The organism is Bradyrhizobium sp. USDA 4449, assembly GCF_054056275.1.
Map to the genome: position 1 here is coordinate 1595091 of NZ_JBSRYD010000001.1, position 228586 is coordinate 1823676.

The window sequence follows — 228586 nt, forward strand, 5'->3', positions numbered from 1 at the left end:
GCAACCTTTAGGGCTGGAATTAAAGGCAGGACATGAGAAACGGTCAGAACAAGCAGCGGATGCGCAACCGCAACAACAACAATAACAACAACAATAACCGGCGCGGCCAGAACCCGATGACCCGGGTCTATGAATCGAACGGACCCGACATCAAGATCCGCGGTACCGCCTCGCACATCGCCGAAAAATATCTTCAGCTTGCGCGTGACGCGCGCTCCTCGGGTGACCCGGTTGCCGCCGAAAACTACTACCAGCATGCCGAGCACTATTTTCGGTTGATCGCAGCGGCCCAGGAGCAGTTCCGCCAGAATCAGCAGCCCCGCGGCGACGAGCCGATCAGCACCAGCAGCGGCGACGATGGCGAGGACGACGGCGAGAATTTCTCGAATTTCGGCCAGGAGCCGGGCTTCGTTCCACAGCCGCCCCAACAGCAGCCCTTCATGCGTGACCGCGACGGCCAGCGCGATCACCAGCGCGACTACCAGCAGCGCGACAACCAGCAGCCCTATCAGCGCGATCAGCAGCAGCCGCGCGAGCACCGCGAACGCGACCATCGTCCGCAGCCGCAATATCATCAGCAGCCGCAACCGCAGAACCAGCCGCAGCCCGTCGTTGCCGATGCCGGCAACGTCGATCGCCTGCCGTCCTTCATCACCGGCGCGCAGCCGCAGACGAATGCGGCTCCGGGCGGCTTTGAGGGTGGCAATCCCGGCGGCGGCGAGCGCTATCCGCGGCGCCGTCGCCGGCCGCATAATGGCCCGCGTCCCGAGCGCGAGGCGGCTCCGGCCGCGACCAGCGACGACCTCGCCCCCGGCGAGTAAGGCGCAGCAAAGCTAGCGATTGGGGTGGATTTCAATCGTCCCGGCCTCGCCGGGACGATTTGTTTTTTGAAACGTCAAATTGGCGGAACTGCAGCGGCAGGCACAGTCACCTCTCCCCGGCGGGGAGAGGGGAAGCTAGGTCCGGGTCACCGTCGAGGACGGCACCAGCACCGGCTTCAACGAGGGAATCAGCCGCGCCCGTTCGCGCTTGGCGGGGATCGCACGATAGACCTGCTTGGTGGCTTCGACGATATGGACCCCGGCAAAAGGCAATGACAGCGCCGCGCCGGCGCGCTCCCACATCTGCGCCGATTTCAGGACCCAGCGGCCCGCATAAGGCGGCATGAACAACGCCTCGCCCCAGGCGGTCGGCGTGAACCAGGTCTGACGCAGCAGGTCCGTGATCTGCGAGCGTGAATAGGGACGGCCGTGGCCGAAAGGCGTGTTGTCGCTGCGCGTCCAGACCCCGCGCCGGTTCGGGATCACCGCGATGACGCGGCCGGACGGCGACAGCACCCGCCAGACCTCGCGCAGCAGCGCGGCCGGATCGTCGGACATTTCGAGCGCATGGACCAGCAGGATGCGGTCCACCGCGGCTTCGGGAAGCGGCAGCGAGAACTCGTCGACGAGTGTGGCGAGCGCCGGTCTCCCGGTCGGCCATTTCAGCACGCCCTGGGCCGCCGGCATGAAGGCAATGCAGCGCTCGGCGTCCTCGCGGAACAGCCCGAGGTATGGCGTGGGATAGCCGATGCCGAGCACGCGCTGGCCCCCGGCACTCGGCCAGCGCTCTCTTATGCCGCGGTTGATCATTTGCCGCGCCACAATCCCCAGGCGACGGGAATAGAACTCGCGGAGGTCGACGACATCCATGCTCATGGCGGCAATGTAACATGCACAAGGTAGCGGCTGTGCGCGGAATATTGCATTGCCCGCGCAACGTTAACGCCATATTTGTCTGGCGGGGCTGAGCGCGATGGAGAGGTCATGGCTGCCGAAATTCGTACTTTCAGCTGTTTAAACGACAATTTCGGTTACCTGATCCACGATGTGGAAACCAGGGCCACCGCATCGATCGATGCGCCGGAAGCCGGTCCCATCATCCAGGCGCTGGAGCGCGAGGGTTGGCAACTCACCGACATCCTGATCACCCATCACCATGGCGATCATGTCGGCGGGGTCGCCGAACTCAAGCAGAAATACAATTGCCGCGTCGTCGCGCCGCACGACAAGTCGGCCAGAATCGCTGACGTCGATTTGCGCGTCGCCAATGGCGATGTGGTCAAGGTCGGTACGCTGCTGGGGCGCGTGCTCGAGACCCCCGGCCATACGCTCGATCACATCTCCTACGTATTCGACACCGAGAAGACGCTGTTCGCCGCCGACACGCTGTTCTCGATCGGCTGCGGCCGCGTGTTCGAGGGCACCTATCCGATGATGTGGGACTCGCTGTTGAAGCTGCGAGCCCTGCCCGACGATTTCAAGCTCTATTGCGGCCACGAATACACGGCGTCCAACGTCAAGTTCGCGCTCACCGTCGATCCCGACAATGCGGCGCTGCAGGCGCGCGCGGCGGAGGTTGCGAAGCTGCGGGCGGACAACAAGCCGACCATCCCCTCACTGCTTGGTGAAGAGAAGCGAGCAAACGTGTTCCTGCGTGCGGATGAACCCTCGATCGCAGCCAGGCTACACATGAAGGGTGCAGAGGCTGCCGCGGTGTTCGGCGAATTGCGTGAGCGCAAGAACAAGTCCTGAAGGACAGGTCCTCAAGGCCAGGTCCTCAAGCCTGGTCCTCAAGGCCAGGTCCCGAAGACTAACTCCTCGAGAACAAGCCCTGACGGGGATCGATGCCGACCGCAGCCGAGATCATCGCGCGCCTCGAACTCCGCCCGCATCCCGAGGGCGGGCATTACCGCGAAACCTTTCGCGACCAGACCACCGACGCCAATGGCCGCTCGCGGTCGACCTCGATCTATTACCTGCTCGCGCGCAACGAGCGCTCGCACTGGCATCGCATCGATGCGGTCGAGACCTGGCACTTCTACGCCGGCAGCCCCTTGATGCTCCGTATCGCCCACGACGGCTGCTCCCAGCACGAGGTGCGGCTCGGCACAGACCTTGTGAGCGGCGAACGGCCACAGGCGATCGTGCCGGCAGACGCGTGGCAGATGGCGGAGACGTCAGGCGAGTGGACGCTGGTCGGCTGCACCGTGGCACCCGCCTTCGAGTTTGCAAAATTCGAGCTCGCGCCGAAAGGCTGGGAGCCGTAGAGATTCTTGTTTGACGCGTTTTCTTTACGCGAACCGGTATCCACTTCGCTCGAAAACGCTCTGCTATCCGGAATCGGGTGGGTTCGATTCGCTTCCCCCGCTACGACTGCGCTTCCAGTCAACAGGAGCGTACGATGCACGGAACACTCGGTCCCGCCGCCGTCCAGATCGACCCGGCCATTTTGTATTTTGGAACGCCGGTCGTCCTGATCGGATCGACCAATGACGACGGCACTCACAATCTCGCACCGATGTCCTCGGCATGGTGGGTCGGCTGGCGCTGCATGCTTGGGCTCGCGCGCAACTCGAAGACCACCGAGAACATGATTCGCAGCGGCGAATGCGTGCTCAATCTGCCCTCGGCCGATCTTGTCGGCGCCGTCGACCGCCTTGCTCGCACCACGGGCTCGGATCCCGTGCCGCCAGGAAAACTCTATCGCGGCTATCGGCACGAGAAGGACAAGTTCGAACTCGGCGGTCTGACGGCGTTGGCAGGCGAAACGGTCAGCGCGCCGCGCGTGGCCGAGTGTCCGGTGCAGATCGAAGCCAAGGTTGCTTATGTGCATGAGATGGCCCAGGACGATACGGCCTGGGGCGGCAATCTCACCGCGATCGAGGTCCGCGTCACCCGCGTGCACGCGCATCCCCATATCATGATGGATGGCGTGCCGAACCGCATCGATCCGGACCGATGGCGGCCGCTGATCATGAGCTTCCAGGAATTCTATGGCCTGACGTCGCAACGCTTGCAGCGCTCCGAGCTTGGGCGGATTCCGGAATCGACGGCCGCCGGGCTGGCAGCCGGCGCTCTGAGCGCGTCTCAACGCTTCCGCAGCACCATGTCCTTCGCCGCGATCAGGCCGCCCCCGGCGATCAGGATCGCGGCGATGGCGATGTTGGCGCTGGCTTTGGCAAAGCCGGCGGCGATGAGAAAGCCGGTCGACAGGAGCGGCGTCGCATAGGAGGCGGCACCGAGCACGCGGATGTCGCCGCGCTTCATGCCGATGTCCCAGGCGTAGAAGGCGGCACCGACGGGGCCGATGCCGAGTCCGATCACGGCAAGCCAATGCAACGCAGTCTCGGGCCACACCGTGGTTTCCACCACACCATGCATCAACGCGGCGAGCATCGATGTGGCGAGGCAGAAGCCGGCGACAGCGTCGGTGGGCACCGCCTTCAGGCGCCGCGACAACACCGAATAGGTCGCCCAGACGAAAGCGGCGATGAAGGCCGCGATCAATCCCGGCACCGCGCCCGGCGCGAAGCCGGAGGTGTTGCCGGCAAACAGCAGCACGGTGCCGACGAGGCCGAGCACGGCGCCGATGATGTGATGCATGGCCAGCCGCTCGCCCGGCAGAAAGGACGAGAACAGCACGATCAGCAGCGGCCACATGTAGTTCAGGAGGCCGGCCTCGGCCGGCGGCGCGAATCGCAGCGCGAGGAAATACAGCGCGTGGTAGCCGAACAAGCCACCGACGCCGACCACCCATACGACCAGGGGCTGACGCAGGCTCTTCGCCGCGTCGCCGCGGCCGATCCAGGTCAGCAGACCGACGAGACCGCCGATCGCAAAAGTCATCGCAGCGAGCTGAAACGCCGGGATCTTGCCGGTGGCCACCGTCATCACTGACAGCAGCGACCACATCAGGATCGCGGTCAGTCCGACCAGTGTTGCCGTGCGCGGATTCATTGATTGAGAGGCTCTGAGGACGCTTATGCCCGGCACGGGGCCGGGCATAGCGCCTTCAATATCGTCTTGTCGCGCCTGACGCTACCGGCTTGGCGCCCGATCAGGCGTGGTACTGACCGCCGTTGATGGTCAGGGTCGAGCCGGTGATGAAGCCGGCTTCCTCGGCCGCCAGGAACACGACCGCGCGCGCAATCTCTTCCGGCTCGCCGAGCCGGTTGACCGGGATCTGCGGGATCACGTTCTTTTCCAGAACGTCCTTTGGCACCGCCTGCACCATCTCGGTGTTGATGTAACCCGGCGCGATCACGTTGACAGTGATGCCGCCCTTGGCATTCTCGAGCGCCAGCGCCTTGGTGAAACCGATGTCGCCGGCCTTCGCCGCGGAATAATTGACCTGGCCGAACTGCCCCTTCTGGCCGTTGATCGACGAGATCGAGATGACGCGGCCGAACTTGCGGGCGCGCATGCCCTCGATCACCTGTCGCGTCATGTTGAACAGCGAGCCGAGATTGGTGTTGATCACGGCGTTCCACTGTTCGAGCGTCATCTTGTGGAAGGCGGTGTCGCGGGTAATGCCGGCATTGTTGACGAGGATGTCGACGGGGCCGAGTTCGGCCTCGACCTTCTTCACGCCCTCGGCACAGGCATCGAAATTGCTGACGTCCCACTTGTAGACGGAGATGCCGGTCTCGGCCTTGAACTTCTCTGCCGCCGCATCATTGCCGGCATAGCTCGCCGCGACCTTGTAGCCGGCCGCCTTCAGCGCCTTGCTGATCGCAGCACCGATGCCGCGCGTCCCACCCGTGACCAATGCAACTCGTGCCATAGTGTATTCCTTCCCTTGGACTCTTCGGACGTTTCTCAGTGATGGTGTTTTAGATGCGGATTATGCGGTTGGTTTGACGGACATCAAGAACAAAACGCCCGGCGTTGAGCCGGGCGTTTGTATTTAGTCGAAGCTTGCGCGGTTGCGAAGAATAATTGATTTGCAACCGCTGCTTTTTTGGTCGCGTGCAACGCACTCACCGTCGTGTGCAGCGCACGCGCCGGTTCATCAGCCGGATGTCAGCTTCAGTCGCGCGCCAGACACATGGCGATACCCATGCCGCCGCCGATGCACAGCGTGGCGAGGCCCTTCTTCGAATCGCGCTTCTGCATTTCGTGCAGCAGCGTCACCAGCACGCGCGCGCCGGACGCGCCGACCGGATGGCCGATCGCGATCGCGCCGCCATTGACGTTGACCTTCGACGTATCCCAGCCGAGATCCTTGTTGACGGCACAAGCCTGCGCCGCGAAGGCCTCGTTGGCCTCGATCAGGTCGAGGTCGCCGACGTTCCAGCCGGCCTTCTTCAGCGCCGCGCGCGAGGCCGGGATCGGGCCCGAGCCCATGATCTTCGGATCGACGCCGGCCTGCGCCCACGACACGATACGCGCGAGCGGCTTCTTGCCTTCCTTGGCGGCCTGCTTCGCGGTCATCAGCACCACGGCGGCAGCGCCGTCATTGATGCCGGAGGCCGAACCCGCGGTCACCGTGCCGTCCTTCTCGAAAGCCGGACGGAGCTTCGCCATCGCATCGAGCGTGGCGCCATGACGCGGATATTCGTCGGCGCTGACGACGGTATCGCCCTTGCGGCCCTTGATCGTGACGGGGACGATCTCGTCGTTGAACTTGCCGGCCTTCTGCGCAGCTTCGGCCTTCTGTTGCGAGGCGACCGCGAACTCGTCCTGCTGGGCACGCGTGATCTGCCACTGCCGTGCGACGTTCTCCGCGGTGTTGCCCATATGGTAGCCATTGAAGGCATCCCACAGGCCGTCCTTGATCATGGTGTCGACGAACTCGACGGCGCCCATCTTGACGCCGCCGCGCAGATACTGGGCGTGCGGGGCCATGCTCATGGATTCCTGGCCGCCGGCAACCACGATCTCGGAATCGCCGTTGAGCAGCGCCTGATAGCCAAGCGCGACCGTGCGCAGGCCCGAGCCGCAAAGCTGGTTCACGCCCCAGGCCGGGCTTTCCACCGGAATGCCGGCGCCGATCGAGGCCTGGCGGGCGGGGTTCTGACCCTGAGCAGCAGTCAGGATCTGGCCCATGATGACCTCGGAGACCCGGCCGGGCTCGATGCCACCGCGCTCCAGCGCGGCCTTGATGGCGATGGCACCAAGATCGTGGGCGGGAAGGGTCGCGAAGGCTCCGTTGAAGCTTCCGACCGGGGTGCGGGCGGCGCTGACGATGACGACATCGTCTGACATGGGCATCTCCTGGGGTTCAAAGGGGGCAGACGGGGCTGGGAAACGGCTCGCCAGTCTCGGATGGCATCCTGTTAACGTCATTGCGGCATGTCAATCGGAAGGTCGCCGAATTCATCCCGCAGCGCATTCAAAATAGCGTTCTTGGCGATTTCGCAAGCACGTTTTTGCTGTGCGATTAACCGTGCCGCACAAAACGGTAGCGTGCCCCCTTTGAAAATGCTTACTTTGTTGCGTTGCGTACTCTTCCCGCCCTGCGGCATTGGCCCCGCAGGTTCCCGTTCTCAGCGCTACGAGTGAGAGCCCATGGCGAAATCAGACCAACCCACCACCATCAAGAAATACGCGAATCGCCGGCTCTATAACACCGGGACGAGCACCTATGTGACGCTGGAAGACCTCGCCGCCATGGTCAAGGATGGCGAAGATTTCCTGGTCTACGATGCCAAGACCGGCGACGACATCACCCGCTCGGTGCTCGCCCAGATCATCTTCGAGCAGGAGAACAAGGCCGGCCAAAACCTGCTGCCGACGACCTTCCTGCGCCAGCTGATCCGCTTCTACGGCGACAGCATGCAGATGGTGGTGCCGAAATATCTGGAGCAGTCGATCGCGACGCTGACCCAGGAGCAGGAGAAGTTCCGCAAGCAGATCGCCAACACGCTGTCGGGCACGCCCTTCGCCCCGCTGGAAGAACAGGTCCGCCGCAACATGGAGCTGTTTCAGCAAACCTTCTCGATGTTCAAGCCGTTTGCTCCCAATGCGGGCCGGCCGGCAACGACCCCGGAGCCGGAGCCCGATGCCAGCGCCCCGGCGGCGACGGACAGCAATATCGACGACCTGCGCCAACAGATGAAGGACATGCAGGAACGCCTCGAGCGCATGTCGAAGAAAGACGAGTAGACACCTCCGCATTGACGCGTCCGCATGCGGCGGGCGCGCGAACTGCCTGTTGATTGCGGCATTGCCTTTGCGCGGTGCCGTCCCGGCGAAGGCCGGAGCTGCCATGTCCGACCGCACCACGCATTGGGACAACGTCTACGCCACGAAGGGCGAGGCCGAGGTCAGCTGGTTTCAGAATAGCCCGGCGATCTCGATCGAGATGATTCGCGCCGCCAATCCGGATCGCGACGCGGCCATCATTGATATCGGCGGCGGGGCATCGCGGCTGGCCGACGCACTGCTTCAGGACGAATACCGCAATCTCGCCGTGCTGGACCTCTCTGCCAACGCCCTTGAGGCAGCGAGGAAGCGAATCGGTGCAGCCGCATCGGCGGTCGACTGGATCGTTGCCGACGTGACCGCATGGCGACCGGTGAAGGCCTACGACATCTGGCATGATCGTGCCGCGTTTCACTTCCTGACCGATCCGCGCGACAGGGCCGCTTACGTCGAGCGTCTGCGATCGGCGGTTGCGGCGGGCGGACACGTCATCATCGCCACCTTCGCGCCCGATGGTCCGCAGACATGCAGCGGCCTGCCGGTGCAGCGACACGACAGCACGAGCCTTTCAAGGGAGCTCGGGCCGGAGTTCGAGCTGGTCGAGACGCGCGGCGACACCCATCACACGCCGTGGCATTCGACGCAGGCGTTTCAGTTCAGCCGCTTTCGACGGCGGGCTAGCTAGCGTCAGGCCGCCAGCTGCGCCGCATGGGCAAAATCCCAATAGAGCTTTCGCGCCTTGCTGTAGAGCGGGCCCGGCTTCAGCTCGCGTGCGTCGATGCGAATCACCGGCGCGACCTTCGCAAAATTGCCGGTGGAGAAGATCTCGTCTGCGGCAAGGAAATCCGCATAGCGCAGCGTCTTCTCGATCACGGTGACGCCATCGCCCCGGAGCAGGCCGATGACGCGCTGGCGGGTGATGCCGTTGAGGAAGGTGCCGTTCGGCACCGGCGTGAAGACCACGCCGTCCTTGGCCATGAACACGTTCGAATTGCCGAACTCCGCGACATTACCGAGCATGTCGAGCATCAGCGCATTCTGGAAGCCGCGCGAGGCCGCTTCCGCCAGCGCGCGCGAATTGTTCGGATAGAGGCAGGCCGCTTTGGCGTCGACGGGCGCGCATTCGGCCGTGGGCCTGCGAAACGGCGACAGTGTGATCGCATTGCCTGTCGGCTTCGGCATCGGCGCCTCGTAGATGCACAGGCACCAATTGGTGGTCTCGGGATCGAACAGCACCCCGCCGCCCGCACCGTGCTGGGCCCAGTACATCGGGCGGACATAGAGCTCGGCATTCCGCGCAAAGCGTGCAATGCCGTCGTTTGCGAGCGACATCCAGGTGTCGGCATCGACCACCGGCTTCAGGCCAAAATTGATCGCGGATTGATTGGCGCGGGCGACGTGACGATCGAGATCGGGCGCGACGCCTTCGAATGCGCGCGCACCATCGAACACCACCGAACCGAGCCAGGCCCCATGCGTGCGCGGTCCCATGATCGGCACGTTGCCGTCGTGCCATTTGCCTTCGAAGAAGGTCCAGCTCGGCGAATAGTCGATCGGTTTCTTGATCTCGGCCATGCCAGGCCTCCCCTCGAGAAATTTCCGGGCACTATTGCCCCGACTTCTAAACGATTTGCTGCGGCGAAGCATCAACTCTCCCCCTCGCAGGAGGTTGGGACGACATCTCGTCCAAACAGGTTATAATTTCGGCCCGGTCACGGAGTTTCCCATGCCGCTCGATCCACTCGCCAAGCGCTTGTTGACAATGATGGCTGCGGCCGCGCCGCAGGCGCGCAGCCGGCCCAGCATCGAGGCGCGACGTGAATCGCTGGCCAAGCTGATGCAGTTCGCGCGTGCCGAGGCGCCTGACGTGACCACGTCAGACGGTATGCTGCCCGGTCCCGGCGGAAAGCTGCCCTATCGGCTCTATTCGCCTGCCTCCGCCGGTGCGCGCGCGCCGGGTTTCGTGTTCTTTCATGGCGGCGGGCTCGTGGCCGGCAGTATTGCGACGCATGACCGCATTGCAGCGGCACTCGCGCATGCGACCGGCTGCCGCCTCGTCTCGATCGACTATCGGCTGGCGCCCGAGCACAAATATCCCGCCGCCGTGGACGACGCGATCGCGGCGACCGAATGGGTGGCGCGCGAGGCGTCCTCACTCGGCATCGATGCCGAACGGCTCGTGCTCGGCGGCGATTCCGCAGGCGCTACATTGGCCGCGATCGTGTGCCAGGAGGCGGCGCAAAGCGCCGGTCTCTCGATCGTCGCACAATGCCTGATCTGCCCGGTGCTGGATTTCGAGGAGACTTCACCTTCGCGCGAGGCCTTCGCCGAAGGGCATCTGATCGACCGCGCCACCATCGAGGCCGATCTATCGGACTATCTGCCCGAGGGCCTGGATGCCGCCGATCCCCGCATCTCGCCCTTGCGAGCGACGCGGCTCACCGGGCTGCCGACCGCAATCATCCATACCGCCGAGTTCGACCCGATGCGCGACGAAGGCAACGCCTATGCGCGCAAGCTGCTCGCCGCGGGCGTCCCGGTCGAGCACGTCTGCCACGAGGGGATGGTCCACAATTTCCACGCCATGGGTGCGATCCTGCCGCAGGCTCAGCTCGTGCTGTCGCAGATCGGCGAGCAGGTGCGGCGAGCGGTAGAGGCATGAGAGCGTGAATCGCACACGCCCCGCGGGTCATGGTGGATATTGGTAGCGCCTGCAATCGGCTGGATGACTCGATCTGGAGCGGTGGATCCCGCATTCCGCATCAACCGATCGTTAATCTTCATCCAAAAACATCAGACGCGTTAGATTGTCGCAAGGAACCTTGCGCGACATTGAGGCGGCATTGTCGCATGCCGTTCAGCCTTGGAGACCACGAATGTCCCGCTTGGTTCCGGAACGCACGTTCCTGGCCGGGAAGATCATCTTCAATTATGGCCAGTCGACCATCGACTGCGTCGTGCGTCGGCTAACTGACGAGGCCGCGACGCTGGAGATGCAGAGCGGCCTTGGCGTGCCCGACCGGTTCCAGCTCAGACTCGAGGGACGCGATATCCAGAGCTGCCGCATGGTCTGGCGATCTGACCGCCAGGTCGGGGTCGCCTTTGAACGGCCTGACAGCGTCGGGCGCCCCGCCGGCGACGAACAGGAGCGCTCGTCCGACTCGCTGATGCGCGCCCAGATGCTGGCCCTGCGTGCCGCCCTCGATCATGTGCCGACCGGCATCGTGCTGCTCGATTCAAGCCTCAGAGCTCGCCTGATCAACCGATCGTTTCGTCAAATGTGGCACCTGCCCGACGAGGTCGCCGATAGCAATCCATCCATTGTCACCCTCCTCCTTCATGGACGCGACATCGGAGCCTACGAGGTGCCGGACCCCGCTCTCGATGCGCACGTCAAAGAACGAGTTCGCGTGGTCGAGGCAGGCGACCCGACGCCGGTCGATGTGCGTCGAACCAATGGTGATGTGGTGCGCGTGCAGGTGACGCCATTACCGGACGGTGGACGCATGCTGACCTATACGCCGGTGACCGACATCGTGCGCGCCTCGGACGAGTTGAAGCAGCTGCGGGATGCGCTGGAGAATGTCCAGGATGGCGTCCTGCTTCTCGATGCCGATCTGAGCGCCACCTTCATGAACAGACGCATGCGGCGCTTTTGGGATGTCAGTGAAGACCAGGCGGCGAGTCGGCCGGCCTATTCGTCGCTGGTGCGGCGCGTGCACCGCGCCAGCGCCCCCGATCTGCCGGCGAACGAACTGGCGAAATTTCCGGCGCGGCGCGTCGAAGAGGTCAAGGCCGGCGATCATGTGCGCGACCTCGAGACGCCGGACGGCCGACGCATCAGGGCCCATTGCACCACGATGTCCAACGGCGGCCGCATGCTGACCTATGTCGACATCACCGATCTCAACGACAAAGCCACCATGCTGGAGCGGCTGGCGACCACCGATCCGCTCACGGGCCTGTACAACCGCCGGCATTTCCTGGGTTCGCTCGACGCGGAATGGAGCCGCTTCCAGCGCTACTACCGCTCGGTCTCCGTCCTGATGCTCGATATCGATCATTTCAAGTCGGTCAACGACCGCTACGGTCACGCGGTCGGCGACGAAGCGATCAAGGCTGTTGCAGCTGCATGCAACGAGGGCAAGCGCAAATCCGATCTCGTCGGCCGCATCGGTGGCGAGGAGTTCGCGGTTCTGCTGCCCGAGACCAGCCTGTCGCGCGCCAAGCTCGTCGCCGAACGGATCCGCAAGCAGGCGATGGCGATCCGGCTGAGCGCTCATCAGGCGCAGTTCGGTGTCACGGTGAGCATCGGCATTGCGGAGGCCTCCGTCAGCATGTCCGGCATCGACGCACTGATGGGCGCAGCCGATCAGGCGCTCTACCAGGCCAAAGCCGAAGGCCGCAATCGCTGCATCGCCTGGAAACCCCCGCCGCCCGCGAGCAAGGCGGCGGAGTGATTGTCGCAACTGCCTGGCGGTCCGCCCCTGGCTCAAAGCAGGCGCTGTCCCCGATCGTCAAGACCGCTCAGAACTCCAGGGGCGCGTTGTCGACGACCTCCTTCATCACGAAGAAGGTGCGGGTCTGCCGGACGCCGGGCAGCGCAATGAGCTGCTCGCCATGGATGCGGTTGAAATCTTCCATGTCGCCGACGCGGATCTTGAGGAAGTAGTCGAAATCGCCGGCGACGAGGTGGCAGTCGAGCACGAATTTCAGCCTGCCGATGGCCTGCTCGAAGGTGGCGAAGCTCTCCGGCGTGGATCGGTCGAGCACCACGCCGACCATCACCAGCGTGCCCTTCGCGACCTTCTTCGGTGCCACCATGGCGCGGACAGCGGCAATAAAGCCGTCCTCGAACAGGCGCTGGGTGCGGCGATGGCAGGTGGCAGGGCTGATCGCGACTGATACGGCCAGCTCGGCGTTGCTCAGCCTGCCGTTATTTTGCAGCAATCTCAACATCTTGAGGTCGATACGGTCGAGACGCCCCGACATGAAAGAAGCTTCCGTAAATTGGTGCAGATCCGGAAGGAATCTTATTTAAAAATTCCGTTCCTGCAAGGTTACGCGCAATATGAGTGCAAAATTCGAGAGCACCTTCTTACGGCGCAATGCTAGCACATCCCGACGCAACGCCAATCGGGACGAACCCATGAACCTGGACAAATTCGCGCGCTATCCGCTCACCTTCGGCCCGACGCCCATCGAGAAGCTGGAGCGGCTGTCGAAGCATCTCGGCGGCAATGTCGAGATCTACGCCAAGCGCGAGGACTGCAATTCGGGCCTCGCCTATGGCGGCAACAAGCTGCGCAAGCTCGAATACATCATCCCCGACGCGATCGCCTCGAATGCCGACACGCTGGTCTCGATCGGCGGCGTGCAGTCGAACCACACCCGCATGATCGCGGCTGTCGCGGCCAAGATCGGCATGAAGTGCCGCCTCGTGCAGGAAGCCTGGGTGCCGCACGAGGACGCCGTCTATGACCGCGTCGGCAACATCATGCTCTCGCGCATCATGGGCGCCGACGTGCGCCTGGTCGATGACGGTTTCGACATCGGCATCCGCAAGAGCTGGGAGCAGGCGATCGAGGAAGTGAAGGCCGCCGGCGGCAAGCCCTATGCGATCCCTGCCGGCGCCTCCGTGCACAAGTTTGGCGGCCTCGGCTATGTCGGGTTCGCCGAGGAGGTGCGTAAGCAGGAGAAGGAGCTCGGCTTCAAGTTCGACTACATCATCGTCTGCACCGTCACCGGCTCGACACATGGCGGCATGCTGGTCGGCTTTGCCGCCGACGGCCGTGCGCGAAAGGTGATCGGAATCGATGCGTCGTTCACGCCTGCGCAGACGAAAGCGCAGGTGCTCTCGATCGCACAGAACACCGCAAAGCTCGTCGAACTGGGCAAGGAGATCGTTGCAGACGACGTCGTGCTGATCGAGGACTACGCCTATCCCGCCTACGGTGTGCCGTCGGAAGAAACCAAGGAAGCGATCCGCCTCACCGCACGCCTTGAAGCGATGATCACCGACCCTGTCTATGAGGGCAAATCGATGCAGGGCTTGATCGACCTCGTCAAGAAGAACCATTTCGAGAAGGGCGCGAAGATCCTGTACGCCCATCTCGGCGGCGCGCCGGCGCTCAACGGCTATGGCTACGCCTTCAGGAACGGCTAGGCCATCAAGGCTGTCGTCCCGGGGCGCGACGAAGTCGCGAGCCCGGGATGATGACGTTGGCAGGAGGACGGCCTACCGCGTCCGGACGATCTGCAGCAACTCCTCGCCGTAGTGCTCGAGCTTCTTGTCGCCGATCCCAGGGATGTTGCGCAGCTCGTCGAGCGTGGTCGGCCAGGCCCGGACGATGCCATCGATGGTGGCATCGTGCAGCACGACATAGGCAGGCACGCCGCGCTCGCGCGCCACATCCGAGCGCCAGGACCGCAAGCGCGCACGCAATTCCGGATCGACATCGCCCTGCGACGCACTGGCCGCAGGCGCCAAATCGCCACGGCGCGGCTTCGTCCGGCCGGCGCGGACGCGCGCGGAGGGCGCCTCCTCGCGCAGCCAGACCTCGGTCTCGCCGCGCAGGACGCCGCGCGCAGAGTCGGTCAGCTTCAGCGCGCCGAAGGCCTCGCTGTCGGCCCGCAAATGCCCCATCGCCACCAGCTGTCGCAGCACGGTGCGCCATTGCTTCTCGTTGAGCTCGCGCCCGATGCCGAACACCGACAGCTTGTCGTGGCCGAACTGCGTCACCTTCTCGGTCAGGCGCCCGATCAGCACGTCGATCAGGTGCATCGCGCCGAAACGTTGTCCGGTGCGGTAGGCGCAGGACAGGAGCTTCTGCGCCAGCACCTTGCCGTCGCGCATCTTTGGCGGCGTCAGGCAGTTGTCGCAATTCCCGCAGCTCTCGCCATGCTGTGTTTCGCCGAAATAGGCAAGCAGCCGTCTGCGCCGGCACTGTGCGGTCTCGGCGAGACCGACCAGCGCATCGAGCTTGCCGATCGACACGCGCTTGAAGTCATCGGACCCACTGGACTCATCGATCATCCGGCGTTGCTGCACGATGTCGGAGAGGCCATAGGCCATCCAGGCTGCGGACGGCTTGCCGTCGCGCCCCGCGCGCCCGGTCTCCTGATAATAGGCCTCGATGCTCTTGGGTAGGTCGAGATGGGCGACGAACCGCACGTCCGGCTTGTCGATGCCCATGCCGAAGGCGATGGTCGCGACGATGACGATGCCGTCCTCATTGAGGAAGCGATCCTGGTTGCGCGAGCGCACACTGCCGTCCAGTCCGGCGTGATAGGGCAGCGCTGCAATACCGGCGTCATCCAGCGCGGCGGCGACCTCCTCGACGCGATTGCGGGAGAGGCAATAGACCACACCGGCATCGCCGGCATGACGCTCCCGGATGAAGTCCTTGAGCTGCGACACCGCATTGCGCTTGTCGACGATCTCGTACCGGATGTTGGGCCGGTCGAAGCTCGAGACGAATTGCGGGCTGTCCGTCAGCTGGAGCCGCTGGACGATCTCCTTGCGCGTCAATTCGTCGGCGGTCGCGGTCAGCGCGATCCGCGGCACGTCGGGAAACCGCTCCGCGATGATCGAGAGGCCGACATATTCGGGACGGAAGTCGTGGCCCCATTGCGAGACGCAATGCGCCTCGTCGATCGCGAACAGCGCCACCTTGGCCTGCGCCAACATCGAGAGGCAGCGCGGCGTCACCAAACGTTCCGGCGCGACATAGAGCAGGTCGAGATCGCCCGCGATCAGGCGACGCTCGATCTCCGAGGCTTCCTGCGAAGACAACGACGAGTTCAGCGCGGCGGCGTTGACGCCGGCCTCGATCAGACCCGCGACCTGATCGCGCATCAGCGCGATCAGCGGCGAGACCACGATGCCGCAGCCCTCGCGCAACAGCGACGGCAATTGATAACATAGCGACTTGCCGCCGCCGGTCGGCATCAGCACCAGGCAATTGCCGCCATCGGTGACGTGCCTGACGATCTCGCCCTGTGCCCCGCGAAAGCCCGGCAGGCCGAACACCGAATGCAGCACGGACAGCGCATCGCGGCCATCGGACGGCGCCGGCGCGGTTGAAGAGGGGGACATGGGCGCGTCGCGGGGTTTCGAGAGATTCGTCACGACGCCAGTCGCATGGCGGGGCTGGCGTTGCAAGTCCATCTTTCCCTCGAGCGGGGCAAGGCGAAAAGCTACGCCCCGATCCTGCGCAGGGCCTCGGCGACCGTCACAATCGGCATGCCGCGCGTCGCGGCGGCCTTCAGCGCATGACGCAGCAGCGCCGGGGTGCAGCCATAGGGGCTCGGTGCGTCGACGACATCATGGCCGTAAAAGATCAGCCAGCCGCCGCTTGCGACCGCCTCGTCAAAATAGCGGTCGACGCCATCAGCATCGATCTCGCAATTGACCAGCGGCGAAGCGCGCAGGAACTGGAGATCGATCACGTTGCTGTTGACGCCGGGAAGAATACCGCGCGCCGAGCGGAAGGTCTTGGCGAGTTGCGGCTTTCGCCAGACCGAGGCGAGACCATAGGGATAAGCGAAATTCTCGAGCCGGATCGAGGAATCGATGCCGAGAAAATAGCTGCGGTTGCGTTCGATCTCGCGCGCCATCGCGCTCTCGTCGAGATCGACCGCGCGCCGATGCGAAAACGTGTGGCAGCCGATCTCGTGACCGCTCCGATGCAACCGAATGATCGCATCGCTCGACAGGCCGTGCCAATGATCGCCAGGCTGATCAATCAGGCTGCCGGCGAGATAGAACGTGCCGTACCCACCATGCGCTTCCAGCATCGCGGCGCCCTCGCCTGCCGCACTATCGGGGGCATCATCGAAGGTGAAGCTCACCATCGGCGCGTGGGCCGGCAAACGGTGCGGCGCGGCGCGGAAATGCCGAGCCAGCCGATTGCTCAAGCGTCCGTTGAGAGTCGACAGCACGGGTGCATTCCCTGTGATTCCAATATTTCCATACTGAAACATCTGCGCGCCATCGAAGGCAAGTTTAACGCTTGGGTAATCCTAACGCGGAACCTGATTCCAACGCGGAACCAACGGCCCCAAATCAGCGCGCGAGCAACGGAGCATCCGTGTCCGCACCGAGATAATGCAGCCAATTGCGGAAAAGCGCTGCGGCGGCGCTGCCTGCGGCAATGTCCGTACGCAAAGTCAGTGCGGGCAGCTCGTTGGTCAGCGCAGGATGGCGCTGGTGCTTGGCGCGCTTTTCGAAGCGCGCCAGCTTCGCTTCGGTCGCTGCGTCAAAATAGCCCACCGGCAGCGCGGGATAGACCTCGCGCTCCCTGGCCAGGTAGCGGCCGATGTCACGCAGATATTCCCGCTGCAGCGAGAGCGCGTCATACTCAGGGTGGCCCTGGAAGAACACGAACCGGCTGGCGTATTGCCTGACGAAGATGTCGACGCCGGCCCGGGCCGACCGGGTCAGCACCTGATAGCCGGCCCGCGCGAGATCGTGCTCCGTGACTTCGTTCAAGCGTGAATGCGAGACCTTGAGCGGCGCCGGCGCATTGCGCGTCAATGCGTCACTGTTCACCGTCTCGCAGTCGAAGATGCCGTGACATTTGGACGGCAGCCGCCGTCGTCCGATGCGATCAAGATGCAGCACCGCCGCATGGGCGGCGAGGCATGACCAGATCGTCGAACGCGTATTGATCCTGGCCCAGTCGATCAGCTCGGTGAGATCGCGCCAGTACGGCTCCTGGTCGAGCTCAGGTGCGACCGGCTCGGCGCCAGTCACGATCAGCCCGTCGAATTTCTGACGCCTGAGATCGGAGAGATCGCAATATTCGCTCTCGACATGCCATTTCGCTTCCGGCGAGCGCTTGACCGACGGCAACGAAAAGCAACGGAAGCGGATGCGGCGCGACCCTGCGGCAGCCTGGAGCAGTCTCATGAACTGCCGCTCGGTCGCCTTCAGCGCCGCATCGGGCATATTGTTGATCAACCCGATGGTCAACTCGGCGCCGCCGCGATCGCGCGCGAGATCACCCTCTGCCGGAACCAGCGCCGGGCTTGCGATACCTTGATCCCTGGCGATCAAGACGCTCATCGACCGTTTGCCTACTCCGCGGCCTCGAGACGCGCAGCCGGGCAGGCCTTTTCCAAGGCTTGGTCGATGTCCTCGATGATGTCGGAGGCATGCTCGATCCCGATCGAGAGGCGGATGGTTTCGGGCAGCACTCCGGCGATGCGCTGATGCTCCGGCGGCATTTGCCGGTGCGTGGTCGAAGCCGGGTGGCAGGCCAACGACTTGGCATCACCAATGTTGACAAGGCGAGTGATCAGCTTCAGCGCGTCATAAAAGGTCTTGCCGGCTTCCATGCCCCCCTTGATGCCGAACGTGAACAGCGATGAAGCATTGCCGCCGAGGTATTTCTGGACCAGCGGATAGTATGGGCTGTCCGGGAAGCCCGTGTAGTTCACCCAGGCGACGCGGGGATCCTTGCGCAGGAATTCGGCGACCTTGCGGGCGTTCTCGCAGTGGCGCTCCATGCGCAGCGCCACGGTCTCGATGCCCTGGAGCAGCAGGAAGGCGTTGAACGGCGACAGCACCGAGCCCATCGTGCGCTGATAGACGCTGCGCGCGCTCGATATAGGCGGTCTTGCCGAAGCGCTCGGCATAGACGAGGCCGTGATAGGACGCGTCCGGCTCATTGTAGGCCGGGAAGCGGTCAGCATGCGCAGCCCAGGGGAAGTTGCCGGAATCGACGATGGCGCCGCCGAGCGTGGTGCCGTGGCCGCCCAGGAACTTGGTCAGCGAGTGCACGGCGATATCCGCACCGTAATCGAACGGCTTGAGCAGGATGGGCGTGGCAACCGTGTTGTCGACGATCAGCGGCACGCCATGCGCATGCGCGACCTTGGCCAGCGCCTCGATGTCGCAAACATTCCCGGCGGGATTGCCGATGGTCTCGGCGAACACGGCGCGGGTGTTCTCGTCGATAAGCTTTGCGATTGCATCAGGCGCGTCGCTCTCGGCGAAGCGGCCCGTGATGCCCTGGCGCGGGAGAATGTGGGAGAGCAGCGTGTGCGTCGTGCCGTAGAGCTGCGGCACGGACACGATGTTGCCGCCGTGGTCGGCGACATTGACCAGGGCGAAGTGCAGCGCTGCCTGGCCGGTCGCAACCGCGAGTGCACCGACACCACCTTCGAGCTGTGCGATGCGCTTCTCAAGCACGGCGCTGGTCGGATTGGCGATGCGGCTGTAACGGAAACCTTCGGCCTCGAGATTGAAGAGCGCCGCGCCGTGGTCGGCGCTGTCGAAGGCGTAGGCGGCGGTCTGGTAGATCGGCACGGCGACCGCGTGCGTGGTGGCTTCGGGCTCATAGCCGGCGTGAATAGCGATCGTCTCGTTGCGCATCGTACCACCTCCGCATGGAGCGGGCCGCACTCATTGGCCTGTATGAGGCATGTGCGTTGTCCGTCCCTTCTCTGTTAGAGGCGGGGGGTAAAGCGGACAATAATTCGCTTAGACATCGAGGAAGTAACCCTAACGATTGTTGGCGAATTGGCTAAAACCTGAATCAATTTGGATGAAATGGGAACAGGTCAGACCATCGTCTCCAGGCGCGTCCGCATGATCCCGCACGGCTATGGTCGGCCGCCGGCCCGCATTCATCCCCCGTACATGCGAGTTCGGCACCATGGCGCGTGCAACGTCGCTGTGGGGAAAGCCCTGATCGATGTACAAGAAAATGGTGCTGCCGCCCAACCTTGCCATCATGTTGCGGGCTCTCGCACGATTGAGCCTCGCATTCACCCTGTTTGCGCCGCCCACCGCTTTCGCTGCCCAGAACGTCACGCTCAAGGGCCGCGAGTTCTTTCTCGACGGCAAGCCGTGGCTGCCCAAGGGGATCGATGTCGAAGCGCTCAATCGACCGCTCGGCAATTACGAGTCCGCGTCCCTGCAGGAATCGGCGAAGCAAGTGCGCCAGTATTGGGGGCCGGCGGAAATCGGGGCGATCAAGAACGTCTTTGGTGCTCAGGCGATTCGCCTGACCATCAGTCAGCCTGGACTTGATCCACAATCAGCCATCTACTCGGCGGCCTATCGTGACGAGGTGCTGAAGGTCATTCGGCAGGCACGCGCCGGCGGCCTTGTCGTCATTCCGAACATGGACGCACAGGGCGAAAATGGCGTGCCGAACCTGCCTTGCATGCCCAACGACAGCACGACGCGGGCCTGGAAGACGCTTGCTCCGTCTCTCATCGATGATCCCGGCGTGATGTTCGAACTGTTCAACGAGCCGTGCCGGGCCGACTGGGATGAGGCGCGCAAGGAATGGGCGAGCGAAATGCAGGTCCTCGTCGATATGTTCAGAGCGATGGGGGCTCGCAACATCCTGCTGTTGGATGGACTGGGCTACGCGCAATGGACGAATGACCTGTTCCCGCTCGTGCACGACTCCCTTCCCGATCGGCTCGCCCTGGCCGTCCATCCTTACCTGGACGGCTTGAAGAAGGAGCCGACGGCGACGCCGGAATCCTATTTCAGCGCGCACTTTGGTCGGGACGCCGCCAGCTATCCGATCATCGCCACCGAATGGAATGCAGTCGAGACGAACGGTTGCGTCGATGGACCGCTGCCTGAAATCGCCCTGTCCCTGGTGCGCTATCTGGAGCACATGCACATCGGATTGATCGGCTGGGCGATCGATTCCGAACACGGCAAGCTGGTCAAAGACCACATTCATTTCGAACCGACCAACTACGACGATTTTCAGGGATGCTCGGGCAAGAACGGCCCGAACATCTCGGGCGCCGGCCGGCTGCTGGCCGCGTTTCCGAACAATTGATGCCGTTTCATCGAACCAAGCCCCATGTAGCGGATGCGGACGTGGCTCACGTCCTGCGCCACCACAGGTCACCGAAAAGCTCTTCGCCGGGCTGAGATGCCGCGGGCGAGGCCGCGTCCTAATCGATGAAAGCCGCGAGTTCCTCGGGCGTGCCGGAGGGGAAGGCATTCTTCAAGAAATCGAGAAACGCCGACACGCGGGCGCTCAGCAATCTGCGTGACGGGTAAAGCGCCCAGAGCGCGATTTCCGGTCCCTCGACATCGCCCCAATGGATGAGCCTGCCGGCGCTCAGATCGTGACTGACGAGCGACACCGGGAGGCGGGCGGCGCCGACGCCGGCGCGGACAGCATCGCGAATCATGATGAGCGACGACAGGCGAAGCACCGGAGCGGTCGTGATCCGGACTTTCCTGCCCCGTGCAGTCACGTCCCAGGCAGGGTTCAGATCACCTGCCCCCCGCACGACGGCCGGAACGGCGCGATCGGCCTTCGGCCTCCTCAGGTCGGGGCCGGCGACGACCACCAGCCGGTCCCGCATCAGAACCCGTCCGACGAGCGTTTCATCCGGATCCGGATTGACCCTGATCACGAGGTCGTAGCCTTCCTCGATCATGTCGACGGAACGATCCTCCGTCGTGACCTCGAGCCGGACATCGGGGTATTTCAGCGCGAAGCCGGCGGCGAGCTTTCCCATTGCTGTCTGCGAGAAGAGCAGGGGTGCACTGACCCGCAGCCTGCCTCGCGGCTTGTCGCTACCAGACGAGATCGACGCCGTCGTGTCATCAAGTTCGGCGAGCAACGCAGCGGTCCGCTCATGAAGCGCACGCCCTTCCTGCGTGAGCTTCAACGTGCGCGTTCCGCGCTCGAAGAGACGCAGGTCAAGGCTGCTCTCCAGTTCGGAGACGCGGCGAGAGAGCGTCGCCTTCGGCCGTCCAGACGCCCGGGCGGCCCGCCCGAAGCCTCCGTGCCGCGCGACGAGGTTGAAATCGGCGAGTGCCAGCAAATCCATGTCGTTCCACCAATGAGACGCCTTGTTGTTTTGTAGCGCATTCGGAGTTGCAGGCGGATTGCGATCGTAACCGGTGGCAGCCGCGCAGCTTCAATCGCCGAGCGGCCCATTCGAGTTGCCATCCGTGCCCTTCAGCAACTCGTATTTGATCCGCCGCATGCGGGCCTGCGCCTCGAGCGGCTTGCAATAGGCGGTCGAGGCGGCGAGCAGGTCGATGGCAGCGAGAATGGCATAGCGCGAGGCGGTCGGCTTGAGCGCGTCAGGCGCCTCGGGCACGTGTACGCCCAGCACGATATCGGCGATTGAAGCCAGCCGACTTCGCGGCTTGGTGATCGCGACGACAAGGGCGCCATATTGCCTGGCAATGGCCGCGGCCTCGATCACCTCCTTCGCCATCCCGGTCGTCGAAATCGCAACGACGACATCGTCCTGGCCGAGCGTCGCCGCGATCATGCGCATCAACCGGGGATCGGAGGCGTGGGAGACGGCGATGCCAAGGCGAAAGAACCGATTCTGAACCTCTGCTGCAGCGAGCGTCGAGCCGCCGCCTACGCCGAAGGCGGCAAGCTTCGAACAGCGGGAGATGGCTTCGGCGGCCTTCTCGATATCCTCTCTCGCCAGCCCTTCTTCGGCAGCCGCAATGGCGCGACGGATTTCCTGAAACACCGAACGCCAGAGCGCCGGTCGCGCCAGATCCGTCCCGACATGCGGGGGTGGCTCGATGTAGATCCGTCCAACCGCCATGGCTTGCGCCAGCCTGACCTTGAAGTCACGGACGCCGCGGCAACCGACAGAGCGACTGAACCGCGTGACGGTGGGTTCGCTGACGCGGGCGCGGTGGGCGAGCTCGGAATTGCTGGCGTGAATGGCAAATTCGACATCAGCCAGAACTACCGTCGCGACGCGTTGCTCCGATGGGCTGAGACCCGGCGCACTTTGTCTGATGACGGAGAGGATATCGCCTAGGACCAATTCCTCGGGGCTCGGCTGGGTCGCTGCCGCCGTTCGAGCGGTTCTCGCCGGGTGAATTCGCTTCGCGCGCGGCATTGCCCGCCTTCCTCGACCCCACATCGACCCGCGCCCGTTGGCCGGGAGCTCTCGTAAGAAACTTACTAAACAGGCCCGGCCGCGGTTCGCCTTTCGAACAATCCAGGCAATTTTGGGCTTGAAAGCTAGCATATCCTGTATGTAGCTTTCAAACAAAGGATAACGTGTTGCGGCACCCATGGCTGCAGCATGTCCGCTGCCTGCGATGGCGGTGGACCAAACGGGAGTGGTGAACATGAGACGCGCTCTCAATGTTTTGGCGCGTGGCGCCGTCGGGTTAACCGCCGCCTTGCTCCTGATGACGCAGGCGAGCGCCGCCACACTGCTTCGAGAAGCCACCGTCGGTGAGCCGCCGCCGCTCGATGTCATGTTGACGACAGCGGACGTCGCATCCGTCATCGGCCGCCACGTGTTCGAGACGCTGTATGCGCTGGACTCGACCTACACGCCACGCCCGCTGCTGGCCGAGAGCGCTCGCGAGGACGACGGCGGACGGACCATCGTCATCAAGCTCCGCGAGGGCGTTCTCTTCCACAACGGCAAGGAAATGACCGCGAAGGACGTCGTCGCCTCGATGACGCGCTGGGGTAATTACGGCGCACGGGGCAAGCTCCTGATGGCGACGGCCAGTTCCGTCGAGGCGACCGGGACTTACGAGGTCACGTTGAAATTGTCGGCACCGAATGGCGCCTGGAAGACACTCGTTGCGGACGTCAATGGCGGGCTCGCGATCTATCCGGAAGAGGTTGCAACCAATGCCGGCAATCGACCGATCGAGCAGAAGGACTATATCGGCACCGGTCCCTACAAGTTTGTGGAGTGGCGGCCGAACCGGTATGTCGAGGTCGAGAGATTCGACGGCTACAAGCCGGTGAAGGACAAGGCCGACGGCTTCGCCGGCGCCCGCGTCGCCGTGTTCGACAAGATCCGGTTCATCCCGGTGCCCGATGTCGGCACGCGGGTGAGCGGCGTGCAGGCGGGCGACTATGACTATGCGGAAATGATCTCCGGCGATCTCTACGAATCGCTGAGCAAGGACGCGTCGGTCCAGGTGCAGCGGACCAATGCGCCGATCTTCGGCCTGTTCTTCATGAACTCCAAGCAGGGCATCCTGAAGGAGAATTACAAGCTCCGCCTCGCCATCCAGACCGCGCTTGACAAGTCGCAGGCCCTGCGCGTGGCCTTCGGCCCCAAGGACCTCTGGAATGCCGAGGGATCGATCTTCCCCAAGGGCACGCCTTGGTACTCGAGCGAGGGTGTCGCCAGCTACAGCCCTCACGATCCAAAGAAGGCCGCGGAGCTCGCCAAGCAGGCGGGCTACACGGGGTCTCCCATCCGCCTCCTGGTCTCGACGAACTACCAGGCGCATTATGACGAAGCCTCCGTCTTCACCCGCCAGCTGGCCGACGCCGGAATCAATGTTCAGATGATGGTCGTCGATTGGGCGACCCTCCTGAAGATGCGAGGCCAGCCCGAACAATGGGACATCTTTGTCACCCACCATTCGTTCTCGGCCGACCCGCTGCTCCTCACATTCCTGAATGCGAGTTATCCCGGTTGGTGGGACAGCGCCGAGATCAGCTCGCTTCGGACAGAGTTGATCAGCTCGACCGATCCGGCCGCACGCAAGGCGACATGGGACAAGATCCAGGCGCTGATCTATGATCAGGTGCCGGTCATGAAGGTGGGCGATGCCTACACCTATGACATCGCCTCGCCCAAGCTCAAGGGGCTCAATCCGAACGGCCCCGCCTTCTGGAACGTATCGGCGAAATAGGGAGCGCGGGACGAAAGCCCTGGGGACGATGAGCGCCCGCAATCGTCGCGCGTCGTCGCCGTTGATCAGCCGCACAATCACATGTGGTCATTTGCACTCAAGCGCGCGGGAACGACGGCGGTGACGCTCGTGGCGGCGTCGGTCATGATTTTCGCCTTCATCCATGTCGTGCCCGGCGACCCCATCTATGTCTTGCTCGGCGACACCGCGACGCCCGACCAGATCGACGCATTGCGGCATCAGCTCGGTCTCGATCAACCGATCATCCTGCAATATCTGACCTGGGCGGGCCACGTGCTCGAGGGCGACCTCGGGCGATCGATCTTCTTCCAGGCGCCCGTCACTTCGGTGATCGCCGATGGCGCCGAAACCAGCGTCCTGCTCGCCACTTTGACGATGATCTGGGTCGCCTTGATCGGGGTCCCGGTCGGGGTGATTGCAGCAGTCCGGCACGGCACCTGGCTTGACCAGGGCCTGTCGGGCGCGGCGATGCTGATGGCCTCGATCCCAACGTTCTGGGTCGGGCTCTATCTGATCCTGATCTTTGCCGCCTGGCTCGGCTGGTTTCCGAGCTCCGGCTATCCGTCGATCTTCGAAGGCGGCGTGATCAACCTGCGCTATCTCGTTCTTCCCAGCCTGGCGCTGGCGGCTCCGAATGCCGCGCTGATCCTGCGGCTGACGCGCGCCAGCATGCTGGATGTCTCGCGCGAGGATTACGTGCGCACTGCCCGAGCCAAGGGAATCCGGCCATGGCAGGTGGTGCGCCGACACATCCTGCGCAATGCGCTGTTGGCCGTCGTCTCGGCATTCGGCTTCACCTTCGCGGCGCTGCTCTCCGAAGCCGTGGTGACGGAAACCGTGTTTGCCCTGCCGGGCATCGGCCGCCTCGTCGTTCAATCGATCCTGCGCCGCGACTACCCGGTGATTCAGGGCGTCATCCTGGTCATCGTCGTCGCCTATCTGCTGATCAACTTGCTTGTCGACCTCAGCTACCGTGTGCTCGATCCCAGGGTTGAACTGCAATGAGCCGCGACGCCGCGATCGTTTGGCTGAAGCCATTCATCGCCCGCCCGATCGCGCTGGCGGGACTGGGCATCCTCTCGACGACGGTGCTCGCTGCGCTCTTTGCACCCTGGCTGTCGCCTTACGATCCCAATGCCATCGATCCGGTGATCCGCCTGACGCCGCCGAACGCGATCCATTGGTTCGGAACCGACCAGTTCGGCAGGGACACCCTGTCACGCGTCATCCACTCTGCGCGAATGGCGCTGCTGATCGGATCTGGCGTGGTGCTCTTCGCCCTCGCGACGGGCGTGCCGGTCGGCATTCTGTCGGCCCTTTTCCCCCGTCTTGGTCATCTGCTGATGCGGATGGTCGACGTCCTGATGGCGTTCCCGACGCTGCTGCTCGCGCTCGGGCTGATCGTCATACTGGGGCCGAGTTTGACAAATGCCATTCTCGCCATCGGGCTCGGCTACATGACGACAACGACGCGCATCGTTTACGGCCTGACGCTGCGCCTGCGCGCCGAAACCTATGTCGAGGCATCCCGCAGCATGGGCGCCGGGACGATATGGCTCATCGGCAAGCACATCCTGCCGAACCTGATCTCGCCGCTTCTCGTCCAGGCGAGCTTCGTCTTTGCGTTTGCGCAGCTTGGCGCGGCGTCACTCGATTTTCTCGGCCTCGGCGCCCCGCCGGAAATTCCGAGCTGGGGCAACATGCTGGCGGAATCCCGCACCTTCATCACGCGCGCTCCCTGGCTGCTTTTTTTCCCGGGCATGATGATCGTGGCGACGGCATTCTCTCTGAACCTGGTCGGCGACGCCTTGCGCGACCGGCTCGATCCGCGGTTCCGTCAAGTCTTTGGCGAGAAGGGCTAGGCCGTGCTGACGGTTCGAGATCTCACGGTGTCATCGGGGCCGGCGACCGAACCGGTCGACATCGTCGCCGGTGTATCCTTTGACGTGGCCAAGGGCGAGATACTCGGTCTCGTCGGCGAGTCCGGCTGCGGCAAGAGCATGACCTCGCTCGCGGTCATGGGCTTGCTGCCGCAGCCCGGTCCGCGGGTTCGCGCCGGGCGGGTCGAGCTCGACGGCCGCGACGTGATCCAATTGCAGCCCTGGCAGCGCGTCGAAGCGGGGCACGGTCGCACGGCCATGATCTTTCAGGAGCCGATGACCTCGCTGAACCCGGTTCGCCGGATTGGCGATCAGATCGTCGAAGCCGTGCGGGTGCATGACAAAGTCTCCGCTGCCGCGGCGCTCTCCCGGGCGCGCGAGCTTCTCGAACTGGTGCGCATGCCCGACCCCGGAATGCAGCTGGCCGCCTACCCGCATCAATTGTCCGGCGGTCAGCGCCAACGGGTCATGATCGCGATTGCGCTGGCCTGCAGGCCTCAGGTTCTCATCGCCGACGAGCCGACCACCGCTTTGGACGTCACCATTCAGGTCCAAATTCTGGGCCTCCTGCGCGAGCTCTGCGGACGGCTCGAGATGGCGATCTTGTTCATCACCCACGACATGGGCGTGATTGCGCAACTCGCGGACCGCGTGGCCGTCATGTATGCCGGCCGGATCGTGGAAACCGCAGGGGTCGATGCGGTTTTCGGCAGTCCCCGCCACCACTATACGCGTGGATTGATGGACTGCATGCCGTCGCGAAACGCCGGCGCGCGTCGCCTGCCAACCGTATCGGGTCAGCCGCCGGCGCCCGGCGCGATAACGGCGGGCTGCGTTTTTGCTCCGCGCTGCGCAGCCGCGCGCGAACAGTGCCACGTGATGGCCCCGTCCCGCGTCCAGGTCTCGCAAGGGCACGACGTGCTCTGCGCCTTCCCGTTGAAAGGTGGAGAACCGGCGTGAGCGGGGACGACATTCTGCACGTGCGGGATCTCAAGGTTTCCTTCGCCGTCAGGCGCGCCGGCCGGAAATACCGGGTGCAGGCCGTCGACGGTGTGTCGCTCTCGTTGGCCGAGGGCGAGGTGCTCGGGATCGTCGGTGAATCCGGTTGCGGCAAAACCACCCTAGGCAGGGCCATTGTCGGGCTGGTCCAGGCCAACAGCGGCAGCATCAGGTTCAAGGGCGTCGATGCAATCGGCGCCGGCGGGACCGTCCGGCGCGCGATGCATCTGAACGTCCGGATGGTTTTCCAGGACCCCTACGCATCGCTCAATCCGCGGCGAACGATCGGGGACTCGGTGGCCGAGGCCGGAGACATCAACGGCATCTTCAGGGATCGTGCCGAGCGAAGCGCCATGATCGCCGAGACGTTGGCGGCCGTCGGTTTGAACCCGTCTTTCGCCGCTCGCTATCCCTACGAGCTGAGCGGCGGGCAGCGTCAGCGGGCCGGTATCGCCCGCGCCATCCTGCCTACGCCGTCCATCGTCGTCGCCGACGAGCCGGTCTCGGCCCTCGACGTATCCGTGCAGGCGCAGGTCTTGAATCTGATGATGGACCTGCGTGAGCAGCTGCGGCTGTCGATGCTCTTCATTTCCCACGACCTCGGCGTGATCGGACAGATCAGCGAGCGCGTCGTCGTGATGTATATGGGTCGCGTCGTGGAGCGAGGCAGGACGCGGACCGTCCTGGATCATCCCTTGCATCCTTACACACGCTCGCTCATCGCAGCCATTCCGCTGCCGGATCCATCGAAGCGGATCCTCGGCGCGATCGAAACCAGCGAACCACCAAGCCTCTTCACGCGGCCAAGCGGCTGTGCTTACGCTGCCCGGTGTCCCCTGGCCAGCGACCGCTGCCTGATCGACGTTCCGGAGCTTCGCTCCAGCGGCAATGACGAGAGAAACGTTTAGATGAGCGCGTCCACGGCTCCCCAAGCGCGTGAATTGCGGTGTAGCGTACCGACTCTGAGCGACCCGGGAGATAGGTGACAACTGCCGTGCCGAGCGCTACCGGGGCTCAACGCGCTGCCATGCCGGCCTGCCAGAAATGACTTCGACCTGGAGCGCAAAACCCTGCCCCCCGTTCGGCACGAGGTTGTCAGCCATGTCTTAGGTACGACCTGTTACCGATGTCTCCGGGCTGGACACCGCGCCAATGGCGGAGAGAGTGGGATTCGAACCCACGGTACGGTTTCCCGCACACACGCTTTCCAAGCGTGCGCCTTAAGCCACTCGGCCATCTCTCCGGAGCGCCCCTCTCTTGAAGGGGCGCCGGTCATTTTGCAAGGGATCGCGGGGAAATCGGGTGAATTTTCTGCAACTCATTGTATTTACAAACGATTCTCGGCTGACGCGCGACCGCCCGGAAGCATCTTTTGGCTGAACCGAGGGAGGGTTTGGTGCGACGATTCACTTGAAATCGCCAAACAGGACCGGGGACGCCATGACCATCCGCAAGACCATCGCCGGGTTGAGCCTGATTTTGGCCCTTGATGCGACCGTTACAGCGTCCGCCAACGCACAGGCCTGCATCCGACAGGGCGTCGACGTGACGTGCGATGACGGGCGGCGCGGGGTGCTTTCAGGCGATGCCATCCTCTGGCCAGACGGGACCCGCTCCAGCTCCACGCCGCACCAGAGCGTGATCATCGGCAACAAGAGCTCCGTGCATATCGGGCCAGGCGTGTTCGTCGGACAGGGCAAAGGCATGGTGCCGATGGATGATCCGAACGCGCCGAACAAACGGCAATGCGCGATTCTGGATGGCGTGTCGTATTGCTATTGAGGCTTACCGCTCCCCGCAAGAACGAGGAGAGGTCGCAGGCGCGCTTAGATCAATCGCACACCCGAGATCGCCGACTTCAGCCAGCGCAGCGCCTGCGGCGGCTGTGCGGCGAGCGGCGCAGCAGCGATCTTCCCGGTGCGGCACTTCTCCAGCTCGGCGACGAAATCCGACGACCATTGCTGGATGGTGTGTCCGCGTAACGTCTTCATCATCGCGTCCCAGCGCATCTTGCGCTCGGTGAGCGGCATCGCGGCAGCGATCGCGATCGCACGGGCCATGCCGTCGATGTCATGCGGATTGACCAGCAGCGCGGTATCGAGCTCATTGGCCGCTCCGGCGAATTTCGACAGCACCAGAACCCCGGGATCGGCCGGGTTCTGCGCGGCGACATATTCCTTGGCAACGAGATTCATGCCGTCATGCAACGGCGTCACCACCCCGATCTGCGCCGTGCGATACAGGCCCGCGAGAACAGCCTGGCTGAAGCCCTTGTTGAGGTAGCGGATCGGCGTCCAGTCAACCTCGCCATGGCGGCCGTTCACGTCGGTGACGAGGCGCGCGACGTCGTTCTGAAGATTGCCATAAGCCTCGATGCCGCCGCGCGACGGGTTGGCGATCTGCAGCAGCGAGATGCTTCGCGCGAACTGCGGCTGGTCGGTCCAGAGCCGATCGAACGCGCTGATGCGGTTGACTAGACCCTTGGAATAATCGAGCCGGTCGACGCCGATCGCGAGCCGCTCACCATTGAGGCTGCGACGCAGCCGCGAGACGTCGGGATGCGAGGCCGACTTCGCGGCATAGGCGGCGAACTTCTCCGCGTCGATGCCGATCGGGAACACTTCGCAGCGCGTGCGGCCGTACTGCGAGAGCACGACGCCGTCCTCGACGACGAGACCAAGTTCAGCGCCGGCGTAGGCAAGGAAATTCTCGCAGTCTGCTTCGGTCTGGAAACCGAGCAGGTCGTAAGCCAGCATCGCCGTAATCAGCTCGCGATGATTGGGCACGCCCTGCATCACCGCAGTAACCGGCCAGGGCGTGTGCAGGAAGAAGCCGATCGGGTCATCGACGCCGAGATCGCGCAGCTCCGCGCCGAGCGCGAGGAAATGATAATCCTGCACCCAAAACGCAGTCCGGGCTTTTCGGAAGCGCATCAGGGCACGCGCCATGAACGCGTTGACCTCGCGATAGCTGACATAGTCGTCGCGCGAGACGCGGATCAAATCGCTGCGCGAATGCAATGCCGGCCACAGCGCCGAGTTTGCGAACCCTTCGTAATAGCCGCCGTAATGTGCCGACGGCAGATCCAGCGTGGCAATCGCGCCGGAACCCAGCGCTTCGATCTCGGCGAACGGTTCCTTCTGATGGCCGTCGCGCACGCGACCGGAGGAACCCACCCAGATGGCCCCCGAATGCTCCACGACGGGAAGCAATGCGGCAGCGAGGCCACCCGTCATCGGCTCGTTAGGCTTACCGCGGGCAACTCGATTTGAAACGACAACCAAGTTCACAGGTCGTCCCCTCCTGTTCATTCCACCCGTTTAACTGCCGTTCATCAATATGGTTCCGGTCATCATTTCTACGAAATGAAACCAAAGTCAGGCGCGTGCGTTGGAACCAGTTTTCTTGAGGGAACCCGGCGATTTCATTCGAGAAAGACAGATTTCGCGCAGCATGAATGGTGCACGCAAGGAACTGCCCCGCGAGACAATGTGGCTGCGCGGTGATGCTGCCTTATTGCAGCCTTGTATCGTCGAGCAGGCGCGCAAGGAACGCGCGCACATCGTTCGGCGCATCGAAGTGACCGTTGACTCCGACGGCGCGCCGACCCACGGAGAAAGAAAGACCGTTCATGTCCGGCATGATGGCGAATACGGTTTCATCCGTGACGTCGTCGCCAATGAAGATCGGACGGCGCCCCCTGAATGGCTCATGCTTCATCAGCTCGCGCACGCCAGTCGCCTTGGTGAAACCGGAATGCTTGATCTCGCAAACGAACTTGCCGGGCAATATTTCGATCGGCGCATTGGGCAGATCCGCCCGGATCAGCGAGACGGCTTCGTAGATCGCCTTTTCGGCGTGGGGCGCGAGGCGGTAATGCAGCGCGAGCGAATAGCCCTTGTCCTCGAGCAGAATGCCGGGGCTGAGCTTTGCGATCGCCGCCAGCCGGCGCTTCAGCTCCTTGTCCATCGGCGGCGCGTGCACGTCGTCGGCTTCGTTGCCGACCGACAGGCGCATTTCCGCACCGTGACCGGCAACGGCGCGAAAGACGTCGGGCGCGAAGATCAGGTCGATGTCGTTGAGCGAACGCCCGCTGACCATCGCCAGCGCGCCCGAGGTGCGCTCCGCTAGCCGGTTCAGCGTCTCCGACAGGCCCGGCGGCACCCACACCTCGCGCGGCGTCGGCATCAGATCGAGCAGCGTCCCGTCGATATCGAGGAGGATCGCGGTTTCGTTGAGATGCGGGACGAGTGCATGAGGCACCGGCACGGCGTCGGGCGCTTCTTCATCCGGCATGGCGCGGTTCTGTTCCAGTTCAGCGAGTTCCGATTTCATAGTCTACTCCATAGAAGCGAGCGGCCGCGCGATTTGTTCGAGCGATTTCCGTTCCGCGGAGATGGCGTAGCGCCACGCCACGATCGCAGCCGCGATCATCAGGAATGCCCCCAGCAGATAACCGGCGAACACGCTGTTGCGTGACCCCGTATCGATCAGCGCGCCGAACAGCGCGGGACCAACGACGCCCCCGATGCCGGTGCCGACCGCATAGAACACCGCGATCGCCAGCGCGCGCACTTCGAGCGGGAACGTCTCACTGACGGTGAGATAGGCCGCACTCGCGGCGGGCGAGGCAAAGAAGAAGATCACCATCCAGGCGATGGTCTGCCCCTGCGCACTCAATGCGCCGATCGAGAACAGATAGCCGGACAGTGCCAGCAGCAGGCCCGAGACGCCATAGGTGAACATGATCATGGCGCGCCGGCCGAGCGTGTCGAACAAACGGCCGAGCAGCAGCGGACCGAGGAAATTTCCCGCGGCAAACGGCAGCAGGTACCAGCCGACGTGATCGGCGCTGATGTCATAAAAATCCGTCAACACCAGCGCAAAGGTGAAGAAGATCGCATTGTAAAAAAAAGCCTGGGCGACCATCAGCGCGAGGCCGACGAGCGCGCGCTGCCGATAAGTGCCAAACAGCGTGTGCACGACTTCGCTGATCGGGGTGTGATCGCGCATCTTTAACCGCATCTTGGGGAAGCACCGGTCGCTCGTCTCCTGATCGCGTCCGATCACCGAACGCTCGATGTCGTCGACGATCTCATGGGCCTGGTCCGGGCGGCCATGGATCATCAGCCAGCGCGGGCTTTCCGGAATCCACATCCGCATCAACAGCACGACGAGGCCGATGGTCGCGCCGATGAGATAAGCGAGGCGCCAGCCGAGATCCGGGCTGATCACAGCCGGGTCGAGGAGCACGATGGCTGCGACGGCGCCCATCGCCGCGCCGATCCAGAAGCTGCCGTTGATGACCAGATCTGTCCAGCCGCGATAGCGCGCAGGCACCAGCTCCTGGATCGTCGAGTTGATCGCCGTGTACTCACCGCCAATGCCGGCGCCAGTGAGGAAACGGAACAGCGCGTAGCTTGCGATATCCCACGACAGCGCGGTTGCGGCCGTCGCGGAGAGATAAAGTGCGAGCGTGATGAAGAACAATTTTTTTCGGCCGATGCGATCGGTCAGCCAGCCGAAGCCGAGCGCGCCGAGCACGGCACCGGCAAGATAGGCCGAATTGGCGATGCCGAGATCGAGGTTGGAGAAGTGCAGCGTCGGGCTCTGCTTCAGAGCGCCCGAGAGCGCACCGGCCAGCGTCACCTCGAGCCCGTCGAGGATCCAGGTGATGCCGAGCGCCAGCACCACGCGGGTATGAAAGCCGCTCCAGGGCAGCGCATCGAGCCGGGCGGGAATGCTGGTCTCGACGATGCGATCGGCCGCGACCACCGCCGGGATCGCAGGTCCATTCTTCAGCGCTGGGCTCTGCTGCAATTCCATCGCGTTGCTGGGGTCGTGGTATCCGGCATTCCGCCTGCCACCTGCGACAACGTCTGCGGCATCTGCCGGTTCCCTCGGGAACCGTGCCCAATACCGGTCGTTTCCGCTTGAGCCGCAAGGAATGGGCGCATGGCTCGCGTCAGAAAGACGACACATTCGCGCAAATCCGCGACGCGCAAGAAGACCAGTGCGAGGCACAGCACCGCACGCAAAGTCACAAGGCGCGCGGCGCCAGAACGCTGGTCACAGCGTGTGACAAAGGAAAGCGATGCGCTCGACCTCGAGCGCGGCGTGTTCACACTTACGAGCCCAAGGAAGATCGCGATCTCATTGAAGCGCTCGGCCGAGCATAGTTCGCGCCGCAAGACGGGCGCCTATCGCTCCGCGCTATCGATGCTGACGTTCTATATCAACCGCGCGGGCAAGACGTTGCCGAAGACGCAGCGCGAGCGGTTGGAGAAGGCGAAGGTGGAGTTAAAGCGGGCGTTTGGGCGGGCGTGAGCCTACGCCGCGCGGATGTTCGCCATGAAGCGATCGAGCTCGGCGCGGAGGCGGGTGCTTTCGGATGACAGCGTCCTGGCCGAGTGCAGCACCTCTTCCGAGGCCGAACCGGTTTCGGCGGCGCCACGATTGACCTGGCCGATCTCGGTCGCGGCGGTCTGGGTGCCCTGGGCGACGTTCTGGACGCTGCGGGCGATCTCCTGCGTCGCCGCGCCCTGTTGCTCGACCGCGCTCGCAATCGAGGTCGAGATCGACGAAATCTTGCCGATGGTCGTGCCGATCTCCTTGATTGCAGCGACCGATTCGGCAGTCGCGCCTTGCATGCCCGTGATGTGCGAGGAAATCTCGTCCGTGGCTTTTGCCGTTTGGCTCGCCAAGGACTTGACTTCACTGGCAACCACCGCGAAGCCGCGGCCGGCTTCCCCGGCGCGGGCCGCTTCAATGGTGGCGTTCAGGGCGAGAAGATTGGTCTGCTCGGCGATCGCCGTGATCAGCTTCACGACTTCGCCGATCTGCTGGGCGGCATGCGACAGTTTGCCGATGCGGCCGTCGGTTTCCCTGGCTTGTACCACGGCGGCCTCGGCAATACGGCTGGAATCGCGGACCTGACGGCCGATTTCCTCGACCGACGCCGACAATTCCTCGGTCGCCGTCGCGACCGACTGCATGTTGTTCGAGGCCTGCTCGGATACGCCGGCGACCTGGCTCGACAGGGTCTGCGTGGTCTCGGCGGTGCGGGTCAGCGTCGACGCTGACGCTTCAAGCTGTACGGCGGATGCCGAGACGTTCGACACGATAGCGCCGACCGCGGTCTCGAAGTCGTCGGCGAAGCGGATCAGCTCGGAGCGGCGAGCAGCGCTCGCCTCCTTGTTCTGGGCTTCGCTGGCAGCGGCATCGCGCTCGGCCTTGGCCACCGCCTGAACCTTGAACTCCTCGACTGCACCGGCCATCTCGCCGATCTCGTCCTTGCGGCCGAGCCCAGGCAGCACGACGTCGAAATTGCCCGAGGCAAGCTCGCGCATCGCCTTGCACATCGCGATCATCGGCCGCGAGATGCCGTTGCCGAGCATCAGGGCCAGCGCCGCGCCGATGACAAGACCACCGAGCGCCAGCATCAGAATCAGCCGCTCGATCTCCCCGATGGTCGCATTTGCACTCGTCTCGATGCGCAGCTGATCGGCCGACAGGTCCGACCGCAACTCGCCCGAGAGCTTGAGGATCGACGCCGCCGTCTTCGTCATCTCGCCGTTCGACTTGACGATGAGCTTCACGTTCTCCGACAGCTTCGCAAAGGACGCGCGGTATTGCTTCAGCAGATTGCTGATCTCGGTGACGCGGTCGGTGATCTTCTGGTCGTTGGCGTAGATGGAGACCAGAAGCGTCTCCAGAAACTTGATGCGAGCGACCACGCCGTCGGCGGTCTTCGGTTCCGGCTTGGCAACGAAGGCGCTGACCGAGGTGGAGACCGCGAGATATTGCGACGTGATGTCCTTGGCCGTGATCCGGACCGAGTTCAGGCCCGCCAGCGCCGCGGTATCGGCGAGATCGTCGAACTTGAAGCGGATCTTGTTGCCGACGCCGTTCAGCTCATCGGACGCGATCTTGTTGTTCTCGCGAGTCAGCGTGATGATGTCGCCGAACACCTTTGTGAAGCGCCGGAAGTCGGTATCGAGCTTCTCAACCTGCTCGCGGCGCGCCGCGCCTGATGTGGCCGACATCGACTTGGCGATCGCGGCCTTCAGATTCTCTTCGGCTGCCATGGCGGCCTTTTCGTCGTCCGCTGCGCCGGTCAGCGTATAGGCCCGGGTGAGCCCCTGATAGTTGATCAACTCGCGATCGACGGTCCGCGCCAGATCTGCTTCGGCCACACTGGCCCGGTAGGAGGCGACGGCGCCCGCGATCCGCTCGAAGCTGAAATAGGCAAATGCCATGCTGACGGCGAGAATGGCCAGCACGGCCACGAAGCCGAGGATGATCTTCGCACGAAAACGCAAGGTGAAGGGCTTCGACGAGTTCTGCTTCGACTTGACCGACATTTCCCCCACCCCATTCCATTCGCGGAAAACCAGGCGCAGCCGGGGGCAGCCCGCCCCCGGCTCAAATGCATGGTAAATGGCAAACGATAAGCCACGGTAAATTGACCGCGCCGCAACTTAGGTGACGCGGGGTTGCCGAACCCGAGCTTTACGCCGCGCGGATGTTCGCCATGAAGCGATCGAGCTCGGCGCGGAGGCGGGTGCTTTCGGACGACAGCGTCCTGGCCGAGTGCAGCACCTCTTCCGAGGCCGAACCGGTTTCGGCGGCGCCACGATTGACCTGGCCGATGTCGGTCGCGGCGGTCTGGGTGCCCTGGGCGACGTTCTGGACGCTGCGGGCGATCTCCTGCGTCGCCGCGCCCTGTTGCTCGACCGCGGTCGCAATCGAGGTCGAGATCGACGAAATCTTGCCGATGGTCGTGCCGATCTCCTTGATTGCAGCGACCGATTCGGCAGTCGCGCCTTGCATGCCCGTGATGTGCGAGGAGATCTCGTCCGTGGCTTTTGCCGTTTGGCTCGCCAAGGACTTGACTTCACTGGCAACCACCGCGAAGCCGCGGCCGGCTTCACCGGCGCGGGCCGCTTCAATGGTGGCGTTCAGGGCGAGAAGATTGGTCTGCTCGGCGATCGCCGTGATCAGCTTGACGACTTCGCCGATCTGCTGGGCGGCATGCGACAGTTTGCCGATGCGGCCGTCGGTTTCCCTGGCTTGGACCACGGCGGCCTCGGCAATACGGCTGGAATCGCGGACCTGACGGCCGATCTCCTCGACCGACGCCGACAATTCCTCGGTCGCCGTCGCGACCGACTGCATGTTGTTCGAGGCCTGCTCGGATACGCCGGCGACCTGGCTCGACAGGGTCTGCGTGGTCTCGGCGGTGCGGGTCAGCGTCGACGCTGACGCTTCAAGCTGTACGGCGGATGCCGAGACGTTCGACACGATAGCGCCGACCGCGGTCTCGAAGTCGTCGGCGAAGCGGATCAGCTCGGAGCGGCGAGCAGCGCTCGCCTCCTTGTTCTGGGCTTCGCTGGCAGCGGCATCGCGCTCGGCCTTGGCCACCGCCTGAACCTTGAACTCCTCGACTGCACCGGCCATCTCGCCGATCTCGTCCTTGCGACCGAGCCCAGGCAGCACGACGTCGAAATTGCCCGAGGCAAGCTCGCGCATCGCCTTGCACATTGCGATCATCGGCCGCGAGATGCCGGTGCCGAGCAGGAAGGCCAACACCGCGCCGAGCAGCGTGCCGCCAACGGCGAGCATCAGGACCAGTTCCTCGGTCTTGCCGATGGTCGCTGCCGATTCCGAATCCAGCCGCTGCTGTTCGGCCACCAGATCCGCCTTCATGGCAGTGGCGCCTTGAAGGATGGCGCCCGCCGAGCCGCTCATCTCGGTGACGAGATCGTCGACCAGCTTGGCGTTGGCGATGAGCTTCTCCAGCGCTTCACGGTAGGCGGCGAGGATGGTCTTGGCGTCTTTCAGGCCGGAGACGATCTTGTCGTCCATGGAATAGACCGCCCCAAGCGAGTTATCGACGAATTTCAGCCGCGCCAGGGCACTGCTCGCGATCGACTGGTCGGACGTCAGCACGAAATTGGTCGCCGCCGCGCTCGCGGTCTGGAACTGGGCGTTGACCTGCTTGGTGCCGAACTCGATGGCCTGCGCCTCGGAATCGGAGGCGTTGTTGCCGATGTCGTCGAGCTTGTATTTCAGCAGATTGGCCTGCCGCGTGAGCTGGTTCTGCACCAGCAGCGTGCTGTCACGCTTGGCCTGGAGGACCTTGGCGAAGGTGGCGGAGAAATTCGAGAACTCCTTGGCGAGCTTGTCGAGGCTGTCCTGCCGCGCCGGGGCCTTGGCGCTCTTGACGGCCTGATCGATCGCGTTTTTCAGGCCCGCCTGCGCCTCCAGCGCCGCCTTGGCGTCGTCTTCCTTGCCGGTGACGACGAAAAATTTGGCGGCTGAGCGGTAGGCGAGCAGCTCGCGGTCGATGTTGCGGGCGAGGTCGGCCTCCGAGACGCTGCTGCGGTAGGAGCCGACACCGGAGGAGACCCGCTCGAAGCCGAAATAGGCAAACGCCATGCTCCCGGCGGAGATCACCAGCACCGCGGCAAAGCCGAGCATGATCTTGGCGCGGAACCGGAGGGTCGGAAATATGCTGCGCTTAGACGGCGACGCGGTACGCCCGGACATTCCTACCCCCATTATTGCCTTCAACCGCGATCCGGAGGCGCCCCGCCCCCGGACCTGGATGCGCAAAACTAGGGCACAATCGATAAAAGGCGGTAAATTCGTCACGCCCGTGCAATTCCAGGTGACGTCGGAGAACGAGCGACGGATGGAAATGACGGCTGGCATCCCAGCCATCTTGTCGCCAGCTCCGCCTTTTCCGGGCAAGTTATTGCGCCTTCGTCCGGACCAATGACTTTTCCATGACCGGCGCGACCAAAATCTTAGTTGCAAAGTTCCGGGTCGCTGTCTCTAATTAGAAACAATCAAAATCATCCCGGGAGGATCACAACCGTGTCTACAGTCAAACTGACGGTGAACGGCAAGGCCGTCGCTGTCGACGTCGAGGACCGCACGCTGCTGGTCCATCTCTTGCGCGACCACCTCAACCTCACCGGGACCCATGTCGGCTGCGACACCAGCCAGTGCGGGGCCTGCGTCGTCCACATCGACGGCAGGGCCGTGAAATCCTGCACCATGCTGGCCGGCCAGGCTGATGGTGCCAGCGTCACCACGATCGAAGGCATCGCCAAGGGGGACGAGCTGCATCCGATGCAGGCGGCCTTCCGCGACAATCACGGCCTTCAGTGCGGCTATTGCACCCCGGGCATGATCATGTCGGCGATCGACATCGTGCACCGCCATGGCGGCCAGCTCGACGAGACCACGGTCCGTCACGAGCTCGAAGGCAACATCTGCCGCTGCACCGGCTATCACAACATCGTCAAAGCCGTGCTCGACGCAGCCGGACGCATGAAGGTCTCGCAGGCGGCCGAGTAAAGCGGCTCGCCTCGAAAAAGGAACTACCGCTGCCGCTTTCGAGGGAAAGCGCGGTCGAAACAATTCCGGTCGGGAGGACCAGACATGGGTGTTGAAGGCATCGGCGCGCGAGTCGTGCGCAAGGAAGACAAGCGTTTCATTACCGGCAAGGGCCGGTACGTTGACGACATCAAATTGCTGGGCATGACCCATGCCCATTTCATCCGCAGCCCGCACGCGCACGCCAAGGTCAAGAAGATCGATTCGTCCGCGGCGCTGAAGATGCCGGGCGTGGTCGCAGTGCTCACCGGAAAAGAACTCGTCGACGACAAGGTCGGCAATCTCATCTGCGGCTGGGCCATCACCTCCAAGGACGGCAGCCCCATGAAGATGGGCGCATGGCCGGCGATGGCGCCGGAGACGGTGCGCTTCGTCGGTCAGGCCGTTGCCGTCGTGATTGCCGACAGCAAGAATCTCGCACGCGACGCGGCTGAAGCCGTTACCGTCGATTACGAAGAGCTCCCGGCCGTCGCCGACGTTCGCGCTGCGATCAAGTCGGGCGCACCGCAGCTTCACCCCGAGGCCCCCGGCAACCAGGTCTATGACTGGGTGATCGGTGACGAGGGCGCGACCGATGCCGCCTTCGCCAAGGCCGCCAATGTCGTCAAGCTCGACGTCACCAACAACCGCCTCGCGCCCAACGCGATGGAGCCGCGCGCGGCGATCGCCGATTACGATGCGGCGGAGGAGCACTTCACGCTCTATACGACCTCGCAAAACCCACACGTCGCCCGCCTCGTGCTGTCGGCGTTCTACAACATCGCCCCCGAGCACAAGCTGCGCGTGATCGCCCCCGATGTCGGCGGCGGCTTCGGTTCGAAAATCTTCATCTACCCGGAAGAGATGGTAGCGCTGTGGGCCTCCAAGAAGGTCGGCCGTCCCGTGAAATGGACCGGCGACCGCACCGAGGCCTTCCTCACCGACGCGCATGGCCGCGACCACGTCACCCACGCCGAGATGGCGTTCGACGCCAACAACAAGATCACCGGCCTCAAGGTGAAGACCTACGCGAATTTCGGCGCCTACATGTCGCTGTTCTCGTCGTCGGTGCCGACCTATCTCTACGCGACGCTGCTGTCGGGCCAGTACAACATCCCGGCGATCCATGCCGAGGTGATCGGCGTCTACACCAACACCACGCCGGTCGATGCCTATCGCGGCGCGGGCCGTCCCGAGGCGAGCTATCTGATCGAACGTCTGATGGAGACGGCGGCTCGGCAGTTGAACGTCGATCCGGCCGCGCTGCGCCGGACCAACTTCATCACCCAGTTCCCGCATCAGACGCCCGTGATCATGGCCTATGACGCCGGCGACTTCAACGCCTCGCTCGATGCCGCGATGAAGGCTATCGACTATGCCGGCTTCCCCGCACGCAAGGCCAAGGCGAAAGCCGACGGCAAGCTGCGCGGCATCGGCGTGTCCTGCTACATCGAAGCCTGCGGCATCGCGCCGTCGAAGGCGGTCGGCAGCCTCGGTGCCGGCGTCGGTCTGTGGGAATCCGCGGAGGTGCGCGTCAATCCGGTCGGCACCATCGAGATCCTCACGGGCTCGCACAGCCACGGCCAGGGACACGAGACGACGTTCTGCCAGCTCGTCGCGGATCGCCTCGGCGTTCCCATCAGCCAGGTCTCGATCGTCCACGGCGACACCGACAAGGTGCAGTTCGGCATGGGCACCTACGGCTCGCGCTCCGCGGCCGTTGGTCTCACCGCGATCCTGAAAGCCATGGAGAAGATGGAATCCAAGGCCAAGAAGATCGCAGCCCATGCGCTCGAAGCCTCCGAGGCCGACATTGTCATCGAGAACGGCGAGTTCAAGGTGACAGGGACCGACAAGGCGATCGCGCTGCCGATGGTCGCGCTCGCGGCCTACACCGCGCACAATCTGCCTGACGGGATGGAGCCGGGCCTGAAGGAGAGCGCCTTCTACGACCCTTCCAACTTCACCTTCCCGGCCGGTGCTTACATCTGCGAGCTCGAGGTCGATCCCGGAACCGGCAAGACCTCCTTCGTCAACTTCGTGGCGGCCGACGATTTCGGCCGGCTGATCAACCCGATGATCGTCGAAGGTCAGGTCCATGGCGGCCTTGCCCAGGGTATCGGGCAGGCATTGCTCGAGCACGCGATCTACGATGCCAACGGCCAGCCTGTCACGGCCTCGTTCATGGATTATTCCATGCCGCGCGCCGACGATCTGCCCTCGTTCAATCTCTCCCACACCACGACGCTCTGCCCGGGCAATCCCCTGGGCATCAAAGGCTGCGGTGAGGCCGGCGCGATCGGCGCCTCCGCCGCCGTGATCAACGCGATCACGGATGCGATCGGCAAGAACAACCTGGAAATGCCCGCAACCCCTGACCGGGTGTGGCGCACGATCCACGCGGCTTGAGAGGAGGAACGAAGATGTATCAGACCACCTATCATCGCGCATCCTCGGTCGACGAAGCCGCCAGCCTGTTCGGCAAGAGCAGCGAGGCGAAATTCCTTGCCGGCGGCCAGACGCTGCTGCCGGTGATGAAGCAGCGGCTCGCCAGTCCCTCCGACGTCATCGATCTCGGCAAGATCAAGGAGCTGCAGGGTGTCGAGTTGTCGGGCGACTTGCTGACCATCAAGGCCGCCACGACCTATTACGACATCATGACGAATGCCGATGTGAAAAAAGCGATTCCGGCAATCGCCTATCTCGCCTCGGTGCTGGGCGACCCCGCCGTGCGTTACCGCGGCACGATCGGCGGCTCGATCGCCAACAACGATCCGGCCGCCGACTTCCCGGCAGCGCTGCTCGCGCTTGCCGCGACCGTGCAGACCAACAAGCGGTCGATCTCGGCGGAAGATTTCTTCAAGGGCCTGTTCACCACGGCGCTCGAAGATGGCGAGATCATCACTGCCGTCTCGTTTCCGGTGCCTGCAAAAGCAGGTTACGAGAAGATGCGGCATCCCGCCTCGCGTTTCGCGCTGACCGGCGTGTTCGTTGCGCAGACGAAATCGGGTGAGGTCCGCGTCGCGGCGACCGGCGCCTCGCAGAGCGGTGTCATGCGGGTACCCCCGATCGAAGCCGCGCTGAAGACGAACTGGTCGCCGGCGGCGCTGGACAACGTCAGCATTCCCGCAAGCGGGTTGCTGGCGGACATCCACGGCACGGCGGAGTACCGCGCCAACCTCGTCAAGGTGATGGCGCAGCGCGCGGTGACCGCTGCAGGCTGAAATCTCGTCCTAGCGCCTCAACACAAATCTTCCGCGGCGTGCAGCAATGCGCGCCGCTTTTTTGATGGGCCCATGCATGAAAAGCGCTTGCCTCGCCGGCATGAAGGCGAGAAGAGTTAATCAGCCGATTAACTCGCCCAGAGAGGCATGTCGGAACGCGCCCTGCTGAACCACCGGCATCGCCCCTACCCGAGGAAGCAACACGTGCTCGATAAACCCGCCCAAAACGCATCCGTTGGCACGTCCGGTCCGCTCGCCGGCTTTCGAATCGTCGAATTCGCAGGCATCGGACCCGGCCCGTTCGCCTGCATGATGCTGGCCGACATGGGTGCCGATGTGGTCACGCTGGACCGCGTCGGCGCAAAGAAGAGCATGAAGTCGGTCGCGGGGCGCGGTCGCAAGTTGATCGAACTCGATCTCAAGGACAAGGCGGCGATCGCACAGGTGCTCGACCTGCTCGCCGGCGCCGACGCGCTGGTCGAAGGCTTTCGCCCCGGCGTGATGGAGCGGCTCGGCCTCGGCCCTGACGTCGTGCTCGCACGCAATCCAAGACTCGTTTACGGCCGCATGACCGGCTGGGGCCAGGAAGGGCCTCTCGCGAATGCCGCCGGCCACGACATCAACTACATCTCCATCACCGGCGCGCTCGCCGCGATCGGCACCGAGGAAGCGCCGGTGCCGCCGCTCAACCTGGTCGGCGACTTCGGAGGCGGCGCACTCTACCTCGTCGTCGGCGTGCTCGCCGCGCTGCTGGAGGCATCCAGGTCCGGTAAGGGCCAGGTCGTCGATGCCGCAATGTGCGACGGCGCGGCATCGTTGATGTCGTTCTTCTTCGACATGAAGACGCTCGGCCGCTGGACCGAAGGCCGCAACCGGAATTTTCTGGACGGCGGTGCACACTTCTACGGCGTCTATGAATGCGCCTGCGGCCATTTCGTTTCGATCGGCTCGATCGAGCCGCAGTTCTACGCGCTGCTGCGAGAGCACGCGGGACTGACCGATGCCGATTTCGACGCACAGATGGATCCCAAGGCCTGGCCTGCGCTGAAGGAAAAGCTGAGGGCCGTGTTCAAGAGCAAGACGCGCGAGGCTTGGTGCAGGATCATGGAAGGCACCGACATCTGCTTCGCGCCTGTTCTGACCATGTCCGAAGCGACCAAGCACCCGCACATGGTCGCCCGCAATGTCTTCATCGAGCGCCACGGCGTGAAGCAGCCTGCGCCCGCGCCGCGCTTCTCGCGCACACAGTCCACGGTCCGCGAGCCGGAGGGCGCCGAGATCTCCGCGGTGACGGCTGCTTGGAACGCGGGCCGCTAGGGCGCGCCTGAGGGTTGCGAGCAGGCACCCTTTTCGCGCCACGTCGCATTCCTACAAGTGACACAAGGTGCTTCCCCGTGAACAAGACTGACAGCCCGCGTCCCTCTCAAACCATGCGCGTCGGCGCGGCCATTCTCGGCAACGCGCTCGAGTTCTACGATTTCACTGTCTACGCCGCCTTCGCCGTTTTTCTCGCCAAGGCCTTCTTTCCGGCTGACAATCCGAATACGAGTCTGCTGCTCACGGTCGCGACCTTTGGCGTCGGCTTCGTGGCGCGGCCGCTCGGCGGCATCCTGATCGGCGCCTATGCCGATCGCTACGGCCGCAAGCCGGCGATGACGCTGACCATCTGGCTGATGGCGCTGGGCACCGGCATGATCGGCCTGCTGCCGACATACGACCAGATCGGCTTGCTCGCACCCGTACTGTTGGTGCTCGCGCGGCTGCTGCAAGGTTTTTCGACCGGCGGCGAGATGGGACCGGCCACGACCTATCTGCTGGAAAGCGCGCCTGCGCATCGCAAGGGCTTCTTCGGTAGCTGGCAGCTTGCCAGCCAGAACCTGGGCGGCCTGTTCTCCGCACTCGTCGGCCTCGGCCTTGCCTTTCTGATCACGCCCGGCGCCAATGACAGCTGGGGCTGGCGTGTTCCCTTCCTGCTCGGGATCCTGATCGCGCCCGTCGGCTACTTCATCCGCAGGAATCTCGACGAAACGCTGGATGCCGAAGAGGCCCATGGCAGCGTCGGCGGCGTGCTCTCCGATATCCTGGCCAACCACTGGGGCAAGATCGTGCTCTGCATCTCGCTGATCTCGGGCGCGACCATCGGCCAGTACTTTTTCCTCTACACCGCGACCTACGCGATCAACACGCTGCATTACAGCCAGGGCTGGGCGATGACGGCCAACTTCGCCACCTTCGTCAGCGGCACGATCTTCGCGCTGCTCGGCGGGGCGCTGGCGGACAAATACGGCCTGAAGACGATCGCCGTGGTCCCACGCATCATCGTGACGTTGCTGTTCTATCCCGCGTTGCTGCTGGTGGTCTCCTCGGGCTCGCCAATCGTCTACGTCGTCACCGCCGCCGTGCTGATGGCGTTCCATGCCATGTCGGGCGGCGCCGGCATCATCCTCATTCCCTTGATCTTCCCCGCGATCGTCCGCACCAGCGGACTGTCGATCGCCTACGCGCTCGGCGTCACCATCTTTGGCGGCACGGCACAGCTCATGTTCACCTGGATCATCGGAGCGACGGGCGACAAGCTGTCATGGGTCTGGTACGTCGTCGCCATGGGCGCCATCAGCATCCTCGCCACGATCGCGATACGGGTGCCTGACGGAGACGAACGGAGACGGGATGCCGTAGCCGGCGCAGCCGTGGCGAGTTCGTCGAGCTGAAATAAGCGGCCGTCCCGGCGAAGGCCGGAACGACACCTGTTTTGACCCGACAGTGTGCCTGACGGGCGACGACGCTACGCCGCCGTGTCCACCTTCAGCACCCCGCGCCGGATCTGATCTTCCTCGATCGACTCGAACAGGGCCTTGAAATTACCCTCGCCAAAGCCGTCGTCACCCTTGCGCTGGATGAACTCGAAGAAGATCGGCCCTATCGCGTTCGCGGAGAAGATCTGCAGCAGCACCTTGGTCTGGCCACCGTCGACCACGCCCTCGCCATCGATCAGAATGCCGTTCTTCCGGAGACGCGCAACGTCCTCACCGTGATTGGGCAGACGCGTATCGACCTTCTCGAAATAGGTATCAGGCGGTGAGGGCATGAACGGCAGGCCGGCTTCGCGCAGACTTTCGATGGTGCGATGGATGTCCCGGCAGCCGCAGGCGATGTGCTGAATGCCTTCGCCGCGATAGGTCGTCAGATATTCCTCGATCTGGCCGGAATCACCGGCGTCCTCGTTGATCGGAATCCGTATCTTGCCGTCCGGGCTGGTCAGCGCGCGGGAGAACAGGCCCGACGCACGGCCCTCGATGTCGAAGAATCGGATTTGACGGAAGTTGAACAGCTTCTCGTAGAAGCCGGTCCAGACATCCATCCGGCCGCGATGGACGTTGTGCGTGAGATGGTCGAGATAGAACAGGCCGGCTCCAGCCGGGCGCGGATCGCGCGCACCCAGCCACTCAAACTCGCAATCATAGGCCGAGCCCTTGCCGCCGTAGCGATCGACCAAATAGAGCAGGCTGCCGCCGATGCCCTTGATGGCGGGCACATCGAGCGTCTTCTGCCCGGATGACGCTTCTGCAGGCTCTGCGCCGAGCGCAATCGCGCGGTCATACGCTGCCTTCGCATCGACGACGCGAAACGCCATCGATGGAGCGCAGGGGCCGTGCGCGGCAACGAAGTCGGTACCATGGGTTCCGGGCTGCTCGTTGACGAGATAGTTGATGTCGCCCTGGCGATAAACAGTGATTGTCTTGGTCTTGTGACGCGCGACGGGCGTGTAGCCCATCAGCTTGAACAGATCGTGCAGCTCCTGCGGATTGGGGTGCGCATATTCGACGAACTCGAATCCGTCGGTGCCCATCGGATTGTCGGCGGTAACAGTGGCCGGCGGTGCATCGTGCGGAAACGGACCCATGGCGCTCTCCCAAATTGCTGCTGCGAAGAACTATCCTTCACATGACGCGCAATGAGCGTGCAAACGGGGCGCAATTTCGTTATCTTATGCACGATCCGTGCATATAATGGACAAACAGCGCATGATTTCCGTGGATGCCTTCGACCTCAAGATCCTGGGCGCGCTCCAGGACGATGGCCGCCTGACCAACCAGGAACTCGCTGATCTGGCAGGCCTCTCGGCCTCCCAATGCTCGCGGCGGCGGATGCGGCTGGAAGACGAGAATGTGATCTCGGGCTATCACGCCGACCTCTCCAGCGAGGCGCTCGGCTTCGGCGTGATCGCCTTCATCCAGGTCGGCCTTGCCACCCACTCGCCGGACAATTCCAAACGCTTCCGCGCCCTGGTGAACCGCATCGACGAGATCCAGGAGGCTTATTCGCTGACGGGGGACGCCGATTACGTGCTCAAAGCCGTGCTGCGCGATCTCAAGGGCCTCTCCAACCTCGTCAACGACGTCCTGATGCCGCACCAGAGCGTTGCGCATGTGCGCTCCTCGATCGTGCTGGACAGGCTGAAGGAAAGCTCACGGCTGCCGCTGAAGGAAATCAAGCCCGGCTGAAATCGAGGGAAATGCGGCATTCGCGCGGCGCGCGCGATCTGCGATGATCCGTCAACGCCCGGAGATACAATCATGGCCCTCCAGCTTCGACCGAACTGCGAATATTGCGATCGCGACCTGCCGCCTGACGCCATTGACGCGCGGATCTGCTCCTATGAATGCACGTTCTGTGCGGATTGCGTCGAGACCAAGCTCTCCAACGTCTGCCCGAACTGCGGCGGCGGCTTCGCACCACGGCCGATCCGGCCGACGCAGGAATGGCGGCCGGGCGTGTGCACGAGCAAGCAGGCGCCGTCGGACAAGCGTGTGCATTTGAAGTACAGCGTCGACGATGTCGCGGCGCATTGCGCGCGGGTCAAAAGCGTGCCGCCGGAGAAGCGATAGGCTCTCTCCGCGCCGTCATTGCGGCAATCCAATCTGTCGTCGCGGAGACAGTCTGGATTGCCTCGTCGCTTCGCTCCTCGCAATGACGCAGATCGGAGCAATGGTGGAGGCTACTCCGCCGGCAAAATCGTCCCCTCGACTTCACCGAACCCGACACGGTAGCCATTGCCCTGGCACCAGCCGCGCATGACGAGGCTGTCGCCGTCCTCCAGGAACGAACGCTTTGCGCCGCCGGGCAGCTCGACCGGCTCGGTGCCGTTCCAGCTGATTTCGAGCAAGCTTCCGCGCTGATTCTTCTCCGGACCTGAGATGGTGCCGCTCCCAAGGAGATCGCCGACATTCATCGCGCAGCCGGCGGAGGCGTGGTGCATCAGCTGCTGCACGGAAGACCAATACATGTATTTGAAGTTGGTGCGGCTGATGCCGGCGGGCGCATTCGCTCCGGCAGCGCGCAAGGAGACGTCGAGCTCCAGATCGTAGTTCTGTGGCTTGGCCTGCTTGAGATAGTCGAGCGGCACCGGCTCCTGCGCGGGCCCCTTCAGGCGGAACGGCTCCAGCGCCTCGCGCGTCACTACCCACGGGCTGATCGAGGTTGCAAAGGCCTTGGCGAGGAACGGGCCCAGCGGGACATATTCCCATTGCTGGATGTCGCGCGCGCTCCAGTCGTTGAGCAGCACGAAGCCGAAGATCATCTCTTCGGCCTGGCTCTCCGTCAGCATGCCACCCATGGCCGAGGGCTGGCCAATCACAACGCCCATCTCCAGCTCGAAATCGAGCCGCTTGCATGGGCCGAAACTCGGCGCATCGGCATTCGGCGGCTTCAGCTGGCCGCGCGGCCGCTTCACCCTGGTGCCGGAGACGACGACGGTCGAGGCGCGACCGTTATACGCGATCGGCATGTGCAGCCAGTTCGGCTGGAGCGCATTGTCCTTGCCGCGGAACATGACACCAACATTGGTGGCGTGCTCCTTCGAGGAATAGAAATCGGTGTAGCCGGAGACCGCGAACGGAAGATGCAGCCTTGCATCGCGCAGCGGCACCAGCGCCTGCCGGCGCAGTTCCTCGTTGTCGCGCAACTCCGGGTGATCGTGACGCAGCAGCTCGCTGATGCGCGCCCGCGTCCTGGTCCAGACCTTTGGCCCGAGCGCCATGAAGGCATTCAACGAAGGTCTGGAGAACACGCCGAGCGCTCCGACATCGAGGCGAGAATCCTGCTCGAGCTCCCAGAGATCGAGCACGTAATTGCCGATTGCGACGCCGACGCGCGGCGTGGGGTTGGCCGCGGTCGAGAACACGCCATAGGGCAGGTTCTGGATCGGGAAATCGGAGGCGGGATCGATCTCGATGAAGGAGCGGAGGCTGGGGTCGTTGGGGTGAGGCATGGGTTTCCCGTGGCAACGGTGACGGTATCACCCTCCCGTGGAGGGGGAAGGTCGGCTCATGTTGAGCGCCGCGAAAGAGGAGACGGGGTGGGGTGATCCCTCAACATGGACCGCGTTGGATGTGGAGAGACCGTCACCCCGCCCCGCTCGCTATCGCGAGCGACCCTCCCCCTCCAGGGGAGGGTAAGAAGCCTCACGGCTTGTTCGGATCGAACCGCTTCTCCAGTCCCTTCCAGCAATCTGCATAATCGTCCTGCAGCGTCGCCGCGTTCGCGGCGTGCGCGGTGACGCGCTGCGGGTAGCGGGTCTCGAACATGAAGGCCATGGTGCCCGTCAGCTTCACCGGCTTCAGCTCGCCGTTGCTGGCGTGCTCGAAGGCGTCACGGTCGGGGCCGTGGGGCAGCATGCAATTGTGGAGCGAGATACCGCCTGGGACAAAGCCTTGCGGCTTTGCGTCGTAGACACCGTAGATCAGGCCCATGAACTCGCTCATGATGTTCATGTGATACCAGGGCGGGCGGAAGGTGTTGTCGGCGACCATCCAGCGCTCGGGGAAGATGACGAAGTCGATGTTCGCGGTGCCCGCCGTCTCCGACGGCGAGGTCAGCACCGTGAAGATCGAGGGATCGGGATGGTCGAAGCCGATCGCGCCGACCGGCGAGAATGTGCGCAGGTCGTATTTGTAAGGCGCGTAATTGCCATGCCAGGCGACGACGTCGACCGGCGAATGCGGCAGCGTCGTCTTGAACAGTGAGCCGCCCCATTTCACGAACAGCTCGCTCGGCGTATCCTTGTCCTCGTAATCCGCAACCGGTGTGAGGAAGTCGCGCGCGTTGGCCAGGCAGTTGGCGCCGATCGGTCCGCGCTCCGGCAGCGTGAAGGCGCCGCCGTAGTTTTCGCAGAGATAGCCACGCGCAGGACCATCAGGAATCTCGACGCGGAATTTCACGCCGCGCGGGATCACGACGATCTCGCCGGGCTCGGCGTCGATGCGGCCGAATTCGGTGACGAGGCGAAGATCACCCTGCTGGAGCACGAACATCAGCTCGCCGTCGGCATTGTAGAAATGCTGGTCCACCATCGATTTGGTGATGAGATAGACATGCGCGGCCATGCCGGCCTGCGTATTCACGTCACCGGCTGTCGTCATGGTCTGCACGCCCTGCAGGAACGTCACCTCCTCCTTCGGCAACGGCGCGGGGTCCCAGCGCAGCTGCGCGATCGGCAGATCGTATTCATGGCACGGCGCCGAGCGCCACAGACCGGCATCGACCTTCTCGAAGCGTCCCGAATGCTTCACCGAGGGACGGATGCGATAGAGCCAGGAGCGCTCATTGGTGCCACGCGGCGCCGTGAACGGCGAGCCCGACAGCTGCTCGGCGTAGAGGCCGTAAGCACAGCGCTGCGGCGAGTTTCGGCCGATCGGCAGCGCACCCGGCAGCGCCTCGGTCTCGAAACTGTTGCCGAAACCGGACATGTAGCCCGGCGTCACCTGGGCCGAACTGCGAACAATCTGATCCGGCGAGGTATTGATGTTCATGACTATCCTCCTCCTTGCAAGGCGGCCCACATCTCCTGGTCACGCTTGTCGGTCCAGATCACGGGATCGTCGATGCCCGACGCCTCGTCATAGGCGCGCGACACGTTGAACGGCAGGCAGTGTTCGTAGATGGCGAAGCTGTGGAATTTCGGATCCATCACCTCGCGCGTCGCCGCCATCGATTCCTTCAGTGTACGCCCCTTGGCGACGGAGACTTCGGCCGCGCCGTAAAGCGAGGTGACGAAGTCGCGCGTCATCGCGATGGCTTCGCGCACGGTGGAGATGCCTTTCAGTGCATCGCCGCGGCCCGGCGCGATCGCCTTGGGATTGAAGTTGCGGATCTCGTTCAGCGTCAGCGGCCATTCGCGCAGGTGAGCGTCACCGCAATAGCAGGCCGAGTGATATTCGATGAGGTCGCCGGAGAACATCACCTCGGCGTCCGGCACCCAGGCGACGATGTCGCCGGAGGTATGGCCGGCTCCCAACTGCATCAGGCGCACTTCGCGCTTCCCCAGATAGATCGACATCTCGCCTTCAAAGGTCAGCGTCGGCCAGGTCAGGCCGGGAATGCTTTGCGCATCCTGGAACAGGCGGGGAAAGCGGCCATATTCGGAATCCCAGTCCTGTTGGCCGCGCTCCTCGATCAGCCGATAAGTTTCCTGCGAGGCGACGATACCTTGCGCCTTGTAGGCGGAGGCGCCCAGCACCCGCACCGCATGATAATGCGACAGCACGACATATTTGATCGGCTTGTCGGTGACCGTCTTGACGCGCTCGATCACCTTGTTGGCCATCGCCGGCGTCGACTGCGCGTCAAACACGAGGCAGCTGTCGTCGCCGACGATGATGGCGGTATTCGGATCGCCCTCGGCGGTGAAGGCATAGAGATCGGTGCCGATCTCGGAGAAGGTGATCTTCTTCTCGGAGAGATCTCCGGTGGATGCGAAGTTCTTCGCCATCAGTTCGTCCTCAAGTCCCGTGGTTATTGTTGTTGCTGTTGTTGCTGCTGCCCGTCGACCATGCGGCGCTTCGCCAGCGCGAGCGCTTCCCTGAGCACGTCGATGTCGCCGATATGGTTGGCGAGGATCAGCACCAGAGCTGCGTCGAAATCGGCGCTCTGCTCGTCGCTGAGGCCGCGATGCGCCTCGACGATGGCGCGGAAAGCGTCGTCGGGCCGCGCAAAGTTGGAGCTGGTAGAGAGCGGCATATAAACCTCAATTCAGACCTGCAGCCCGAGACAGCGCCGCCGCGATCGCCTCACGCGTCGGGTGGCGGAAGCGCGCCGCGACATAGCCGTCGGGCCTCAGTAGGTAGGCAGAACCAGGCTCGGCGTCGTAGCGTCTGGCGACGAGGCCTTGGGAATCGGCAAGTCCGCCCTCGCCGCCGACGCGGATGTCTTTGACGTCATCGGGCACGTCGACCCCCGCACCATTGCTGAACGACAGCAGGGTGAAGTCCGCTCCACCCTCACGGAACGCATCGGTCAGATAGGCCTGCTCGCCGACGGGGGCATCAAGCATCGAGCAGCCCGGCGACGGTCCGCCGCGCCAGGCATCCGCATCACGTGATGACAGCGGCGAGTCATAGCTGCACGGCACCGAGAGCCGGCCGCCATTGACCATGCGCTTGCCGAACTCGGTCTCTCCGGCGAGCGACAGCACCGCCTGGCGCAGCCGCGCTTCCTGATGCGAGTTGGGTGCCATGAAATCGGTCGAACGGGTGGATTCGCGGATGTTCTCATCGGCCGCCAGGCTACGCTCGACATGGTAGCTCTCGAGCAAGCTCGCCGGCGACGCGCCGCGCAGCACGCGATCGAGCTTCCAGGACAGATTCTCGGCGTCCTCAAGCCCGGAATTGGCGCCGCGCGCGCCAAACGGTGAAACCTGATGTGCGGAATCGCCGGCAAAAATCACGCGGCCATGGATGAAGCGGTCCATCCGTCGGCACTGGAATTTGTAGAGCGAGATCCACTCGAACTCGAATTCGTCGTGGCCGAGCATGCGCGCGATCCGCGGCCGCACGTTTTCCGGTTTCTTCTCGACGGCAGGATCGGCATAGCGATTGAGCTGGAGATCGATGCGCCAGACATCGTCCGGCTGCCGATGCAGCAGCGCGGAACGCCCTGCATGAAACGGCGGATCAAACCAGAACCAGCGTTCGGTCGGGAATTCCGCCGTCATCTTGACGTCGGCGATCAGGAATTGATCCTCGAACACCTGTCCGGCAAACTCGGCGCCGACCATCTGCCGCAGCGAAGAACGCGCGCCGTCGCAGGCGACGACATATTGCGCGTGCAGGCGATAGGCGCCTTCGGGCGTTTCGATCGTCAGCGCGACAGAGTCGTTGCGCTGTTCGAGCGCGGTCACCTTGTTGCGCCAGCGCAGGTCGATCCCAGGCAGATCGCTGATGCGATCGACCAGATAGGCCTCGGCATAATATTGCTGGATATTGATGAAGGCCGGCCGCTTGTGGCCATCCTCCGGCAGCAGGTTGAACTGATAGAGCTGGGACTCGCCGTGGAAAATACGGCCGACGCTCCACACGACGCCCTTGTCGACCATGCGATCGGCGACGCCGAGCCGGTCCCAATATTCCAGCGACCGTTTCGAGAAGCAGATCGCGCGCGAGCCCTCGCCGATGCGGTCGGCATCATCCAGAAGGACGACGCGCTGGCCGCGCTGGGCGAGATCGATCGCCAGCGACAAGCCCACCGGGCCTGCGCCAACGACCACGACCGGGTGCTCGGCCGGACTTTGGCCCGGGCGATCCTGGTCGGAGTGGCGGCGATAGCCAAACTGGGTCTTCGCTTGAAAGGTGTTGGCCTGATGCGTATTGGCCGGCGCCATATACTAACCTCGGCTCTGGTCAGGAGCGGACTGACCTGCTAGATAGTCTCACGTGCAACTATTTTGGACCGGCGCCGGCCGGCCGTCAACAGGAATTCGGAGCGCTCGCCTTGGCCAGGACATCCAGCGACATCGCGCTGAAGACAAGAGAATCCGACGAGGCTTCGCCGCGGCCCAAATCGCGGCTCGACCTGTTCAAGTTCGTGCCGTTCCGCCTCAACCGGCTTGCAGCGGAGGTCAGTTCCGCGCTCGCGGTCGAGTATCAGGAGCGTCACGGCCTGGATATTCCAGCCTGGCGCGTGCTTGCCACGCTCGGCTTCCGCAACGATGCCTGCAGCGCGCAGTACATCTCGCAATGCACCCGCACGCACAAATCCACCATTAGCCGTGCGGTGACCACGCTGTTGCATGACGGCCTGATCGAGCGGGTCGAGAACGAAGCCGACCGCCGCGAATTCCGCCTGCAGCTGACCAGGAAGGGCCGCACACTGTACGAGGAGCTGTTCCCGCAATTGCTGCGGCGGGAAGACGAGATCCTCGCATGCCTCACCGCGCAGGAGCGGAAGCAGCTCTCGACCCTGCTCGGCAAGATCGAGGGAAGCCTCGATCTGGTCCAGACCAGCGAAGAGGCCGACGCCAAGCAGGCGTATTGATCACTTTGCAAACGACCGCGACGGCGGCAGGTGCAGCGCCCAGGCATCGACCTTGTCGCTGGCGCGCGGATAGATCTCGGTCACGACGGGATCGTGGCCCGGAATGTAGCGATCGGCATGCCCGGCGAGGCGTTCGATCGTCTCCCAGCCGACCGCCATGTCACCCACATTGTAGACGATCGGAAACGGGCTGCGGCGTTGCAGATTGGCATAGTAATGCGCAGCGTCGGACGCCAGCACCACCGGCCCGCGCGCCGTCTCGACCCTGACCACCTGCAAACCGTCGGAATGGCCGCCGACACGGTGCACGGTCACCCCGGGCGCGACCTCGCCGTCGCCGGAGTAGAAGGTGACGCGCTCGCCATAGACATGGCGCACCATCTGGGTGACGTGCTCGACCGAGAAGGGATGTCGCAGCAGTCCGTTGCACATGCAGCGCCCCGTCGCATAGGCCATCTCACGCTCCTGGAGATGAAAGCGCGCATTGGGGAAGCGATCGAGATTGCCGGCGTGGTCGTAATGCAGATGCGTCACGATAATGTCGCGGATACTCGACGCCGCGATGCCAAAGCGCTCCAGCGCATCGACCGGGTTGAGCGTCAGTTTTCGCGCGCGCAAGGTCGCCTCCTCGGCATTGAAGCCGGTGTCGACCAGGATCTCGCGGCCCTGCCCGCGGATCAGCCAAACGAAGTAGTCGAGATCCTGCGCCGCGCCGTCATGCGGGCCGGGCGCCAGAAAATTCATGCTGGGCGTGCGTGGCGACATCGTCGCATAGCGCAGGGCGTAGATTTCGTAAGCGTTTCCCATGGGCTCTAATTCCGGTTCTTGCTTTTTTCTGAGCGGATCTTGCGCACCAAGCCATCGCCCGCAGCAAAGGTCAAACGTGCGAGGTTGTGGCGGACGCGAGACCCAATGTGAGACCAATCACACTTTCGTCGCGAGGACCGGCCTGACGTGGGCCGCCGGAACCCCGAACGAGAACGCGCCGAGGAAAATCGTGACCGCCGCATCATTCCCCTCGCAGCCGACCTGCGCGTCGCGGTCAATTGTCGCAATAGTGCCGAATCTCCAAGTGGTTGACGCCCCCGCGCGCCGGTTTGATAATGCACTTTGCGTAAGTTAAGGTCGCCGCGGCGCAAGCTGGGAACGGCGCCTTTTTGGCTGGACCGCGCTGATTATGAAAATCCGCTTCCTTCTTCTTCTGCCCTTGCTCGCCTCTCTTTTCCCGACCGCTCCGTCGCTTGCGGCCAGCGACCGCTATGCACTGGTGATCGGCAATGCCAAATATCCCGATGCCGACAGTCCGCTGAAGGAGCCGATCAATGACGCCCGCGACGTCGCCGATGAGCTCAAGCGTGATGGCTTTACGGTTGAGGTCGGCGAGAATCTCACTGGCGACGGCATGCGCCGCGCCTTCGACAAGCTCTATGGCAAGATCAAGCCGGGCTCGGTCGCCCTGTTGTTCTACAGCGGGTTCGGCATCCAGTCGGCGCGCCAGAGCTATATGATCCCGATCGATGCGCAGATCTGGACCGAGTCCGACGTCCGCCGTGACGGTTTCAGCATCGAAGCCATCCTGGGCGAGCTCAACACCCGCGGCGCCGGGGTCAAGATCGCGCTGATCGATGCCTCCAGGCGTAACCCGTTCGAACGCCGGTTCCGCAGCTTTTCGGCCGGTCTCACTCCTGTCATCGCGCCGAACGGCACGCTGGTGATGTATTCGGCAGCGCTGGCATCGGTGGTGTCGGACGCGGGTGGCGATCACAGCCTGTTCGTCCAGGAGCTGCTCAAGGAAATCCGCGTCCCGGACCTGATGGCCGAGGAAACGCTGAACCGCACCAAGATGGGCGTCACCCGCGCCTCGCGCGGCGAGCAGGTGCCGTGGATCTCGTCCTCGCTTGCGGAGGATTTCTCGTTCATTCCCGGAGCCGGCGGATCGCGCCCGGCCGCAACGACACCGCCGCCGGCGCCTCCCGCGCCGCCGCCTCCTGCAGTCGCCAACAACCCTCCGCCAAATCCACCGGCTCCACCGCCTCCGCCGGTGGCTGCGAACAATCCGCCGGCGTCGCCCGCAGCTCCGTCGCCACCCCCGACGCCGAAACCGCAGGTCGAGGCCGCGCTGCCTCCGCCGCCCCCGCCGGTCAAACCGGCCGAGCCTGCCCCGGTGCCAAACGCCGATGGCGGGCCGAGCGCGGCCACACTGGCCGAAGATCCCACGATCAAGGGCCTGACGGCCAAGATCGCCGCCAATCCTGACGACGTGAATGCGCTGTACCGGCGCGGCCAGGTCTATGCCAGCAAAGGGGCGTACAATCTGGCCATCAAGGATTTCGATGACACGCTCCGGATCAATTCAAAGGATGTCGAGGCGCTGAATAACCGCTGCTGGACCCGCACCGTGGTCGGCGACCTCCAGGGTGCCCTGAAGGATTGCAACGAGGCGCTGCGGCTGCGGCCGAATTTCGTCGACGCGCTGGACAGCCGGGGCCTCGTGAACCTCAAATCCGGCGCGGCAAAGAACGCCATCGCCGACTTCGACGCGGCGCTGAGGATCAATCCGCGCCTGACCTCCTCCCTCTACGGCCGCGGCGTAGCCAAGCAGCGCAACGGTTCGGCCCAGGAAGGCGCACTTGACATCGCCAATGCCAAGGCGATGGATCCGAACATCGTGCAGGAATTTGCAAGCTACGGAGTGCGTTGATATTTTTTGACTTGGGGCGGGCGGCGCTCGAACCCCTGGCGATCCGGCCAAGACTAACCGAACGGATGCCGCTGGCCTTGCCGTGGGCCTGTCGCCAAGGTTTTGGAACAGCGCGGGCTCGCGCAGGAGGGACTGACAATGAGATCGGCTGGAAAAGGACTGACCGCGATTCTGTCCATCGTCACCCTCGGTGCCGCGCTGTCGCTGACGCCAGCCTTCGCCGGCGATGACGGCAACAGCCAGAACGTCACGGAGGACGAGATCGTCCGTGCCCTGGCGCCGCAGAAAAAGCCCCTGACCCGCGGTCTCTCGATCGCCCCTCAAGCCGATCCCGCGCCGAACCCGGCGGAAGCCAAGCTGATCCAATCCGTCCGCGGTCGTGCCACGCGCTCGCTTTCCTCGACCGAGCGCGAGGAGATCGCAACCGCGGCCAGGGACAAGCCGAATATCGATCTCGAAATCACCTTCGACTACAACTCGGCCGATATCAGCACCAAGTCACTCCCGTCGGTGCAGGCGCTGGGCCGCGCCCTGACCAGCCCCGATCTGAAGGGCTCGACCTTCGTGGTCGCCGGCCACACCGACGCCGCCGGCGGCGAGAGCTATAATCAGGAGCTCTCTGAACGCCGCGCGGATTCGATCAAGCGCTATCTGGTCGAGAAATACAGCATCGCGGCCGCCGACCTCGTCACCGTGGGCTATGGCAAGACAAAGCTGAAGGATCCGAACCGGCCGATGGCGGAGGTGAATCGCCGCGTGCAGGTCGTGAATATGGAAAACAAGACCACCGCATCGAAGTGACCACGGCGTAACCCGTTGCAGTGACAAGTCGTGATGTGGTGTAAGGTCTTGCTCCCGGCGCGCGTCCCCCAGTCCTGCGGGACGCCGATTCGTATCAGGGAAACCCGCTTCACAACCCCGAGCCAGGCCAGGATGATCCGGCGATGAACGTCTCCGAATATCTCAAGCCTGCGGGTACCGTGGCGTTCATCCTTGCGCTCGGCGCCGGCTATTACTGGTTCGAGCATCGGCATCGTCCCGAGGCAAAGGAGACGCCGGGCGAGGCGCTCGTCATCGTGTCGAAATCGACCAATGCCTGCTTCTCCGACCTCGTGCGGGTGACGGGCTTCTTCGTGCCGCGGCGTGAGGCCGTGGTCATCGCCGACCAGGAAGGCTCGAAGGTCACCGACCTCTTCGTCACCGAAGGTACTGTCGTCACCGACAACCAGGAGCTGGCGCGCCTGACGGCGCCGCCGCAGATTCCCGGTCAGCCGCAGAGGCCGGTCCCCCAGGGGCCGATCTCGCTGAAGGCGCCCGCACCGGGCCTCATCACGGAAGTGCGGACCATCGTCGGCGCGCCGGCCTCCCCGCAGGCCGGACCGATGTTCCGGATCGCCGTCAACAACGAGATCGAGCTGGATGCGCAGGTCCCGGCCGTGCACATGCCGAAGCTCAGCCCCGGAGCGACGGTGCGGATCAGCCGCGACGATGCCGCCGATCTGATTGGCCGGGTCCGGCTCGTCGCGCCCGAGATCGACCGTGCCACGCAGCTCGGCCGCGTCCGTATCAGCGTCACCAACAATCCTTCGTTGAAGGTCGGCGTGTTTGCCCGCGCCTCGATCGACGCCAAGCGAAGCTGCGGCGTCGCCGTCCCCAAGACCGCGATCGACCATCTGACCGTCCAGGTGGTCAAGGGCAACACCGTCGAGACGCGGAGGGTGCGCGTCGGCCTGACATCGGACAGCCAAACGGAAATCCTGGAAGGGGTCGACGTCGGCGAAATCGTCGTGGCCGACGCCGGCTCTTCGCTCCATGACGGCGACCAGATCAAGACCATGTTCGCCGATGAACTCGATCGCACGCGGGTACGCTGATGGCTCTCAATATCTCGGCATGGTCGATCCGTAATCCGCTGCCCTCGGTGGTCTTTTCGATCATCCTCCTGATTCTCGGCTGGACCTCCTTCACCAGGCTCGCGATCACACGACTGCCCTCGGCCGACATTCCCGTGATCTCGGTGGCGGTGGCGCAGTTCGGCGCCGCGCCCGCAGAGCTCGAATCCCAGGTCACCAAGACGGTCGAAGACGCCGTCTCCGGCGTCGAGGGCGTGCGGCACATCACCTCCTCGATCACCGATGGCGTGTCAGTCACCACCATCCAGTTCGCGCTGGAGACCAACACCGACCGCGCGCTCAACGACGTCAAGGACGCGGTGACCCGCGTGCGCTCGAACCTGCCGCAAAACGTCACCGAGCCGCTGATCCAGCGCGTCGACGTGATCGGCCTGCCCATTGTAACCTATGCCGCGATCTCGCCGGGCAAGACGCCGGAGCAGCTCTCCTATTTCGTCGACGACGTGGTCAAGCGCGCGCTGCAGGGCGTGCGCGGCGTCGCCCAGGTCGAGCGCATCGGCGGTGTCGAGCGTGAGATCCTGGTTTCGCTCGATCCTGATCGCCTGCAGGCGATGGGGCTGACTGCCGTCAATGTCAGCCAGAGCCTGCGCGGCACCAATGTCGACGTCGCCGGCGGTCGTGCCGAGATCGGTAAGAACGACCAGGCCATCCGGACTCTGGCCGGCGCCAAGACTCTCAGCGACCTCACCGGCACCATGGTCCCGCTGTTCGGCGGCGGCGAGGTTCGTCTCGACGATCTCGGCACCGTGACCGACACCATCGCCGACCGCCGTACCTTCGCCCGCTTCAACGGCGAGCCGGTGGTCGCGCTGGGCATCAAGCGTTCCAAGGGCGCCAGCGACGTGAAGGTCGCCGCAGCCGTGCAGAAGCGCATCGACGCGCTCAAGGCCGCCTATCCCGATGTCGACCTGAAGCTGATCGATACCTCGGTGGACTACACCAACGGCAATTACGAAGCGGCGATCTCGACCTTGTTCGAGGGCGCCATTCTCGCCGTGGTCATCGTGCTGCTGTTCCTCCGCGACTTGCGCGCCACCATGATTGCCGCGGTCTCGCTGCCGCTGTCGATCTTCCCGGCGTTCTGGGCGATGGACATCCTCGGCTTCTCGCTCAACCTCGTCAGCTTCCTGGCCATCACGCTGTCGACAGGTATTCTGGTCGACGACGCCATCGTCGAGATCGAGAACATCGTGCGGCACATGAACATGGGCAAGTCGCCCTATCGTGCCGCCCTCGAAGCCGCCGACGAAATCGGTCTCGCGGTGATCGCGATCTCGCTGACCATCATCGCGATCTTCGCGCCCGCGAGCTTCATGTCGGGCATCGCCGGGCAATTCTTCAAGCAGTTCGGCATCACGGTCTCGGTGCAGGTGTTCTTCTCGCTGCTTGCGGCGCGGTTCGTGACGCCGATGCTGGCCGCCTACTTCCTCAAGCACGGCCATCACGAAGAGCCGCCGCCCGGCCGCATCCTGCGCACCTATCACGGCCTCGTCTCGTGGTCGGTCAAGCATTATTTCATCACGGTGCTGATCGGCTTCGGCATCTTCGCGGCCTCGATCTGGAGCATCACGCTGCTGCCGCAGGGCTTCCTGCCGGCGCAGGACAGCGCCCGCTCGCTGCTGGCCCTCGAACTGCCGCCGGGCACGCAGCTCGCCTACACCGAGAAGGTCACCGAGGACATCGTCGCGCGCCTGCGCAAGCGGCCGGAGGTGAAGAGCATCTTCGTCGATGGCGGCCGCGTTCCCCCGGGGACCCAGGAAGTCCGGCGCGCTTCGCTGATCATCAACTACACGCCCAAGAACGACCGCAAGATTACCCAGCGCGAGCTCGAATTCTCGATCAGTCAGGAACTGGAGAACGTTCCCGATATCCGGTTCTGGTTCCTGGACGAGAACGGATTGCGCGCGATCTCGCTGGTGGTGACCGGTGTCGACGCCAACATCGTCAACAACGTCGCCAGTGAACTCGCGACGCAGATGAAGCGAATTCCGACCATCTCCGACGTGATCTCGGAGACGTCGCTGGAACGTCCCGAACTGCGCATCGAGCCGCGCGCCGATCTCGCCGCGCGACTGGGCGTCTCGACCGAAAGCCTCTCGCAGACCATCCGTGTCGCGACGATCGGCGATGTCGGTCCGGCGCTCGCCAAGTTCGACGTCGGCGACCGCCTTGTGCCGATCCGAGTGCAGCTCGAGGACGCGGCGCGCGGCAACCTGAAGACGCTCGAGCAGTTGCGCGTTCCGCTCGGCGAGCACGGCGAGAAGGGCGGCGTACCCCTCTCGGTCATCGCCGACGTCAAGCTCGACCAGGGTCCGACCAGCATCAACCGCTACGACCGCGAGCGGCAGGCAACGGTCGCGGCCGATCTCGTCGGCTCCGCGGCACTCGGCGACGCCACCAAGAAGATCTACGATCTCCCTGTCATGAAGAGCCTGCCGAAGGGCGTGAAGGTCTCTCCTTCCGGTGACGCCGAAAGCCTCAACGAACTGTCCGACGGCTTCGCCACCGCGATCACGGCCGGCCTGATGATGGTCTATGCGGTGCTGGTGCTGCTGTTTGGCACCTTCCTGCAGCCGATCACCATCCTGTTCTCGCTTCCGCTCTCGATCGGCGGTGCGATCGCGGCCCTGCTTGTCACCGGCAAGCAGCTCACCACGCCGGTCTGGATCGGCATCCTGATGCTGATGGGCATCGTGACCAAGAACGCGATCATGCTGGTGGAATTCGCGATCGAATCGATCAATGCCGGCAAGCCGCGCGACGAGGCGATGATCGACGCCGGCATGAAACGCGCCCGTCCGATCGTGATGACCACGATCGCGATGGCCGCCGGCATGATGCCGAGCGCGCTCGCGGTCGGGGCCGGCGGCGAATTCCGCTCGCCGATGGCGCTCGCGGTCATCGGCGGCCTGATCTTTTCGACCATCCTCTCGCTGGTGTTTGTGCCCGCAATGTTCATGGTGATGGACGATTTCGGCGCCCTGATCTGGCGCTTCGGCAAGCGGCTGATCGTGCACAGCGAAGACGCCGAGACCGGCGGCCACCATGAAGCCGCGGATACGGCGCATGCGCCGAAGCGCATCGTGCACCCGGCGGCGGAGTAAGCGCGCTCTGCAGAAGCCGTCGCAGCGACGAAAGTCCTCGCCGCGACGCCTCGTCCTACTCGTTTCGCGCGATCGCGGTCAGCTTGGACATATTCCGCAGCAGGATGCGGCCGCGCTGGAGATCCAGGATTGCTTCCTTGCGCCAGGCCTGAAGCTGGCGGTTGACGCTCTCGCGAGCGGCGCCGACGAAGACGCCGAGTTGCTCCTGCGAGATGTGGACTTCGGAACCGAAATCGGCGGCAAGCGCGCAGAGCCGGCGCGCCAGCCGCACCGGCAAAGGCTGCAACATCGACTCTTCCATGCGTTCGCTCTGCCAGCGAATGCGCTGGCACAAGAGCGCGATGATCTTGATCGCGACCTTTGGCTCCCGTTCCAGAAAAGCAAGAAAGTCTTCGCGCCGCAACACGAACAATTCGCTGGCTTCACCGGCGGTCGCATCCGCAGTGCGGCTCTGGCCGTCGAGCACCGCGACCTCTCCGAACAGATCGCCCGGACCCATGAAGTTCAGCGTCAGCCGGCTGCCATCGGACGCCCCAGTCTCGATGCGGACCTGACCACGGCGCACGCCGAACAGCGCGTCTCCCGCATCGCCCTTCTGGAACAACACCTCGCCATTTGCCAGATGCTGGGTGTGGCAAAGATTGGACAGCCGCTGGAGCTCGTCGGGACCGAGGTCGGCGAACATGGCATTCATTTTCAGAATGACCGCAAATTCCGCCTGCTTGCTCATTTCAACGTCCTTGTGAATCTCTTCGGCAAATCGCTTGGAGGCATCGACGTCAGGATCGCGTAAAACCGCACCGGGGAAGTGTGTCATAAGTCACATAACTTTGCAGCACCTCCTGATTATTTTTAGGCGCTTGGAGCGGTCTCCCGTCCCGGGATAAACTCAGGCGAATGGGCGGCAACCGGCCGGTTTCGACGCCGCAGTTCTTGGAAATGCGACATGAGAGCAATGAAATTCGCCGGCGCTGCGGTGGCCGCAATCATCATCGTGGTCGGTCTGCTGCTGGTGATCGGGATTCCCTCGGGCTTCCTGACCACGACGATTGCCTCGCGCGTCGAGCAGGCGAGCGGCTATCGCCTGTCGATCGACGGCTCCGCCAAGATCAGCTTTTGGCCGACGCTGAACATCACGCTGAACGATCTGACGCTGCAGGATCCCAAGGACCGCAGCGGCATCACGCGCCTGACGATCGACAGCGTGCAGGCCGACATGTCGCTTGCGAGCGCATGGTCGGGCCGTCCCGAGATCAGCGAAATTGTCGTCAGCCACCCCGTGCTGCACCAGCCGCTGCTGCGCGAGCGCCTGCCCGACAGCGGTGCGTCGCCGCAGGCGTTCGCGCTCGACATGAGCGGCGCGACGATCGAGCGCATCAAGATCAGCAACGGCGAGGTCGCATTCTCTCGCGCGCGCGATCGCGTCGAAGGCCGCATCAGCGCCATCAACGCCGACGCCGTCACGAGCCGCGACCGCAAGGTCAATATCGCCGGCACTGCTCGCGTCGGCGAGCACCCGACCAGGTTCGACATCAAGGCGACGAGGCCGGCGCCACCGAACGAGCGCCAGACCATCCCGTTGGATTTCGCCATCGACATGCCCGACGTGCTGAAGGCTCAACTCGCCGGCCATGCCGACATGCGGCTGAACGGCGCGGTCGTGATGATCAACGGAGTCAGCGGCACGCTCGGAGATGGCGGCTTCAATGGCTGGGCCTCGGTCGACATCGCGAGCAAGCCGCTGGTGAAGCTCGATCTCGATTTCCAGCGGCTCGCAATCCCGCTGGTGAAATCGCCTGGCGGTGCGGCTGGGGAGCCCTGGAGCGATGCGCCGATCGACGTGTCCGGACTCAATTATGTCGACGCCCAGATCAGGGTCTCGGCCAACGAAGCCGTCATTGGCGATGCCCGTCTAGCGCCGCTGGCGGTTGATGCAAAGCTCGCAGGCGGCATCTTGAAGGCGGGCACGGCCAATCTTGGCACTTACGGCGGCCAGGTCTCGGGCGAAGCGATTTTGGATGCGACCGGCGGCGCGCCGAGCTTTGCGATGCATGCCGACCTCGTCGGCGTGCGTGCGCTGCCGCTGCTGCAGGGCCTTGCCGAATTCGACCGCATCGACGGCAAGCTGCAGGCCAAGCTCGCCCTGCGCAGCGCCGGCGCCAGCCAGCGCGCGCTGATGGCGAACATGCAGGGCACGGCCTTCGTCAATTTCCAGGACGGCAGCATCCGCGGCATCAATGTCGCGCAGATGATCCGTTCCCTGACCTCCGGCACGCTGTCGGGCTGGCAGGACAACCAGAACGCCAGCCAGGAGCAGAGCACGGACCTGTCACAGCTCTCCGCCTCTTTCCGCATCGACAAGGGACAGGCGGTGACGACCGATCTCAATCTGGTCGGGCCGCTGGTGCGTGTCACCGGCGCCGGCACCATTGCGCTCGACACCAAGATGATGGGCTTTCGCGTCGAGCCGAAACTGGTGATGACGACCGAAGGCCAGGGCCGCACGTCCGAACCGGTCGGCTTCGGCATTCCCGTGATGATCACAGGCCCGTGGTCGCAGCCGCGGATCTATCCTGACATGGCCGGCGTGCTCGACAATCCTGATGCCGCCTATGCGAAGCTGCGCGAGATGGGCAAGGGCCTGTTCGGCCCTGACGGCGCCGGGCTCGGCAATATCCTGAACAGTTTTGGCCTCGGCGGCAACGCCGATCCGCAGGCGCAGCGGCCTGGGCAAGGACAAGGGCAAAACAATCTGCTCGGGGGCCAGTTGGGCGAAGCGATCGGCAATCTGATCCAGCAGGGGCTGTCGAGCGGCAACGGAAACGGCGCCAGCCGAAACCTCAGCCTGCCCGGCGCACCGGCGCCGCAGGCCTCGCCGGCCCCGCCGACCCAGGACCCGCCTGCGGCGCAGCAGGACAGCCAGCCGATGAACGACCTGATGCGGCAGCTGTTTAACAGGTGATTGGCGGACGGCGTTTCCCGCGGGTAAGCCACACGAGCCCCTCGCCGGTTCACCGGCCCAAATTGTGATAAAAGGGCCGTTCGGCCTGTGCGGCCCATGGCGCCGGCGTCCGTCGTGGCGCGAGAGGATCCGGATGGCGGGAGCGAAAGACAAGACCTGGTTTCTGCGCGGGGGCCTGTTCGCCAAATATGTCGTCTCCCTCGTCGGCCTCGTCGTGTTCGTGCTCGCCGTCAACGGCGCGATGGAGACGTGGATCTCCTATCGCGCCACGAGGACACAGCTGACCGGCGGGCTCGAGGACAAGGCGCAAGCCACCGCGCGGCGCCTGGAGCAATCCGTCTCCGAGATCGAGCGCCAGATCAGCTGGGTGACGACGGCCAGCCGGGACACGATCGAGAAGCGCCGCGCCGATTATGCCCAGCTGCTGCAGCAGGTCTCCGTCGTCTCCCAGCTGTTCCAGCTCAACGGCGACGGCCGCGAGGTGCTGCGCGTTTCGCGCCAGTCGACCACGACCGGCAGCAATGCGGACCTCTCCCGCGACCTGCGCTTCCTTGATACGGTCGCGCGCGGAGTCAGCTACTCGCCAGCCTACTTCTCGGACGGCACTCCCTACATGTCGATCTCGGTGGCACATTCCGGCTTCAATGCCGGCGTCACCGTGGCCGAGGTCGATCTCAGCTTCCTCTCCCGCTTTCTGTCGGACGCACAGGTCGGCAAGGCCGCCTTCGCCTATGTGGTCGATGCACATGGCCGCGTGCTCGCGACCTCGTCCAACGGACCCGATCTCGGCAGCGATTTGTCGAAACTGCCGCAGGTCGCGGCTGCGATCGCGCCCGGCCGCGAGCCCGCGACGTCAGGCACCGATTTCAACGGCCACGCGGTGCTGTCAGCCGAGAGCACCGTGCCGAGGCTCGGCTGGAGCGTGCTGTTCGAGCAGCCGGCCTCACAGGCGCTGATGCCGATCCGTGACCAGCTCGTGCGCATCGCGCTCTTGATCGGCATGGGCCTGCTGGTCGCGATCCTCGCCGGCACGCTGCTCGCGCGGCGCATGATCATCCCGATCACGGCGCTGCGGGACGGCGCGCACAGGCTCGGCGAGGGCGAGTTCAGCCATCGCATCGACGTGCACACCTCCGACGAGCTGGAGGAGCTCGCCGGCCAGTTCAACCGCATGGCCGGGCAGCTCCAGGAGACCTATACGGACCTCGAAGCGAAGGTCGAGGCGCGCACCCGCGATCTCGCCCAGTCGATCAACGAGCTGAAGGTGCTGGAAGAGGTCGGCCGTGCGGTGGCGTCCTCGCTCGACCTCAATGCCGTGCTGCCGACGATCGCCGCCCGCGCGCTGGAGATCAGCCATGCCGATGCGGTGCTGATCTATGGCCATGATGCCGAACGCCATCGCTTCAACCTGGTCGAGGCCGACGGCATCGACAAATCGGCCGAAGGCGCCCACGTCACGATCGACGAAGGCGACAACATCCTGAGCGATGCCGCCGAGAGCGGTGAGCCGATCGCAATCGCGGACCTCGATCACGCCGCCGAGCAGCCGCTGCGCGACGTCGCGCTCGCCGCCGGCTTCCATGCGGTGCTGGTGGTGCCGCTGGTCGACCAGCAGGGCACGCTCGGCGCGCTGGTGGTGCTGCGCCGCGCCAGCGGCGCGTTCGAGGGCAGCCTCACCGGCCTGATGCGCACCTTCGCCAACCAGGCGGTGCTGGCGATGCGCAATGCGCGGCTGTTCAGCGAAGTCGACCACAAGAGCCACGCGCTGGAGAGCGCGAACCAAACGGTCCGCGCCCAGGCCGACAAGCTGCGCGAGCAGACCGAGCAGCTCAAGGACTGGAACAAGTCGCTCGAGGAGCGCGTCGCGACCCAGCTCGGCGAGATCGAGCGCATCCGCAAGCTCGAGCGCTTCCTCGCGCCGCAGGTGGCGCAGCTGATCGCCTCCTCCGACAGTCCCGAGGGGCTGCTCACCAGCCAGCGCCGCGAGGTCACCGTGGTGTTCTGCGACCTGCGCGGCTTCACGGCTTTCACGGAAGCGACCGAGCCGGAGGAGGCGATGAACGTGCTGCGCGAATATCACGCAGCGCTGGGCAAGCTGATCTTCAAATATGAGGGCACGCTCGACAAATATGCCGGCGACGGCGTGATGATCCTGTTCAACGCGCCGATCCAGTTCGAGGACCACACCACGCGCGCCGTGAAGATGGCGGTGGAGATGCGCGACACCATCGGCCCCCTGACCGAGCGTTGGCGCAACCGCGGACATAGCCTCGGCTTCGGCATCGGCATCGCGCTGGGCTATGCCACGCTCGGCCAGGTCGGCTTCGAGCAGCGGCTGGAATATGCCGCGATCGGCAGCGTCACCAACCTCGCCTCCCGCCTGTGCGCCGAGGCCCATGCGAACCAGATCGTGGTCAGCCGCCGCGTCTACGGCATGGTCGAGCCATGGGTCGAAGCGCGCGCGCTCGATGATCTCCAGCTCAAGGGGTTCAATCACCCGGTGCTGGCCATGGAGATCTTGCGCTGGCGCGAGGAAGTCGACAACGTCGTGGATGCCTCCGCGGCGCGGCGTCGGGGATAGAAACCAACGCAAAAGTCGAAAACAACCCCATGCACAGTAGGCAAGCACTGGGCGGCCCTGCGATTTTCTCGAAATTGCGGATTTTTCGAAATTTTCCTTGACGCGTCGAGCAAAACACCGGCATGATGGCATCGTCGGGCGTTAGGGCTGAAGCTCGTCTTGCCCTGTAGGCGTCTCTGGCGCTCGCGTCATCGGGTTGGGTTGTCTCCAGGAGCTTCGCGTAGGTCTCGCTCAACGCTTCGCCGGAGAGGTCCTTGATGTCGTCCCAGCGCGCGCCTTTGGGCAGCATCGAGGTTTCGCCTCTGGGTGACGCGCTCCTCGTCCATCTTGAGAAAGAGGAGACAGGAGATCTGGCTGATATAGGCCTGATAGGAGACGCCCTGATCGCGCAGGACGTGGGCGAAATTCCAGACTTTGGCGACGAGGGTTTGGGCGTTCACGGCGCGCTCCCGAGAAACGGATTGACGATGGAGAGCCCACTGAAGCCGCGGCCGTGCTGCAGGTCTTCGCTGTAGAGCGTGTCGCAGCCGGCCTCGATCGCCGCTGCATCGATCAAGGAATCATAAAAAGCGAGCGTGTGGTCGCGGGCCAGAGCAAGCGCCGCAGCGTGCGTGTCTGACGTCAGCGGCGCGATGTCGGGAAAGCGAAAGCGCAGCGACTGCACGGCGGCTTCAATCACAGGCCAATCCAGCTTCTGCTTCTTGCGCGGCACGTTGGTGAACTCGTTCAGGACCTGGGCACTGATGACACCACCGCCGGCAATCGTGGTCAGCGCTTGCTGGCGCCGTGCGTCGGTCGAATACGCATAGATCAGGATATTGCTGTCGAAGAACGCGCTCACCGCTCGTTCGCCTCGTCGCGATCGAACTTGTAACCCTCGGGCAGGGGAAACTGGAACTGCTCCACCTGCCTGAGAAATTCCGCCCGCTTGTCGACCTTCTCCACCGCGAGCCTTCCCTTCGAGGCTTCCACCACGTTGAGTTCGTCGCCGGGTGAAAGGTTCAGGGCGTTTTGCGGCGGAAGATCATCGAGAGCGGCCCAAGACCGCTGCGCGATAGGGAAGCTGCTCACGTCCCCCGCTTCGGCCCGATCGCCTCGAAAGCCGCCTTCTGCTCGTCGCTCAGGTCGGCTTCGAAATCATCGAGCGCATCGGCGACGCCGCCCACCGCTTGCAGCATCGTCTGGAGCCGTGTCTTCACGGCCGCGAGGCGGGCCTGCGGTGTCGCTTCCGCCTTCATCGGGCAGGAGCTCAGCGCCTGCATGGTGCGCAGCGTGGTGTCCTGCAGCACGTCGAGCCGGGCGCTTCCGGTGTCGTCGAGCTTCAGCATCGAGACGATCTCGGCGGCGGGCCATTGCTGCTGCACGAGCTGCTCGTACTGGTGCTGGGCCTGCACGTCGTAGCGGGGATCGTCGTTCGGATCGCAGGCTTTGGCCGCCTGCGCGTCCTTGTGCTGGGCCGATGCGAGGGCGGCACGGCGCTGCTGCGCCAGCGACTCCAGCTTTGCTTTCTGGCCGTCATCGAGCAGGTGGACGACTTTGTCCAATGCCGGCGCGATCGCGTCCGTGGCCTTGGTCATCGCCTCCAGGCGGGTCTGCATCACGCCGAGGCGCTCCGCGGCCGTCGCGGGCGCCTGCGCCGGACAGGAGGCGCGGATGATATCGCGCGCGGAGATCCAGGCGGCGCCGAGATCGTCCAGGGCCGAGCGCTGCATCTCGTTCGGCTGCACCAATTCGGCGATACGTTCGACAGGCAAGCCGCCGGTGTCGCTGCCATCGCAGACCGTCGCCACCGACGGAACCCTTCGCCCGCGACGGCCGTGCGGCGCGGTGTAGGCGGCGAGCTCCGGCGCGGCATAGGGCGCGAAGATCGCGGCATAGATATCGCCATAGCCATAGAGCGAGAGACTGGTCGTATCGCCGAAAATGATTGCAGCGGTGAGATCGTCATGCGCGAACGGCCAGAACACCGGACCGATCCAGCCATAGCTGCCGTCAGGGTGACGCCACCAGCCCTGCGGGCGGTGGCCGCCATGCCAGCCCGACAGCGCGGCCTGCGCGGTGAGCGCCGCGCGCACGACATAGGGATTGGCGGGCCGGCCGCGCTCGGCTCCGTCCGGCCTCGGCCGCGGATCCTGCGACCGCAACGCGGCATCACGGGTACGGCCGCCGCGCACGCCCATGCGGGCATGGCGCAGGCGCGACAGACCGAGCACATGGCCGACGGCAAAGCGCGCAACACCGAGCGGCCCGCCGCGCAATCCGAACTGCGCTTCCGCTCTGTTGGGCAACAGCACTGTCAGAATGACAAGAATCGCGCCGGCAAGCGCCGGTCCCAAGCGCGATCTCGACAAGACCACTGAACCGACCAACGAGCTGACCACCCCTTGGCCCTCCTCCAGCCAAGCGCACCACGTCGCAGAGATGACTCGCGAGGGAACCAATTGTTCCGCGACGCGACGGGCGAAGCGTTAGCGGACCCCCGAGGCGCTATCGCGGCGAGCGCTCCCTGCGGCAGTGCTATCGCATATGGTGTCCACGATGCGGCGGCATCGGCGCCGGGCTCCCTCTCCCGCTTGCGGGGGAGGGTTGGGGTGGGGGTGAGGGTTGGGGTGGGGGTGCCTCCGCTCGGGAGGGTATTCCTGGGTGGTGAGAGCCCTCACCCGCCGCGCGCGGCACGATGCTTCGCATCGCCCGGGGCGCGTCGGCCTCTCCGCAAGCGGGACAGGCGAAGCAAGCTCACTGCGGCTTTTGCGGCACCACGACGGTCTGGCCGGGATAGATCAGATTGGGATTGCGGATCTTCGCGCGGTTGGCGTTGAAGATCACCGCATAGCGGGCGCCGTCGCCATAGGCGAGACGGCTCAGCGCCCAGAGGCTGTCGCCGCGGGACACCACCCGGCTGCCGCCGGCCTCCGCCGTCGCCGGGGTGATGGCCTCCGCGGGCGAGGCCGATGCGACGGCAGCATTCGCGGCCGGCAGCCTCGCCATGGATTTGGGTTTCGGCGAGCCCATCATGCGGGGCCGGGCCGCTTGCGTCGCGGCAAGGCGTGGCGGCGGCAAGGACGCGACGACGTCTGATTTATCGTCAGGCTTTTCGACCGGCTTCGCGTCCGGCTTCGGCGCCGCCGCGACGCGCGCCGGCGGCGAAGCCTCGGCGATCGTCACCGGCATGGTGCGGCTCGACTGCACGACGGTGCCATCGGGTGCCGTCGCCCGCAGCGCCAGCTCATAGCTGCCGGCGGGAAGTTTTGGCGGGGTCATCACGAACTGGCCCGATGCATCGGCCACCACGCTGTCGAGCGGCTGGCCATCGCGCAGCAGCTCGACCTTTGCACCGGGCGCGGCCTGGCCGGCGATGACAGCAGCCTCGCCTTGATCGTCAACGCGGGCGACGTCGAAACGGGGGCCGCTGTCGGCAGCTGAAGGCTGCGACTTGGCCGGCGCGATCTCGGCCAGCGCCGCGACCTGCTTCCGGGTCTCGGCCATGGGAGAGGCTGACGGTGCCGGCGCAGCCGCGGCAAGCTTCGGTTCGCCGGTCTTCGCCTCCGACTTGACCCGGGTGTCGGCCTCTGCGTTGGCGTCGACCTTCACCTCGGCCTTTGCCTCAGGCTCGAGCTTGGTCTTCGCTTCGGGCTGTTTCTCGTCCGGCTTCACGACCGCGGCGACCTCTGTGTTCGTCTTGCCCGGCAGCAGCCGGCGCAGCTCGGCGGGGCCGATCACCAGCACGGTGCCGACCACCGCCAGCAGACAGAACGCAACGAAGGCCTTGGATGCGGTGATCATCAGTCATCAAGCCTTGATCAAAACCTGGGAAATCAACCCCGATAAATTGCGCCGTTTTGGCTACGGCAGCAAGCCTGGATAAGTGAACCGCCAGGGCTGACGCACGTCAAATCAGCGAGGCCGCTTCGCGGCAATTCTTCAAGGGTATTTGACCGTGACCGCATCTTGCCGCGCCGCGCCATGGCTGGCGCTTGCCTTGACGCTCGCCGCCACCCCCGGGCTCGCGGCTTCCGGGCCGCCGCCGGGTCTCCTGGAGGGCACGAAAGACGCCTATTGCAAACTCGGCGTCGATTGGCCCAACAACCGCTATCTCCTGATCTCGCTCGGCGGCCAATACGACGAGCATCCGAACAACACCGTCATGAAGGGCCTCGGCGGCTGGCAATGCCGCTACGACCTTCAGACCGGAAAATTCGACGTGCCCGGGATCTTCACCAAGGACAATGCGGACGCGCTGACATGGGAAGTGAAGCGGGAGTGAGCGGCTGGCGGGACCGGATCAGGTTCGTGCCCTTTCGGGGGCGCGCCAAGCTCCTGATTTTGTTCCGATTCATAGTTCCCTAACCGTTGCTGGTAACGGGCTCTTGTCGGTTTTGCTGCATCTTGCCTCTCAAGGGAGAGGACAGGGATGGGCGCATCAACAAGCTGGACCGCGCGGTTGCGCGCGTTGCTTCGCCGTTGGCGGGGCGCACCGCTGACGTGGCTGATCGTCGGCGGCTTCGTGCTGATGGCGGCGATGGCCGTCGGCACCGCGCTGACCGTCGACCGCTTCCGCCAGAACGCGATCGAGAGCGGCCGCGACAGCCTGGAAAGCTCGGTCCGCCTGCTCGCACGGCATTTCGACCGGCAATTCGAGGATTTTGCGGTGCTGCAGAAGAGCATCATCGCGGAGCTCGAAAGCTATGGCATCGATTCCCCCGATGTCTTCCGCAGCGAGATGTCGACGCTCGCCATGCACGAGGTGCTGCGCACCAAGGCCAGCGGCTGGTCCGACGTCGCCGGCGCCAATTTGTTCGATTCCAGGGGCGAGCTGATCAACTCGTCGAAGAGCTGGCCCGTCGCCGACATCTCGGTGTCCGACCGCGGCTATTTTATCAGGCTCAAGAACGATCCGGCCGCGCAGGAAGAGATCGAGGTCGTGCCCGGCCGGTTCGGCAGCGGTCCGGCGATCGTGTTTGCGCGACGCGTGTCGGGCGCGCATGGCGAGTTCCTCGGCATCGTGACCCGCGCGATCACGCCGGACCAGCTCGAATCCTTCTTCGCCTCGACCGGCCTCGGCGACGACGCCTCGATCGCGATGCACCACCAGAATGGCCAGCTGCTGGCGCGCGTTCCGCATCTCGACGCGATGATCGGACAGAACTTCCGCACCGGCTCGGCCGCGCAGAAAGCCGTGTTCGAGCGCAGCTTCGTCACCACGAAGCTCAAGAGCCCGATGGACGGCAAGGACCGCATCGTCGCCTCGCGCCGGCTCACCGGCGAGCCGCTGGTGGTGGTCGCCACCAAATCGCTGGACGCGACACTCGCCACATGGCGCACGCAAACCAAGTTCTTCGTCACCGTCGCCGTGCTGTCGATCGGCCTGCTCGTGCTCACGCTGTTCCTGATCTTCCGCCAGGTGACCAACCGCGTCTCGCTGGAGAAGCAGCGGCTCGACACCGCCCTGAATACGATGACCCAGGGGCTCTTGATGTTCGACCAGGACGAGCGGCTCGTCGTCTGCAACCGCCGCTACATCGAGATGTACGGGCTCTCGACCGCTGTGGTGAAGCCAGGCACGTCGTTCCGCGACGTGATCCAGCACCGCGCAGATACCGGCTCATTCCACGGTGACGTCGACGCCTATTGCGCAGACATCCTGAGCAATGCGGGGCGCCTCCAGAGCACCATCGTCGAGACCTCCGGCGGCCGCCTGATCGAAATCAAAAACCATCCCGGCGCAGCCGGTGGCTGGCTCGCCACCCACAACGACGTCACCGAGCGCATCCGCGCCGACGAGCGCATCGCACACATGGCGCATTACGACGCGCTGACCGACCTGCCCAACCGCGTGCTGATGCGCGGACATCTGGAGCGGCGCGTGGCGGAGCTCGCCCAAGGCAGGTCATTTGCGGTCCTCTATATCGACGTCGACGAGTTCAAGGGCGTCAACGATTCGCTCGGCCACGAGGTCGGCGACGAATTGCTGCGCCAGGTCGCCAGCCGCCTGCGCGCCTGCGTCAGCGACGACGATCTCGTGGCGCGGCTCGGCGGCGACGAGTTCGCCATCGTCAAGGCCGGGAGCTCGGACCAGGACGAGCTGGCGGCGCTGGCCGAACGGATCCTGAAGGCGCTGCGCATCCCCGTCGATTGCAAGGGCCAGGAGATCACGACCGACGCCAGCATCGGCATCGCGATCGCGCCGGACCACGGCGACATCATCGACGACCTGCTCAAGCGCGCCGATCTGGCGATGTATGCGGCGAAGTGCGAAGGGCGCGGCACCTTCCGCGTCTTCGTGCCGGAATACGACGCCAAGGCGCGGCAGCGCCGCCAGCTCGAGATCGACCTGCGCCAGGCGCTGGCCCGCCGCGAATTCGAGGTGCACTACCAGCCCCTGGTGGATCTCTCCGCCAACGTCGTCACCGGCTGCGAGGCGTTGCTCAGGTGGCGCCATCCGGAGCGCGGCATGGTCTCGCCCGCCGACTTCATTCCGGTCGCTGAGGACACCGGCCTGATCGGCGAGATCGGCGAATGGGTGCTGAGGCAGGCCTGCACCGAGGCGGCGTCGTGGCCCGGCGACATCCACATCGCGGTCAACGTCTCGCCGGTGCAATTCCGCTCCAAGACGCTGGCGCTCAAGGTTGCAACCGCGCTCTCCGAGTCAGGCCTCGCGCCGGGGCGGCTCGAGCTCGAGATCACCGAAACCGTGCTGATCCGCGACGACGCGGAGGCCCTGACCGTCCTGCAGCAGCTGCGCGATCTCGGCGTGCGCATCGCGCTCGACGATTTCGGTACCGGCTATTCGTCGCTGAGCTATCTGCATCGCTTCCCGTTCGACAAGATCAAGATCGATCGCAGCTTCATCAGCGACATCGGCCAATCCGAGGATTCCTCTCCGATCGTCCAGGCCGTGGTGCACATGGCCGCGGCCCGCCACATGGCGACGACGGCGGAAGGCGTCGAGACCGAAGCGCAAGCCGCGGTGCTGCGGCAGCTCGGATGCAGCCAGATGCAGGGCTGGCTGTTCAGCCCGGCCGTGCCGGCGGCGAAGCTGAAGCAATTGCTGGCGAAGCAGGCGGCGGCCTGAGGCCGGCCCCCGCCCGCATTGCAGCGACGTTCGCGTGGTCCAGAGCAAATAGGATCAAACCTCGCATCTCGCAGTTATCGCGCTGCTGAGACGGCCGGGAACTCCGGCCGGGCGGGCCTCAGTCGACATTGCATCACGCACAACGCGGGCGACTTGCCGCCTGCGATCGGTTGCGCGCGTGCACATCAAGCGAGGCGACATGGCGATCGTGACTTCCAGGATGATTCCACTCATAGCGGCCGCCGCATTGATCGGCTTTGCCGCGCAGGCGCGCGACGACGGCCGCTTTGCGAACTCCCCCCTCAAGGGCTGGTTCGAGAGCCTGCACAGCAAGGGTGGCGGGCCCTGCTGCGCGGATGCGGACGGCACGGCGCTCGACGACGTCGATTGGGAGACGCGCGGTGGACACTATCGCGTGAGGATCATGGGTGACTGGATCGACGTGCCCGACGACACCGTCATCACCGAACCGAACCGCATCGGCCGCACCATCGTCTGGCCCTATTACGTCAACGGCCGCGCCAACATCCGCTGCTTCATGCCCGGCAGCATGACCTGAGAAGACCGGAGCAACGAATCGGCTTCAGCCGCATGCTGCCGGCTGCACAGCCCCATGCGGCCTGACCGACCCTCCGCGCCGGGCGACCCGATGAAGCCAGCAAGCGCAGGCAGATCAGTCTGTTCCATCTGTGAGACACACGGTCTAAAAATAGCGTCTATCGGCTCTAATTCGGATCACTAATTTGCGGGGTGTCTTCTAACCCCAGCAAGGAGCGATCCCATGACCATCCTCGTAGCAGGCGCCACCGGCCGCGTCGGCCGCCACGTTGTCCGGCAACTCGTCGAGCGCGGCGCCAAGGTGCGCGTGCTGACCCGTGATCCCGCGAAGGCCGACGTGCCCTCAGGCGTCGATGTCGCCAAGGGCGACCTTCTCGACATCGACTCGTCGCGCGCGGCGTTCGACGGCGTGAGAACGCTGTTCCTGCTCAACGCCGTGACCGGCGACGAATTCACGCAGGCGATCATCACGCTGAACATCGCCCGCGAGGCCGGTGTCGAACGGGTGGTCTATCTGTCGGTGTTCGACGCCGACGCGGCCGTGAACGTGCCGCACTTCGCCGTGAAATCGGGCGCCGAGCGCATGCTGGCGCAGATGGGGTTCAGCGCCACCATCCTGCGCCCGAGCTATTTCATCGACAACGAGCTCATGATCAAGGACGTGATCCTCAATCACGGCGTCTATCCCATGCCGATCGGCCGCAAGGGCGTCGCCATGGTCGACGCGCGCGACATCGCCGAGGTCGCTGCGATCGAACTGATCCGTCGCGACCGGGCGCCGGAAAAGCTTCCGGTCGAGACCATCAACCTGGTCGGGCCCGACACGTTGACCGGACCTGACGTGGCGAAGATCTGGTCTGATCTCCTGGGGCGCCCGGTCGTCTATGGCGGCGACGATCCGAGCGGGTTCGAACAGAACATGGCGAGCTTCATGCCGAAATGGACGGCCTACGAGATGCGCCTGATGGCCGAGCGTTACGTCACCCACGGCATGATCCCCGACGCCGGCGACGTCGAGCGGTTGACCACTATCCTCGGTCGTCCGCTGCGCTCCTACCGCGACTTCGCGGCGGAGATCGCGGCGGCGACGACAAAGTCCACCTGACGGGGCGGCAACGACCCGATGGCGCACCGCTTCGTGCCGCGTAGCGTCCCGGGACGAGACCGGAGCTGCGCTACGCCGCCCGGAGATCGCCGACGAAGCGGTCGACGTCGCGCTTGAGATCGTCGGACAGGCGCGCCAGCATCTTGGCGGAGTCGAGCACCTCGCCGGCGGCCGCACCGGTCTGCCCGGCGGCCTGGGACACGCCGGAGATGTGCCGCGAGACCTCGTTGGTGCCCTGCGAGGCCTGCTGCACGTTGCGCGCGATCTCGCGCGTCGCCGCGCCCTGCTCCTCGACGGCAGCCGCGATCGCGGCTGCGATCTCGTTGACGCGTTGGATGGTGGTGCCGATCGACTGGATCGCAGTGACCGAGGATTTGGTCGCGCCCTGGATCGCGGCGACCTGGCCGGTGATCTCTTCGGTCGCCTTCGCGGTCTGCGTGGCGAGATTCTTCACTTCGGAAGCGACCACCGCAAAACCGCGTCCGGCGTCACCTGCGCGCGCCGCCTCGATGGTGGCATTGAGCGCGAGCAGATTGGTCTGCTCGGCAATGCCCGTGATCAACGCGACGACGTCGCCGATGCGCTGGGCGGCGTCGGCCAGCGCCTGCACCTCGGCGTTGGTGCGATCGGCTTCGCTGGCGGCAGCGCCGGCGATGCTGGAGGATTCCGCGACCTGCCGGCTGATCTCGCTGATCGAGGCCGAGAGCTCTTCCGTTGCCGCCGCAACCGTCTGAACGTTCGAGGAGGCATCGCCCGACAGGCTCGCGACCGAGGCCGCCTTGGACGAGCCCTGCTCGGCGGTCGAGGACATCGACTGCGCCGTGGCATTCAGCTCGCCCGACGCCGACGCCAGCGTGTGCAGCGATTCCGTGACGGTCTTTTCGAACTGCTCGATCAGCCGATCGATGGCGAGCTGGCGCCGCTCCTTCTTGGCCTGCTCGGCAGCCCTTTCTTCGCCGAGGCGGTCGCCCGTGATCATGTTCTCCTTGAACACCGACACGGCGCGCGACATTTCGCCGATCTCGTCGCCGCGCTCGATGCCTGCGAGCTCGATCGCATAGGCGCGCTCGGCGAGCTTGCGCATCGCCTGCGTCAGCTTGCGGATCGGCGTAGAGACGCGGCTCTGAACCAGGATGAAGCCGAACACCGTGATGGCGAGCGCGACCAGCATCATCGCACCGTTGAAGACGAGGCTCCATATCGCAGCCGTCTTCTGCTGCCCGGCACGGGCGACCATCTCGGCCAGCGCCGCCTGACCAGCCTCGACGTAGAAATTGAGAATGGCGGTGTTGAGCTTGGCAAGCTCCACGCCCTTGATCTCGATGGTCTGGTTGTTGCTCAGCGCCTTGATGAGTCCCTGCTGGCGTTCGACCATGGCGACGGCGTCGCCCTGCTTCGAACGCGCGACCACGTCGGTGAGGCTCGCAGGCGCGTCAGTGCGGCTTGCGGCATCCTGCACTTGGCTCCAGGCCTGCTTGGCACGACCGCCGTCCTCGGCCGCCCCGACAATGTCGGCGGCGGTCCAGGGCTTTGCGGCAGCACCCGCGGCCTCGAGACGGATCGCGATGAGGCCGCCGAAATTGCGCGCGGCCCAGGCGGACTGCTTCACGCCGAGGAGATGATCGACCACGGGGTCCGTGAGCTTGAGCGCGTTCTCGAGGGCAGTGGTCAAGTCGAGTATGGAGTCGAGATAGTCCTGCGCCGTTTTCCTGAACTCGTCGGCCGCCCTGGTGTCGCGCGCCGCCTTCGGCTGGTGGATCAGGGCTTCGGCCTTGGTTCGCAGCGGCAACAGCGCGTCATGGAGCGCAACGAACTTGCCCAGCAGGCCGGCAAGGCGGGAATCGGACACGCCGTCGAGGCGTTCGAGCACGATCTTGTAGGCAGCTTCGGACAGTTGCCGGTTGGCAGCGATCCGCTCATCGGCAGCGGCATTGGCAGGCTCTTCGGCAACCAGCGCCGACAGGAAGGTGCCGCGCTCGATCCTGAAGCCGAGCAGCGCCGTGAAAAGCTGCTGGTCAGTCCCGGCGTAGCGCTCGACCTTTTGCGCCGCGCTGTTGCGCTCGATGGCACCGAACAGGCCGGTCGAGAGCTGCCCGACGAGGAACAGGCCGAGGACGCCGATGATGGCGCCGAGAACGGAACGAATGGAGGGATTGCCGAACGATGCCATGGGAGCGCCGGGTCTCTGAATCGGATAAGGATGCAGGAAAGTACCGGCTTGCCCCTAAGATTTGGTTCACCACATACCCATCGGCCCGCAGGAGGCGCGGGGCGGAGCCCGATTTGCACCGGTCGGGGGCGCGACGTTCAAGTCATCAGGTTCACTTCGAACGCCTGATGGGGTGAACCTCGACGAACTCGGCGTCCGGATGCGCGATGATGGTGGCGAACATGATGCCGCTGATGATGAGCGACCAGGCGGTGTCCCAATAAATCCAAAACACTTGCCAGCCTCCTTTTGCCAGCCTCCTTTTGCCGGCCTCCGATTGTCGTCCTCGCCCGCGAGACCCTTGGCAACGGCGGGAAGAGGCTGCCGTTCCCTGCAGGCGAAAGCCTAGCGATCTCTTGTCTTGGTCGGCGCGACCTTCCGATCGGTTTCACCGGCGCGGCGTTTTGCCACGACGTCTTCATCCCCAGCGCCTTCGCGCGGACGCGGTGGCGGCTTGGGCTGGCCGGACTGTCCGCCGTGCTTACCGCCCATATCGGGTTTGCCTTCGAGATCGTTTTCGCGGGGCATGCCGGGTCAATGCACGCGGCCGGCAATCGTTCGTCATTTGGATTCGTAATTTACCGGAGCGCCGTTCGGCTGTGAACGAGTTCATATCGGCGCCACCTTTTTGCGGTGCACGATAGTTGGCGCACTGGACGCGTCGAACCTTGGACGGACGGATTTGGCCTCATGACGAAGCAACTCGTGGCCTGGACCATCCTGACCTCGGCCTTGCTCGCCGTCGCCATATGGACGGTGCTCGGGCCGCCCGACCATGAGGCCGGCCCGCATCTGCCCTCGCGCGACCTGACGGCGTCGGTGCGCTAGCGCAGCAGCGGACCGATACAATTTCGGCATCGATCGATCTCATCTGAAATTTGGTGCAAGGGATTACGAGCCGCTATCCTGCCGCAAAACGACTGGCCGTACCGGCAGGAGGACGCCCTTGATCAGACCGACACGCCGCGCGGTGATCGCCAACACGCCCTTCACCGCTCTTGTCACCTCTCTTGTCACCATTCTTGCCCTCGTTTCCGGAGTCCGTGCCGGCATGGCCGAAACCTTCGCCTATGTCGGCAATGCCGACAGCAACAGCATCAGCGTGTTCAAGCTTGCCGGGAACGGCGAGATGACCCCGGTGCAGACGGCCGCCTTCACCGGCGTCGAGAAGCCCGGCTCCTCGACACCACTTGCCATCACGCCCGACCATCGCGTGCTGATCGCCGGCGTCCGCGCGCAGCCGTTCGTCGCCGTGAGCTTTGCGATCGATCCCACGACCGGTCTCCTCAGCCCGATCGGCAACGGGCCGCTCGCCGACAGCATGGCCAACATCGCAACCGATCGCACCGGCAAGGTGCTGTTCAGCGCCTCCTATGGCGGCAACAAGGTCGCACTGAATCCGCTTGCCGCCAACGGCGTCGTCGCCGAGCCGAAGCAGGTGATCCCGACCGGGTTGAACGCGCACGCCTTCCTGCCCTCGCCCGACAACCGCTTCGTGTTCGCGACCAATCTCGGTTCGGACCAGGTGCTGAGCTTTGCGTTCGACGCCGCCGCGGGCACGCTGACGCCGGGCGATCTGCCGGCGATCAGGGCGCCGGAAAAATCCGGGCCGCGGCACTTCGTGTTCCACCCCAACGGCAAGTTCGTCTATCTCATCCACGAGCTGAACGGCGACGTCGCGGCCTACAGCTATGAGGCCGAGAGCGGAGCCTGGAGCGAGATCCAGCGCACCACGGCCCTCCCGGAAGCTTTTTCAGGAAAACCTTGGGCCGCCGACATTCACGTCACCCCTGACGGCCGCTTTCTCTACGCCTCCGAACGCACCAGCAACACGCTGACCGCCTACAAGGTCGATGCATCGAGCGGCAAGCTGACGACGATCGGGAGCGTGCCGACCGAGAAACAGCCCCGCGGCTTCAACATCGATCCCACCGGCCACTATCTCGCCGCGGTCGGCGAGCTCTCCGACGGCATGACCGTCTACGCCATCGACCAGGCCAGCGGCGCGCTCAGCAAGCTGAAATCCTACCCCACCGGCAAGAGGCCGAACTGGGTGGAGTTTGCGACGCTGAAGTGAGGGCTCTTTCTTACCCTCCCCTGGAGGGGACGGGTAAGGAAGCAGCGAACCTCTTTGCTTATGCAGCGACAAAGCCAACAGGCGGCATGGCGCCGCCTGCGCTGCGGCATTCTCACCCGGTCAGCCCATGGCCCGCCGCCATCGCTTCTGCTATCGATCGGGCCATATCGCTGAGAGCCTTGCAGCCAACCGGAATGACCGATGCGTTCATTGCCTGCGCGTTCCCTGTCCCAGACCTTCGCAGCTCTCGCCGGACTGGCGCTGATCTCCGCCCTGCCCGCCCGCGCGGCTGATGACGACGCGCCAAAAGGGCCGGCGGTCACGGTGCTGAAAGCGGCCAAGTCCTGCTTCTCCGACATCGTCGAGGCGACCGGCTCGATCATGGCGCGCGAGGAAACCTCCGTACGGCCCGAGCGTCCCGGCCTGAAGGTGACGGAGGTGCTGGCCGACGCGGGCGAGACCACGACGGCCGGCCAGGTGCTGGCGCGGCTGGCGCTGCCCGAAGGCGGCACGCTCCAGGTCACCGCGCCCGTGGCCGGCGTCGTCGCCACCTCCACCGCACAGATCGGCGCGCCTGCCTCGGCCAGGGGCGAGGCGCTGTTCACGATCGTGGCGCGCAGCGAATACGACCTCGTCGGGCTCGTTGCGACCAACGACATCAGGAAGCTCGCGGTCAATCAGCCTGTCACCGTGCGCATTGCCGGCGCCGGCGATATCGATGGCAAGGTGCGCCGCATCGGTCCGACCGTCGAGCCGAACATCCAGCAGGGCATGGTCTATATCGGCATCGCCCCGCAGCGGAGGCTGCTGATCAACGCGAGCGGGCGCGCGCTGATCAAGACCGGCCAGAGCTGCAACGTCGCGGTGCCGTTGACGTCGGTGCAATATACATCCGCGGGCACCGTGGTGCAGGTGATCCGCCGCAACCGGGTCGAGACCAAGCGCGTCGAGACCGGATTGATGTCGGGCGGCAATATCGAGGTTCGCGACGGCCTCAACGAAGGCGACATCGTCGTCGCTCGCGCCGGCGCGCTCTTGCGCGAAGGCGATCCGGTGCGCCCGGTGATGGCCGCGGAAGCGGCGAAGTAGATTTTCACCACACCCGTCATTGCGCGCGCAACGACGATGGAGAGACAGTCGTGGCCCAAGCACGCATGCCGTAGGGTGGATCAGCCGAAGGCGTAATCCACCGATTTGCTTTCCGAGCCGAGAGAGAAGCGGTGGACTACGCTTCGCTAATCCACCTGCGAGCCCTGCGAAAAGACTACCCGCCGGCCTGATCGAAATGCACGTCCTCGAGCAGCGAGGAGGAAACGGTCGGGACCTGATCGCCTTCGGAGGCGCGGGAGATGGCGAGGCGGGTCTTGTTGAAGACGCTCTCGGCGCTGCCCTGCGTCGCGAGGTTGGCGAGGAGCTCGCTGACCAGCGTCGAGTGCTCACCCTTGCCGTCGTCCACGACCTTGCCGGGCGAGGCGGACGTCAGGATCAGCGCATTGTCGGGCGTACCGATCGGCGCGAGACCGTGGCTGTAAGAACGGAAGCGGCGCTCGTAGGGATTGCGGCGCGAGGCATCGACGACGACGAGCTTGGCCTTGGCACCCTGCTCCTTCATCATCTCGAGCACGCCCTCGATCGAGACGCCCTGACGGCGCACGTCGCTTTCCTTCCAGATCACGGCGTCCACAGGCAGCATGTAGCTCTCGCGGCCGGCCTGCACGCCATAGCCGCCGAAGAACAGCATGACGGTGGTGTCGTGCTTGATACGGGACTTCAGGCGGTTGACGGCGCGGACCATGTCGTCCTTGCTCGCGTCTTCCACCATGTCGACGTCAAAGCCGTTCTTGCGCAGGCTGGAGGACAGCGCGCGTGCATCGTTGATCGACTGCGTCAGCGGCGCGCTGGCGTCGGGATAATGCCCATTGCCGATCACGAGCGCGAGACGCGAGGTCTCGCCCACCGAACCCGTGACCTGGTCCGTCGAAACGGCCTTGGCGGCGTCGAGCGCGCGCATGTTGAGGGCAGCATGGGCGCCGATCGCCAGCGACACCGTGCCGACGAGGGCCGCGGCGAGCGCAATCGAGCGTCGGGAAATGTCGAGCTGCCTTACATTCATCTCGCTTCATTCCTGTCAGTGCCAAAGACCGGCCAAGCGCGCGCGCACTGCTTGAGTAGCGCGATGGCGTCTTTAGGTTTGAGGGATTGGCCGGGGGTGTGCCCCCGAATTGCGCGCAATTTGCGGCACCGCACCAAATAAAGCCTTAACCTGAGATCGCCGCCTCGGCAATAGACCATGCCGAATTAGATCTAAGCCTCTGAATCTATTACGAGAATTTTGCTTCCTGGAATCCGCCTCCAGGGTTCCTCCGTCACCTTCCGGAAGCGGAAATGCAGCTTTTGTGCCCGAGATTTACGTGACATCGGTCACATTTGAATTTCCCGCGAATCCGGGTAGCTTTTTCAAAGACTTGCAGGGGGCAGTCGTCGACCTGGCCTCCCAGTTCCCCGCGACCAGGTATTTCATGAGCCTCCATTATTTCGCAGGCGCCGCGTGCCGAGCGCTGACGGCACGAAAAGACGGCCCCTCCCTTTATGATGTCTGCGATCCCGTCCTGTCGGGCCAAGCCGGCGGCGATCCGCATTTGGCAAAATTCTACAAGACCGCGCTCGGCAATCCCGCTTTGCGCCTGCTGCTGCGCCGTGCCGGCGTGAGCGAACTGCGCGACGAGGCGAAGCTGACCCGGCTGCGCGAGGCACTCGCCCGCGCCCGCGACGATGCCGAACCCGATTGGGCCGCGGTCGGCCGGCCCATTGCCGAACTCGTGGACACCATCACGCTCGACCACCCCAAGCCGCCGCCGGCCATGTTCGTCGGCGCGATGCCGACGACGGCACAGATCGACGGCGCGATCCGCGATTGCGCGCAGCATCTGCTCGTCTCATTCGGCAAAAACGGCTTTCTGCCGACCTATGCCGCCTTCAACCTGATCGGCGATGCTGATTTCCGCGGGCGCGAGCTGATCATGGCGCTCACCGGGTTGAATGCGCGCGGCTACAAGAATTCATCGATGCTGTTCAACCTCGCCCGCGTCTTCATCGCGCGTTCGCCCGCTCGCGCCGTGATCAATCCGCCCTGGCGAGGGATCGCCGAGCCGATGTGGGAACCGGTGCAGATCCGCCACCGCTCGGCCTATTATGATGCGTTCTTCATCGAGGCACTGTTGAGCTATGTCGAAACCGGGCTCGCCTCGCCCACGGACAGGATCGCGGCCGAGCGCGCGATCGCCGACATGGTCGATTTCTGCGTCAACATCAGCCGTGAGGAGGTCGAGGGCAGCAACGGCCAGCGCTTCAACGTCATCACGGCGCTGGCGCCCGCGCCGCATCCGCGCTTCTCCCGCTATTTCGCGCAGATCAAGCAGGACCTCGGCTTCGGCGTCTATGTGCCTGACTGCGACACCACGGCGTGCTCGATCTCGGCGGCGACGCAGGCCGGCTGCACCGATGAGATCATCGACCAGCCGCTGCTGGATTTCTACGCGGGCTACCAGGTGCTATCAGGCGTCAACGAGGCGCGCGTGACGGTGCCGCTCAACGACAACATCGACTACGAGGGCGGCGTCGCCACCTGGATCGACAATGTCAGGGGCGAGCGCCCCTACGGCAATGATCTCGATCCGACGCTCAATCTCGACATTCTCGAGGTGAGCTTTCGCAATCTGGCGCGCTGGAAGATCCTGGAGACGCCTGCGCGACTTGCGACCGTGCATCGGATCATCGGCTTCCAGAAGCGGCTGGCGGCGAGCGGCGCCTTCGCCAATCCGCGCTCGCACATCTATTATCTGCCGGAACTCTACAGCGCCTATTTCGGCCGCTGCTATGCGGCCTTCCTGGCACTGCCGCCGGCGGCGCAGGCCGCGATCGATCCGAACGGCGATTTCGACTTCATCCGCCATCGCGTACTCTCCTACGTCAAGGTCGAGCTGATGGCCGCGGAGATGAACGTGTTCGACGCCGCGCTGGCGCTGATTGCGCTTGGCCATCTCGGCGCCGATCCGCGCGCCTTCGCCCCGGCCCTGAACGTGATCGTCGATGCCATCGGCGAAGGCGGCCGCCGCGGCCCGTTCCGCGCCTATGAATGGAACAAGATGAAGACCCCGACGCGGATCCTGGTCGGCGGTCCCGAGGTGACGTCGGCATTCGTGCTGATGGGGCTGGCAGTGGCGAAGCGGGCGATGGCGCGGGGGTGAGGCTTTGCTCTTACTCCCTGGAGGGGGAGGGTAAAGCAAGACCGCAATGACGGGAAGTTGAAGCCCTCTCCGTTCGGCATATGCTGGTCGAGAGGCCCAAAGCCGACCACAATTGCGGGCTCTATCGAGATTTTCATCACGCGCGGACCGGCATGTTGCGAAAATTCCTGATTGCGCTGTCTTTGCTCAGCTTGCCGTCGATGGCGCAGGCGGCCGACATCAGCGGCACCGCGAAGGTCCGCGAGGGTGATTCCGTCCTGATCGGCAATACGCGGATCCGGCTCGGCGGCATCGACGCGCCCTCGGTCGACCAGCTCTGCCTCAACACCAAGAGCGAGCGCTGGACCTGCGGCGTCGCCGCGCGCGACGAGCTCGCCAAATACAGCGACGGCAAAAACTGGGTCTGCCATGCCCGCTCCATCGACCGCCGCGGCCGCACCGTGGCGCGCTGCGAGGTCGGCGGCGAGGACATCCAGAAATGGCTGGTACGCAACGGATGGGCGCTGGCCTATACCCGCCTCTCGAAGGACTACGAGGCGGACGAAGCTGCCGCGCGTGAGGCCAAAGCCGGGATGTGGCAGGGCGCCTTCATCGCGCCCTGGGACTGGCGCGTGCGCAACAAGAAGACGGTGATTCTCGGCGCCACCAAGCCGCCCGACGGCGCTCATGCGGTGCTGCTCGCCTCGGCCTCCGGACCGGTTGCGCCCTCGCCTGACTGCACCATCAAGGGCAACGTCAATACATCGGGTGAGTGCATCTATCACACCCCGACCAGCCGCTGGTACGCCCAGATCAAGATGAAGATCAGCAAGGGCACCCGCTGGTTCTGCTCGGTCGAGGAGGCGGAAGCCGCCGGCTGCCGCGAGACCAAGCGATAGAGCAGTGTCCGGAACAGTGTGACGCGGTTTTTGCGAAAAGACCATGCTCAAAGCAAAAAGCCGCCCCAGACCTGCGTTTTGAACGCTTTGCTCGGGCCTTTCCGCCGCGTAGAAGAGTAGATCAGCGACCCACCAGACCGTCTTCACGGCACAAGGAAGATAACAATGACCGTTCGCGCGGGCCGGGAATTTCTGGCCATCCCCGGGCCCACCACGATGCCCGACGCGGTGCTGCAGGCGATGCATCGTCCCGGGATCGACATCTACTCCAAGCAGATGACCGACCTGACCGAGAGCCTGCTCCGGGACATCTCGAAACTGTTTGCGACCAAGGGAAAATCCTACATCTACATCGCCAACGGCCATGGCGCCTGGGAAGCGGCGCTGAGCAACGTGCTGTCGCGCGGCGACAAGGTGCTGGTGCTGGAGAGCGGTCGCTTCGCGATCGGCTGGGGCAATGCGGCGTCGCTGATGGGCGCCGAGGTCGAGGTGCTCAAGGGCGACTGGCGCCGCGCGGTACGACCGCATGAAGTCGAGGAGCGGCTGCGCCGCGACACCGAGCACAGGATCAAGGCCGTCGTCGTCGTCCAGATCGACACGGCCTCGGGCGTGCAGAACGACATCGAGGCGATCGGCAAGGCGATCAAGGCGGCCAATCATCCCGCGCTCTACATGGTCGACACCGTGGCTTCGCTCGGCTGCATACCGTTCGAGATGGACAAATGGGGTGTCGACGTCGCCATGTCCGGCTCGCAGAAGGGCCTGATGACACCGCCCGGCCTCGGCTTCGTCTCCGCCAACGAGCGCGCGCTGGACGCGCACAGGAGCGCGAACATGGCGACGCCCTATTGGAGCTGGAGCGAGCGCGAAGGCGCCGAGCATTATCGCAAATATGCCGGCACAGCACCGGTGCATCTGTTGTTCGCGCTGCGCCAGGCGCTCGACCTCCTGCACGAGGAAGGCCTGGAGAACGCGTTCCGCCGCCACGCTTTGCTCGGCGAGGCCACGCGCCGCGCGGTCGGCGCATGGTCGGAGGGCCAGGTGCTCGGCTTCAACGTTGCCGAGCCGCATGAGCGCTCCAACACCGTGACCACGGTAACCATGACCAGTGGCCACGATCCCGCGGTGCTGCAGCGCTATTGCAAGGAAAAGTGCGGCGTCGTGCTCGGCACCGGCATCGGCGATCTCTCGGGACAAGCCTTCCGCATCGCTCACATGGGCCATGTCAACGCGCCGATGCTGCTCGGCACGCTCGGCGTCATCGAAGTCGGCCTCAACGCGCTGAAGATCCCGCACGGCAAGCGCGGCCTCGAGGCTGCGGTGGCGTATCTCGGCGAGCAGGTGGCGGTGTAGCGTTTTCTTCGCCTCTCCCCGCTTGCGGGAGAAGCCGGAATGCGCGCGCCAAGCGCGGATTCCGGGTGAGAGGGACTCTCCGCGAGTGCAACTCTCGCCTCCCCCGTGGAGACTCCCCCTCACCCCACCCTCTCCCCGCGCGCGGGGCGAGGGAGCCAACGGCCGGCACCCTTGGCACTTCTTTAAATTCCCTGCGTTCGATCTGATATAGGGGCAAGACACGCCCCCTGACACGAGGATCGATTTGCCCAAATCCGCCAGCACAACCCCGACCGTTCCCGTCGCCCCGCGCCGGCCGCATTCGTTCACCCGTCACGGCCTCACCGTGATCGACGATTACGCGTGGCTGAAGGACGCGAAATGGCAGGACGTGCTGCGTAACCCCGCGGTGCTCGATCCCGATATCCGCAAATATCTGGATGAGGAGAACGGCTACACCGAGAGCCTGCTCGGCCATACCGCAAGCCTGCAAAAGACGTTGGTGCGCGAGATGCGCGGTCGCATCAAGGAGGACGATTCCAGCGTGCCGTCGCCGGACGGACCGTTCGCCTACTTCCGCCGGTTTCGCGAGGGCGGTCAGCACGAGCTGTTCGGCCGCATGCCGCGGGATGGCGGCGTTGAGCATATCGTGCTCGACGGCGATGCGCTGGCAAAAGACCACAAATATTTCAAGTTCGGCGGCAGCCGCCACTCGAACGATCACAAGCTGCAGGCCTGGAGCGCCGACACCAAGGGCTCGGAGTATTTCACCATCCGCGTGCGCGACTGGGCAAGCGGCAAGGATCTCGACGATGTCGTCGAAGAGACCGATGGCGGCGTGGTCTGGGCCTCGGATGCGAAGTCTTTCTTCTATGTGAGGCTCGACGACAATCACCGCCCCATGCAGGTGTGGCGGCACAGGCTCGGCACCCGGCAGGCCGACGACGCGCTGGTCTACGAAGAGCAGGATTCCGGCTGGTTCACCCATCTGCACGAGAGCACCAGTGGTCGTTTCTGCGTGATCGCCGGTGGCGACCACGAGACGTCGGAGCAGCGGCTGATCGATCTCGCGCATCCCGAGGCGCCGCCGCGCCTCGTCGCCGCACGCGAGGAAGGCGTGCAATACTCGCTGGCCGACCGCGGCGAGGAGCTGTTCATCCTCACCAATGCCGAGGATGCCATCGACTTCAAGATCGTCACCGCGCCGCTTTCGTCACCCGAGCGCAAGAACTGGCGCGACCTGATCCCGTATCGCCCGGGCATCTACATCATCGACCTCGATCTCTATGCCGGCCATCTGGTGCGGCTGGAGCGCGCCAATGCATTGCCGTCGATCGTGATCCGCGATCTCGCGACCAAAGAGGAGCACGCGATCGCCTTCGACGAGGCCGCCTATTCGCTCGATACGATGGGCTCCTACGAATTCGACACGACGAATTTGCGCTTCTCTTACTCGTCGATGACGACGCCGTCGGAAGTCTATGACTACGACATGGTCACGCGCACGCGCAGCTTGCGCAAGCGCCAGGAGATTCCGTCCGGCCACAACGCCGCCGATTACGTCACCACCCGCATCATGGCGAAAGCGCAAGACGGCGCCGAGGTGCCGGTCTCGATCCTGTATCGCCGCGGCCTCGAGCTCGACGGCGCGGCGCCGCTTCTGCTTTACGGCTATGGCTCCTACGGCGTGGCGATGCCGGCCTCCTTCAGCGCCAACCGCCTTTCGCTGGTCGACCGCGGCTTTGTCTATGCCATCGCCCATATCCGCGGCGGGGCCGACAAGGGCTGGGGCTGGTATCTCGACGGCAAACGCGAGAAGAAGACCAACTCGTTCGACGATTTCGCCGCCAGCGCCCGCGCGCTGATCGATGCGAAATACACGCGCGCCAAACGCATCGTCGGCCATGGCGGCTCGGCCGGCGGCATGCTGATGGGCGCGGTGGCCAACCGTGCCGGTGAACTGTTCGCAGGCATCGTCGCCGAAGTGCCGTTCGTCGACGTGCTCAACACCATGCTCGACGACACGCTGCCGCTGACGCCGCCGGAATGGCCCGAATGGGGCAACCCGATCGAGAGCGAGACGGATTTCCGCACCATCCTGTCCTACTCGCCCTACGACAATGTCGCGGCGAAGGACTATCCGGCGATTCTGGCGATGGGCGGGCTGACCGATCCGCGCGTCACCTATTGGGAGCCCGCCAAATGGATCGCGCGGCTGCGCGCGACCATGACCGGCGGCGGTCCGGTGCTGTTGCGCACCAACATGGGCGCCGGCCACGGCGGCGCCTCGGGACGCTTCGACCGGCTCGATGAAGTCGCGATCGTTTACGCATTTGCACTGTGGGCAACGGGGATGGCGGAGGCTGGGGTATAGCCCCAGCGTCGTCCCGGCTTTCGTCAGGACGACGCTGCGCTCAACTTAGCGGCCGTTCCTCTTCCGCCATTCCGCGAAGTCGGTGAGTGTCTGCGGATCCGTCGCGGGATAGAGGCCGAAGATGCCGCGGCCTCGGCCTACTTCCTCGGTGACGAAATCCTCGAACGCGGTCATCTCGAAGGTTTCGTTGGCGATCTCATCGGCGAGATGGGCTGGGATCACGATGACGCCGTCGGCATCGCCCAGAATGACGTCACCGGGAAACACCGGCGCATCGCCGCAACCGATGGGAACGTTGATCTCGATCGCCTGGTGCAGCGTGAGATTGGTCGGCGCCGAGGGGCGATGGTGGTAGGCGGGAATGCCGAGCTTGGCGATCTCGGCGGAATCGCGAAATCCGCCATCGGTGACGACGCCGGCGACACCGCGCTTCATCAAGCGCGTCACCAGGATCGCGCCGGCCGAGGCCGCGCGCGCGTCCTTGCGGCTGTCCATCACCAGCACCGCGCCCGCGGGACAATCCTCGACAGCCTTGCGCTGCGGATGGGAACGATCCCTGAAGACGTCGATGGTGTTGAGATCCTCGCGCGCCGGCATGTAGCGCAGCGTGAAGGCCTCACCGACCATAGTCGGCTTGTCCGGCCCGACGGGATGCACATCCTGGATCATCTGGATGCGCAAGCCGCGCTTGAACAGCGCGGTGGCGACGGTGGCGGTGGAGACGGATTTGAGCTTGGTACGGGTGGCTTCGGAAAGCTTTGACATGTGCGTCCCTCAGTAAATGGACGGCTCGCCGACAGGCGCGCCGAAATCGGTCTCGAGGAAATCGAAGTCGCAGCCGTCATTGGCCTGCTTGATGTGTTTTGTGAACATCCAGCCGTAGCCGCGCTCGAAGCGGCGCTCGGGCTGCTTCCAGGCGGCGCGGCGTTTTTCCAGTTCAGCCTCGGGGACGTCGAGATCGATGGTGCGGGCGGCGACGTCGAGCGTGATGCGGTCGCCGTTCTGCACCAGCGCCAGCGGGCCGCCGATATAGGACTCCGGCGAGACGTGCAGGATACAGGCGCCGTAGCTGGTACCGCTCATGCGCGCATCGGAGATGCGCACCATGTCGCGCACGCCCTGCTTCACGAGTTTGGTCGGAATCGGCAGCATGCCCCATTCCGGCATGCCGGGACCGCCCTGCGGGCCGGCATTGCGCAGGATGAGGATGTGGTCCTCGGTGACATCGAGGTTGGGATCGTCGACCGCCTTCTTCATCGACGGATAGTCGTCGAACACCAGCGCGGGTCCGGTGTGCTTGAGGAAGCGTGGCGCACAGGCGGAGGGCTTGATGACGCAGCCATCGGGCGCGAGATTGCCCTTGAGCACCGCGAGCGCGCCCTCCTTGTAGATGGGATTGCCGACGGAGCGGATCACATCGGCATTGTGCACCTCGGCGCCCTCGATGTTCTCGCCAAGGGTCTTGCCGGTCACCGTGATGCAGTCGAGGTGCAGATGATCCTTGATCTCTCCCATCAGCGCTGGCAGGCCGCCGGCATAGAAGAAGTCTTCCATCAAATAAGCATCGCCGCTCGGACGCACATTGGCGATCACAGGCACCTTGCGGCTCGCGATCTCGAAATCGTCGAGCCCGATGTCCTGTCCGGCGCGGCGGGCCTGCGCGATCAGATGGATGATCGCGTTGGTCGAGCAGCCCATCGCCATCGCGACCGCGATCGCGTTCTCGAAGGCTTTCCGGGTCTGGATCGTCTTCGGCGTCAGGTCCTCCCACACCATCTCGACGATGCGGCGGCCGCATTCCGAGGCCATGCGGATATGATTGGCGTCGGCGGCCGGAATCGAGGAGGCGCCCGGCAGCGTCATGCCGATCGCTTCCGCGATCGCGGTCATGGTCGAGGCCGTGCCCATGGTCATGCAGGTGCCATAGCTGCGGGCGATGCCGGCTTCAATGTCGAGCCAGTCCTTGTCGGAGATCTTTCCGGCACGCCGCTCGTCCCAATATTTCCACCCATCGGAGCCGGAGCCGAGCGTCTTGCCCTTCCAATTGCCGCGCAGCATCGGTCCCGCCGGCAGATAGATCGCCGGGATGTTCATCGAGGTTGCGCCCAGCAGCAGCGCGGGCGTGGTCTTGTCGCAGCCGCCCATCAGCACCACGCCGTCGACGGGATGGCTGCGCAGCAGCTCCTCGGCTTCCATTGCAAGGAGATTGCGATAGAGCATCGTGGTCGGCTTCAGCAGCGATTCCGACAGCGACAACGCCGGCAATTCCACCGGCAGGCCGCCGGCCATCAGGATGCCGCGCTTGACGTCGTCGACGCGCGACTTGAAGTGCATGTGGCACGGCTGCGCGTCGGACCAGGTGTTGATGATCGCGATGCAGGGCCGGTCCTTCCACTCCTCCGGGGCGTAGCCCATCTGCATGGCGCGGGAGCGGTGGCCGAACGAGCGGAGATCGTCGGGCGCAAACCAGCGCGCGCTGCGGAACTGGTCGGGTGTTTTCTTCTTGATCATGATCCTCGTCCGTCGGAAAATCTGACCTGCTCTTCTCACAGGCCATCTACCCCTCGCAAGGCACCCCCGGGGGCGGCGGAGCGGGCCCCTGCTATGCACGTAGAGGTGCATAGGCACCAGCGCGACGCAAGATCGAGCCTGTCCGTGCCGTCGGCCGCGAAGTGCTTGCAGGGCGGGCACGATCCGCGCAAGACTTTCATAGTCGGGAGCTTTGATTTGGGTCGAGGGGCACATCGCCATCCCGGAGGTTTAACGTGGCCAACATCCTGATCGTGGATGACGACCCGTCCGTTCAGCGGACGATCCGGATGCTGCTGGAGCGGGCCGGCCACCACGTCACGGTCGCCGGCGACGGTCGCAAGGCCCTTGCTCTGTTCGAAGGCAGCCAGTTCGATTTGCTGTTGCTCGACATCTTCATGCCAGGCATGGACGGGCTGGAAACCATGCGGCACATCCAGGCACTGCAGCCGAAAATACCGATCGTCGTCATATCCGGCCGATCGATCACGCCGGATAGCTATGCCGAGCCGAATTTCCTGAAGATGGCGACCAAGCTCGGCGCGGTCACGAGCTTGCAGAAGCCGTTCCGGGTGGATGCGCTGTTTGCGGCGGTCGACCGCTGCCTGAAGGCAGGCGAGTCGGAGGGGGCCGATGTCAGCACCGGCGGCCGATGACAAGGACGTTCGTTCCGTTCCAGGCCGGAATGGGCGCCGCAATTCCGGGGGCGACGCCAATATTCCCCTGACGCTCGCAACCCGGCTCGCCATCGCGATGATCCTGCTGGTGGCGGTGACCGTGGCCGCCGTCGGCTGGTTGAGCTATCGCAATGCCACCCAGGCCGTCATCCCGCGGGTCCTGGAACGCGTCGAAGCCCAATCGCGGCTGCTGGCAAGCAATCTCGAATCCTACGTCGCCGGAGCGCGCGGCGATCTGCTCGGCTATCGCTCCGCCGCCGCGATCAACGGCCTGATCCGCGCCCATATCGGAGGCGGCATCGATGCTCTCGACGGCGTTTCGGAGCAAACCTGGCGCGAGCGCATCGCAGAGCGGCTCGCGGCCGAGATCGACGCCAAACCCGGCTACGGGCAGTTTCGCATCATCGGCATTGACGACGATCAGCGCGAACTGGTCCGCGTCGATCGCTCCGGTCCCAATGGAACGGCGCGGATCGTCCCCAACGGCGAACTGGAGCGCAAGAGCGAGCGAGCCTATTTCCAAGACACGATCCGGCTGCCGCCGGGCGAGATCTATGTCTCATCCGTCGATCTTGCCAGCCGCCAGGGCGGCACCACGGATCTCCACATTCCGACATTGCGGGTCGCGATCCCCCTGTTCACGCCCGACGGCAAGCCGTTCGGCATCATCATCGCCAATATCGACATGCGGCCCGCACTCGACCGGGTGCGCTCGACGGCAGGGGCCGGGAGCGAAATTTTCGTCGTGAATGCGCGCGGCGACTATCTCGTTCATCCCGACCGCGCGCAGGAGTTCGGCTCGTTGCGCGGCCATCCGACCGACTGGCGGCACGATTTTCCGTTTTTCGCAGCCCGGGCCGGCACGCTGGATGGAGCCACGGAACTGATGACCGACCCGTCGGGCAAGCCGAGTGGAGCGGCGATCGCGCCGACCTTGCTCGCAGGCAAGGAATGGATCGCAGTCATCGAGAGGGTGCCTCCGCCGGTGTTCAACCGCGTGCCGGCGGCGGTCCAGAAAACCTCCCTGGTTGTCGGCGTGCTGGCCGTCCTTGCCGCAGCTTCGCTCGCCGTGTTGCTGGCGCGCTCATTGACCAGCCCGATCGGGCGCCTGACCGCCGCGGTGGAGGCGATCGGCAGGGGGCGGGCCGCCGACATCCCCGTCGATGCCGGCGGTGAGACCGGTGTGCTGGCGCGGGCCTTTGCCCGAATGGTCGAAGAGATGCGGGCCAAGACGGCCGCGCTCGAACGCGAGATCGAGGAGCATCGCCGAACCGAGGCCGCGCGAATCCATCACGAAGCGCGCGAGCGCCTGTTCAGCGCCGCGGTCGAGTCATCGGACGATGCGATTGTGATGCAGTCGCTCGATGCCATCATCACCGGCTGGAATCCCGCCGCCGAACGCCTCTATTTCTATACGGCGGATGAGGCGATCGGAAAGTCCACCGCGATCATCGTGCCGGCCGACCGCCGGGAACAAGGCAAGGACTACCTGCGGAGGATTGCCCGGGGCGAGCCGATCGAACGCTTCGAGACGGTGCGCCTGCGCAAGGACGGCACTCCGGTCGAGATCTCTCTCAGCCTGTCCCCGATCAGGGGACCGTCAGGCGAGATCGTCGGCGTCTCGGGCTCGGCGCGCAGCCTGACCGAGGCGCGGCGGGCCGAGCGGGCGCTGCAACAGACCCTCGAGGAACGGCGGCAGCTCTTCGATACCTCGCAGGACCTGATCATGATCACGAACTCGCACGGCGAGATCGTGCAGATCAACCCGAGCTGCGAGACCATTCTCGGCTACCGGCCCGACGAGATGATCGGGCATACCGGCGTCGATTTCATTCACCCCGACCACCTCGATCGATCCCGCGCGGAGATGCGCGCGCTCCGGCACGGCGGACACCCGAAGCTGGCCGACACCCGGGTCTTCCACAAGGACGGGCGCGAGGTCTGGCTCTCCTGGCTCGGCAATTGGTCGGATCAAGCCAAGCGCTTCTTCTTCGTCGGGCGCGACATGACCGAGGCCAGGCTCGCGGCCGAATCCTTGCGTGACAGCGAGCAGCTTGCCCGTAACATCGTCGAGACCGCGCTCGACGCCTTCGTCCAGACCGACGATCGCAGCACCATCCTGAACTGGAGCTCGCGGGCCGAGGAGCTGTTCGGCTGGCGGCGCGACGAGGCGCTCGGCAGGAACGCGGTCGACCTGATCGTCGCGGAGAGCGAGCGCGAAAGGGTCGAGACCGGCCTCGCCCGGTTCCTCGATTCCGCGGAAGAGCAGACGCTCAACCGCCGCCGCGAACTCATGGTCCGCCGCCGCGACGGCAGGGAATTCAGGGCCGAGCTGAGCGTCACTGCGCTGCAGCGCCGCGAGGGCATTCTGTTCAACGTGTTCTACCGCGACCTCACCGACAAGATCGCGTCCGAGGAGCGCATCCGCCATGCCGAGAAGATGGAGGCGGTGGGCCAGCTCACCGGCGGCGTGGCGCATGATTTCAACAACATCCTCACCGTCATCACCGGGACCATCGAGATCCTGGCCGACGCCGTGGCCAAGGATCCGCGGCTGGCCGCGATCACGAAAATGATCGACGAGGCGGCCGGGCGCGGCGCCGAGCTGACCCAGCATCTGCTCGCCTTCGCCCGCAAGCAACCGCTTCAGCCGCGCGAGATCGACGTCAATTCGCTGATCATCGACACCGCAAGACTGTTGCGGCCGACGCTGGGCGAGCAGATCCAGATCGAATCCGTGTTCGAGGACGAGAGCTGCGTCGCGATCGTCGACCCGAACCAGCTCACCACGGCGATCCTCAACCTCGCCCTCAATGCGCGCGACGCGATGCCTGCCGGCGGCAAGCTGATCGTGGAGACCGGCGCTGCCTATCTCGACGAGATCTATGCCAGCGTGAACGACGTGCGGCCCGGCCAATACATGATGATCGCGGTGAGCGACACCGGCACCGGCATTCCATCCCACATGCTGGCGCGCGTGTTCGATCCCTTCTTCACCTCGAAAGGCCCGGGCAAGGGCACCGGGCTCGGGCTCTCGATGGTCTACGGCTTCATCAAGCAGTCCGCGGGGCACATCAAGATCTACAGCGAGGAAGGCCACGGCACCACGATCAAGATGTATCTGCCGCCGGGCAAGACGCCGACGGCGGTCAATGACGGCGTCCCGGCGACGACGGTCGAGGGTGGGCACGAGACCATCCTCGTGGTCGAGGACGACCGCCTGGTTCGCGAATATGTGCTCGCCCAGCTGCACTCGCTCGGTTACGTCACCTTGCAGGCAGCCAATGCCGCCGACGCGCTCACGATCGTTGCGAGCGGCAAGCCGTTCGATCTGCTGTTCACCGACGTCATCATGCCAGGCAAGATGAACGGACGGCAGCTCGCCGACGAGGTGTTGAAGACGCGGCCCGACCTGAGGGTGGTCTACACATCAGGCTATACCGAGAACGCGATCATCCACCACGGCCGGCTGGATTCGGGTGTGCTGCTGCTGGCGAAGCCTTATCGCAAGTCGGATCTGGCGCGGATCATCCGCAAAGCGCTGAGCAGTTGACGTCGGCGCCGGCTCGAGTGAACGACAGTAGCCCGGATGGAGCTACGACGCGCGCTGGGCCGCCGTCATCACGATCCGGATCAGGTCGGCGGCATTGCGGGCGCCGAGCTTCTTCATGATGTTGGCGCGGTGATCCTCGATCGTGCGCGGGCTGATGCCGAGGGTGCGGCCGGCTTCCTTGTTGGAAGCACCGGCAGCGAATTGCTCGAGCACCTCACGCTCCCGACGGGTCAGCGGCTCACGCCCGGGGAAATGCAGCGAGCCGAATTTGGGCGAGGCGCTCTCCGACTGCCTGCGTGCATAGGCGCCGATCGCTTCATCCAGGCGGCCGACGATCTCACTGCCGCGAAACGGCTTCTCGATGAAATCGAGCGCGCCGCTCTTGATCGCGCCCACCGCCATCGCAATGTCACCCTGGCCGGAGATCATGAAGATCGGAGCCGGATAGTCCTCGCCGTGCAGCTCCTTGAGAATGTCGAGGCCGGACTTTCCGGGAATGTTCACGTCGAGCAGGACCGCGGCCGGTGTGCGGCTGCGCGCGACGGAAAGCAGTGCTGCGCCGTCCGCGAAACAGATCACCTCATAGCCCGCCGCCTTCAACACCATCGACAGGGTGTCGCGAACAGCCGGGTCGTCGTCGACCACGAAAATCTCACCACGGGAGGTTTGTTCGACCATGTGCCATGTCCATTTGCCAAGGCGACCGCCAAGTCCATTTGGCATTCAAGGATCGTGCCCGCGCCCCAATCCATGGTTTTCGGCGCAGGTTCGGCCCACCCGCATTTGTACGGGACATGAACTTAACGCACAAGTAGCGGCAAGGTGCCTTATTGCGGGGGACGGAGAATATCCATGCTAAATTACGCCGGCACACCCCCGCTCGCTGCGATGGCCGAAACCGACAGTCGTCAGCTGATCGCTGCCGAACTGCGTTCCCTGATCGCACGCATCGACATCAGCATGCGTCTGATCGACGCTGCCATGACCTATGATGATATGGACTCGGAGGACGACAGCGCTACCTTGGGCGCCGACTTGGGTTCCATCGAGATCGTCGTGCTCGACGACGTCACGCCCCGTTATGCCGCGGCAAGCGCGGCCCTCAATACCTGCCGGGCGGAGCTCCGCCAGGCCCTGCAAAAACTGTCGGAATCCGGCAATCCGCCCTAGTTGTGCATCAGCGCGGCTGAATTGCCGCAGCCGATTGCATGCAGTTCCGCGCCTCAGGCGCGGTGCCGCTCCACGATCGCGTCGCTGGCGACGCCGCCCCAGGTATGAATCGTCGGCAGGCCCATCGCCGTCTTGCCGAGATTGGCGAGGCTGATGCGCAGCGCGGCGAGATCCAGCGGCTTCGGCAGGCTCTGCAGCTCGATCCCGACGGAGCGGGCAAAGCTGCGGGCGGCGCTGCGGCGCTTGCCGTCCATGCCGCTGATCACGATCACGAAGCCCGTGAATTTCGCCGCAGCCATCTCCCGCAGGACGTCGATGCCGTCACCATCCTCCAGCAGGAGGTCGAGCGTCACGCAGTCGAAGCGCGCGGCGCGCAGCTTTTCGATCGCTTCGGCGACCGAGGGCGCGACGGTGACCTCGTGGCCCGCCTGCTTGGCGGCCACCGTGATCAGGCTGCGCTGCGTGGCATCGTCATCGACCACGAGGAGCTGAAGCGCGCGCCGCTCGGCGGCATCGGGCAGGTTTGAGGAGATGGGGGAAAGAGAGCTTCTTGGCATGGCCGGACCCTGAGATTGCGACCGTCAATCGATACACGGTGCACGCTTAAGCCGCGTAAAGCCGGACCTTGGAATTCGCTCCGATGTTTTCAGAAAATGTGAAGCAACGCGTCGGGAAGCGTCGCGTGTGACGCCCTGGCGATCACGCCACCGCATCATGGTCGCCGGCAGCGCCACGCTTCTTGCGGTTCTTGCCACGCAGGAACTGGATGTCCATCTCGGCGCCGTTGACGCGCACGAGCTCGCAACGGCGGTAGGCAAGCCCGGTGGATGACAGCAGCAGGAAAAACTCCTTCAGGTTCAACCCCTGAATGGAGCCCTCCACCGTGAGGATGGCGTCGCTGTCGGAAATCGCATTGAGCGTACAGTCGCGCCGCCACGTGCCGTCGATGGCCATGATGCAGACATCATAGCCGCGACTGAACGTGACGCGCTCGACGCCTTTGCCGTCCTCGGCCATGCCTATCGTCCCGCCATCGCCGCCATGCGCGGGGCCGCTGCAGCATTGGCCGCCACCGCACGCGCGTCGTTCGGCTTGTAAAGGCCGCGGCGATCCGCAATCGGCTTGAACGTATCGGTCAGTCCGACCACGGTCTCCGCTGCGCCGAGCACCAGGAAGCCGTCGGGCTCGATCTGCCGGGCAAGGCGGTTGAAGATGTTGATCTTGGTCTCCTGGTCGAAATAGATCAGCACGTTGCGGCAGAAGATCACGTCGAACGTACCGAGGTGTGAGAAGTCCTGGAGCAGATTGAGCTGCCGGTGCTGGATCATGGCGCGCAGCTCGGGATTGACCTGCCATGTCTCTCCGGTCTGCTTGAAATGTTTCATCAGCATCTGGATCGGCAGGCCGCGCTGCACCTCGAACTGGCTGTAGACGCCGGACTTGGCCTTCTCGAGCACCTCCTGCGAGAGGTCGGTGGCGATGATCTCGACGCGCCAGCCGCTCAGGGCCGCGCTCATCTCCTTCAGCGTCATCGCCAGCGAATAGGGCTCCTGCCCGGTCGAGCCTGCGGCACACCAGATCCGCACGCTGCGGCGGCCGGCACGGGCCTTGAGCACCTCAGGCATAATGGTGTCGCGGAAATGGTCGAACGGGACCTTGTCGCGGAAGAAGAAGGTCTCGTTCGTGGTCATGGCTTCGACCACGCTGGTGATCAGCGCACTCGAACCGCCTTGCAGCTTCTGTACGAGCTCGGGAATACCGGAGAGCCCGGCCTTGCGCGCCAGCGGAAGCAGGCGGCTTTCGATCAGATATTGCTTGTCCGCGGACAGGTCGAGACCGGAGCGCTCCTTCAGCAATTTACGCAGATACTCATAATCGGGCGCGTTCACAGGACACCTCTTGACGCTGCTGGCTGATGTATTTTCAGGCGGCTGTTTCTTCTTCGCGCGCGACCAACCCGACTTCCTGGAACTTCGCCAACACGATTTCCTTGTCGAACGGCTTCATGATGTACTCGTTGGCGCCGCCGCCCATCGCCTTGGTGATGTGGTCGATGCCGTTCTCGGTGGTGCAGAACACCACCCGTGGGTCTTCGCCGCCAGGCATGCGGCGAAGCGTGCCCAGGAACTGGAAGCCATCCATCACGGGCATGTTCCAGTCGAGCAGGATCGCTTCCGGCATCGCCTTCTTGCAATGGACCAGCGCTTCGACGCCGTCTTCCGCTTCAATGACGTGAAAGCCGAGCGCTTCGACGATGCGGCGCGCGACCTTGCGAACGATGCTGGAATCGTCAACCACCAAACAGGTCTTCATCTTGGATCTCCGGCTTAAATGTGTTTCGTGAATATTCAGGCAGCCATTTGCACTTCGGTCTTGAGCTCGAGCACGCGATCGACGTCGAGGACGACCATGAGCTGTCCCTCGAGCCGGTGAACGCCGCCGGCGAGCTTGGCCATGCGGGGGTCGAGGTTGACCGGGTTCTCTTCCTTGCCATCCTCGGGCAGGCGCAGCACCTCGCCGATCTGATCGATCAGGAGGCCATAGGATTCGCCGCGCAGGTCGACACCGACCGCCATCGGCGTCTTGCCGTCCTGGTCCCTGGGCAGGCCGAGACGGGCGCGCATGTCGATGACGGTGACGATGCGGCCGCGCAGGTTCAGAACCCCTGCGATCTCGTGCGAGGACAGGGGAACGCGGGTGACGCGCTCCGGCATGAACACGTCCTGGACGCGCGAGATCGGCAGGCCGAACAGCTGGCCGCCGATCATCGCGGTGACGTATTCGACCATGGCGCCTTCGCCGATCTGGGTCTTCTTGCTCATACCGTCTCCCCTGGTCCCTCGCCGCTCTCTGGTTTGAGCATGATCTCTTCGGAAAACCGCATCACACTTGTCCGGATCATGCTGTTACGCCGCGGCCCGGCTCAGCTCGGAGGCACCGGCGGCGCCCGCGGTCTGCTCCTTCAGCGCCGCGATCAGACCGGGACGGTCGAACTTGGCGACATAGTCGTGGAAGCCGGCCTGACGGCCGCGCTCGATCGCCGCCGGCGACACCAGGGCGGACAGGCCGATGATCGGCATCGCACCCAGATTGCTGTCGGAGCGGATCGTTTCCGCGAACTCGAACCCGTTCATGTCGGGTATCTCGATGTCGGTCAGCACCACGTCGAAGCTCTGCGCACGCAGGGCGGCCAGGCCCTCCTGCGCGGTCGGCGCGGTGCGGACACGGTAGCCGGCGGCCTTGAGCACCGGCGCCAGCATGTTGCGGAAGAAGGCGCTGTCGTCGACCAGCAGCACCGACTGCGAATGCATCGACGGCTTCATCTCCTTGCGGGTGAACCAGTCGGCGAACGCCATGGGCAGGAAGTGGCCGACATCGATCACCTCGGTGGCCTGGCCCTTGATCACGGCCGAGCCGAGGATGCCGCTGGCCGAGCCGCCGACCTCGATGTTGAGGCGTTCCTCGACGATGTCGATGATCTCGTCGACCACGAGGCCCATGGAGCGGCCGTCATCGGCGAACACCAGGATCGGCTGGGCGCCCTGGCTCGCGATGGTGACGCCGTCCATGGAGACGAGCGGCATCAGCTGCTCGCGGTACTGCACCATGTAGCGGCCGTTGCTGAACTCGATCTTGTCGGCGGGGAGCTCTTCGAGGCGGGTGACGAGCCCGAGCGGGACCGCCTTGGGCTGGTTGGAGCCGGCGCGGAACACCAGCAGCGAAGTGGTCTGCTCGCCCGAGCCGATATGGTGCGCGCCATTGTCATCGCCCATGTCGTGGGCCGAGGAGCCGGCGGCGCCGAGCGCTTTGGCAATGCCGTTGGGGTCGATGATCATGATGACCGCGCCATCGCCCAGGATGGTGTTGCCCGAGAACATGTCGATTTGACGCAGCTTCGTCGACATCGGCTTGACCACGATTTCCTCGGTGTGGAACACGCCGTCGACGACGATGCCGAAGGTCTGGCTGCCGACCTGGGTGACCACGATGAAGCCGTTCTCGGGATCGGAGGCCGCGCCGTCGTCGATCTTCAAGAGCTTCTTCAGGTGGATCAGCGGCAACAGCTTGTTGCGCAGCCGCAGCACCGCGGTGTCCTTGATGCGCTCGATGCGGTGCTCGCTGTTGGCGCGGGCGCGCACCAGCTCGACCACCGAGAGCTGCGGGATCGCAAAGCGGTCACCGGCGGCCTCCACGATCAGGGCCGAGACGATCGCCAGCGTCAGCGGGATCTTGATGGTGACGGACGAGCCCTCGCCGGCGACCGACTTGATGTCGATGGTGCCGCCGATCTGGTCGATGTTGGTGCGGACCACGTCCATGCCGACGCCGCGCCCCGATACCGAGGTGATGGCGGCCGCGGTGGAGAAGCCGGGCGCGAAGATGAACTTGTGGATCTGGGCTTCCGACATCTTCTCGAGCTCGGCCTCGGTGGCCAGACCGGAGGAGATCGCCTTGGTCTTGATCTTCTCGGTGTTGAGGCCGCGGCCGTTGTCGGCGATGCAGATGATGATGTGGCCGCCTTCGTGATAGGCGGAGAGGCGGATGGTGCCCTGCTCGCCCTTGCCGTTCGCGGTGCGCTCGGCGGGGGTCTCCAGGCCGTGATCGGCGGAGTTGCGCACCATGTGGGTGAGCGGGTCCTTGATCAGGTCGAGCACCTGGCGGTCGAGCTCGGTGTCGGCGCCGTGCATCTCCAGCTCGATCTGCTTGCCGAGTTCGGATGAGAGATCGCGCACGATGCGGGGCAGCTTCTGCCAGGCATTGCCGATCGGCTGCATGCGCGTCTTCATGACGCCTTCCTGCAGCTCGGCGGTGACGTTGGAGAGGCGCTGCAACGGCACCTTGAACTCGGTGTCCTCGTTGCGCCTCGAGATCTCCAGCAGCTGGTTGCGGGTCAAGACCAGCTCGGAGACCATGGTCATCAGATGCTCCAGCGTATCCACGTTGACGCGGATCGACTGGTTGGCGATGCGCTCGCCTTCGGAAGCCACCTCGTCGGCCATCGACTTCTTCGGCGCGGCCTTCTCCCTGACCGGCTTTGCAATTTCCCTGCTGGTTTCCTTTTCCCTGGCAGCCGGGGCTGCAGCAGCGGGCTCGGCCTTCGCTTCAGCCCCGGCAACCGGCGCAGGCGCTTCGATCGCAGTCTCGCGGAAGGCGCGCTCGAGCTCGTCGAGCGAGACTTCGCCCGGACGCAAGGGGCGCTCCAGCGTCTGCTCGATCAGCGTGCCCGTGGTCATCTCCTTGGCCGGCGCAGCGCTTGGTGCTTCCGGCACCAGCGGCGGCGCGTCGGCAACGGCAACGGAAGCCGCGGCGCCCGCGGCCGGCATCGGCTGCGCCGAGCCTGACGCGATCGGCGAAGCCGACGCCGACATGGCGGCCATGCCCTGCTCCACCATCGCTTCCAGCTTGTCGATGAGATCGCGGTCGTTGCCTTCGGGCTCGGCTTCGGTGGCCTCGAGACCTGCGAGGATCTCCTTGATGCGATCGATCGAGGACAGGATCAGCGTCACCGCCGCACCCGTCACCGGCATGCCGTCGCGGAATTTGCTCATCAGGGTCTCGCCGGCATGCGCCAGCGCTTCAAGCCGCGGCAGACCCAAGAAGCCGCACGTACCCTTGATGGTGTGGACCAGGCGGAAGATGTTATCCAGGATCTTGGCGTTGTTCGGCTCCTGCTCGAACTTCACCAGCTGATTGTCGACGGTGTCCAGGCTCTCGCTGGTCTCCGTCAGAAACTCCCGCAACAGATCATCCATGGTTACGCCTTACTGAGCTGGACCTCGACGCCTGCGCCGCGCCTGGAATCGGCGGAAGTCCGCACCTAGATCGTTAGGCAACCCATTTCACGGTCCCGTTAATTTCATGCTCCGTGCTAATACGGATATTGAAGAGAAGTTTGCAGTTCGACTGCATCGGGCTGCGGTTTTCTGCGTCGGCCGCGCAACGCGACACGTAAACACGGGCATAACGGCATCGGGGCAGGGGTGAAAAAATCCCGCCCATGTCGTGGGATATCCACGGGCCGCGCGATCTGAATCAGATCACGCGCCATTCGGACCGCTGTTCGGGGTTCTATCGAGGTGTCCATGAAATCCGCGAGATCGGCGTTCGCGGTAAACGGATTCTTACCGTACGATTGTCGCGAACAACAACGCGCCAACCCATACGCGACGCGGCAGCATGGCACTCGCCGAGACAGTCCCTGATCGCCGTCAGCAGCGTATCCGGCGTGAACGGCTTGCGCAGGCAGCGCGCGGCGCCGAGCTCCGGCGCCATCCGCAGGAAGTCCGGCGCGGGCGAATTCAGATCTGCATAGCCGCACATCTCAATCAGCGGCGATTCAACAATTGAACCGTGACGCACGCCTTTCTCCTCCAGCTTGCGTGGACATCGTCACGACGGCATGTGCGGTCGGACCGGTGCGACATGCGAACGGAATGAACGCGCGATGGGCGACCGGGCCGCGCCAGGGTACGAAGCAATATCTGACGGCTGAAAAGAATCGGCGGGCGGGCAAAGTGCCCTGGACCGGCGAATGTCCGACGGAAGAGTGGATGCAACATCTGCGGTCGGCTGCCCGCTCATGAGGCGCCCTGGCCAATGCCCCCGGTCGCGACGCAGGACCAATTCGCCGGACACACCCGCCAATCAGCGCGCCGTTCTTATTTCCGACGCAAATACGCCAGGCTGTCTGCCCTCTAACGGGTATATGAACAGCACCACAACCAGTACACTGGGCTTCGTTTTCGTGCAACTGCATTCCGAGCACATCATTTTCAATACTTTATGGAACGCGCTGGATTGATCCCCCATGACCGCGAGCGGCCCACCGCCTAATCAGCTGCTGCAGTCGCTCGGCGCCGCGGACCTCGATCTGCTGCGTCCTCATCTCGTCGCAATTGAATTGGTCAGGGAGAATGTCTTGAGCGAAGCTGGCGTGGCGCTTCGGCACGTCTACTTTCCTCATGATGGAACCATTTCGATCACAGTCGGTCTGTCGGAGGGACAGACCATCGAGGTCGCGATGCTTGGCCGCGACAGCATCGTCGGTGGCGGCGCTGCGCTCGCCGACGGGATCGCGGCATCAGACGCCGTCGTGCTTTTCCCCGGGACGGCATCCGCGCTCGAAATCGCGAGCTTTCGAACCGTCGCTGCGGCCAGCGGGACGTTCCGCAGCCTGGTGATCCGGCATGAGCAGTCCTTGCTCGCCCACGCGCAGCAATCCCTGCTTTGCAACACGCTGCACCCGGTCGAGGCGCGACTGGCGCGATGGCTGCTGCGCGCCCGGGACTTGTCCGATAGCGAAACCCTTCCGCTAACGCAGGAAACCCTGGCGCAAATGATGGGCGTCAGGCGCAATGCCGTTTCGCTGGTCGCACATGCGCTTCAGCGGGCCGGAATTATCCGCTACAGCCGGGGCCAGATCGAGATCACGGATCTGCGCGCGCTCGAAGCGACCTCGTGCGATTGCTACGGCGCCGTGAAGGCCCATCAGGCACACCTGCTGAGGAGGCGCCCCTGATGTGCAATCTACGATTGATTGCCCATATCAATGACTGCACGCCCAAAACTCATATAGACGAAAAGATTGATTTGTCGGCCCTGTCCGCGATTGCCAACTTATCCAGCGGGCAACAAGATGGAGCCTGCAGCTGGGCAGGACATGCATTTCCGCGAGGCAGCTTTGGAAACGATGGTGCGGCCCTCGAACCGTTTCCTGTCGGCGCTGTCGACAGATGATTATGAACTGATCCGTGCACACCTGCGCACAGTCGATCTGCCGCAAGAGACCGTGCTGGTCGAGACCGGCGAGACGCTCAAACGCGCCTACTTCCCCCATCGTGGCGTGATCTCGCTCGTCGTGGAGCTCACCAAGGGCGAGCATGTGCAGGTCGCCATGATCGGGCGCGACAGCCTGCTCGGCGCACTTTCGGCCATGGGCGACGCAGCCGCGCTGAACACAGCGGTGGTGCTGGTCGCCGGCGCCGCCTCGGTGATAGATCTCGACCGGCTTCGCGTCGCCGCCGAACAGAGCTCGACCCTGCGGACGCTACTGGTCCGTCACGGGCTCGCCGTCTATGCGCAGGTGCAGCAGACCGCAGGCTGCAACGTGGCGCACCCGGTGGAGTCGCGGCTCTCGCGCTGCCTATTGCACATTCACGATTTGTCGGGGGACTACCGGCTGCTGCTGACGCAGGAGGCCCTGGCGCAGATGATCGGGGCGCGGCGCAACAGCGTGTCGCTGGTCGCCAATACCTTGCAGCAAGCCAACTTCATCCATTACAGCCGCGGACATATCCAGATTGTCAATCTGGACGGGCTGCGCGAGACGGCATGCGAATGCTACGCCGCGGTCAAAGCCCAGTACGATCGGCTGCTCGGCCCCTGACGGCGCACGCAGGGCTGCGCATGGTAAAGCAATTGCTTAATGCGACCAGCAAACACCGTGCGTCTCGCGACCAGAACTGAAATCTGAACGGCATAGACATCCCCTACGCTCCGCGCAGGCCGGCGCACACAACGGGGACCTCGACATCAATGATCGACACCGCATTCGCGCCCGGGCCAGCCGCGCTCGACACCGCAGCCTTGCCCGAGCCTGAACCGCTGCGCGAGCCTGAACCGCTGCGCGAGCCTGGCGCCTTCGAAGCGCTGGTGCGCGAGATCGGCGAGGACGGCGCCCGTGAGGTGCGCGCGGTGTTCTGGAGCGAGACCAGCGCGCGTCTCGAGCTGTTTCGCACGCTGGCCCTCGGCCGGCATCACGGCCGGATCGCGCGCGAGGCGCATTCACTGAAGAGCACGGCCAGGACATTCGGTTACCTTCGCCTCGCCGCGCTGGCGCTGCGGCTCGAGAGCACGGCCGACGCGCTCGACGACACCGAATTTGGCGATTTGCTTGACCTGATGGATGCGGCGTTTGCGACCGCGATGGCGCAGGAACCGCAGGACTGACCATTCCGGCGGCAGGCGCGCCGTACTTATACGGTTGGCGATTTTCACGGATGACTAATCATAGGTGGCGATAGTCGCCGGAAACCAGGAGGGTTTCCATGTTCACCTATGAGACTGCGGACCAGAAAGAGGTCCGTCGCTTCCGCATCGCCCAGTTCAACGGACGGATGGCTACGGTGAAGGCAGGTGAGTCCACAGTCACGGGCTTCGTTCGCTCGGTGCTGGAGCAGGAATCGACCGTCCCGCAGCGCTGGACCATCACCATTGTCCCGAATACGCCGAAGGAAGATCCGAAGGTGCTGCGGCCGACCTCGCGCCTGCGTCCCTTCGCCGACGATTATTTCTAAAGCGGCCCGGGACCACGGTTCATTCGAGCGAATGCAACAGCGCCGCACGGACGAGGTCCGCGGTGTTGCGCGCGCCGAGCTTGCGCATCGCTTCGGCACGATGGCTCTCGAAAGTGCGCGGACTGATCTGCATCCGCAGCGCGCCCTGCTTGTTCGAAAAGCCCTCACTGATCAGCCGCAGCACTTCACGTTCCCGCTTGGTCAGCCGCTTGCCCGACACGCCCGGCAAGCCGGCCGTCTCGCGCGCCGCCAACACGCGGCCGGCCTTCACCACGGCATCCCCTGTCGTGGACGCCGTGGGCAACGCGCCCTTGTGCGAGCCGGCGAGCTGCTTGACCACAGCGCAGACGCGCTCGGTCTGCGCCAACGCGTTCTCCACAACCTGCTGCAAATAGGCGCGCTCGGCCGAAACAGGCGCGAGCTGGTCGCTATGATGCTTGATCTCGCCCATGTAGAGCAGCAGCGCAGTCAGAGGGCCATTGAGCTCACGGGCAATAGCCACGGCCATCTCGTCGGCCGCCTCGGCGCGCGCAGCATTCAAGCGGACGAATTCGAGCTCTTCGATCGGAGCAGCGCTTCTCTCGCACCATCCCGCCGGCCGCGAATCAGTGGCCGTATCGTTATGTGACCCCATGCGGCTCCTGTAGCGGAACCCGGGGCGATCTGTGGTTAACTTTTTGCTCCGTAAGACTACGGCTAGTTTGCCAATCTGGCGCGAAACAATCGACCCCGGCACAATTTATGCTTTTGCCTGGCCCGCGGGACCATGCAACGGTTGACAAGCCGCCTAGATCCTATGCAGGGCCGCTGAAGGTTTTCTTAACGATCTCTCCCGCAACACGCCCGGCGCCCCCGGATTTTACGGATAAATTAACGGGGGCTTGCTTCTCTGTGTCACGATTGTGAGCGCGCAAATGCGTCCATGCATTGGGCCGGTGGCCTGCTGGAAACGTTGCGAGAGCGTGCCATGGACGAGATCGACGAGCTTTCGGAGTTCCTGCAGAAGCTGACGCCGCTGTCGCGCAGTTGCCTGCTGAGCGAGCTCGAGCGGCTCGAACTGTGCGGCATCGACATGCCGGGCTCGGCCGGGGTTCAGGCCAAGCTGCGCGCGGAGTTCCGCAAGGACGGTTCGGTCCAGGCGCGCGCCACCAATCCTTCGCGCTACTTCTTTGCACCCCTCGAGCTGCTGCTGATCGACGGCGCGCCCGAGCACGCCAATGCGGGACGGATCTCGCGGAACACGCTCACGCCGATCTGGGAGTGGATTTGCCGCGACCTGCTGCCGACCATGGCACGCGACTATGTCAAGGCGATCAATGACCAGGTCACGGCCAACAATCCCAAGGAAGTGCAGAAGATCGCGACAGCCTTTCAGATCAAGGTGCTCAAGGTGCTCGAGAACACGCTCGCCTCTGCGGAGAGCGCCGAGTTCGCGCGGAGCAAGCTCACGCAATATACGGCATCGCGTACCGCCTTCGACGACGTGAAGAAGATGCAGCGGGTGCTGCGCGCCGGCGAGGCACTGTCGAAGTTCAATGACAAGCTGCCCGAGACGATCGCGAAGTTCGACGACGGCCAGGTCAGCCAGATCACGGCGCAGCTTGACGCCTTCAAGAAAGCGCATCCCGATGCACTGCCGTTTGCGCTGGCGCTGGTGGCGAGGCGCCTGAAAACATTCTGGCAACTCGCATACCTTGCGACCAGGGCGGCCGCGAGCAAGAATGCCGCCGACATCGCCGCCACGCCCTATGCTTGCGTCATTCCCATGGTGCTCGACCGGCTCGACGACAAGCGCCTCGCGCTGCGGGTCGCGCTTCGCCACAACCGCTTCCTCGTCGCCCGCGACCTGCTCACCGAAATCTACGACGCCGAGCATTCGCTCAAGCTTCGCATCGACGGCATCGAGCAGAGCGAATGGGGCGTCCGGCTTCAACAATTGATGGACGCGATCGCAGCGCTGGTTTCGGCCGAGGTCAGCCGCTTCCCCGCCAATGTCGGTCATATCCTCGGCTCGCGGCGGCTGCGCAGCCCGGACACGCTGGGCGGCAAGCTGAGCTATCTGGCCTGGAAGGGCCGCGACGCGGTGCAGGACGGCGCGGCGGCATTTCGCAAATTGCTCGGGGCAACCTGATTCCCCTGCATCCTATTCGGGCGCATGTGGCAGGCGCAGGAAGCGATCGAGAAATCGCCCTGACATCACGATCCTGAACCACCATTGGACCAACCGCCGCGTCGTCATAGAGGTAATCCCTGACAGCCACCGGCTCCGCGGACCCATAGCGCATGTGCGGGCATACGCATGTGAGGCGCTTCACACTCGTCCGCCCTGCAGATCGTCGCGTTGTCGCATCACCGTCACGCGCGAGCGCGGTCGGCAGGGCCGGGCACGACAAAGCCATGGGAAGTCGGCACGGGAATTATTCAATCGGGCGAAGCGTGCTGCGGCTTCGTCCGATTGCAGGACACCGCGCGCCGGCATCGACAGACCGGTCCGGCGAGAATCCACGCTCGATTTCCGCGCGCGATCGTCCCGAAAGCGGACGGGCGTGAAGACTTTGCGAAAGCAATCCAAACAATTTTAGAAATGATGAGGGCTTTAAGGTTATCGGGACAATTCGGGGTACAAGCTGAAGCTCTCCATATTTGGAGCTCCCCGCATCGCTAACACACCTGCAGGGAACGGGAGTGGTTAGCGATGGACGGGATTGGTGAGCTCGCCGGACGAAGGCTGAAAACCTTCGGACGGCGGAAAATGATGCCGCGCGCTTGCGTGGCCGACAGCAAGCGTCACCTGCGCGCCTTCATGAGCGAGGTGCTCGAGGATCTCGGCTTCGTCACCAGCGAATGCAGCGGTGCGGGCGAGTTGCAGGCCATGCTCGGCTCCGAGCTGCCGGACCTGATCCTGCTCGGCATCGCGGCCGACGGCATCGAGCCCGGCCGATTCCTGGAAATTCTGGTGCGCGAGGCTTTCGACGGCAAGGTGCTCGCCGTCGGTGCACGCGACTCGATCATCGTCAAAGCCGTGCAGCAGGTCGGCGAGGAATACGGGCTCGCGATGCTGCCGCCACTGACCACGCCCTTTGCCGCGGAGACGCTGCGCGAGCGCGTCGCAATGCTGCTGCCGGACGAGCCTGTGCCCAGCCCGGCCGTGCACGTCGGCGAAGCCCTGCATGCGGGTTGGCTCGAGCTCTGGTACCAGTCGAAGATCGAGGCGCGCTCGCTGGTCCGCTGCGGCGCCGAGGCGCTGGTACGGATGCGGCACCCGACCTGGGGCGTGGTGCCGCCGGCCTATTTCATCCCTGATAGCCACGACCCGCACTTCCGCGACCTCTCGGAATTCGTGATCGAGCGCGCGCTGCAGGACTGGCACTATCTTCTCGAGCGCCAGAGCGCGGTCGATCTGTCGATCAACCTGCCTGCGCCCTATCTGAGAGAGCCGCAGGCCGTGCGCGATCTCTGCAGGAGGATGCCGACGCATCCGGCGTTCGGCGGCCTGACTATCGAGATCGCCAGCGGCGAGGCGATCCGCGACCTCGACTTCCTCACCGAGATCGCGCGCGAAATGCGCTTCCACAATATCGGACTCTCGATCGACAATCTCGGGGCCAACTGGCCGGAGCTGATGGGCCTGGACAAGATTCCGTTCATCAAGCTCAAGGCCGACCGGCAATTCGTCACAGGCTGCGGCAATGACCGGCTGAAGCGGACGGTGTGCCGTCACATCGTCGAGCTCGCGCAAGGCTACGGCGCACGCGCCGTCGCCGAGGGTGTCGAGAGCCGCGGCGATCTGATGGCTGTCAACGAGCTCGGCTTCGATCTCGTGCAGGGCTATCTGTTCGGCAAGCCGATGCCGTTGAAGAAGTTCGCGAGAAGCGCGCTGACGCAAACGGTAATGGAACGCGGCTGAGGCGCCAGGGCCTCAGGCATATCGCCGCGCGAAGAACACGCAGACGACGACCAGCGCGGTCGCGCCGATCATGCTCCATGCGACCGGCTCGTGCAGCAGGAAGCCGGCCAGGGCGAGACCGCAGAACGGCTGGAGCTGCTGCAACTGGCCGACGCGCGCGATGCCGCCGATCGCGAGGCCGCGATACCAGAAGATGAAGCCGACGAACATGCTGAAGACCGAGACGTAGGCGAGCCCGATCCAGGCCGGCGCACCGACGCCATTCCATGTCGAGGGCCAGGCGAGAAGCGCGAGCGGCAGCATCAGTGGCAGCGCCAGCAGCAACGCCCAGGAGATCACCTGCCAGCCGCCGATCCGGCGCGACAGGGCAGCGCCCTCGGCATAGCCGAGCCCGCACAGCACGATCGCAGCCACCATCAGCAGATCGCCTGTGATCGACACCGTGCCGCCGTTCGAGAGGGCGAAGGCCGCAACGGTGGCGCTGCCGAGAACCGCGAACAGCCAGAACAGCGGCTGTGGCCGCTCGCCGCCGCGCAGTACGGCGAAGATCGCGGTCGACAGCGGCAAGAGGCCGATGAAGACGATGGAATGCGCCGAGGTGATGTGCTGGAGCGCGAGCGCCGTCAGCAGCGGAAAACCGACCACGACCCCCATGGAGACAATGCTGAGCGAGACGAAATCCTTTCGCTCCGGCCATGCCTGACGGAGCAGACCGAGCACAGCCGCACCGATCAGCGCCGCGATGGTCGCGCGCGCCGAGGTCAGGAACAGCGCCGAAAAGCCACCGACCGCGACGCGCGTCGCCGGCAGGGACCCGCTGAAGATGATGACGCCGAGAAGCCCGTTGCCCCAGCCGCTGCCCGCAGATTGCATGTCCGTCCCACGCTTTTGCGTGCGCGATCCTCGGCCGTCGCCGGTGGCGAGGCCAGTCACAATCCAGTACAATCCGAACATACTGTATGGGTATGGAAGGCAATACGGCTTGAACATTGAAGGTCCCTCGAAGGGTCGCGGCGGCACGCGGACCATCGACGTGATGAGCGCGATCCGCGCCAAGGTCGCGGGCCGCGCGCTGAGTGCCGGCGATCGCCTGCCGTCGATCCGCGGCCTTGCCGCCAGCATGGGTGTTTCGCCATCCACCGTGGTCGAGGCCTACGATCGCCTCGCCGCGGAAGGGCTGATCCGCGCGCGTCGGGGCTCGGGCTTCTATATCGCATCGACCGTTACGCCGCCGCTTGCCTTGACCGAGGTGGCGCCACGCCGAGACCGGGCGGTCGATCCGTTCTGGGTCTCCCGGCAATCGCTCGACACCGACGCTGATGTGCCCAAACCCGGCTGCGGTTGGCTGCCGCCCGCGTGGATGCCGGAAGCAGCATTGCGCCGAGCCACCCGCGCGCTTGCCCGCAGCGAGGCCAGCGTGCTGACGAACTACGGCAGCACGGGTGGCTCGCCTGCGCTGCGCCGGCTGCTGCTGGCGCGCCTCGCGGAGGACGCGATCGAAGCCTCCATCAGCCAGCTGATGCTGACGGGGTCGGGCACGCAGGCAACCGACCTCATCTGCCGCTTCCTGCTGCGTCCCGGCGACACCGTTCTGGTCGACGATCCCTGCTACTTCAATTTTCGCGCGCTGCTGTGCGCGCATCAGGTCCGAATCGTCAGCGTGCCCTACACGCCGTCAGGCCCTGACGTCGCGCGTTTCGAGCTGGCTCTCGCGGAGGAGCGGCCGCGGCTCTACATCACCAATTCAGCGCTGCACAATCCGAGCGGTGCGACGCTCTCGCTGCAGACCGCACACCGGCTCTTGACGGCGGCGGCCGCGCACGACCTCACCATCGTCGAGGACGACATATTTGGCGATTTCGAGCCGGAACGCTCGCCGCGCCTGGCCGCGCTTGACGGATTGAACCGCGTCATCCGCATCGGCAGCTTCTCGAAAACATTGTCGGCCTCCGTGCGCTGCGGCTACATCGCGGCGCGCTCCGACTGGATCGAGCATCTCGTCGATCTCCAGGTCGCCACCAGCTTCGGCGGTCCGAGCCCGGTCGCGACCGAGATCATCGCCAGGGTTTTGGCCGGCGGCAGCTATCGCAAGCACATGGACGAGCTCCGGCAAAAGCTCACGCGGACACGTCGCGACACCGCGCGAAAACTCGCCGCGCTGGGCATCGAACCCTGGCTGATGCCCCGCGGCGGCTTCTTCCTGTGGTGCCGGCTTGTCGACGGACAGGATGCGACGGCGGTGGCACGCGCCGCGCTCGAAAAGGGTGTGGTGCTGGCGCCGGGCAATGTATTCAGCGTGGCGCAGGCCGCTGAGAATTTCCTGCGGTTCAACGTCGCGCATATGAACGACCCGGGGATGTGGGACGTGCTGCGGCGGGCTTTGAAGACGGGCTCCAGGTAGCGCGGCCTAGTACCACGGCTCCTCGTAGACCGGCTCGCCGTCGAGCAGGAGCCGTTTGATCGCGGCGCGGCCCGACGGCAGCACGGCGGCGACGACGCGCAGCTTCTGCTGGTTGCGGGCCTGCTCGAGCGTCCTGCCCTCGCCTTCGGGAACGAAATAGCTTTCGAGACCGTATCTGATCGTCAGCCCGTCGCAGAAGGTGCGGACGGTCGAACCGCAGGAATAACTGACGCGGCCGCGGATCAACACTTCGGGCGCGGTGACCGCGACAGGCGCGGCATGAACCGAAGCGGCCTGATAGAGGCCGCTGGCATCGGGCGCTAGCTTGACGAACACGACGGGATTGCGCCCGGCGGAAGGCTGGCCTGCAAGCGCGCCGGCCGGCAGCTGCGAGATGTCGTAGCCGAGCACGACATAGTCGCCGCGCAGAAGATCGTGCGGATCGACCGGCCGTGTCTGCAACGTCACCTCCGTCCCCTCGCGCAGGATCTGCGCGCGGTCGGTGACCATCAGGATCAGCAGCGCGCATTGCAGCAGGATGGCGGCACCGAACAGCACGGCTTTCGGGATGCGCTGCCGGAATCGTGTGACGGACTCGATCATCGCTCGGCCCTCGGCAGCATGCGATTGAGCGCGGTCGCAAACACGACGGCAATGATTCCGGCCACCGCCAGGAAAGCCGAGCGGCGCAGCAGCGAGCCTTTGACCGCCCAGGTGATGGCACCGACGACGCCGGCAATGCCGATCCAGCCGGCGACGATGCGCGGGCGCACATCGTCGAGCACCCCGGAGACGACGAGGCAGAGCATGGCGGAGAGCAGCGCGGCATAGGCGAACCATGGCTCGCCGGCTGTGGATGCCGACCAGATCGGCGCGGCGATCAGCACGAGGCCGATCGCGCATGCCGCGAGGATTTCACCGGCGCGCCGCGTGCGGCCGGCGGACGCGAGCGCAAGAACGACGCCCGCAACGCCGCACACGATCGCCCACGACGGCTGGGCCGCCATCGTGGCCGTCCTGATGCGGAAGAGATCGTCGACTGTCGTCACCTCCAGGAAAGCTGTAATCGCCAGCGAGAATGCGCCGTAGATCGACAGAACGGATCCAAGCAGGTTCGCCCGCGGCGACGGCGCGGTCGATATCGCGAGCCCGGCGCCGAACAGCAGGGCCGCACCGTTCGCCAGCACGAAGGACGGCTGGGCGCCATCGAAGTCAAAGCGAAGCGACGTCGCGATCCACCACGGAATCACTGCGACCGCGACGAGATGGGCGGCGATGCGGGAGTTCCACGCGAACGCGATCGCGACGGCGATCAGCCAGGCCACCACGAACTGAAGATGAGGCGCATCCGGCGCATCGTAGACGCGCATGCAGGTCCAGATGCAGGCGGCGGCGAGGCCGACCGCGAGCGCGCCACGCGAGCCGGTCAAAACCGCGGCGGCGAATGCGCCTGTTGACCACAGCAGCAGGCCACCGGCAAAATCGTCGCCGAGGTGATACATCTGGCCGACCAGCGCGATGCCCGCGCCAAAGATGATGGCGCCGATGCTGGCGCAGAGATCGGCAAGGACAGTACGGCCGGTCGCGGCGGACCAAGCCCCGAGGGCGCCGGCGGCGATCATGCCGGCGAGCAGGATCGCAAACCGCGACAGCCGCGCGATCTCGGTCCAGTGCGCCGCCACGAAGGCAAGGAACGCAGCCGCGATCAACAGGCCCCCGACGATGGCCACGACCACGGCAATGTTGATGCTGGGTGAGAGCGGCGGCAGAACGTTGCGGATGGAGCCGGCTGCCGCCGGCGCGATCACGCCATCGGCTTCCCATTGGGCGAGATCAGCCTCGAGGCGCTGCCGATAGGTCTTCTCGAACATGGTCGTGGATCACTGGCTCCTTGGCGCACGCGGGATGTTGGTCGGAGCGCGGCGGTGGCGGGTTCAACGGTTGAACTCTCCCGCGGTGCGTGAGCTTCATGCGCAATTTTGAGAGACTTCGACCTGGAGCAGAGAACTCTGCACTCCCTCGACAACCCGTTCGGCACGAGGTTGTCACCCATCTCTCAGGTACAACCTGTTACCCATGTGTCCGGGCTGAACAACGGTTATCTGGCGGAGAGGGAGGGATTCGAACCCCCGATAGGCTTGCACCTATGCCGCATTTCGAGTGCGGTGCATTCAACCACTCTGCCACCTCTCCTGAAGGCGCCATGAAGGGGGCAGGCCCCTGTGGTTGGGGGCGTTAATAGGCGAGGATGGCGGGCCAGACAAGGCGCGAAAGGGGAAAATCCGCTGCCTGTTTTGCGGCTTTTGCTCTGGAGTCGTCGTGTCGTCGACAATTGGCACCTGTTCCTGGGCCACTCCTCCTCCCTGCGCGCAATGAGATTGGGTTGAAACAAGCCGCTGCGGGCTCGGTGCACCTCTCCCGCTTGCGGGAGAGGTCGGCGCGTGCCGGGCGAAGCGAAGCATCGTCCCGCGCGCCGGGTGAGGGTTCTCTCCTCCGGGGGAGTGTCCCGTTGGGGAGAAACCCTCTCCCCAACCCTTCCCGCGAGCGGGGGCGGGAGCGCACCTCCCCTGTCTCGGCACCTTTTTTGGGGGCGCGAGCCGGCCTCACCCGTCATGCAGCAAGAGAACGGGGTGGGACCGCCAGACGCGGTAAACACTGGCGGTCCCGTGCCGCTCATTACAATGCTGGCCAGGAAGGGCGGCTTCGCAGGCCTGCGTGAGGCGACATTTCCACTCTAGCGTGTATTCTGCCGCCTGCAATGCAATCCGTCCCTTAACCTAACCAGTCAAGGTTACTTCTTTTCGCCTTTACCGTTGTCCTTGTTGTTTTCCTTGGCTTTCTTCTTCCCGTCCGCAGAATCCCGGTCCTTGCCGTTTCCGCTGTCCCTGCGGCGGTTGGTGAAGCGCGCATTGCCGAGGCCGGTGCCGATGGTGAGCACGCCCCAGCGCTCGATATCCTGCATGAATGGCACCTCGGAGAGGCCCTGAACCACGCCGTCATTGTGCATCAGGATCGCGGTATCGTGCTCGCCGATCTCCGGGATGCCCTCGATCAAGCTCGCCGGCAGGTTGAATTTGCTGCTCTCCCAGTTGCCCGGCAGGTTCTGCGCGCCCTTTTCGATCGAGCCGTCCTCGTTGATCACGCCGGGACAGGCGATGCCGATGAAGGGCGCGAGCTTGTAGCCTTCCTTTTCGGCTTCAGTGATCAGCCCTTTCAGCATCTTCGTCAGCCGCTTCACCGCGCCTTCGCGGGTCGGCTCGTCATCGGCATGCCGCCACAGCTCTGATGTCACGACCTTGGCCTTCGACAGGTCGTTGGCCTTTTTCCAGCCGGTCTCCACCAGGCCGCAGCGGATATTGGTGCCGCCGATATCGACCGCGAGGATGCTGTCATAGGCCTCGAAAATCCAGGACGGCGCCAGATGCAGCGCGCCGATCAGCCCGGCTTCGTCAGGGTGATGCCGGATCGGAATCATGTCGACCTTGAAGTCCTCGGACTTCAGGATGATCTCGGTGCGCGCGATAGCAAGCTCGCCGAGCCTGGAATCACGAAAGCCGCCGCCGACCACGATGCGCTCGGTCTTGGCCCAGGCCTTGGTCTTGAGGAAGCGGCGGGTGACGTGAGCGAGTTCCTGGGCAAAGTCCTCGATCGCGCTGTGCACCACCGCCGAGGCCTCGACGTCGTCGCTGACCAGGATCGAATCCAGCGTCTTCTTGCTGATATTCTCCGACGGCTCCTTGCCGAACGGATCCTCGCCGGTCTTGCGCAACGGCTTGCGCCAGCGTTCGAGAATCTCGCGGAACGCGCCCTTGCTGGCGCGGTCGCCGAGGAAGCCGTCCTCGTCCTTCAGCTCGATGTTGAAGCTGTCGATGTCCACCGAGGGCAGCCGCCCGCCGCCGTGATGGGCGATGCCCGTCGTCGTCTTGACCAGTTCGTCGGTTGCCATGGAAGTCCCTTGCCCACGTGCCTATCTGGGGGAACAACGGCGCGGGAACCCGTTGGTTGCTAGCCGGGCCGAGATTCAGGGCCCGGCGCTGGAAAGGGTGCAAATCCTTCAAATCCAGGCTGTTTTGCCCGCTTTTCCTTGACTCCCAGCGGATGACCGCTATAAATCCCACAACCGGCGCGGGGCGTTTCTCGCGCCGCGTGTTTTTGCGTGGGTTTTCAAAGGGATAACTCCCGCCCGCACAAAACTCGCAATAAACCCATAGCGACTGATCAAAAAGCCGGCCCCTGACGTCAGTCTCGAGGCCGGGATTGAACACGGAGAAAAAACGATGTTCGCAGTCATCAAAACCGGCGGCAAGCAATACCGCGTCGCGCCGGATGATGTTCTCGAAGTAGGCAAGATCGAAGGCGAAGTCGGCTCGATCGTGCAGCTGAATGAAGTTCTGGTCGTCGGCGGCGACACGCCGGTGCTGGGCGTCCCGACGGTGGCCGGTGCCTCCGTTGCGGTCGAGGTGCTCGACCACAAGCGCGGCCCCAAGGTCATCGCGTTCAAGAAGCGCCGCCGCAAGAATTCGCGCCGCAAGCGGGGCTACCGCGACGAGATCACGGTGCTGCGCGTCAGCGAGATCCTGACCGATAATGCCAAGCCCACCAAGGGCCCGCGTCCGAAGAAGGAAAAGGTCGCGAAAGAAGCTGCCGAGTAACTGAGACCGATCACGCCAATTCACGAATTGATGCGTGCGACGTTTTGAAATGATTCCGTCAAGGAATTGACCTAGACATACGCAGGATTTCGGAGACGAGCCATGGCTCACAAAAAAGCAGGCGGTTCATCGCGCAACGGTCGCGATTCCAAGGGTAAGCGTCTTGGCATCAAGGTGTTCGGCGGCGAGCGCGTGATTCCCGGCAACATCATTGCGCGTCAACGCGGCACCACCTGGCATCCCGGCCTCAACGTCGGCATGGGCACCGACCACACCCTGTTCGCCAAGATCGAGGGTCGTGTCGAATTCCAGGCTAAAGCCAACGGACGCACCTTTGTGGCGGTACTCCCGCTTGCAGAGGCTGCTGAATAGACGGTGGATCTAATTTGGAGTCCGCCGGGTCCTTGACCGAACCGGCGGAGTCCAGAGATCAAAGAGATCGAAGGCTCCAGGGGAGGCAGGGAAACCGGCCTCCCCTTTTCGTTTCTCGCGTTCACTTTTCACTTGGTGACTTTGACGGAGCCGGACATGTTGCAGGACTTTTCGAGCGTGACCTTGCGGGAGGCGAGACCGAGCGTCGTCGCCACCGAGCGGCTGACGTTGCGACGGCCGACTCTTGCCGACGTCAGAGCCATCGCCGGTCTCGCCAACGACCGCCGTGTCGCTGAAAATACCCGCCGCCTCCCCCACCCCTATTCCCAGGACGACGCCATCGCCTTCGTCCGCGCCACCGCCGCGCTCGGCGGCGAGACCGCGTTCCTGATCGAGCATGATACCGGGCCGGTCGGCATGGTCGGCATCGACCGCTCCACGCCTGACAATGCCGAGCTCGGCTATTGGCTCGGCGTCGAGCATTGGGGCCGGGGCTTCGCCACCGAGGCCGCACGCGGCGCGATCGATTTCTTCTTCGAGGAGTTCGAGGACGACCAGCTCTACGCGGGCGCGCGCGTCACCAACCCGGCCTCGCGAAACGTGCTGGAGAAGTGCGGCTTCCAGTGGAGCGGCGTGCAGCTGCATCGCTTCCTGGCTCTGGGCTCGTCGACGCCGGTCGACTGCTTCCGCTTGTCGCGCGGGGTGTGGTCGTCGCTGAAGAGCTGGAGCAGCGCCCGGCGGATGGGATAAGGGCGAGAAGCCGCTGCACGCGCAGCTGTCGTCCTGGTGCGCAATCGCGCACGGGGACCAGGACGACGTTGCCGCTACACCGGCGGATTGACCTCTTCGCCGGCGTGGCCGAGATCGCGCTCGCGCAGATAGATGTAGAAGCCCGCGCCGATGATGATCGCGGCGCCGACGATCGTGGCGATGGAGGGCACGTCCCCGAACACGACGAAGCCGAAGATCACCGCCCAGACGATCATCGAATATTGATAGGGCACCACCACGCTCGCCGGCGCGAGCTTGAGCGAACGGTTGACGCAGAACAGCGCCGTCACCGAGATGCACCCGGCCAACGCGAAGAACACCAGGCTGCGTGGAGTCGGCGGCACCCAATGGTAGGCCGAGAGTACAGCGCCCAGCGAAAACGTGCCGATGAACTGCGACGACGCCATCACGATGTCGGGCGTCTTGCGCAGGCTGCGCGTGATCAGCATCAGGGTCGCGAAGGAGAGACTGCCGCCGAGCGCGATCAGCGCCGGCAGGCTCACCGTCTGCGCCGACGGCCGCAACGCGATCAGCACACCGCAGAAGCCGACCAGGATCGCCGTCCAGCGCCGCCAGCCGACCTTCTCACCCAAAAAGATCGCCGACATCGCGGTGACGAAGATGGGACCGGCGAGATAATAGGTGATGACGTCAGCGAGCGGCAGATAGACGGCTGCGAGGAAGAACGCGGCCACCTCCAGCGTCGAGAGCACGACGCGGAACAGCTGCAGGCCCGGCCGCTCGAGATGCAGGAACTGGTGGCGCTGCCGCCAGATCAGCGGCGACAGCAACAGCAGCGCCGCGCAGGCGCGCAAGAACAGCAGCTGCCCGACCGAATAAGTCCCGACCAGGAACTTGCCCGTGGCGTCGCCGAACGAGAACATGAAGATCGACAGCACCATCAGCGCAATGCCGGCCAGCCGCGCCGAGCGGTCGTCATAGGCGGAGAGGTTCTTGAAGAGGGACATCGCCACGGGTGTGAGTTTGGAGTCGTCATTGCGAGGAGCCCGCCCGCAAAGACGAGCGGAGAGAGCGTCGGAAGCTGGCCACTCGATTCGCTCGGGGGTCTTTTAATGACGTGAGCCGCCGCCACAAGCCCGGGCAAGGCGAATTGAACGGATTGTCGCAGGCTACGCGGCGCGGTAGCGATAGACACTTCACCGAGGAAAGAGCCAGGAAAGAGCTTTGGCATGACCGACTTCGACCCGGCCCGGCACCGCATGATGTCGGCGCAACGCTGGTTTGAGGATTTCGTGGTCGGCGAACGCTTCGTGCTGCCGAGCCGGACCCAGACGACCGCGGTGTTCGCGGCGTTCCAGACCGCGAGCGGCGACACCCATCCGGTGCACTACGACGTCGAATATTGCCGCGCCCGCGGCATGCCTCATCTGCTCGCCCATGGCTTCCAGACGCTGATCCACACCGCGCCCGGCGCCGGCCTGTTTCCGTTCATGGTCGAGGAATCCCTGGTCGGCTTCCTCGAGCAATCGAGCCGGTTCCTCAAGCCTGTTTACGCCGACGACACCATCTATCCCGCGCTTGAGGTCATCGAGCTCGTGCCGGGGCGAACGACCGGCGCGGTGACGCTTCGGAGCACCGTGTTCAACCAGCGCAAGGAGCTGGTGCTTGAAGGGACGCAGAAATTCCTGATCAGGCGCCGGCCGGTCGGTTAAGCACGCGACGAATTCGCCGGATTCGGGCCGATTTGCGGACAAGTCCGGGTTGCCGGGCGTGCCCGGCTGGCCTACCTATGGCCCATGAAATTCCTCGACGAAGCAAAGGTCTATATCCGCTCTGGTGACGGCGGGAACGGCTGCGTGGCGTTCCGCCGCGAGAAGTTCATCGAATTCGGCGGTCCCTCCGGCGGCAATGGCGGCCGCGGCGGCAATGTCATCATCGAGGTTGCCGATGGCCTCAACACGCTGATCGACTACCGCTACCAGCAGCACTTCAAGGCCCAGAAGGGCGAGAACGGCTCGGGCTCGGACCGACATGGCGCAAACGGCAAGAACATCGTGCTGAAGGTGCCCATAGGCACTCAGATCTTCGATGAGGATCGCGAGACCCTGATCCACGACTTCACCAATGTCGGCGAAAAATTCGTGCTCGCCGAGGGCGGCAATGGCGGCTTCGGCAACGCGCATTTCAAGACCTCGACCAACCGTGCGCCGCGCAATGCCAATCCCGGCCAGCCCGGGGAAGAGCGCTGGATCTGGCTGCGGCTGAAGCTGATTGCGGACGCCGGTCTCGTCGGCATGCCCAATGCCGGCAAGTCGACTTTCCTGTCCAAGGTCAGCGCGGCGCGGCCGAAGATCGCCGACTATCCCTTCACCACGCTGCATCCGCAGCTCGGCGTCGTGAACGCCGACGGCCGCGAATTCGTGCTCGCCGACATTCCCGGCCTGATCGAAGGCGCGCATGAGGGCACCGGACTCGGCGATCGCTTCCTCGGCCATGTCGAACGCTGTCGCGTGCTGCTGCATCTGATCGACGCCACCTGCGAGCATGCCGGCAAGGCCTACAAGACCGTGCGCAAGGAGCTCGACGCCTATGGCGGGCTGTTGACCGACAAGATCGAGATCGTCGCGCTGAACAAGATCGACGCGGTCGACCCGGACGAGCTGAAGAAGCAGAAGGATCGGCTGAAGCGCGCCGCCAAGAAGACGCCGCTGCTGCTCTCCGCCGTGACCGGCGACGGCGTCAGGGAAGCGCTCCGCGCGCTCGTCGATGTGATCGGCGAGGCACCCGTCTCGGCCAAGGCAAAGAGCGCGGCCGAAGCGGAGCCGTGGTCGGCGTAGACTCTCCCCGCTGTCTCCCCGCGAACGCGGGGACGACAGTGGAGTGCATGGCCCCAGGCACGCGCATCCCTGGCAGGTTGCCATCGCGCCGTCGATAGCGCAGCATCAGATAATCAAGAAATTTCCGGGATGACGCATGGCACGCGCGAAGAACGTTCTCTGGATCATGTGCGACCAGCTTCGCTATGATTATCTCGGCTGCACCGGCCACCCCACGCTGAAGACGCCGAACATCGACGCCATGGCCAGGCGCGGCGTGCTGTTCTCGAAGGCCTATGTGCAATCGCCGATCTGCGGACCGTCGCGGATGTCGTTCTACACCGGGCGCTACATGCGCTCGCACGGCTCGCATTGGAACGGCTGGCCGCTGCGCGTCGGCGAGCCCACGCTCGGCGATCATCTCAAGAAAATCGGCGTGCGCAATGTGCTGGTCGGCAAGACCCACATGGCGCCTGACATTGAAGGCATGAAGGCGCTCGGCATCCCGCCGGAATCGGTCATCGGCGTGCATGTCGCCGAATGCGGCTTCGAGCCTTACGAGCGCGACGACGGCCTGCATCCGACCGGACGGCCACGTCCGAAATACGACGAATATCTGCGCCGGCAGGGTTTTGAAGCGACGAACCCCTGGGAACACTGGGCCAATTCAGGCGCGGCGGAGGACGGCTCGTTGCAGAACGGCTGGCTGCTGGTGCACGCCGACAAGGCCGCGCGCGTGCCGGACGAGCATTCCGAGACGCCCTACATGACGCGGCGCGCGATGGATTTCATCAGCGAGGCCGAGACCGACGGCCGGCCGTGGTGTCTGCATCTGTCCTACATCAAGCCGCACTGGCCCTACATCGCGCCGGAGCCCTATGCGAGCATGTATTCGACTGGCGACATGATCCCGGTGATCCGCTCCGAGCGCGAGCGGCAGAACCCGCACCCGGTGTTCGGCGCCTACATGGACATGCGCTACTCCCGCAACATGGCGCGCGACGAAGCCCGCGAGAAGGTGATCCCGACCTATATGGGCCTGATCACCCAGATCGATGACCAGATGGGCGTGCTGATGAAATTTCTGGAGGAACGCGGCCTCCTGGAAACCACCATGATCGTGTTCACGTCCGACCACGGCGATTACCTCGGCGATCACTGGATGGGCGAGAAGGATTTGTTCCACGAGCAGTCGGCGAAGATCCCGCTGATCATCATCGACCCCTCGCGAGAGGCCGACGCGACGCGCGGCAGGCAGAGCGACGCACTGGTCGAAGGCATCGATCTCGCGCCGACGTTCGTCGATTATCTCGGCGGCAAGGTGCCGAGCCACATCCTCGAAGGACGTTCGCTGCTGCCGCTGCTGCGTGGACCTACGCCGCCGGATTGGCGCAAGGTGGCGTTCTCCGAATACGACTACGCCATGCAGGATGTCAGGTTGAAGCTGAACCAGCCGATCGAGCGCTGCCGCCTTTTCATGGTGTTCGACGGCCGCTGGAAATACGTCCACGCCTCCGGCTTCCGCCCGATGCTGTACGATCTCGAAACCGATCCGGAAGAATACGTGGATCGCGGCAACGATCCGGAATGTGCCGGCATCATTGCGCGGCTCCAGGCAGAGCTGTTCGACTGGGCGCTGCATCCGAGCGGCCACATCACGACGCCGCGGGAAAAGATCGCGGCTTATGCGGACAACCAGCTTCAGGTGAAGGCCGGATTCCTGATCGGCATCTGGGACGAGAACGAGCTCGCCGCGATCAGGGACGGTATCGCGCAGCGCGCGAAGATGTGAGCCTCGTGATTGCGAGCGTAGCGAAGCAACGACGAGAGGAGAGACTAGTTCTCGATCTTGTATCCCGTCGCCTTCACGATCGGCTGCCAGAACGCCGTGTTCGCGGCGAGTTCCCTGGTCAGCCCGTCCGCGCTGCTGCCAACCGGGATCAGGCCGATCGCCGTGAGCTTCGCCCTCACCTCGGGTTTTGCAAGCACCGCGCTCGAGGCCGCTCCTAACTTGCTCGCAAATTCCGGCGGGCTGCCGGCGGGAAGCCACATGCCGTACCAGGCGTCCGCCACGAGGTCGATGCCATTCTCCTTCAGCGTGGGAACGTCAGGTGCAAACGGCGAACGCTCCGCGCTCGAGACCGCAACGATCTTCACGCCCTTGGCACGATGCTGCGGCAGCGCATCGGCCAGCGTGGTGATCCCAAAGGAAATGTGGCCGCCGATGACGTCGTTGAGAACAGGCGCACTGCCGCGATAGGGCACGCGCGTGAGCGGGATGCCGAGATCCTTCTCGAGCTTGGAGCCCATGAAGTGGGGAATAGTGCCGTTGCTGGGAACGCCGAACGATGTCTTGTCGGGATGCGCTTTCAGCCAGGCGACAAATCTCTTGAAATCCGCAGCATCGATCTCCGGGCCGATCACGACGGCGAATTCGAACCGCGCGAGCAGCGACACCGGCATGAAATCCTTGGCGGTGTCGAAGCTCGGTGTCGTCTCCACCATCGGCAGCAGGTACATGGTCGGCCCCGTCGTCACCAGCACCATGCTGCCGTCGGGGCTCGCACCCTTCACCGATTTGATGCCGATCAGCCCGTCGCCGCCGGTGCGGTTCTCCACCACCATGGTCCGTTGCAGCATTGGCGCGACCTCCTGCGCAATCAGCCGGCACAGCGTGTCGCCGCCCGCGCCCGCCGCGAACGGAAAGATGATCTTGCTGAGTCCAGCCTGCGCTTGCGCCTCACCCGCCTGCGCCAGCAGCGGCAGGCCGAGACATCCTCCAAGACATCCGGCCATGAATTTGCGGCGATCCATTCGTATCCTCATCCAGCCCGTTATCGGTCGGCGGCATTAGAACCCGGCTGGCCGCCAAGACAAGGCCGGCCTTCGCCGATTGCCGCGCCTGCTGCCTTGCGCCGGCCGCCGTCCTGCTGCAAAAGCAGCCTCATCGGCGTTGCCCGTCGCTCCGCCGATTCCAGAGCAACCTGACAACACCATGGCCAGCCCCGAACTCAGTCAATTCCGCCGCATCGTCGTCAAGGTCGGCTCCGCGCTGCTGGTCGATTCCGACCGGGGTGAGGTGCGCGCCTCCTGGCTCGCTGCGCTCGCCGACGACATGGCGAAGCTGCACAAGGAGGGCCGCGACGTTCTCGTCGTCTCCTCGGGCTCGATCGCGCTCGGCCGCAGCCGGCTGAAACTGCCTCGCGGTCCGCTGAAGCTGGAGGAAAGCCAGGCGGCCGCAGCCGTCGGCCAGATCGCGCTGGCGCGGATCTGGTCGGAGGTGCTCGGCGCGCATGACATCGGCGCCGGCCAGATCCTGGTGACGCTCCAGGATACCGAAGAGCGCCGCCGCTATCTCAATGCCCGCTCCACGATCGGCAAGCTGCTGGAGTGGCGCGCGATCCCCGTCATCAATGAGAACGACACGGTTGCCACCACCGAGATCCGCTACGGCGACAACGACCGTCTCGCCGCCCGCGTCGCCACCATGGCGAGCGCCGATCTGCTGGTGCTGTTGTCCGACATCGACGGGCTCTACGACGCGCCGCCGAAGAACAATCCGAACGCAAAACTGATCCCCGTGGTCGAGAGCATTTCCTCGGAGATCGAGGCGGTGGCGGGAGATGCCGAGTCCGAACTGTCGCGCGGCGGCATGCGCACCAAGGTCGAGGCGGCCAAGATCGCAACGACTGGCGGCACGCATATGTTGATCGCATCAGGCAAGATCGAACACCCCTTGCAGGCGATCGCCAATGGCGGCCGCTGCACCTGGTTCCTGACGCCCGCCAATCCCATCACCTCGCGAAAACGCTGGATCGCGGGCACGCTGGAGCCGAAGGGCACGCTGACCATCGACGCCGGCGCGGTGACCGCACTGCGCGCCGGCGCCAGCCTGCTGCCCGCCGGCGTGATCAAGGTGGAGGGCCAGTTCGCCCGGGGCGATGCCGTGATCGTGCGCGGCCCCGATACCAGCGAGGTCGGCCGCGGCCTGATCGCCTACGACGCCGAGGTCGCCGAGCGCATCAGGGGCCGCTCGTCCCCGGATGTGATGAACATCCTCGGCATCAGCGGTCGCTCGGAGATGATCCACCGAGATGATCTGGTGGTGGGCGGGTAGGGCCCGCGGCCCGATCGCTGGGCCAGAGACCCAGCTGGGGCGCGGCACAACCCGGCGTACCTGCCATACCCTCCCGACCCTTCGCAAATGCGGGATTTCCGTGCTAGGACACCGCCTTAGCAGAAGGTTTGACGCCCCATGGCCGCCCCCCTCAAAGCCGTCGACGGCAATCCCGATCTCCAGGCGCTGATGTCCGATCTCGCCGCCCGTGCCCGCGCCGCTGCGCGCGTGCTGGCGCTGGCGCCGCCGGAGCAGAAGAACCGGGCGCTGGAGGCCATGGCGAAGGCGATCCGCAGCAATGCTGCGGCGATCCTTACCGCAAATGCCGAGGACGTCGCGGAAGCCCGCGCCTCGGGCAACGCAACCTCCTCCTTCATCGATCGCCTGACGCTGACGCCGGCGCGGGTCGAAGGCATGGCGGAAGGCATCGCCGTCGTGCGCGGCATCGCCGATCCCGTCGGCATCGTCACCGAGAGCTGGCAGCGGCCGAACGGCATGATCATCGAGCGCGTGCGCGTGCCGCTCGGCGTCGTCGGCGTGATCTTCGAGAGTCGTCCCAACGTCGCGGCGGATGCTGGCGTGCTGTGCCTGAAGTCGGGCAATGCCGTGATCCTGCGCGGCGGCTCCGACAGTTTCCGCTCCTGCCGCGCCATCCATGAATGCCTCGTGCAAGGTTTGCGCGAAGCGGGACTGCCCGAAGCTGCGATCACGCTGGTGCCGACGCGCGACCGTGCGGCGGTCGGCATGATGCTATCGGGCCTTAACGGAGCGGTCGACGTGATCGTGCCGCGGGGCGGCAAGAGCCTCGTCGCGCGCGTCGAGCAGGAAGCGCGCGTGCCCGTGTTCGCGCATCTCGAAGGCGTCAATCACGTCTACATCGATGCCAGCGCCGACCTCGCCATGGCGAAATCGATCGTGCTGAACGCCAAGATGCGCCGCACCGGCGTCTGTGGCGCGGCCGAAACGCTGCTGGTCGATCGCGCCGCAGCTGGCAAGAGCCTGAAGCCGCTCGTCGAGATGCTGCTCGACGCCGGCTGCGAAGTGCGCGGCGACGATGCCGTGCAGAAGACCGATTCGCGCGTAAAGCCTGCCAGCGAAGAGGATTGGGACACCGAATATCTCGACGCGATCATCGCGGCGAAGGTGGTCGACGGCGTCGACGGCGCGATCGCGCATATCCAGGACCACGGATCGCATCACACCGATGCGATCGTCAGCGAGAACGACGTGGCCGCGAAGAAATTCCTGAGCGAAGTCGATTCCGCGATCGTGCTCCACAACGCCTCGACGCAGTTCGCCGACGGCGGCGAGTTCGGCTTCGGCGCCGAGATCGGCATCGCCACCGGCCGCTTCCACGCCCGCGGCCCCGTGGGCGCCGAGCAGTTGACGAGCTTCAAGTATCGCGTTCACGGCACCGGGCAGACGCGGCCGTAAGTAAGGTCGCAAGGCGGGGGCATTGAGTAACACATTCGTCGTGCCGCGTTCGGTGGCGCAAGCGGCCCCGCCCTCGACCCCGGGCATGCGCATCGGCCTGCTCGGCGGCTCGTTCAATCCGCCGCACCAGGCCCATCGCGCGATCAGCCAATTCGCGCTCAAGCGATTGCAACTCGATCGGGTCTGGTGGCTCGTGACGCCGGGCAACCCGCTCAAGGAGAACGGCAATCTGCATGAGCTCGGCGAGCGCATGCAGGCCGCGCGTGACGTCGCTGACGACCCCAGGATCGAGGTGAGCTGTCTCGAATCCGTCATTCGTACGCGCTACACTATCGACACGATCAACACCTTGCGCCGCCGCTTCAACGGCCTGCGCTTCGTCTGGATCATGGGCGCCGACAACCTCGCTCAATTCCATCGTTGGCAGGACTGGAGGCGCATCGCCGCCCAGGTGCCGGTTGCGGTCATCGATCGTCCGCCGCAGAGCTTTCGGGCGCTCGCCTCTCCCGCCGCCAAGGCGCTGGCGCGCTACCGCCTGGCGGAGAATAAGGCAGCCTTGCTTGCGGATCAGCCGGCGCCGGCCTGGGTCTTCCTGACCGGATTGAAGCTGAATCTCTCCTCAACGGGCCTGCGGAACCCGGACGGGAGCTGGAAAGGTACGAAGTGAGACGGATTCTGCGCGGGGTTGGGGCTCTCTGGCATATTGAAACCCTTAACCCCACATGATGTAGTGTAGCCAGTGAGCGCTGGATTCGGCGTTCGCGATACAGTGAAAGGAATGGTCCCTGACCACATCTGTATTGTCCAAGTCTGTTTTACCCAAGGCAAAACCGGCGCGTAAAACATCGACCAAAGCTGCGGCCTTGAAGGCGCAACCCGACGCCGACAAGACGCTGAGCCTGATCCTCTCCCGCCTTGACGACATGAAGGCGGAAGAGACGGTCACCATCGACCTTCGCGGCAAATCGGCATACTCCGACTACATGATCATCACCACCGGCCGGGCGAACCGGCACGTTGGCGCGATCGCGGAGAACGTCGCCAAAGGCCTCAAGGAAAACGGCATCAAGAACATCCACGTCGAGGGCTTGCCCAATTGCGACTGGGTGCTGATCGATTCCGGCGATGTGATCGTGCACGTGTTCAGACCCGAGGTCCGTGAGTTCTACAACCTCGAGAGACTGTACACGCAGGGCCCGGGGGCGGCGAAGGCGATCTAGGCTGACTTGAGCCGATTTCGCATCGGCTGACGCGCATGCTAGCGTCATGCGCGCGCATGGTGCGCGCGATTCAAGAGATGCTATGCGTGTTGCCGTCATTGCGGTGGGCCGGCTGAAGCAGGGCCCCGAACGGGAGCTTGCCGACCGCTATTTCGAGCGGTTCGACGAGACCGGCCGCAAGCTCGGATTCCGTGAGCTCTCTGTCCACGAAATCCCGGAAAGCCGCGCCCGCGACGCCGCAACGCGGATGACCGAGGAGGCCGCGGCGATCTCCGCCCATATCCCCGGCAAATCGATCCTGGTGGCGATGGACGAGCGCGGGCAAAATCTCGATTCCACCGTATTCGCACGGAATCTCGGGCGCTGGCGCGACGAGGGTGCCGGTCATACGATCTTCGTGATCGGAGGGGCGGACGGACTTTCGCCCGAATTGCGCCGTAAGGCCAAGCTCGCGATCGCGTTCGGCTCTGCGACCTGGCCGCACCAGATGGTCCGCGTCATGCTTCTGGAACAGCTGTATCGGGCCGCCACCATTCTGGCCGGCCACCCCTATCATCGCGCGTGATTCGCGCCACAACGAGCACCTTGCAGACGAGATGCGAGCGCCGATCCTCAATTTGCTGCTGATTGCGAGTTGCGCCGGGGCAAGCCTCTTCGCCGAAGAAACCCTCGCGCAAGCTCAGACGGGGGCACCGGCGCCACAGACCGCAGCCATCTCGCCGGACGCCATCAAGCAGCGTGAGCAGGAGCTGGAGGCAGCGCGCGCCGGCCAGAAGAGCGCGGAGGAAGCGCAAGCCAAGCTGAAGGCCGAAATCACCGCGCTCGGCCAGGACCGCACCCAGCTCAATCAGCAATTGATCGACACCGCCGCCAATGTTCGCACCGTCGAGACCAAGATCGACGCGGCCGAAGCGCGGCTGAAGACGCTGAACGGCCGCGAGCAGGCGGCACGCGCCTCGCTCGATTCGCGTCGCGCCGACATCGTCGAGGTGCTGGCGGCCCTGCAACGCGCCGGCCGGCGCACGCCGCCAGCATTGCTGGTGCGGCCCGAAGATGCGCTGCAATCGCTACGCACCGCGATGCTGCTCGGTGCCCTCGTGCCGGAATTGCGCGGCCGCGCCGAGAAGATCGCGGGCGAGCTCGGCGACCTCGTGGCCTTGCGCAAAACCATCGCCGCCGAGCGCGACCAGCTCGCATCCGACCGCGACAAGATTCGCAGCGACCAGACCCGCCTCACCGCCCTGGTCGAGGAGCGGCAGCGGCAGCAATCCTCGCGCGAAAAGGACCTCGACGCCGAGAATTCGCGCGCCATCACCCTGTCAAAGCAGGTCGGCGATCTCCAGGGGCTGATCGCCAAGATGGAGCAGGACCTGCAAAGCGCCGCCAGGGCGGCCGAGAAAGCGGCCGAGGCCGCAAAACAGGCCGAGGCCAACGAGGCTAAGGCAGCAGCGGCAAACGCGACGGCCGATGCCAAATCAGGGCCGGCCGTGTTCAAGGACCGCTCCCGGACCAGCCCGGCGATCCTGTTCGCCTCGGCGAAGGGGCTCCTGCCCCTGCCGGTTAACGGTAACAAGATCAGGGACTTTGGCGGTTCCGACGGAATCGGTGGGATTCAGAAGGGCATTTCGCTGGCCACCAAGCCTGGTTCGCAAGTCACGACGCCCTGCGACGGCTGGGTGGTCTATGCCGGCCCGTTCCGCAGCTATGGACAACTCTTGATCCTCAATGCCGGGGGCGGGTATCATGTCCTGATCGCCGGGATGGAGCGCATTTCGGTAAACATCGGACAGTTTGTGCTCACGGGGGAGCCGGTCGCGACCATGGGGTCGACATCTCAAGTCGCCTCCATTCTCGCCACCAACGCGAGTCAACCTGTGCTGTATGTCGAGTTCCGCAAAGACGGCACTCCAATCGATCCAGGTCCATGGTGGGCCGCAAATGAAGGCGAGAAGGTTCGCGGATGATGCGCAAGACTTCAGTTATCCTCCTCAGCGCGGCCACCGGTGCGGCGCTGACGCTGTTCGTGACCCAGCCGCGCGCGGTGTTCATGGGCTCCAGCGCGCGAGCCGCGACCGCCGACACTTATCGCCAGCTCAATCTGTTCGGCGACGTCTTCGAGCGCGTGCGCTCCGACTATGTCGAGAAGCCCGACGACACCAAGCTGATCGAATCCGCCATCAGCGGCATGCTTTCCGGCCTCGATCCGCATTCGAGCTACATGGATGCCAAGAGCTTCCGCGACATGCAGGTGCAGACCCGCGGCGAGTTCGGCGGCCTCGGCATCGAGGTCACCATGGAAGACGGCCTGATCAAGGTGGTCTCGCCGATCGACGATACGCCGGCCTCGCGCGCCGGCGTCATGGCCAACGACATCATCACCAATCTCGACGATGAGGCGGTGCAGGGCCTGACCCTGAACCAGGCGGTCGAGAAGATGCGCGGCCCCGTCAACACCAAGATCAAGCTCAAGATCATCCGCAAGGGCCAGGACAATCCGATCGACGTCACGCTGGTGCGCGACAACATCCGCGTTCGCTCGGTGCGCGCGCGCGTCGAGGCTGACGACATCGCCTATATCCGCATCACCACCTTCAACGAGCAGACCACCGAAGGCCTGAAGAAGGAGATTGCGAACCTCTCGAGCCAGATCGGCGACAAGCTCAAGGGCTACATCATCGACCTCCGCAACAATCCGGGCGGTCTGCTCGAGGAGGCCGTGACCGTGTCCGACTCCTTCCTGGAGAAGGGCGAGATCGTCTCGACCCGCGGCCGCAACGCCGAGGAGACCCAGCGCCGCGTCGCGCATGCGGGCGACCTCACCAAGGGCAAGCCAGTCATCGTGCTCGTCAACGGCGGTTCGGCCTCGGCGTCGGAAATCGTCGCCGGCGCGCTGCAGGACCACAAGCGCGCGACCATTGTCGGCACCCGCTCGTTCGGCAAGGGGTCGGTGCAGACCATCATCCCGCTGGGCTCGGGCAATGGCGCGCTGCGCCTGACCACCGCGCGCTACTACACGCCGTCGGGCAAGTCGATCCAGGCCAAGGGCATCGTGCCTGACATCGAGGTGCTGCAGGACGTGCCCGACGAGCTGAAGTCGCGCACCGACACCAAGGGTGAAGCTTCGCTCCGCGGCCATCTCAAGAACGACGGCGACGAGAAGACCGGTTCGCAGTCCTACGTTCCGCCTGATGCCAAGGACGACAAGGCGCTCAAGATGGCCGACGACCTGCTCCACGGCATCAAGAACAGCGCCAGCGCCGCGCCGGCGCCGGGTGGCGACAACAAGGCCGCGCCCGCGACGGACAAGCCCAAGGCCGCGAACTAAGGCCGCGAACGAAGGCGGCGAACGAAGGCCGCGAGCTAAACGCGATCGACGCGATCTCATGCAAAGGGCGGCTCCAACAGCCGCCCTTTTTGCTGCTGCCCATTTTGCTTGGGAACTCCCGACATCCCCGGCCTATCCCGGCCTGCCGCCGCTTGACCGCGGCGTGGTATCGTCGGTGGAGTGATTCGGGATCTCGCATGACTGAAACGGCCGATGATCTGAGCGCCCCGCTCGGACAGGACACGCCGCGCCGGAAACGGCGGCTGCGGCTGCCGTTCACCGCCATGCAGTTGCTGGCTGTGATGCTCGGCCTGTTCCTGGTGACCTTCGCCGGCTTCGCCATCTTCAACAAGGACCCGCTCGGCGGCGAGCCGATGACGCGGATCGCGATCCGCGATCTCAAGGCCACGGACGAGAAGCCTGCCGCCGGCCAAAGCGAGGAAAGCAAGCGCGCGACCAAGGAGGCGCCGAAGGAAGCCGCCTCCGGCGATCAGAAGACCGTCACCATGATCGACGGCTCGACCGGCGCGCGCCACGACGTGGTGATCGGCGCGGGCGACGCCGCCGACAAGGGCGAGGCGGTTTCCGCTCCGCCCCCCGTCATGACCGGGATCGATCCCAAGCTGCTGGAGAAGTCGCGCTACGGCATGATCCCCGCGGTATCGGGCGATCTCAAGCCGTTCAACGTCTACGCCGCCGAGGCCGACCGCGCCAAGGCCGCGAAGATGCCCGTGGTGGCGATCGTGATCGGCGGCCTCGGCGTCGGTGCCGCCAAGACCACCGATGCCATCATGAAGCTGCCGGGCGCGGTGACGCTGGCCTTCACGCCTTATGGATCTGATCCCGGAAAGTTGGCCGAGCGCGCCCGCGCCCAGCGCCACGAGATCTTCCTGCAGATTCCGATGGAGCCCTACGATTTCCCGGACAATGATCCCGGCCCGCAAACCCTGCTGACCTCGCTCACGGCAGACCAGAACACCGATCGCCTCTACTGGCACCTGAGCCGGATACAGGGCTATGCCGGCATCACCAATTTCATGGGCGCTCGCTTCGTGGCGACGGACGCGGCAATGCAGCCGATCATCCGCGAGGCCTCCAAGCGCGGCCTCGGCTTCTTCGACGACGGCTCCTCGCCGCGCAGCATCGCAGGCCAGGCGGCCGGCAGCCTCACCGTGCCATTCGGCAAGGGCGACATCGCGCTCGACGCGGTGCCGACCCCGACCGAGATCGACCGTGCGCTGAACAAGCTGGAATCGATGGCGAGGGAACGCGGGGTCGCCATCGGCACCGCCTCCGCGCTTCCCGTCTCGATCGAGCGGGTCGGCGCCTGGATCAAGACATTGAGCGACCGAGGTATCCTTTTGGTGCCATTGACAACCGCGATGCTGAAATCAAAATCCAGTTAAATCAAAGAATTGGTACGCCACGGGCCGGAGTGCCCGGCAGCGTTCCAGCAGTACCCGAGAGGTTTGGCGGAATGGCGCGTTACGAGGATCTGCCCTACCGAACCTGTGTCGGGGTCATGCTGATCAATCCGAAAGGCCTGGTGTTCATCGGCCGCCGTGCCGGCGGCATCGAGCACGTCGACGACCGCCATGTCTGGCAGATGCCGCAGGGCGGGGTCGATCCCGGCGAGGACAATTGGGCCGCTGCCAAACGCGAGCTTTATGAAGAAACCAGCGTGCGCTCGATCGAGCGGCTCGCCGAGGTGCCGGACTGGCTGATCTACGACATTCCGCGCACGGTGGCGGGACGCGCCTGGAAGGGCCGCTACCGCGGCCAGCGCCAGAAATGGTTCGCGGTGCGCTTCACCGGCAAGGACAGCGAGATCAATGTCGAGAAGCCCGGCGGCGGCGGCCACAAGGCCGAATTCGTCAGCTGGCGCTGGGAGCCGATGAAGAATCTCCCCGAGCTGATCATTCCGTTCAAGCGCCCTGTCTATGAGCGCGTGGTCAAGGAATTTTCCGCGCTCGCGGACGACTAGATCAAATTGTCGTCCGGACTTTGGTGCTAAGGCATCGCCGGACTGACAATGAGAGACTCCCGCGTGACGAGCGAAAAACCCTACCGTCCCAATGTCGGGATCGCGCTGTTCAATGCCGACGGCCGCGTGCTGATCGGGCACCGCTTCAAGGGTGACGGCCCCGAGATCATCCTGCCGGGGCTCGACTGGCAGATGCCCCAAGGCGGCGTCGACGAGGGCGAGAACCTTCGCGATGCCGCGGTGCGCGAGCTCTGGGAGGAGACCAGCGTCGTCAGCGCCTGCTATCTCGGCGAGACCGACTGGTTCACTTACGAATTCCCGCCCTATGACGGTCCGCAGACCCATCGGCTGGCCAAATTCCGCGGCCAGCGTCAGAAGTGGTTCGCGCTGCGCTTCACCGGCAAGGAGGACGAGATCGACCCGCTGACGCCGCGCAACGGCCAGCCCGCGGAGTTCGACGCGTGGCGCTGGGAGCGACTCGATCGCGTCGCCGACCTCGTGGTGCCGTTCCGCCGCGACGTCTACCGCGCAGTAGCCCAGGAGTTCGCGCCCTTCGCAAACTGAATTCGCGAAAACAACCCCATGCACAGTAGGCCGGAGGTTGGTTGATCAGAGAAGTTTTTCGGAATTTGAGTGAGCAACGCAGCACTCTCTCGTTCCCTCCCCACAAGGGGGGAAGGGAACGCACCCAGTGGCGATTGTGGCTTATACTGCGAGGCTAATTGATCGGTCCCACCGTAAACGGGCCGATCGCGATGACGTGGCAGTCGCTGTCGTGCTTGACGCAATCGGCGATCGCGCCGTCGACGGCGGTCTGCTCGTCGGCGGCCTTCAGGCCTAGGCCGGGGCGGCCCGACGTTCCGACGGCGACCGCATTCCAGCCCAAGCCGTCGCCGAGCTTGCGCACGACCTCGGGGCGCGCATCGGCCACGATCGAGGGGTTGCTCGCGGGGTGGAAGAAGCCAACGGCCCTGAGCAGGGTCGGGATTGGCACGACATAGACATCGTCAACCGCCACGACCATGCAGGGAGAGCCTGCGAACGCACCGCAGGATTCCAGCGAACGCCGCGTAGCCTCGTCGACCGAGGTCGCCCCCAGCGTCATGAAATACTGACCGCCCGGCCCGAGCGCGACCGCCCGTGACTTTGCCGCCGGCGCGTAGACGTTCTCGATGCGGGTCCTGGCCTGATCGCGCAGCAGCGGAAAATCTTTCGCCACGAGCGGGCGCTCGGTCATGCTGTCGTGCCGCACCCAGGGCGGCGGCGGCATCGGCGGATTACCATGGCTGTAGACCACCTTGTTGCCGACCGCATAGAGCTCGCAGCGCCGCGGCGATTGCGCGGCATCCGCACGCTTCTGGCACTGATCGAGCGCGGCGGCGCGCGCTGCTTCCTCATTCGGCTGATTGACCGAGGCGCCAGTGAAGCCGGTGATGTTCAGGGCGAAGGCCTTGTAATCGCCGGCGGCTGAATAATCATTGCCGAGATAGCCACGCACGCGCTCACTGACAAACGGCACCGCATCCGCAGGGAGCTTGCCGTTCGGTGCCGCCGGCGTCGGCACTGGCGTGGACATCGGCGTGGCGGCAGCCATTTGGGTCGGTCTCGACGTCGGCGTCGGTGAAGGCATCGGCGCCTTCGCGGCCATCGTGGGTGTTGGACTCGGGGTCGCTGCGGCCGTCGCGCCTGGCAGCGGAGCAGGCGCGGTTGACGCCGCGACATCAGGTGTCTTGCCGGTCTCGAGTTTGCTGAAATAGAGGAGGCCGCCGACGGCGATGGCGACGACCGAGACCACGCCGACCACCAATGGCCACATCCAGCTCGGCCCCTGCCCTGCCTTGACGGCCTTCTTCAGCTGCGGCGTCGCAAAAGTCCCGTCCTCACGCCGCATCGCCACCATGTAGGCGTGCACCGGCGTCGGAATGTTCTTGACCTCCTGCGCACCGATATCGGCGAACTGCACCGACAGCTTGTTGGCGACCTGCTCGTGCACGGCACGGGAGATGCAGATGCCACCGACCTCGGCGAGCCCCTCGAGCCGGGCCTGCGATATTGACGCCGTCGCCGAGCAGATCGCCGTCACGTTCGACGACGTCGCCGATGGTGATGCCGATCCGGAACGTCATCTGCCGGCTCGCCGGATAGGCCATGTTTCGCGTTCGCAAGGACTCCTGGATGTCGATCGCGCAGCGCACAGCTTCGACTGCGCTCGGGAATTCGGCGAGCACGGCGTCACCGGCGGTGTTGAAGATGCGTCCGCCGGCCCTGGCAATGAAGTCGTCTACGACAAGACGATAGGATGCCAGACGCCGCAGCGTCTCCTCTTCATCCTCCGCGACCAGCCTTGAGTAACCGGCAATATCGGCTGCGAAAATCGCTGCGACCTTGCGTTTCATCTGCTACCCGCCCCGGAACACATCCGCGGGCGCAGAATGCCGCCATCTCCGGCGCGGTGCAACAAAGTTTCAGCGCCCGCCAGTTGTGGTGACGAGCGCTGAACTTGTTCAGGAATTTAGAGCTTTGAGCCCCGGAGCAGTGCACCGGGGCTTAGTGCATCGCCGTGGTATTGAGCTGCTGCTGGATGCTCTTGAAGTGATCGAGCCGCTCGATCGCCTGATCGAGCTCGCCGCCTTCGTGCTCCTTCAAGCCTTCCTCCATCTCCGCGATGGTCTCGGCGAACTCGGCGCGGTCGAGCTCGGCCAGCGAGGTCGCGACGTCGGCAAGCACGGTCAGGCCCTTTTCGGAGACTTCGGCGAGGCCGCCGAGCACGATGATCTTCTCGTGGCGGCCAGCGGTGGTGACGACGAGGATGCCGGGACGGATCGCAGCCACGACAGGCGCGTGCCCCGCCAGCACGCCGAAGTCACCTTCGACACCGGGAATGTCGACCTGATCGACTTCGCCCGAGAAGGCGAGCTTTTCCGGAGAGACGAGATCGAAGTGGAAGGTGGCCATGGGAAACCTTGCGAATGGCGAATGGCGAATAGCGAGTGGCGAAAAGGAGCAGCGAAACTATTCGCGACTCCCCATTCGCCATTCGCTTCTTAAGCCGCTTCAGCGGCGAGCTTCTTGCCCTTCTCGACGGCTTCTTCGATGGTGCCGACCATGTAGAAGGCGGCTTCCGGCAGGTGGTCATACTTGCCTTCCACCAGGCCCTTGAAGCCCTTGATGGTGTCGGCGAGGTCGACGAACTTGCCCGGCGAACCGGTGAAGATCTCGGCGACGTGGAACGGCTGCGACATGAAGCGCTCGACCTTGCGGGCGCGGGCCACGGTCAGCTTGTCCTCTTCCGAAAGCTCGTCCATGCCGAGAATGGCGATGATGTCCTGGAGCGCCTTGTAGCGCTGCAGCACCTGCTGAACCTGACGGGCCACCGCGTAGTGCTCCTCGCCGACGACCAGCGGGGAGAGCATGCGCGAGGTCGAGTCGAGCGGGTCCACCGCCGGATAGATGCCCTTTTCGGCGATCGAGCGCGACAGCGTGGTGGTTGCGTCAAGATGCGCGAACGAGGTCGCGGGCGCCGGGTCGGTCAAGTCGTCGGCCGGAACGTAGATGGCCTGCACCGAGGTGATCGAACCCTTCTGGGTGGTGGTGATGCGCTCCTGCAGCGCGCCCATGTCGGTCGCGAGCGTCGGCTGATAACCCACGGCGCTCGGAATACGACCGAGCAGCGCCGACACTTCCGAGCCGGCCTGGGTGAAGCGGAAGATGTTGTCGACGAAGAACAGCACGTCCTGGCCCTGGTCGCGGAAGTCTTCGGCGATGGTCAGACCCGTGAGCGCGACGCGGGCGCGGGCGCCCGGGGGCTCGTTCATCTGGCCGAACACCAGCGCGCATTTCGACTTCACGCTCGGATCCGGATTCTTCGGATCGGCGTTGACCTTGGACTCGATGAACTCGTGATAGAGGTCGTTGCCCTCGCGGGTCCGCTCGCCGACGCCGGCGAACACGGAGTATCCACCGTGCGCCTTCGCGACGTTGTTGATCAGCTCCTGAATCAGCACGGTCTTGCCGACGCCGGCGCCGCCGAACAGGCCGATCTTGCCACCCTTCGCATACGGAGCAAGAAGATCGACGACCTTGATGCCGGTGACGAGAATTTCAGCTTCGGTCGACTGGTCGGTGTAGGTCGGCGCTTCCTGGTGGATCGCGCGCAGGCCTTCCGCCTTGACCGGACCGGCTTCGTCGATCGGCTCGCCGATGACGTTGATGATGCGGCCGAGCGTGCCTTCACCGACGGGAACGCGGATCGGCGAACCGGTGTCGGTCACTTCCTGGCCGCGAACCAGACCTTCGGTGGTGTCCATCGCGATGGTGCGGACGGTGGACTCACCGAGATGCTGAGCGACTTCGAGCACCAGGCGATTGCCGCCGTTCTTGGTCTCGAGCGAGTTGAGAATGGCCGGCAGGTGGCCTTCGAACTGCACGTCGACGACGGCGCCGATGACCTGGGTGACGCGACCGAGCTGGGCTGCCATTGAATGTCTCCTTCGATCCGAACTTGTAGACCACGGTCAACCGACCGGGATGTTGGGTTTGACGAGTGCCGATGCGTCTTTGCTAGACGGCTTCGGCGCCCGAGATGATTTCGATCAGTTCCTTGGTGATCTGCGCCTGACGCGTGCGGTTGTAGACCAGCGTCTGCTTGCGGATCATCTCACCGGCGTTGCGCGTCGCGTTGTCCATCGCGCTCATCTGAGCGCCGTAGAACGAGGCGTTGTTCTCGAGCAGCGCGCGGAAGATCTGGACAGCGAGGTTGCGCGGCAGAAGACGGGTGAGAATCTCGTCCTCTTCGGGCTCGTATTCGTAAGACGTCGTGTTGGCGCTCGAGTCCTCCTCGACCACCAGCGGGATGATCTGCTGGGCGGTCGGGATCTGCGCGATCACCGAACGGAAGCGCGAGTAGAACAGCGTGCAGACGTCGAACTCGCCGGCGTCGAACCGCGCCAGAACCTTCTTGGCGATATCCTCGGCATTGACGAAGCCGAGCTGGCGCACGCTGCGCAGGTCGAGATGCTCGACGATCTGCTTGTCGAACTGCCGGCGGAGCTGCTCGTAGCCCTTGCGGCCCACGCAGAAGAATTTCACGTCCTTGCCCTGGGCGATCAGCGCCAAGGCGCGCTCGCGGGCGAGACGCACGATCGACGAGTTGAAGGCGCCCGACAGGCCGCGCTCGCCGGTGCAAACCAGCAGCAGATGAACCTGGTCGCGGCCGGTGCCGGCCAGCAGCACCGGCGCGCCGGGCGAACCTGCCGCGGCGCTGGCGATGTTAGAGATGACGGCGCTCATCTTGTCGGCATAAGGACGCGCCGCTTCCGCCGCGGTCTGCGCACGTCGCAGCTTCGAGGCCGCGACCATCTGCATGGCCTTGGTGATCTTTTGCGTCGCCTTGGTGGAGGCGATGCGCACGCGCATGTCTTTAAGTGACGCCATTCTTCGTTCACCCCGGCGGTTCGACCCAGACGGTCAAGCCACTAGCCTATCCCAGTCGTCATGCCCGGGCTCGTCCCGGGCATCCACGTTCTATCTTGCAAGCCGAAACGCGTGGATGGCCGGGACATCATTTGCGAAGACGCGCTTCGCGCTTTAGCCCGGCCATATCGGCTGTTAATTACGCGAAGCTCTTCGCAAAGCCTTCGACCACCGACTTCAGCTTGGCAGCAGTGTCGTCGGAGAGGTCTCGGCTGTCGCGGATCGCATTGAGGATGTCGACGTGCTTGCCGCGCAGCAGCGACAGCAGCCCGTCCTCGAACGCGCGCACCTTGCTGACCGGAAGCGGATCGAGATAGCCGTTGGTGCCGGCCCAGATCACGCAGACCTGCTCTTCCATCTTCAGCGGCGAGAACTGCGGCTGCTTCAACAGCTCGGTCAGGCGCGAGCCGCGGTTCAGCAGGCGCTGGGTCGAGGCGTCGAGGTCGGAGCCGAACTGCGCGAACGCCGCCATTTCGCGGTACTGCGCGAGCTCGCCCTTGATCTTGCCGGCGACCTTCTTGGTGGCCTTGGTCTGCGCCGAGGAGCCGACGCGCGACACCGACAGACCGACGTTCACCGCGGGGCGGATGCCCTGGAAGAACAGGTCGGTTTCCAGGAAGATCTGACCGTCGGTGATCGAGATGACGTTGGTCGGGATGTAGGCCGACACGTCGTTGGCCTGGGTTTCGATGACGGGCAGCGCCGTCAGCGAGCCCGAGCCCTGGTCCTTGTTCAGCTTCGCCGCGCGCTCGAGCAGGCGGGAGTGCAGATAGAACACGTCGCCCGGATAGGCTTCGCGGCCCGGCGGCCGGCGCAGCAGCAGCGACATCTGGCGGTAGGCGACGGCCTGCTTGGACAGATCGTCATAGATGATGACCGCGTGCATGCCGTTGTCGCGGAAGTACTCGCCCATGGTGCAGCCGGTGAAGGGCGCGATGTACTGCATCGGCGCCGGATCGGAGGCGGTGGCGGCGACGACGATCGAGTATTCGAGCGCGCCCTGCTCTTCGAGCACCTTCACGAACTGGGCAACCGTCGAACGCTTCTGGCCGACCGCGACGTAGACGCAGTACAGCTTGATGTTCTCGTCGGGCTGCGCGTTGAGCGGCTTCTGGTTCAGGATGGTGTCGAGCGCGATCGCGGTCTTGCCGGTCTGACGGTCGCCGATGATCAGCTCGCGCTGACCGCGGCCGATCGGGATCAGGGCATCGATCGCCTTGAGGCCGGTCGCCATCGGCTCGCTCACCGATTTGCGCGGAATGATGCCGGGCGCCTTGACGTCGACGCGCATGCGCTTGTCGGCCTGGATCGGGCCCTTGCCGTCGATCGGGTTGCCGAGCGCGTCGACGACGCGGCCGAGCAGGCCCTTGCCGACCGGCGCGTCCACGATGGCGCGGGTGCGCTTGACGGTCTGGCCTTCCTTGATCTCGCGGTCGGCACCGAAAATAACGACACCGACGTTGTCGGTTTCGAGGTTCAGCGCCATGCCGCGCGTGCCGTTCTCGAATTCGACCATTTCGCCGGCCTGGACATTGTCCAGACCGTAGACGCGGGCGATGCCGTCGCCGACGGACAGCACCTGTCCGACTTCGGAGACTTCAGCTTCCTGGCCGAAATTCTTGATCTGGTCCTTGAGGATCGCGGAAATTTCCGCGGCGCGGATGTCCATCAGCCTGCCTCTTTCATCGCGTGCTTGATCGAATTGAGTTTGGTGCGAAGCGAACTATCGATCATGCGGCTGCCAAGCTTCACGACGAGGCCACCGATGATCGAGGGATCGATCTTCACGTTGAGCGCGACGTCCTTGCCGGTCACCGACTTCAGGGCAACCTTGAGGGCGTCGAGATTCTTGTCCGAGAGCGCTTCCGCGACCGTGACATCCGCCGTCGCCTCGCCCTTGAACCTGGCGACGAGGGCGCGATAGGCGCGGATGACGTCGGCCACCGCGAACAGGCGGCGGTTGGCGGTCAGCACTTTGAGGAAATTGGCGGAAATGCCTGATATGCCCGCCTTGTCCAGCACCGCCGAAAGGGCTTTTGACTGGGCGTCAGCCGCAAAAACCGGGCTGCGGACGAGGCGCTTGAGATCAGCGCTTTCGTTCAGCAGAGCCTCGAACTTGTCGAGATCGGCCTTGACCTCGTCGACCACTTTCTGGTCGCGGGCGAGTTCAAACAAGGCCGTTGCATAACGGCCGGACACACCTGAAACCGACGTATCTTCTGCTGCCACCGACGCGCTCTTTGTGCTGTCAAACTCGCAAGGGGAAAACCGTCGCCACAACGCGGCGCCTAGCGATCCAAGCCCTTGGAATTCAAGCGGGACTTTGATTCTCGGCCGACACGGGGACGTGCCGGGTCCGTTAAAATCGCGGCTTTGCTAACATAGCAGGCGCGCACGTGCAACATGACGCCAAATTAAAGGCATGAGGTTCTGTCGGCCGTTCGTCGCAGTTCGAGACGCGGCTGCGACCGCCTGGCCTGAGTTGCCAGGCTACGGGCTGCCGGGCGCCGTTCGTGGGCAACGCGCGCATTCGTTCCCGCCCTCAGCGCATACCCGCCATGAACACGGATCGCTGAGTCGTGACTTCGGCCCCGCCGATCGCGGCCGCCGAATACTTACCCAATTCTAAACAGGAAGTTTAATAACTTCGTTTTACAGTATAGCTAAGTAATAATTTGGTTAAAGAACCGTTAAAGTGAAAGATTACGGAACTTCGGCTGAATATCGATTCAGATCACAAGATATTTCACGACGACACGGAACGGATTTACTGCCCAATTCACGCCTCATTAGGAATCGAAACGCCAACCCGCTCACAAACTGATGGGGGCTCCACTAGCCACATATGTGGCAATACTAGCGTAGGGACCACTAAATGCTGTCTTTGAAGACGCTGGGCACTGCGACCCGGCCGCGCACGGCGATCGCTTTCGTCGCTGCAACTCTCATCGTCGGTGGAACTGCCACCGAAGCTTCCGCCAAATCCAGGCATCACCACAGGGGTTCTCACCACCACCACCAGGCCTTGGCCGAGGCCAACGCGGGCTTCGATTGGCGCAACGCCAATGCGTCGATGACGCCGTCGCAGGGTACCGGCCGCAGCTTCTCCGGCATGGCTTCCTATTACGGCAACGAATCCGGTAGCCGCACCGCTTCGGGCCAGCGCTTCAACCAGAACGCCCTCACCGCGGCGCACCGCTCGCTGCCGTTCGGCACCAAGCTGCGCGTCACCCATGGCGGCCAGAGCGTCATCGTCACCATCAATGACCGTGGCCCGTTCGTGCGCGGCCGCGTGCTCGACCTCTCCACCGGCGCTGCCCGCGCCATCGGCCTCACCGGCGCCGGCGTCGGCCGCGTCACCGCGGAAGTGATCTCCTAACAGCGATCTCGCGCCTCAGCCCACACGCGCAGTTTTCATCGGTTTGATGCGCGCGTGAAACAAGCCCGCGGTCTTGGGGGACCGCGGGCTTTTTGCTGGGGCGTTTTTGACGACACGCACAGCTGCGTTCCTTCCCCCTCACGCACACCTTTTACGGGGCCACCCTCTCCCCCGCCCTCCCCCGCAAGGGGGGGAGGGAGCGCAGTTGTGCCTTGTGGCTCACAAAAAGCTCTGCGGGTCGACGTCGACCTCGAGCTTCTGGTTGCCCTTCGGCTTCGGACACACCGCCAGCCAGTTGCGCAAATAATCCGAGAGATCAAAGCCGCGCGCCGATTTCACCAGGATGCGGAAGCGGTAGCGGCCCTTGATGACGGCGAGCGGGGCTTCGGCGGGGCCGAGCACGACCACGCGCTCGTCGCGCGGCGCGCGTGCCACGAGCTGGCGGCCGAGGCCTTCGGCGCTCGGACGATCGCCCGCGGAAATGATCAGGCTGGCGAGGCGTCCGAACGGCGGATAGAGCGTCTTCTCGCGCAGATCGATCTCGCTGTCGTAGAAAGCCTCGCGATCGCAGGCGATCAGCGCCTTCATCACGGGATGATCCGGCTGATGCGTTTGCAGATAGCCGACGCCACGGCCCTGCTCGCGCCCGGCACGGCCGATCACCTGATTGAGCAATTGCCAGGTCCGTTCCGCCGCGCGCGGATCGCCGTTGCTGAGGCCGAGATCCGCATCGACCACCCCGACGAGATTCAGGCGCGGAAAATTGTGGCCCTTGGCGACGAGCTGCGTGCCGATGATGATGTCGACGCGGCCTTCCGCAATGTCGTTTAGCTCACTTCGCATCGTCTCGATCGAGGTGATGAGATCGCTCGACAGCACCATGGTGCGCGCGTCAGGGAAAAGCGCCGCCGCCTCCTCCTGCAAGCGCTCGACGCCGGGGCCAACCGCCACCAGCGATTCCTCCGCTGCGCAATGCGGACAGGTCGGGGGGCGCGGCATCGAGAAGCCGCAATGGTGACAGACGAGCCGCTGGCGAAAGCGGTGATCGACCAGCCAGGCATCGCAGATGGTGCAGGCGAAGCGATGGCCACAGCCGCGGCACAGGGTCAGCGGCGCATAGCCGCGGCGATTGAGGAACAGCAGCGCCTGCTCGCGCTTCTCGATCGCCTTTCTGATCTCTCCGGCCAGCCGCGGCGAGATGTAGCGGCCGCGCGCGGGCGGCTCGCGGCGCATGTCGATGGCCTCGATTTCAGGCATGTGCTGGCCGCCGAAGCGCGACGGCAGCGCGATGCGCTGATAGCGGTTCTTGCGCGCATTGACCTCCGATTCGACCGACGGCGTCGCTGACGCCAGCACGATCGGGATCTTGGCGATATGCGCACGCACCACCGCCATGTCGCGGGCGTGGTAGTGCACGCCCTCGTCCTGCTTGTAGGCCTGGTCGTGCTCTTCATCGACGACGATGAGGCCGAGATTGGCGTAGGGCAGAAACAGCGCCGAGCGCGCGCCGACCACGACCGGCGCGCTGCCTTCGGAGATCGCGGCCCAATTGCGCGCGCGGGTGCGCGGTGTGAGTTCGGAATGCCATTCGATCGGGCGCACGCCAAAGCGCTGCGCGAAACGGTCGAGGAACTGGCCGGTCAGCGCAATCTCCGGCATCAGGATCAGCGACTGCCTGCCGCGGCGGATCGTTTCCGCAACCGCCTCGAAATAGACCTCCGTCTTGCCGGAGCCGGTGACGCCGTCGAGCAGCGCGACATGAAAGGTGCCGTTAGCCGCGAGCGCGCGCATCGCATCGACGCCGGCGCGCTGGAGCGGCGAAAAATCGGGACGGCCGAACTCAGGATCGGGCGCGGGCGGCGGGGGTGGCGGCGGCATCGGCTCGACCGTCAGCGTACCCTCGTCGACGAGGCCGTCGATCACGCCGGCGGAGACGCCGGCTTCCTTGGCAGTCTCGGATTTGCCGTGCAGCAGCCGGTCCGACAGCAGCTCGATGACGCGCTGACGCGACGGCGTCAGCCGCCGCGGAAGATCACCTGTTAGCCGCACGCCGGCGCGGACGCGCTCGGGACCGAGGTTCTCGCCCATGCGCAGGCACATCCGCAGCACCATGCCGCGCGGGCTCAGCGTGTAATTGGCCACCCAGTCGACGACCGAACGCAGCTCCCCCTTGAGCGACGCAACGTCCAGCTTCTCGCTGACCTCCTTGAGGCGGTTATGCAGGCGTGGGTCGGGATTGGCGTTTTCGCCCCAGACCACGGCGAGCACCTCACGGGGCCCGAGCGGCACGCCGACGAGATCGCCGGCCTTCAGCTCCATGCCGCGCGGCACCTTGTAGGAATAGGTCTGGTCGAGCGCGACAGGCACCAGCACGTCGACCATGCGGGTCGCGTTGGCGGGGACGGTCGTGCTGCGCGACGTATGATCCATGGAGAGAATCGGAACCTCGGGGGCTTTGAGGCTATCGCCCCGGGTCCGCCTTAGCGAACGGTAAACGTGTATGATGCGATATACTGTGCGGAATCATTCCGTCCAGAGCGCATGAGCAAACCGGTCCCCCCACCACTCGAGCTCGCCAGCGCCGATTGCTCGATCGCGCAGGAGATGGCGCGCTGGCTGTCGCATCTCGGCGCCGAGCGACGGCTGTCGCCGAAGACGCTGGAAGCCTATGGCCGCGACCTCAGGCAGTGCCTGGATTTCCTGTGCAGCCACTGGGGCGAGCGTGTCACGCTGGACCGCTTTGCCTCGCTCGAAGCGACCGACGTGCGCGCCTTCATGGCGATGCGGCGCGCCGACGACATTGCCGGCCGCTCGCTGATGCGCGCGCTGGCGGGCCTGCGCTCGTTCGGCCGCTTCCTCGAACGCGAAGGCAAAGGCAAGGTCGGCGCGCTCTCCGCCATCCGCGCGCCGAAGGTCGCCAAGACGCTGCCGAAGCCTTTGCCGATGGCATCTGCAAAACGCCTGGCCGATGCCGACGAGCGCGCCGGCGAGGATCGCGAGACCTGGATCCTGGTGCGCGACGCTGCGGTGATGGCACTGCTGTATGGCTCGGGCCTGCGCATCTCCGAGGCGCTCGGGCTGAAGCGACGCGAGGTGCCGAAGGCCGGCGAAGGCGACGTGCTGGTCGTGACAGGCAAAGGCAACAAGACGCGCATGGTGCCGGTGCTGCAAAATGTGCTCGCGCTGATCGACGAATATGCCGCGATGTGCCCGCATGCGCTGCCTCCGGAAGGGCCGATCTTCGTCGGCGCGCGCGGCGGGCCGCTCAGCCCGCGCATCATCCAGCTCGCGATGGAACGGCTGCGCGGTGCCCTCGGCCTGCCCGACAGCGCCACGCCGCACGCGCTGCGTCACTCCTTCGCAACGCACCTGCTCTCGCGCGGCGGGGATCTCCGCGCCATTCAGGAATTGCTCGGTCATTCCTCGCTCTCGACCACGCAGATCTATACCGGGATCGATTCCGAGCGGCTGCTGGAAGTCTATGCCAGCGCGCATCCAAGGCGCTGAAGAGTTCGCTAGTTCCTGACATCAAGCTGTCATCGCAAGCATGCCTCTTGCGCAGGCCGCGCGGTTCGGTCAATCGTTGCGGAACCGAACAGGAGGGGGATTCATGAGCGCACACGAAAGCATGGAGCAGGCCGAGCATGCCGAGCACGCATCCGGCGAGAACAAGAAGATCGCCCTGCTGATCGCGGTGCTGGCGCTGTTCCTGGCGATCTCGGAAACGCTCGGCAAAGGCGCGCAGACCGAATCGATCAGCAAGAACGTCGAGGCCTCCAACCTCTGGGCGTTCTTCCAGGCCAAGAGCATCCGCCGCACCGTCGTGCAGACCGCCGCCGAACAGGGCAAGCTGACGCTCGGCAGCACCGGCGACGAGGCCATGAAGGCCGCGGTGCAGAAGCAGATCGACGACTGGCAGAAGACCGCGGCGCGCTACCGCTCCGAGCCCGAGACCGGCGAAGGCACCGAGCAGCTCTCCGAGAAGGCCAAGGAAGCCGAGCACCAGCGCGACGAGGCGACCGCGAAATACCATCACTTCGAGCTGGCGTCGGCGGCGTTCCAGATCGGCATCGTGCTGGCATCCGCCACGATCATCACCGGCATGCTGCCGCTGGCCTGGATCGCCGGCCTCTTGACGCTCGCAGGGCTCGGCATGACCGTGCTCGGCGCATGGGCGCCGCATCTGCTGCATCTGCACGGGTGAGCAGGACCGCCACACACACCACTGTCATGCCCCGGCTTGACCGGGGCATGAAAGCAGCTCAGCGCGCCTCGTGCACGCTTTTGCGAAAACGCTGGATCAGGCGAAGCGTGCGGGAGGACCAGCCTTCTCCGTTGCCGGTGACCAGCTCGCGGAGGCGGCGCTTGACCGGGTCGACCAGCTCGGTCGCCTTGGCGCGCAGCCGCAGGACCATTTCGTAGAGCCGCTCGAACCAGTGCATCTCCAGAAGCTTGTCGCGCGTGACGTCGAAGACGAAGGCGGTGACACCGACGCCGAGCATCTTGGCGAACAGGATCGTGAAGACCGCGCTGGTCCAGTATTCATGCGTGAGCAGCCACAGGCCGACCAGCTTGAGCGGAAACAGCGGGATGATCGGGACCGCGAAGACGATCAACGTCATCGCAGGCGACAGCGCGTCGACGCGCTCTGCCAGCCATGATTTGAACCGGGCGAGCGGGATCAGTGCCACGACCCGCGCGACAACAGGCTCGAGATGATCCCACAGCCAGGCTTCGATCAGGAAGATGATCGCGAGCAGGACCCAGACCGGTTGAAGAAGGCGGCGCAGCATGTGATGTCCCGCCGGATTTGGCTCCAGGCGCGATCCTACATATGGATGGCCCGCTTGCCGACTGCAAGCGCGGCTTCCTTGACGGCCTCGGAGCGGGTCGGATGCGCGTGGCAGGTGCGCGCGAGATCTTCCGCACTGCCACCAAACTCCATGAGAACGCAGGCCTCGTGGATCATTTCGCCGGCCTCGATGCCGATGATGTGCACGCCGAGCACGCGATCGGTCTTCGCATCTGCGAGAATCTTCACGAAGCCCTCAGTGGTCTGATTGACCTTGGAGCGGCCGTTGGCGGTAAAGGGAAACTTCCCGACGGTATAAGCGACGCCGGCCTGCTTCAGCTCTTCCTCGGTCTTGCCGACGGAGGACACTTCCGGGGTGGTATACACGACGCCTGGGATCACGTCGTAGTTCACGTGGCCGGCCTGGCCTGCGATGATCTCCGCGACCGCAACAGCTTCATCCTCGGCTTTATGGGCGAGCATCGGGCCCGCGACGACGTCGCCGATGGCATAGACGCCCTTCAGGCTGGTGGCGAAATGCGGATCGATCTGCACGCGGCCGCGCTGATCGAGCGCAACGCCGGCCTCCTTCAGACCGAGACCATCGGTGTAGGGCACGCGGCCGATGCAGACCAGCACGACGTCGGCCTCGACAGTCTCGGCGGGGCCGCCGGCGGCGGGCTCGATCGTCGCCTTCAGCGTCTTGCCCGAGGTGTCGACCGCGGTGACCTTGGCCCCCAGCTTGAACGCAAAGCCCTGCTTCTCGAGGATACGCTGGAATTGCTTGGCGATCTCGCCGTCCATGCCGGGCAGGATGCGGTCGAGGAATTCGACGACGACGACTTCGGCACCCAGGCGCTTCCACACCGAGCCGAGCTCGAGGCCGATCACGCCGGCGCCAACGATGAGCAGCTTGCCGGGGACCTTGTCCAGCGACAGCGCGCCGGTCGAGGACACGATGCGCTTCTCGTCGATCTCGATGCCCTTGAGGCGCGCGATGTCCGAGCCGGTCGCGATGACGATATTCCTGGTCTCGATCACCTGCGACTTGCCGTCGGCCGACACCTCGACCTTGCCGGTGGCGAGGATCTTGCCGGTGCCCTTGAGCACGTCGACCTTGTTCTTCTTCATCAGGAACTCGACGCCCTTGACGTTGCCGTCGATGCCCTGCTGCTTGAAGTTCATCATCGCCGGCAGTTCGAGCTTCGGCGCGGAGACGCTGATGCCCATCTTCGCGAAGGAATGCGCGGCTTCCTCGAACATTTCGGAGGCGTGCAGCAGCGCCTTCGACGGCATGCAGCCGACATTGAGGCAGGTGCCGCCGAGCGTTGCGTTCTTTTCGACCACGGCGACTTTCATGCCGAGCTGGCTGGCGCGCACCGCGCAGACATAACCGCCAGGTCCGGTGCCGATGACGACGAGATCGTAGGTAGCCATGAGAGAAAGTCCCGTAATTTCAACGTTATGAGGATGTGTCAGCGTCCGCCGGCGCGTCAGCGACCGCCGGACACATCGAGCGTGGCTGCGGTGACGTAGGAAGCCTCGTCCGACATGAGCCAGATGATGGCATTTGCAATTTCATCCGCGGTGCCGACGCGCTTCATCGGCACCAGATGGGCCAGGCGATGATGCCGGTCAGGCTCGCCGCCGGAGGCGTGGATGTCGGTATCGATCAGGCCGGGGCGAATACCCGCAACGCGAATGCCTTCGGCTGCGACCTCGTAGCCGAGGCCCGTGGTGAAGGAATCGATCGCGCCTTTCGACGCGGCGTAATCGACGTAAGTGTTGGGCGCGCCGAGCTTGGCCGCGACCGATGACAGATTGACGATGACGCCGCCCTTGCCGCCGTGCTTGGTCGACATCCGCTTCACCGCCTCCCGCGCGCAGAGGATGGAGCCGGTGACGTTGACCGCCAGCACGCGCTGGATGCGCTCGGCCGACATCTCGTCGACGCGCACGCCGCTCTTGCCGACGATGCCGCCATTGTTGACGAGCGCACCGAGCGTTCCGAGCTTGTCGGCTTCCCTGAACAGATCGAGGATGTCGCTCTCTTCAGCGACATCGCATTTTACCGCGATCGCCCTGCCGTTGCCGGCTTCGATTTGCGCGACCACCTCGTCGGCGGCCGTCTTGTTGCTGGCGTAGCCGACCACGACGCGATAGCCGCGCGCGGCCGCTGCAAGCGCGGTCGCACGACCAATACCGCGGCTGCCGCCGGTGATGACAACCACCTTATCCGTCACATCAGCCTCCATGATTCGACAGGCGCCGTCGCACCGATCGCGACGGCGCTCCCAGAGCTTCAGGGATCAGAGATCGAGCACCAGACGTGCCGGATCTTCCAGGCTCTCCTTGACGCGAACCAGGAAGGTGACCGCTTCCTTGCCGTCGATCACGCGGTGATCGTAGGACAGTGCCAGATACATCATCGGACGGACCTCGATCTTGCCGCCGACGACCATCGGACGGTCCTGGATCTTGTGCATGCCGAGAATGCCGGACTGCGGGGCGTTCAGGATCGGGGTCGACATCAGCGAGCCATAGATGCCGCCGTTGGTGATGGTGAAGGTGCCGCCCTGCATCTCGTCGATCTTGAGCTGTCCGTCACGGGCGCGACGACCGAAATCGGCGATGCCCTTCTCGATGTCGGCGATCGACTTGTGGTCGCAGTCGCGCACGACGGGGACGACCAGGCCCTTGTCGGTGCCGACGGCCACGCCGATGTGGTAGTAGTTCTTGTAGATCAGATCGGTGCCGTCGATCTCGGCGTTGACGGCCGGGATATCCTTCAGCGCCTGCACGACGGCCTTGGTGAAGAATCCCATGAAGCCGAGCTTCGAGCCATGCTTCTTCTCGAACGCATCCTTGTAGTGGGCACGCAGCGCCATGACGTTGGTCATGTCGACCTCGTTGAAGGTCGTGAGCATGGCCGCGGTGTTCTGCACGTCCTTGAGGCGGCGCGCGATGGTCTGGCGCAGCCGGGTCATCTTGACGCGTTCTTCGCGGGCAGCGTCATCGGCCGGCGAGGCGCTGCGCACCTGCACGGCGGCAGCGGGCTGGTTCACCGGAGTCGGCGCGGAGGCCGCACGCTCGATCGCGGCGAGCATGTCGCCCTTGGTGACGCGGCCGTCCTTGCCGGAGCCCGGAACGGTCGAGGCGTCGACGCCGGTCTCGGCGGAGAGTTTTCGCACGGACGGAGCGAGCGGAGCATCGGCCGGCGGCGCCTTCGCGGCCGGAGCCGCAGCGGCGGGAGCCGGAGCCGCTGCCGCAGGCTTGGCGGGCGCTGCCGCAGGCTTGGCACCGGCCGCGCCTTCAGTGATCTGGCCGAGCAGCGCACCGACCGCAACGGTGGTGCCATCAGCGGCGATGATCTCGCTCAGCGTGCCGGCGGAGGGCGCCGGGACTTCGATGGTGACCTTGTCGGTCTCGAGCTCCACCAAGGGCTCGTCGACGGCGACGGCATCGCCTGCCTTCTTGAACCAGCGGCCGATGGTGGCCTCGGTGACGGATTCGCCGAGCGTCGGCACACGAATTTCAGTCATGGTCTTTTCCTTAAGGGGATCGCCTATGCGGTCATGAATTCCTGATGTCACGGCCAGCGAAAAAGCAGGCCATCCAGCAAGCCGGGACGCTTCGCATGCACGAGGACGTCACGTCTTACCGGATGCCCCGCTTTTGCAAGCGGGGCATGACGCAGTTCGAAAAAGTTCAGCTCAGTGCTTCGTCCAGGAACGCCTTCAGCTGCGCCTGATGCTTGGACATCAGACCCGTGGCGGTCGCCGCGGAGGCGGCGCGGCCGACATAACGCGGACGCCGGCTTGCGCCGTTCACCTGGTTCAGCACCCACTCCAGATAGGGCTCGATGAAGTGCCAGGCTCCCATGTTGCGGGGCTCTTCCTGGCACCAGATCACCTCCGCCTTCTTGAAGCGGGACAACTCGGCCACCAGCGCCTTCAGCGGCACCGGATAGAGCTGCTCGACGCGCATCAGATAGATGTCGTCGATGCCGCGCTTCTCGCGCTCTTCGTAGAGGTCGTAATAGACCTTGCCCGAGCACAGCACGATGCGGCGGATCTTGTCGTCCGGAACGAGCTTGATCGGCTCGTTCGGCAGCATCTGGGCGTCATCATACAGGATGCGGTGGAAGGTCGTGCCCTTCGCGAGCTCCTCGAGGCGCGAGACCGCCCGCTTGTGACGCAGCAGCGACTTCGGCGTCATCAGGATCAACGGCTTGCGGATCTCGCGATGAAGCTGGCGGCGCAGCACGTGGAAGTAGTTCGCCGGCGTGGTCGGGTAGACCACCTGCATGTTGTCTTCCGCGCACATCTGCAGGTAACGCTCCAGACGCGCCGAAGAGTGCTCCGGTCCCTGGCCCTCATACCCGTGCGGCAACAGGCAGACGAGACCGGACATGCGGAGCCATTTGCGCTCACCCGAGGAGATGAACTGGTCGAACACGACCTGGGCGCCGTTGGCGAAATCGCCAAACTGCGCTTCCCACAGCGTCAGCGTGTTCGGCTCGGCGAGCGAATAGCCGTATTCGAAGCCGAGCACCGCCTCTTCCGACAGCAGCGAGTTGATGACCTCGTAATGGCCCTGCTCGTTGCCGAGATGGTTGAACGGCGTGTAGCGGCTCTCGTCCTCCTGGTCGATCAGGACCGAGTGGCGCTGCGAGAAGGTGCCACGCTCCGAATCCTGTCCGGACAGACGGACGTGATGGTTCTCGTTGAGCAGCGAGCAGAACGCCAGCGCTTCGCCGGTCGCCCAGTCGATGCCCGTGCCGCTATCGATCGCCTTGGCGCGATTTTCCAGGAAGCGCTGGATGGTGCGGTGAACGCGGAAACCATCCGGCACCTTGGTGATCTTGCGGCCGATGTCCTTGAGGACGGGCAGATCGACGCCGGTGACGCCGCGACGGGCATCCTCTTCCTGGTCGGCGATCTTGAAGCCCGCCCATTTGCCGTCGAGCCAGTCGGCCTTGTTCGGCTTGTAGGAGGTGCCGGCCTCGAACTCGGCATCGAGCCGCGCGCGCCAATCGGCCTTGGCCTTGTCGACCTCCCCCTGGGTCATCACGCCTTCGCTGACCAGCCGGCGGGAATAGAGCTCCAGCGTCGTCGGGTGAGCCGCGATCTTCTTGTACATCACCGGCTGGGTGAACGCCGGCTCGTCGCCCTCGTTATGGCCATGCCTGCGGTAGCAGAACATGTCGATGACGACGGGCTTGTGGAATTTCTGCCGGAACTCGGTCGCGACCTTGGCCGCGAACACCACGGCTTCCGGATCGTCGCCGTTGACGTGGAAGATCGGCGCGTCGATCATCTTCGCCACATCGGACGGATAGGGCGAGGAGCGCGAGTAGCGCGGATAGGTGGTGAAGCCGATCTGGTTGTTGACGATGAAGTGCACGGAGCCGCCGGTGCGGTAGCCCTTCAGGTCCGACAGGCCGAAGCATTCGGCGACCACGCCTTGGCCCGCGAACGCCGCGTCACCATGCATCAACAGCGGCATCACCGAGATGCGCTGGTCCGGCGGATCGCCGTGCTGGTCCTGCTTGGCGCGAACCTTGCCGAGCACGACGGGATCGACGATCTCGAGATGCGAGGGGTTGGCGGTCAGCGACAGATGGATGCGGTTGCCGTCGAACTCACGGTCCGAGGACGCGCCGAGGTGATATTTGACGTCGCCCGAGCCTTCGACCGCATCGGGATTGGCCGAGCCGCCCTTGAACTCGTGGAACAGCGCCCGGTGGGCCTTGCCCATCACCTGCGTCAGCACGTTGAGGCGGCCGCGATGCGGCATGCCGAGCACGACTTCCTTCACGCCGAGATTGCCGCCACGCTTGATGATCTGCTCGAGCGCGGGGATCAGCGATTCACCGCCGTCGAGGCCGAAGCGCTTGGTGCCGGTGAACTTGGTGTCGCAGAATTTTTCGAAGCCCTCGGCTTCGACCAGCTTCATCAGGATGGCGCGGCGGCCTTCGCGGGTGAAGGAGATCTCCTTGTCCGGCCCCTCGATGCGCTCCTGGATCCAGGCCTTCTGCGCGGCATTGCTGATGTGCATGAACTCGACGCCGAGCGTCTGGCAGTAAGTGCGCTCGCAGATCGCGGTGATTTCGCGCAAGTTGGCGTATTCGAGACCGAGCACGTGATCGAGAAAGATCTTGCGGTCGAAATCGGCTTCGCTGAAGCCGTACGTGCGCGGGTCGAGCTCTTCGCGGTTGCGCGGGGCCTCGATGCCGAGCGGATCGAGCTTGGCGTGAAAGTGACCACGCATGCGATAGGAGCGGATCAGCATCAGCGCACGCACGGAGTCACGCGTGGCCTGGAGCAAATCGGCAGAGGAAATATCGGTGCCTTTGGCCTGCGCCTTGGCGGCGATCTTGCTGCCGACCGCCTTCTCGACCTCGGCCCAGTTGCCGTCGAGGGCGGAGGTCAAATCGTCCTTCGGGGTCAGCGGCCAGTTGGCGCGCTCCCAGGATGGCCCTTCCGCGTTCTTCCGGACGTCAGCCGGCTGGTCGTTGAGGCTCTTGAAGAACTCCTGCCACTCGGCGTCGACCGAAGACGGGTCCTTCTCGTAGCGGGCGTAGATTTCGTCGATGTAGGTGGCGTTGGTGCCCTGCAAAAAGGATGAGAGGGCAAAGGCTGCGTTCGCGTCCTGGCGAGACATACTGGGTTCCTGGCGATTTCGGTTCGCGCAAACAAACGGCGCTGGCGTCGAGCTCCCGGCAGAGGCTCGACGCGATGGGCACCATTTACCCTATTTGCTGCGAAACTTCGCCCGGAAAAGTACCAAGAAGTGAATTAACCTTTCAATTTTTCGGCAAGCGTATGGCCGAGGCGCGCGGGAGACGGCGACACTGTAATCCCTGCGGATTTCATCGCGTCGGTCTTGGAACCGGCGTCGCCCTTGCCGCCCGAGATGATCGCGCCGGCATGGCCCATGCGACGGCCGGGAGGTGCGGTAACACCGGCGATGAAACCGACCATCGGCTTTTTGCGACCACGCTTTGCCTCGTCCTTGAGGAACTGGGCAGCATCTTCCTCGGCGGAACCGCCGATCTCGCCGATCATGATGATCGACTCGGTCTTGGGATCAGCCAGGAGCATTTCGAGGACGTCGATGAACTCGGTTCCCTTGACCGGGTCGCCGCCGATGCCGACCGCGGTGGTCTGGCCGAGGCCTTCCTGCGAGGTCTGGAAGACGGCTTCGTAGGTCAGCGTACCCGAGCGGGAGACGATGCCGACCGAGCCGGTCTTGAAGATGTTGGCCGGCATGATCCCGATCTTGCACTCGCCCGCGGTCATGACCCCCGGGCAGTTCGGCCCGATCAGGCGCGACTTGGAGCCGGCCAGCGAGCGCTTCACGCGCACCATGTCGATCACGGGAATGCCTTCGGTGATGCAGACGATCAGCGGGATCTCGGCGTCGATCGCTTCGCAGATCGCGTCCGCCGCACCCGGCGGCGGCACATAGATCACCGAGGCATCGGCGCCGGTCTTCTCACGCGCTTCGCGCACGGTGTCGAACACCGGCAGGTTCAGATGGGTCGAGCCGCCTTTGCCGGGCGAGGTGCCGCCCACCATCTTGGTGCCGTAGGCAATCGCGGCTTCGGAATGGAAGGTGCCGTTCTTGCCGGTGAAGCCCTGGCAGATGACCTTGGTGTTCTTGTCGATCAGGATGGACATGAGGTCTGCTTTCGCGAAACTAACAGAGTGAGAGGATCAGTGGATGCGCCGGTAAACGCCGGTGAGCACGTCAGCCCAGCCTTCCGCGTCCGGCGAGAACTGGACCTTCAACGAGTAGGAGGAGTCGTCGATAATCTCATAGACATGGCGCGCGTTGCCGCGGAGCGAGCCGCGCACCAGCGTCAGGGTCTTGCCGACCCACCCGCCGGAGGCGGGCGAGGGCGGGGTGTAGCCAAGCGAATCGTACCAGAACAATTTGTAGGTCCGGTCGTCGCGGTCGTAAGTGAAGATGCCGTGGGTGGCGAAGCTCTGCTTGCCGTCGCGCATCTGCACCGAGTCCTGAATCAGGTAGAACCCGTTCAGGTCCATGCGCGCGACGACGTGAGACGTGGCGGTGCCGCCTTCCGTCCAGCGCGACGGAAAGACCACCTCTTCACCATTCCATTCGCCGGCGAACGCGGCGAGACGCGCATGCTCTGCAAGTGGAGACGATGCGGAGAGATGGTCCTGGGCCATGAGCTTAGCCTCCCTTGACGGCCTTCACGATCTTCTGCGCGGCGTCGTCGAGATTGTCGGCCGGCACCACGTTCAGACCGGATTCGCGGATGATCTTCTTGCCGAGCTCGACATTGGTGCCTTCGAGGCGAACCACCAGCGGCACACTGAGGCCGACCTCACGAACCGCAGCCGTGACGCCCTCCGCGATCACGTCGCACTTCATGATACCACCGAAGATGTTGACCAGGATGCCCTTCACATTGGGATCCGCGGTGATGATCTTGAACGCTGCCGCAACCTTCTCCTTGCTGGCGCTGCCGCCGACATCGAGGAAGTTCGCCGGCGCCATGCCGTAGAGCTTGATGATGTCCATCGTCGCCATGGCGAGACCGGCGCCGTTGACCATGCAGCCGATATTGCCGTCGAGGGTAACGTAGTTGAGGTCGTACTTCGACGCCTCGATTTCCTTGGGGTCTTCCTCGGTCTCGTCGCGCAACGCGAGCACGTCGGGATGACGGAACAACGAATTGTCGTCGAACGATACCTTGGCGTCGAGCACGCGGAGCTGGTCCTGCTTGGTCACGACCAACGGGTTGATCTCCAGCATCGACATGTCCTTGGTGACGAACGCCGTGTAGAGCTGCGCGGTGAGCTTCTCGGCCTGCTTGGCGAGATCACCGGAGAGCTTCAGCGCCTTGGCAACGGTGCGGCCATGATGGCCCATGATGCCGGTCGCGGGATCGACCGAGAAGGTCACGATCTTCTCGGGAGTATTGTGCGCGACGTCCTCGATGTTGACGCCGCCCTCGGTCGAGACGACGAACGAGACGCGAGAGGTCTCGCGGTCGACCAGGATCGAGAGATAGAACTCCTTGTCGATGTCGGAGCCGTCCTCGATGTAGAGGCGGTTGACCTGCTTGCCGGCCGGGCCGGTCTGCACCGTCACCAGGGTAGCGCCCAGCATCTGCTTGGCGAACTCGGAGACCTCCGCGGCCGACTTGGCGATGCGGACGCCGCCCTTGTCGCCCGCCGAGGCTTCCTTGAACTTGCCCTTGCCGCGGCCGCCGGCATGGATCTGGCTCTTCACCACCCAGACCGGGCCCGGCAGAGCCATGGCCGCAGCGTCTGCGTCGGTGGCACTGAGGACGGGAACGCCCTTGGAGATCGCTACGCCGAACTCGCTCAGCAGCGCTTTGGCCTGATATTCATGGATATTCATATGGTCGCTCCCTGAACCCGCGGGCGGTGACCCCTCAGGGCCCACCTCAGTCTTGTGGCTGGCATACCATATACCACAGCAACTGCAACCCGGATTCTCTGATGTCGGAAATCTTGGGCCGGACCCCGTCCCGGCTAGCCGGGGCCCGGAAATGAAACCGCCGAGAACCGGTTTTCGGTCCTCGGCGGGAGTGTTGAGGCTTTAGCGACCGAGAAGATCGGGGGCGATCTTCTTGCAGGCATCGACCAGGCCCTGCACCGCGCCAACCGACTTGTCAAAGGCCTCGCGGTCCTTGCCGGCGAGTTCGATCTCGACGACGCGCTCGACCCCCTTGGAGCCGATCACCACGGGCACGCCGACATACATGTCCTTCACGCCGTATTCGCCGTTGAGGTAGGCGGCGCAGGGCAGCACGCGCTTCTTGTCACGCAGATAGCTCTCGGCCATCGCAATGGCCGAAGCAGCCGGCGCATAGAAGGCCGAGCCGGTCTTGAGCAGGTTGACGATCTCGGCGCCGCCGTTGCGGGTGCGGTCGACGATCTCGTCGAGGCGCGCCTGCGAGGTCCAGCCCATCTTGACGAGGTCGGGCAGCGGGATGCCGGCAACGGTGGAGTACTTCACCAGCGGCACCATGGTGTCGCCATGGCCGCCGAGCACGAAGGCAGTGACGTCTTCGACCGAGACGTTGAACTCGTCGGCCAGGAAGTAGCGGAAGCGCGCGGAGTCGAGCACGCCGGCCATGCCGACGACCTTCTTGTGCGGCAGCCCCGAGGCCTTCTGCAGCGCCCAGACCATGGCATCGAGCGGGTTGGTGATGCAGATGACGAAGGCGTCGGGGGCGTATTTCTTGATGCCCGCACCAACCTGCTCCATGACCTTGAGGTTGATGGAGAGGAGGTCGTCGCGGCTCATGCCGGGCTTGCGCGGCACGCCGGCGGTGACGATGCAGACCTTGGCGTTGTCGAGCGCCTCGTAGGAGTTCGCACCGCTGTAGTGCGCGTCAAAACCGTCGACCGGCGAGGACTGCGCGATGTCGAGCGCCTTGCCCTGCGGCACGCCCTCGGCGATGTCGAACATCACGACGTCGCCCAGTTCTTTCAAGCCGATGAGGTGAGCCAGCGTTCCGCCGATCTGACCGGAGCCAATCAAAGCAATCTTGTCGCGCGCCATGTGAACTGTCCTCTAGACACGTAAGGAGGGGAAACTGAGAGGGTGGTTATCCCTTTCGCTTGCCCCGTTCAAGTCGGCGGATGCCCAATTGTCGGGCTTGCCGCGTTTCCGCCCAGCGGTCCCTAAGCCGTCATTCCGGCGCGCCCGCGCCGTTGCGCGGGCGAACCGGGAATCTGGAAATTGCAGCGCGAGATTCCGGGTTCGCGCCGGCGCGCGCCCGGAATGACGGGAGGATAGAAATAGGACCTAAGTCTCCACCAAGCCTTTGGTGGAGCCGCTGGCGGTGGAATCCTTGCGCCCGTGAGCCAGCGCCAGATAGGATTCCGAACTCATCTCGATCAGGCGCGATGAGGTCCGCTTGAACTCCATCGCCTCGTTGCCCTCTGTCGCGACATAGAGCGATATCGGGTCGGCATCGGCCGAGGCCATCAGCTTCACGGCATTGTCATAGAGCGTGTCGATCAGCGTGATGAAGCGCTTGGCGGCGTTGCGCTGGGAGAAGTCCATCACTGGAATATGGTCGACCAGGATGGTGTGGTAGTCGTGCGCCAGCCTGAGGTAGTCTGATGCACCGAGCGGCTTCTCGCAGAGATCGGCGAAGCCGAAGCGCGCCACGCCATGGGCCGAGCAGGGCACGTGCAGGATGCGCCCCTTGATCTGGATGTCGCGCGACCTGCATTTGGCATTGCCGGTCATTTTGGCCCAGGCGCGATCCAGCGCAGCGCCGGCATCGCCGTCCACGGGCGTCAGCCACATCGGCACGCCCTGAAGCTTCTCCAGCCGGAAGTCGGTGCGCGCATCGAGCCGCGAGACGTCCATGTGGTCCGAGATCTGCTTGATGAAGGGCAGGAACAGCGCGCGGTTCAAGCCGCCCTTGTAGAGATCGTCGGGGGCAACGTTGGAGGTCGCGACGACGACGGTGCCGAGCTCGAACAGCTTGGCGAACAGGCGCCCGAGGATCATCGCATCGGCAATGTCGGTGACGTGGAATTCGTCGAAGCAGAGCAGCCAGCTCTCCTCGAAGATCGCGTTCGCCGTCAGCGCGATGACGTCGCCGTCGGCGATCTCGCCGCGCGCGATGCCCTGGCGATAATCGTAGATGCGCTCGTGCACATCGGCCATGAATTCGTGGAAATGCGCGCGGCGCTTGTGCTCGACCGTGGAGTGCTGGAAGAACAGATCCATCAACATGGTCTTGCCGCGGCCGACCTCGCCATGGATGTACAGCCCACGCGGCGCTTCGTTCTTGTCGCCACCGTTGAACAGGCGGGCGAGCAGCCCCTGCTTGCGCTTCGGGCTGTAGTTCGCAAGCCGCAGGTCGAGCGCCGCATAGGCCTCGGCGACCTCGGCCTGCGCGGCATCGGGCTCGATCGCGCCTGATGCGATCTGGGCCTGATAGGCTTCGCTGAAGGAGGAGTTCGGGGTGGAGAGCATGGCTCTTTACCGCCAGAGACCGGCGGAAATTGCAAGCCGTCAATTGGTGGACGGGCTATGCGCTTTCATCTCCCTCGCCCCGTTCTTACGGGGAGAGGGGAAGAACGAGCTCACTCACACAGCTCGTAGGCGTCCTCGACCACATACGGGCCGCCGCCGGTCGACGCACGCGACGAGAACAGCACGAAGCGCTCCGCCACGAACGCCTTGCTCGGGAAGTAGCCGCGGATCGAGAGATAGTCGGCGACGTCGCGGTCGGAGGCGTCGTGCAGCCGGGCCAGCGTGACGTGCGGGATGAATTTGCGGCCCTCCGGATCGAGGCCGATCCGCTGCATCATGCGTTCGAGCTCGGCCTGCAGCTCCATCAGCGGCTTGCTCGGCGCGATCGTCGCAACGACCGCCCTCGGTTTGCGGCCGCCAAAACTCGTCAACCCCTGCACCTTCACCTCGAACGGCTTGCGGTCGACGCGAAACAGCATCGATGCGATCTCGTTGGCGGAGACGCCATCGATGTCGCCGATGAAGCGCAGGGTGACGTGATAATTTTCGGGATCGATCCAGCGGGCTCCGGGAAGGCCACCTCGCAAATTGGAAAGCGTCTGGCAGACCTCGGCCGGAATTTCCAGACCAGTAAACAAACGCGGCATCGTTTCGTACTCCCGATGCTTGGGCATGATCCCGGGGAGAGATCATATCCAGATTTTAGAGCCGGCGACGAATCATCAGTACCCTGATTCCTATCGCAGTTGTGTGACTCTGCGAAGTGTTGGCGAGGCTACACCGGGAAAACCCTGATGTCAGGGTTAGCATTGCCTGCATTTCAACGGCGCTGCTCGCCGATCGTGCGCACGAATGCCTCCACCGTGGGCAGCATGTTGTTGACGATGATGTCGACGCCTGCAGCGGTCGGATGAATGCCGTCGGCCTGGTTGAGCTTGGCGTCCGCGGCGACGCCGTCGAGGAAGAACGGATAGAGCGGCACGTCGAACCGCTTCGCCAGTTCCGGATAAATCGAATTGAAGCGCGCGCCGTAGTCCGCGCCGAAATTCGGCGGCGCCAGCATGCCACATAGCATCACGGCGATCTTGCGCGCCTTCAGACGCTGAACGATGTCGGTCAACGCCGCCCGCGTCAAGTCTGGGTCGATGCCGCGCATCGCGTCGTTGGCGCCGAGCTCGATGATGACGCCTTCGGTTCCCTCGGGCACCGACCAGTCGAGCCGGTCGCGGCCGCCGGACGAGGTGTCGCCGGATACGCCGGCGTTGACCATCTCGACATCTATGCCATTGACATGCAACGCTTTTTGAAGCTTGGCAGGAAATGCATCCTGGGCCGGGAGGCCAAGACCCGCGCTCAAGGAATCGCCGAGAACGACGAGCTTGATCGGTTTTGTCGAATCCGCCCGGGCCGGACCCGTGAGCGTCATCAAAGCGAGCATCAACACGGCTATGTGCATGAACAATCCGTAACGCCTCTCGACCCCACGTGCGGAGTTGCCATATGACCGGACCATGGACAGTCGCATCGAAACCTCTTCGCTCGCCGGCACTGCGCCGGACACCATCGCCATCTCCAACGTCAATCTGTCATTGGGCACGGGGGCGGCACGCGTTCACATCCTCAAGGATATCAGCCTGCGGATCGGCTCGGGGGAGACGATCGGCCTGATCGGCCCGTCAGGCTCGGGCAAATCCACGCTGCTGATGGTGATGGCGGGGCTGGAGCGACCTGATAGCGGAGAGGTGGTGGTGTCAGGCACGCCTTTCAATGCCCTCGACGAGGACGCGCTGGCGCGTTTTCGCGGCCGCCAGGTCGGCATCGTCTTTCAGTCCTTTCACCTGATCCCGACCATGACCGCGCTGGAGAATGTCGCGGTGCCGCTCGAGCTCGCCGGCAATCCTGATGCCAACAAACGCGCGGCCGAGGAGCTGCAATCGGTCGGACTCGGCGATCGCCTGCATCATTATCCGACGCAGCTCTCCGGCGGCGAGCAGCAGCGCGTGGCGCTGGCGCGCGCACTGGCGCCCGATCCCGCCATCCTCGTCGCCGATGAGCCGACCGGCAATCTCGACGAGGCCACGGGAAAGCAGATCATCGATCTGCTCTTCACCAAACATGCCGAGCGCGGCATGACGCTGGTGCTGGTGACGCACGATTCCTCGCTCGCACATCGCTGCGACCGCGTGATCCGCCTGCGCTCCGGCCGCATCGACACGCAGACGACCAGCGCATGAGCGTCGCCATCGCACCGTCCGCGAGGCCGAACGGCGTCGCGCTGTCGCTGCGCTATGCCTTGCGCGAATTGCGCGGCGGCCTGCGCGGTTTCTACGTCTTCATCGCCTGCATTGCGCTCGGGGTGATGGCGATTGCGGGCGTCGGCTCGGTCTCAGCGAGCCTCAGCGACGGTCTCGCGCGTGAGGGCCGCACGCTGCTCGGCGGCGACGTCTCTTTCGTGCTGTTCCAGCGCGAGGCCAAGCCGGACGAAATCGCCTTCCTGCGCTCGCGCGGCACCCTCTCCGTCGCCGCCACCTTGCGCGGCATGGCGCGCTCGGCCGAGGGCAAGCCGGCGCTGGTCGAGATGAAGGCGGTCGACGACACCTATCCGATGCTCGGACAGTTGACGCTGGCGCCGCCACTGCCCCTCGCCGATCTGCTCGCGGAACGCGACGGCGCATTCGGCGCGGCTGCCGATCCGACGCTGCTGGCGCGGCTTTCACTCAAGATCGGCGACCGCGTCACCATTGGCTCTGCGACGTTCCAGATCCGCTCCAGCGTCGAGGCCGAGCCCGACAAGCTCGCCAGCGGCATCGGGTTTGGCCCACGCTTGCTGATCAGCGAGGCGGCCTTGCGTGCCACCGGTCTCATTCAGCCAGGCAGCCTGGTACGCTGGGTTTACCGCGTCAAACTGCCCGACGCCGCCAACAGCGACCGCGCCACCGACACCTTCATTGCCGACGCCCGCAACGCCGCGCCGCAGGCCGGCTGGGAGGTCCGCAGCCGCTCCAATGCCTCGCCGCAGCTGGAACGCAATATCAGCCGTTTCACCCAGTTCCTGACCCTGGTCGGCCTCGCCGCGCTTTTGGTCGGCGGTGTCGGCGTCGCCAATGCCGTGAAGAGCCATATCGACCGCCGGCTCGAGGTGATCGCGGCCTTCAAGGCCGTCGGCGCCACCGGGCGCGACGTGTTCGGCATTTATCTGGCGCAGGTCGTGCTGCTGGCCGCGATCGGTTCGGCGATCGGCCTGGCGCTCGGCGCGGCGATGCCGTTCGCCATCGTCGGCCTGTTCGGCAAGCTGCTGCCGCTGCCGGTGGTGCCGGCGGTGCATGCCGACGAGCTCGCACTGTCCTTCGTCTATGGCCTGCTCACCGCGCTCGCCTTCGGTCTGTGGCCGCTCGGACGCGTGCATGACGTGCCGGTCGCGGCGCTGTTCCGCGACACCGTCGCCGCCGAATGGCACCGGCCGCGCCTGGGCTATCTCGTGTTCATGGGCGGTGTCGTCGCGCTGCTGGTCGCGGTCGTGATCGGCCTGTCCTTCGACAAGCGCATCGCCGCGGTGTTCGTGGTCTCCTCCGTCGTCGTGTTCGCCGTGCTGCGCGGCGTCGCCGCCGTGCTGATGGCGATCGCGCGCCGCTTGCCGCGCACGCGCTTCACCATGCTGCGGCTTGCGATCGCCAACATCCACCGGCCGGGCGCGTTGACGCCGTCGGTCGTGCTCTCGCTCGGGCTCGGCCTCGCGGTGCTCGTCACCATCACCCAGATCGACGGCAATCTGCGGCGCCAGTTCCTCGCGGCGCTGCCCGATCGCGCGCCGGCGTTCTACTTCATCGACATTCCGAGCACGCAGGCCGCCGAGTTCGACGGTTATCTGCGCCAGATCGCCCCCGGCGCGAAGGTCGAGGACGTGCCGATGCTGCGCGGGCGCATCGTCGCGGCCCGCGGCGTCCGTGCCGAGGACCTCAAGCCGTCGACCGATTCCGAATGGGTGCTGCAGAGCGACCGCGGCCTGACCTATACGGGCGAGCTGCCGAAAGGCTCCAAGGTCGTCGAGGGCGAATGGTGGCGCGCCGACTATTCAGGCCCGCCGCTGGTCTCGATGGAGAAGAAGATCGCCGACGGGCTTGGCCTCAAGCTCGGCGACGAAATCGTCGTCAACGTGCTCGGCCGCGATATCGCGGCGAAAATCAGCAATCTGCGCACGATCGACTGGCAGGGGCTCGGCATCAATTTCGTCCTGGTGTTCTCGCCGAGCGCCTTCAAGGGCGCGCCGCATACCCACATCGCGACGCTGACGGAATCGGGCGGCGATGCGGCCGGCGACGGCAAGATCATCAAGCAGGTGGCGGACGCCTACCCGATGGTGACGAGCGTGCGGGTGCGCGAGGTGATGGAGACGGTCGGCGCGGTCGTGACCAACCTCGCGCTTGCGATCCGCGGCGCCAGCGCCGTGACCCTGATCTCGGCAATCCTGGTGCTGGGCGGCGCGCTCGCCGCCGGTCATCGCCACCGGGTCTATGATGCGGTCATCCTCAAAACACTCGGCGCGACGCGGCTGCGGCTGCTCGGCGCCTATGCGCTCGAATACCTCTTGATCGGCCTTGCCACCGCAATGTTCGGCGTGATCGCCGGCAGCATGGCCGCCTGGATGATCGTGACGCGGCTGATGACGCTGACCTTCGTCTGGCAAGGCGGCAGCGCGGCCGGCGTGGTCGTGGCCGCGCTGGTCGTCACCGTCGGGCTTGGGCTCGCGGGCACGCTGCTGGCCTTGAACAAAAAGCCCGCCACGGTGTTGCGGAATTTGTGACAAAAGGTAGCGGGTAGCCGCGCCGGACCGAAATCGGCCGGACCGGAAGCGCAGGATTCCTGCGATTAACCACGTCTGCTGTCAGGTTCTCGTCAGGATTGCGCGAAAGGGCGACATTCGGCCGCGCGTGGACGGTTGCAGCGAATGTGTTAGTTTCCCACATATCGGATGGGTTCGGAGCCCCGATTGTTAGCCAAAATTTAGTCGGCAGGCATCGGTATCCGAGATAGAATTTGACGAACCGGCGGCATGGCAACCCCCGTGCCGGACCGGGCCAACCAACGGGAATTCGACCATGTCGGACCTAGACCGCAATTACGCTTCTCCTTTCGGCAGGGCCGCCGGGCGTGTTGACGCCGCGACGGTCGACGCCGGCCTGCGCGCCTACATGCTGCGCATCTACAATTACATGAGCATCGGCCTCGCCATCACCGGCCTCGCCGCGCTCGGTGTCTACATGGCTGCCGTGACCGACGTTCCGACGGCCGAGGCGGTCCGCGTCGGCAAGCTGTTCCTGACGCCGTTCGGCTACGCGATGTTCGTGAGCCCGCTGAAATATCTGTTCATGCTGGCGCCGCTCGCCATGGTGTTCGTGATCTCGGCCGGCATCAACCGCCTGGCTCCCTCGACCGCCCAGATCCTGTTCTGGGTGTTCTCGGCGCTGATGGGCATCTCGCTGTCCTCGATCTTCCTGGTGTACACGCACACCTCGATCGTGCGGGTGTTCTTCATCACCGCGGCGACGTTCGGTGCGCTGAGCCTCTACGGCTACACCACCAAGCGTGACATGAGCGGCATGGGCTCGTTCCTGTTCATGGGCCTGATCGGCATTATCATCGCGAGCCTGGTGAACCTGTTCCTGGCCAGCACGGCGCTGCAGTTCATCGTGTCGGTGGTCGGCGTTCTCGTGTTCGCGGGCCTCACCGCCTGGGACACCCAGCGCCTGAAGAACGACTACATCTACGGCTACGCTTCCGCCGGCGGTGACATCGCCGAGCGTGCGGCGATATCGGGTGCGCTCTCGCTGTATTTGAACTTCATCAACCTGTTCACGCTGCTGCTGCAGCTCCTCGGCCAGCGCGACTAAGCGCCAGCCGCAAGAGAACGGACACGAACCCCGGCCGAAGGGCCGGGGTTTTTGTTTGCGCCGCCTCCGTCATGAGGAAAATCACGTTGCTCGGAGCAAGGCCCCTGCTAATCTCGCCCCCATGTCCGCACCTGAAATCAGGCCCGCCATCGAGGCCGACCTCCCCGCCATCACCGCGATCTATCAGCAGGCCGTCCGCGAGGGCACCGCGACGTTCGAGCTCGATCCGCCCGACCTCGCCGAGATGACGCGCCGCTATCGCACGCTGCTCGACGGCGGCTATCCCTATTTCGTCGCATTGCTCGACGGCCGCGTCGCCGGCTACGCCTATGCCGGCGCCTACCGGCCGCGGCCGGCCTATCGCTTCACAGTCGAGAATTCGATCTATCTCGATCCCGCCTTCCACCGCCGCGGCATTGGGTCGCTGCTGCTGGACCGGCTGATCAGCGAATGCGAGGCTCGCGGCTTCCGCCAGATGATTGCCGTCATCGGCGATTCCGCCAATGCCGGCTCCATCGGCGTGCACACCCGGGGCGGCTTCAAGATGATCGGCACGCATCCCGATGTCGGCCTGAAATTCGGCCGCTGGCTGGATACGGTCATGATGCAGCGCGATCTCGGCGAGGGCGCGAAGACGGTCCCCGGAAAGTAGGTCACACCGCCGCCAGCTTGCGGTCGATCACCAGCAGCACGCGGTCGAGCTCGTGGCCGCGGCGCAGGATCAGGCCGGTCGCCGAGATCACGCTGTACATGCCCTGCTTGCGCGCGAGCCGCGGATCTTTCTCGATGCGGTAGATCGGCACTTCGGAGGCGCGGCGATAGACCGAGAACACCGCGCGGTCTTTCAGGAAGTCGATGGCATAGTCGCGCCACTCGCCGTCGGAGACCATACGGCCATAGAGGTTGAGAATTCGGTTCAGCTCGAGCCGGTTGAACGTCACCCGGTTCGGTTGGGCATTCGCAGCGGCGGGGCGCACCGCTGCGCGCAGCTCGCTCGGATCGGCATCCTCCGACGTCAAACTCATGGGGCGCCTCCTCATCGCTCGGCATGACCGCCTCCGCGAAGACCGTCCCGGAGCCGCGGATCATGACATCTGCATGATCGCGCCAACCGTTCCCCGCCGCAAGAGGCTCTTGCCCGGCCTCTCGAACGATCCCGGCTGAGCTCGCCGGGCGCCTGAGAATCATGACACACGCAACGGTGGAACTCCCCAGCGGCAAACCGTCACGGGATCGTTAGCAGGAATCACAGGATCGCCGCTTTTCCGCCCACCGCCTGCCGCCCTGCACTGCGACAAGGCTGGTGTGCGTTGACCCGGTCCTTTCGGTTCCGGATTCCTCAGCCCCCAGCCCCCCGGGGTCGAACAGGATCGGGTCTGTACGCACGACAAGGAGGACCAACGCAAGTTGGTCCTTTTTTTTGTTCGTGGCTGGATGTTGCCCCGACGAAGCTGCACTCCGAGCATCCGCGCGAAAATTCTTTCTGCTCATCCTGAGGGCCGCGAAGCGGCGTCTCCAACGATCGAGTCCCGGATGCATGAGCGGAGCCTGCATGGTGCTCGCGGCGGTGCAGAGCATGTCCGCTAGACGGCGCTCACGCGCCTTCTCACCATGGGGATTGAACGTGGTGCTTGGATCAGCAGTTCGAAGCGTTCGCTTCAGTGCAGCGAGGTGTACGCCGCGCCCAGCATTGCGCCTGGCTTCTCGCGACTGCCGTCCTGGACATAGACCACCGCGCCGTCGACGCCATCGCGCGATGTCAAATTCTCGATCGGGACCGTCCAGCTTTCCGGACGTCCGTTCCAGTCACCGACCTTGAGCAGATTGCGCACGACGTTGTGGTAGGTGATCTGCTGTCCACGATTCTCGCCGCGGCTGATCTCGATCGGCACCGATCTCACGATCGAGCAGATCCAGACCTCGCCATGCGAGACCGCCGGCTCTTTGCTCGCCGCCACCGACACGTTGATCTGCTTGCCCGCGAGCGACATCGTCACCGGCACGCTCATCACGCCCGCGCTCGAGTCGGTCTTGTCGATTGCATTTTCGATGCCGGAGCGATCGCTGCCGATGACATGCGCAGCGCCGTTGACCACGACCTGCGGCGTGTAGACTTCGCGATCACCGCGCATCCGTGAATAAGCGCGCTGCCGCGCCGAGAAACGTGAGTCCGCCAGCGTGTCCTTCCAGCCGAGATAGTCCCAATAGTCGATCGGCATGCTCAGCGCGATGATCGAGGGGTCCTTGGCGAGATCGCCGATGATTTTGTCGGCGGGCGGGCAGGAGGAGCAGCCCTGGGAGGTGAAGAGCTCGACCACGGCGCGGGGATCGGCCTGGGCGGGACGAATGACGGCGACGATGGCGCAGATGCCGAGTGCTCCCGACCAGAATGCACCGGACCATCGCGAAACGAGATTAGAAGCCATCATTCCAGTCATGTCGAACGTCACACATGGTAGCTCGTTGAGGGAAGATCTTATCGCCTGATGGTCACCGTAGTCTTACGGGCCGAACGCATCCAACCGTCCAAGGGGGGATTTTGCCGGGCAGGCCCATCCGAAACATACCGCAAACGAACAAAGGCGGCCTTTTTGATAGGCCGCCTTTGTCTAGGCTTCTACTCACGTCGCGGTGAGCCACCGTTCACAAATTCGCGCGCTAAAGTGCGCCAAGCGCACTTCGATCGTTGTTGGAGCATGATCTTTCCGGAAAGCCGCTGCACCGTTTTCCGGATCATGCACTACGCCGCGAGCTTGCGGAGCACGTAGTGGAGAATGCCGCCATTCCGGTAGTAATCGAGCTCGTCCAGCGTGTCGATGCGGCAGAGCAGCGAAACGCGCTGCAACGAGCCGTCGCCGGAGACGATCTCCGCGGTCAGCTTCTGGCGCGGCTTGAGGTCACCGACCAGGCCGCGCAGCGTGACCTTCTCATCCCCCTTCAGGCCGAGCGACGACCAGGAGGTGCCGTCCTCGAAGGTCAGCGGCAGCACGCCCATGCCGACCAGGTTCGAGCGATGGATGCGCTCGAAGCTCTGGCAGATCACGGCGCGCACGCCGAGCAGGCGGGTGCCCTTCGCGGCCCAGTCGCGCGAGGAGCCGTTGCCGTATTCGGCGCCGGCGAACACCACCAGCGGCACCTGCTCCTGCTGATACTTCATCGCGGCGTCGTAGATCGACATCTGCTCGCCGTCGGGCCAGTGCTTGGTGAGGCCGCCCTCGGGGATGTTTCCATCCGCGCCCTTGAGCATGAAGTTCTTGATGCGGATGTTGGCGAAGGTGCCGCGCATCATCACTTCATGATTGCCGCGCCGCGTGCCGTACTGGTTGAAGTCGGCGGGACGCACCTGGTGCTCGCTGAGATATTTGCCGGCGGGCGAGGTAAGCTTGATCGAGCCGGCCGGCGAAATGTGGTCGGTGGTGATCTTGTCCCCGAACATGGCGAGGATGCGCGCCTCGACGATGTCGGTGACCGGCTCCGGCTCCTTCTTCATGCCTTCGAAATAGGGCGGGTTCTGCACATAGGTCGACGACATGTTCCAGCGGTAAGTCTCGCTCTCGACCGTCTTGATCTTGCGCCAGTTGGTGTCGCCCTTGAACACGTCGGCATATTTCTTCTTGAAGATCGTCGAGGTCACGAACTTCTTCATGAAGGCGTTGATCTCCTTCGTCGTCGGCCAGATGTCCTTCAGGTACACCGGCTTGCCGTCCTTGCCTTCGCCGAGCGGCTCGACGGCGAGGTTCTTGGTGACGCTGCCGGCGAGCGCATGCGCGACGACCAGCGGCGGCGAGGCCAGATAGTTCGCCTGCACGTCCGGCGAGACGCGGCCTTCGAAGTTGCGGTTACCTGACAACACGGCCGCGGCGACGATACCGTTGTCGTTGATCGACTTCGAAATCTCCTCCGGCAGCGGACCGGAATTGCCGATGCAGGTGGTGCAGCCGAAGCCGACCAGATTGAAGCCGACCTTGTCGAGATCCTTCTGCAGACCGGAATCGGCGAGATAGCCGGCCACGACCTGGCTGCCCGGAGCCAGCGAGGTCTTCACCCACGGTTTTGCCTTCAGGCCCTTCGCGGCGGCGTTGCGCGCCAAGAGGCCGGCGCCGATCAGCACGCTCGGATTCGAGGTGTTGGTGCAGGAGGTGATGGCGGCGATGACGACGTCGCCGTGACCGATCTCGTAGTCCTTGCCCTCGACGGCGAAGCGCTTGTTGGGCTCTTCGGTCTTCTTGTACTCGCTGCCGAGTGCGAGCGAAAAACCTTCGGCAACGGACGGCAGCGCGATGCGGCCCTCAGGACGCTTCGGACCGGCCATCGACGGCACGACGTCGGCGAGGTCGAGCGTCAGCGTTTCCGTGAAAACGGGATCAGCCGACTTGGCGGTGCGGAACAGGCCTTGCGCCTTGGCATAGGCCTGCACCAGTGCGACTCGCGGTGCGGCGCGGCCGGAGGTCTTGAGATAATCGATCGCGGCGGCGTCAACTGGGAAGAAGCCGCAGGTCGCGCCATATTCCGGCGCCATGTTGGCGATGGTCGCCTTGTCGGCGACGGAGAGATTGTCGAGGCCGGGGCCGAAAAACTCGACGAACTTGCCGACCACGCCGAGCTTGCGCAGCATCTGCGTGACTGTGAGCACGAGGTCGGTCGCGGTGACGCCTTCCTTCATCGCGCCCTTCAGCTTGAAGCCGACGACGTTGGGCAGCAGCATCGACAGCGGCTGACCGAGCATGCAGGCTTCCGCCTCGATGCCGCCGACGCCCCAGCCGAGCACGGCGAGACCGTTGACCATGGTGGTGTGCGAGTCGGTGCCGACGAGCGAGTCGGGATAGGCGACCTCGAAGGTGCCGGTCTTCTTGCCGACCGTCATCTTCTCCTTCTTGGTCCAGACCGTCTGGGAGAGATATTCGAGATTGACCTGATGGCAGATGCCGGTGCCGGGCGGCACGACGGAGAAGTTCGAGAACGCCTTCTGGCCCCATTTCAGGAACTCGTAGCGCTCCTGGTTCTGCTTGTACTCTTCCGTGACGTTCTTGGCGAAAGCCTTGTTGTCGCCGAAGAAGTTCACGATCACGGAGTGATCGATGACGAGATCGACCGGCACCAGCGGATTGATCTTCTCGGCATCGCCGCCGAGCTTCTGCATCGCATTGCGCATCGCGGCGAGGTCGACGACGGCCGGAACGCCGGTGAAGTCCTGCATCAGCACGCGGGCCGGGCGGAACGCGATCTCATGCTCCAGCGACTTCTTGCGCAGCCACTTCGAGACCGCGACGATGTCCTCCTTCTTGACCGAGCGGCCGTCCTCGTTGCGGAGGAGGTTCTCGAGCAGGACCTTCATCGAGTAGGGAAGTTTCGAAATTCCCTTCAGACCATTCTTCTCGGCCGTGGGCAGGCTGTAATACACATAGGTCTTGGCGCCGACCTTGAGGGTCTTTTTGCATTTGAAGCTGTCGAGCGAGGTCATGTAGGAATCCCAATTGTTAGACATACCCGGCAGGGTATTTTAACACCGTCAGCGCATCAGGCTGGGTCGCTTGCAGGGGCAGGTTGAGTTGCTGCATCAAGTAGTTCCGGGCTTATAGAAGCTTTCTAACCGCGCCGCCACAGCCACAATCGAACCGAGCAAGTCGCGAGCCAAAAATTCTGATGCGCTACCCCAAGAATTCCTGAGGCCCGGCTTGAACAGGTTGGTACCAGGCCAGATGCAGCTGTCCGGACGCGGGGTCACTTGCGTGCGGGGCGGCCGCGAGGTGTTTTCCGGGCTCGATTTCGAGGCGGCCTCCGGCACAGCCGTGGCCGTCGTCGGCCGCAACGGTTCGGGCAAGACCTCGCTGCTGCGGCTGATCGCGGGCCTGCTCATTCCGGCCGGCGGCACGATCGTACTGGACGGGGGCGACGCCGACGTGACGCTGCCCGAGCAGTGCCACTATCTCGGCCACCGCGATGCGCTGAAGCCGGCCCTGAGTGTGGCTGAAAATTTGTCATTCTGGGCTGATTTTCTCGGGGGCGAGCGTTTTGACGCAGCCGCGAGTCTCGCGGCCGTCGGTCTCGACCATGCCGCCGATCTGCCCGCCTCCTTCCTGTCCGCCGGCCAGCGCCGCCGGTTGTCGCTGGCCCGGCTGCTGGCGGTCCGCCGCCCGGGTCTGGCTGCTGGACGAGCCGACCACGGCGCTGGATGCCGCCGGCCAGGAGATGTTCGGCGGCCTGATGCGGGAGCATCTGGCGGGCGGCGGCCTGATCATCGCGGCGACGCATGGGCCGCTGGGGATCGAGGCGCGGGAGCTGCGGATCGAGGGAATGGCGTGAGACGGCAGGACCCTCAGCTTTTCGAACGGCTAAGCGCCGCTTTCTCCGTTCCCTCCCCCCTTGTGGGGAAGGGTCAGGGAGGGGGGCGCCGCACGGGGACTCTCACGGTCGAACGTAGCTCTTCTCTGCTCCCGAGCGCACCATTTCCTGGGCTACCCCTCTCCCCCGCCCTCCCCCACAAGGGGGGAGGGAGCGCGGTGTGTCCAGGGCACGAGCTCGGCTCTCATGACCACCTCAGCGCCGAAGCCAACCCATGACCGCGCTGTCCGCCCTGATCCGCCGGGACATCAAGATCGCGCTCCGCGTTGGCGGCGGGGCGCTCATTGGCGTGCTGTTTCTTCCTGACCGTCGTCGTGCTGATGCCATTCGCGCTGGGACCGGATCTGGCGCTGCTGTCGCGGCTGGGGCCTGCCATCCTCTGGCTCGGCGCGCTGCTGGCCAGCCTGCTCACGCTGGACCGGCTGTTCATGGCCGACCATGAGGACGGCTCGCTCGATTTGATCACGATGAGCCGGACCCCGCTGGAACTGGCCTGCGCAGCCAAGGCGCTGGCGCATTGGCTGGCCGCAGGCCTGCCGCTCGTTGTCGCAACCCCCGTGCTCGGCCTGCTGCTCAATCTCGACATGGCTGCCACCGGCGCGGTGGCGCTGACGCTGCTCGCCGGCACCCCGGCGCTGACCTTTACCGGCATGATCGGTGCGGCGCTGGCGGTGACGCTGCACCGGGGCGGGCTGCTGATGGCCGTGCTGGTGCTGCCGCTGTCGATCCCGGTGCTCATCTTCGGGGTCGCAGCCTCGCAAGCCGCGATCACGGGGCCGTTGTCATTCGGGGCGCCATTCTCGATCCTCTGCGCGCTGTCGCTGGTCAGCCTCGTGATCGGCCCGTTCGCGGCGGCGGCGAGCCTGAAACATGGCCTGGACTGAAATGGGTTCGATTGTCTTGACCCCGATCAACTTTCGCTGCGCGCTTTCATGCTGATTGCGTGAGCGCCGACCTGTGATTATCAGAACACCATGTCGCTGATCGACCTCGCCAACCCCACCAGGTTCCTCGCGCTCTCGGCGCGGGTGCTGCCATGGCTCGTGGCCGCGACAATCATCCTGCTCGCGATCGGACTCTATCAATCGGCCACCGCGCCTGATGACTATCAGCAGGGCGCGACCGTGAAGATCATGTTCATCCACGTGCCCAATGCGTGGCTGTCGATGTTCGTCTGGGGCGTGATGAGTGTGGCTTCGCTCGGCACGCTGGTGTGGCGGCATCCGCTCGCCGACGTCGCCGCGAAAGCCGCCGCACCGATCGGCGCAGCGTTCACCTTCCTCGCGCTGCTCACGGGCTCGCTGTGGGGCAGGCCGATGTGGGGCACCTATTGGGAATGGGATGCTCGGCTGACATCGGTGCTGATCCTGTTCCTGATGTATCTCGGCCTGATGGCGCTGTGGCGCGCGGTGGAAGATCCCTCGCGCGCAGCGCGTGCTGCCGCCGTGCTGACGCTGGTCGGCGCACTCAATCTTCCGATCATCAAGTTCTCGGTCGACTGGTGGAACACGCTGCACCAGCCGGCCTCGGTGATGCGCATGGGCGGCTCGACGCTCGACAAGGCGTTCCTGATTCCGTTGCTGGTGATGGCGGGCGCGTTCACGCTGCTGTTCGTCACGCTGCACCTGGCTGCGATGCGCAACGAGATTTTGCGCCGGCGCGTCCGCTCCCTGCAGATCATGCAGGCAGGTCGGAAGGCAGCATGATGATGTCGCTTGGCCCCTACGCGCCCTTCATCGTGACCTCCTATGTCGCCGCCGCCATCGTGGTCGCGCTCCTGATCGGCTGGGTCGTGATCGACTATCGCAACCAGACGCAGCGCTTGCGCGAGCTCGAGCGCAGCGGCGTCACCCGCCGCTCCGGCCGCAGCGCGATCGACACACCAAGAACGACGACATGAGCGATCAATCTACCCCCGCACCTGCGTCGCGCCGCACCTTCCTGATGGTGCTGCCGCTGCTCGCCTTCACCGCCCTTGCCGTGCTGTTCTGGTTTCGGCTCGGCGGCGGCGATCCGTCGCGGATCCCCTCCGCGCTGATCGGCCATCCCGCGCCGCAGACCACGCTGCCGCCGCTGGAGGGATTGCAGGCCGACAGCACGCGAGTGCCGGGCCTCGATCCTGCCGCGTTCAAGGGCAAGGTCAGCCTCGTCAATGTCTGGGCCTCCTGGTGCGTGCCGTGCCACGAGGAGGCGCCGCTGCTGACAGAGCTCGCCAGGGACAAGCGCTTCCAGATCGTCGGCATCAACTACAAGGACGCGCCCGACAATGCGCGCCGCTTCCTCGGCCGCTACGGCAACCCGTTCAGCCGGGTCGGCACGGACGCCAACGGCCGTGCCTCGATCGAATGGGGCGTCTACGGCGTGCCGGAGACGTTCGTCGTCGACCCCGAAGGCACCATCGTCTACAAGCTGGTCGGCCCGATCACGCCGGAGAATTTCCGCACCGTGCTGCTGCCGCAGATGGAGAAGGCGTTGAAGGCGGGGTCTTAGCCAAGACCGTCATTGCGAGCGCAGCGAAGCAATCCAGACTGCATCTGCGGAAGGACTCTGGATTGCTCCGTCGCCAGCGCAAAATTGCGTTCGCAATTTTGTCGCAGGCTCCTCGCAATGACGAGCTGAGACAGCTCACCCCTTCCGCACGTCGCCCGCCTCGGCCTCGCTGGTCTCCAGCGACACCGGCTCGACGCCATAGCGCTTGGTCAGCGGCATCTGGGCGATGGCGAAGATCATGGTCAGCGGCGTGACGCCGAACACCTTGAAGTTGACCCAGAAGTCCGTGCTCTGGGTGCGCCAGACCACCTCGTTCAGCACCGCCAGTCCCGCGAAGAACAGCGCCCAGCGCAGGGTGAGAATGCGCCAGCCCTGCGGCGTCAGATTGAACATCTGGTCGAACATCACGGCGATGAAGGAGCGGCCGAACAACAGGCCGCCGCCGAGGATCGCGGCGAACAGGCCGTAGATGATGGTCGGCTTGACCTTGATGAAGGTTTCGTCGTGCAGCACCAGGGTCAGCGTGCCGAACACCAGCACGATCACGCCCGTCACGATCGCCATGATCGGGATGTGGCGCGTCACCACATAGGAAGCGATCATCGCCGCCACGATCGCGACCATGAAGGCACCGGTGGCGGCGAACAGGTTGAACTTCGCATTGACGAAGAAGAACACGAGCAGCGGCCCGAGCTCGGTCGCAAGCTTGAACAGCGGATGCGGCTGGGTCTTGTCCATTCTCTAACTTTCGATTCCGGCAATGGCGCGGGCGAAATCGCGCGCGGTGAAGGCTGCGAGATCATCGACGCCTTCGCCGACGCCGATGAAATGCACCGGCAGTTTGAATTTCTCCGCGAGCGCCACCAGAATGCCGCCGCGGGCAGTGCCGTCGAGCTTGGTCATCACCAGCCCGGTGACGCCGGCGGTGCGATGGAAGGCCTCGACCTGCGACAGCGCGTTCTGGCCGACGGTGGCATCCAGCACGAGCAGCACCGCATGCGGCGCCGAAGCGTCGACCTTTCGGATGACGCGCACGACCTTCTCGAGCTCGTTCATCAGCTCGGCCTTGTTCTGCAAGCGGCCCGCGGTGTCGATCAGGAGCACGTCGATCGCCTGCTCTTTCGCCGCGGTCAGCGCATTGAAGGCGAGGCTCGCGGAGTCGGAGCCCTGCGCGCCCGCGATGACGGGCGTCTTGGTGCGCTCGCCCCAGACCTTGAGCTGCTCGATGGCTGCTGCGCGAAACGTGTCTCCGGCGGCCAGCATCACCTTGCGGCCTTCGGAAGCAAATTTTTGTGAGAGTTTTCCGATTGTCGTGGTCTTGCCGGAGCCGTTGACGCCCACGACCAGGATGACGAATGGCTTTTTCGCCGTATCGATCACGAGCGGCAGCGCCACCGGGGCCAGCACCTTCTCGACCTCGGCGGCGACCACGTCCTTGACCTCGTCAGCCGAGATCGCCTTGTCATAGCGCCCTGTGCCCACCGCATCCGCGATCCGCACCGCGACCGAGGTGCCGAGATCGGCGCGCAGCAGCACGTCCTCGATGTCGTCGAGCATGGCGCGGTCGAGCTTGCGCTTGGTGACGAGGTCGGCAACCGCGGTCCCAAGCGAGGACGAGGTGCGCTTCAGTCCGTTGGACAGGCGGCGCCACCAGCTCAGCTTGGGGGGATCTGACGTGGTATCGTTCATGGTGGCGGTGTGTTAGCCGTTCCCGCTGTTAAACGAAAGTGTTGAGCCGAAGGTCCTGCAATTGCTCGATGTTCCCCAATTGACCGCAGACGAGATTTTAGGCCGCGTGCTCCATCGCGACGGCCTGATGCTGGTCATCAACAAGCCGGCCGGCCTGCCGGTGCACCGCGGCCCCAAGGGCGGGCCCAATCTGGAAGACTCTTTCGACGCGCTACGGTTCGGCCTGCCGAGGCCTCCGGTGCTGGCCCACCGGCTGGACAAGGACACCTCCGGCTGCCTCGTGCTCGGCCGCCATCGGAAAGCCACCGCCTCGCTCGGCCTCCTGTTCAAGCATGGCAAGATCGGCAAGACCTACTGGACCGTGGTCGAGGGCGGGCCTGCCGAAGACGAAGGCGCCATCGACATGCCCCTCGGCCGCCTCAATGCCGAACGCGGCTGGTGGCAGAAGCCCGACCCGGAGGGGCAGAAGGCGATCACCAACTGGAAGGTGATGGGCCGGGGCGAGGGGTTCGCCTGGCTCGCCATGGAACCGATGACCGGCCGGACCCATCAATTGCGGGTGCATTCGTCGGCGACCGGCTGGCCGATCTTCGGCGACAACATCTACGGCAACGGCCCGCGCTTCGGCGAGCCGAAGCTGCACCTGCATTCCCGCGAGATCGTGGTGCCGATCTCCCGGAACAAGGAGCCGGTCCGCGTGGTCGCGCCGGCCCCGCCCCACATGCACGAGAAGCTCCGCGCCTGCGGCTGGAATGGGGAATAGCGGCGTCCGGGGCATGGTTTACGAAACGTTCAGTGCTCGTTGGTAGTGATGGCGATTGCTTAGAACAAGCCTCCCATCCGCTCAGGACGAGCAACGCGTCATGTCCACCGCCCAGCCGTCGATCGTCGACGAGGTCGAATCCGCGATCCGGACCGGCTCGGCGGAAAAGGGCATGGAGACGGCCCGGCGCGTCACCGACCTGTTCCTCTCCTCCGCCGGCAGCTTCAACGACGAGCAGATCGCGCTGTTCGACGATGTGCTCGAGCGCCTGATCGGCACCATCGAGTTGCGCGCCATCGCCGATGTGGCAGCGCGCGTTGCGCTCGCCGAAATCAGCGCCCAGCTTGCGCCGATCGCGCAAGCGCCGCCCTCCGTGATCCGTCGCCTCGCCAGCAATGACGAGATCCGTATCGCGGGCCCCGTGCTGCAGGAATCCGCGCGCCTCGACGATGACGAGCTGGTGAGGATCGCCTCCAGCAAGGGTGAACCGCACCTGGTCGCGGTCGCCGGCCGGTGGTGGCTGAAGGAGATCGTCACCGACGCGCTGCTGGCGCGGCGCTACCCCAGCGTCAGCCGGCGCCTCGCCGCCAATCCCGGCGCGCGCATGTCCGGAAAGGGATTCACGGTCATCGTCGGGCAGGCCGAGAGCGATCCCGAACTCGCGGTCAGCATCGGCGTCCGCGTCGACCTGCCGTCGGATCTGCGCCGGCGCTTGCTGCGTTCCGCAACTGATGCCGTTCGCACCCGCCTGCTGTCGCGCGCACCGCCCGATCTGTTCGAGGAAATCCAGAGCGCGATTGCCGCCGTCACCGTCGGCGTCGAGCGCGAGATGTCGGGCGTGCGCGATTTCGAAGGCGCCAAGCGCGCGATTGCCCATCTCAAGGCGACCGGCCAGCTCAACGAGGCGACGCTGCTGAACTTCGCGCGACAGCGGCGCTACGAAGAAGCCGTGGCCGCACTGGCGGCATTGTCCGGATCAACCGTCGAGGTGATTCGTCCGCTGATGCAGAGCCTGCGCGAAGACGGCCTGCTGGTGCCGTGCAAGGCCGCACAACTAAGCTGGGAAACCACCATCGCCGTGCTCGAAAGCCGCTTTGCCGGCGGGGCGATGAAGCCGGCGGATCTTGCAAGGGCGAAAAGCAATTTTGCCCGCATGTCCCCGGAGAACGCCCGGCGCACGCTGCGCTTTTGGCAGGTGCGGGCGTCGTAGGCGCTATGCGGTCAGCCGCTCGCCGTCGTTGCCCGTGATCGTCAGCGGCACGACGCTGCCGACGCGCTCGCCCGCAATCGCCACCGGCAGGTAATGCTCGGTTCGCCCCTGCCCGCTGCTCTCAATCAGCACATTGCGCGTCGCGCCGGTCTCCGCGCTCAGCCGCTGCCGCAACCCTGCCTCGCCCGCTGCGCGCAGCCGCTTCGCGCGTTCCTTGATCGCACCACCCGCAACCTGCGGCATCTTCGCGGCGGGGGTGCCGGGGCGCGGCGAATACGGGAAGACGTGCAGGAAGGTCAGGCCGCATTCCTCGACCAGATCGAGCGAGCGCGAGAACATGGCCTCGGTCTCGGTCGGGAAGCCCGCGATGATATCGGCGCCGAAAACGATGTCCGGACGCAGGCGGCGCACCTGATCGCAGAACGCAATCGCATCCTGCCGCGAATGCCGCCGCTTCATGCGCTTCAGGATCATGTCATCGCCTGATTGTAGCGACAGATGCAGATGCGGCATCAGCCTGATATCGTCGGCGATGGCATCGAGCAGATCGTTATCCGCCTCGATCGAATCGATCGAGGAGATGCGCAGGCGCTTCAGCTCCGGCACATGCCGCAATATCTGCTTGGTCAAGAGGCCGAGCTTCGGCGCGCCCGGCAGGTCGGTGCCGTAGCTGGTGAGATCGACGCCGGTCAGCACGATCTCCGCATGACCGCGCCCAACCAAAGCGCGCACCTGATCGACCACCGCGCCCATCGGAACCGAGCGCGAATTGCCGCGGCCATAGGGGATGATGCAGAAAGTACAACGATGGTCGCAGCCGTTCTGCACCTGCACGAACACGCGCGGCATGCCGCTCGCGTAGCCGTCGATCAGATGCGGCGCCATTTCCCCGAGCGCCATGATGTCGCTGACGGCGATCTTCTCGCTGGCGCCGAGGTCGAAAGCATCGCGCGCCGCGCGCCAGGCTTCGCCCCGCATCTTGTCGTCATTGCCGACGACGCGATCGACCTCGGTCATCCCGGCGAACATCGCGCTTTGCGTCTGCGCCGCACAGCCGGTGACCACAATGCGCGCCGAGGGGCGCTCACGCTTCAATTTGCGGATCGTCTGCCGCGCCTGCGCCACCGCCTCGTTGGTGACGGCGCAGCTGTTGATGACGATGGTATCGGTCAGACCCGCGCCCTCGGCCCTGCTGCGGATCACCTCGGCCTCGAAGGCGTTGAGGCGGCAGCCAAAGGTGACGATGTCGACGGCCATCAGCCTGCTGGCGCGAACAGCGCCGGATCGAAATTGCCCTCGTATTCGAAGGTCGCGGTGCCCGTCATGAGCACATGATCGTCGCGCTCGCGCCATTCGATGCCGAGCTTGCCGCCGGGCAGCGTCATCGCGACCTTTCTCCCGGTACGCTTCAGCCGCGCCGCCGCGACCGCGGTCGCGCAAGCCGCCGAACCGCAGGCCCTGGTGAGCCCGGCGCCGCGCTCCCAGGTGCGCATGGTGATGTGCTCGCGATCGACGATATGAGCGAGCGTGATGTTGGCGCGGTCGGGGAAGATCGGATGATTTTCCAGCAGCGGGCCAAAACGCTCGAGATCATAGGCGTTGACGTCGTCGACCCAGAAGATCGCGTGCGGATTGCCCATGCTGACCACGGACGGCGAATGCAGGATCGGGTTATCGATCGGCCCGATCTGCAATTCGATGTACCGGGTATCGCGAAACTCTTCCGCCAGCGGAATGTCCTGCCAGCCGAACTTCGGCGCGCCCATGTCGACGGTGTAGAGGTCGGGCGCCGGACCCTGCCAGGCATTGAGCAGGCCGGCCGCGGTCTCGAACGTTGCGGTGGCCTGGCCGCTCTTCTCGAAGATGCGGCGCACCACGCAGCGCATGCCGTTGCCGCAGGCGCCGGCTTCCGAGCCGTCACTGTTGTAGATGCTGATGAAAGCTTCGGTGCCGTCGAGCCGCGGCTTCTGCAGCACCATGAGCTGGTCATAGGGCACGCCGCCTTGTGCGGATGCCACCGCGCGGGCGTCGTCGGGCGTGACCTTGCCCGCGGAATCGCGCATGTCGACAACGACGATCTCGTTGCCGATGCCGTTCATCTTGGCAAATGCGTGGTTGGCCAGGGCGCTCATGAAAATTCCCGAATTTCGCCTGCCTTATATGGCGATCCTTGGCCGTCTGGCCAGTGGTTTGCGATCCAAAGGCCTGGACCTCTGCCATGACGCATCTGTCATGGGACGAACTTGACGCCCGCGTGTTAGAACGGCGCAGTTCGCTCGACCAGGGAGGCGCGGCCGGGATTTGGGCCTTGGTGGGCAAGGTCTTCATACGGAAGCTGTTGGGGAGAATAGAATGTTCGGGTTTCGTCGTCTCGCTTTGGCCGCGCTGATCCCGGCAGCGGCCTTGTCCCTTGGCCTCTCCGGTGCTCTGGCGCAGACCCCGAGCCCGGCGCCCGCCGCATCGGTAAGCCCCTCGCCGGCCCCATCGGCCACGCCCTCACCAGCCGCAAGCGCCTCGCCGGCGCCCGCAGCAACTCCCGCGCCCGCCCCCTCGCCTGCGGCCAGCGCGTCACCGAGCCCGGCGACACCGCCGCCCGCCGCGGCTGCCACGCCCGCGCCGGTGCAAACAGCCGATCCCTTTGGCCAGGAGACCATGCTCGAGGCCAGGAAGGTCCTGATGGTCAAGGGCACCGCCAATTGGGACACGGCCTTCGACACCCTGGTCGACGCCTTCAAATCGCTGAACGCGGTGCTCGACAAGCAGGGCATCAAGCACGCCGGCAATTCGATGATCGTCTACACCTCGACCGACGACACCGGTTTCACCTTCTTCGCCGAACTCCCTGTTGACCAGGATCCGAAGAACCTGCCCAAGGACATGAGCATCGGCAAATCGCCTGAGGGCAAGGCGCTGAAATTCGTCCATCGCGGCTCCTACGACAACATGGACAACACCTACGAGGCGATCACCAATCACCTCGACGACAAGAAGCTGGAAGCCAAGGACACGTTCATCGAGGAGTACCTCACCGATCCCCTGAAGACGGCCGAGGACAAGCTCGTGATCAACGTGTTCGTACCGCTGAAGTGAGCCCAATGAAAAAGCCTGCCGCTCTCGCTGCCATTTTCGCTGCCACGATGCTGACAATGCCCGCGCTTGCCGATGATTTCCCGTCCGCCATCTCCGTGAGCGGCGAGGCAACCGTCTCCGCCGCGCCCGATCTCGCGCAGATCGATGCCGGCGTCGCCAATGATGCCAAGTCGGCGAAGGAGGCTTCCGATGCCAACAACGCCGCGATGGGCAAGGTGCTGCTGGCGCTGAAGGGGGCCGGCATCCCCGAGAAGGACTACCAGACCTCGCGCCTTTCGCTGCAGCCGCAATATGCACCGAACCGCTCGAACGGCGCGTCGCCCGTGGTCGGCTTCCGCGCCTCCAACCGCGTCACGGTGAAAATTCGCGACGTGACCAAGGCCGCAGGCATCATCGACATACTGGTCGGCGCCGGCGCCAACGACATCGGCAACATCTCGTTCGAGGTGACGCAGGCGTCAAAACTGCTCGACGACGCCCGCGAGCAGGCGGTGGCAGATGCGCGGCGCAAGGCCGAGATCTACGCCAAGGCGACAGGTGTTACGCTGGGTGCGCCGCTCAGCGTCTCCGAAGGCAGCGCTCCTATGCCATTATTCAAGAGCCGCGTGGCCGTTGCCCCGATGGCGGCGCCTGCCGCCGTCGCACCGGGTGAGGAGACGCTGTCGGTGACGGTCAATGTGAGCTGGTCGATCAAGGCCAAGGATCAATAGTCCCGTGCAGCTGAGCTAAATCTCCACCACCTGCCCCGGCTTCATCGCGACAAACCGCTCCTGCGGAATCTTCGCCGCAGCGAGCGCTTCAACCAACGCCTTCGCCGGCGCATCGATCGCCTCGTCGGTCAGCTGGAACGTGCCGTGGTGGTGGCCCAGTGCTTGCTCTGCCCCGCAATCGGCGAGCGCCTTCACCGCATCTTCCGGGTTCATGTGCTGGTCGCGCATGAACCAGCGCGGTTCGTAGGCGCCGATCGGTAGTATCGCGAGACGTAGCTTCCCATGCTTCTCGGCGACGCGGCGAAAGTGCGTGCCATCACCATAACCCGAATCGCAGACGACGTAGATTTTGCCGGCCGGGGTCTCCAATACAAAACTCGCCCACAGTGCCTTGTTGCGGTCGAACATGCCGCGCGCGGTCCAGTGCCGGGTCGGCACCAGCGTCACCGCAGTGCCGCTCCCGAGCTCGACCCGCTCGTGCCAATCGAATGCCTCGGCCTTGATCGTGGAATCCGCGCTCCGCATCGTGACGTCATTGCCGAGCGGGGTGACGACGCGCGGCGCGAAGTTCTTGGCAAGCCGCGACAGCGTCGCGAGGTCCAAATGATCGTAATGGCCGTGCGAGACCAGCACGACGTCGATGGCAGGCAGCTTCTCGAAGGCGATGCCGGGATCGTTGTGCCGCTTCGGCCCGGCAAAACTGACCGGCGACACGCGCATCGACCAGACCGGGTCGACGAGGATGTTGAGGCCGCCGGTCTGGATCAGCCAGCTGGCGTGGCCGACGAAGGAGAGCCGCGCCTTGTCGCCGTCGACCCGCGGCGGCGGGGTATCGGCATGGGGACTGGGCACCCACACCGGCCATTTCGCCCGCTCCCGCGCGCTGAACTGCCAGCGCAGCACCTCGCGCAGCGATTTTGGCGGCGCTCCGTCCGGATCGAAGAAATGCAGGCCGTTGAAATGGTCGGAGGCGGGGCCGTCATAGGTTTTCATGCGAGACATCCAGAGGGGGGGCACGCCGACAACGCGCCGGCCCCGGCAAGCAGCCCGAACAGGCGGCGGCGGGCGACCGACACGGGGCGGCTTTCAGGGATGGTTTGGACGAAAAGGCATCCCGGGCTATATGGGCGGGACCGCCCAAAAAAAGAACCCGTCGCCGGAAATGCCCGGATTTCAAGACCTTGGCCTGGCAAAGGCGCCTCGTCACCCTAACTTTCCTTGACTTTTGGGCGTGAGCGGCGTTTAACCCCGCCACTTTCTCGGAAAGGCTTTCTTTTCGACCCGCCGCCTGGCCCCGGAGGTCAGAGGTCAACGCCCGACAGCGCTGTGCGCCCTCGGGCGCAAAGGTGTTTGGAAGATCGCCATTCTGGCGAGCAGGACAAGGGACAATTGCATTGTTCGACAATCTGTCGGAACGGCTTGGCGGCATTCTCGATCGTCTGACGGGGCGCGGTGCGCTGACCGAAAAGGACGTCGATGCCGCGATGCGCGAGGTGCGCCGCGCGCTGCTCGAGGCCGACGTTGCGCTCGAGGTCGTGCGCAGCTTCACCGATCGCGTCCGCGAGCAGGCGATCGGCGCCACCGTCGTCAAGTCGGTCACCCCAGGCCAGATGGTGGTCAAGATCGTCCATGACGAGCTGATCAACACGCTCGGCGCCGAAAGCCAGACCATCGACGTCAATTCCGTGCCGCCGGTGCCGATCATGATGGTCGGCCTGCAGGGCTCGGGCAAGACCACCACCACCGCAAAGCTCGCCCGCCGCCTGGTCCAGCGCGACAAGCGCAAGGTGCTGATGGCTTCGCTCGACGTCTACCGTCCGGCGGCGATGGAGCAGCTGGCCGTGCTCGGCCGCGATCTCGAGATTCCGACGCTGCCGATCGTTGCAGGCCAGCAGCCGCCGCAGATCGCGAAGCGCGCGCTGGAAGCGGGCAAGCTCGGCGGCTACGACATCGTGCTGCTCGACACCGCCGGCCGCACCACGCTGGACGAAGAGATGATGGCGGAAGCAGCCGCGATCAAAGCTGCGGCCAATCCGCACGAAGTGCTGCTGGTCGCCGACAGCCTCACCGGTCAGGATGCCGTGAACCTGGCGCGCGCGTTCGATCAGCGCGTCGGCCTCACCGGCATCGTGCTGACGCGCGTGGACGGCGATGGCCGCGGCGGCGCGGCGCTGTCGATGCGCGCCGTCACCGGCAAGCCGATCAAGCTGATCGGCACCGGTGAAAAGACCGACGCGCTGGAAGATTTCCACCCCGATCGTATCGCCGGTCGCATCCTCGGCATGGGCGACGTGGTGTCGCTGGTCGAACGCGCCGCCGCCAATATCGACGCCGAAAAGGCCGCGCGCACCGCCGAGCGCATGCGCAAGGGTCAGTTCGACCTCAACGACATGCGCGAGCAGCTGCTGCAGATGGCGAATATGGGCGGCATCAGCGGCCTGATGGGCATGATGCCCGGCATCGCCAAGATGAAGAACCAGATCGCGGCCGCCGGGATCGACGACAAGATCCTGAAGCGCCAGGTCGCGGTGATCGATTCCATGACGCGCGACGAGCGCCGTCATCCTGATCTGCTCAAGGCCAGCCGCAAGAAGCGTATCGCGGCGGGAAGCGGCCAGAGCGTCGAACAGGTCAACAAGCTCCTGAAGATGCACCGGAACATGGCCGACGTGATGAAGGCCATGGGCTCGGGCAAGCGCGGCCCGCTCGCCGGGATCGCGCAGGCGATGGGCTTTGGCGGCGGCATGAAGATGCCGTCTCCCGAAGAGATGAAAGCGCTTCAGGAAAAGATGCAGAGCGGCGGCGGACAGGGTCTGCCGAGCCTGCCGAAGGATTTGCCGGCTGGTCTTCGCACCGGTCTGCCGAACGTCCCTGGTCTGACCGGACTGAGCGGCAAGCCGACGCTGCCGGGTCTCGGCGGCTTTCCGGGCAAGAAGAAATGAGGCATTCGTCGCACGGGATCGCACCGGTCTCGCGCAGCGCGAAAATACCAATCAACCGAACAAAACGTACTTTGAAGGAGAACTAAATGTCCGTCGTTATCCGGCTCGCCCGCGCAGGCACCAAGAAGCGTCCCGTCTATCACGTCGTCGTCGCCGACTCGCGCTTCCCCCGCGATGGCCGCTTCATCGAGCGCCTCGGCTATTTCAATCCGCTGCTGCCGAAGGACAACGAGACCCGTCTGAAGCTCGACATGGACAAGGTGAAGGCCTGGCTCGCCAAGGGCGCGCAGCCGTCGGACCGCGTCTCCCGCTTCCTCGACGCCGCCGGCGTCAAGAAGCGCGAAGCCCGCAACAACCCCGAGAAGGCCGTGCCGCGCAAGGAGCGCAAGGCGCAGGCCGAAGCCGCCGCGAAGGGCTAAGGCTCAGCCATGTCGGCGCTGATCTGCGTCGCGCGGATCGGCGCCGCGCATGGGGTGCGCGGTGCGGTCAAACTGTGGACCTTCACCGAAGATCCCTTTGCCGTGAAGCGCTACGGTCCGCTTCTCTCCAAGGACGGCAAGCGCCAGTTCGAGCTGGCGCAGGCCCGTGAAGCCAAGGACCATCTGGTCGCGACGTTCAAGGGCGTCACGACCCGCGATGAGGCCGAACGCCTCAACGGCATCGAGCTCTACGTCGCGCGCGAAAAACTGCCCGCGACCGATGAGGATGAATATTACCACGCCGATCTGATCGGGCTCGCCGCCGTCACCATTGACGGCGATGCGCTCGGCCGCGTGCTCGCCATCCATAATTTCGGCGCCGGCGATATCATCGAGATCGCACCGCTGAAGGGCGCGACGATGCTGCTGCCGTTCTCCAACGCCGTGGTGCCGGAGGTCGATATCAAAGGCGGCCGCGTCGTGATCGCGTTGCCGCAGGAGATCGAGGGGGACGGACCCTCCGGTGAAGGCCGGAGCCCATAACCACAGGCCATGGTTTTGGCTAAGCTGACTGAGATGACCAATCCCTGCCCCTGGCGCGCGACGGTGCTGACGCTGTTTCCGGAGATGTTTCCGGGGCCGCTCGGCGTGAGTCTCGCGGGCCGGGCGCTGGCCTCCGGCCTCTGGCAGATCGAGGCGCGGGACATCAGGGCTTCCGCCACCGATCGCCACCGCAGCGTCGATGACACCCCGTCCGGCGGCGGCCCGGGCATGGTGCTGCGGGCGGACGTTCTGGCGGCGGCCATCGATGCCGCCGAGATCGGCCCCGACCGGCCCCGCCTTCTCATGAGCCCGCGCGGTCGGCCATTGACCCAGGCCCGCGTTGCGGAACTCGCCGACGGCCCCGGTCCGCTGATCGTCTGCGGGCGGTTCGAGGGGATCGACCAGCGCGTGATCGACGGACGCGGCCTGGAGGAGGTCTCGATCGGCGATTACGTGCTGTCGGGGGGCGAAATCGCCGCCCTCGCCCTGATCGACGCCTGCGTCCGGCTGCTGCCGGGGGTCATGGGCAAGGAAGCCTCGGGAACCGAGGAGAGTTTTTCGGACGGATTGCTCGAATACCCCCAATACACCCGGCCGCAGCTGTTCGAGGGGGTTCCCATCCCGGAGATCCTGACCTCCGGCGATCATGCCAAGATCGCGGCCTGGCGGCGGGCGCAATCCGAGGCCCTGACAGCGGCGCGGCGGCCCGATTTATGGGCCCAAGTCCCGCCCAAGGCCCCGAATCGGCCGCGCCGCCAAAAAACGCCAAAAAACAAGACAGACGGGTGACAAACGCTCCGGCTTGCCTTATAGGAGCGGCCACATCCGCAATGGCTGGATAAACGAATTTCGCGCAGCCCCCGTTTTTCGAAGGCTGGGCGCGCCGATGGAGATTTACCCATGAACCTGATCAAGCAGCTCGAGCAAGAGCAATTCGACAAGCTGTCCGCCGGCAAGGACATTCCGGAATTCGGTCCCGGCGACACCGTGATCGTCAACGTGAAGGTCGTGGAAGGCGACCGCACCCGGGTGCAGGCCTATGAAGGCGTTTGCATCGGCCGTTCCGGCGGTGGCCTCAACGAGAGCTTCACCGTCCGCAAGATCTCCTACGGCGAAGGCGTCGAGCGCGTGTTCCCGGTGATGTCGCCGATGATCGACTCGATCAAGGTGGTGCGTCGCGGCAAGGTGCGTCGCGCCAAGCTCTATTACCTGCGCAATCTCCGCGGCAAGTCGGCTCGTATCGTCGAGAAGACCGAGCACGCCAAGGCCGTCAACGAGTAAGCTTCGCCACGAGGCAAGGTTTCGAAAAGCGCGGGCTCGGTCCCGCGCTTTTTGTTTGGCCCGAAGCCCTCCCCGACCTCGTCATTTGCGAGCGCAGCGAAGCAATCCAGACCGTCTCCGCAGACGCATTTCTGGATTGCTTCGCTGCGCTCGCAATGACGAGTTAGAGGCTCTCGCGCTTTAACTCCCGCGTGCTATATAGCCTCTAGAATGTTTCCAGATCTGACCAGCTTCGTGAGCCCCCGGCGCATCGTCATCGACGATCGCTCGCGGCTGCCTGGCCGGTTCTTCGGACGCTTCGCGACCTCGGCAACGTCAGAGCTTACGCGCGCAGCCTAAAAGCTGCGCTGACGATTTTGTTGCCCCGCGCGGCCTGCCGCGCTCATCGCCTTACACACATTCCTTCGGAGCTTAAGCTCATGTCCAAGCCGACCACCCTGTACGACAAGATCTGGAACGACCATCTGGTGCACGAAGCCGAGGATGGCACCTGCCTGCTCTATATCGACCGTCACCTGGTGCATGAGGTGACCTCGCCGCAGGCGTTCGAAGGCCTGCGCGCCACCGGCCGCAAGGTCCGCGCGCCGGAGAAGACGCTGGCGGTCGTCGACCACAACGTGCCGACCACCGATCGCACCAAGCCGAACCCCGATCCTGAAAGCATCGAGCAGATCAAGGCGCTGGCCGAGAACGCCAGGGAATTCGGCATCGAATATTACAACGAGTTCGACAAGCGCCAGGGCGTCGTCCACGTCATCGGCCCGGAGCAGGGCTTCACCCTGCCCGGCACCACCATCGTCTGCGGTGACAGCCATACCTCGACGCATGGCGCCTTCGGCGCGCTCGCGCACGGCATCGGCACATCGGAGGTCGAGCACGTTCTGGCGACGCAGACCCTGATCCAGAAGAAGGCGAAGAACATGCGTGTCACCGTCGACGGCAAATTGCCTGACGGCGTGACGGGCAAGGACATCATCCTGGCTATCATTGGCGAGATCGGCACTGCCGGCGGCACCGGCTACGTGCTGGAATACGCCGGCGACGCGATCAGCGCGCTCAGCATGGAAGGCCGCATGACGGTGTGCAACATGTCGATCGAAGGCGGCGCGCGCGCCGGTCTCGTTGCGCCCGACCAGAAGGCCTACGACTTCCTGCGCGGCCGGCCGAAGGCGCCGAAGGGCGCGGACTGGGATGCGGCGATGCGCTACTGGGAGAAACTGCGCTCCGACGACGGCGCGCATTTCGACAACGAGCTGCGCCTCGACGCAGCCAAGCTGCCGCCGATCGTGACCTGGGGCACTTCGCCTGAGGACGTCATCTCCGTGACCGGCTTCGTGCCCGATCCCGATGAGATCGCGGATGAGGCCAAGCGTCTCTCCAAGCATCGCGCGCTGAAATATATGGGCCTGACGGCGGGCACGAAGATCACCGACATCAAGGTCGACCGCATCTTCATCGGCTCCTGCACCAATGGCCGCATCGAGGATCTGCGCGCGGCGGCGAAGATCGCTGAAGGCAAGACGGTCTCGGCCCATGTCAACGCCATGGTCGTGCCGGGTTCCGGCATCGTGAAGGAGCAGGCCGAAGCTGAAGGCCTGGACAAGATCTTCATCAAGGCCGGCTTCGAATGGCGCGAGCCCGGTTGCTCGATGTGCCTCGCGATGAACCCGGACAAGCTGGCTCCGGAAGAGCGTTGCGCCTCGACGTCGAACCGCAACTTCGAGGGCCGCCAGGGCTTCAAGGGCCGCACGCATCTGGTGTCGCCGGCAATGGCGGCGGCAGCGGCGATCGCGGGTCATTTCGTCGACGTCAGGGATTGGCGCTGAGCCAGTAGCTCCGCTTCGCTCGAAAACGCATTGGGCCAGACGAACAAAGGGCGCCGTTGAGGCGCCCTTTCCATGTCGATCGCACTTACCAATAGCGGTACGGATAGTGCCAGCGATGCCAATGATGCCAGTGGCAGATGCGGCGCGGACCGTAATAGGTCCAGATGATCCGGCAACGGCGCGGATGGTAATAGTAAGGATAGTAGCCGCCGTAATAAAAGCGCCGGTGGAAGTGGCGATAGCCGTAATATGGACGATAATAGCCGCCGCCCCAATGGCGGTGGTAGCCGCCGTAATGGATGCCGCCATAGCGCATGCCGCCGCCATGGAAAGCCGGCGCAGCGCGGAACCCGCCACCGTGGAAGCCGCCACCGTGGAAGCCACCGAAGTGACCTCCACCACCGTGGAAGCCGCCGCCATGTCCACCGCCGCCATGTCCACCACCACCGTGTCCACCGCCAAAGCGGACCTGCGTGATCACGTCGTGGCTTGAGGTCTTCGCTGCTGGTAGCGCGGTCGGATTGATCGGCGTCATCGCTTCAGCGCGGCGGGCAGTCCCGGCCGACAGCATCAGGGCAGCGACGGCCGCAAACCCAAGCAAGCGCAACGGGCGTGCCCCGGGACGCAACATCCTCAGCATGGAATGTCTCCCTCAATGTGGACAGCAGCGTCGCGGCGCCACGTCTCGCGCCGTTGCCGTTCATTGCAGTCGCTTCCGGGATCAAACTAGGAACGGCGACGTGAATGCGCCATGAACGAACAAATCGGGCGCCTCACCAGAACGGCCCGTAGCCGAACACGAATGGCGCGGGCACGCCGTAAGGATAGGGACGGTAATAGACGGGACGCGCATAATAATGCGGATCAGGACGCGGTGTGTACCGCGTCACCTCGTCGTATCGCCGATGTCGTCGCGCATCGAATATTGCGCGCCCGGCGGAAGCATCCGGCAGCTTCGTCACTCTCTGCGTCGCGGACGCCTGAGACAGACCTGCGGCGAACGCGAGGACGAGGGCGAGAGCAATCCATTTCGCCATGACGACCTCGGCCCTCGACATTCAGATCAGCCGCGGCGCCAGTAGCAACTCATATGCGGCGTGATCACGGTGCCGCTTGGCCGGTGCTCCTGCACATAGGCGACGCTGCACTCGCGGACCGCATCCGGGCCCGGATCGTAGCGCGGATAGACGCCATCAGGGCTGTAATAGGGTGTCACGCGCAGGCGCGTCTGGGGCCGCTTGCGCGGTGGCGGAACATCGTCGGGTGAGGCAGCCTGGGCCATGCGAACCCCGCTGCCGGCCGTTTGCGCCTGGGCCGCAACGCCAAGCAACGAAAACAACCCCATGCACAGTAGCGTCAGCGCTGTTTTTGCTCGCATTTTACCGCCCACCTGGACCACCCCGGACTGGGCCCCACGCTCCCCGTTTTGGCGGCGCCCGTCAACCTCGCAGCGTTATAAAGCCGGATGCATCGCAGCGAAACCCACGCTAAGACAAGCCCATGTGGACGGACCTGAAAGCGCCCTCGCTGGCCGAAATGGAAACGACCGCGCACGAGATTTTCGAGCGCCTGCCGGCGGAATTTCGCAGGCTGTGCGAAGGCCTGATCATCCGCGTCGACGACTTCCCCACCGAGGAGGTTCTGGACGAGATGGACTGCGAGAGCGAGTTCGACCTGCTCGGCCTGTTCCAGGGCGTCGGCCTGCCCCAGCAGAGCCTTGGCGACGTGGCGCGGCTGCCCAACATGGTCTGGCTCTACCGCCGGCCGATCCTGGATTACTGGGCCGAGCACGACGAAAGCCTCGGCCACGTCGTCCGTCACGTCCTGATTCACGAGATCGGCCACCATTTTGGTCTTTCGGACGACGATATGGCGGCGATCGAGGCGCAGGACTGACGGCGGCGCCGCACAGACAGAACGTGTGCTCCCTCCCCCGCTTGCGGGAGAGGAAGCTCCACCATGGCTTAAATCCGGCAAAGCAGACTAGCCCTGCCGAATTCGGCCTAGGATTCAGCCCCTGATCGCGATAAATACGCGGTCCCTAACCACCCCTCGGGAAGCCCAACCATGGACAAGTTCACCACGCTGGAAGGCGTCGCGGCGCCGCTGAAGATCATCAATGTCGACACCGACATGATCATTCCGAAGCAGTACCTCAAGACCATCAAGCGCACCGGGCTTGGCAAGGGGCTCTTCTCCGAGCAGCGCTACAAGGACGACGGCAGCGAGAATCCGGATTTCGTCCTCAACCAGCCCGCCTATCGCAATGCGAAGGTGCTGGTGGCCGGCGACAATTTCGGCTGCGGCTCAAGCCGCGAGCACGCGCCCTGGGCGCTGCTCGACTTCGGCATCCGCTGCGTGATCTCGACCTCGTTCGGCGACATCTTTTACAACAACTGCTTCAAGAACGGCATTCTGCCGATCCGCGTCTCCCAGGAAGACCTCGACAAGCTGTTCGACGACGCCGAGCGTGGCGCCAACGCGACGCTGACGATCGACCTGCCGAACCAGGAGATCCGCGGCCCCGATGGCGGCAAGGTCAAGTTCGAGATCGACCCGTTCCGCAAGCACTGCCTGATCAACGGTCTCGACGACATCGGTCTGACGATGGAGAAGAAGTCCTCGATCGACACCTATGAAGCGAAGCTCAAGCGCGAACGCGCCTGGGCCTGAACTCGCGTTTCATGCGAAGCCCCGGTGCGTGACGCGCGCCGGGGCTTTTTCTTTGCCTTGGATATCGTATAGCTGCCCACATGCTGCCTGAAATCGTCACCTTCTGGCACGGCCCGATGGACGCGCTGCGCCAGACCTGCCTGCGCTCGCAGCTGGCTGCCGGCCACAGGGTCACCGTCTACAGCTTCGACACCATTCCGGGCCTGCCTGCGGGCATCGAGAACGCGGATGCCGAAGCGATCCTGCCGCATGCCTTCTCCGAGCGGCTGCGGCCGCCGCAGCCGGACGGAAGCTGGCGCGACTGGACCACGCTGCAGTTCAGCGATTTCTTCCGCATGAAGCTGATGGCGAAGGGCCTCGGGCTCTGGCTCGATGCCGACGTTCTGCTGCTCAAGCCCGTCGAGATCGATCCGGCAAAGCCTTACTTCGCCTGGGAGCGTTCCCGCCGACTCGGCAACTCCGTTCTCTATCTCCCGCAAGGACATCAGATCGTCCGCGCCTACGAAGGGTTGATGGAGCAGGAGGAGTTGACGCCGGAATGGCTGTCACTGAGCCATCGCCTGAGCTTTGCGATACGGCGATTGAGCGGCGGCTCGCAGCGCCTGTCCGACCTGCGCATTGCCATCTTCGGGCCGCCGGCCTTGACCATCCTTGCACGCCGCTCCGGCGATCTCTCGCGCGCATTGCCGAAGCAATCGTTCTACGCGGTGCATTCCGAACCAAAGCTGTTCTTCGAACCATCAAGCTATCTCGGCATCGTCACCGATCCCAACGTGATCGGCCTGCACATCTCGGGCAAAGGCCGCAGCTTGCAGCCACCCGTGCCGGGCAGCCTGTATGCCTGGGCGACGGAGCGGTTTGCGTAGCTCTGCTCGTCGGACGGTGCTCGGCCGCGGCTAGAGCGCACCATTTCGCGCGCAGGCGTCGCGCTGGGCGAATCCCTTCACGAGCTTCCGGCAGGCGCGATAGCGCTCTTCCATCGTCGCACCGCTGGCACTCGCCGGCGCACTCGATCCGGCGTTGCTTTCCTTCTTGACCGCGTGAGGCTGGGAGCCTCTCTCATGTTTCGCTGTCGGCTCCGCGTCCTTGGGCGCCGACACGAGCTGCCAGATCGGACGAAGCTCCATGTTCGCTGTTTCAGACGGCTTCTCATCATTGAAGGAAGAGAGAGCAAGGACGTTCTTCTCCAGCCTGACCGTAACCGGCGTCCCGCTGATCGAAAACTTGTTGTCGGTGACATACTCCGCGAACGCTCGGTAGCCCGCCTGGTCTTTCGTCCACGATCCCTTGACCGGCGGTCCCCAGAGATAATATCCCTTTGCCAGTCCCGTGTCGGAGACGTCAGTGACGATCAGCATGGCATAGCGTCCCTTGCCATTCGACCACCCGCGCTCGTTGGACCACACACCGACAAGCCCGGATGCGGATGTGAGCGGGACGTCCGGGCTGGACGCGAAGGTGAAGGTCGGCAAAACCAGTCGCTGAGCTGCTGCAACGGCCGCTACTTTTTGGCGATCCTCGGGCGTAAACAGATTTCGATCCGCGGCCTTGGTCTGCTGACGCCCGCCCGTATCCGATGTCGCAGAGATCGTCGGAGCCGATATCGCCGCCACTTCAATCGCCTTGAGATCCTTGATCCGCTGTCGTGCTTCCGCGACATGATTGCTACGGGGATACCTCGCCAGAAAGTCCTCATAGAGACCAGCGACATTCGACGTCTGGATCGCCAGCCAGAACTGCTCGTCTTCCGCTGGCGTTGCGGTCGCGGGCATGGGAGTCGACGCGGCCGGCGCCTGGGTGCTCGCGGCGGGCGCTTTCAGATAGATCTCTTCCTTCGACAGGGAACCATACACGAAAGGCTGCTGTTCGCGCTGGGTCGCCGCCATGACGTCATCCCGAACCCGCCGAAACAGAAACGATATCTCGAGGCCCGGTGTTTCGATGTGACGAAGAAGCGATGCCGTAAACGGGCTATTCCGGCCATCGCCATCGCTTGCCGTGGTCCCGTCCCGGGCGGCATACGCAATCAGAACGTTGTCGGTCGGTTCGGTCGGCGCGAGTCCACGAGCCACGGCCCGGGTGCTTATCGAGCGCTTCATTTTTGCGGCGAAGGGGTTGTTGCGGCACGCGTCGAGTATCACGAGGCCCAACTTCCGTGCCTTCGAAACCTGAAGGCTCACAGAACGCAGGCTGACGGCCTCGCCCTCGATGTCGGTATCGCTGCGCAACTCCGCGCTGACGGGTATCAACCAGTTCTCGCCGGCAACTTCCATGCCGTGGCCGGCGTAAAACACGACAGCGAGGTCGGCTCCCTCGGCAGACCGGCCGAACGCGACGACGGCCTTTCTCATGTCTTGTGCGTTCGCGTTCTTGATCTGCGTGACCTTGAAATCAAGCTGCTCCAGCGCGCGACCGATGTCCGCCGCATCACGGGTCGGGTTCGGCAATTCGGGCACTTTCTCGTAAGCGCTGTTGCCGATAACAAGCGCGACCCGAACCTGCTGGGCGAGCGCCGGCTGGACGAACCAGAATGAGGTGAGAAGAAAGAACGCCGCTTGAAAGACACGCATCAAATGCTGACCCGGATCAATATCGGCCGAGGGTAGCATCCAATTTAACCACCGCAACGGGAAAAGCAGCGGCCGCGGCACGCCATGGTCCGCGCACATTGCCGAGATGCGCTGCGCCGAAGCAGCGCCCTCAATGCTGGGATCAGAAGCCGACGCTCTCGTTCACATAGAACGTGTTGAGAATGGTCACCCTGTCACGATCGGTCTGGATCGGCGGCCGGCCGTGCCAGCTCATCCTGGTCAGGGTGTGATACGCCTTCAGCACCACGAAGGCGTATCCGACATTGGGCAGGAACGGGATCGTCTTCACGGGCTCGAGGCAATAGGAGCCGACGTGAAGCAATCCCTTGAGAGACGCCTGATACAGCGTCGTTCCCAACGCTTCCTGGCTGTCGTCACCAGGGCAATAGAGCTGCATCGTGACGACCTTCTTGCGCGTGTCCGGATGCGGCTTGATCTGGTAGCCGTCCCTGTCGACATAGACGACCGGCTTTGCGACCAGCGTCAGATCCTCGGCTCGGGCGACCTTGTCGCCGCGGGCGCGAATCTCGAGCCCGTCATGCAGCCGGTTCCGTATCGCCTGCTCGACGCTCTTCGACGTCAGCATCGCCGACACGGCAGCCCAGGCGGGGCGCAGTGACGGCTCGATCTTGTCGACGTTTTCTCCGTAAAGGCGCAACGCCATACGGGTCCCCGTCCCGGTGATCGGATCGTAGCCCTGGGTGGGTACGCTCCGGATCAGGTCCCGGTAGAAATCCGCTGGAAAGAAATCGCGGAACACGATGTGGGGGAATGGAGACGCGGAATGGTCGGCGTTCTCGATGCTGCGCACTGCATGCGCCGTGAGCTCGTCAACCAGGTTGGCAGGAGCAGCGATTTCCGCAAGCGCCGTCATGAGAACACCTCACACAAGGTTGGGCCTGATATGTCCAACTGTTCTGGAATTACCTTGCGACCCACGCCTTGCGCAAGTCAACGGCAGCAAACGCGGCGGATATTCGCGCGGACGTGATCCAAAAGCATCGCAGCGCCGCAGTATCTGGCGAATCAATGGATTAGCGGCCTTTCCAGCCGCCAACCGACCACGTTCCGTTCACATCCGGCCTGGCGGAGCAGGCCAGGCATTAGCCTTCCCCAGCACAGCGATCACCACCGCTTTATCGTGCGGCGGGCCATGTCGGCGTGGAGGCGCTCCACCATCGCGCCTCGATACCGATCGCGCCGCGCGAGACGCTTTCCGGCAACGCGATCGCCGCGACGATTTTGCGCTCGCGCGACCTCTTCCTCAGGTGGCGTGAAGATCGCGTTCTGCGAGGGACGGACTCATCAATCCCTGCTTGGATGGGCGGGGATGGTCGATCATTCGTGAGCACCGTCACCGAGCGGCGCGATCGTGAATAGTATGACAAATGCGATATCTTGCCTGCAGCGCGACGACCGCAATTGTCCGTACTTGATCTCGACCGATGGCTCTGTTTGGATGATTGCCGTTCGGCAATTCGTATCTCCGGATCATCATGGTGAATGAAATCGATGGCTTCCGTCGTTCATCGGCTGCCCGTTCACAAGAGAGCATCGTGACCGCCCACCGCGCTGGCACAGGGAATCGGCTACTGGCGGCGTTGCCGCCGGCGGATCTCGGCCTGCTCACACCCTACTTCCAGAAGGTCTCGTTCGAACCCGATGCCGTCCTGGTACGGTCGGACGATGAGCTCGACTCCGTTTGTTTTCCTCATAGCGGCGCAATCGCTTTCATGCTCGATATGCCGGACGGGCAAACGGTCGCAACCACCTTGATGGGACGGGAAGGCGCCTTGGCCTCGTTCTCCGTGCTCGGCCTGTCGTTTTCATCCGTGACTGCAATTGCTCGCGTGGCCGGCAGAGCGTCCCTGATTCCCGCCGCCAGGTTTCGGGCCGCCTTTGCGCAAAGCGCCGCCATCAGGAATGTCGTGCAGGTCCACGCTCGCTCCGTGCTGTTACAGCTCCAGCACGTCGCCGCTTGCAACGCGCTGCACCGGGTGGATGGCCGCATGGCGCGGTGGCTGCTGCAGCTTCACGACCGCGTTCCCGATGACCGGCTTCCAGTGACGCAGGAGGCGCTGGCGCAAATGGTTGGGGTGCGACGGACGACAGTGACGCTGACGATGAGCAAGCTGCGCGAGGCCGGCGCAGTCCCGTCCGACGGCCGCGGGTTTGTAGAGATCGATCGGACGCGGCTCGAGAAGGTCGCATGCGATTGTTATTCGCTCATGCAGCGCAAAATCGATCGGATGTATTGCGAGGAATTGGCGGCACCGCCGCCTGCTCTTTGCGAACAGACGGCTTCCGCTTGGCGCGGAAGAGCGGATGTCGCTTTCCCTCGTTGACGCCTCAGCCCTTGCCCATCGCGGCGATCGCGTTCGCGATCTCGATCGTGCGCCTGGCCATATCCGCGTGCAGGCGCTCCACCATCGCACCGTCGAGGCGGATGGCGCCGCGCGAGACGTTTTCGGGTAGCTCAAATGCCGCGATGATCTTTCGGGCGCGCGCGACTTCCTCTTCGGGCGGCGTGAAGATCACGTTGCAAGCCTCGATCTGGGAGGGATGGATCAGCGTCTTGCCGTCGAAGCCGAGGTCGCGGCCCTGCGCGCATTCGGTGGCAAAGCCGTCGGGGTTGGCGATGTCGCTGTAGGGGCCGTCGAGGATTTCGAGGCCGGCGGCGCGCGTCGCCAGGATGCAATGCGTGATCATCGGGATCATCGCGGCGCGGCCGGGCAGCATCTTGATCCGCGTCTCGCGCGAGATGTCGTTCGGTCCGAACACGAAACCGGCGAGGCGGCTCGCTGGATCGCGACCGGCCTGCGCCAGTTCCTCGGCATGCAACACGGCGCGCGCGGTCTCGATCATGGCCCAGACCTTCACCGTCGGCGCGGCGCCGAGCCCGGCGAGGTCGCGGCCGATGGTCTGGAGATCCTCGATGCTTGAAACTTTTGGAACCAGGATGCCGTCGGGCGAGGCCTTGGCGGCCATCGCGACGTCGTCGGCCCACCATTGCGTGTCGAGCCCGTTGGTCCGGATCAGGATCTCGCGCTTGCCGAACCCTTTTGCGGCGATCGCGGCGGCGATGCCGTCGCGCGCGGCGGCCTTGGCATCGGGAGCAACGGAATCCTCGAGGTCCAGGATCAGGCCGTCGGCAGCGAGATTCCGCGCCTTTTCCAGCGCCCGCGGGTTGGAGCCGGGCATGAACAGATGGCTGCGGCGCGGGCGGGTCATGCTGGCGGTCCTTCCGGTTTCCTCGTCTCTATTCCACCCTCAGCCGATAGCACCTGGCCTGCCTATTCGAAAGGCTTGTTCGTCGCCCGGCTCTATGGTTAGGCATAGGCCATGATCACATTCCCGAAGTCCTTGCTGGAAGGCTACAACGCCTTCGCCACCCAGCGGCTGCCGGCCGAGCAGAACCGCTACCGCGAGCTGTCGGTGAAGGGGCAGTCGCCTGAGGTGATGGTGATCGGCTGTTGCGACAGCCGCGTCTCGCCCGAGGTGATCTTCGACGTCGGACCGGGCGAGCTGTTCGTCGTCCGCAACATCGCCAATCTGGTGCCGACCTACCAGCCTGACGAGAACGCGCACGGCGTCTCGGCGGCGCTGGAATATGCGGTGACCGTGCTGAAGGTGAAGCACATCGTGGTGCTCGGACACGCACAGTGCGGGGGCATCCGCGCCTTCGTCGACAAGATCGAGCCGCTCACGCCCGGCGACTTCATCGGCAAATGGATGCAGATGTTCATCAAGCCCGGCGAAGTCGTCGAGCAGCGCGAGCACGAGACCATGGCGCAATTCGTCGAGCGCATCGAGAAGGCCGCGGTGTTCCGCAGCCTCGAAAACCTCATGACGTTCCCGTTCGTGAGCAAGGCCGTCGAAAGCGGCCAGATGCAGCTGCACGGCGCATATTTCGGCGTCGCGAAGGGAACGCTGTTCGTGCTGGACAAGGCGACCAAGGAATTCAAGAGCGCGCGCAGCGTAGTGTAGGCTCGGCTCTTGTGGGGTGGGTTAGCTGTGGAATCTCAACAGGTCGTCCTCCGGGATGGCGAGGCGGCTGATCGGTGGTTTGGCGTGCAGGCTGCCGTGCGAGCGGTGCCAGTTATAGTGATGAAGCCAGATTGGCAGATCGTTGGCTCGCTGGTCTGAGGTTTCGTAGGCGCGAGCATAGGCCCACTCGCGTAGCGCCGTTTGGATGAACCGCTCGGCCTTGCCGTTTGTTTGCGGCCTGTAGGGCCGGGTGAAGATGTGTTTGAGGCCGAGCCTTTTACAGGCCTTGGCAAACGCTTTGGCACGATAGCAAGAGCCGTTGTCGGTCATGATGCCCGTGACCTTTATGCCGAGTCCCTGGAAGTACGAGACGACGTTGTTGAGGAAGGCGATGGCGCTCTCCTTCTTCTCGTCGGGTCGGATCTGAGAGAAGGCCACGCGCGATGCATCGTCGATCGCGACGTGGACGAACTCGTGACCCGCGCCGCGGCTTTCACCCTTCTGGCGATCGTGCGTGATGCGGTGGCCAGGCCTGACGAACCTCCCGAGCTTCTTGATATCGATATGGATGAGCTCGCCGGGATGCTCGCGCTCATAGCGCCGCACCGGCTCGGCCGGCTCCAGATCGCGCATCCGGCTCAATCCCAAGCGACGAAGGATGCGGCTGACAGTGGCCCGTGACACCTTGACCTCGGCTGCAATCTGCTTGCCGGTGTGACGCTCCCGGCGCAACCTCTCGACGACGGCACGCGTGGCAGGCGGGATTTGGCTTGGCGATGAAAGGGGTCTGGAGGAGCGATCGCGCATCCCCTCCGCACCTTCTGCGCGGAACCGCTTGACCCATTTGGCGACGGTCTTCGGCGTCGTGTTGAACTGATAGGCCGCGTCGGCCTGGTTCAGCCCACCTTCCACCACGCTTCGGGCCATCGCCTCTCGACCTTTGGGCGTCAAAGGCGCATTCTTGTGGACGTTCATCTGGTCTCTCCCTGGAACACTGAAGCTTCGCAACCTCAGCTTCCTCGGTTCAGACCAGATGGACAACCTCCTGAGACACCAAAGTTAGCCGAAGGCGTAACCCACCTCTTTAGTGTCCTCGGTTGGCGGAAGTGGTGGGTTACGCTTCGCTAACCCACCCTACGCTTTCTTACGCCGCCTTCTTCTTCGCGCTGATCAGCTTGCGGTTGATCAGGACTTCCGCGATCTGGATCGCGTTGAGGGCTGCACCCTTGCGCAGATTGTCGGACACGCACCACAGCACGAGACCGTTCTCCACCGTCGCGTCCTCGCGGATGCGGCTGATATAGGTCGCGTCCTCACCGGCCGCTTCATACGGCGTGGCGTAGCCGCCGGGCTCCTGCTTGTCGATGACGAGGCAGCCGGGCGCCTTGCGCAGGATCTCGCGGGCTTCGTCGGCGCTGATCGGATTCTCGAACTCGATATTGACCGCCTCGGAATGACCGACGAAGACGGGCACGCGCACGCAGGTGGCAGACAGCTTGATCTTGGGATCAAGAATCTTCTTGGTCTCCGCCATCATCTTCCACTCTTCCTTGGTGTAGCCGTCCTCCATGAAGACGTCGATGTGGGGGATGACGTTGAAGGCGATGCGCTTGGAGAACTTCTTCGCGATCAGCTCGTCATTGGTGTAGACGGCCTTGGTCTGCGAGAACAATTCGTCCATGCCGTCCTTGCCGGCCCCCGACACCGATTGATAGGTCGAGACCACGACGCGCTTGATGTTGGCTTTCTCGTGCAGCGGCTTCAGCGCGACCACGAGCTGGGCGGTCGAGCAGTTCGGGTTGGCGATGATGTTCTTCTTCTTGAAGCCTTCGGTCGCGTCGGCATTCACCTCCGGCACGATCAGCGGCACGTCCGGATCCATGCGCCAGGCCGAGGAATTGTCGATCACGACCGCGCCGGCGGCGCCGATCTTCGGCGACCATTCCTTCGACACCTCGCCGCCCGCCGACATCAGGCAGATGTCGACGTCGGAGAAGTCGAAATGCTCGAGCGCCTTGACCTTCAAAGTGCGATCGCCATAGGAGACCTCGACGCCCGTGCTGCGGCGTGACGCCAGCGCCACGACCTCGTCCGCGGGGAATTTGCGCTCATCCAGAATGTTGAGCATTTCCCGTCCGACATTGCCGGTCGCGCCGACGACTGCGACTTTGTAACCCATCGTTCACTCTCCGATGAAAAAGCCCGTTCCTGAAGCTGACGCTTAAACAGGAAGAGCAGCGCTTCTATGCGAGAACCGGCCTCAAGACAACGTTGGACCATGCCTGTAGGCCGTGGATGCAATCGCCTGAGGCCAGCACGGCCGTAAGCCCCACCCAGTACCATCTGGCGCTGGCCAATTTCGCCGACGAGGTTGTCGGCACGCTGGCGCGCCTGCTCGCCTATGTGGGGACGCTGGCGCTGTTTGCCATCCTCGCGCTCGCCGGGCTCGGCCAGTTGCCCGACCTGCGTGACGATCAGCCCACGGCGAAGCCCGGCTGGGCCGAGGCGTCCCGGTCGCATCCGGCCTTCGCCCTCAGTCGCCTCGATTCATCAGAGAAAACAGCCTCTTACACGATTCTCAGACATCCCGAAGGGGGCCGGCGCGACGTGATGCGCTGGGCCGGCGATGCCGACAGACCCTTGGCCGAGCTCGAAATCTACCGGGAAGGCAACGAATTCGACGTGACGCAGCCGGCGACATCAGGCCTCGCCGTCCAGATGGGCCTGGATGCGACGACCACGCTCGAGCAGGCCGGCCTGATCGACACCAAGTTCGGCCCCGTCGCCCTGTTCAAGCCGACGGGTACCGCGGACGGGACGCCGTCCTGCCTCGGCTACCTCAAGCGCAACGAGGAGCCGGCGCTGCAGATCTCCGGCTTCACCTGCCAGGGCGATACCATGCCGGCCCGCCGCGCAGCCGTCGCCTGCACCCTGAACCGGCTGACGCTGCTCACCTCGGGTAACGAGCCGAAGCTCGCCGAATTGTTCGCCCATGCGGAGCTGAAGCGCCGCTCCTGCGACGGCACAGGCTCGGCGGACTGGCTGCTGGGCGCTGCGAACGCGCAATTGCGCGGTCCGCTTTGACCCTCAAGTCGCTGGTATCCATGCAACTTTTGCCGATACGCCCGATTATTCCGGCGCGGTGTGACTGAATTGACCTAGTTGCATCCGCCCCGACCGGGCTAGTATGGGGTGAAATCGACTGGCGGCGCGCCGCCTGAAGGGGACGTGATGAGCTCGAATATCTTTGCGGCGAACAAACTGGCGACCTGGCTTGCGGCGGGCGCCGTCATGGCCGTGAGCTTTGCTGCGCCGGCGTCGGCCGACACCAAGACCAAGCCGCGCTATGACGAGCGTGGCCGGCACTATTACGGTCCCGCGGGCCCCAACGCGGTGTACCAGCAGGGCCGAACCCGTATTTATGTGAGCAAGCGCTCCTGGCTCGACGGCGGCACCGAGGTCAATCCGGGCGACCGCAAGTTCAGCGATTACGCCTTCCCGCCGGCCGTGGGTTATCCGTCCTTTGCCCGCGAGAACAACAACCGCCCGATTGATCGCCAGCCGCTGTCGACCCCGGCCGATGTCGGCGGCTATCCGCAGAATTTCCCGCTGTACTGAGCTGGTGTCACGACCGAATCAAAGGGCCGGGCTCATGCCCGGCCTTTTTGTGTTTGGCAGCTGCGTCCGCTTTACGAATTAGCCGCCGGGTCGTAGCGCCGGCAAAACTCTTCGATCGCCTCGGAACGGAAATCCGCAAGGCGCGCGAAGATGAGATCATCGCGCCAATCCCACCAGGCGATGCGGCGCAGGCTTTCCGCGACAGAATCATCGAAGCGCCTGCGGATGAGGCGCGCGGGGACGCCGCCGACAATGGCGTAGGGCGCGACGTCACGGCTGACGACCGCGCCCGCGCCGATGACCGCGCCGTCGCCGACCGTGACGCCCGGCAGCAGGATCGCGCCATGGCCGATCCAGACATCATGGCCGACGATGACGCGGTCGCCGCGGCGATCGGCGAAGAAGTCGCGGTCGCGGCTCGCGCTCGCCTCGTAATATTCGGGGACATAGGTGAAGCGATGCTGCGACGGACGGCCCATCGGATGATTGGGCGCGCCGATCCGCACCGAATTGGCGATGGCGGTGAACTTGCCGATGACAGCGTCGGCGACATCGCAGTTTTCGCCGAGATAGGAGTAGTCGCCGAGCGAGGCATATTCGATGCGCGTATGGCTGAGAATCTCGCAGCGCCGCCCGATGTGCGCCTCGCGCTGGCGCACCGTCTCATGGATGATGGTTTCCGCGATCTTGGGGCGGGGTGAGTCCATGAGACGGTTTCCAGGAAGACCGTAGCCTTACGCGTGCAGCTTCTGCAATTCCTTCAGGATCGCTTCGCCCATCTGCGTGGTCGAGGCGGCCGTGGTGCCTTCCGACTTGATGTCGGCGGTGCGCAGGCCACTGGCGAGCACCGCAGCGATCGCGGCATCCACCTTGTCGGCAAGATCGCCCATGTCGAAGGAATAGCGCAGCGCCATGCCGAAGGACGAGATCATCGCGATCGGATTGGCGAGGCCCTTGCCGGCAATGTCGGGCGCCGAACCGTGCACGGGCTCGTACAGCGCCTTGCGCTTCTTGCTCTTCACGTCGACCTCGCCGAGCGAGGCCGAGGGCAGCATGCCGAGCGAGCCCGTCAGCATGGCCGCGATGTCGGACAGCATGTCACCGAAGAGATTGTCGGTGACGATGACGTCGAACTGCTTCGGCCACTTCACCAGCATCATGCCGCCGGAGTCGGCCAGCTGGTGCTCGAGCGTGACATCGGCATATTCGCGCTTGTGAAGCGCGGTCATGACCTCGTTCCAGAGCACGCCCGACTTCATGACGTTGCGCTTCTCCATCGACGTCACCTTGTTCTTGCGCTTCCTGGCAAGCTCGAAGGCGACGCGGCCGATGCGCTCGATCTCATAGGTGTCGTAGACCTGGGTATCGACGGCGCGCTTCTGGCCGTTGCCGAGATCGGTGATGGTCTTGGGCTCGCCGAAATAGACGCCGCCGGTGAGCTCGCGCACGATGACGATGTCGAGGCCCTCGATCGCCTCGCGCTTCAGGCTCGAGGCATCGGCCAGCGCCGGATAGCACATGGCCGGGCGGAGGTTGGCGAACAAAGCGAGATCCTTGCGCAGCCGCAGCAGGCCGGCTTCCGGGCGCACCTCGTAGGGCACGGCATCCCATTTGGGGCCACCGACCGCGCCGAAGATGACGGCATCGGCGGCCAGCGCCTTGGCCATGTCGCCTTCGGAGATCGACACCTTGTGGGCGTCATAGGCCGAACCGCCGACCAGGCCGGTATCGGTCTCGAACTTGGCGATCCCGGCCGAATTGAGCCAATCGATCAGCCGCCTCACCTCGCCCATCACCTCGGGGCCGATACCGTCGCCGGGGAGCAGCAGCAGTTTGTGGGTCGCCATATCAGTTTCCTCTGAGATCGAATTCGGCCGGAGTGCTAGAGCGGCGTTGCGCGCTTGGCAAGACACCATTGCCGCCGCGCGGCTGTGCAAGGAGGGCAGGGCCTGCCACACTGGGCGACGCCGGAGTATCCTTTGCTCGCCCCTGATCGACCCCCGCCCGTCGCGCACCCCGCGCGGCTGATCCTGACCCTGTCGCTGGCCGCAACCGTCGGGCTCGGCATCGGCCGTTTTGCCTATGCGCTGGTGCTGCCTGACATGCGGGAGGATCTCGGCTGGTCCTACTCCGCAGCCGGCTTCATGAACACCATCAACGCCGTCGGCTACCTCGTCGGTGCGCTCCTGGCGTCCCGGCTGATCGAGCGCGTCGGCTGGTCGGCGGCGATCCGATTGGGAACATTGGCCTGCGTCGCCGCGCTCGCCACCTGTGCGCTGACGGGGAATTTCGTCGCGCTGAGCCTCGCCCGTCTCGTGCTGGGCCTCGGCGCGGCGGCCGGCTTCGTCGCCGGCGGCGCGCTGGCCGCCGCAATCGCGCAGTCGCGCCCCGAACGCGCCAATTTCCTGCTGAGCCTGTTTTATGCCGGACCGGGCATCGGCATCCTTTCCTCCGGGCTCATCGCGCCGTTCACGCTGCAGCATTTCGGCCCGGGCTCGTGGTGGATCGTGTGGTGGGCGATGACGCTGCTGTCGGCCGCGATGACCGTGCCGCTGTTCCTGGTCCGGATCGAGAGCGGCGCGCGCTTTTCGGAAGGGGGCCAGGCCGCCTTCGCCGTGCTTCCCGTGCTGATTTATCTGGCCGCCTATTTCCTGTTCGGCGCCGGCTACATCGCCTACATGACCTTCATGATCGCCTATGTCCGCGACGGCGGCGGCGGTGCGCAGGCACAAGCCGCATTCTGGGGCCTGATCGGCATGAGCGCCTTCGTGACGCCCTGGGCCTGGCGCCGCGTGCTCGCGCTCGACCGCGGCGGCCTCGCCACCGCGATCATCCTCGGCACCAACGCCATCGGCGCCGGCCTGCCGATGCTCGGCCATTCGACAGGCTGGCTCGCGGTCTCGGCGGTGGTGTTCGGCGTCGCCTTCTTCGCCGTGGTCGGCTCGACCACCGCCTTCGTGCGCTTCAACTATCCGCCGCAGATGTGGCCGACCGCGATCGCGGCCATGACGATCGCGTTCGGTGTCGGGCAGACGCTGGGGCCGATCGTGGTCGGCGCGATCACGGATGCGCTGGGAAACCTGAGCTACGCGCTCAATGTGTCGGCGGCGCTGCTGGCGCTGGGGGCGGTGCTGGCGTTGTGCCAGCGGAAGGTGGGGCCGAAGGCGGCGAATGGGAAATAGCGACTCCCTACTCGCCGTATCAACTCCCGCTATACGAATTATACCCCTGGTCTTCCCAATACCCGCCCTTGTAGTCGTTGGTGACTTCCATCGAGATCACGTATTTCGGGTTCTTGAAGCCGAGTTTCGTGGGTACGCGGATCTTCATCGGGAAGCCGTAGGCGCGCGGCAGAATCTCGTTCGCATATTTGAACGTCATCTGCGTCTGCGGATGCAGCGCGGTGCGCATGTCCAAAGGTGAATTGTAGCCGTCCTTGTCGGCGCACTGGAACCAGACATATTTCGCCCGGGCGTCGGCGCCGACGAGCTTGAGGAAATCGCGCAACGGCGTGCCGGTCCAGCTGCCGATCGCGCTCCAGCCTTCGACACAGATGTGACGGGTGATTTGCGTGACCTGCGGCAGCTTGTAGAGCTCCTGAAGCGTCCACGATTTCTTGACGTCGACGAGGCCGCGCACCTCGAGCTTCCAGTCGTCGCCATCGACGTCGGGCGCGTCATCGAGATCGTAATAGGCGTTGAACGGGAACGGCTTCGTGATCGCGCTCTCGGGAAATGTCGGCGCCAGCGCATCGGGGTTGAAGATGAAATCCTGCACGGCGTCGTTGAATTTCGAGATCCTGGTCAGCAAGGCATCGGCCGAGGACGAATCGACCACGTCACAGCCGGTGAGCAGCGTCAGCGCCCCTAAGCTGGCGCCGCCCGCGATGAAGCGGCGGCGGGTGAGATCAGGCATCACCTTGAGGGAGTCCTTGATCAGCAGCCGCTTGTCGACGCCGGGGATCAGGAATGAAGGTTTGGCCATGTCTCTCTCTCCTCAGCCACCGATGATCATCGCGCGCAAGCTCTTCGGCACCAACAGCGCGAGCAACACATGAACGACGAGGAAGGCGCAGATCGCGGCCATGCAGAAGAAATGCACGTAACGCGCGGTCGGATAATCGCCGAACAATGTCACCAGCCAATGCAACTGCACCGGTTTCCACATCGACAGGCCCGACAGCACGATCAGCACGCCGACAACGATGATGCCGGCATAGAGCGTCCGCTGCACGTAATTGTAGACGCTGAGATCGTCATGGCCGAGCTTGAAGGTCAGGGCCGCCCTGACGTCGCCAAGCACGCCCGAGGGCGTGATCGGCAGCAGCTTCTTGGCGAAGCGGCCGGATGCGAAACCCGTGACGAGATACGCGAGGCCGTTGATCATCAACAGCCACATCGCCGCAAAATGCCAAAGCAGGGCGCCGCCGAGCCAGCCACCCAGCGTGTACTCGCGCGGAAAGCTGAAACCGAACAGCGGCGAGGCATTGTAGATCTGCCAGCCGGAGAGGATCATCAGGATCATGGCAAATGCATTGGTCCAGTGCATGACCCGGACCCAGACCGGCTGGATCACCTTGGCCTTGGCGGCGCTGACCTGCTCGTCGGTCACTGTGAGGCTCGACATGATGGTTCCGTCCTGAACATCGTCTGCTACCGAATATACGCCGATGCTTCCGCTTTCGTTACGCCGGCCGGCCAACCGAATCGCCGGGCATTCCGGTCACAATAAAGCGAGCCGGGTCTCCCCGGCTCGCTGTTTCGCCGCATCCTCCGGGGATGAAACAGAGGTATCCGGTGTTACGTCGCCGGCATCAGCACGGTATCGACCACATGGATCACGCCGTTCGACTGGTTGACGTTGGAGATCGTCACCATCGAGGTGCCGCCCTTGGCGTCGACGATCCAGACCTTGCCGTCCTGCTTCTTGACGGTGAGTTCCTCGCCCTCGGCCGTCTTCAGCTTCTTGCCGTCGGTGAGGTCGGAGGCCTCCAGCTTGCCGGGCACGACATGATAGGTGAGGATCTTGGTCAGGGTCGCCTTGTTCTCGGGCTTGACCAGGGTGTCGACGGTGCCGGCCGGCAGCTTGCCGAAGGCGGCGTTGGTCGGCGCGAACACCGTGAACGGGCCCTTGCCTTCGAGCGTCGGCACCAGGCCGGCCGCTTTCACGGCCGCCACCAGCGTGGTGTGGTCCTTCGAATTGACGGCGTTCTGGACGATGTTCTTCGAGGGGAACATCGCGGCGCCGCCGACCATGACGGTCTTTTCCTCGGCCCGGGCGGGCGCGATGACAGCAGCGGTGACGGCCAGCGCGCTGAAGGCAGCGGCGGCGAGATAGGCAATGCGCTTCGACATGGAGACACTCCCGATTGAATGGTGACCGGCAATGGCCGGCGCTTGAGTTGGGGCAACAACGGTGGCTGCGACCTGCTGTGAGCGGGAAGAAGCCGCGCCGTCGTTGGCCGAACTACGGGAGGTTTGCGATGCGGTTTCGAACAAAAATTCTTTGTGATGCGTGAAACTGTGCGGCGGCGTGTCCGTATGGTGGATCCACCGTCATTGCGAGGAGCTCGCGACAAGATTGCACAGCAATTTTGCGCAGATGCGACGAAGCAATCCAGACCGTCTCCGCACAGTTCTGGATTGCTTCGCTTCGCTCGCAACGACGAACTCGGCTGCGACCCTGGCTCAATCCCTGTTGTTCGGCGTCTGAATAAACCCGCGATTATGCGTCGGGCTGATCAGGAGCTCGTTGATGCAGACGCGCGGCGGCATGCTGGCGATGAATGCGATGGTGCGACCGAGGTCCTCGGATTGCAGCATCTTCGCCTGCTCCTCCTCGCTCGGCACCACCGGCCGCAGCTTCAGGATCGGCGTGGCGACCTCGCCCGGCATCAGGCAGCAGGCGCGCAGACCGTTGACGCATTCGTCCATGTTGAAGGAATGGGTCAGCGCCAGCACCGCGTGCTTGGTGGTGGTGTAGGCCGGGCCCGGCATCTTCGAGACGTGGCGGCCGGCCCAGGACGAGACGTTGATGATCGAGCCGTCCTGCTGCTTGCGCATCGTCGGCAGCACCGCGCGCATGCAATAGAGCACGCCGTTGAGATTGACCTGGACGAGCTTGTCCCAGCCCTCCAGTTCCATGTCCTCCCAGCTGCGCCTGGGCACGTTGATGCCGGCATTGTTCACAAGCAGATCGATCCGGCCATGCTTCGCGACGATGTGATCGGCCGCCTCCTGGGCCGCGGCCGCATCGGACACATCCAGCGCCAGCGCCTCGGCCACTCCGCCCGCCCCGGCGATCTTCGCGACCACCGCATCCAGGGCTGACTGCCGGCGGCCGGACACCACCACCGTCCAGCCGTCGGCCGCGAGCGCCGCGGCGCCGGCCTCCCCGATCCCGCTGCCGCCGCCCGTAACCCAGGCCACGCGTTTCCCTGATCTGGTCATGCAAACTGTCTCCGTTGCTTCATTGGGGCGGTTTTTGCTAATCCAGCCCTCGGTTTTGACCGGCCTTGTTGCCTTGCGGTCGAGGAAATCTTGCATGAACCAAGCAGCCAACGCCAACCTGTTTTCCCGCCTGTTCGACGGCCTGGACGACCCCAAACGCCTCGCCATCGAGACGCAGGACGGCGCCCATATCAGCTATGGCGATCTGATCGCGCGGGCCGGCCAGATGGCGAATGTGCTGGTCGCGCGCGGCGTGAAGCCCGGCGATCGCGTCGCGGTGCAGGTGGAAAAATCCGTGGCGAACATCGTGCTCTATCTCGCCACGATCAGGGCCGGCGCGGTCTATCTGCCGCTGAACACGGCCTATACGCTGAACGAGCTCGACTACTTCATCGGCGATGCCGAACCGTCGCTGGTGGTCTGCGATCCCGCCAAGGCCGAGGGCCTCGCTCCGATCGCCGCCAAGGTGAAGGCCAAGGTCGAGACGCTCGGGGCCGACGGCAAGGGTTCGCTGACGGAAGCAGCCGACAAGGCGAGCAGCGAATTTGCGACCGTCTCGCGCGCCAACGACGATCTCGCCGCGATCCTCTACACCTCAGGCACCACCGGCCGCTCCAAGGGCGCGATGCTGACGCATGATAACCTCGCGTCGAACTCGCTCTCGCTGGTCGGCTACTGGCGCTTCACCGACGAGGACGTGCTGATCCACGCGCTGCCGATCTACCATACCCACGGCCTGTTCGTGGCGACCAACGTGACGCTGTTTTCGCGCGCGTCGATGATCTTCCTGCCGAAGCTCGATCCGGACCTGATCATCAAATTGATGGCGCGCGCCACTGTGCTGATGGGCGTCCCGACCTTCTACACGCGACTGCTTCAGAACCCTGCGCTGTCGCGCGAAACCACGAAGCACATGCGCCTGTTCATCTCCGGCTCGGCGCCGCTGCTGGCCGAGACCCATCGCGAATGGTCGGCGCGCACCGGCCACGCCGTGCTCGAGCGCTACGGCATGACCGAGACCAACATGAACACGTCGAACCCCTATGACGGCGAGCGCGTGCCCGGCGCGGTCGGCTTCCCGCTGCCCGGCGTCTCGTTGCGCGTCACCGAGCCCGAGACCGGCAAGGAATTGCCGCGGGAGGAGATCGGCATGATCGAGGTGAAGGGCCCGAACGTGTTCAAGGGCTATTGGCGCATGCCCGAGAAGACCAAATCGGAATTCCGGCCCGACGGCTTCTTCATCACCGGCGACCTCGGCAAGATCGACGACAAGGGCTATGTCCACATTTTGGGTCGCGGCAAGGATCTGGTGATATCAGGCGGATTCAACGTGTATCCGAAGGAGATCGAGAGCGAGATCGACGCCATGCCCGGCGTGGTCGAATCCGCCGTGATCGGCGTGCCCCATGCCGACTTCGGTGAAGGCGTCACGGCCGTGCTGGTCTGCAACAAGGGCGCCGACGTGACGGAGGCCGCCGTGCTGCAGGCACTCGACGGCCGGCTCGCAAAATTCAAGATGCCCAAGCGCGTCTTCGTCGTCGACGAGCTGCCGCGCAACACCATGGGCAAGGTGCAGAAGAACATTCTGCGCGATAAGTACAAGGATATTTACGCGAACAAGTGAGGGCGGAGCATGCAATCCCGTAGGGTGGGTCAGCCGAAGGCGTAACCCACCGCTTTGATCTCCGCGGTGACAGAAGTGGTGGGTTACGCTGCGGCTAACCCACCCTACGATGCCGGCGTTTACTGCCCGCCCACCAAACTCATCGCAAACCGGCTGCCGACGATAAACAGGTAGCACCCGAACGCGACTTCCAGCGTGCGCTTCGACATCGCATGCGCGGCTTTCACGCCGAGTGGCGCGGTGACGAGGCTCGTCGGCATCACCAGCACGGCGCCGATCAGGGAGACATAGCCGAGGGCGAACGGGATCTGCAGCGCTGCAACGGATGGATAGGTCGCCGCAGCCGGCCAGCCGGCATAGATGTAGCCAAGCGCGCCGGGGATGGAGATCAACACTGCCAGCGCCGACGAGGTCGCCACCGCCTGATGGATCGGGCGGCCATAGAAGGTCATGAGCAAGTTCGAGAACAGGCCGCCGCCGATGCCCATCAATGTCGAGAGGATGCCGACGCAAAAACCGTAAGCGCGCATCAAGGGGCCGTCGGGCAGGTCGTCACCGAATTTCCACCCCTCGCGCGCGAGGATGAGGCGAGCTGCGGCGGAATACGCGACGGCGACGAACACGATCTTGAACAGCCGCTCCGGCGCGTAGCGCGCGACGACGCTCCCTGCAACGACGCCGATGATGATCGGCAGCCACCACACGCGCAGGATCGTCATGTCGACCGCGCCGCGCTTGTAATGCGCCTGGAACGAACGGATCGACGTCGGAATGATCACCGCGAGCGACGTTCCGACACACAGCGGCATGCGCACTTCGAGCGGCACGCCCGCGATACGAAAACATTCGTAAAACACCGGCACCAGAATCGCGCCGCCGCCGATGCCGAAGACGCCGGCCAGAAAACCGGACAGCGCACCTGTTGCGATCAGCAGCAGCGCGAGCTCGGCGATCTCCTTGATATCCAGACCTGCGATCACCCGACTGCCCCTCGTCGCGCGCGTTCCGATTCGTGCGTTCGGAATGAGCTGCTGTTTCGAGCTTTAGGCGATCCAGTTGGCGCGGTCGACACGCCGGACCGGCCGTCTGGGGTGGAGTGCAGGATGCGCATATGCTCCGGGCGGCGGGCCGAGCGATGACGAGCGCCAGGAACTGACTGGTTTGAACGACGGCAGCCGATCGGGCGCTCGGGGCCGTTCCACTAGTGATTTCAATGTGCCTCGACCGCCACAGGAAACCATGAATCTTTGTTCGCTGCTTTAACGGTACGCCACCCAACTGGTATACCAAGGCCCTGATTGGTCTTGGTTCATCAACGGCCTAGAGCTGAACGCCGGTTCGATTTATGGCGATTTGGTGATTGCGCAGGCCAAATCGACTCCGTAAATAGAGCCGACCTTTCGCGATCCCCGCGCGCGCCCTGCCGGGCCGCCATAGACACCAAAAGCCCATGACCGCACGGATCGAACGACCGCTTTCACCACACATGCAAGTCTACCGCTGGACCCTGACGATGGCGCTGTCCATCGTCCATCGCGCCACCGGTATCGCCCTCTACGTCGGAACCGTGCTGCTGGTCTGGTGGCTGGTCGCGGCGGCTTCGGGCCCGGCGGCCTACGCCAACGTGCAGGCCTTCACCGGCAGCATCATCGGCCGGCTGATCGTATTCGGCTACACTTGGGCGCTGATGCACCATATGTTGAGCGGCATCCGGCACTTCGTGTGGGACCTCGGCTACGGCTTCAAGGCCAATGAACGCGAAGCGCTGACCTGGGGCGCGCTGATCGGCGGCATCGCCCTGACGGTACTGGTCTGGATCATCGCCTACGCGATCGGAGGTGGACGATGAGCACAGCCGACACCCCGAAGCGCAGCATGCGCACCCCGCTCGGCCGCGTCCGTAGTCTCGGCGCCGCGCATTCGGGTACATCCGATTTCTGGCGCCAGCGCATCACCGCCGTCGCCATGACCCTGCTGATGATCCCGGTGCTGGTGATCATCATGATGTTGCTCGGCCGCAACCAGGCCGGCGCCGCGCAGATCCTCTCGTCGCTTCCCGTCGCCCTCATCCTGTTGCTCTTCATCGTCGCCAGCGCCTGGCACATGAAGATCGGCATGCAGGTCGTGATCGAGGACTATGTCCATAACGAGAAGCTGAAGCTCATCTCGATCATGCTCAACAATTTCTTCTCGATCGCCGTGGCGCTCGCCTCGACCTATGCGATCCTGAAACTTTCATCGGGAGTGTAACCCATGGCCACCGAGACGAATGGCAAGGGCAACGACGCTCCCGCCACCAACGGCAAAGCCTATCCGATCGAAGACCATACCTACGACGTCGTCGTGGTCGGCGCCGGCGGCGCGGGCCTGCGCGCCGTCGTCGGCTGCAGCGAAGCCGGCCTTCGCACCGCCTGCATCACCAAGGTGTTTCCGACCCGCTCGCACACGGTCGCTGCGCAAGGCGGCATCTCGGCCTCGCTCGGCAACATGCACAAGGACGACTGGCGCTGGCACATGTACGACACCGTGAAGGGGTCGGACTGGCTCGGCGACCAGGACGCGATCGAATACATGGTGCGCAACGCGCCCGAGGCGGTCTACGAGCTCGAGCACTGGGGCGTGCCCTTCTCGCGCACCGAGGACGGCAAGATCTACCAGCGTCCGTTCGGCGGCATGACCATGGACTACGGCAAGGGCCAGGCGCAGCGCACCTGCGCCGCCGCCGACCGCACCGGTCACGCCATGCTGCACACGATGTACGGCCAATCGCTGCGTCACGCGGCCGAGTTCTTCATCGAGTTCTTCGCCATCGATTTGATCATGGACGACCAGGGCACCTGCCGCGGCGTCATCGCGCTCAAGCTCGACGACGGCACGCTGCACCGCTTCCGCGCCCAGACCGTCATTCTCGCCACCGGCGGCTACGGCCGTGCCTACGCCTCCTGCACCTCGGCGCACACCTGCACCGGTGACGGCGGCGGCATGGTGCTGCGCGCCGGCCTGCCGATGCAGGACATGGAGTTCGTGCAGTTCCATCCGACCGGCATCTACGGCTCGGGCTGCCTCGTCACCGAGGGAGCGCGCGGCGAGGGCGGCTATCTCGTCAACTCCGAGGGCGAGCGCTTCATGGAGCGCTACGCGCCGTCGGCGAAGGACCTCGCCTCGCGCGACGTGGTCTCGCGCGCGATGACCATCGAGATCCGCGAAGGCCGCGGCGTCGGCAAGAAGAAGGACCACATCTTCCTGCATCTCGACCATCTCGATCCCTCGGTGCTCGCCGAGCGCCTGCCCGGCATCTCCGAATCCGCAAAGATCTTCGCCAATGTCGACGTGACGCGCGAGCCGATCCCGATCGTGCCGACCGTGCATTACAACATGGGCGGCATTCCCACGAACTATCACGGCGAAGTGCTGACCAAGAAGGATGGCGACGACAATGCCATCATCCCCGGCCTGATGGCGATCGGCGAAGCGGCTTGCGTTTCCGTGCACGGCGCCAACCGGCTCGGCTCGAACTCGCTGATCGACCTCGTCGTGTTCGGCCGCGCCGCAGCGCTCCGTCTCGCCGAGAAGCTGACGCCGAACGCCAAGCAGCCCGAGCTTCCGGCGAACTCGGCCGACCTCGCGCTCGGCCGCCTCGATCATTATCGCTACGCCTCCGGCGGCACGCCGACCGCGAAGTTGCGTGAAGGCATGCAGCACGTCATGCAGAACAATTGCGCCGTGTTCCGCACCGGCGAGGTGCTGAGTGAGGGTCAGAACCTGATCGCGAAGGTCCACAGCGGAATTACCGACATCGCCGTGTCCGACCGATCGCTGGTATGGAACTCGGATCTCGTCGAAACGCTGGAGTTCGACAATCTGATCTCGCAGGCGGTGGTGACGATGAACTCGGCCGCCAACCGCACCGAGAGCCGCGGCGCCCATGCGCGCGAGGACTTCTCCGAGCGCGACGACAAGAACTGGATGAAGCACACGCTGGCCTGGCTCGACGACAACGGCAAGGTCAAGATCGAGTATCGCCCGGTTCACGACTACACCATGACCAACGACGTGCAGTACATCCCGCCCAAAGCTCGCGTCTACTAAGCGGCGCGCGTGTACTGAGCATTGCTTGTCGTTGCCGGGCTTGACCCGGCAATCCATCCCCCGAAGATGGATGCGCGGGTCAAGCCCGCGCATGACGGAAGAAACCAGAGGCAGGACTTATGGTTGAATTCGCACTTCCGAAGAACTCGAAAATCACCGGCGGCAAGACCTGGCCGAAGCCCGCGGGCGCGACCGACGTTCGCGAATTCCGCGTCTATCGCTGGAATCCCGACGACGGCAAGAATCCGAGCGTCGACACCTATTACGTCGACACCAATGATTGCGGTCCGATGGTGCTGGACGGCCTGATCTGGATCAAGAACCACATCGATCCGTCGCTGACCTTCCGCCGCTCCTGCCGCGAAGGCGTCTGCGGCTCCTGCGCCATGAACATCGACGGCCAGAACACGCTGGCCTGTACCCGCTCGATGCACGACGTGAAGGACGGCGCGGTGAAGATCAACCCGCTGCCGCACCAGCCGGTCGTGAAGGACCTGGTTCCCGACCTGACGAATTTCTACGCGCAATACGCCTCGGTCGAGCCGTGGCTGAAGACGACCTCGCCGACGCCGCAGAAGGAATGGCGCCAGAGCCACGAGGACCGCGAGAAGCTCGACGGCCTCTACGAGTGCATCCTGTGCGCCTGCTGCTCGACCTCTTGCCCGAGCTATTGGTGGAACAGCGACCGCTATCTCGGCCCCGCCGCCCTGCTTCAGGCCAACCGCTGGGTGTCTGATTCGCGCGACGAGGCCACCGGCGAGCGGCTCGACAATCTCGAGGACCCGTTCCGGCTCTATCGCTGCCACACCATCATGAACTGCGCCAAGGCCTGCCCGAAGGGGCTGAACCCGGCCGAGGCCATCGCCGAGCTCAAGCTCAAGATGGTCGAGCGCCAGATCTAGGGCACTTTCTGCGCTATAGCCCCGGCCGGAAGGCCGGGGCGTGCCCCGAGCGGAACGATTTCAGGGAAAATTTTCCTCATCGCGCTGCACGCGCGAACCGGTGAACCACAACCTCCAGCTCCGCACAAGCCGCTTCCGTCCAGGCGCAAGATTCAAGTAAGCTCTCCGGTCAGGGGACCGGAGCGACCGTGCAGGGCGCACAACGCAACTCGCTGAGACTTCTGCAGTGGATGATGGCCGCATCCCTGGCGCTGCCGATTGCGCTGTTCGCGATTGCCTCCACGATCTCCTACAATTCGACGCTCGACATCGCCGACCGTGAGATCGAGCGCTCCCTCGATGTCGCTCATGAGCACGCGCTCAAGGTGTTCGAGACCATCGATCGGAGCCTCGCGGAGCTCAACGAGGTCGTGCGCGACCTTCCCGACGATGTCATCCGCGCGCGCGAGCCCGCGCTGCACGGGCGCCTGAAGCAGCTCACGGATTCGCTGCCGCAGCTCAAATCGGCCTGGATCTTCGATGCGGATGGAAAGGTGCTGGTCAACAGCCTGGTGTCGCCCCCGCCGCCCCAGAGCTTTGCCGACCGCGATTACTTCTACGCCCACATCGACCAGAGCATCGGCACTTTCATCGGCGCCTCGCTGACGCCACGGGCGCCTTACCAGGGCGCGCGCTTCTTCGGCGTGAGCCGGCGCCGCTCAACCGACGACGGCAGCTTCACCGGCGTCATCCAGGCCTCGGTGCTGCCGGAATATTTCGCGAGCTTTTACGCCAGGATCGGCGCCGATCCCGGCAGCTTCTTCGCGATGGGGCGCACGGACGGCACGCTGCTGGCGCAATTCCCGCGGCTCGACCACGACTTCCGGCTCGATCCGAACGGCCCGGTCGGCCATGCCATCGCGGCCCATCCCGATCATGGGCTGGTCACCATCGCCTGGCCATCGGACGGGATCGAGCGGCGCATCGGCTACCGGCGCGTCGCCGAATATCCGATCTATGTCAGCGCCGGCCTCGAGACCTCGGCGATCCGCGCCCGCTGGCTAGGCACCATAAGCCAGCATCTGGTGTTCGGCGCGCCCGCCACCGCGCTGCTGTTCGTCCTGCTCGCCTTCGCTTTCCGGCGCACCCAGCATCTGCAGCTCGAGGCTGCCAAGCGGCGCGAGGTCGAGGAGGCGCTCAAGCACAGCCAGCGGCTGGAGGCGCTGGGCCAGCTCACCGGCGGCGTCGCGCACGATTTCAACAACCTCCTGACCGTGATCCGCGCGTCCGTCGACCTCCTGAACCGGCCGCAACTGAGCGAGGAGCGGCGGCAGCGCTACATCACCGCGATCGCCGACGCGGTCGCGCGCGCGGCCAAGCTGACCTCGCAGCTGTTGGCCTTTGCCCGCCGGCAGACCTTGAAGCCCGAAGTGTTCGATGCCGGCGAGCGCGTGCAATCGCTGCGCGACATGCTCACCACGCTGCTGGGACCTGCGATCGAGATCGTCACGCAGCTGCCGCCCGAGCCCTGCCTCGTCAATGCCGATGCCGGGCAGTTCGAGACTGCGATCATCAACATGGCGACCAACGCGCGCGACGCAATGCAGGGCAAGGGCCGCATCGTCTTCACGGTGCACGCGGCGACCAACCTTCCTGATGCGCTGGCGCACGTCTCCAGCAGCCAGATCTCGAACGATACCGGTTTCGTCTGCGTCGCCGTCAACGATAGCGGCATCGGCATCCCCGCCGCGCAATTGGGGCGCATTTTCGAGCCCTTTTTCACCACCAAACAGGTCGGCCAGGGCACCGGCCTCGGCCTGTCGCAGGTGTTCGGGTTCGCTCGGCAATCCGGCGGCGAGGTGACCGTCGCCAGCGAGGTCGGCCAGGGCAGCACCTTCTCGCTCTATCTGCCGCGCGTGCCCGCAGCTCTGCTGCCCCGCAGCGAGGCACCGACGACGGCGCCGGCCGTCGCCGGCAGCGGCATGTCGGTGCTGGTCGTCGAGGACAACATCGAACTCGGCAATTTCGCCGCCGACGGGCTGACCGAGCTCGGCTACAGCATCACGCTGGTCGACAACGCCACCGACGCGCTCACTGAACTCGTCGGCGCCCCTGAAAGGTTCGACGTCGTGTTCTCCGATGTCGTCATGCCCGGGATGACCGGGCTCGATCTTGCGCAGGCGATCCGCGATCGCTGCATCGGCGTACCCATCGTGCTGACCACGGGCTATAGCCACGCTCTGTCCCAGGACGGTGTCGCCGGCTTCGAGCTCGTGCAAAAGCCTTATTCGATCGAGGAACTGTCGCGCGTTCTGCACCGTGCAGCACGGTTGAAGCGGGTGCGCGGGGGCGCCGCGGAGTGAGACCCGGGAACCCGAGGGAACCGGCTGGCGTTGTCCCCCCATGCAGAAGCCGGTCCGAAACAATGCGCAAGACAGGACGCCGCCCATCGTGGAGATCACCGGCGAGAACGGCGATGACATCGCTCCGCCCCCGCCGGAATTGCTGGAGCCGGATTCCGAGCTGAGCCCCGAAGAGGCCGAGCAGGCACGCAAGGACTATCTGCTCACCCGATTCTGGATCAGCGCGCGCGGCTTCTGGAGCCGCAAGGGCGACCGCCTCGCCTGGCCCTTCTCGATCGGCCTCGTGGTGCTCATCATCCTGACGGTCGGCTTCCAATACGGCGTCAATGTCTGGAACAGAGCGATCTTCGACGCCATCGAGAAGCGCGACGCGCCAACGGTCTTCCACCTCACGGCGCTGTTTTTCCCGCTCGCGATCGGCAGCATCATGCTCGGTGTGGTCCAGGTGTTTGCCCGGATGGGCATCCAGCGGCGCTGGCGCGCCTGGCTCACCAACAGCGTGCTGACGCGCTGGCTGACCAACGGACGCTACTACCAGCTCAACCTCGTCGGCGGCGACCACAACAATCCGGAATACCGGATCGCCGAAGACCTGCGCATCGCGACGGATTCGCCGGTCGATTTTCTTGCCGGCGTGACGTCGGCGTTGCTGTCGGCAGCGACCTTCATCGTCGTGCTCTGGACCATCGGCGGCGCGCTCACCGTAACGGTTGGCGGCTCCGCGATCACCATTCCCGGCTTCCTCGTGATCGCCGCGATACTCTATGCGGGCATCGCTTCGGGCTCGATCCTGGTGATCGGGCGTCAATTCGTGCAGGTCTCCGAGGACAAGAACCAGGCCGAAGCCGATTTCCGCTACACGCTGACGCGGGTGCGCGAGAATGGCGAGAGCATCGCGCTGCTCGGCGGCGAGGAGGAGGAGCGCGGCGGCATCGACCGCAACTTCACCGACGTCCTGCGGCAATGGGCGCGGCTCGCCGGCCAGCACATGCGCACCACGCTGGTGTCGCAGGGCTCGAGCCTCGTCGCACCTGTCGTGCCGCTGCTGCTCTGCGCGCCGAAATTCCTCGACGGCAGCATGAGCCTCGGACAGGTGATGCAGGCGGCCTCCGCCTTCACCATCGTGCAGAGCGCGTTCGGTTGGCTGGTCGACAATTACCCGCGACTTGCCGACTGGAACGCCTGCGCCCGCCGAATCGCTTCGCTGATGATGTCGCTCGACGGCCTCGAGCGCGCCGAGCAGGGTGACGGCCTGGGCCGCATCAAGCGCGGCGAGACCGCTAACGACGCCATGCTGGAGATGAAAGACCTCTCGGTCACGCTCGACGACGGCACCGCTGTCGTCGGCGAGACCGAGGTGGTGATCGAACCCGGCGAACGGCTGCTGGTGGCAGGCGAATCCGGCACCGGCAAGAGCACGCTGGTGCGCGCCATCGCAGGCCTGTGGCCATGGGGCGGCGGCAGCGTCAATTTTCATCCTGATCGGCGGCTGTTCATGCTGCCGCAGCGGCCTTACGTGCCCTCCGGCAGCCTGCGCCGCGCTGTCGCCTATCCCGGCGCCGAGGACGACTGGACCGTGGCGGAAATCGGCGAGGCGCTGCACAAGGTCGGCCTCGACCATCTCAAGGAAAAGATCGAGGAAGAGGGGCCCTGGGACCAGACGCTGTCGGGCGGCGAGAAGCAGCGTCTCGCCTTCGCGCGGCTGCTCCTGCACAGCCCTGATATCGTCGTGCTGGATGAGGCGACTTCCGCGCTCGACGAGAAGAGCCAGGACAAGATGATGAAGATGGTGACCGAACAGCTGCGAGAGGCCACCATCGTCAGCGTCGCCCACCGCGTCGAGCTCGAGGCGTTCCACAGCCGCAAGATCGTGCTGGAGCGCCGCAAGGGCGGCGCGAAGCTCGTCAGCGACATTGACCTGATCCCGCGCAAGGGCAAACGCAAGCTGCTGGGCCGCTTCCTGCGCCAGCGCAAGCCGGCGGCCAAAAAGGCGGCCTGAGCGCCGTTGGAGTCCCCGGCAAAACCGGCTATGCATGCGCCGCCTGCAACGAGGACCGCCTGCTTGACGCCCGACACCGCCCTTTCGACCGCGCCGTTCGGCGCGTTTGCGCCGACCGCCGCGCAGGCTGCGATTATCGGTCTCGTGCAGCGATCGCGGCTGAAGCGCGGTGCATTTCGGCCCTGGATGTCGCGGCTGGTCGATCTGCTGCGCGGCGGCCCTGTGGATGTGCAATATCAGGGCGCCTCGTTCCGCTTCTATCACCAGGGCAGCGCCACCGAACGCGGCGCGCTGTTCAACCCGGACTACAACATCGACGAGCTCGACTTCCTGCGCCAGCATACGGCGGTCGGCGGCACGTTCGTCGATGTCGGCGCCAATGTCGGCACCTTCGCGCTGGTGATGGCGCGGCACGTCGGCACCGATGGCAAGGTGGTCGCGATCGAGCCGCATCCGCTGACCTTTGGGCGGCTCTCGTTCAACCATGCCGCATCCAAGGCAACACAGGTGCGCCTGGTGCAGGCCGCCGCGGGCGACAGCGACGGCGAGCTGATGATCGAAAGCGGCGGCGGCAATCTCGGCGCCACGCATGTCGTCACTGGCGCGGCCGGCGCTGATGCCATCAAGGTGCCATCGCTGCGGCTCACGCGCATCCTCGACGAGGCCGGCGTCACACGGGTCGATTCGCTCAAGATCGACGTCGAGGGCTTTGAAGACCGGGTGCTGATCGGATTCTTCCGCGATGCGCGACAAGCGCTGTGGCCGCGCGCGGTGGTGATCGAGCATCTGTCACAGAACGAATGGCAGCAAGATTGCATTGCTGACATGGTTGCTCGCGGCTTTACGATCGCGCGCAAGACGAGAAGCAATACGTTCCTGTCGCGCTGAACAACAGAGGCTGGCGATGATCGACCATCTGGGCTTTCCCGTCTCCGACTACGAGCGCGCCAAGTCGTTCTACACCGAAGCGCTGGCGCCGCTCGGTTACAGCCTGATCATGGAGGTCACGCAGGAGCAGACCGGCCACGATCGGGCCGCAGGCTTCGGCGCCGACGGCAAGCCGGATTTCTGGATCGGCGGCGAAGGCGCGCTGAACAAGCCGGTGCATGTCGCAATATCGGCTAAAGATCGCAGCACCGTCGATGCGTTCTACAAGGCTGCCATGGCCGCCGGTGGGCGCGACAACGGCCCCCCCGGCATCCGCCCTCACTATCACGCGAACTATTACGGCGCCTTCGTGCTCGATCCTGACGGCCACAACATCGAGGCGGTTTGTCACGCGCCGGAATAGAACGGGCGGGATGCGGGAACATCGGCCCGACATCCTCGTTGTCGTCCTTCTGACAACTGACCTTGATGATGCCGATGCCGATTGAACCGCCCGAGATACCACCATCGACACCCGGCACGCCGACCGAGCCGCCGCCTGGAATCCCGCCCGGCAATCCGCAGCCTGAAATCACGCCACCCGTGCACGAGCCCGGCGAATCACCTCGGCCCGATGAATTGCCGGGGCGCAGGCCCGACGAGATTCCTTCGCGCGGACCGAACGGGCCGCTCACGCCGAATCCCGCGACGGATGCCAATTCGTCGCAGGGTCACATGTGACGCGATTGCAAGCTGGGTCTGAATGCGCAATGAACGTTGCTTGCGTGACATGATCTGCATGCAGAAATAAATCGCGACGCAATGTCTTTGCCCGCCACAATCCGGCCTAACGCGTAGCTGTTCATCATCCCACTTCACTCCGCCAAAGAACCTTCCGGGGAATTTCACGACATGACCAATCTTCGCTTCGTGCTGCTTGCCACGACGGCTCTGACCGCGATGCAATTCGCAAGCTCCGCATCGCATGCGCAAAGCGCACCGCTCGTCGTCGCGCAGGCTCAGCCTCAAGAGACCGGCCCTGACGGAAAGCCGAAGCAGCCTCCGAAGGAAGCGCCAAAGGGAGCACCGCCCGCGCATCCGACCGCGCCGCCGCCTGCCGCGCCCAAGGCACCCAGCGCAGCTCCGCCGGCAGCTGCACCGCCGCATCCGCCCGCCGCACCTCCGCCGGCCGCCGCGCCGTCACGCCCGACGCCGCCACCCCCGACCCATCAGGCACCGCCCCCGCCACCGCCTGCAGCACCCAAGCCGCCGACGCCCCCGGCTGCGGCGCCGCAGCAGCATGCACCGACACCGCCGCCGCCCCCGGCCGCGGCGCCGCAGCAGCATGCACCGACACCACCGCCGCCCCCGGCCGCAGCGCCGCAGCAGCATGCACCGACACCACCGCCGCCCCCGGCCGCAGCGCCGCAGCAGCATGCACCGACACCGCCGCCCCCGGCCGCAGCGCCGCAGCAGCATGCACCGACACCGCCGCCGCCTCCGGCAGCGACTCCGCAGCAGCACGCTCCTGTTGCACCCGCCCCGGCGCCGACTGCGACACCGGTGCGTCCGGCTGCGACGCCAACGCCTCCGCCGCCCCCCATTACGCCGCCGGCCGGGTCCCGGCCGCTGCCCAACGCAGCGCCCGCCCCGACGCCAACGACCTCTCCGACGCCCGCAGCTCGTCCGGCACCATCTCCGGCGCCCACGCCATCGGCAACGCCGGCACCTGGCGCCACGCCCCCCGGACGTCCTGGCGCTCCGCCGGCTGCCGGAGCACCGGCTCCAGGCGCAACCCCGGCTCCGTCGGCAACGCAGGCTCCCGGACGTCAGGGTGCAACGCCTGGCGCGCCCGCCGCAGGCACTCCGCCGGTGGCGCCGCAGGCCGGTGCCGTGCAGCGTCCTCCGGCGCCGCCGCAGGGCGCCGCGGCGCCGACCGTCGTTCCTGCCACGCCAGCCGCAGCACCGCCGCCCGACAAGGCGCAGTACGCGCCGCCGACGGTTGCTCCGGCCTTCCGCGCCGCGCCAGCCGTCGCAGCGCCGCTGCCGCCGCCGCCGCGTCCGCAGCAGCGAGACCTGACGCCGCTTGCGTTCGGTGCGGGCGTGGTGGCCGGTGCCGTGATCGGCGCCACCATCGCCGACTATCGCAACCAGCGGCAGGAGGTCGTCGAAGACGGCCGCACCGTCTACACCGAGCCCGATCGCATCATCGTGCGCGACCCGAGTGGGCAGGAATATGTCCGCGGCAACGATCTCTATCGCTTCCGTTACGGCGCCCGCGATATCCGCACCGAGACCGTCGGCGGCGAAACCCGCACGGTCGTGATCCGTCCTGACGGTACCGAAATCATCACGGTGGTCGGTCCGGACGGAAGCTTGATGCGCCGCATCCGCAGGGATCAGCGCGGGCGTGAGATCGTGATCATAGACAACACCTACCGCGATCCGCGGGCGGTCGGCGGCTTCTATGTCGACGTGCCGCCGCCGGTGGTCAGCATCCCCTACGATCGCTACATCGTCGACGCGCAGGAAGCATCGCCGGACGTGATCTACGAGACCATGCGGGCCCCGCCGGTGCAGCGGATCGATCGGCGCTACTCGCTCGACGAGATCCGCTACTCGCCGAATGTTCGCATGCAGATGCCGAGCATCGACGTCAACACGATCAACTTCGCGACGGGATCATGGGCCATTCCGCCGGACCAGGCGGCGCGGCTGCAGGTGATCGCCGACGGCATCAACCAGGCGATCCAGGCCAATCCGCAGGAAGTGTTCCTGATCGAGGGCCACACCGATGCGGTCGGCAACGACGTCGACAATCTGTCGCTGTCGGATCGCCGGGCGCAGGCCGCGGCCGAATTGCTGACCCAGCAGTTCGGCGTGCCCGCGGAGAACCTGACATCGCAGGGCTACGGCAAGCAGTACCTGAAGGAGCAGACCGACGGGCCGAGCGTGATCAACCGGCGCGTCACCGTCCGCCGCATCACCCCGCTGCTCAATGGCGGCCAAGCCAACGCGGCACCGCCTCCGCCGCGGCAATAAGACCATCGCAGAAAAGAAAATGGCCGGGAGCGATCCCGGCCGTTTTTTTGTTTTGCCTCGACAGCGAGGGCACTAACCCTTGTCGCTCTCGAGCCGGAAAATCTGCGAGCCCTCGCTCCCCGACAGCAGGCCGGCCTTGGAATAGAGACCGAGCTTGGTGCGCGTGTCGGCGATGTCGAGATTGCGCATGGTGAGCTGGCCGATGCGATGCTCCGGCGTGAACGGCGCGTCCTCCACCTTCTCCATGCTGAGCCTTTCAGGTGCGTAGGTCAGGTTCGGGCTCTCGGTGTTCATGATCGAATAATCGTTGCCGCGGCGCAGCTCCAGCGTGACCTCGCCGGTGACGGCCCGCGCAACCCAGCGCTGCGCCGTCTCGCGCAGCATCAAGGCCTGCGAGTCGAACCAGCGGCCCTGATAGAGCAGACGTCCGAGCCGCATGCCGCTGATGCGGTACTGCTCGATGGTGTCCTCGTTGTGAATGCCGGTGACGAGCCGCTCATAGGCGATGTGCAGCAGCGCCATGCCCGGCGCTTCGTAGATGCCGCGGCTCTTGGCCTCGATGATGCGGTTCTCGATCTGGTCGCTCATGCCGAGGCCGTGGCGGCCGCCGATGGCATTGGCTTCGAGGAACAGCGCGACCGGATCAGAGAAGGTCTTGCCGTTCAGCGCGGTGGGCTGGCCTTCCTCGAAACGCACGACGACCGTCTCGGCCTTCACGACGCAATCCTCGCGCCAGAACGGCACGCCCATGATCGGGTTGACGATCTTGATGCCGCTGTCGAGGCTTTCGAGATCCTTCGCTTCATGCGTGGCGCCGAGCAGATTGCTGTCGGTCGAATACGCCTTCTCGGCGCTCATCTTGTAGGCAAAACCCTGCGCGGTCATGAACGCCGACATTTCAGCGCGACCGCCGAGCTCGTCGATGAACTGCTGGTCGAGCCAGGGCTTGTAGATGCGCAGGGATGGATTGGTCAGCAGGCCGTAGCGATAGAAGCGCTCGATGTCGTTGCCCTTGAAGGTCGAGCCGTCGCCCCAGATGTTGACGCCGTCTTGCTTCATCGCCGCGACCAGCATCGTCCCGGTGACCGCGCGGCCGAGCGGGGTGGTGTTGAAATAGGTGATGCCGCCGGTCGAGATGTGGAAGGCGCCCGACTGGATCGCGGCGATGCCCTCGTGCACGAGCTGCGTGCGGCAATCGACCAGCACGGCCTTCTCCGCGCCGAAGGCTTCCGCCTTGCGCGGGATCTCGTTGTAGTCGGCCTCGTCGGGCTGGCCGAGATTGGCGGTATAGGCGTAGCAGCGTGCGCCCTTCTGCTTCATCCAGAGCAGCGCCGCAGAGGTGTCGAGGCCGCCCGAAAATGCGATGCCGACTTTCTCACCCTTGGGCAGGCTTTTCAGGATCGTGGTCATGGGGCTTCCAATCGGGTCTTAGGGGCTGATGAGGGGCTTGGTTTGACCGCGCGAATATCAAATTTCGCCCGGATCGGCACGCTTTTAATGGCTCAAACCGACGCCGCCGGGCCGGTCTTACGGCCGAACAGGCGCTTGCGGAGCCGGTAGGCGGGCATGTTCAGCCGGGTCAGCGCCGCATCGACCGCCGCGTCGGAAAACCGGGTCCGGGGCCAGCGGTAGATCAGGGCGTAGCCGAACCAGATCACGACGAAGGTGACGAGCCCGGCGGTTGCGACGTCGGTGAAGAAGTGGCCGCCGAAGGCCATGCGGAGGCCGCTGGTCACGGCGCCGAACACCAGCGCGCCGGCGTAGGCCAGCGGCCGCCATGCCGGCGGCGCCAGCGCGGCGGGCGCCAGCGTCCAGAACGCGGTCGCGCCTTCGCCGGAGAAGAACGAGCAATTGCGCGCGCAATCGCCGCGCGGATCCCACCACGCCACGAACTGCTGTTCGCCGGCAAATTCGGTCACCACCACCGGCCGCGGCCGGCCCCAATAGGTCTTGAAGGTGAGATTGGTGAGGATAACGGCCGACAGGATGATCGTGGCCAGCAGGAAAACGATCGCGCGTCCTGACACCATCAGAGGACGATCGGGCCAGATCATCTTGACCACGAGCGCGACCAGCGACGGCAGCACACACGCCCAGGACACCCACATCGCAGCGTCACGCGCGACGCCGGCCCAGTCGTTCAGCTTGAGCGGAAAGGTCTTTGTCTGGGGATCGAAGAACAGCGCCGCGAGCTTGAGATCGAGCTCGGGATAGAGCCCAAAAACGACGCCGATCACCAGCCACAAAGCGAGAGCGATAAAGAGTCCAGTCCGGTTCATGGCGCGCGGTTTAGCGGAGTGGGACCGCGATGAAAACCCCAACGAAGCTGCCATACTCCCCCCGGGAGGGTAAGAAAGTCACCGCGCCTCCGGCCGCGAATTCGACGGCAGCGGCGGAGGCGGGTTGCGCGGGGGCCGCGGGATGCGCCAGGCGCCGGCGTTGCGGCCGGCGATCAGCCAGTAGACGACGCCGGCGACGATGCCCGCGCCGGTCATGATTTCCAGATGCCGACGCACGATGCCCTCGAACTGCAAGGTGTCCGGGTCAAACGGGATGAGGCCGAGATAGCAAGCGAGTCCGACCAGGCCGCCGCCGACCGCATAGGCCAGCGCGCTGCGGATGTAGAGCGCCTCGGTGATCGCGACGATCACCGCCGCCGGCACCAGTGCAAAGCCCGACACGAAGATGAAGCCGAAGCCGAGCAGGATGTCGATCGCGCCCTGGTCGACGGGACCGGCGCCGAGATCGGAGAATTCCGGAAACAGCAGCGCGCCGACGACGATCGTGCCGCCGACGAAACAGGCGGCGAGGAAGCCGATGAAGATGACGACGAGGCGGCCGATCAGGGACATGGTGCGAAAGCCGACCCAGGCGGCATTGCGAGGCGCGCGGCGACGAAGCAATCCAGACCGTTTCCGCAGTGACAGACTGGATTGCTTCGCTTCGCTGGAAATGACGAGGATGCGAGAGCGCGGGCGCGCATCGTCAATCCGTCATCGCCATGGCGCGGAGCGCCTGGCGCTCGCGCGCGCTGAGCTTTTCCGTCTCCGACTTGAGCTGACCGCAGGCGGCGAGGATGTCGCGGCCACGCGGGGTGCGCACCGGCGAGGAATAGCCGGCGTTGAAGATGTATTCGGAGAATTTTTCGATCTGGTCCCAGTCCGAGCATTCATAGGCCGTGCCGGGCCAGGGGTTGAACGGGATCAGATTGATCTTGGCGTGAATGCCCTTGAGCAGCTTCACCAGCAGCTTGGCATCGTCGAGCGAATCGTTGACGCCCTTGAGCATCACATATTCGAAGGTGATGCGGCGCGCATTCGAAGCGCCGGGATAGTCGCGGCAGGCCTGCAGCAGCTCCTTGATCGGATATTTGCGGTTGAGCGGCACCAGCTCGTTGCGCAGCTCGTCGCGCACCGCATGCAGCGAGATCGCGAGCATGACGCCGATCTCCTCGCCGGCGCGCACGATGTTCGGTACCACGCCTGAGGTCGACAGTGTGATGCGGCGGCGGGAGATGCCGATGCCTTCATTGTCGCCGACGATGAGCAGCGCATCGCGCACCGCATCGAAATTGTAGAGCGGCTCGCCCATCCCCATCATCACGATGTTGGTGACGCGGCGCGTGCCGTCCTCGCGATCGGCCCAATCGTTCAGGCGATCGCGCGCCACCATGATCTGACCGACGATCTCGCCGGCGGTGAGGTTGCGCACCAGGCGCTGGGTGCCGGTGTGGCAGAACGAGCAATTCAGCGTGCAGCCGACCTGGGAGGACACGCACAGCGTGCCGCGATCGGTCTCGGGGATGTAGACGCACTCGACTTCATGGGCGCGCTCGACATTGTCGCCGCTCGGCAGCCGCAGCAGCCATTTGCGAGTGCCGTCGTTGGAGATCTGCTCGGCCACGACTTCGGGACGGTCGACGGTGAAATGCTCGGCGAGCTCGGCGCGAATCCCCTTCGAGATCGACGTCATGTCGTCAAAACTCTCGGCGCCGCGGAAATAAAGCCAGTGCCACAGCTGTTGCACGCGCATCTTGCGCTGCGCGGGTGCAACGCCGATCTCGCCGAGACGATCGGCAAGCTCGGTGCGCGACAGGCCGATCAGCGAGGGCTTGGCCGGCGGCACATAGGTTTCAAGCGGAGTCTTCTCCACCAGGATTGCGTCGCGCGGCTCGGTCGTCGGTTGCATGGGTTGCCTGATTAGTTGATGTCTCGTCATGCTCGGGCTTGTCCCGGGCATCCTCGTTCTCTTCCGCCTGTGGCTAGCGCGTGGCTGGCCGGGACAAGCCCGGGCGATGACGGCGAAAAATGGGAACCGCCCCTATATAGCAACCGGAACCGCCGATTGCGACCATGGCTATTACGTAGCCTTACCGCCGACAATCCTGTGCGATCTTGTCGAGCGCCTGGGCGAGGCCCTTCAGCGAGAATGTGTCGGTCGTCTCCGTTCCCTTGGCCGAGACGCCCTTGACGACCAGATCGGCCGATTTGCGCATGGCGTCGACCATCCGCTCCTCCTCGGCCGCATTCTTGATCCAGAGGCCGTCGCCTTGCGTGTACATCGCGAAGGACGCGCCGCCGACCTCGACAGTCGATTCCGAGCCCGGCTTCAGCGCGTAGCCGATCATGACCGAGACTTCGTTGTTCACCTTCTCGGCCGGACGGGTCGACACGAAGGCATAGGCGGGATCGCGCGGCCGGTTCGGTGGGTTGGTCTTCGACGAGGAGGGTTTTGCCAGCGCGAAGCAGACCTTCTTGCCGTTGGGCGTCGCGGAATAGGCGCCCCAGGTGCCGAACTGGCCAATCAGCGTCGGCTCTGCGCCACCCGCCACTGCAGCGGCAGGGCCCGCCGTCTTGCTCTCGGGCTTGGCTGCCGTCTTGGCGGCTGGCTTTGTCGCGGCCTTGGGCGCCGGTTGCGCCGGTTGCGCCCGTGCGGAATCGGTGATTCCGCCGACCGCCACGCCAGTCATCAAAGCTAAAATCAGCACCCGCCACATGCTGGAGTGGTTCCCTCAATATTGTGACTGGAAGATGGCCCGGACGCGCTTTGTCCAGGACTCTGGGATAACCGGGAAAGTCTAATTTGGGAAGGCAGTTAGCGGGTGAGCGCGACTAGCTTTTCGTCCGCGCGGCACGCTGCTCGGCCCATCGCGCCGCAGTCCATTGCAGCAGGTCCTCGGCGCCGGAACTGCGCAAATGCGCACCGCCGTCGATCACCACCATCTCGCCATTGATATAGCCGGCGCGGTCCGAAACCAGGAAGCTGGCCAGGTCGGCGAGCTCGCTGTGCTCACCGGTGCGTCCCAGCGGGTTGCGCGCGGTCCAGCCTTCGTCACGGCCTTCGGGGCGGAGCTGCCCCGATGCGCCCGATGTGGGGAACGGCCCCGGCGCGATCGCAACGCTGCGGATGCCCTTGGGGCCCCACTCCACCGCCAGGCTTTTGGTCATCGCCAGCACAGCCGACTTCGCCATCGCGGAAGGAACGGTGAAGGCGCGGCCGGTGATGGTGGAGGTCGAGAGGATCGAGAGCACGACGCCGTTGTGCTTGCCATCGATCCAGCGCCTGCCGGCGGCGAGCGTGCAATACATCGCGCCATGCAGCGTCGGTGCCAGGATCGCATCGGCCGCGCGGAACGACAGATGCTCAGTCTGCGCGATGAAGGTTGCGGCAGCGTTGTTGACGAGGATATCGAGCGGCGCCTCGCGCCAGATCGCATCCATCATCGCGTCGACAGCGGCACCGTCGCGAACATCGCACGCTGTTGTCGTCACCTTGCCGCCGGTTTCTTTGCGCATCTCGCTCGCGGTTGCTTCGAGACGATCGAGCTTGCGCCCGCAGATCACGAGCTCGGCGCCGAGCGCGAGAAAGCGGCGCCCCATTGCGGCCCCAAGGCCCGAGCCACCACCGGTGACGAGGATACGCTTGTTCTGGAGCAAACCTGTTTCAAACATCGTTCGAATCCCTCTCTCCGCCGGTTCGTCACTGCGAGCGAAGCGACGCAATCCAGGCTATTTCCGCAGGGCGGATTCTGAATGGCTTCGCTTCGCTCGCAAGGACGCAAGGATAGGCTTTCGCACGACTCGAGACAAAGAATCCGGATTGTCCGGCCGCGGTAAATCCGGCAGAAACGGGCCAGCCACGACTCCACTCGAAACGCTTCAGGTGCCGCCATGAAAGCCATCCTCTGCTCGCAATATTGCCAGCCCGACGATCTCGTGCTCGCCGACGTGCCGGATCCGGTGGCCGGTCCCGGCGAAGCCGTGATCGCGATCAAGGCGGCGGCGCTGAATTTCTTCGACATCCTGATGATTCAGGGCAAGTACCAGATCAAGCCGCCGTTCCCGTTCTCGCCAGCCGCGGAGGTTGCCGGCGTGATCGAGAGCATCGGGCCCGGCGTCACGGATCTCAAGGTCGGCGATCGCGTCGTCGCCTCCTGCGGCCACAACGGTGCGCGCGAGAAGATCGCGCTGCCGGCGGCAGGGATCGTGAAGATTCCCGACAATCTCGATTACGATCGCGCGGCCGGCATCATCATCATCTACGGCACCGCGCTGCATGCGCTGGAGGATCGCGCGAGCCCGAAGCCGGGCGAGACGCTCGCGGTGCTGGGTGCCGCCGGCGGTACCGGCCTTGCGGCCTGCGAGCTCGGCAAGCTGATGGGCCTGAAGGTGATCGCTTGCGCCTCGTCGGACGAGAAGCTCGAATTCGCCAAAGCACACGGCGCCGAGCTGACGCTGAACTACGCCAAGGTAGACCTGAAGGAAGGCTTGCGAAAACTCACCGGCGGCAAGGGCGTCGATATCATCTTCGATCCGGTGGGTGGCGCGTA

Annotated in this window: 201 protein-coding genes, 2 tRNA genes and 8 pseudogenes (1 of these 211 running past the window's edge); 110 read left to right on the forward strand and 101 right to left on the reverse strand. The window is 64.6% G+C overall.

Going from position 1 to position 228586, the window contains the following annotated elements; translation table 11 throughout:
* Window positions 1-32 precede the first annotated feature (32 nt).
* Window positions 33-821: a DUF4167 domain-containing protein gene (locus ACVIIW_RS07615; RefSeq protein WP_456700181.1), complete on the forward strand. Its 789-nt coding sequence runs from the start codon at window positions 33-35 to the stop codon at window positions 819-821.
* Window positions 822-956: 135 nt separating this feature from the next.
* On the opposite strand, the gene ACVIIW_RS07620 is transcribed toward ACVIIW_RS07615, so the two are convergent.
* Window positions 957-1697 (reverse strand): methyltransferase domain-containing protein, encoded by a 741-nt coding sequence (locus tag ACVIIW_RS07620; RefSeq protein WP_456700182.1) that lies wholly within the window; start codon window positions 1695-1697, stop codon window positions 957-959.
* Between the two features lie 108 nt (window positions 1698-1805).
* Here ACVIIW_RS07620 and gloB point away from each other — a divergent pair, with 108 nt between their 5' ends.
* From gloB to ACVIIW_RS07635, 3 genes and pseudogenes are all read left to right on the forward strand, one after another.
* The gene (gene gloB / locus ACVIIW_RS07625; protein WP_456700183.1) at window positions 1806-2573 is read left to right on the forward strand and encodes a hydroxyacylglutathione hydrolase; all 768 of its coding nucleotides are present in this window, start codon (window positions 1806-1808) and stop codon (window positions 2571-2573) included.
* Window positions 2574-2665: 92 nt separating this feature from the next.
* The gene (locus tag ACVIIW_RS07630) at window positions 2666-3088 is read left to right on the forward strand and encodes a cupin domain-containing protein (protein WP_456700184.1); all 423 of its coding nucleotides are present in this window, start codon (window positions 2666-2668) and stop codon (window positions 3086-3088) included.
* A gap of 134 nt (window positions 3089-3222) precedes the next feature.
* A pseudogene (locus ACVIIW_RS07635) lies at window positions 3223-3654 on the forward strand (flavin reductase family protein); the annotation flags it as partial.
* 254 nt (window positions 3655-3908) lie between these two features.
* Here ACVIIW_RS07635 and yddG read toward each other — a convergent pair.
* The 3 genes from yddG to ACVIIW_RS07650 all read right to left on the reverse strand — a co-directional run bounded on the left by yddG (window position 3909) and on the right by ACVIIW_RS07650 (window position 7028).
* On the reverse strand, window positions 3909-4778 hold the full coding sequence (yddG, locus tag ACVIIW_RS07640; RefSeq protein WP_456700185.1) for an aromatic amino acid exporter YddG: 870 nt from the start codon (window positions 4776-4778) through the stop codon (window positions 3909-3911).
* A 100-nt stretch (window positions 4779-4878) separates the two neighbouring features.
* Entirely contained in the window at window positions 4879-5604 is a 726-nt protein-coding gene (phbB, locus tag ACVIIW_RS07645) for an acetoacetyl-CoA reductase (protein WP_092231271.1), read from the reverse strand.
* A 245-nt stretch (window positions 5605-5849) separates the two neighbouring features.
* The gene (locus tag ACVIIW_RS07650) at window positions 5850-7028 is read right to left on the reverse strand and encodes an acetyl-CoA C-acetyltransferase (RefSeq protein WP_092231435.1); all 1179 of its coding nucleotides are present in this window, start codon (window positions 7026-7028) and stop codon (window positions 5850-5852) included.
* Between the two features lie 303 nt (window positions 7029-7331).
* On the opposite strand from ACVIIW_RS07650, the gene phaR reads away from it, so the two are divergent.
* Together phaR and ACVIIW_RS07660 are read left to right on the forward strand one after the other, a co-directional pair.
* Window positions 7332-7928: a polyhydroxyalkanoate synthesis repressor PhaR gene (phaR, locus tag ACVIIW_RS07655; RefSeq protein WP_456700186.1), complete on the forward strand. Its 597-nt coding sequence runs from the start codon at window positions 7332-7334 to the stop codon at window positions 7926-7928.
* A 103-nt stretch (window positions 7929-8031) separates the two neighbouring features.
* On the forward strand, window positions 8032-8652 hold the full coding sequence (locus tag ACVIIW_RS07660; RefSeq protein ID WP_456700187.1) for a class I SAM-dependent methyltransferase: 621 nt from the start codon (window positions 8032-8034) through the stop codon (window positions 8650-8652).
* A gap of 2 nt (window positions 8653-8654) precedes the next feature.
* Here the strand turns inward: ACVIIW_RS07660 and ACVIIW_RS07665 are convergent, their stop codons facing one another.
* The gene (locus ACVIIW_RS07665) at window positions 8655-9542 is read right to left on the reverse strand and encodes a branched-chain amino acid aminotransferase (RefSeq protein ID WP_456700188.1); all 888 of its coding nucleotides are present in this window, start codon (window positions 9540-9542) and stop codon (window positions 8655-8657) included.
* Between the two features lie 151 nt (window positions 9543-9693).
* Between ACVIIW_RS07665 and ACVIIW_RS07670 the strand changes: the two genes are divergently transcribed.
* Both ACVIIW_RS07670 and ACVIIW_RS07675 read left to right on the forward strand, forming a co-directional pair.
* Complete coding sequence (locus tag ACVIIW_RS07670; protein ID WP_456700189.1) at window positions 9694-10629, forward strand: alpha/beta hydrolase; 936 nt, start codon at window positions 9694-9696, stop codon at window positions 10627-10629.
* Window positions 10630-10843: 214 nt separating this feature from the next.
* On the forward strand, window positions 10844-12427 hold the full coding sequence (locus ACVIIW_RS07675) for a sensor domain-containing diguanylate cyclase (protein ID WP_456700190.1): 1584 nt from the start codon (window positions 10844-10846) through the stop codon (window positions 12425-12427).
* A 67-nt stretch (window positions 12428-12494) separates the two neighbouring features.
* Here ACVIIW_RS07675 and ACVIIW_RS07680 read toward each other — a convergent pair whose 3' ends face one another.
* On the reverse strand, window positions 12495-12959 hold the full coding sequence (locus ACVIIW_RS07680; RefSeq protein ID WP_456700191.1) for an Lrp/AsnC family transcriptional regulator: 465 nt from the start codon (window positions 12957-12959) through the stop codon (window positions 12495-12497).
* 157 nt (window positions 12960-13116) lie between these two features.
* Between ACVIIW_RS07680 and ACVIIW_RS07685 the strand changes: the two genes are divergently transcribed.
* Entirely contained in the window at window positions 13117-14133 is a 1017-nt protein-coding gene (locus ACVIIW_RS07685) for a 1-aminocyclopropane-1-carboxylate deaminase (RefSeq protein WP_092231250.1), read from the forward strand.
* A gap of 72 nt (window positions 14134-14205) precedes the next feature.
* Here the strand turns inward: ACVIIW_RS07685 and recQ are convergent, their stop codons facing one another.
* The 4 genes and pseudogenes from recQ to ACVIIW_RS07705 form a co-directional block, all read right to left on the reverse strand.
* Window positions 14206-16065 (reverse strand): DNA helicase RecQ, encoded by a 1860-nt coding sequence (recQ, locus tag ACVIIW_RS07690; RefSeq protein WP_456700192.1) that lies wholly within the window; start codon window positions 16063-16065, stop codon window positions 14206-14208.
* Between the two features lie 101 nt (window positions 16066-16166).
* Window positions 16167-16910, reverse strand: coding sequence for a polysaccharide deacetylase family protein (locus tag ACVIIW_RS07695; protein ID WP_456700193.1), 744 nt, complete (start codon window positions 16908-16910; stop codon window positions 16167-16169).
* Between the two features lie 124 nt (window positions 16911-17034).
* On the reverse strand, window positions 17035-18036 hold the full coding sequence (gene metA / locus ACVIIW_RS07700; RefSeq protein ID WP_456700194.1) for a homoserine O-succinyltransferase MetA: 1002 nt from the start codon (window positions 18034-18036) through the stop codon (window positions 17035-17037).
* A gap of 11 nt (window positions 18037-18047) precedes the next feature.
* Window positions 18048-19347, reverse strand: a pseudogene (locus ACVIIW_RS07705) (O-acetylhomoserine aminocarboxypropyltransferase/cysteine synthase family protein).
* Window positions 19348-19681: 334 nt separating this feature from the next.
* On the opposite strand from ACVIIW_RS07705, the gene ACVIIW_RS07710 reads away from it, so the two are divergent.
* Window positions 19682-20782: a cellulase family glycosylhydrolase gene (locus tag ACVIIW_RS07710; RefSeq protein ID WP_456700195.1), complete on the forward strand. Its 1101-nt coding sequence runs from the start codon at window positions 19682-19684 to the stop codon at window positions 20780-20782.
* 118 nt (window positions 20783-20900) lie between these two features.
* On the opposite strand, the gene ACVIIW_RS07715 is transcribed toward ACVIIW_RS07710, so the two are convergent.
* Both ACVIIW_RS07715 and ACVIIW_RS07720 read right to left on the reverse strand, forming a co-directional pair.
* Entirely contained in the window at window positions 20901-21791 is an 891-nt protein-coding gene (locus ACVIIW_RS07715; protein WP_456700196.1) for a LysR family transcriptional regulator, read from the reverse strand.
* 90 nt (window positions 21792-21881) lie between these two features.
* The gene (locus tag ACVIIW_RS07720) at window positions 21882-23075 is read right to left on the reverse strand and encodes a MurR/RpiR family transcriptional regulator (RefSeq protein WP_456705108.1); all 1194 of its coding nucleotides are present in this window, start codon (window positions 23073-23075) and stop codon (window positions 21882-21884) included.
* On the opposite strand from ACVIIW_RS07720, the gene ACVIIW_RS07725 reads away from it, so the two are divergent.
* From ACVIIW_RS07725 to ACVIIW_RS07745, 5 genes are all read left to right on the forward strand, one after another.
* Window positions 23074-24615 (forward strand): ABC transporter substrate-binding protein, encoded by a 1542-nt coding sequence (locus ACVIIW_RS07725; protein ID WP_456700197.1) that lies wholly within the window; start codon window positions 23074-23076, stop codon window positions 24613-24615. The two genes, ACVIIW_RS07720 and ACVIIW_RS07725, sit on opposite strands and share 2 nt — an antisense overlap.
* Window positions 24616-24696: 81 nt before the next feature.
* Entirely contained in the window at window positions 24697-25641 is a 945-nt protein-coding gene (locus ACVIIW_RS07730) for an ABC transporter permease (protein ID WP_456700198.1), read from the forward strand.
* The gene (locus tag ACVIIW_RS07735; protein WP_456700199.1) at window positions 25638-26498 is read left to right on the forward strand and encodes an ABC transporter permease; all 861 of its coding nucleotides are present in this window, start codon (window positions 25638-25640) and stop codon (window positions 26496-26498) included. Before ACVIIW_RS07730 ends, ACVIIW_RS07735 begins: the two co-directional genes overlap by 4 nt.
* A gap of 3 nt (window positions 26499-26501) precedes the next feature.
* Window positions 26502-27476, forward strand: coding sequence for an ABC transporter ATP-binding protein (locus tag ACVIIW_RS07740; RefSeq protein WP_456700200.1), 975 nt, complete (start codon window positions 26502-26504; stop codon window positions 27474-27476).
* Entirely contained in the window at window positions 27473-28423 is a 951-nt protein-coding gene (locus ACVIIW_RS07745; RefSeq protein ID WP_456700201.1) for an ABC transporter ATP-binding protein, read from the forward strand. Before ACVIIW_RS07740 ends, ACVIIW_RS07745 begins: the two co-directional genes overlap by 4 nt.
* 245 nt (window positions 28424-28668) lie before the next feature.
* Here ACVIIW_RS07745 and ACVIIW_RS07750 read toward each other — a convergent pair.
* A tRNA-Ser gene (locus tag ACVIIW_RS07750) sits at window positions 28669-28758 on the reverse strand.
* Between the two features lie 197 nt (window positions 28759-28955).
* Between ACVIIW_RS07750 and ACVIIW_RS07755 the strand changes: the two genes are divergently transcribed.
* Window positions 28956-29297 carry a hypothetical protein gene (locus tag ACVIIW_RS07755; protein ID WP_456700202.1) on the forward strand — a complete coding sequence of 114 codons (342 nt, stop codon included), beginning with the start codon at window positions 28956-28958 and terminating at the stop codon, window positions 29295-29297.
* Window positions 29298-29341: 44 nt separating this feature from the next.
* Here the strand turns inward: ACVIIW_RS07755 and ACVIIW_RS07760 are convergent, their stop codons facing one another.
* From ACVIIW_RS07760 to ACVIIW_RS07770, 3 genes are all read right to left on the reverse strand, one after another.
* Entirely contained in the window at window positions 29342-30805 is a 1464-nt protein-coding gene (locus ACVIIW_RS07760; RefSeq protein WP_456700203.1) for a trehalose-6-phosphate synthase, read from the reverse strand.
* A gap of 223 nt (window positions 30806-31028) precedes the next feature.
* Window positions 31029-31850, reverse strand: a complete 822-nt coding sequence (otsB, locus tag ACVIIW_RS07765; RefSeq protein ID WP_456700204.1) for a trehalose-phosphatase — start codon at window positions 31848-31850, stop codon at window positions 31029-31031.
* A 3-nt stretch (window positions 31851-31853) separates the two neighbouring features.
* Window positions 31854-33341, reverse strand: coding sequence for an MFS transporter (locus tag ACVIIW_RS07770; protein ID WP_456700205.1), 1488 nt, complete (start codon window positions 33339-33341; stop codon window positions 31854-31856).
* 129 nt (window positions 33342-33470) lie between these two features.
* On the opposite strand from ACVIIW_RS07770, the gene ACVIIW_RS07775 reads away from it, so the two are divergent.
* Window positions 33471-33842 (forward strand): DUF3175 domain-containing protein, encoded by a 372-nt coding sequence (locus tag ACVIIW_RS07775; RefSeq protein ID WP_456700206.1) that lies wholly within the window; start codon window positions 33471-33473, stop codon window positions 33840-33842.
* A gap of 2 nt (window positions 33843-33844) precedes the next feature.
* Here ACVIIW_RS07775 and ACVIIW_RS07780 read toward each other — a convergent pair whose 3' ends face one another.
* A complete protein-coding gene (locus tag ACVIIW_RS07780; RefSeq protein ID WP_456700207.1) occupies window positions 33845-35878 on the reverse strand; it encodes a methyl-accepting chemotaxis protein in 2034 nt (677 codons plus the stop codon).
* A gap of 148 nt (window positions 35879-36026) precedes the next feature.
* Complete coding sequence (locus ACVIIW_RS07785) at window positions 36027-38066, reverse strand: methyl-accepting chemotaxis protein (protein WP_456700208.1); 2040 nt, start codon at window positions 38064-38066, stop codon at window positions 36027-36029.
* A 330-nt stretch (window positions 38067-38396) separates the two neighbouring features.
* Between ACVIIW_RS07785 and ACVIIW_RS07790 the strand changes: the two genes are divergently transcribed.
* The 5 genes from ACVIIW_RS07790 (at window position 38397) to ACVIIW_RS07810 (ending at window position 44835) form a co-directional block, all read left to right on the forward strand.
* The gene (locus ACVIIW_RS07790; protein WP_092231135.1) at window positions 38397-38882 is read left to right on the forward strand and encodes a (2Fe-2S)-binding protein; all 486 of its coding nucleotides are present in this window, start codon (window positions 38397-38399) and stop codon (window positions 38880-38882) included.
* An 84-nt stretch (window positions 38883-38966) separates the two neighbouring features.
* Window positions 38967-41309: a xanthine dehydrogenase family protein molybdopterin-binding subunit gene (locus ACVIIW_RS07795; protein WP_456700209.1), complete on the forward strand. Its 2343-nt coding sequence runs from the start codon at window positions 38967-38969 to the stop codon at window positions 41307-41309.
* A gap of 14 nt (window positions 41310-41323) precedes the next feature.
* Window positions 41324-42124 carry an FAD binding domain-containing protein gene (locus ACVIIW_RS07800; protein ID WP_456700210.1) on the forward strand — a complete coding sequence of 267 codons (801 nt, stop codon included), beginning with the start codon at window positions 41324-41326 and terminating at the stop codon, window positions 42122-42124.
* A gap of 204 nt (window positions 42125-42328) precedes the next feature.
* Entirely contained in the window at window positions 42329-43441 is a 1113-nt protein-coding gene (locus ACVIIW_RS07805) for a CaiB/BaiF CoA transferase family protein (RefSeq protein WP_456700211.1), read from the forward strand.
* A gap of 77 nt (window positions 43442-43518) precedes the next feature.
* The gene (locus ACVIIW_RS07810) at window positions 43519-44835 is read left to right on the forward strand and encodes an MFS transporter (protein ID WP_456700212.1); all 1317 of its coding nucleotides are present in this window, start codon (window positions 43519-43521) and stop codon (window positions 44833-44835) included.
* 74 nt (window positions 44836-44909) lie between these two features.
* On the opposite strand, the gene hppD is transcribed toward ACVIIW_RS07810, so the two are convergent.
* Window positions 44910-46028: a 4-hydroxyphenylpyruvate dioxygenase gene (hppD, locus tag ACVIIW_RS07815; RefSeq protein ID WP_456700213.1), complete on the reverse strand. Its 1119-nt coding sequence runs from the start codon at window positions 46026-46028 to the stop codon at window positions 44910-44912.
* A 121-nt stretch (window positions 46029-46149) separates the two neighbouring features.
* Between hppD and ACVIIW_RS07820 the strand changes: the two genes are divergently transcribed.
* On the forward strand, window positions 46150-46629 hold the full coding sequence (locus tag ACVIIW_RS07820; RefSeq protein WP_456700214.1) for an Lrp/AsnC family transcriptional regulator: 480 nt from the start codon (window positions 46150-46152) through the stop codon (window positions 46627-46629).
* A gap of 72 nt (window positions 46630-46701) precedes the next feature.
* Window positions 46702-47013 (forward strand): DUF1272 domain-containing protein, encoded by a 312-nt coding sequence (locus ACVIIW_RS07825; protein ID WP_456700215.1) that lies wholly within the window; start codon window positions 46702-46704, stop codon window positions 47011-47013.
* Window positions 47014-47123: 110 nt separating this feature from the next.
* Here ACVIIW_RS07825 and fahA read toward each other — a convergent pair whose 3' ends face one another.
* The 5 genes from fahA to ACVIIW_RS07850 all read right to left on the reverse strand — a co-directional run bounded on the left by fahA (window position 47124) and on the right by ACVIIW_RS07850 (window position 52781).
* The gene (gene fahA, locus ACVIIW_RS07830; RefSeq protein ID WP_456700216.1) at window positions 47124-48395 is read right to left on the reverse strand and encodes a fumarylacetoacetase; all 1272 of its coding nucleotides are present in this window, start codon (window positions 48393-48395) and stop codon (window positions 47124-47126) included.
* A gap of 193 nt (window positions 48396-48588) precedes the next feature.
* Window positions 48589-49935, reverse strand: a complete 1347-nt coding sequence (gene hmgA / locus ACVIIW_RS07835) for a homogentisate 1,2-dioxygenase (protein ID WP_456700217.1) — start codon at window positions 49933-49935, stop codon at window positions 48589-48591.
* 2 nt (window positions 49936-49937) lie between these two features.
* Window positions 49938-50894: an MBL fold metallo-hydrolase gene (locus tag ACVIIW_RS07840; RefSeq protein WP_456700218.1), complete on the reverse strand. Its 957-nt coding sequence runs from the start codon at window positions 50892-50894 to the stop codon at window positions 49938-49940.
* A 23-nt stretch (window positions 50895-50917) separates the two neighbouring features.
* Window positions 50918-51142 (reverse strand): DUF2783 domain-containing protein, encoded by a 225-nt coding sequence (locus ACVIIW_RS07845; RefSeq protein ID WP_456700219.1) that lies wholly within the window; start codon window positions 51140-51142, stop codon window positions 50918-50920.
* A gap of 7 nt (window positions 51143-51149) precedes the next feature.
* On the reverse strand, window positions 51150-52781 hold the full coding sequence (locus ACVIIW_RS07850; RefSeq protein WP_456700220.1) for an FAD-dependent oxidoreductase: 1632 nt from the start codon (window positions 52779-52781) through the stop codon (window positions 51150-51152).
* Window positions 52782-52891: 110 nt separating this feature from the next.
* Here ACVIIW_RS07850 and ACVIIW_RS07855 point away from each other — a divergent pair, with 110 nt between their 5' ends.
* A complete protein-coding gene (locus ACVIIW_RS07855; RefSeq protein WP_456700221.1) occupies window positions 52892-53434 on the forward strand; it encodes a MarR family winged helix-turn-helix transcriptional regulator in 543 nt (180 codons plus the stop codon).
* Here ACVIIW_RS07855 and ACVIIW_RS07860 read toward each other — a convergent pair whose 3' ends face one another.
* On the reverse strand, window positions 53435-54241 hold the full coding sequence (locus ACVIIW_RS07860; protein ID WP_456700222.1) for an N-acyl homoserine lactonase family protein: 807 nt from the start codon (window positions 54239-54241) through the stop codon (window positions 53435-53437).
* A gap of 370 nt (window positions 54242-54611) precedes the next feature.
* Between ACVIIW_RS07860 and ACVIIW_RS07865 the strand changes: the two genes are divergently transcribed.
* From ACVIIW_RS07865 to ACVIIW_RS07880, 4 genes are all read left to right on the forward strand, one after another.
* On the forward strand, window positions 54612-56135 hold the full coding sequence (locus ACVIIW_RS07865) for a caspase family protein (protein WP_456700223.1): 1524 nt from the start codon (window positions 54612-54614) through the stop codon (window positions 56133-56135).
* A gap of 138 nt (window positions 56136-56273) precedes the next feature.
* On the forward strand, window positions 56274-56936 hold the full coding sequence (locus ACVIIW_RS07870; RefSeq protein ID WP_456700224.1) for an OmpA family protein: 663 nt from the start codon (window positions 56274-56276) through the stop codon (window positions 56934-56936).
* Between the two features lie 143 nt (window positions 56937-57079).
* Entirely contained in the window at window positions 57080-58009 is a 930-nt protein-coding gene (locus ACVIIW_RS07875) for an efflux RND transporter periplasmic adaptor subunit (RefSeq protein ID WP_456700225.1), read from the forward strand.
* Window positions 58009-61152, forward strand: a complete 3144-nt coding sequence (locus ACVIIW_RS07880) for an efflux RND transporter permease subunit (protein WP_456700226.1) — start codon at window positions 58009-58011, stop codon at window positions 61150-61152. Before ACVIIW_RS07875 ends, ACVIIW_RS07880 begins: the two co-directional genes overlap by 1 nt.
* Before the next feature lie 55 nt (window positions 61153-61207).
* On the opposite strand, the gene ACVIIW_RS07885 is transcribed toward ACVIIW_RS07880, so the two are convergent.
* Window positions 61208-61882 carry a Crp/Fnr family transcriptional regulator gene (locus tag ACVIIW_RS07885; RefSeq protein WP_456700227.1) on the reverse strand — a complete coding sequence of 225 codons (675 nt, stop codon included), beginning with the start codon at window positions 61880-61882 and terminating at the stop codon, window positions 61208-61210.
* A 216-nt stretch (window positions 61883-62098) separates the two neighbouring features.
* Here ACVIIW_RS07885 and ACVIIW_RS07890 point away from each other — a divergent pair, with 216 nt between their 5' ends.
* Both ACVIIW_RS07890 and ACVIIW_RS07895 read left to right on the forward strand, forming a co-directional pair.
* Window positions 62099-64114: an AsmA family protein gene (locus tag ACVIIW_RS07890; protein WP_456700228.1), complete on the forward strand. Its 2016-nt coding sequence runs from the start codon at window positions 62099-62101 to the stop codon at window positions 64112-64114.
* Between the two features lie 133 nt (window positions 64115-64247).
* Window positions 64248-66695, forward strand: a complete 2448-nt coding sequence (locus tag ACVIIW_RS07895) for an adenylate/guanylate cyclase domain-containing protein (RefSeq protein WP_456700229.1) — start codon at window positions 64248-64250, stop codon at window positions 66693-66695.
* Between the two features lie 188 nt (window positions 66696-66883).
* On the opposite strand, the gene ACVIIW_RS07900 is transcribed toward ACVIIW_RS07895, so the two are convergent.
* From ACVIIW_RS07900 to ACVIIW_RS07920, 5 genes are all read right to left on the reverse strand, one after another.
* Entirely contained in the window at window positions 66884-67135 is a 252-nt protein-coding gene (locus ACVIIW_RS07900) for a type I restriction-modification system subunit M N-terminal domain-containing protein (protein WP_456700230.1), read from the reverse strand.
* Window positions 67132-67536: a PIN domain-containing protein gene (locus tag ACVIIW_RS07905; protein ID WP_456700231.1), complete on the reverse strand. Its 405-nt coding sequence runs from the start codon at window positions 67534-67536 to the stop codon at window positions 67132-67134. Before ACVIIW_RS07905 ends, ACVIIW_RS07900 begins: the two co-directional genes overlap by 4 nt.
* Window positions 67533-67766 carry an AbrB/MazE/SpoVT family DNA-binding domain-containing protein gene (locus ACVIIW_RS07910; protein WP_456700232.1) on the reverse strand — a complete coding sequence of 78 codons (234 nt, stop codon included), beginning with the start codon at window positions 67764-67766 and terminating at the stop codon, window positions 67533-67535. The genes ACVIIW_RS07905 and ACVIIW_RS07910 overlap by 4 nt, the downstream gene beginning before the upstream one ends.
* A complete protein-coding gene (locus ACVIIW_RS07915) occupies window positions 67763-69031 on the reverse strand; it encodes a Spy/CpxP family protein refolding chaperone (RefSeq protein ID WP_456700233.1) in 1269 nt (422 codons plus the stop codon). The genes ACVIIW_RS07910 and ACVIIW_RS07915 overlap by 4 nt, the downstream gene beginning before the upstream one ends.
* A gap of 400 nt (window positions 69032-69431) precedes the next feature.
* On the reverse strand, window positions 69432-70478 hold the full coding sequence (locus ACVIIW_RS07920) for a LysM peptidoglycan-binding domain-containing protein (protein ID WP_456700234.1): 1047 nt from the start codon (window positions 70476-70478) through the stop codon (window positions 69432-69434).
* Window positions 70479-70632: 154 nt separating this feature from the next.
* On the opposite strand from ACVIIW_RS07920, the gene ACVIIW_RS07925 reads away from it, so the two are divergent.
* The 4 genes from ACVIIW_RS07925 (at window position 70633) to ACVIIW_RS07940 (ending at window position 75430) form a co-directional block, all read left to right on the forward strand.
* Entirely contained in the window at window positions 70633-70959 is a 327-nt protein-coding gene (locus ACVIIW_RS07925; RefSeq protein ID WP_456700235.1) for a hypothetical protein, read from the forward strand.
* 147 nt (window positions 70960-71106) lie between these two features.
* Window positions 71107-73767 (forward strand): bifunctional diguanylate cyclase/phosphodiesterase, encoded by a 2661-nt coding sequence (locus tag ACVIIW_RS07930; RefSeq protein WP_456700236.1) that lies wholly within the window; start codon window positions 71107-71109, stop codon window positions 73765-73767.
* Between the two features lie 199 nt (window positions 73768-73966).
* Window positions 73967-74326, forward strand: a complete 360-nt coding sequence (locus ACVIIW_RS07935) for a hypothetical protein (RefSeq protein WP_456700237.1) — start codon at window positions 73967-73969, stop codon at window positions 74324-74326.
* Window positions 74327-74548: 222 nt separating this feature from the next.
* Window positions 74549-75430 carry an SDR family oxidoreductase gene (locus ACVIIW_RS07940; protein ID WP_456700238.1) on the forward strand — a complete coding sequence of 294 codons (882 nt, stop codon included), beginning with the start codon at window positions 74549-74551 and terminating at the stop codon, window positions 75428-75430.
* A gap of 70 nt (window positions 75431-75500) precedes the next feature.
* Here ACVIIW_RS07940 and ACVIIW_RS07945 read toward each other — a convergent pair whose 3' ends face one another.
* A complete protein-coding gene (locus tag ACVIIW_RS07945; protein WP_456700239.1) occupies window positions 75501-77600 on the reverse strand; it encodes a methyl-accepting chemotaxis protein in 2100 nt (699 codons plus the stop codon).
* A 151-nt stretch (window positions 77601-77751) separates the two neighbouring features.
* A complete protein-coding gene (locus ACVIIW_RS07950; protein ID WP_456700240.1) occupies window positions 77752-77874 on the reverse strand; it encodes a hypothetical protein in 123 nt (40 codons plus the stop codon).
* A gap of 455 nt (window positions 77875-78329) precedes the next feature.
* On the opposite strand from ACVIIW_RS07950, the gene ACVIIW_RS07955 reads away from it, so the two are divergent.
* From ACVIIW_RS07955 to ACVIIW_RS07965, 3 genes are all read left to right on the forward strand, one after another.
* Window positions 78330-78467, forward strand: coding sequence for a hypothetical protein (locus tag ACVIIW_RS07955; RefSeq protein WP_456700241.1), 138 nt, complete (start codon window positions 78330-78332; stop codon window positions 78465-78467).
* Between the two features lie 118 nt (window positions 78468-78585).
* A complete protein-coding gene (locus ACVIIW_RS07960; protein WP_456700242.1) occupies window positions 78586-79716 on the forward strand; it encodes a lactonase family protein in 1131 nt (376 codons plus the stop codon).
* Between the two features lie 201 nt (window positions 79717-79917).
* Window positions 79918-80805, forward strand: a complete 888-nt coding sequence (locus ACVIIW_RS07965) for an efflux RND transporter periplasmic adaptor subunit (RefSeq protein WP_456700243.1) — start codon at window positions 79918-79920, stop codon at window positions 80803-80805.
* Window positions 80806-80980: 175 nt separating this feature from the next.
* Here the strand turns inward: ACVIIW_RS07965 and ACVIIW_RS07970 are convergent, their stop codons facing one another.
* Window positions 80981-81829 (reverse strand): caspase family protein, encoded by an 849-nt coding sequence (locus ACVIIW_RS07970; protein ID WP_456700244.1) that lies wholly within the window; start codon window positions 81827-81829, stop codon window positions 80981-80983.
* A gap of 406 nt (window positions 81830-82235) precedes the next feature.
* Here ACVIIW_RS07970 and ACVIIW_RS07975 point away from each other — a divergent pair, with 406 nt between their 5' ends.
* From ACVIIW_RS07975 to ACVIIW_RS07990, 4 genes are all read left to right on the forward strand, one after another.
* On the forward strand, window positions 82236-83963 hold the full coding sequence (locus ACVIIW_RS07975; RefSeq protein WP_456700245.1) for a hypothetical protein: 1728 nt from the start codon (window positions 82236-82238) through the stop codon (window positions 83961-83963).
* A gap of 152 nt (window positions 83964-84115) precedes the next feature.
* The gene (locus ACVIIW_RS07980; protein ID WP_456700246.1) at window positions 84116-84841 is read left to right on the forward strand and encodes a thermonuclease family protein; all 726 of its coding nucleotides are present in this window, start codon (window positions 84116-84118) and stop codon (window positions 84839-84841) included.
* A 165-nt stretch (window positions 84842-85006) separates the two neighbouring features.
* Window positions 85007-86194, forward strand: coding sequence for a pyridoxal-phosphate-dependent aminotransferase family protein (locus ACVIIW_RS07985; protein WP_456700247.1), 1188 nt, complete (start codon window positions 85007-85009; stop codon window positions 86192-86194).
* A gap of 244 nt (window positions 86195-86438) precedes the next feature.
* Window positions 86439-88547, forward strand: coding sequence for a S9 family peptidase (locus ACVIIW_RS07990; protein WP_456700248.1), 2109 nt, complete (start codon window positions 86439-86441; stop codon window positions 88545-88547).
* Window positions 88548-88592: 45 nt separating this feature from the next.
* Here the strand turns inward: ACVIIW_RS07990 and ACVIIW_RS07995 are convergent, their stop codons facing one another.
* Both ACVIIW_RS07995 and araD read right to left on the reverse strand, forming a co-directional pair.
* Window positions 88593-89312 carry a ribonuclease activity regulator RraA gene (locus ACVIIW_RS07995; protein WP_456700249.1) on the reverse strand — a complete coding sequence of 240 codons (720 nt, stop codon included), beginning with the start codon at window positions 89310-89312 and terminating at the stop codon, window positions 88593-88595.
* 9 nt (window positions 89313-89321) lie between these two features.
* The gene (araD, locus tag ACVIIW_RS08000) at window positions 89322-91058 is read right to left on the reverse strand and encodes an L-arabinonate dehydratase (protein ID WP_456700250.1); all 1737 of its coding nucleotides are present in this window, start codon (window positions 91056-91058) and stop codon (window positions 89322-89324) included.
* A gap of 254 nt (window positions 91059-91312) precedes the next feature.
* Here araD and ACVIIW_RS08005 point away from each other — a divergent pair, with 254 nt between their 5' ends.
* Window positions 91313-91732: a response regulator gene (locus ACVIIW_RS08005; RefSeq protein ID WP_456700251.1), complete on the forward strand. Its 420-nt coding sequence runs from the start codon at window positions 91313-91315 to the stop codon at window positions 91730-91732.
* A complete protein-coding gene (locus ACVIIW_RS08010) occupies window positions 91710-95306 on the forward strand; it encodes a PAS domain S-box protein (protein ID WP_456700252.1) in 3597 nt (1198 codons plus the stop codon). Before ACVIIW_RS08005 ends, ACVIIW_RS08010 begins: the two co-directional genes overlap by 23 nt.
* Window positions 95307-95348: 42 nt before the next feature.
* Here the strand turns inward: ACVIIW_RS08010 and ACVIIW_RS08015 are convergent, their stop codons facing one another.
* Window positions 95349-95984 (reverse strand): response regulator transcription factor, encoded by a 636-nt coding sequence (locus ACVIIW_RS08015; RefSeq protein WP_092239918.1) that lies wholly within the window; start codon window positions 95982-95984, stop codon window positions 95349-95351.
* 174 nt (window positions 95985-96158) lie between these two features.
* Here ACVIIW_RS08015 and ACVIIW_RS08020 point away from each other — a divergent pair, with 174 nt between their 5' ends.
* On the forward strand, window positions 96159-96476 hold the full coding sequence (locus ACVIIW_RS08020) for a hypothetical protein (protein ID WP_456700253.1): 318 nt from the start codon (window positions 96159-96161) through the stop codon (window positions 96474-96476).
* Window positions 96477-96529: 53 nt separating this feature from the next.
* Here the strand turns inward: ACVIIW_RS08020 and ACVIIW_RS08025 are convergent, their stop codons facing one another.
* The 7 genes and pseudogenes from ACVIIW_RS08025 to ACVIIW_RS08055 all read right to left on the reverse strand — a co-directional run.
* Window positions 96530-97033: a response regulator gene (locus tag ACVIIW_RS08025; RefSeq protein WP_456700254.1), complete on the reverse strand. Its 504-nt coding sequence runs from the start codon at window positions 97031-97033 to the stop codon at window positions 96530-96532.
* 142 nt (window positions 97034-97175) lie between these two features.
* The gene (locus ACVIIW_RS08030; RefSeq protein WP_456700255.1) at window positions 97176-97493 is read right to left on the reverse strand and encodes a PilZ domain-containing protein; all 318 of its coding nucleotides are present in this window, start codon (window positions 97491-97493) and stop codon (window positions 97176-97178) included.
* Window positions 97494-97495: 2 nt separating this feature from the next.
* Window positions 97496-98365: a CheR family methyltransferase gene (locus ACVIIW_RS08035; protein ID WP_456700256.1), complete on the reverse strand. Its 870-nt coding sequence runs from the start codon at window positions 98363-98365 to the stop codon at window positions 97496-97498.
* 34 nt (window positions 98366-98399) lie between these two features.
* Window positions 98400-98789 carry a response regulator gene (locus ACVIIW_RS08040; protein WP_092239913.1) on the reverse strand — a complete coding sequence of 130 codons (390 nt, stop codon included), beginning with the start codon at window positions 98787-98789 and terminating at the stop codon, window positions 98400-98402.
* Between the two features lie 35 nt (window positions 98790-98824).
* Complete coding sequence (locus ACVIIW_RS08045) at window positions 98825-99298, reverse strand: chemotaxis protein CheW (protein WP_456700257.1); 474 nt, start codon at window positions 99296-99298, stop codon at window positions 98825-98827.
* Window positions 99299-99382: 84 nt separating this feature from the next.
* Window positions 99383-102229 carry a hybrid sensor histidine kinase/response regulator gene (locus tag ACVIIW_RS08050; protein WP_456700258.1) on the reverse strand — a complete coding sequence of 949 codons (2847 nt, stop codon included), beginning with the start codon at window positions 102227-102229 and terminating at the stop codon, window positions 99383-99385.
* Window positions 102230-102665: 436 nt separating this feature from the next.
* A pseudogene (locus tag ACVIIW_RS08055) lies at window positions 102666-102812 on the reverse strand (response regulator); the annotation flags it as partial.
* Between the two features lie 472 nt (window positions 102813-103284).
* On the opposite strand from ACVIIW_RS08055, the gene ACVIIW_RS08060 reads away from it, so the two are divergent.
* The 4 genes from ACVIIW_RS08060 (at window position 103285) to ACVIIW_RS08075 (ending at window position 105772) form a co-directional block, all read left to right on the forward strand.
* On the forward strand, window positions 103285-103995 hold the full coding sequence (locus ACVIIW_RS08060; RefSeq protein ID WP_456700259.1) for a Crp/Fnr family transcriptional regulator: 711 nt from the start codon (window positions 103285-103287) through the stop codon (window positions 103993-103995).
* 171 nt (window positions 103996-104166) lie between these two features.
* Window positions 104167-104862 (forward strand): Crp/Fnr family transcriptional regulator, encoded by a 696-nt coding sequence (locus ACVIIW_RS08065; RefSeq protein ID WP_456705109.1) that lies wholly within the window; start codon window positions 104167-104169, stop codon window positions 104860-104862.
* A 149-nt stretch (window positions 104863-105011) separates the two neighbouring features.
* Window positions 105012-105425, forward strand: coding sequence for an Hpt domain-containing protein (locus ACVIIW_RS08070; RefSeq protein ID WP_456700260.1), 414 nt, complete (start codon window positions 105012-105014; stop codon window positions 105423-105425).
* A 98-nt stretch (window positions 105426-105523) separates the two neighbouring features.
* Window positions 105524-105772, forward strand: a complete 249-nt coding sequence (locus ACVIIW_RS08075) for a hypothetical protein (RefSeq protein WP_456700261.1) — start codon at window positions 105524-105526, stop codon at window positions 105770-105772.
* Between the two features lie 19 nt (window positions 105773-105791).
* Here the strand turns inward: ACVIIW_RS08075 and ACVIIW_RS08080 are convergent, their stop codons facing one another.
* Window positions 105792-106406 carry a LuxR C-terminal-related transcriptional regulator gene (locus ACVIIW_RS08080; protein ID WP_456700262.1) on the reverse strand — a complete coding sequence of 205 codons (615 nt, stop codon included), beginning with the start codon at window positions 106404-106406 and terminating at the stop codon, window positions 105792-105794.
* A gap of 333 nt (window positions 106407-106739) precedes the next feature.
* Between ACVIIW_RS08080 and ACVIIW_RS08085 the strand changes: the two genes are divergently transcribed.
* Together ACVIIW_RS08085 and ACVIIW_RS08090 are read left to right on the forward strand one after the other, a co-directional pair.
* A complete protein-coding gene (locus tag ACVIIW_RS08085) occupies window positions 106740-107903 on the forward strand; it encodes a hypothetical protein (RefSeq protein WP_456700263.1) in 1164 nt (387 codons plus the stop codon).
* A gap of 564 nt (window positions 107904-108467) precedes the next feature.
* Window positions 108468-109679, forward strand: a complete 1212-nt coding sequence (locus tag ACVIIW_RS08090; protein WP_456700264.1) for an EAL domain-containing protein — start codon at window positions 108468-108470, stop codon at window positions 109677-109679.
* Between the two features lie 12 nt (window positions 109680-109691).
* On the opposite strand, the gene ACVIIW_RS08095 is transcribed toward ACVIIW_RS08090, so the two are convergent.
* Window positions 109692-110552 (reverse strand): DMT family transporter, encoded by an 861-nt coding sequence (locus tag ACVIIW_RS08095; protein ID WP_456700265.1) that lies wholly within the window; start codon window positions 110550-110552, stop codon window positions 109692-109694.
* 163 nt (window positions 110553-110715) lie between these two features.
* Between ACVIIW_RS08095 and ACVIIW_RS08100 the strand changes: the two genes are divergently transcribed.
* The gene (locus tag ACVIIW_RS08100) at window positions 110716-112080 is read left to right on the forward strand and encodes an aminotransferase-like domain-containing protein (RefSeq protein ID WP_456705110.1); all 1365 of its coding nucleotides are present in this window, start codon (window positions 110716-110718) and stop codon (window positions 112078-112080) included.
* 6 nt (window positions 112081-112086) lie between these two features.
* Here the strand turns inward: ACVIIW_RS08100 and ACVIIW_RS08105 are convergent, their stop codons facing one another.
* From ACVIIW_RS08105 to ACVIIW_RS08120, 4 genes are all read right to left on the reverse strand, one after another.
* Window positions 112087-112683, reverse strand: coding sequence for a GDYXXLXY domain-containing protein (locus ACVIIW_RS08105; RefSeq protein ID WP_456700266.1), 597 nt, complete (start codon window positions 112681-112683; stop codon window positions 112087-112089).
* Window positions 112680-113951 (reverse strand): DUF2157 domain-containing protein, encoded by a 1272-nt coding sequence (locus tag ACVIIW_RS08110; protein ID WP_456700267.1) that lies wholly within the window; start codon window positions 113949-113951, stop codon window positions 112680-112682. The genes ACVIIW_RS08105 and ACVIIW_RS08110 overlap by 4 nt, the downstream gene beginning before the upstream one ends.
* 232 nt (window positions 113952-114183) lie before the next feature.
* A tRNA-Ser gene (locus tag ACVIIW_RS08115) sits at window positions 114184-114273 on the reverse strand.
* 598 nt (window positions 114274-114871) lie between these two features.
* Window positions 114872-116026, reverse strand: coding sequence for an ROK family protein (locus ACVIIW_RS08120; protein ID WP_456700268.1), 1155 nt, complete (start codon window positions 116024-116026; stop codon window positions 114872-114874).
* A gap of 331 nt (window positions 116027-116357) precedes the next feature.
* Between ACVIIW_RS08120 and rplU the strand changes: the two genes are divergently transcribed.
* The 3 genes from rplU (at window position 116358) to ACVIIW_RS08135 (ending at window position 117854) form a co-directional block, all read left to right on the forward strand.
* Entirely contained in the window at window positions 116358-116732 is a 375-nt protein-coding gene (rplU, locus tag ACVIIW_RS08125) for a 50S ribosomal protein L21 (protein ID WP_456700269.1), read from the forward strand.
* 102 nt (window positions 116733-116834) lie between these two features.
* Entirely contained in the window at window positions 116835-117104 is a 270-nt protein-coding gene (gene rpmA, locus ACVIIW_RS08130) for a 50S ribosomal protein L27 (RefSeq protein ID WP_092234086.1), read from the forward strand.
* A 156-nt stretch (window positions 117105-117260) separates the two neighbouring features.
* Window positions 117261-117854: a GNAT family N-acetyltransferase gene (locus ACVIIW_RS08135; RefSeq protein ID WP_456700270.1), complete on the forward strand. Its 594-nt coding sequence runs from the start codon at window positions 117261-117263 to the stop codon at window positions 117852-117854.
* 74 nt (window positions 117855-117928) lie between these two features.
* On the opposite strand, the gene ACVIIW_RS08140 is transcribed toward ACVIIW_RS08135, so the two are convergent.
* Window positions 117929-118843, reverse strand: coding sequence for a DMT family transporter (locus ACVIIW_RS08140; RefSeq protein ID WP_456705111.1), 915 nt, complete (start codon window positions 118841-118843; stop codon window positions 117929-117931).
* A 222-nt stretch (window positions 118844-119065) separates the two neighbouring features.
* Here ACVIIW_RS08140 and ACVIIW_RS08145 point away from each other — a divergent pair, with 222 nt between their 5' ends.
* The 3 genes from ACVIIW_RS08145 (at window position 119066) to ACVIIW_RS08155 (ending at window position 122444) form a co-directional block, all read left to right on the forward strand.
* The gene (locus ACVIIW_RS08145; protein WP_456700271.1) at window positions 119066-119548 is read left to right on the forward strand and encodes a MaoC family dehydratase; all 483 of its coding nucleotides are present in this window, start codon (window positions 119066-119068) and stop codon (window positions 119546-119548) included.
* A gap of 84 nt (window positions 119549-119632) precedes the next feature.
* On the forward strand, window positions 119633-120673 hold the full coding sequence (gene obgE / locus ACVIIW_RS08150) for a GTPase ObgE (RefSeq protein WP_456700272.1): 1041 nt from the start codon (window positions 119633-119635) through the stop codon (window positions 120671-120673).
* Window positions 120674-120809: 136 nt separating this feature from the next.
* Window positions 120810-122444, forward strand: a complete 1635-nt coding sequence (locus ACVIIW_RS08155; RefSeq protein ID WP_456700273.1) for an alkaline phosphatase family protein — start codon at window positions 120810-120812, stop codon at window positions 122442-122444.
* A gap of 44 nt (window positions 122445-122488) precedes the next feature.
* On the opposite strand, the gene ACVIIW_RS08160 is transcribed toward ACVIIW_RS08155, so the two are convergent.
* Window positions 122489-123466, reverse strand: coding sequence for a Bug family tripartite tricarboxylate transporter substrate binding protein (locus tag ACVIIW_RS08160; protein WP_456700274.1), 978 nt, complete (start codon window positions 123464-123466; stop codon window positions 122489-122491).
* Window positions 123467-123647: 181 nt separating this feature from the next.
* On the opposite strand from ACVIIW_RS08160, the gene proB reads away from it, so the two are divergent.
* From proB to ACVIIW_RS08210, 10 genes are all read left to right on the forward strand, one after another.
* The gene (gene proB, locus ACVIIW_RS08165; protein WP_456700275.1) at window positions 123648-124769 is read left to right on the forward strand and encodes a glutamate 5-kinase; all 1122 of its coding nucleotides are present in this window, start codon (window positions 123648-123650) and stop codon (window positions 124767-124769) included.
* 138 nt (window positions 124770-124907) lie between these two features.
* Window positions 124908-126203 carry a glutamate-5-semialdehyde dehydrogenase gene (locus ACVIIW_RS08170; RefSeq protein ID WP_456700276.1) on the forward strand — a complete coding sequence of 432 codons (1296 nt, stop codon included), beginning with the start codon at window positions 124908-124910 and terminating at the stop codon, window positions 126201-126203.
* Between the two features lie 40 nt (window positions 126204-126243).
* Window positions 126244-126870, forward strand: a complete 627-nt coding sequence (locus tag ACVIIW_RS08175) for a nicotinate-nucleotide adenylyltransferase (protein WP_456705112.1) — start codon at window positions 126244-126246, stop codon at window positions 126868-126870.
* A gap of 196 nt (window positions 126871-127066) precedes the next feature.
* Window positions 127067-127423, forward strand: coding sequence for a ribosome silencing factor (gene rsfS, locus ACVIIW_RS08180; RefSeq protein ID WP_456700277.1), 357 nt, complete (start codon window positions 127067-127069; stop codon window positions 127421-127423).
* Window positions 127424-127505: 82 nt separating this feature from the next.
* The gene (gene rlmH, locus ACVIIW_RS08185; RefSeq protein ID WP_456700278.1) at window positions 127506-127988 is read left to right on the forward strand and encodes a 23S rRNA (pseudouridine(1915)-N(3))-methyltransferase RlmH; all 483 of its coding nucleotides are present in this window, start codon (window positions 127506-127508) and stop codon (window positions 127986-127988) included.
* 31 nt (window positions 127989-128019) lie between these two features.
* A complete protein-coding gene (locus ACVIIW_RS08190) occupies window positions 128020-129387 on the forward strand; it encodes a murein hydrolase activator EnvC family protein (protein WP_456700279.1) in 1368 nt (455 codons plus the stop codon).
* Complete coding sequence (locus ACVIIW_RS08195; RefSeq protein WP_456700280.1) at window positions 129384-130748, forward strand: S41 family peptidase; 1365 nt, start codon at window positions 129384-129386, stop codon at window positions 130746-130748. Before ACVIIW_RS08190 ends, ACVIIW_RS08195 begins: the two co-directional genes overlap by 4 nt.
* A 197-nt stretch (window positions 130749-130945) precedes the next feature.
* Entirely contained in the window at window positions 130946-132154 is a 1209-nt protein-coding gene (locus tag ACVIIW_RS08200; RefSeq protein ID WP_456700281.1) for a divergent polysaccharide deacetylase family protein, read from the forward strand.
* 71 nt (window positions 132155-132225) lie between these two features.
* On the forward strand, window positions 132226-132732 hold the full coding sequence (locus ACVIIW_RS08205; protein WP_456700282.1) for an RNA pyrophosphohydrolase: 507 nt from the start codon (window positions 132226-132228) through the stop codon (window positions 132730-132732).
* A gap of 63 nt (window positions 132733-132795) precedes the next feature.
* Entirely contained in the window at window positions 132796-133296 is a 501-nt protein-coding gene (locus tag ACVIIW_RS08210; RefSeq protein ID WP_456700283.1) for an RNA pyrophosphohydrolase, read from the forward strand.
* Between the two features lie 154 nt (window positions 133297-133450).
* Here the strand turns inward: ACVIIW_RS08210 and ACVIIW_RS08215 are convergent.
* The 6 genes and pseudogenes from ACVIIW_RS08215 to ACVIIW_RS08240 form a co-directional block, all read right to left on the reverse strand.
* Window positions 133451-135128 (reverse strand): annotated as a pseudogene (locus ACVIIW_RS08215) (adenylate/guanylate cyclase domain-containing protein).
* 151 nt (window positions 135129-135279) lie between these two features.
* Window positions 135280-135687 (reverse strand): F0F1 ATP synthase subunit epsilon, encoded by a 408-nt coding sequence (locus ACVIIW_RS08220; RefSeq protein ID WP_456700284.1) that lies wholly within the window; start codon window positions 135685-135687, stop codon window positions 135280-135282.
* A gap of 89 nt (window positions 135688-135776) precedes the next feature.
* Window positions 135777-137210, reverse strand: coding sequence for a F0F1 ATP synthase subunit beta (gene atpD, locus ACVIIW_RS08225; protein WP_456700285.1), 1434 nt, complete (start codon window positions 137208-137210; stop codon window positions 135777-135779).
* Window positions 137211-137292: 82 nt separating this feature from the next.
* Window positions 137293-138165, reverse strand: a complete 873-nt coding sequence (locus ACVIIW_RS08230) for a F0F1 ATP synthase subunit gamma (protein ID WP_456700286.1) — start codon at window positions 138163-138165, stop codon at window positions 137293-137295.
* Between the two features lie 178 nt (window positions 138166-138343).
* The gene (gene atpA, locus ACVIIW_RS08235) at window positions 138344-139873 is read right to left on the reverse strand and encodes a F0F1 ATP synthase subunit alpha (protein WP_456700287.1); all 1530 of its coding nucleotides are present in this window, start codon (window positions 139871-139873) and stop codon (window positions 138344-138346) included.
* Complete coding sequence (locus ACVIIW_RS08240; protein ID WP_456700288.1) at window positions 139873-140433, reverse strand: F0F1 ATP synthase subunit delta; 561 nt, start codon at window positions 140431-140433, stop codon at window positions 139873-139875. The genes atpA and ACVIIW_RS08240 overlap by 1 nt, the downstream gene beginning before the upstream one ends.
* Before the next feature lie 646 nt (window positions 140434-141079).
* Here ACVIIW_RS08240 and ACVIIW_RS08245 point away from each other — a divergent pair.
* Entirely contained in the window at window positions 141080-141583 is a 504-nt protein-coding gene (locus ACVIIW_RS08245; protein ID WP_456700289.1) for a septal ring lytic transglycosylase RlpA family protein, read from the forward strand.
* Window positions 141584-141802: 219 nt separating this feature from the next.
* Here ACVIIW_RS08245 and ACVIIW_RS08250 read toward each other — a convergent pair whose 3' ends face one another.
* Window positions 141803-144013, reverse strand: a complete 2211-nt coding sequence (locus ACVIIW_RS08250; protein ID WP_456700290.1) for a primosomal protein N' — start codon at window positions 144011-144013, stop codon at window positions 141803-141805.
* A 111-nt stretch (window positions 144014-144124) separates the two neighbouring features.
* Between ACVIIW_RS08250 and ACVIIW_RS08255 the strand changes: the two genes are divergently transcribed.
* Window positions 144125-145090 carry a tyrosine recombinase XerC gene (locus tag ACVIIW_RS08255; protein ID WP_456700291.1) on the forward strand — a complete coding sequence of 322 codons (966 nt, stop codon included), beginning with the start codon at window positions 144125-144127 and terminating at the stop codon, window positions 145088-145090.
* Window positions 145091-145193: 103 nt separating this feature from the next.
* Window positions 145194-145787 (forward strand): DUF4337 domain-containing protein, encoded by a 594-nt coding sequence (locus ACVIIW_RS08260; protein WP_456700292.1) that lies wholly within the window; start codon window positions 145194-145196, stop codon window positions 145785-145787.
* A gap of 58 nt (window positions 145788-145845) precedes the next feature.
* Here the strand turns inward: ACVIIW_RS08260 and ACVIIW_RS08265 are convergent, their stop codons facing one another.
* The 12 genes from ACVIIW_RS08265 to ACVIIW_RS08320 all read right to left on the reverse strand — a co-directional run bounded on the left by ACVIIW_RS08265 (window position 145846) and on the right by ACVIIW_RS08320 (window position 159837).
* Window positions 145846-146376 (reverse strand): hypothetical protein, encoded by a 531-nt coding sequence (locus ACVIIW_RS08265; protein ID WP_456700293.1) that lies wholly within the window; start codon window positions 146374-146376, stop codon window positions 145846-145848.
* 35 nt (window positions 146377-146411) lie between these two features.
* Complete coding sequence (gene lpdA, locus ACVIIW_RS08270) at window positions 146412-147812, reverse strand: dihydrolipoyl dehydrogenase (protein ID WP_456700294.1); 1401 nt, start codon at window positions 147810-147812, stop codon at window positions 146412-146414.
* A 56-nt stretch (window positions 147813-147868) separates the two neighbouring features.
* Entirely contained in the window at window positions 147869-148630 is a 762-nt protein-coding gene (locus ACVIIW_RS08275; protein WP_456700295.1) for an SDR family oxidoreductase, read from the reverse strand.
* Between the two features lie 54 nt (window positions 148631-148684).
* Window positions 148685-149917: a 2-oxoglutarate dehydrogenase complex dihydrolipoyllysine-residue succinyltransferase gene (gene odhB, locus ACVIIW_RS08280; protein ID WP_456700296.1), complete on the reverse strand. Its 1233-nt coding sequence runs from the start codon at window positions 149915-149917 to the stop codon at window positions 148685-148687.
* 166 nt (window positions 149918-150083) lie between these two features.
* Complete coding sequence (locus ACVIIW_RS08285) at window positions 150084-153041, reverse strand: 2-oxoglutarate dehydrogenase E1 component (RefSeq protein ID WP_456700297.1); 2958 nt, start codon at window positions 153039-153041, stop codon at window positions 150084-150086.
* A gap of 134 nt (window positions 153042-153175) precedes the next feature.
* Window positions 153176-154060: a succinate--CoA ligase subunit alpha gene (gene sucD, locus ACVIIW_RS08290; protein ID WP_008145220.1), complete on the reverse strand. Its 885-nt coding sequence runs from the start codon at window positions 154058-154060 to the stop codon at window positions 153176-153178.
* A 36-nt stretch (window positions 154061-154096) separates the two neighbouring features.
* The gene (locus ACVIIW_RS08295) at window positions 154097-154576 is read right to left on the reverse strand and encodes a DUF1579 family protein (protein WP_456700298.1); all 480 of its coding nucleotides are present in this window, start codon (window positions 154574-154576) and stop codon (window positions 154097-154099) included.
* A 4-nt stretch (window positions 154577-154580) separates the two neighbouring features.
* Complete coding sequence (gene sucC / locus ACVIIW_RS08300) at window positions 154581-155777, reverse strand: ADP-forming succinate--CoA ligase subunit beta (protein WP_456700299.1); 1197 nt, start codon at window positions 155775-155777, stop codon at window positions 154581-154583.
* A gap of 201 nt (window positions 155778-155978) precedes the next feature.
* Window positions 155979-156947 carry a malate dehydrogenase gene (mdh, locus tag ACVIIW_RS08305; protein WP_092233999.1) on the reverse strand — a complete coding sequence of 323 codons (969 nt, stop codon included), beginning with the start codon at window positions 156945-156947 and terminating at the stop codon, window positions 155979-155981.
* 246 nt (window positions 156948-157193) lie between these two features.
* A complete protein-coding gene (gene zapE / locus ACVIIW_RS08310) occupies window positions 157194-158381 on the reverse strand; it encodes a cell division protein ZapE (RefSeq protein WP_456700300.1) in 1188 nt (395 codons plus the stop codon).
* Window positions 158382-158491: 110 nt separating this feature from the next.
* Window positions 158492-159028, reverse strand: a complete 537-nt coding sequence (thpR, locus tag ACVIIW_RS08315; RefSeq protein WP_456700301.1) for an RNA 2',3'-cyclic phosphodiesterase — start codon at window positions 159026-159028, stop codon at window positions 158492-158494.
* A 173-nt stretch (window positions 159029-159201) separates the two neighbouring features.
* Window positions 159202-159837 carry an arylesterase gene (locus ACVIIW_RS08320; protein WP_456700302.1) on the reverse strand — a complete coding sequence of 212 codons (636 nt, stop codon included), beginning with the start codon at window positions 159835-159837 and terminating at the stop codon, window positions 159202-159204.
* Between the two features lie 55 nt (window positions 159838-159892).
* Between ACVIIW_RS08320 and ACVIIW_RS08325 the strand changes: the two genes are divergently transcribed.
* From ACVIIW_RS08325 to ACVIIW_RS08340, 4 genes are all read left to right on the forward strand, one after another.
* Window positions 159893-160615, forward strand: coding sequence for an ABC transporter ATP-binding protein (locus tag ACVIIW_RS08325; protein ID WP_456700303.1), 723 nt, complete (start codon window positions 159893-159895; stop codon window positions 160613-160615).
* Entirely contained in the window at window positions 160612-163182 is a 2571-nt protein-coding gene (locus tag ACVIIW_RS08330) for an ABC transporter permease (protein ID WP_456700304.1), read from the forward strand. Before ACVIIW_RS08325 ends, ACVIIW_RS08330 begins: the two co-directional genes overlap by 4 nt.
* Window positions 163183-163477: 295 nt before the next feature.
* The gene (locus ACVIIW_RS08335) at window positions 163478-164269 is read left to right on the forward strand and encodes a Bax inhibitor-1/YccA family protein (protein ID WP_092233985.1); all 792 of its coding nucleotides are present in this window, start codon (window positions 163478-163480) and stop codon (window positions 164267-164269) included.
* A gap of 121 nt (window positions 164270-164390) precedes the next feature.
* Window positions 164391-164921, forward strand: coding sequence for an N-acetyltransferase family protein (locus ACVIIW_RS08340; protein WP_456700305.1), 531 nt, complete (start codon window positions 164391-164393; stop codon window positions 164919-164921).
* 1 nt (window position 164922) lies between these two features.
* Here the strand turns inward: ACVIIW_RS08340 and ACVIIW_RS08345 are convergent, their stop codons facing one another.
* From ACVIIW_RS08345 to acnA, 3 genes are all read right to left on the reverse strand, one after another.
* Complete coding sequence (locus ACVIIW_RS08345) at window positions 164923-165294, reverse strand: DUF2794 domain-containing protein (protein WP_456700306.1); 372 nt, start codon at window positions 165292-165294, stop codon at window positions 164923-164925.
* A gap of 633 nt (window positions 165295-165927) precedes the next feature.
* Window positions 165928-166707, reverse strand: a complete 780-nt coding sequence (locus ACVIIW_RS08350) for a DUF1223 domain-containing protein (RefSeq protein WP_456700307.1) — start codon at window positions 166705-166707, stop codon at window positions 165928-165930.
* A gap of 302 nt (window positions 166708-167009) precedes the next feature.
* Window positions 167010-169730, reverse strand: a complete 2721-nt coding sequence (gene acnA / locus ACVIIW_RS08355; RefSeq protein WP_456700308.1) for an aconitate hydratase AcnA — start codon at window positions 169728-169730, stop codon at window positions 167010-167012.
* A 238-nt stretch (window positions 169731-169968) separates the two neighbouring features.
* Here acnA and ccmA point away from each other — a divergent pair.
* From ccmA to ACVIIW_RS08380, 5 genes and pseudogenes are all read left to right on the forward strand, one after another.
* Window positions 169969-170572 (forward strand): annotated as a pseudogene (gene ccmA / locus ACVIIW_RS08360) (heme ABC exporter ATP-binding protein CcmA).
* Between the two features lie 253 nt (window positions 170573-170825).
* Window positions 170826-171495: pseudogene (gene ccmB / locus ACVIIW_RS08365) on the forward strand (heme exporter protein CcmB).
* Between the two features lie 90 nt (window positions 171496-171585).
* The gene (locus ACVIIW_RS08370) at window positions 171586-172317 is read left to right on the forward strand and encodes a heme ABC transporter permease (RefSeq protein WP_456700309.1); all 732 of its coding nucleotides are present in this window, start codon (window positions 171586-171588) and stop codon (window positions 172315-172317) included.
* A complete protein-coding gene (ccmD, locus tag ACVIIW_RS08375) occupies window positions 172314-172511 on the forward strand; it encodes a heme exporter protein CcmD (protein ID WP_456700310.1) in 198 nt (65 codons plus the stop codon). The genes ACVIIW_RS08370 and ccmD overlap by 4 nt, the downstream gene beginning before the upstream one ends.
* On the forward strand, window positions 172508-173101 hold the full coding sequence (locus ACVIIW_RS08380; RefSeq protein WP_456700311.1) for a DsbE family thiol:disulfide interchange protein: 594 nt from the start codon (window positions 172508-172510) through the stop codon (window positions 173099-173101). Before ccmD ends, ACVIIW_RS08380 begins: the two co-directional genes overlap by 4 nt.
* Before the next feature lie 135 nt (window positions 173102-173236).
* Here ACVIIW_RS08380 and ACVIIW_RS08385 read toward each other — a convergent pair whose 3' ends face one another.
* Both ACVIIW_RS08385 and ftsY read right to left on the reverse strand, forming a co-directional pair.
* Window positions 173237-173839, reverse strand: coding sequence for a septation protein A (locus ACVIIW_RS08385; protein ID WP_092233955.1), 603 nt, complete (start codon window positions 173837-173839; stop codon window positions 173237-173239).
* 3 nt (window positions 173840-173842) lie between these two features.
* Window positions 173843-174790: a signal recognition particle-docking protein FtsY gene (ftsY, locus tag ACVIIW_RS08390; RefSeq protein ID WP_456700312.1), complete on the reverse strand. Its 948-nt coding sequence runs from the start codon at window positions 174788-174790 to the stop codon at window positions 173843-173845.
* Window positions 174791-174851: 61 nt separating this feature from the next.
* Here ftsY and ACVIIW_RS08395 point away from each other — a divergent pair, with 61 nt between their 5' ends.
* On the forward strand, window positions 174852-175553 hold the full coding sequence (locus tag ACVIIW_RS08395) for an RluA family pseudouridine synthase (protein WP_456700313.1): 702 nt from the start codon (window positions 174852-174854) through the stop codon (window positions 175551-175553).
* Window positions 175554-175653: 100 nt separating this feature from the next.
* Window positions 175654-176763 (forward strand): DUF2336 domain-containing protein, encoded by a 1110-nt coding sequence (locus ACVIIW_RS08400; protein WP_456700314.1) that lies wholly within the window; start codon window positions 175654-175656, stop codon window positions 176761-176763.
* Window positions 176764-176766: 3 nt separating this feature from the next.
* Here the strand turns inward: ACVIIW_RS08400 and mtaB are convergent, their stop codons facing one another.
* Both mtaB and dapF read right to left on the reverse strand, forming a co-directional pair.
* On the reverse strand, window positions 176767-178020 hold the full coding sequence (gene mtaB, locus ACVIIW_RS08405; protein WP_456700315.1) for a tRNA (N(6)-L-threonylcarbamoyladenosine(37)-C(2))-methylthiotransferase MtaB: 1254 nt from the start codon (window positions 178018-178020) through the stop codon (window positions 176767-176769).
* Window positions 178020-178895: a diaminopimelate epimerase gene (dapF, locus tag ACVIIW_RS08410; protein ID WP_456700316.1), complete on the reverse strand. Its 876-nt coding sequence runs from the start codon at window positions 178893-178895 to the stop codon at window positions 178020-178022. The genes mtaB and dapF overlap by 1 nt, the downstream gene beginning before the upstream one ends.
* 220 nt (window positions 178896-179115) lie before the next feature.
* On the opposite strand from dapF, the gene ACVIIW_RS08415 reads away from it, so the two are divergent.
* Together ACVIIW_RS08415 and ACVIIW_RS08420 are read left to right on the forward strand one after the other, a co-directional pair.
* Window positions 179116-179853, forward strand: a complete 738-nt coding sequence (locus ACVIIW_RS08415) for a GyrI-like domain-containing protein (RefSeq protein ID WP_456700317.1) — start codon at window positions 179116-179118, stop codon at window positions 179851-179853.
* 5 nt (window positions 179854-179858) lie between these two features.
* Window positions 179859-180563 carry an SIMPL domain-containing protein gene (locus ACVIIW_RS08420; RefSeq protein WP_456700318.1) on the forward strand — a complete coding sequence of 235 codons (705 nt, stop codon included), beginning with the start codon at window positions 179859-179861 and terminating at the stop codon, window positions 180561-180563.
* Between the two features lie 15 nt (window positions 180564-180578).
* Here ACVIIW_RS08420 and ACVIIW_RS08425 read toward each other — a convergent pair.
* Window positions 180579-181639: pseudogene (locus ACVIIW_RS08425) on the reverse strand (MBL fold metallo-hydrolase).
* A gap of 318 nt (window positions 181640-181957) precedes the next feature.
* Between ACVIIW_RS08425 and ffh the strand changes: the two are divergent.
* The 6 genes from ffh to leuC all read left to right on the forward strand — a co-directional run bounded on the left by ffh (window position 181958) and on the right by leuC (window position 187574).
* Window positions 181958-183505, forward strand: coding sequence for a signal recognition particle protein (gene ffh / locus ACVIIW_RS08430; protein ID WP_456700319.1), 1548 nt, complete (start codon window positions 181958-181960; stop codon window positions 183503-183505).
* An 86-nt stretch (window positions 183506-183591) separates the two neighbouring features.
* The gene (rpsP, locus tag ACVIIW_RS08435) at window positions 183592-183924 is read left to right on the forward strand and encodes a 30S ribosomal protein S16 (RefSeq protein WP_014438992.1); all 333 of its coding nucleotides are present in this window, start codon (window positions 183592-183594) and stop codon (window positions 183922-183924) included.
* Window positions 183925-183933: 9 nt separating this feature from the next.
* Complete coding sequence (rimM, locus tag ACVIIW_RS08440) at window positions 183934-184467, forward strand: ribosome maturation factor RimM (protein ID WP_456700320.1); 534 nt, start codon at window positions 183934-183936, stop codon at window positions 184465-184467.
* Between the two features lie 33 nt (window positions 184468-184500).
* A complete protein-coding gene (trmD, locus tag ACVIIW_RS08445) occupies window positions 184501-185256 on the forward strand; it encodes a tRNA (guanosine(37)-N1)-methyltransferase TrmD (RefSeq protein WP_456705113.1) in 756 nt (251 codons plus the stop codon).
* A 111-nt stretch (window positions 185257-185367) separates the two neighbouring features.
* Window positions 185368-185748, forward strand: coding sequence for a 50S ribosomal protein L19 (rplS, locus tag ACVIIW_RS08450; protein WP_092233923.1), 381 nt, complete (start codon window positions 185368-185370; stop codon window positions 185746-185748).
* 419 nt (window positions 185749-186167) lie between these two features.
* Window positions 186168-187574 carry a 3-isopropylmalate dehydratase large subunit gene (leuC, locus tag ACVIIW_RS08455; RefSeq protein ID WP_456700321.1) on the forward strand — a complete coding sequence of 469 codons (1407 nt, stop codon included), beginning with the start codon at window positions 186168-186170 and terminating at the stop codon, window positions 187572-187574.
* An 85-nt stretch (window positions 187575-187659) separates the two neighbouring features.
* Here the strand turns inward: leuC and ACVIIW_RS08460 are convergent, their stop codons facing one another.
* The 3 genes from ACVIIW_RS08460 to ACVIIW_RS08470 all read right to left on the reverse strand — a co-directional run bounded on the left by ACVIIW_RS08460 (window position 187660) and on the right by ACVIIW_RS08470 (window position 188919).
* Window positions 187660-188214 carry a hypothetical protein gene (locus ACVIIW_RS08460; protein WP_456700322.1) on the reverse strand — a complete coding sequence of 185 codons (555 nt, stop codon included), beginning with the start codon at window positions 188212-188214 and terminating at the stop codon, window positions 187660-187662.
* A gap of 133 nt (window positions 188215-188347) precedes the next feature.
* Window positions 188348-188611 (reverse strand): hypothetical protein, encoded by a 264-nt coding sequence (locus ACVIIW_RS08465; protein WP_456705114.1) that lies wholly within the window; start codon window positions 188609-188611, stop codon window positions 188348-188350.
* Between the two features lie 26 nt (window positions 188612-188637).
* Window positions 188638-188919 (reverse strand): hypothetical protein, encoded by a 282-nt coding sequence (locus ACVIIW_RS08470; protein WP_456705115.1) that lies wholly within the window; start codon window positions 188917-188919, stop codon window positions 188638-188640.
* 155 nt (window positions 188920-189074) lie between these two features.
* On the opposite strand from ACVIIW_RS08470, the gene ACVIIW_RS08475 reads away from it, so the two are divergent.
* The 3 genes from ACVIIW_RS08475 (at window position 189075) to ACVIIW_RS08485 (ending at window position 191113) form a co-directional block, all read left to right on the forward strand.
* Complete coding sequence (locus ACVIIW_RS08475; RefSeq protein ID WP_456700323.1) at window positions 189075-189470, forward strand: metallopeptidase family protein; 396 nt, start codon at window positions 189075-189077, stop codon at window positions 189468-189470.
* 171 nt (window positions 189471-189641) lie between these two features.
* Window positions 189642-190247 carry a 3-isopropylmalate dehydratase small subunit gene (gene leuD / locus ACVIIW_RS08480; protein ID WP_456700324.1) on the forward strand — a complete coding sequence of 202 codons (606 nt, stop codon included), beginning with the start codon at window positions 189642-189644 and terminating at the stop codon, window positions 190245-190247.
* Window positions 190248-190327: 80 nt separating this feature from the next.
* Complete coding sequence (locus ACVIIW_RS08485) at window positions 190328-191113, forward strand: hypothetical protein (RefSeq protein WP_456700325.1); 786 nt, start codon at window positions 190328-190330, stop codon at window positions 191111-191113.
* Between the two features lie 30 nt (window positions 191114-191143).
* Here ACVIIW_RS08485 and ACVIIW_RS08490 read toward each other — a convergent pair whose 3' ends face one another.
* From ACVIIW_RS08490 to ACVIIW_RS08500, 3 genes and pseudogenes are all read right to left on the reverse strand, one after another.
* Window positions 191144-192856 carry a caspase family protein gene (locus tag ACVIIW_RS08490; RefSeq protein ID WP_456700326.1) on the reverse strand — a complete coding sequence of 571 codons (1713 nt, stop codon included), beginning with the start codon at window positions 192854-192856 and terminating at the stop codon, window positions 191144-191146.
* 103 nt (window positions 192857-192959) lie between these two features.
* Window positions 192960-193712 carry a hypothetical protein gene (locus tag ACVIIW_RS08495; RefSeq protein WP_092233896.1) on the reverse strand — a complete coding sequence of 251 codons (753 nt, stop codon included), beginning with the start codon at window positions 193710-193712 and terminating at the stop codon, window positions 192960-192962.
* 251 nt (window positions 193713-193963) lie between these two features.
* Window positions 193964-194140: pseudogene (locus ACVIIW_RS08500) on the reverse strand (CoA ester lyase); the annotation flags it as partial.
* Between the two features lie 194 nt (window positions 194141-194334).
* Here ACVIIW_RS08500 and ACVIIW_RS08505 point away from each other — a divergent pair.
* Window positions 194335-195183: a Crp/Fnr family transcriptional regulator gene (locus ACVIIW_RS08505; RefSeq protein ID WP_456700327.1), complete on the forward strand. Its 849-nt coding sequence runs from the start codon at window positions 194335-194337 to the stop codon at window positions 195181-195183.
* A 4-nt stretch (window positions 195184-195187) separates the two neighbouring features.
* Here ACVIIW_RS08505 and ACVIIW_RS08510 read toward each other — a convergent pair whose 3' ends face one another.
* Window positions 195188-196069, reverse strand: a complete 882-nt coding sequence (locus ACVIIW_RS08510) for an HpcH/HpaI aldolase/citrate lyase family protein (RefSeq protein ID WP_456700328.1) — start codon at window positions 196067-196069, stop codon at window positions 195188-195190.
* Window positions 196070-196180: 111 nt separating this feature from the next.
* Between ACVIIW_RS08510 and ACVIIW_RS08515 the strand changes: the two genes are divergently transcribed.
* Window positions 196181-196825, forward strand: coding sequence for a carbonic anhydrase (locus ACVIIW_RS08515; protein WP_456700329.1), 645 nt, complete (start codon window positions 196181-196183; stop codon window positions 196823-196825).
* A 21-nt stretch (window positions 196826-196846) separates the two neighbouring features.
* On the opposite strand, the gene ACVIIW_RS08520 is transcribed toward ACVIIW_RS08515, so the two are convergent.
* Window positions 196847-197800 (reverse strand): IS481 family transposase, encoded by a 954-nt coding sequence (locus ACVIIW_RS08520; RefSeq protein ID WP_456699844.1) that lies wholly within the window; start codon window positions 197798-197800, stop codon window positions 196847-196849.
* A 169-nt stretch (window positions 197801-197969) separates the two neighbouring features.
* Entirely contained in the window at window positions 197970-199004 is a 1035-nt protein-coding gene (locus tag ACVIIW_RS08525) for an aspartate-semialdehyde dehydrogenase (RefSeq protein WP_092233880.1), read from the reverse strand.
* Window positions 199005-199120: 116 nt separating this feature from the next.
* On the opposite strand from ACVIIW_RS08525, the gene ACVIIW_RS08530 reads away from it, so the two are divergent.
* The gene (locus ACVIIW_RS08530; protein ID WP_456700330.1) at window positions 199121-199909 is read left to right on the forward strand and encodes a hypothetical protein; all 789 of its coding nucleotides are present in this window, start codon (window positions 199121-199123) and stop codon (window positions 199907-199909) included.
* Between the two features lie 147 nt (window positions 199910-200056).
* Window positions 200057-200443, forward strand: coding sequence for a hypothetical protein (locus tag ACVIIW_RS08535; RefSeq protein ID WP_456700331.1), 387 nt, complete (start codon window positions 200057-200059; stop codon window positions 200441-200443).
* A 71-nt stretch (window positions 200444-200514) separates the two neighbouring features.
* Here the strand turns inward: ACVIIW_RS08535 and ACVIIW_RS08540 are convergent, their stop codons facing one another.
* Window positions 200515-201150 carry a DapH/DapD/GlmU-related protein gene (locus ACVIIW_RS08540; RefSeq protein ID WP_456700332.1) on the reverse strand — a complete coding sequence of 212 codons (636 nt, stop codon included), beginning with the start codon at window positions 201148-201150 and terminating at the stop codon, window positions 200515-200517.
* Between the two features lie 27 nt (window positions 201151-201177).
* Window positions 201178-202290: a 3-isopropylmalate dehydrogenase gene (leuB, locus tag ACVIIW_RS08545; protein WP_456700333.1), complete on the reverse strand. Its 1113-nt coding sequence runs from the start codon at window positions 202288-202290 to the stop codon at window positions 201178-201180.
* 132 nt (window positions 202291-202422) lie between these two features.
* Here leuB and ACVIIW_RS08550 point away from each other — a divergent pair, with 132 nt between their 5' ends.
* Window positions 202423-203625: a YbfB/YjiJ family MFS transporter gene (locus tag ACVIIW_RS08550; protein WP_456700334.1), complete on the forward strand. Its 1203-nt coding sequence runs from the start codon at window positions 202423-202425 to the stop codon at window positions 203623-203625.
* A gap of 19 nt (window positions 203626-203644) precedes the next feature.
* Here ACVIIW_RS08550 and ACVIIW_RS08555 read toward each other — a convergent pair whose 3' ends face one another.
* The 4 genes from ACVIIW_RS08555 to ACVIIW_RS08570 all read right to left on the reverse strand — a co-directional run bounded on the left by ACVIIW_RS08555 (window position 203645) and on the right by ACVIIW_RS08570 (window position 206892).
* Window positions 203645-204427 (reverse strand): molybdopterin-dependent oxidoreductase, encoded by a 783-nt coding sequence (locus ACVIIW_RS08555; protein ID WP_456700335.1) that lies wholly within the window; start codon window positions 204425-204427, stop codon window positions 203645-203647.
* A 12-nt stretch (window positions 204428-204439) separates the two neighbouring features.
* Window positions 204440-205069, reverse strand: coding sequence for a cytochrome b/b6 domain-containing protein (locus tag ACVIIW_RS08560; RefSeq protein WP_456700336.1), 630 nt, complete (start codon window positions 205067-205069; stop codon window positions 204440-204442).
* Window positions 205070-205242: 173 nt separating this feature from the next.
* Window positions 205243-205797, reverse strand: a complete 555-nt coding sequence (locus tag ACVIIW_RS08565) for a fasciclin domain-containing protein (protein WP_456700337.1) — start codon at window positions 205795-205797, stop codon at window positions 205243-205245.
* A gap of 333 nt (window positions 205798-206130) precedes the next feature.
* Window positions 206131-206892, reverse strand: coding sequence for an SDR family oxidoreductase (locus ACVIIW_RS08570; protein WP_456700338.1), 762 nt, complete (start codon window positions 206890-206892; stop codon window positions 206131-206133).
* A gap of 94 nt (window positions 206893-206986) precedes the next feature.
* Here ACVIIW_RS08570 and ACVIIW_RS08575 point away from each other — a divergent pair, with 94 nt between their 5' ends.
* Window positions 206987-208516, forward strand: a complete 1530-nt coding sequence (locus ACVIIW_RS08575; protein ID WP_456700339.1) for a malonate--CoA ligase — start codon at window positions 206987-206989, stop codon at window positions 208514-208516.
* 119 nt (window positions 208517-208635) lie between these two features.
* On the opposite strand, the gene ACVIIW_RS08580 is transcribed toward ACVIIW_RS08575, so the two are convergent.
* Window positions 208636-209496 carry a sulfite exporter TauE/SafE family protein gene (locus tag ACVIIW_RS08580; protein ID WP_456700340.1) on the reverse strand — a complete coding sequence of 287 codons (861 nt, stop codon included), beginning with the start codon at window positions 209494-209496 and terminating at the stop codon, window positions 208636-208638.
* Between the two features lie 470 nt (window positions 209497-209966).
* Between ACVIIW_RS08580 and sdhC the strand changes: the two genes are divergently transcribed.
* From sdhC to ACVIIW_RS08630, 10 genes are all read left to right on the forward strand, one after another.
* Window positions 209967-210365 carry a succinate dehydrogenase, cytochrome b556 subunit gene (sdhC, locus tag ACVIIW_RS08585; protein ID WP_456700341.1) on the forward strand — a complete coding sequence of 133 codons (399 nt, stop codon included), beginning with the start codon at window positions 209967-209969 and terminating at the stop codon, window positions 210363-210365.
* Window positions 210362-210766, forward strand: a complete 405-nt coding sequence (gene sdhD / locus ACVIIW_RS08590) for a succinate dehydrogenase, hydrophobic membrane anchor protein (protein WP_456700342.1) — start codon at window positions 210362-210364, stop codon at window positions 210764-210766. The genes sdhC and sdhD overlap by 4 nt, the downstream gene beginning before the upstream one ends.
* Window positions 210767-210769: 3 nt before the next feature.
* A complete protein-coding gene (sdhA, locus tag ACVIIW_RS08595) occupies window positions 210770-212605 on the forward strand; it encodes a succinate dehydrogenase flavoprotein subunit (RefSeq protein WP_456700343.1) in 1836 nt (611 codons plus the stop codon).
* Window positions 212606-212724: 119 nt separating this feature from the next.
* Window positions 212725-213507, forward strand: a complete 783-nt coding sequence (locus tag ACVIIW_RS08600; protein WP_027533258.1) for a succinate dehydrogenase iron-sulfur subunit — start codon at window positions 212725-212727, stop codon at window positions 213505-213507.
* A gap of 188 nt (window positions 213508-213695) precedes the next feature.
* The gene (locus tag ACVIIW_RS08605) at window positions 213696-215849 is read left to right on the forward strand and encodes an ATP-binding protein (RefSeq protein WP_456700344.1); all 2154 of its coding nucleotides are present in this window, start codon (window positions 213696-213698) and stop codon (window positions 215847-215849) included.
* Between the two features lie 40 nt (window positions 215850-215889).
* Window positions 215890-217848: an ABC transporter ATP-binding protein/permease gene (locus ACVIIW_RS08610; protein ID WP_456700345.1), complete on the forward strand. Its 1959-nt coding sequence runs from the start codon at window positions 215890-215892 to the stop codon at window positions 217846-217848.
* A gap of 30 nt (window positions 217849-217878) precedes the next feature.
* Entirely contained in the window at window positions 217879-218736 is an 858-nt protein-coding gene (locus ACVIIW_RS08615) for an FkbM family methyltransferase (RefSeq protein ID WP_456700346.1), read from the forward strand.
* Between the two features lie 16 nt (window positions 218737-218752).
* Window positions 218753-219139 carry a VOC family protein gene (locus ACVIIW_RS08620; protein WP_456700347.1) on the forward strand — a complete coding sequence of 129 codons (387 nt, stop codon included), beginning with the start codon at window positions 218753-218755 and terminating at the stop codon, window positions 219137-219139.
* Between the two features lie 74 nt (window positions 219140-219213).
* A complete protein-coding gene (locus tag ACVIIW_RS08625) occupies window positions 219214-219456 on the forward strand; it encodes a hypothetical protein (RefSeq protein WP_456700348.1) in 243 nt (80 codons plus the stop codon).
* Between the two features lie 171 nt (window positions 219457-219627).
* The gene (locus ACVIIW_RS08630; protein ID WP_456700349.1) at window positions 219628-221757 is read left to right on the forward strand and encodes an OmpA family protein; all 2130 of its coding nucleotides are present in this window, start codon (window positions 219628-219630) and stop codon (window positions 221755-221757) included.
* Window positions 221758-221829: 72 nt separating this feature from the next.
* On the opposite strand, the gene argG is transcribed toward ACVIIW_RS08630, so the two are convergent.
* The 6 genes from argG to ACVIIW_RS08660 form a co-directional block, all read right to left on the reverse strand.
* Window positions 221830-223167 carry an argininosuccinate synthase gene (argG, locus tag ACVIIW_RS08635; RefSeq protein WP_456700350.1) on the reverse strand — a complete coding sequence of 446 codons (1338 nt, stop codon included), beginning with the start codon at window positions 223165-223167 and terminating at the stop codon, window positions 221830-221832.
* Window positions 223168-223259: 92 nt separating this feature from the next.
* Window positions 223260-224036 (reverse strand): phosphatase PAP2 family protein, encoded by a 777-nt coding sequence (locus ACVIIW_RS08640; RefSeq protein WP_456700351.1) that lies wholly within the window; start codon window positions 224034-224036, stop codon window positions 223260-223262.
* 78 nt (window positions 224037-224114) lie between these two features.
* Entirely contained in the window at window positions 224115-224609 is a 495-nt protein-coding gene (locus ACVIIW_RS08645; protein WP_456705116.1) for a hypothetical protein, read from the reverse strand.
* A 133-nt stretch (window positions 224610-224742) separates the two neighbouring features.
* Entirely contained in the window at window positions 224743-225945 is a 1203-nt protein-coding gene (rlmN, locus tag ACVIIW_RS08650; RefSeq protein ID WP_456700352.1) for a 23S rRNA (adenine(2503)-C(2))-methyltransferase RlmN, read from the reverse strand.
* A gap of 181 nt (window positions 225946-226126) precedes the next feature.
* The gene (locus ACVIIW_RS08655; protein WP_456700353.1) at window positions 226127-226753 is read right to left on the reverse strand and encodes an invasion associated locus B family protein; all 627 of its coding nucleotides are present in this window, start codon (window positions 226751-226753) and stop codon (window positions 226127-226129) included.
* A 115-nt stretch (window positions 226754-226868) separates the two neighbouring features.
* Window positions 226869-227708 (reverse strand): SDR family oxidoreductase, encoded by an 840-nt coding sequence (locus tag ACVIIW_RS08660; RefSeq protein ID WP_456700354.1) that lies wholly within the window; start codon window positions 227706-227708, stop codon window positions 226869-226871.
* 219 nt (window positions 227709-227927) lie between these two features.
* Here ACVIIW_RS08660 and ACVIIW_RS08665 point away from each other — a divergent pair, with 219 nt between their 5' ends.
* Window positions 227928-228586 carry the 5' portion of an NADPH:quinone oxidoreductase family protein gene (locus ACVIIW_RS08665; protein ID WP_456700355.1) on the forward strand. Its footprint extends 316 nt past the window's final position, so only the first 659 of its 975 coding nucleotides appear in the window; its start codon is at window positions 227928-227930; the stop codon falls past the right edge of the window.

Bases quoted from the DNA above. Each gene is read 5' to 3' on its own strand.
- ACVIIW_RS08090 (WP_456700264.1), top strand. From the start codon at position 108,468: ATGGACGGGATTGGTGAGCTCGCCGGACGAAGGCTGAAAACCTTCGGA.
- phaR (WP_456700186.1), top strand. From the start codon at position 7,332: ATGGCGAAATCAGACCAACCCACCACCATCAAGAAATACGCGAATCGC.
- ACVIIW_RS08460 (WP_456700322.1), bottom strand. From the start codon at position 188,214: ATGCTGAGGATGTTGCGTCCCGGGGCACGCCCGTTGCGCTTGCTTGGG.
- ACVIIW_RS08640 (WP_456700351.1), bottom strand. From the start codon at position 224,036: ATGAACCGGACTGGACTCTTTATCGCTCTCGCTTTGTGGCTGGTGATC.
- ACVIIW_RS08200 (WP_456700281.1), top strand. From the start codon at position 130,946: ATGACTGAAACGGCCGATGATCTGAGCGCCCCGCTCGGACAGGACACG.
- ACVIIW_RS07685 (WP_092231250.1), top strand. From the start codon at position 13,117: ATGAACCTGGACAAATTCGCGCGCTATCCGCTCACCTTCGGCCCGACG.
- ACVIIW_RS08075 (WP_456700261.1), top strand. From the start codon at position 105,524: ATGTTCACCTATGAGACTGCGGACCAGAAAGAGGTCCGTCGCTTCCGC.
- ACVIIW_RS07680 (WP_456700191.1), bottom strand. From the start codon at position 12,959: ATGTCGGGGCGTCTCGACCGTATCGACCTCAAGATGTTGAGATTGCTG.
- ACVIIW_RS07845 (WP_456700219.1), bottom strand. From the start codon at position 51,142: ATGCCGCTCTCTACCAGCTCCAACTTTGCGCGGCCCGACGACGCTTTC.
- ACVIIW_RS07715 (WP_456700196.1), bottom strand. From the start codon at position 21,791: ATGGATTTGCTGGCACTCGCCGATTTCAACCTCGTCGCGCGGCACGGA.
- recQ (WP_456700192.1), bottom strand. From the start codon at position 16,065: ATGTCCCCCTCTTCAACCGCGCCGGCGCCGTCCGATGGCCGCGATGCG.
- rpsP (WP_014438992.1), top strand. From the start codon at position 183,592: ATGTCCGTCGTTATCCGGCTCGCCCGCGCAGGCACCAAGAAGCGTCCC.
- rplU (WP_456700269.1), top strand. From the start codon at position 116,358: ATGTTCGCAGTCATCAAAACCGGCGGCAAGCAATACCGCGTCGCGCCG.
- ACVIIW_RS07630 (WP_456700184.1), top strand. From the start codon at position 2,666: ATGCCGACCGCAGCCGAGATCATCGCGCGCCTCGAACTCCGCCCGCAT.
- ACVIIW_RS08120 (WP_456700268.1), bottom strand. From the start codon at position 116,026: ATGGCAACCGACGAACTGGTCAAGACGACGACGGGCATCGCCCATCAC.
- ACVIIW_RS08630 (WP_456700349.1), top strand. From the start codon at position 219,628: ATGACCAATCTTCGCTTCGTGCTGCTTGCCACGACGGCTCTGACCGCG.
- ACVIIW_RS08050 (WP_456700258.1), bottom strand. From the start codon at position 102,229: ATGGATGATCTGTTGCGGGAGTTTCTGACGGAGACCAGCGAGAGCCTG.
- ACVIIW_RS07675 (WP_456700190.1), top strand. From the start codon at position 10,844: ATGTCCCGCTTGGTTCCGGAACGCACGTTCCTGGCCGGGAAGATCATC.
- ACVIIW_RS07885 (WP_456700227.1), bottom strand. From the start codon at position 61,882: ATGAGCAAGCAGGCGGAATTTGCGGTCATTCTGAAAATGAATGCCATG.
- ACVIIW_RS07970 (WP_456700244.1), bottom strand. From the start codon at position 81,829: ATGAATGTAAGGCAGCTCGACATTTCCCGACGCTCGATTGCGCTCGCC.
- ACVIIW_RS08490 (WP_456700326.1), bottom strand. From the start codon at position 192,856: ATGCTACCCTCGGCCGATATTGATCCGGGTCAGCATTTGATGCGTGTC.
- ACVIIW_RS08070 (WP_456700260.1), top strand. From the start codon at position 105,012: ATGATCGACACCGCATTCGCGCCCGGGCCAGCCGCGCTCGACACCGCA.
- ACVIIW_RS07875 (WP_456700225.1), top strand. From the start codon at position 57,080: ATGAACGTCTCCGAATATCTCAAGCCTGCGGGTACCGTGGCGTTCATC.
- ACVIIW_RS08600 (WP_027533258.1), top strand. From the start codon at position 212,725: ATGGTTGAATTCGCACTTCCGAAGAACTCGAAAATCACCGGCGGCAAG.
- ACVIIW_RS08645 (WP_456705116.1), bottom strand. From the start codon at position 224,609: ATGTCCCTGATCGGCCGCCTCGTCGTCATCTTCATCGGCTTCCTCGCC.
- phbB (WP_092231271.1), bottom strand. From the start codon at position 5,604: ATGGCACGAGTTGCATTGGTCACGGGTGGGACGCGCGGCATCGGTGCT.
- ACVIIW_RS08555 (WP_456700335.1), bottom strand. From the start codon at position 204,427: ATGGCCAAACCTTCATTCCTGATCCCCGGCGTCGACAAGCGGCTGCTG.
- lpdA (WP_456700294.1), bottom strand. From the start codon at position 147,812: ATGGCTACCTACGATCTCGTCGTCATCGGCACCGGACCTGGCGGTTAT.
- araD (WP_456700250.1), bottom strand. From the start codon at position 91,058: ATGATCAAGAAGAAAACACCCGACCAGTTCCGCAGCGCGCGCTGGTTT.
- ACVIIW_RS07935 (WP_456700237.1), top strand. From the start codon at position 73,967: ATGGCGATCGTGACTTCCAGGATGATTCCACTCATAGCGGCCGCCGCA.
- ACVIIW_RS07840 (WP_456700218.1), bottom strand. From the start codon at position 50,894: ATGGCGAAGAACTTCGCATCCACCGGAGATCTCTCCGAGAAGAAGATC.
- ACVIIW_RS08655 (WP_456700353.1), bottom strand. From the start codon at position 226,753: ATGTGGCGGGTGCTGATTTTAGCTTTGATGACTGGCGTGGCGGTCGGC.
- ACVIIW_RS08575 (WP_456700339.1), top strand. From the start codon at position 206,987: ATGAACCAAGCAGCCAACGCCAACCTGTTTTCCCGCCTGTTCGACGGC.
- ACVIIW_RS07755 (WP_456700202.1), top strand. From the start codon at position 28,956: ATGACCATCCGCAAGACCATCGCCGGGTTGAGCCTGATTTTGGCCCTT.
- gloB (WP_456700183.1), top strand. From the start codon at position 1,806: ATGGCTGCCGAAATTCGTACTTTCAGCTGTTTAAACGACAATTTCGGT.
- sdhA (WP_456700343.1), top strand. From the start codon at position 210,770: ATGGCCACCGAGACGAATGGCAAGGGCAACGACGCTCCCGCCACCAAC.
- mdh (WP_092233999.1), bottom strand. From the start codon at position 156,947: ATGGCGCGCGACAAGATTGCTTTGATTGGCTCCGGTCAGATCGGCGGA.
- ACVIIW_RS08350 (WP_456700307.1), bottom strand. From the start codon at position 166,707: ATGACTGGAATGATGGCTTCTAATCTCGTTTCGCGATGGTCCGGTGCA.
- ACVIIW_RS08320 (WP_456700302.1), bottom strand. From the start codon at position 159,837: ATGCACATAGCCGTGTTGATGCTCGCTTTGATGACGCTCACGGGTCCG.
- ACVIIW_RS08220 (WP_456700284.1), bottom strand. From the start codon at position 135,687: ATGGCCACCTTCCACTTCGATCTCGTCTCTCCGGAAAAGCTCGCCTTC.
- ACVIIW_RS07800 (WP_456700210.1), top strand. From the start codon at position 41,324: ATGTATCAGACCACCTATCATCGCGCATCCTCGGTCGACGAAGCCGCC.
- atpD (WP_456700285.1), bottom strand. From the start codon at position 137,210: ATGGCAGCCCAGCTCGGTCGCGTCACCCAGGTCATCGGCGCCGTCGTC.
- ACVIIW_RS08495 (WP_092233896.1), bottom strand. From the start codon at position 193,712: ATGACGGCGCTTGCGGAAATCGCTGCTCCTGCCAACCTGGTTGACGAG.
- ACVIIW_RS08565 (WP_456700337.1), bottom strand. From the start codon at position 205,797: ATGTCGAAGCGCATTGCCTATCTCGCCGCCGCTGCCTTCAGCGCGCTG.
- ACVIIW_RS08145 (WP_456700271.1), top strand. From the start codon at position 119,066: ATGACCGACTTCGACCCGGCCCGGCACCGCATGATGTCGGCGCAACGC.
- ACVIIW_RS07820 (WP_456700214.1), top strand. From the start codon at position 46,150: ATGATTTCCGTGGATGCCTTCGACCTCAAGATCCTGGGCGCGCTCCAG.
- sucD (WP_008145220.1), bottom strand. From the start codon at position 154,060: ATGTCCATCCTGATCGACAAGAACACCAAGGTCATCTGCCAGGGCTTC.
- ACVIIW_RS08160 (WP_456700274.1), bottom strand. From the start codon at position 123,466: ATGGATCGCCGCAAATTCATGGCCGGATGTCTTGGAGGATGTCTCGGC.
- ACVIIW_RS08080 (WP_456700262.1), bottom strand. From the start codon at position 106,406: ATGGGGTCACATAACGATACGGCCACTGATTCGCGGCCGGCGGGATGG.
- trmD (WP_456705113.1), top strand. From the start codon at position 184,501: ATGACCAATCCCTGCCCCTGGCGCGCGACGGTGCTGACGCTGTTTCCG.
- ACVIIW_RS07660 (WP_456700187.1), top strand. From the start codon at position 8,032: ATGTCCGACCGCACCACGCATTGGGACAACGTCTACGCCACGAAGGGC.
- ACVIIW_RS08205 (WP_456700282.1), top strand. From the start codon at position 132,226: ATGGCGCGTTACGAGGATCTGCCCTACCGAACCTGTGTCGGGGTCATG.
- atpA (WP_456700287.1), bottom strand. From the start codon at position 139,873: ATGGACATCCGCGCCGCGGAAATTTCCGCGATCCTCAAGGACCAGATC.
- ACVIIW_RS08260 (WP_456700292.1), top strand. From the start codon at position 145,194: ATGAGCGCACACGAAAGCATGGAGCAGGCCGAGCATGCCGAGCACGCA.
- ACVIIW_RS08385 (WP_092233955.1), bottom strand. From the start codon at position 173,839: ATGGACAAGACCCAGCCGCATCCGCTGTTCAAGCTTGCGACCGAGCTC.
- ACVIIW_RS07620 (WP_456700182.1), bottom strand. From the start codon at position 1,697: ATGAGCATGGATGTCGTCGACCTCCGCGAGTTCTATTCCCGTCGCCTG.
- zapE (WP_456700300.1), bottom strand. From the start codon at position 158,381: ATGCTCTCCACCCCGAACTCCTCCTTCAGCGAAGCCTATCAGGCCCAG.
- ACVIIW_RS08570 (WP_456700338.1), bottom strand. From the start codon at position 206,892: ATGACCAGATCAGGGAAACGCGTGGCCTGGGTTACGGGCGGCGGCAGC.
- ACVIIW_RS08065 (WP_456705109.1), top strand. From the start codon at position 104,167: ATGGTGCGGCCCTCGAACCGTTTCCTGTCGGCGCTGTCGACAGATGAT.
- ACVIIW_RS08345 (WP_456700306.1), bottom strand. From the start codon at position 165,294: ATGAGTTTGACGTCGGAGGATGCCGATCCGAGCGAGCTGCGCGCAGCG.
- ACVIIW_RS07985 (WP_456700247.1), top strand. From the start codon at position 85,007: ATGACCGTTCGCGCGGGCCGGGAATTTCTGGCCATCCCCGGGCCCACC.
- ACVIIW_RS08525 (WP_092233880.1), bottom strand. From the start codon at position 199,004: ATGGGTTACAAAGTCGCAGTCGTCGGCGCGACCGGCAATGTCGGACGG.
- ACVIIW_RS07730 (WP_456700198.1), top strand. From the start codon at position 24,697: ATGTGGTCATTTGCACTCAAGCGCGCGGGAACGACGGCGGTGACGCTC.
- ACVIIW_RS07920 (WP_456700234.1), bottom strand. From the start codon at position 70,478: ATGATCACCGCATCCAAGGCCTTCGTTGCGTTCTGTCTGCTGGCGGTG.
- rlmN (WP_456700352.1), bottom strand. From the start codon at position 225,945: ATGCAACCGACGACCGAGCCGCGCGACGCAATCCTGGTGGAGAAGACT.
- ACVIIW_RS08135 (WP_456700270.1), top strand. From the start codon at position 117,261: ATGTTGCAGGACTTTTCGAGCGTGACCTTGCGGGAGGCGAGACCGAGC.
- ftsY (WP_456700312.1), bottom strand. From the start codon at position 174,790: ATGAACGATACCACGTCAGATCCCCCCAAGCTGAGCTGGTGGCGCCGC.
- ACVIIW_RS07860 (WP_456700222.1), bottom strand. From the start codon at position 54,241: ATGGGAAACGCTTACGAAATCTACGCCCTGCGCTATGCGACGATGTCG.
- metA (WP_456700194.1), bottom strand. From the start codon at position 18,036: ATGAGCGTCTTGATCGCCAGGGATCAAGGTATCGCAAGCCCGGCGCTG.
- ACVIIW_RS08530 (WP_456700330.1), top strand. From the start codon at position 199,121: ATGCAATCGCCTGAGGCCAGCACGGCCGTAAGCCCCACCCAGTACCAT.
- ACVIIW_RS08520 (WP_456699844.1), bottom strand. From the start codon at position 197,800: ATGAACGTCCACAAGAATGCGCCTTTGACGCCCAAAGGTCGAGAGGCG.
- ACVIIW_RS07710 (WP_456700195.1), top strand. From the start codon at position 19,682: ATGGTGCTGCCGCCCAACCTTGCCATCATGTTGCGGGCTCTCGCACGA.
- ACVIIW_RS07615 (WP_456700181.1), top strand. From the start codon at position 33: ATGAGAAACGGTCAGAACAAGCAGCGGATGCGCAACCGCAACAACAAC.
- ACVIIW_RS08190 (WP_456700279.1), top strand. From the start codon at position 128,020: ATGCGAGCGCCGATCCTCAATTTGCTGCTGATTGCGAGTTGCGCCGGG.
- ACVIIW_RS08085 (WP_456700263.1), top strand. From the start codon at position 106,740: ATGGACGAGATCGACGAGCTTTCGGAGTTCCTGCAGAAGCTGACGCCG.
- ACVIIW_RS08060 (WP_456700259.1), top strand. From the start codon at position 103,285: ATGACCGCGAGCGGCCCACCGCCTAATCAGCTGCTGCAGTCGCTCGGC.
- ACVIIW_RS08170 (WP_456700276.1), top strand. From the start codon at position 124,908: ATGGCCGCCCCCCTCAAAGCCGTCGACGGCAATCCCGATCTCCAGGCG.
- ACVIIW_RS07890 (WP_456700228.1), top strand. From the start codon at position 62,099: ATGAGAGCAATGAAATTCGCCGGCGCTGCGGTGGCCGCAATCATCATC.
- ACVIIW_RS08370 (WP_456700309.1), top strand. From the start codon at position 171,586: ATGTCGCTGATCGACCTCGCCAACCCCACCAGGTTCCTCGCGCTCTCG.
- ACVIIW_RS07895 (WP_456700229.1), top strand. From the start codon at position 64,248: ATGGCGGGAGCGAAAGACAAGACCTGGTTTCTGCGCGGGGGCCTGTTC.
- ACVIIW_RS07870 (WP_456700224.1), top strand. From the start codon at position 56,274: ATGAGATCGGCTGGAAAAGGACTGACCGCGATTCTGTCCATCGTCACC.
- ccmD (WP_456700310.1), top strand. From the start codon at position 172,314: ATGATGATGTCGCTTGGCCCCTACGCGCCCTTCATCGTGACCTCCTAT.
- ACVIIW_RS07665 (WP_456700188.1), bottom strand. From the start codon at position 9,542: ATGGCCGAGATCAAGAAACCGATCGACTATTCGCCGAGCTGGACCTTC.
- dapF (WP_456700316.1), bottom strand. From the start codon at position 178,895: ATGAGCGCCCTGGCCAACCACGCATTTGCCAAGATGAACGGCATCGGC.
- obgE (WP_456700272.1), top strand. From the start codon at position 119,633: ATGAAATTCCTCGACGAAGCAAAGGTCTATATCCGCTCTGGTGACGGC.
- ACVIIW_RS08230 (WP_456700286.1), bottom strand. From the start codon at position 138,165: ATGGCGTCACTTAAAGACATGCGCGTGCGCATCGCCTCCACCAAGGCG.
- ACVIIW_RS08255 (WP_456700291.1), top strand. From the start codon at position 144,125: ATGAGCAAACCGGTCCCCCCACCACTCGAGCTCGCCAGCGCCGATTGC.
- rplS (WP_092233923.1), top strand. From the start codon at position 185,368: ATGAACCTGATCAAGCAGCTCGAGCAAGAGCAATTCGACAAGCTGTCC.
- ACVIIW_RS08465 (WP_456705114.1), bottom strand. From the start codon at position 188,611: ATGGCGAAATGGATTGCTCTCGCCCTCGTCCTCGCGTTCGCCGCAGGT.
- ACVIIW_RS08140 (WP_456705111.1), bottom strand. From the start codon at position 118,843: ATGTCCCTCTTCAAGAACCTCTCCGCCTATGACGACCGCTCGGCGCGG.
- ACVIIW_RS07955 (WP_456700241.1), top strand. From the start codon at position 78,330: ATGACGAAGCAACTCGTGGCCTGGACCATCCTGACCTCGGCCTTGCTC.
- ACVIIW_RS07850 (WP_456700220.1), bottom strand. From the start codon at position 52,781: ATGGCGCCGGCCAATACGCATCAGGCCAACACCTTTCAAGCGAAGACC.
- ACVIIW_RS07825 (WP_456700215.1), top strand. From the start codon at position 46,702: ATGGCCCTCCAGCTTCGACCGAACTGCGAATATTGCGATCGCGACCTG.
- ACVIIW_RS08285 (WP_456700297.1), bottom strand. From the start codon at position 153,041: ATGTCTCGCCAGGACGCGAACGCAGCCTTTGCCCTCTCATCCTTTTTG.
- leuC (WP_456700321.1), top strand. From the start codon at position 186,168: ATGTCCAAGCCGACCACCCTGTACGACAAGATCTGGAACGACCATCTG.
- ACVIIW_RS08340 (WP_456700305.1), top strand. From the start codon at position 164,391: ATGTCCGCACCTGAAATCAGGCCCGCCATCGAGGCCGACCTCCCCGCC.
- ACVIIW_RS08245 (WP_456700289.1), top strand. From the start codon at position 141,080: ATGCTGTCTTTGAAGACGCTGGGCACTGCGACCCGGCCGCGCACGGCG.
- ACVIIW_RS08540 (WP_456700332.1), bottom strand. From the start codon at position 201,150: ATGGACTCACCCCGCCCCAAGATCGCGGAAACCATCATCCATGAGACG.
- ACVIIW_RS07650 (WP_092231435.1), bottom strand. From the start codon at position 7,028: ATGTCAGACGATGTCGTCATCGTCAGCGCCGCCCGCACCCCGGTCGGA.
- ACVIIW_RS08275 (WP_456700295.1), bottom strand. From the start codon at position 148,630: ATGGAGGCTGATGTGACGGATAAGGTGGTTGTCATCACCGGCGGCAGC.
- leuD (WP_456700324.1), top strand. From the start codon at position 189,642: ATGGACAAGTTCACCACGCTGGAAGGCGTCGCGGCGCCGCTGAAGATC.
- ACVIIW_RS07940 (WP_456700238.1), top strand. From the start codon at position 74,549: ATGACCATCCTCGTAGCAGGCGCCACCGGCCGCGTCGGCCGCCACGTT.
- ACVIIW_RS08265 (WP_456700293.1), bottom strand. From the start codon at position 146,376: ATGCTGCGCCGCCTTCTTCAACCGGTCTGGGTCCTGCTCGCGATCATC.
- ACVIIW_RS08380 (WP_456700311.1), top strand. From the start codon at position 172,508: ATGAGCGATCAATCTACCCCCGCACCTGCGTCGCGCCGCACCTTCCTG.
- ACVIIW_RS08025 (WP_456700254.1), bottom strand. From the start codon at position 97,033: ATGCCAAGAAGCTCTCTTTCCCCCATCTCCTCAAACCTGCCCGATGCC.
- ACVIIW_RS08470 (WP_456705115.1), bottom strand. From the start codon at position 188,919: ATGGGGTTGTTTTCGTTGCTTGGCGTTGCGGCCCAGGCGCAAACGGCC.
- ACVIIW_RS08420 (WP_456700318.1), top strand. From the start codon at position 179,859: ATGAAAAAGCCTGCCGCTCTCGCTGCCATTTTCGCTGCCACGATGCTG.
- ACVIIW_RS08610 (WP_456700345.1), top strand. From the start codon at position 215,890: ATGCAGAAGCCGGTCCGAAACAATGCGCAAGACAGGACGCCGCCCATC.
- acnA (WP_456700308.1), bottom strand. From the start codon at position 169,730: ATGACCTCGCTCGACAGCTTCAAATGCAAAAAGACCCTCAAGGTCGGC.
- ACVIIW_RS07930 (WP_456700236.1), top strand. From the start codon at position 71,107: ATGGGCGCATCAACAAGCTGGACCGCGCGGTTGCGCGCGTTGCTTCGC.
- ACVIIW_RS08040 (WP_092239913.1), bottom strand. From the start codon at position 98,789: ATGAAGACCTGTTTGGTGGTTGACGATTCCAGCATCGTTCGCAAGGTC.
- ACVIIW_RS07775 (WP_456700206.1), top strand. From the start codon at position 33,471: ATGGCTCGCGTCAGAAAGACGACACATTCGCGCAAATCCGCGACGCGC.
- ACVIIW_RS07785 (WP_456700208.1), bottom strand. From the start codon at position 38,066: ATGTCCGGGCGTACCGCGTCGCCGTCTAAGCGCAGCATATTTCCGACC.
- ACVIIW_RS08195 (WP_456700280.1), top strand. From the start codon at position 129,384: ATGATGCGCAAGACTTCAGTTATCCTCCTCAGCGCGGCCACCGGTGCG.
- ACVIIW_RS08485 (WP_456700325.1), top strand. From the start codon at position 190,328: ATGCTGCCTGAAATCGTCACCTTCTGGCACGGCCCGATGGACGCGCTG.
- ACVIIW_RS08620 (WP_456700347.1), top strand. From the start codon at position 218,753: ATGATCGACCATCTGGGCTTTCCCGTCTCCGACTACGAGCGCGCCAAG.
- rlmH (WP_456700278.1), top strand. From the start codon at position 127,506: ATGCGTGTTGCCGTCATTGCGGTGGGCCGGCTGAAGCAGGGCCCCGAA.
- sdhD (WP_456700342.1), top strand. From the start codon at position 210,362: ATGAGCACAGCCGACACCCCGAAGCGCAGCATGCGCACCCCGCTCGGC.
- ACVIIW_RS08560 (WP_456700336.1), bottom strand. From the start codon at position 205,069: ATGTCGAGCCTCACAGTGACCGACGAGCAGGTCAGCGCCGCCAAGGCC.
- ACVIIW_RS07880 (WP_456700226.1), top strand. From the start codon at position 58,009: ATGGCTCTCAATATCTCGGCATGGTCGATCCGTAATCCGCTGCCCTCG.
- ACVIIW_RS08330 (WP_456700304.1), top strand. From the start codon at position 160,612: ATGAGCGTCGCCATCGCACCGTCCGCGAGGCCGAACGGCGTCGCGCTG.
- ACVIIW_RS08110 (WP_456700267.1), bottom strand. From the start codon at position 113,951: ATGTTCGAGAAGACCTATCGGCAGCGCCTCGAGGCTGATCTCGCCCAA.
- ACVIIW_RS07780 (WP_456700207.1), bottom strand. From the start codon at position 35,878: ATGTCGGTCAAGTCGAAGCAGAACTCGTCGAAGCCCTTCACCTTGCGT.
- ACVIIW_RS08415 (WP_456700317.1), top strand. From the start codon at position 179,116: ATGTTCGGGTTTCGTCGTCTCGCTTTGGCCGCGCTGATCCCGGCAGCG.
- ACVIIW_RS07995 (WP_456700249.1), bottom strand. From the start codon at position 89,312: ATGTCAAAGCTTTCCGAAGCCACCCGTACCAAGCTCAAATCCGTCTCC.
- thpR (WP_456700301.1), bottom strand. From the start codon at position 159,028: ATGCCGCGTTTGTTTACTGGTCTGGAAATTCCGGCCGAGGTCTGCCAG.
- ACVIIW_RS07945 (WP_456700239.1), bottom strand. From the start codon at position 77,600: ATGGCATCGTTCGGCAATCCCTCCATTCGTTCCGTTCTCGGCGCCATC.
- ACVIIW_RS08020 (WP_456700253.1), top strand. From the start codon at position 96,159: ATGCTAAATTACGCCGGCACACCCCCGCTCGCTGCGATGGCCGAAACC.
- argG (WP_456700350.1), bottom strand. From the start codon at position 223,167: ATGACCACGATCCTGAAAAGCCTGCCCAAGGGTGAGAAAGTCGGCATC.
- ACVIIW_RS08335 (WP_092233985.1), top strand. From the start codon at position 163,478: ATGTCGGACCTAGACCGCAATTACGCTTCTCCTTTCGGCAGGGCCGCC.
- ACVIIW_RS08030 (WP_456700255.1), bottom strand. From the start codon at position 97,493: ATGGCCGAGGACGGCAAAGGCGTCGAGCGCGTCACGTTCAGTCGCGGC.
- ACVIIW_RS07795 (WP_456700209.1), top strand. From the start codon at position 38,967: ATGGGTGTTGAAGGCATCGGCGCGCGAGTCGTGCGCAAGGAAGACAAG.
- ACVIIW_RS07965 (WP_456700243.1), top strand. From the start codon at position 79,918: ATGCGTTCATTGCCTGCGCGTTCCCTGTCCCAGACCTTCGCAGCTCTC.
- sdhC (WP_456700341.1), top strand. From the start codon at position 209,967: ATGACCGCACGGATCGAACGACCGCTTTCACCACACATGCAAGTCTAC.
- odhB (WP_456700296.1), bottom strand. From the start codon at position 149,917: ATGACTGAAATTCGTGTGCCGACGCTCGGCGAATCCGTCACCGAGGCC.
- ACVIIW_RS08535 (WP_456700331.1), top strand. From the start codon at position 200,057: ATGAGCTCGAATATCTTTGCGGCGAACAAACTGGCGACCTGGCTTGCG.
- ACVIIW_RS07980 (WP_456700246.1), top strand. From the start codon at position 84,116: ATGTTGCGAAAATTCCTGATTGCGCTGTCTTTGCTCAGCTTGCCGTCG.
- ACVIIW_RS08475 (WP_456700323.1), top strand. From the start codon at position 189,075: ATGTGGACGGACCTGAAAGCGCCCTCGCTGGCCGAAATGGAAACGACC.
- ACVIIW_RS08250 (WP_456700290.1), bottom strand. From the start codon at position 144,013: ATGGATCATACGTCGCGCAGCACGACCGTCCCCGCCAACGCGACCCGC.
- ACVIIW_RS08625 (WP_456700348.1), top strand. From the start codon at position 219,214: ATGCCGATTGAACCGCCCGAGATACCACCATCGACACCCGGCACGCCG.
- ACVIIW_RS07770 (WP_456700205.1), bottom strand. From the start codon at position 33,341: ATGGAATTGCAGCAGAGCCCAGCGCTGAAGAATGGACCTGCGATCCCG.
- ACVIIW_RS08505 (WP_456700327.1), top strand. From the start codon at position 194,335: ATGGTGAATGAAATCGATGGCTTCCGTCGTTCATCGGCTGCCCGTTCA.
- ACVIIW_RS08010 (WP_456700252.1), top strand. From the start codon at position 91,710: ATGTCAGCACCGGCGGCCGATGACAAGGACGTTCGTTCCGTTCCAGGC.
- leuB (WP_456700333.1), bottom strand. From the start codon at position 202,290: ATGGCGACCCACAAACTGCTGCTGCTCCCCGGCGACGGTATCGGCCCC.
- ACVIIW_RS08100 (WP_456705110.1), top strand. From the start codon at position 110,716: ATGAGCGCGATCCGCGCCAAGGTCGCGGGCCGCGCGCTGAGTGCCGGC.
- ACVIIW_RS08615 (WP_456700346.1), top strand. From the start codon at position 217,879: ATGCATGCGCCGCCTGCAACGAGGACCGCCTGCTTGACGCCCGACACC.
- ACVIIW_RS08510 (WP_456700328.1), bottom strand. From the start codon at position 196,069: ATGACCCGCCCGCGCCGCAGCCATCTGTTCATGCCCGGCTCCAACCCG.
- ACVIIW_RS08660 (WP_456700354.1), bottom strand. From the start codon at position 227,708: ATGTTTGAAACAGGTTTGCTCCAGAACAAGCGTATCCTCGTCACCGGT.
- ACVIIW_RS07865 (WP_456700223.1), top strand. From the start codon at position 54,612: ATGAAAATCCGCTTCCTTCTTCTTCTGCCCTTGCTCGCCTCTCTTTTC.
- fahA (WP_456700216.1), bottom strand. From the start codon at position 48,395: ATGCCTCACCCCAACGACCCCAGCCTCCGCTCCTTCATCGAGATCGAT.
- ACVIIW_RS08515 (WP_456700329.1), top strand. From the start codon at position 196,181: ATGATCACATTCCCGAAGTCCTTGCTGGAAGGCTACAACGCCTTCGCC.
- ACVIIW_RS07720 (WP_456705108.1), bottom strand. From the start codon at position 23,075: ATGTTCACCACTCCCGTTTGGTCCACCGCCATCGCAGGCAGCGGACAT.
- ACVIIW_RS08295 (WP_456700298.1), bottom strand. From the start codon at position 154,576: ATGGCCCAGGACCATCTCTCCGCATCGTCTCCACTTGCAGAGCATGCG.
- proB (WP_456700275.1), top strand. From the start codon at position 123,648: ATGGCCAGCCCCGAACTCAGTCAATTCCGCCGCATCGTCGTCAAGGTC.
- rimM (WP_456700320.1), top strand. From the start codon at position 183,934: ATGTCGGCGCTGATCTGCGTCGCGCGGATCGGCGCCGCGCATGGGGTG.
- hppD (WP_456700213.1), bottom strand. From the start codon at position 46,028: ATGGGTCCGTTTCCGCACGATGCACCGCCGGCCACTGTTACCGCCGAC.
- ACVIIW_RS08155 (WP_456700273.1), top strand. From the start codon at position 120,810: ATGGCACGCGCGAAGAACGTTCTCTGGATCATGTGCGACCAGCTTCGC.
- ACVIIW_RS08095 (WP_456700265.1), bottom strand. From the start codon at position 110,552: ATGCAATCTGCGGGCAGCGGCTGGGGCAACGGGCTTCTCGGCGTCATC.
- ACVIIW_RS07670 (WP_456700189.1), top strand. From the start codon at position 9,694: ATGCCGCTCGATCCACTCGCCAAGCGCTTGTTGACAATGATGGCTGCG.
- hmgA (WP_456700217.1), bottom strand. From the start codon at position 49,935: ATGAACATCAATACCTCGCCGGATCAGATTGTTCGCAGTTCGGCCCAG.
- otsB (WP_456700204.1), bottom strand. From the start codon at position 31,850: ATGAAATCGGAACTCGCTGAACTGGAACAGAACCGCGCCATGCCGGAT.
- ACVIIW_RS08015 (WP_092239918.1), bottom strand. From the start codon at position 95,984: ATGGTCGAACAAACCTCCCGTGGTGAGATTTTCGTGGTCGACGACGAC.
- ACVIIW_RS08045 (WP_456700257.1), bottom strand. From the start codon at position 99,298: ATGAGCAAGAAGACCCAGATCGGCGAAGGCGCCATGGTCGAATACGTC.
- ACVIIW_RS07975 (WP_456700245.1), top strand. From the start codon at position 82,236: ATGAGCCTCCATTATTTCGCAGGCGCCGCGTGCCGAGCGCTGACGGCA.
- ACVIIW_RS08400 (WP_456700314.1), top strand. From the start codon at position 175,654: ATGTCCACCGCCCAGCCGTCGATCGTCGACGAGGTCGAATCCGCGATC.
- ACVIIW_RS08105 (WP_456700266.1), bottom strand. From the start codon at position 112,683: ATGATCGAGTCCGTCACACGATTCCGGCAGCGCATCCCGAAAGCCGTG.
- sucC (WP_456700299.1), bottom strand. From the start codon at position 155,777: ATGAATATCCATGAATATCAGGCCAAAGCGCTGCTGAGCGAGTTCGGC.
- yddG (WP_456700185.1), bottom strand. From the start codon at position 4,778: ATGAATCCGCGCACGGCAACACTGGTCGGACTGACCGCGATCCTGATG.
- ACVIIW_RS08325 (WP_456700303.1), top strand. From the start codon at position 159,893: ATGGACAGTCGCATCGAAACCTCTTCGCTCGCCGGCACTGCGCCGGAC.
- rpmA (WP_092234086.1), top strand. From the start codon at position 116,835: ATGGCTCACAAAAAAGCAGGCGGTTCATCGCGCAACGGTCGCGATTCC.
- ACVIIW_RS07735 (WP_456700199.1), top strand. From the start codon at position 25,638: ATGAGCCGCGACGCCGCGATCGTTTGGCTGAAGCCATTCATCGCCCGC.
- ACVIIW_RS07725 (WP_456700197.1), top strand. From the start codon at position 23,074: ATGAGACGCGCTCTCAATGTTTTGGCGCGTGGCGCCGTCGGGTTAACC.
- mtaB (WP_456700315.1), bottom strand. From the start codon at position 178,020: ATGGCCGTCGACATCGTCACCTTTGGCTGCCGCCTCAACGCCTTCGAG.